Below are 183,159 nucleotides of genomic sequence, written 5' to 3'. Positions count from 1 at the left end.
ACCTGACCCCATGCCGAACTCAGAAGTGAAACGCCGTAGCGCCGATGGTAGTGTGGGGCCTCCCCATGCGAGAGTAGGGAACTGCCAGGCATCAATTTAAGACCCGTTACCGGGTCGTGACCTTCCCTGTGACGCGGGAAGGGCGAAACACCTGAAATCAGAACGATTGTCTGATATCAGTACAGAATCGGTGGAGCGGTAGTTCAGTTGGTTAGAATACCTGCCTGTCACGCAGGGGGTCGCGGGTTCGAGCCCCGTCCGTTCCGCCACCCTAATTAGGGGCGTAGTTCAATTGGTAGAGCACCGGTCTCCAAAACCGGGTGTTGGGGGTTCGAGTCCCTCCGCCCCTGCCAGAAAATAATCCTTTGCTTCGGCAAAGGATTTTTTTTGTCCAAAATTCGGCAGTGAAATGAGTTTGAGTTTCACTGTGATCCACTCAAACTCCCTCATTTATTATCTTATTGTGTCAAAACCGGATATTTAAGCAGCTGACGAATGTGACTTTGCTGATCGCTATTCTGCAGCCACACCGCATATAACGGTCGCACGGCGACGGGTGTATCTGGAATAACCATCAAATCACTATAAATGCCGTGCCAAAAATCAGGTAAAAAGGCACAAGCACCGGTGGTATGCAGTAATTCGCGTGTTAAATGTGCGGATGTGGTGGTTAATACGGGAACATCATCACTGGACAGATAACTTTCATGCTGATGAAAATCTGCGCCCCATTCCAGCTTGATATAGTCATATTTTTCACGCTTCTCGGTTTTACGCGCCCGGAATAATGCGAGCGAAATATGCCCTATTTGCTGGCTGGTTAACTCATCCATTTTTGGCGCTTCAGTTGTGATCAACAGGTCCAACTGACGTTCATGCAATTGCTTAACCAGTAAATGTCGCTGGGCGATACGTGCCTCGAGATGAAGGCTTTCTCGATTCTCATAAAGTGTTTGCAACCAGGGAGTTAAGTACGCTTCCCAAAGGGATGCGCTACCTCCTATTGAAAGCTCATGATGCTGTTGTGCATGCGAAACTTCCTTTTTGGCCATCAGCCAGGTGCTCATCAAGCTTTCGGCATAGGGTAATAAACGCTCGCCTGCTGAAGTCAGCCGGATGTTATTACGGTGACGAGTAAAAAGGTTTACGCCCAGCTGATTTTCCAGCTGACGAATGCGAAAACTAACGGCAGATTGCGTGAGGTAAAGCGCTTCAGCAGCACGCCCGAAATGGCGTGTTCTGCTCACTTCGAGGAAAGTTTTCAGTAATTCCGTATCCACTGCATTCTCCCAAAAATTGTTTGTCGTACTGATTTAAATGTTTTGTTTTACACTCTGTCAAGCCTATCTAATACTCCGCGCCATAAATAGCACGGCCATATGAGAGTCAGGAGCGTGTAAAATGGCGGATAGCTTCGCAACAACGAATCGTTTCTTTGATAACAAACATTACCCACGTGGTTTTTCGCGTCATGGTGATTTCACCATTAAAGAAGCTCAGCTTCTGGAGCGCCACGGTTACGCCTTTAATGAACTGGATCTCGCTAAGCGTGAACCCATTACAGAAGAAGAGCGTTCATTTTTAGAAGTATGTCGTGGTCTTCGTGAGCCACAAACGGAAGCTGAACGTGTATGGTCGAAATATACCGCACGTATCAAGCGACCTAAGCGTTTCCATACGCTATCTGGCGGCAAGCCGCAGATGGATACGGTGGAAGATTTTAGCGATAGCGATGATTAAGAATAGCGGGGCTTATATAAGCCCCGTTTTTTATTCCAGAGTCTTGTGCAGATAGATCATTAAGCGGTCGATACTGCGATATCCCACCGCTTCCTGCAAATGACTACGAGTAATCTGCTCTTCACCTGCTAAATCAGCGATTGTCCTGGCCACCTTTAAAATCCGCTGCCAGGCGCGTACTGAAAGCCCCAACGAATTCAACACTTCTTCCAGCCATTCAGCATCCTGTTGCTTCAATGGACACCAGCGTAAAATCTCTGGGTTAGAGAGATGAGCATTCACTTTTCCGCTGCGTGCTGTTTGAATCTTTCGTGCGGCGAGGACGCGAGTTAAAACTTCAGCGCTGCTTTCGCTGACTTGTTGTTTCTTACTTAGCGATCCACTGGGCAGAAGTGGGACCTCTAACGATAAATCAAAGCGATCGAGAAAAGGTCCTGATAACCGATTGAGATAGCGCAACACTTGCTGAGGTGATGAGCGATTATGGTTGCCCTGATAATGCCCGGTCGGGCTGGGATTCATCGCGCCGATCAATTGAAAGCGCGCGGGATACGTCACTTTAGCGCGCGTGCGTGAAATGGCGATTTCCCCGGATTCAATCGGTTCGCGCAAAGCATCAAGCGTTCTGCGCTCGAATTCTGGCAGCTCATCGAGGAATAACACGCCATTGTGTGCCAAGGAGATTTCTCCCGGCCGCGGCAAGGAGCCGCCCCCAACCAGCGCATAGAGTGATGAACTGTGATGAGGCGCTCTGAACGGCCGTTTGCGCCACTGATGATGGAGATTGCCACTGCTTACCAGACTGGCGATAGCGGCGCACTCCAGCGCTTCCTGGTCGTCTAACGGTGGCATGATACCGGGCAGACGCGTCGCTAACATGGTCTTGCCGGTGCCAGGCGGCCCAATCAGTAATAGGTTATGCCCGCCAGCTGCGGTGATCTCCAGTGCACGTCGGCCCTGATCCTGGCCAATGATATCGCTGAGGTCCTGCTTTTCCTGTTCAAGCGTTTCGGGCTGATAATGCGCGACAGTGAGAGTGGTTTTGTTATGGAGAAACGCACAGATTTCTACCAGATGTTTGCCAACCAGCGTCTCGCCTTGTTGAATCAACCCTACATCCTGTTGATTCTGTTCAGCTAACACCATTTGTCTGCCTGCTTGCAGTGCCGCCATCGCAGCTGGAATAGCGGCCTGAACGCCACAGAGCGCGCCGTTAAGTGCTAACTCACCCAGGAATTCAAATTGCCCCAGTTTTGCGTCTGGCAGCTGCTCAGAGGCCGCCAGAATGGCGATAGCGATGGGGAGGTCATAGCGTCCGCCCTCTTTTGGCAGATCGGCAGGCGCCAGATTGATGGTGACGCGTTTCGCCGGGAAGGTGAACCCGCTATTGATAATCGCGCTTCGCACCCGTTCCCGCGCTTCTTTTACCGTGGTTTCAGGCAGTCCAACCAGCGTCAGGGCCGGTAAGCCGTTGCTGATGTGCACTTCCACCGTCACCAGCGGAGCCTGAACACCCAGCGCAGCTCGTGTTAATACCTTCGATAAAGACATAACCGCTCCTTGTTGTCCTTATCATCAAAGCAGCCAGACAGATGAACAATGGCTTACTGCTCAACTTCAGAGCCAGATTCCTTACATTCCCTGATAATTGCCGCTCTTTCACTGAAAATCAGAGCTTGATCGTAAACTCCAAATGAAGATTACGACGCGGGCGTTATGAATTTTTATCACAAATGTAAATAACCTTTTATTTACAATGTGATAACGGCGGGCCGCCAGCGGCATCATAAAATTTTCCAATGAAAATTATTGTCAACGACACGCTAACTATGGTAACTCTGTAGGTATTACTTCGAACAATCGAAAAAACAAACAACACATGAAAGCCCTTCTACAAGTGATTAGCCTAGTCGTGATTAGCGTGGTGGTGATTATTATCCCACCGTGCGGGGCATCGCTTGGAGAAAGAAAGGCTTAAAAATCAAGTCTGGAATTCCAAAAACCCCCGCACCGAAAGGTCCGGGGGTTTTTTTTTGACCAGGCTAAATATCAGCAAATTAGCGAGGAACAGATTATGAGCAGTAGCATAAAATTCTGTTGTTCCCCTAGGAATACAGGAGAATAACCATGACAGGTGCACAGTGGGTAGTTCAGGCTTTACGCGCGCAGGGTGTCGATACAGTGTTTGGCTATCCTGGCGGCGCAATCATGCCAGTGTACGATGCGCTCTACGATGGCGGCGTGGAACACCTACTGTGTCGTCATGAGCAAGGTGCGGTGATGGCTGCTATCGGTTATGCCCGCGCAACCGGCAAGACTGGCGTATGTATCGCCACTTCGGGGCCCGGCGCCACCAACCTGATCACCGGTTTGGCGGATGCGATGATGGATTCGATCCCGGTAGTGGCGATCACCGGCCAGGTATCATCGGCCTTCATCGGCACCGATGCCTTCCAGGAAATAGACGTTCTTGGTTTATCGTTAGCCTGCACCAAACACAGTTTCCTCGTTGAATCGCTTGATGATTTACCCTCTGTGATGGCAGAAGCTTTTGCCATCGCGCAATCGGGTCGTCCCGGCCCGGTACTGGTCGATATCCCTAAAGACATTCAGATCGCCAATGGCGAACTGACGCCTCATCTGCTGCCAGTTGAGGAAGAAATCGGCCACTCCGCGCAGCACATTGCAGAGGCGCGCACATTGATGGCGCAATCGCATAAGCCGATGCTGTATATCGGTGGCGGCGTGGGTATGGCGCAGGCGGTTCCAGCCTTACGTGCCATGGCGCAGGAAACCGGTATTCCGATGGTTTCTACGCTGAAAGGTCTTGGCAGCGCGGATGCCAGCAGCGATCTCTATCTCGGGATGCTGGGCATGCACGGCACCAAAGCCGCTAACCTCGCGGTACAATCCTGTGATTTGCTGATTGCGGTTGGCGCGCGTTTTGACGACCGCGTTACTGGCAAGCTGGACACCTTCGCGCCGCACGCCAGCGTCATCCATATCGATATCGATCCTGCCGAGCTGAACAAACTGCGCCGTGCTCACGTTTCACTACAAGGCGATATGAATCAGGTGCTGCCGGCACTGAGCATGCCAATGCACATTGATGGCTGGCGCAAAGAAGTCAGCGCGATGAAAAGCGAATTCGACTGGCGCTACGATCATCCCGGCGAAGCGATTTATGCGCCGTTGTTGCTGAAGCAGTTGTCTGACCGCAAAGCGGACAGCGCCGTAGTCACCACCGATGTAGGTCAACACCAGATGTGGGCCGCTCAGCACATGAGTTTCACCGCGCCAGAAAACTTCATCACCTCGAGCGGTCTCGGCACTATGGGCTTTGGCCTGCCGGCGGCGATTGGTGCGCAGGTGGCACGTCCAGATGACACAGTGATCTGCGTGTCTGGCGATGGTTCTATCATGATGAACATTCAGGAGCTGGGCACCATCAAGCGCGGCAAGCTGCCGGTGAAAATTCTGCTGCTGGATAACCAGCGTCTCGGCATGGTGCGCCAGTGGCAGCAACTGTTCTTTGATGGTCGCTACAGCGAAACCATTCTGACCGACAACCCCGATTTCCTCACGCTGGCCAGCGCGTTTGATATCCCAGGCCAGCGCATTAGCCGTAAAGATCAGGTCGACGCCGCCCTCGATGCTCTGCTGAACAGTGAAGGTCCTTACTTCCTGCATGTTTCGATAGATGAGCATGAAAACGTCTGGCCATTGGTACCGCCAGGTGCCAGCAACGCAAACATGATGGAGAAAACCGCATGAATCAGCATCAATTGTCTATCGAAGCCCGCTTTCGTCCTGAAATATTGGAGCGCATTTTACGTGTCGTGCGTCACCGTGGTTTCCAGGTGTGTGCGATGAATATGGCCACCGCGGTCAATGCGGAGAACATTAATATCGAAATGACCGTTGCCAGCCAACGCTCAGTCGATTTACTGTCTTCGCAGTTAAGCAAACTTATGGATGTCGCTTGCGTCGAGATCCAACAACAGACAACACAACAAATCCGCGCATAGTCGCCAAAGGAAAAAGCAATGAGTACGAAGAAAGCAGACTTTATTTGGTTCAATGGTGAGATGGTTAAGTGGGAAGACGCCAAGGTCAGCGTTATGTCTCACGCCCTGCACTACGGTACTTCTGTGTTTGAAGGCGTGCGTTGCTACGACTCACACAAAGGTCCAGTGGTGTTCCGCCACCGTGAGCATATGAAGCGTCTGCATGAATCCGCTAAAATTTATCGTTTCCCGATTAAAGCCAGCGTTGATGAGTTGATGGAAGCGTGCCGCGAAGTGATCCGCGTGAACAAACTGAAAAGCGCTTATATACGTCCGCTGGCCTTCGTGGGCGACGTGGGTCTGGGTGTGAACCCGCCAGATGGCTACACCACCGATGTAATCATCGCTGCCTTCCCTTGGGGTGCTTACCTGGGCGCTGAAGCGCTGGAAAACGGTATCGATGCCATGGTTTCTTCGTGGAACCGCGTTGCACCAAACACCTTGCCAACCGCCGCGAAAGCGGGTGGTAACTATCTCTCCTCTCTGCTGGTAGGCAGCGAAGCGCGCCGCCACGGCTATCAGGAAGGTATCGCGCTCGACACCAACGGCTATATTTCAGAAGGTGCTGGCGAAAACTTGTTCGAAGTGAAAGATGGCATTCTGTTCACGCCGCCGTTCACCTCTTCAGCGCTGCCGGGCATCACCCGTGACGCCATCATCAAGCTGGCACAAGACATGGGTATCGAAGTGCGTGAGCAGGTTCTGTCGCGCGAATCCCTGTATCTGGCCGACGAAGTCTTCATGTCAGGTACTGCAGCGGAGATCACCCCGGTGCGCAGCGTCGACGGCATTCAGGTCGGCGAAGGTAAACGTGGTCCGGTCACCGGTCGTATCCAGAAGGCATTCTTTGGCCTGTTCACTGGCGAGACGGAAGACAAGTGGGGCTGGTTGGATCCGGTTAACGCATAACGAGATTTTTTGCGGGCGTCAGATGGCGCCCGCAACCTTATTATTACTGGAGTAAATAGAGCATGCCTAAGTACCGTTCCGCCACCACCACCCATGGACGTAACATGGCCGGTGCCCGTGCCTTGTGGCGCGCGACAGGAATGACCGACGACGATTTCGGTAAGCCGATTATCGCCGTGGTCAACTCATTCACCCAATTCGTACCGGGCCACGTGCACCTGCGCGATCTTGGCAAACTGGTTGCTGAGGAAATCGAAGCAGCCGGCGGCGTGGCCAAAGAGTTCAACACCATTGCGGTGGATGACGGTATCGCCATGGGTCATGGCGGCATGCTGTATTCACTGCCTTCACGTGAGCTGATTGCCGATTCAGTGGAGTACATGGTCAACGCGCACTGCGCCGATGCTATGGTATGTATCTCCAACTGCGACAAAATCACTCCAGGCATGCTGATGGCGTCACTGCGTCTCAACATTCCGGTGATCTTTGTGTCTGGCGGTCCGATGGAAGCCGGTAAAACCAAACTGTCTGATCAAATCATCAAGCTGGATCTGGTTGATGCAATGATTCAGGGCGCCAACCCGAACGTCAGCGATGCCGACAGCGATCAGATCGAACGTTCTGCTTGTCCAACCTGCGGTTCCTGTTCCGGTATGTTCACCGCCAACTCGATGAACTGTCTGACCGAAGCGCTGGGCTTGTCGCAGCCGGGTAACGGTTCACTGCTGGCCACACACGCCGATCGTAAAGAGCTGTTCATCAATGCTGGTAAGCGCATCGTTAGCCTGACCAAACGCTACTACGAGCAGGATGACGTCAACATGCTGCCGCGTAACATCGCCACCAAAGCGGCGTTCGAGAATGCGATGACGCTGGATATCGCTATGGGCGGTTCCACCAACACCGTTCTGCACCTGCTGGCAGCGGCGCTGGAAGGTGAAATCGACTTCAACATCTCCGATATCGATCGCTTGTCTCGTAAAGTGCCGCAGCTGTGTAAAGTGGCGCCAAGTACGCCGAAATATCACATGGAAGATGTGCACCGTGCGGGTGGCGTTATCGCCATTCTCGGTGAGTTAGATCGCGCCGGTTTAATCGACACCAGCGCGCGCAACATCTTGCAGCAGAGCATGCGTGAAACCCTGGATCAGTACGACATCATGCTGACCAAAGATCAGGCGGTGAAGGATATGTTCCGCGCCGGTCCTGCTGGTATTCGTACCACCAAGGCGTTCTCGCAGAACTGCCGTTGGGACACGCTGGATGATGACCGTACCGATGGTTGTATTCGTACACGCGAACACGCGTACTCGCAGGATGGCGGCTTAGCTGTGCTTTACGGCAACATTGCCGAAGATGGCTGTATCGTTAAAACCGCGGGTGTAGACAAAGAGATCCTCACCTTCAAAGGCCCGGCGAAAGTGTACGAAAGCCAGGATGATGCAGTTGAAGCGATCCTTGGCGGTAAAGTGGTAGCCGGCGACGTCGTGGTGATCCGCTACGAAGGACCGAAAGGCGGACCGGGCATGCAGGAAATGCTCTATCCGACCACTTATCTGAAATCCATGGGCCTTGGCAAAAGCTGCGCACTGATCACCGATGGTCGCTTCTCTGGCGGCACGTCAGGCTTATCGATTGGTCACGCCTCTCCGGAAGCGGCGAGCGGCGGCACCATCGCGCTGGTGAAAGATGGCGACATGATTGAGATCGATATCCCCAACCGTGGTATCAAGCTGGCGGTACCGGATAACGAACTGCACGCCCGTCGTGAAGAAGAGCAAACGCGCGGCGATGCGGCTTATACCCCGCACGGCCGCGTACGTGAAGTCTCCTTTGCCCTGCGTGCCTATGCATCACTGGCGACCAGCGCAGACAAAGGCGCGGTGCGCGATAAGTCCAAGCTGGGAGGCTAACCGATGGCTGAGTCTCAACCGCTCTCCGCGACGCCAAACGGCGCGGAGTATTTGCGCGCCGTGCTGCGTTCACCGGTGTATGAAATTGCCCAGGTGACGCCGCTGCAAAAAATGGAAAAAATTTCATCGCGTCTTGGCAACACCATTCTGGTGAAGCGTGAAGATCGTCAGCCGGTGCACAGCTTCAAGCTGCGCGGGGCTTACGCGATGATTGCCGGGCTGAACGAAGAGCAAAAAGCGCGCGGCGTGGTCACGGCTTCGGCCGGTAACCATGCGCAGGGCGTGGCGCTCTCGGCCAGCACGCTGGGTATCAAATCACTGATTGTGATGCCGCTGGCCACGGCAGACATCAAGGTTGATGCAGTACGCGCATTTGGCGGTGAGGCTTATCTGTTTGGTGCCAACTTCGACGAGGCGAAAGCCAAAGCGATTGAGCTGGCAGAGCAGCAGGGTTACACCTTCGTTCCTCCGTTTGACCATCCGGCAGTGATCGCCGGGCAGGGCACGCTGGCGATGGAGTTGCTGCAGCAGGACGCGCATCTTGATCGCGTCTTCGTGCCGGTCGGCGGCGGTGGTCTGGCGGCGGGTGTCGCGGTTTTGATCAAGCAGCTGATGCCGCAGATCAAAGTGATTGCCGTGGAATCGGAAGATTCAGCCTGCCTGAAGGCCGCGCTGGAAGCAGGTGAGCCGGTGGATTTAGCGCGTGTCGGCTTGTTTGCGGAAGGCGTAGCGGTCAAACGCATCGGCAGCGAAACCTTCCGTCTGTGTCAGGAGTATCTCGATGACATCATTACGGTGGATAGCGATGCGATTTGCGCAGCGGTGAAAGATCTGTTCGAAGATGTGCGCGCCGTGGCGGAACCTTCCGGCGCGCTGGCGCTGGCGGGTATGAAGAAATACATCCAGCTGCACGACATCAAAGGTGAGCGCCTGGCGCACGTGTTGTCGGGTGCCAACGTCAACTTCCACGGCTTGCGCTATGTCTCCGAGCGTTGCGAACTGGGCGAACAGCGTGAAGCGCTGCTGGCGGTCACCATTCCAGAACAGCAGGGCAGTTTCCTCAAGTTCTGTCAGACCATCGGCGGGCGCTCGATCACCGAGTTCAACTATCGCTACGCCGATGCGGATAACGCCTGCATTTTCGTCGGCGTGCGCTTAACGCGCGGGCTGGAGGAGCGCAGTGAGATCATCAGCCAATTGAGCGAAGCCGGTTATAACGTGGTGGATCTGTCTGATGACGAAATGGCCAAGCTGCACGTGCGCTACATGGTGGGCGGACGTCCATCCAAGCCGCTGCGCGAACGCCTGTTTAGCTTTGAATTCCCGGAAGCACCGGGCGCGCTGCTGAAGTTCCTGCAGACGCTGGGCGCGCACTGGAATATCTCGCTGTTCCATTATCGCAGCCACGGCACCGATTATGGCCGCGTGCTGGCGGCATTTGAAGCCAACGATCAGGAACCGGATTTCGAAACCCATCTCACCGCGCTGGGTTACGAATGGCATGACGAAGCGAGCAACCCGGCGTTCCGTTTTTTCCTCGCCGGGCAGTGATTACAGCTGGTGCCAGAACGCATTGATAAGCGGCTCTCCGAGCCGCTTTTTTTGTACGCAAACGCCGAGTTCCAGCGGTGCGACAGACTCCACATTCTCCAGCGTTAACACGCGATTGCGCACCGGTTCCGGGCTGTTCTCCAGCACCACATCCGGCAGCAGCGCAATACCACATCCCAGCGCCACCATTGACACAATCGCCTCATGACCGGAAACCGTGGCATAAATCTGCGGATTGGGAATGCGCTGGCGGCGGAACCATAAATCGATGCCGCGGCGTGCAGGTCCTTGTTCCGGGAGGATAAACGGAATTTGCGCCCAATCGGGTTGCTCCTGCGTCGCCTGATTGCGCACCGGGCAAGGCAGCGCCGGGGCGATCAGCACCAGCGGAATCAGGCCCAGTGGCGTAAAATCTATGCTGGCCGGCAGCGATTCTGGGCGACCGGCAATGGCGAGATCGGCCTCGCCGGACTGCACCATCTCAATCGCATCGGCGGCATCACCGGTGGTGAGTTTGATCTCTACCTGCGGATGTTCAGCGCGAAAGCGATCAAGAATCGGCGGCAGATGGCTGTAAGCGGCGGTTACCGAGCAGAACAGGCGCAGTTCGCCGCTCAGCGACGGGCCGTTAAGATCCATCACATGGCGTAACTGCTGATACTGCAGCAACGTCTGCTGCGCAAACTGGCGCAGGCGCTCACCGGCTTCGGTGAGCGTGACGGTGCGGTTATCACGCAGGAACAACGCGTGACCGACATCCTCTTCCAGGCGCTGAATCTGGCGCGAAAGAGTTGAAGGGCTGACGTGCATGGCACGCGCGGTGCGGCCAAAGTGGCAGCTTTCAGCCAGATGGAGGAAGAGTTTCAGGTCTCGTAAATCCATGCGCGTATCGCCTCAAGGTTATGTTGCAAATTATGCAATGTGACCTTGCTAATATATCAATTTAAGCAACGGAATTCCTGTCATATGATGGGGTCATTCGCGGCGTAAGAGATAACGTCGTTACTGAACAAAAACAAACACAACATCTAACCGGAGTACCCATGGCTAATTACTTCAACACATTGAATCTGCGCAACCAGTTAGCGCAGCTGGGCAAATGTCGTTTCATGTCACGCGACGAATTCGCAGATGGCGCTAGCTTCCTGAAAGGCAAGAAAGTGGTCATCGTTGGCTGTGGCGCTCAGGGTCTGAACCAGGGTCTGAACATGCGTGATTCTGGTCTGGACGTGGCGTATGCCCTGCGTGCTGAAGCGATTGCTGAGAAGCGTGCCTCTTTCCGCAAAGCGACCGATAACGGCTTTAAAGTCGGTACTTACGAAGAGCTGATCCCACAGGCCGATCTGGTGGTTAACCTGACGCCAGACAAGCAGCACTCTGCGGTCGTTCAGGCTGTTCAGCCGCTGATGAAAGATGGCGCTGCGCTGGGTTACTCACACGGTTTCAACATTGTTGAAGTGGGCGAAACCATCCGTAAAGACATCACCGTCGTAATGGTGGCACCGAAGTGCCCAGGTACGGAAGTACGTGAAGAGTACAAGCGTGGTTTCGGTGTACCTACGCTGATTGCCGTTCACCCGGAAAACGATCCAAAAGGCGAAGGCATGGCGATTGCTAAAGCCTGGGCAGCAGCGACCGGCGGCGACCGTGCAGGCGTGCTGGAATCTTCCTTCGTTGCGGAAGTGAAATCTGACCTGATGGGCGAGCAGACCATCCTGTGCGGTATGCTGCAGGCCGGTTCTCTGCTGTGCTTCGACAAGCTGGTGGCGGAAGGTCACGACGCGGCTTACACCGAAAAACTGATTCAGTTCGGCTGGGAAACCATCACCGAATCACTGAAGTTTGGCGGCATCACGCTGATGATGGATCGCCTGTCTAATCCGGCAAAAATCCGCGCTTATGCGTTGTCTGAGCAGCTGAAAACCATCATGGCTCCGCTGTTCCAGAAGCACATGGATGACATCATCTCTGGCGAATTCTCTTCAGGCATGATGGCTGACTGGGCTAACGACGACAAAAACCTGCTGACCTGGCGTGAAGAGACCGGCGCAACGGCATTCGAAAACGCACCGCAGTTTGATGGCAAAATCGAAGAGCAGGAATATTACGACAAAGGCGTCGTGATGGTTGCGATGGTGAAAGCAGGCGTTGAGCTGGCATTCGAAACCATGGTTGACGCGGGCATCATCGAAGAGTCGGCTTACTACGAATCACTGCACGAGCTGCCGCTGATTGCTAACACCATCGCACGTAAGCGTCTGTATGAAATGAACGTGGTTATCTCGGATACCGCAGAATACGGTAACTACCTGTTCTCCTTTGCGGCAGTTCCACTGCTGAAAGAGTTCATGACCACGCTGCAGCCGGGCGATCTGGGCAAAGCAGTTGAAGGTACGCAGGTGGATAACGCGCAGCTGCGTGACGTCAACGAAGCCGTTCGTCAGCACCCAATCGAATCTGTAGGCCGCAAACTGCGTGGCTACATGACCGATATGAAACGTATCGCTGTCGCTGGCTAAGCCACGCGCGACACAGTTTTCAGCACAATAAAAAACCCCGGCTTGCCGGGGTTTTTTTATTCGTGCTCGCTGTTGCTCCAGGTATGTACTCGCTGTCCCCCTCCTCGGTCCTCCCCCATGAATGGGGGAGGAAGATGCTGCCATATGTTAGTTCTGAAGCTGCATGTGGCAGCGTCTCCTTCCCCCGCTAGCGGGGGAAGGCCGGGATGGGGGACAGCAAGCACGTACAAAGTACCGCCAGCTCAATCACACCGCTTCATACAGCGTCTGATTTCGCGTCTCTTTACAGGCAATCAGCGCGATCAACGTCAACACCGCCATCGAAGCCAGATAGAAACCCACCGCCTGCAAACCGTAATGGGCGTTCAGCCAGGTGGCGATATAAGGCGCTACCGAGGCACCAAGAATCGACGACAGGTTGTAAGAGAACGATGCGCCGGTATAACGCACTTCCGTTGGGAACAGTTCTGGCAGCAGCGCGCCCATCGGACCAAACGTCAGGCCCATAATGCTCAGACCGAGGATCAGGAAGCCCATTACCAGCACCTGAGAACCGGAACCCAGCAGCATTGGGAACATCAATGCAAAGGCGATAATCATCAACGTAATGGTGATCATGGTTTTACGACGACCAAAGCGATCGGCCAGCAGACCGGCAATCGGCACCATCACACCAAAACCAATCACCGCCACCATCAGCATCCACAGGAAGCTGTTACGCGAATAGCCGAGGCCAGCCGGCGCGGGTGCGGTGCCGTAACTCATCGAATACACGGTCATGATGTAGAACAGCGTGTAAGTGGCGAGCATGATGAAGGTGCCAAGAATGGTGGCGGTCAGATGCTTGCTCAGCAGCGTGCCGATCGGCATTTTCACCTGTTTGTTCTCTTTCTGCACTTTGGCGAATACCGGGCTTTCATGCAGCGAAACGCGCACATACAGGCCAATTAACACCAGCACCGCAGAGAGAATAAACGGCACGCGCCAGCCCCAGTTCATGAACTGCTCGTCGGTCAGCAACCATGAAAGCAGCAGGAACGTGCCGTTAGCGAAGAAGAAGCCAATCGGCGCGCCGAGCTGTGGGAACGAACCATAAAGCGCACGTTTCTTCGCCGGGGCATTTTCGGTCGCCAGCAGCGCCGCGCCGCCCCATTCGCCACCAAGGCCAAGACCCTGACCAAAACGCGCCAGCGCCAGCAGCAGCGGCGCTGCCACGCCAATGGTTTCATAACCTGGCAGTAAACCAATCAGCACCGTCGAGACGCCCATGGTCAGCAGCGATGCCACCAAGGTGGCTTTACGGCCAACTCGATCGCCAAAGTGTCCAAACACGGCAGAACCGATAGGACGCGCCACGAAGGCGATCGCGAAGGTCGCCAGCGACTGCAACGTGGCCACGGTCGGATCGCCCTGCGGGAAGAAGATGTGCGGGAAAATAATCACCGCAGCGGTGGCATAGATATAGAAATCGAAGAACTCAATGGCGGTGCCGACAAGCGATGCCACAACCACTTTGCCACGTGAATTGACCGGCGTGTCGTCGTGTTTTTTGTCGAGTGTTTCTGTGATGGAGGCTTGCATAAGTGTTTCTTAATTGTAAATGTAGACAGAGAATCTTACGCACCTGGTTTGCGGCATTCAATGGCGAAAAACCGCGTCAGACCGGGCTTTTTCGGCGAATAAGTGGATAATTTCTGAGTTGCTGCGATCAGTGGCGGATGGGAACGGGAAGTGTCACTTTTTTGGCGGGAATCTCTGCAAAAGGGCCAAATTAAAGTGACCCTTTAGCGTTTCCTGCTGGTTTTCGCTGAAAAAGCAGCCAGCAGGAGACATTTTTAGCTAGTACGGCAATTGTAACAACCTCGTAGGCTTATTTAGCCTGATGCGGCTGCGGCATCTCTTTATCATCTTTGTATTTGGCGGTGGCGATCCACGCGGCGCAGAACAGCGTCAAACGCGCAAAGAAGTAGAAGAACGCCATTAAGCCGAGCACTGAACCAAAAGCCGCGCCCGACGGCGAGCTTGCCAGCTTCGGCAGCGTCAGCGTCATTACAAACTTGATCACCTCAAAGCCAATCGCCGCCAGCAGCGTGCCGCGGAACAGCGCTTTTTTACGCGGCTTGTGGCGCGGTAAAATCCAGAAGATCCACAGGAAAAGCAGATAGTTAGCCAGGATAGAGATAGATAACGCAATCACCGTCATCGCTGGGCGCAGCCACTCAATGTCTTCCAGCCCCAGCGCGTTAACGATCGCTGCCTGCGCCGCGCCGGCAATCGAGGTCAGCGACAGCGTAATCACCAGCGCAAACATCAAACCCAACAGCGAAATCAGATCGCGCGCGTACTTCTTCCAGAATTTCTCCTGATCGTCCGGCGTGCGTTCCCACACGTCGCGTGACTGCGCGCGCACCGCTTCACGCAGGTTGCCCATCCAGTTAATGCCGGAGTAGAGCGCCAGCAGCAAACCGGTTAATCCTACTGTGGCACGCTGCTGAATCGCGGTATTCACCGTATTTTTCAGCGTGGTGGCCAACGTCGGATCGCTGATGCTGTTAACGATTTTGTTGATCAACTCGGTGAGCAAATCCTGATTCGACGCCAGCACAAAACCGACCGCCGCAAAGGAGACCATCAAAATCGGTATCAGAGAGAGAAAGGAGAAGTAAGTGATCGCCGCGCCAAACTGGCTACCGAGGCGATCGTTGAAGCGTTCCAGCGCGCGCATAAAGTGCGCCACCGCCGGAATCGCCTGGAACCAGGCAGCGAAGCGCGACACATTTTGAATCGAGCCATCCACGGTTTTATTGCCGGTTTTAATATCAATCAGCGGCTTGGCTTCTGCCTCGGCCGCGGTCTGTTTAGGGGTTTTGTCCGTCATAGACGATAGTCATCCTGTTCACTGCGAAAATACAATTATAGTCTGCTAAGTTACATATTCCTGCAGGACTTGGCTGAGCCATTCCATAAACACTCGCACGCGGCGCGCCACGTTGCGGCGATGCGGATAAAGCAGCGAGATGGGCATCGGTTTCGCCGGGAAATGATGCAGCACTTCCACCAGTTGCCCCGACTCCAGTAGCGGCTGTACGCCAATCGCCGGCACCTGAATAATGCCGAGCCCTGCCATGCAGGCGGCGCGATAGGTTTCGGTGCTGTTTACCGTCACCACGCCGCCGGTTTGAACGTAATGACACTGTTTGCCATCAAAATATTCAAAGCCCAATGAAGGTTGTCCCAGCTGCTGGGTGTAATGCACCATCGCGTGTTGCGACAGATCTTCCAGCCGCACCGGCATGCCGAAGCGGGAAAGGTAGCCGGGGCTGGCGCAGTTGATCAAGGCGTGCGAGCCGATTTTCCGCGCAATCAGCCCGGAATCTTTCAGCTCGCCGACGCGCACCACGCAGTCAAATCCTTCGCGAATCACATCAACCTGACGATCGCTGCTGCTCAACTCAATTTCCAGACCGGGATAGTGCTGCAAAAACTCCGGCAATCGTGGCAGCACAAAGCCGGTCGCCATCGCCACCGACATGTCCACGCGCAATTTGCCGCTTAAGGTGCCGGGATCGTGCTGGAACAGGCTGTCCATGTCGTCGAGCATCGACAGTAAATCGAGGCAACGATCGTAATAAACCAGGCCGTCCTGCGTCAGGTGCACACGTCGCGTGGTGCGATGCAGCAGGCGCGTCCCCATTTGATTCTCCAGCGCCTGTAGCTGGCGGGATACGCTGCCTTTCGGTAAACCTAAGCTTTCTGCCGCACGGGTAAAACTGCCCATTTCTGCCACCCGCACAAAAACCTGCATAGCGTGAATTTTATCCATGTTGTTCACCGATTGTTGTTGTTAGTGAAACAGTGCTGCGTATTCCTCTGCGTTTATAGATCAATTATTCACGAATATCCTTAACACGTGTTCAATTTTCCAACTGGAGCGAAACATGAGTCATAAAATTGCATTGATTACCGGCGGAAATCGCGGTTTAGGCAAGAATGGGGCGCTGAAACTGGCTGCCAAAGGCACTGATATCCTGTTTACCTATCGCGGTCACGCGGAAGAAGCGCAGGCGGTTGTGCAGGAGATTGAAGCGCTGGGCGCGCGTGCGGTGGCGTTGCAGTTGGATGTAGGCGACACAGGCACGTTTGACGGCTTCGTGGCGCAGGTGAGAGAAGCGCTGCAGAAAACCTGGCAGCGTGACAGCTTTGATTATTTAGTGAACAACGCCGGTCACGGTCACTACAAGCTGTTCGCAGAGACCAGCGAAGATGAGTTTGATGCGCTAGTGAATGTGCACTTCAAAGGGCCGTTCTTCCTGACGCAAAAACTGCTGCCGCTGATCGTTGATGGTGGACGCATCCTGAATATCTCCAGCGGTTTAACCCGTTTAACGCTGCCGGGTTCAGGCACGTACGCCTCAATTAAAGGCGCGATGGAAGTGCTAACGCGCTATCAGGCCAAAGAGTTAGGCGAGCGCCATATCCGCGTCAACATTCTGGCGCCAGGCGCGATTGAAACTGACTTCGGTGGTGGTCGCGTGCGTGATACCAAAGATCTCAACGACCATATCGCTTCAGTCACCGCGCTGGGCCGCGTTGGTTTGCCGGATGATATTGGCGATGCCATCAGCGCGATCCTCAGCGATGAAACCGGCTGGATCACCGCACAGCGCATTGAAGCCTCAGGCGGCCAAGGTCTGTAAAAATATAAACTGATGCACATATTCGTAGCGGCGCAATTTATTGCGCAATAAATTGCGCCGCTACGGATGGTGCAGATTACAATTACAGCTCAATCGTCCCGTCAATCACCGTCACGGTTTGGCCACCAATCCAGATCGCTTTATCGCTAAAACTCACCTGAATGCGACCTTCCCGCTGAATCGCGCTGCCCTGACGTGCCCGATAATCGCGCGTTTGCTTGTTAGCCTCGAAATAGCGCGCCAGACAGGCGTTGGCGCTGCCGGTCACCGGATCCTCAGTCAAGCTGCCGTTCTCAACCAGCAATGCGCGCACTTCATACTGCTCGTTTTCGCCCGACGGTAACGCACCAAAAATTGCCGTACCGTTAACCTCAGCATGCTGATGTAAACGGTGTAAATCGGCTGCTGACGGCACCACATCCAGCACCGCTTGCGCGCTACTCATCGGAATCAGCAGCCAGCGAATACCCATATCAACGATGGTCGGCATTTGGCTGAGATCGAAGCATTCACTGTTCAGCGCGCTGCTCATCAGCGCATCACTGAACGGCGTTAATGTGGCGGCAGGCGCGGCAAATGCCAGCGCACCGTCATCGCTGATTTTCACCTCAACCAGACCAACGCCGCACTCCTGCACGATTTTGCCCGGCGTTTTCAGCGGCCAACCGGCTTCCAGCAGCGCATGCGCGGTGCCTAACGTCGGATGCCCGGCAAAAGGCAGTTCACCTTCGACGGTAAAAATGCGCACGCGGTAATCCGCCGCCGCATCCTGTGGCGGCAACACAAAGGTGGTTTCCGACAGATTGGTCCAGCGCGCAATCGCCGTCAGCTGCGCGTCACTCAATCCCTGTGCATCCATGATCACCGCCAGCGGATTCCCTTTAAACGCCGATGAGGTAAACACGTCCACCTGTTTAAATGCGACCTTCATTGTCACTCCTTCCTCGTTGAGGTTGTCTGAAATCGGGATTTACATCCTGCTGATTGCGAAAGGCCAGCAACAGGGCTATGAATAGATTAAGAATTCTGGAATCGGAGTCCGCAATGTTAAAAGTTCTTGGCCGTACTTCATCAATAAACGTGCGAAAAGTTCTGTGGCTGTGCGCAGAACTCGATATTGCGTACGAATTAGAACCCTGGGGCGATGATCCACAATCGCTGCACTCAAAAGAGTTTATGGCGCTCAATCCCAACGCCATGGTCCCGGTAATAATCGAGGACGACTTCGTGCTGTGGGAATCCAACGCTATTCTGCGCTATCTCGCCAACAGCAATGGCGGCGAATGGCTCTATCCCGACAATCCCCGCGCGCGCGCGCCAGTTGATCAGTGGATGGATTGGCAAGCCACCGAACTTAACACGTCTTGGCGTTACGCATTTATGTCGCTGGTGCGCAACTCGCCGGCGCATCAGGATCCCCGCTTGCTGGCGGCGGCCGTGAAAGGCTGGACGCACACCATGAACATACTCAACCAGCATCTGGAGAAAACTGGGCGCTATGTCGCAGGCCGCAATTTCTCGCTGGCCGATATTCCGGTTGGGCTGGCGGTGAACCGCTGGTTTGAAACCCCGCTGGAACACCCTGACTTCCCGGCGGTGCAGACTTATTACGAACGCCTGACCGAGCGCGAGCCTTACACCACCTGGGGCCGCAACGGCAAACCCTGATCCTGTCCCGGCGCGAGGCCTGTCATTTCACAGGCCAGCGCGCCAGTGTGCTGCAGCGCCCACGTATAACGTTCATCAAACGGGTAGCAGCAGGAGAGGCGTAACGCGTGTTTGTAACGATCGCTCAGGGAGTAGAGCGCGCCCGGCGTCACACAGATTTGCTCCTGCAGCAGACGATGAAACATCTCTACGGTATCAATGTTCCCCGGCAGTTCGACCCAAAAAACAAACCCGCCGCGCGGCAGGGTCGCGCGCGTGCCCTGCGGAAAGTGGCGTGCCAGAATCCCGCGCGCCGCATCCAGATTGGCGGCATAGCGCCGACGCAGCGTGCGCAGATGATGATCGTAGCCGCCGCTGGCAAGAAATTCGGCCAGGGTTTCACTTAACAAGCGTGATTCCGCCATCGACGACACCGCTTTGAGGTGAGCGATAGCGTCATGAAAACGCCCGGCAGCAGTCCAGCCGACGCGGAAATCAGGCGCCACGGTTTTGGTAAAGCTGGTGCAGTAAATCACCCAACCCTCGCTATCAAACGCCTTTACTGGCGGCGACAGCGGCCACTCAAACTGCAATTCGTCGTACAAACCATCTTCCAGCAGCGGAACGTGGTAAGTGTTCACTAACTTCGCCAGCCGCTTTTTATTCTCCAGCGGCATCACATATCCCAGCGGGTTCTGCGCGCCGGGCATGGCGATCACCGCCTGAACCCGCTTCTCCTGCAGCAGCATCTCCAGCGCATCCAGCGACAATCCCTGCTGCGGATCGGTAGGAATTTCCAGCGCTTTCAGCCCCAGCGACGCCAGCAGCGGGAACAGGAAGAAATAGGTCGGCGACTCCAAACCAATGCAATCGCCGGGTTTAGTCACCGCGCGCAGCGCCAGCTGGAGTGCTTCCATGCAGCCGTGCGTCAGTGTGATCGCCTGCGGCGGCAAGTTGATGCCGTTGTGCAGGGCACGACGCGCAATCTCCTCCCGTAAGCGCTCACTACCGGGTGGAAGCGCATAGCGTCCGATAATGTCGGGATTCTGGCGCAAAATCGACGCAGTAATTCGCCCGATCCGCGCCGCCGGATAGAAGGTGCCATCCTGCGGACAGGCTAATGAGATATTGGTGTAATCGGGATTATTTTGCGCCGCGAACACTTGCTCAATCAGCTCCAGCTTCTGCGCGCTGGGATCGTTGATTTTTGCCGGTAGCGGTTTTACTGAACGCGTCACGGCGGGCAGCACGCCACGCACGTAATAACCCGACTGCGGCCGCGATTCAATCAGGCCGCGATCTTCGAGGATTTGCCATGCATTGAGCACGGTATTGATACTCACCTGATGCGATTGTGCCACGCGGCGTATCGCCGGCAGGCGTTTACCCGGCTTCAGCGTGCCCTGATGTATCGACTCGGCAAAGCTATCGACCAACTGCTGATACAGCGTTTGACCGGATGAGAGTGGAAGGGACACAAAAGCCTCCGCGCGCGATGGGTACAATTCATTTTTGGAACAACTGTACCCATTACAATAGTGGTTTTGTGTCTCTGTTTCCATTGCAACATACGCATTAGCATGAAGGCATCATTGATTCTTCAGGAAGCGCATCATGCTCGATCCATCATTCTTCAGCTACGTCACCGTGATGTCGATCACGCCGGGTCCAAATAACCTGCTGCTGGCAACGTCGGGTGTTAACTTTGGCTTTAAACGCACGCTGCCGATGCTGTTTGGCATCCTGCTAGGCTGCGCAATACAGATGCTACTGGCGAGCGTGGCGCTGGATGCGCTGCTGCACTGGATGGGCGCGATTCGCCTGCCGCTGACGGTAGTCGGCTGTAGCTATCTGCTGTGGCTTTCGTGGAAGATTTTCCGCGCTGGCGCGCCGCAACTGCGTGAACGCCCGCGTCCCATGACGCTAATTGGCGGCATCTGTTTCCAGGCGGTGAATCCCAAAGCCTGGCTGATGGTCACCAACGTGGCGCTGATGTACGCCAACAGTAACGGCGTGCTGACGGTGCTACTGGGATTCGCCGCACTGAATCTGCCGTGCATTTTGATTTGGGCAGCGCTGGGCGATCGCCTTCGCAGCCATCTGCAGGTCGCGTGGAAACGTCAGGCGTTTAACAGTTTGATGGCGCTTTCGCTGGTGGCGACAACTGCGTGGATGTTGTACGACGCGGTGCTGCTGAGCTAGCCATAAAAAAGAGGCCGCTTTCGCGGCCTCTCATCTTGCCAATCTCCGATACTACCTTGTTACTTACCCACCACGTGCGCGGTTTCGCGCGCTTCATCGTTGGCGGCATCAGGTGTAATCACTGGTTCATAGTCGAGTTGCAGCACGCGGCTGGTATCGGCCAGCACTTTCTCGGTCAGTGCGACGTCGCCGTTCAGCTTGCGGCCCCACGATGGGATCACCATGCGGATTTTGGTCTGCCACTCCGGTGAACGCATCTGTTCCGGGAAGGCTTTCGCCATCAGCTCGAGCATAATCGGTGCGGCGGTGGAGGCGCCCGGCGAGGCACCCAGCAGGGCGGAAATGGTGCCATCTTCCGAAGTCACCACTTCAGTACCAAGACGCAGCACGCCACCTTCAACGGCATCGTTCTTGATGATTTGCACGCGCTGGCCGGCAGTGACTAAACGCCAATCTTCCTGCTTCGCCTGCGGCACGTAAGCGCGCAACGCTTCCATACGATCGCTGTCGCTTTGCAACACCTGATCAACCAGATATTTCACCAGGTCGAAGCTCTTCAGGCCAACCTGCACCATCGGCTTGAGGTTGCTGGTGTTCATCGCGCCGAACATATCCAGTAGCGAACCCTCTTTGAGGAATTTGGTTGAGAAGGTAGCAAACGGCCCAAAAAGCAGCACCTGTTTGCCATCCAGCACGCGGGTATCGACGTGCGGCACCGACATCGGCGGTGCGCCGACGCTGGCTTTGCCATACACCTTCGCCATATGCTGTTTCACCACGTCAGGATTTTCCGTCACCAGGAATGAACCGCCCACCGGGAAACCGGCGTAGCCTTTCACTTCCGGAATGCCGGATTTCTGCAGCAGCGGCAACGCCGCACCGCCGGCACCGATAAACAGCTGGCGCGTGGTCAGCACACGATTTTCACCGCTGGCCAGATTATGCAGCGTGACCTGCCAGCGACCGTCGCTCAGGCGTTTGATATCACGCACTTCCTGGCGCAGACGCAGGCGGAAATTGGCTTTCTTCTCTAAAGAGGCAATCAGCTGACGCGTTACTTCACCGAAGTTCACGTCGGTACCCATTTCGGTCCAGGTCGCCGCCACTTTCTGTTTGCTGTCGCGGCCGTTCATCACCAGCGGAATCCACTTAGTGATTTGATCGCGGTCTTCAGAGTAATTCATGCCACGGAAAAGGGTGCTTTTCTGCAGCGCATTGAAACGCTTGCGCAGGAATTCAACGTTATCGTCGCCCCAGACGAAACTCATGTGCGGCGTACTGTGGATAAAGCTTTTGGGATTGCGCAGGTTGCCTTTCTGCACGTGATACGCCCAGAACTGACGCGAAATCTGGAACGATTCGTTAATCGCGACCGCTTTGGCGATGTCAATGCTGCCATCCGCCTTCTGCGGCGTATAGTTGAGCTCCGCCAGCGCGGCGTGACCGGTTCCGGCGTTGTTCCAGCCATTAGAGGATTCAACGGCCACATCATCAAGACGTTCAACCATCTCAACTGACCAGTCAGGCTCGAGATCTTGCAGCCATGCGCCCAAAGTCGCACTCATCACGCCTGCGCCAATCAGCAGTACGTCGACGTCTTTTCGTTCCTGAAGGTTTGCACTTTCCATTGAAGCGGCGGCGAGCGCCAGATTTACCGCAGTAGTACTCATGAGGCGACATCTCCTCTCTCTGTTGACCTGAAGCTCAACAGGTTCGCAGGCGAAATAGCCGCGCTTCTTTCGAGCGCGTGGCGCTATCTCTCAAAGGTTAAGACTCAGGTATAAGTCACGGGGACGATAACGGTTAACTGCACGTTATGCATATGCATTCGAATATAACATTCTCGTATCGGAATTAAACGTTTGTTTATTTTTTAAAGGCGGAAATGATTCAGCATAAGAATTAATCAGCTCAACCTCGCGGTCATAAGGGATTTTTATCTCTTAATCAGACGGTTAGAGTAATGCAGTTGTTACGCTATTGTGAGGGGTTATAACGGGGGTGAAAACGGCGAGTGATATGCATCACATTTTAATGTGTTGAAAAATATATGTTTTAACTAGATTGATTATTTATGCGGATTTTATGTTGCGCGATATTTCGCCAGGTCGTGTAAAAGTAATGTTACATTTTTGTGGTGATGAATTGAGGTATGACCGCGTAAAGCTGCCAGAAGAAAAATGCATCACCTTGCCGGAAAAACGATCAGCGCGATCGGCGGCGCCACAGGAAGCGAATGACGAAAAACTCGAGCGCGCCCAGCAGCAAAAACCACAAACTAAAGACGATGGTATACAGCTGATTAACATCCATCAAATGCAGGCTTTCCTGCAATTGTTTTGCCAGCTCAATACCAAATGAAGGCGCGGGCAGCAGCAGGGCGGAAAGAAAGCCTAGCAGCAGAATGCCGCCTGGGATGATCAGCGTTTCGAATGGGTTATTCATGGTCATTGTCCAAATCAGTTAGCGCGGGCATTAGCGCATAAAACCGCGCTACGGTGCAATCCCCGCGCCGGCTCGCGCTCAGAAATTTCTTCTATTCCATTCACTTAGCGTCAAAAATAGCGGAAGTTAAGAGTTATAGCCTTTGCTATACTTAAATCCCTGATTTTACTGTCTTTTTTTTGACGTTTTTGCGTGTTAGACTGCGCGCACTTTTTCATTACTGAACAATAAATGCGGACAAGTAGCGGCTTTAACGCCGGTTCCGCGGCATTGATTAAAAACCCATGACATTTATCGCAACCCTGATTTTGGCCTTTGGCATGTCGATGGACGCTTTCGCCGCAGCACTGGGCAAAGGCGCGTCGCTGCATCGCCCAGGTTTCAAAGAGGCGCTGCGAACCGGCCTGATTTTCGGCGTTATCGAAATGTTGACGCCGCTGATTGGCTGGGCAATTGGCCTCGCGGCCAGCCGCTACATCATGGCGTGGGATCATTGGGTGGCATTCGTGCTGTTAACCGTGCTGGGCGGCCGTATGATGATGGAAGGTTTTCGTCAAACCGCTGACGAGCCGTGCGAAGCGCCGCAGCGTCATGGTTTTATGGTGCTGGCGTTAACCGCCGTCGCCACCAGTCTTGATGCGCTGGCCGTCGGTGTTGGCCTGGCGTTCCTGCAGGTGAATATCATCATGACCGCCGTCACCATCGGCGCGGCGACCACTATCATGGCAACCACCGGCGTATTGGTTGGACGCTTTATCGGCCCGGTGATGGGCAAATGGGCGGAAGTGTTGGGCGGCGTAGTGCTGATCAGCATTGGCTGCACCATTTTAAGCGAGCATTTAGGCTGGTTTAACTAACCACGTTGTCGTTATGCCATTCATGGCGACCTCTTCTTCACATCCGCACTAATCCCCAATTCTGTGATCTACTTCAAAAATAATTGCGGTAAAAACGCTCAGCGGCTATACTTTTTGCGTATTTCTTCAACAATTTTTGAACCAGGTGCTTTATGAAACGCTTTTTCCGCTACGTGTTCCGTTCTTATGTCGAGACTTTCAAACACGTACCGCCGGGTGCTTTAAATTAAGCATTCCGTCAAATACCCTCGATAATCGCGGTCAGGGATCGACCTGTGGTTATCAACGATTTTCTTATCTCTCCAGCCGCTAATCTCCCCATTTTTCCCCTAACTCGCTGATAAAACTCCTCAGCCATTAGATTTCGATCTGGCTATAGCCGCACGTTATACCCCGCCACTAAACAAGCATTCGTCACCCCATCTTCTGCGTGAAATAGTCAATTCAGGCCCTATAAACCGTCTGAAACGAGAAACATCATGCTGATCCCACAACCTTATTTACTCTTCCTCGGCGATGTAACCGATCCACTGGCCGCTAAAACCGCACGCGGCATTCACGTCTGGCGTCCAGAGCAGTGCGTTGGCGAAATCAAACTGCCGGGCTGCACCGTCACGCTTGGCCTCGACGTCCTCGACATCGCCGCTGCCAAAGCGCGCGGTGCCAAAACGCTGGTGCTCGGCACCGCCAATGCCGGCGGTTACTTGCCCACGCATTGGCTCGACACGGTAAAAAGCGCCCTCTCTGCCGGGATGAACGTGGCCAGCGGTTTGCACCATCGTCTGGTGGATGAGCCGGAGCTGGTGGCGTTGGCCAAAGAGTTCGGCGTTGAGCTGTTCGACCTGCGCCACATGCGTCCAAAACTGGACGTCGGCAGCGGTAAAAAGCGCACAGGTAAGCGTGTACTTACTGTCGGCACCGATTGCTCGGTAGGCAAGATGTACACCTCGCTGGCGCTGGAAGCCGCGATGCGTGAACGCGGCATGCAAGCCGATTTCCGCGCCACCGGCCAGACCGGTATTTTGGTCGCGGGCGAAGGTATCGCGATTGATGCAGTGATTGCCGACTTCATCGCCGGCGCGGTCGAAGCGCTGTCGCCAGCCAATGACGCCGATCACTGGGATATCGTTGAAGGTCAGGGTTCGCTGTTCCATCCTTCCTATGCTGGCGTCAGCATGGGCCTGATCCACGGTGCGCAGCCGCACTGGCTGGTGATGTGCCATGAAATGGGGCGTCCGCATATGCGTCATCTGCCGCATCAGCCAATGGTCAGCCTGAAAGATTGCGTTGAAGCCAACCTGCGCGCAGCGCACGTCACCAGCGACGCGGTTCAGCTGGCCGGTTTCGCCATCAACACCTCGAACTACAGCGAAGACGAAGCGCGCGCCTATTGTGCAGAGATCAGCGCCGAATTCGGCGTGCCTGCCACCGATCCGGTGCGTTTTGGCATTGCGGATATCGCCGCGCTGCTGCAGGAGCGTGGCTAACATGCGGCGCATGCAGATTGAAGTGCTGGAGCTGCCGCTGGCGCGTCCGTTCGCCATCTCACGCGGTACGCGCACCGCAGTCACGGTGATTCGCGTGACGCTGGAGCAGAACGGCTTTATTGGCCGCGGCGAATGTACGCCAACGCCGCGCTACGATGAAACGCCAGAAAGCGTCAACGCCGAACTGGAAGCGCTGCGCGCCGCCATGGAAGCGGGCCTGAGCCGCCTCGATCTGCAAAGCCGTTTATCTGCGGGTTCAGCGCGTAATGCGCTGGACTGTGCGCTGTGGCGTCTCGATGCCGCGCTGGCGAAGCACACGCTGTGGCAACAGTGCGAGCGTCGTCAGCCGCCATCGGTGATCACCGCCGAAACTCTCAGCCTCGACTCCATCGAAAACATGGCCGCCGCCGCTGCCGATGCGGTATCACGCGGCGCCATCCTGCTGAAAATCAAACTTAATCGCGACGACATTCTGGAGAAAGTCGCCGCGATTCGTCAGGCCGCGCCGCGCGCCACCTTAATCATTGATGCCAATGAAGCCTGGTCGGGCGTGGATTTGCCCAGCCTGTTCAACGCGCTGGCGAGTTTTAACATCGCGATGGTCGAGCAGCCGCTGCCGGCGGGTCAGGATCAGGCGTTGCAGCGCTTCACACACCCGATTCCGGTGTGTGCCGACGAGAGCTGCCACACCCGCCAGGACATCGCGCCGCTGCGCAATCGCTACGAGATGATCAACATCAAGCTGGATAAGTGCGGCGGTTTGACCGAAGCGCTGGCGATGGTGGAAGAGGCGCAGAAGCACGATATGCGGTTGATGGTCGGCTGCATGCTCGGTTCTTCACTGGCGATGGAAGCGGCGCTGCCGGTGGCGATTGCCGCTGAACATGTCGATCTCGATGGCCCCATTTGGCTGGCCGCCGATAGCTCGCCCTTCCTTTCTTACGCTCAAGGCCAAATCTGGCTGTAACCCGCATGCGGAGCAACGATGACGGACACTTTACTCACATCCAACGCCGCCAGCGTTGCCGGTTCAGAACCGGTGCTCGCGATTCAGGATCTCAGCGTCAGTTTTCGCGGCCGTAGCGGCGAAAATCAGGCGTTGAAGGGCATCAGTTTTAACATTCATCAGGGCGAAATTGTCGCCGTGGTGGGCGAAAGTGGCTCGGGTAAATCGGTCACCTCGCTGGCGGTGATGGGCTTGCTGGCCGCATCCGGGCGTATCGATCGCGGCAGCATGCAGTTCCGCGATCGTCAGGGCAACGCGCATCAGCTTGCCACGCTGAATGAAACCCAGCGCCGTGCTTTGCGTGGCCGCGAAATGGCGATGATATTTCAGGAGCCGATGACCTCGCTCAATCCGGTGCTGCGCGTCGGCGATCAGCTGACCGAAGCGCTGCGTGACCATCAGATTTGCGACAAAAGTCAGGCCGACGCGCGCGCACGTGAATTACTGCGCCAGGTGCGCATCGCCGATGTGGATCGCGTAATGAAAAGCTATCCGCATTCGCTGTCGGGCGGCATGCGCCAGCGCGTGATGATTGCGCAGGCGCTGGCCTGCGATCCGCAACTGCTGATCGCCGATGAGCCGACCACCGCGCTGGATGTCACGGTGCAGGCGCGCATTCTGCATATCCTGCGCGACCTGCAACGCGAGAAGCAGATGGCGGTGCTGTTCATTACTCACGACATGGGCGTGGTGGCAGAAATCGCCGATCGCGTGGTGGTGATGCTGCGCGGCGAAGTGGTTGAACAGGGCACGGTAACTGAAATCTTCAATGCGCCGCAGCATCCTTACACCAAAGCGTTACTGGCGGCGGTGCCGAAGCTCGGCGATATGCGCGAACACGCATGGCCGCAGCGTTTTCCGCTGTTGGGCAGCAATGCCAGCGATAACAGCGAGCAGCGCACCGCGCGCTATGACGAAACGCCGCTGCTGGATGTGCGTGGCCTGAAAGTGTACTACCCGATTCGCAGCGGGATTTTCTCGGCGCTCACCCATCAGGTGCACGCGGTGGAGCAGATCGACTTCAGCCTGTGGCCAGGTGAAACCCTGGCGATTGTCGGCGAAAGCGGCTGCGGCAAATCCACCACCGGCCGGGCGCTGATGCGGCTGATTAACAGCGACGCCGACAGCATCCATTTCCAGGGCAATGAAATCGCCAACCTGAAAGAAGCGCAGTTCCAGCCGCTGCGCCGTGAAATCCAGATGGTGTTTCAGGATCCTTACGCCTCGCTCAATCCACGTCTCACTGTCGGCTTCACCATTGCCGAACCGCTGCTGCTGCACGGCAGGGTGAAATCGCTGGAAGAAGCGTCGCCGCAGGTTGATGCGTTGCTGAAAAGCGTGGGCTTATTGCCGGAACATGCGCGGCGCTATCCGCACGAATTTTCCGGCGGCCAGCGCCAGCGTATTGCGATTGCGCGCGCCATGGCGTTGAAACCCAAAGTGATCATCGCCGACGAAGCCGTCTCGGCGCTGGACGTCTCAATTCAGGCGCAGGTGGTGAACCTGATGATGGATCTGCAACAGCAAACCGGCGTGGCGTGGATTTTTATCTCGCACGACATGGCGGTGGTGGAACGTATCGCTAACCGCGTGGCGGTGATGTATCTCGGCCAGATTGTTGAGCTGGGCCCGCGCCAATCGGTGTTCAACCAGCCACAACATCCTTATACCCAACGTCTGCTGGCCTCGGTGCCGGTGGCCGATCCCCAGAACCGGCAACCCCGCACTTTCGAAGAGGGCGAAATTCCTTCGCCGCTGCGCAAGGTGGGAGAAACGGTCATTAAACCGCGTTATCGCCAGGTTGCCCCGCAACACTGGGTCGCTGATTTTGTTTCGCGCTAACCCTCAATACCAGGAGATTTCATGAACCCGATTTTTCGCCGTACTGCGCTTGCGCTGGGATTGACCCTCTCGCTGGCCGCCGCCGCTCAGGCGCAGGATCTGCGCATTTCGATGTATGCCGACATCACCGGCCTCGATCCGCACGATACCTCCGATAACGTCAGCTACTCGGTGCAGAGCGGCATCTTCGAGCGTCTGTTCCAGTTCGATGCAAAGATGAAGCTGCAGCCGTGGCTCGCCACCAGCTACACCAGCAACGACAGCGCCACCGAATTTACCCTGACGCTGCGTAAAGACGTGACCTTCCAGGACGGCACGCCGTTTGATGCTGAAGCGGTGAAAGCCAACCTCGATCGCCTTGCCGACCAGAGCAAAGGCCTCAAGCGCAACAGCCTTTACAAGATGATTGCTAAGGTAACGGTGCTGGCGCCGGATCAGGTGAAAATCGATCTGAACCAATCGTTTGGTGCCTTCATTAACACGCTGGCGCATCCGTCGGCGGTGATGTGGAGCCCGGCGATTCTCAAGCAGTATCCGGAAGAAGCGCAGCTGCGTCTGCATCCGGTCGGCACCGGCCCGTTCAAGTTTGTAACGTGGCAGCCGGGCAAAGCGGTGACGCTGGCGAAATACGACGGCTACTGGCAAAAAGGCTGGCCGAAAGTGGATAACGTGATCTTCTCGCCCAGCCCGGAAGATGCCACGCGCGTTGCGGCGCTGAAGTCGGGCCAGGTGGATGCGATCTGGCCGCTGCCATCCGATCTAATCGCCACCGTGCAAAGCGACAGCAAACTGGCGGTGCAGCGCGATCCGAGCATTTATCTCTATTACATGGCGATTAACACTCAGCACAAACCGCTGAATGATGTGCGCGTGCGGCAGGCGATCAACTACGCCATCGACCGCGATCTGTGGCTGAAAGTGGCGTTTGCCGGCATGGGTAAACCGGCCAGTTCAGCGATTCCGGAAGGCGTGCAGTTCTACCAGAAACAAGCTACGCCGAACTATCGCTATGCGCCAGATGAAGCCAAAGCGCTGCTAAAGGCCGCCGGTTATCCGAATGGCCTCGATCTTAAACTGTGGGTCACCAACGCCACCGCCAGCGTGCGTGCCGCACAGGTATTGAAAGCGCAGCTGGCAACGGTGGGCATTCGCGCCACGGTCACGCCGATGGATTCCGGCACGCGCAACGCCAAACTGTGGGGCGTGAAGGACCCGAAACAGGCGGAATTTGATCTCTACTACGGCGGCTGGTCGACCTCAACCGGTGATGCCGATTGGGCCTTGCGTCCACTCTACGCCACCGAATCCTGGGTGCCGACCTCGTATAACGTTTCGTACTTCAGCAACGCCGAAGCCGACAAAGCGATTGCCGGTGGCTTAGCCACCGCCGATCCGGCCAAGCGTGGTGAAGCCTACGCCGAAGCGCAGAAAGTGTTGTGGAAAGAGGCACCGGTAGCGTTCCTCGGCACGCCAGACAACCTGGTCGGCAAACGCAGCACGCTGAGCGGTGTGTCGATGCTGCCGGATGGTAACTTCCTGTTTAATCAGGCGACGTTTAAGTAAAGGTTGGGTGGGGTTGGGGGCTCGCTGTCCCCCTACGAATGTGCTTGCTGTCCCCCACGAATGTGCTCGCTGTCCCCCTCCTCGGTCCTCCCCCATAAATGGGGGAGGAAGATGCTGCCACATGTTAGTGATAAAGCTGCATGTGGCAGCATCTCCTTCCCCCGCAAGCGGGGGAAGGCCGGGATGGGGGGCAGCCAGCACGGTCTGGGGGCTGCCAGCACCATCTGGGAGCAACCAGCACCATCCCAAAAAAATAAAGGAACCGCATGTTCGCATACATCATTCGCCGACTGCTGGAGATGATCCCCGTATTGCTGGTGGTCTCGCTGCTGGTCTTCGGCTTCATCAAACTGCTGCCAGGCGACCCGGCGCGTATCTACGCCGGGCCGGATGCGCCTTTGGCCGCGGTGGAAGCAGCGCGTCAGCATCTCGGACTTAACGATCCGCTGCCGCAGCAATATATCAACTGGATCGGCGGCCTGCTGCGTGGCGATCTGGGCGTCACTTATCGCACCCAACAGCCGGTGCTGGACGTGATCAAACAGGGCTTTATGCCGACGCTGTGGCTGGCGCTGGCCGGGTTTGCCTGGTCGGTGATTCTGGGCTTATTCCTCGGCGTATTTGCCGCACTGAAACGCGGTAAATGGCAGGACTGGACCTTAATGAGCGTCGCCGTCGGCGGCATCTCCATGCCCACTTTCTGGCTCGGTCTGCTGCTGATCCAGTTCGTCGCCATGCCGTTTGGCCTGTTTTCCGTCAGCGGCTTTAACCAGCCCAGCGACATCGTGTTACCGGCGATCACGCTCGGTTCCTCGGTGGCAGCGGTGATGGCGCGCTTCACCCGCTCGGCGTTTCTTGAAGTGGCGCAGGAAGATTACGTGCGTACCGCCAAAGCCAAAGGGCTGCGCAATCGGCTGGTGACATGGAAACACGTGATGCGCAATGCGTTGATCCCGGTGATCACCATGCTCGGTTTGCAATTCGGTTTCTTACTCGGCGGATCGATCGTGGTCGAAAGCGTGTTCAACTGGCCGGGATTGGGCTGGCTGTTGATCGAGTCGATCAAGGCGCAGGATCAGCCGGTGATCCAGGCATTAGTCATGCTGTTCGTGTTTGAATTTATCGTCATTAACCTGCTGGTCGATCTGCTGTATGCCGTGGTCAACCCAGCAATTCGCCTGCGACAGGAGCCCTGATGAGTCTGCAATCTCTGCCTGCCCACGCGCAGGAGGCGATCCGTTCGCCGTGGCGTGATTTCCTGCACGCGCTGGTGCGTAATCCGCTGGCGCTGGTCTCCGGTGGCTTTGTGCTGCTGCTGGTGCTGGTGGCTATTTTCGCACCCTGGCTGGCACCGTGGGATCCGATGGCGCCGGACTGGATGGCGCTGTCATCGCCGCCGTCCAGCACGCACTGGATGGGTACCGACGAACTCGGTCGCGATCTGTTTAGCCGCATCATCTTTGGCGCACGCATCTCACTGTACGTTGGCGTGCTGTCGGTAACGCTCGGCATGGTGGTGGGCGTGCTGCTGGGCCTGCTGGCGGGCTATTACGGACGCTGGATCGATATGTTGATTATGCGTGGCTCCGACGTGCTGTTCGCCTTTCCCGGCATGCTGCTGGCGATTGCGGTGGTAGCGATTCTCGGTCCGGGACTCAACAACGTGATCATTGCGGTAGCCATCTTCAGCGTGCCGGTATTTGCCCGTATCGTGCGTGCTTCTACGCTGTCGCTGAAACAGGCGGCGTACGTTGAAGCCGTGCGCTGCGCCGGTGCGCCGGATCGCGTGATTCTGCTGCGCCATATTCTGCCGGGCACGCTGTCAAACGTGATTGTCTATTTCACTATGCGTATTGGCACCAGTATTCTGACCGCCGCCGGGCTGAGTTTTATCGGCCTCGGCCCGGAACCCGATGTGCCGGAGTGGGGCAATATTCTGGCGATGAGCCGCAGCATGATGATGGCGGGCTTGTGGCACGTCAGCGTGTTTCCGGGTCTGGCGATATTTATTACCGTGCTGGCGTTTAACCTGCTGGGTGATGCGCTGCGCGACACGCTCGATCCCAAACTGAAGAGCTAAGCATGGACTTTCAACAACTGCAGCGCGACCTGCTGCTGCAACGCTGGCGCAACGAGCGTCAGCTGGGACAACCGCGCAGCGCCAGCGGGCCAACCAATCGCATCAGCGATGTGCCGGGCGTGCGCGTCGGTCACTACACGCTAGCCGACGGCGAGCGACAAACCGGCGTTACCGCGATTGTGCCGCCGGGCGACAATCTGTTTATCCAGCCGCTGCCTTGTGCGGCGGCGGTGTTTAACGGTTTCGCCAAGCCGGTTGGCCTGGTGCAGGTTGAAGAGTTAGGCGTGCTGCAAACGCCGATTCTACTGAGCAACACGCTGGCGGTTGGCACGCTGTTTACCACGCTGGTGCGCGATGCCATCAGCCGCAACCGCGAGTTGGGCCGCAGCTTGCCCACGGTCAATCCGCTGGCGCTGGAGTGCAATGACGGCTGGCTTAACGATATTCAGGCGCTGGCGATCACCGAAGCGATGGCGCAGCAAGCACTCTATGACGCCACGGCAGATTTCGAGCGCGGCAGCGTCGGTGCCGGGCGCGGCATGAGCTGTTTCAGTTTGAAAGGCGGCATTGGCACGGCATCGCGCAGTATTCCGTCGCTCAACGCCACGCTGGGCGTGCTGGTGCTGGCGAACTTTGGCGCGTTAACCGCGCTGACGCTGGATGGCGTACGCTTGGGTGAAATGATCGCGCCGCTGCTGCCGGAACTGACGCCGCAGCGCGATGCCGGTTCCATCATCATTATTATGGCGACCGATGCGCCGCTTGATGCACGTCAGCTGAAGCGCGTCGCCAAACGCGCCGGTGCCGGTTTGGGACGACTAGGCAGTTATTGGGGCCACGGTTCGGGCGATATCGCACTGGCGTTTTCCACCCAGCCGCAGCCGCAACCGCCAGAAGAGTCCACGCTGGAAGCGCTGCTCGCCGCCGCCGCCGATGCCACCGAACACGCGGTGCTGGATGCCTTACTCAGCGCCGAATCTGTCACCGGTTTTCGTGGCCATCATCGGCCGTCGTTAACGGAAGTATTGGATAAATTAATTTGATGAAAATCTTTATCTCAGCCGATATCGAAGGCATCGCCGGCGTGATGCGGCCGGAACAGTGTTCACCCGGCCACGCCGAATACCAACTGGCGCGTGGACTGATGGAACAGGAAGTTAACGCCGCAATCGATGGCGCCTTTACTGGCGGCGCAACGGAAGTGGTGGTGGCCGACAGCCACGCGCAGATGACCAACCTGCGTGCGGAAAATATCGATCCCCGCGCGCGCATGGTGCAGGGCAAACCGCGCGGCTTATCGATGGTAGAAGGCATTGAGCAGCAGCCGTTTGATGGCCTGTTCTTTATCGGCTATCACAGCGCGGCGGGTGAACCGGGTGTGCTGGCGCACACCATTAACGGCCGTGCGTTCTGGCGCATTCACATCAACGGCAAGGTGATGGGCGAAAGCGACATTTACGCTGCAGCCGCGGCTGAACAGGGCACGCCGCTGTGGCTGGTGAGCGGCGACGACCAGCTTAAAGGCTGGATTGCCGAGCATTATCCTTCGGTGGATTACGTCTGTGTGAAACGCGCCATCTCGCACACCTGCGCCGAATCCATTAGCCCGCAGGCAGCGCAAAATGCCATTCGCGCTGCAGCGACGGCCGCCGTGCAACGCAAACGCCAGGTCAGCACCACGCGGCTGAGCGCGCCCTATGAGATGCAGCTGCAAGCCAGCAAACCGGTGCTGGCGGATCTGTTCAGCCTGATCCCCGGCGTGACGCGCATTGACGCGGTCACCGTTGGCTATCGCGCCGATGACATGAACACGTTGATTAGCCTGCTGAGCGCCTTCTCCTATCTGGCGACCACGCAGTCGTGATTTTCATCAGGTCGGTCCGCATTTCCTGCTGAATTTTGCTAACCTGCGCGCAATTTATAGATCACAACGAGGCAGTCATGCAGCTCTGCAGTTTTTATCTTATTGAACAGCAAAGAAAAAGTTACGGTATTGTGCAGCAAGAGGGCGTGATTGATATCGGCTTGCGTCTTGGCGCTGACTGCCCGGACCTGAAAACCTTGCTGCAACGCGGCGCGTTAAGCGATCTCGACGTCTATGTGTCACAGCCGATTGATCACCCGCTTAGCGCCATTCGCTTCCTGCCGGTGGTGGAAAATCCTGGCAAAGTGTTCTGCGTTGGCATGAACTACGCTGACAAACGCAAAGAGTTTGCCGAGACCCTTGAAGCGCCGACGCTGTTTGTGCGTTTCGCGGATTCGCTGGCGGCGCACCAGCAGCCGCTGCTGAAACCCGCTACCACGCAGGAATTTGATTACGAAGGTGAGCTGGCGGTGATCATCGGACAAGCGGCCTATCAGGTGAAAGCCGTCGATGCGCTGCAGCACGTTGCGGGCTACAGCTGCTTTATGGACGCCACGGTGCGCGACATGCAGTTTACCTGGTTCACCGCCGGGAAAAACTGGCAGCAGACCGGCGGTTTCGGACCGTGGATGACCACCGCTGACGAGATCCCCGATCCGCAGCAGCTGGCGATCAAAACCTGGCTCAATCAGCGCGAAGTGCAGAACGACACCACCGCCAGCATGGTGCATCCGGTGGCGAAGATCATTGAGTACATCTCCGCGTTCAGCCCGCTGTCGCCAGGCGATGTGATCATCACCGGTTCACCGGGCGGCGTCGGTAAAAAACGCACGCCACCGCTGTTTATGTTCCCCGGCGATGAGATTGAAGTCGAGATTGAGAAGATAGGACGCCTGCGCCACCGTATCGCCTAAATGCGCAATAAATTGCGCCGCTACTAATACGTGCACATACCGTAGCGGCGCGATTCATCGCGTTGTTTTGACTTTCGTGCACCGACACGACATTGCGCAATAAATTGCGCCGCTACGGTATGTGCGCTCTGTTTGACCATTACGCGATTTTCAACGCGTAAACGTCACCACGCGGCTGCGGTTCAACAGCAGCCGCAGCGTGTCGCCTTCGCGCGCAATCGCGAAGCGCTTCTCCCAAGGTCCATCCTGCGCGGTAGCTAATAGGCGATCGTTGCCCAGCGACTGCAAACGCGCACGAATCGCCGCCGGGCCGATGCCCATGATTAAGCTGTCGCCCTCAATCACCAACTCGCTGCGCCACTGCGGCGCGAACCAGCGGCCCTGCAGATGATCGAGGCTGGCCTGATCGGCCTGCACCGGCACAAAACGTCGGGCGGCATGACCAATCTCTCCCACAATCGCCGCGCCAGCATGGCGTAGTTGCATCGGGAAAGTGCTGGAGAGCGACACCGCCGTGCCGTGCACATCGTCACGCCACAAGGTTTCGCCTGCGCCGAGCCAGGTGGCGGTCGCGCCTTTGATTTCCAGCCAGTCGGCGGCGTCTTCCGCCACGTAAAGTCCGGGCGTTAAATCGTGTCCTTTCTCCGGTAACGCGCGATTGAGCAGCGCCGCCATCACGCGCAGCACGCTTTCCGACGTGGTGACATCTTCGCGGTTGGCGACCAGCGCCACGCCGATTTTCAGCTCCGGATGCAGCAGGAAATAGCTCTTATAACCGGCATGCGAACCGCCGTGACCGAACAGCGTCTGGCTGCCAAGCGTCGAGCTGGTGATGCCCAAACCGTATCCGCTGGTGCGACCATCGTTGAGATTGCGCGGCGCGCTCAGGCGCTGCAGCACGCCCGCGCCCGGCCCGCTATCGGCCAGCAGGCTTTGCAGCCAGCGCGTCAGATGATTCAGGCTGCCAGTGACGCTGCCCGATGCCGAGAGATGCAAACCGGCGCTGGAGAGCTGCCACTGCGCGCCGTTTTGCCAGTAGCCGGGCACTAAACCGGGCACAATATCGAACCAGCTTTCCGGCGCAATCAGGTTGATGTCCAGCGGATCACAGATGTACTGCTGCAGCAGGTCATTGAATAACACGCCTTTGGCTTTCAGCGCCTCTTCAACCAGCCGATAGCCGGTGTTGGTGTAGGAGATTTCGCTGCCGGGCGCGTAGTTGAGATCGCCTTCGCGCGCGACAAAATCCAGCAGGTCGTCGGCGCGGGTGGCGTTGTACACCGACAATCCCAGCAGCGATAAGGTTTCGCGCACGTCCGGCAAACCGCTGCTCATATCCAGCGCCTGTCCGACAGTGATCTGGCCGTTGGCGCCGCGCAGCTGCGGCAGATGCTGCACCAGCGGATCGTCGAGCTTGAGATAGCGGCGTCCCGGTCCGGTCACCAGCGCGGCAAACAGATGTTTGGTGATGGAGGCGAAACGCACCACGCTGTCGGCGCTAAACGGCGTTTGCTGCGCCAAATCGGCCAATCCGGCGCAGTGCGTTGAGTGAATCTGCTGCGCATCAAACAGGATCATCGCACCGCCCGGCGCGCCTGGCTGTTGCCAGCTTTCAGTGATCTGTTGTGCGACATCCGCGGCGCGTTGCCAGTAAGCGGTCATGCCGGTTCCTCCAGCGTCATGCTGAGATCGAAAAGTTGGGCGGTATGTGGATGCTGGATGCGCCGCGCGCGCAGATCGTCGGCGCTCAGCTGTTCCACCATCTCGCCATTCTGCATCACGCCAATGCGCTGACACAGATGCGTTACCACCGCGAGGTTATGCGTCACCATAATGTAGGTGAGTTTGCGCTCGCTGCGGAGATCGCTGAGTAAATTGAGGATTTCGGCCTGCACCGACACATCCAGCGCCGAGGTCGGCTCATCCAGCAGCAGCACTTCCGGTTCGGCGATCAGCGCGCGCGCAATCGCCACGCGCTGACGCTGGCCGCCCGACAGCTGATGCGGATAGCGGAAACGCACCGACGCGGGCAACCCCACTTCGCTTAACGCCTGGCTGATGCGCTGTTCGGCGCGATCAAGCTGATGCACCAGCAGCGGTTCGTGCAGGATGCGATCGATGGTCTGGCGCGGATGCAGCGAACCAAACGGGTCCTGAAATACCATCTGCACCTGACGATAGAAGGCGCGGCTGCGTTTGGCGCTGAGCTGCATGCCACCAAACAGCATGCTGCCTTGCCAGTCGGCATTCAGTCCGGCGAGCGCGCGCAGGATGGTGGATTTGCCCGAGCCGCTTTCACCGACCAGGCCAAAGCTTTCGCCGTTACCGACCGAGAAACTGACGTCTTTTACCGCCGTGTGCGCACCGAAGTTGATGCGCAGGTTATCGATTTGAATCATGGGAAGCCTGTTTTCATTTTTCACGCACCATTCCGTAGCGGCGCAATTTATTGCGCAATGCCCGGATGAGCACGGTGCCAACATCAAAATGCGCGATGAATCGCGCCGCTACGCATACGGAGCGGCTTGAAACTGCGTTAGTTGCGCCACGCGGCATCGCGCTGCAATACGGGTAAACGCTCGCGCGGATGGCGCAACGACGGCAAACACGCCAGCAAACCGCGCGTATAGGGATGCTGCGCCTGCTGCAACTGCCCGGCATCGAGCAGCTCAACGATGCGGCCGGCGTACATCACCGCCACGCGATCGCAGAAGTGCGACACCAGCGGCAAATCGTGGCTAATCAGAATCAGCCCCATGCCGCGCGCCGACACAAGCTCATCAATCAGCTTAAGGATCTCCGCCTGCACCGTGGCATCCAGCGCGCTGGTGGGTTCATCGGCGATCAACAGTTCCGGATCGGGCGCCAGCATCATGGCAATCATCACGCGCTGGCCCATGCCGCCCGAGACTTCATGCGGATAGCGTTGCGCCACGGCTTCAGGGTCGCGAATCTTCACCTGCTCCAGCAGCTCAATCGCCGCCTGCATCGCCGCTTTGTGGCTGCCGCCTTTGTGCTCGCGCCAGGCTTCGGCAATCTGCTGGCCGATGGTCATCACCGGATTAAGCGAATATTTCGGGTCCTGCAGGATAAAACCGACGCGCTTGCCGCGAATTTTGCGCAGCACTTTCTCGCTGGCTCCGCGCAGATCGATGCCGTCAAAGCGCAGCACGTCGGCGCTGACTTCCGCGTTGCCCGGCAGTAGCTGCATCAGGCTGCGCGCGGTCAGTGACTTGCCGGAGCCGCTTTCGCCGACAATGGCAAACTTCTCGTGGCCAACGCTAAAACTGACGCCGCGCACCGCTTCAACGGTTTCGCTGCGCGAGCGGAAGGCAACGCGCAGGTTCTCAATTTCCACCAACATTTAGCGCTCCTTGGGATCCAGCACGTCACGCAGACCGTCGCCGAGAAAGTTGAACGCCAGTGACGTCAGGAAAATCGCGATACACGGCATTAATGGCACCCACCATTCGCTGAACAGGAAACGACGCGCGGTGGCGATCATCGTGCCCCATTCCGGTGACGGCGGCTGCGCGCCCATGCCGAGAAAACCGAGGCTGGCAGCGGTGATGATGATGGAGCTCATGTCCAGCGTGACGCGCACAATCAGGCTCGGCACGCACAGCGGCATGATGTGGCGCAGAATAATGCGCAGCGGCGAAGCGCCGGTCAGACGGCTGGCGGCGATAAAGTCGCTGTGGCGGAACTGCAGGGTTTCGGCTCGCGCCAGACGCGCATACGGCGGCCACGACGTCAGGGCAATCGCCAGAATCGCGCTCTCCACGCCGGGTTTTAGCGCGGCGACAAACGCCAGCGCCAGAATCAGACGCGGAAAGGCGAGGAAGATGTCGGTCAAACGCATCAGCGCTTTATCGATGAAACCGCCGGCATAGCCGGCGATGCAGCCAATCAGCAGACCGAGCGGCGCGGTGAGCAGCACCACGGCGATCACCATGCCGAGCGTGGTGCGGCCGCCGTAGATAATGCGCGTCCAGACATCGCGCCCCAGCTCATCGGTGCCCAGCCAGTGCGCGGCGGAAGGGGCCGCCAGACGGTTTTCCAGATGCTGCATACCGGGTTCGAACGGCGTCAGCCACGGCGCAAACAGCGCCAGCAGCAGCATCACCGCCACCACCAGCAATCCGGCCATCGCCAGCGGATTACTGCGCAGGCTGAGCCACAGGCGATAACGCCGGCCCCACACCGCCTGGCGGCGATTGGCTGGCGTGTCGTTGAGCAGCCATTCTCGTGAGAAGAAGATCATTTTACGCGCGGGTCCCAAAGTCGATAGAGAAGGTCAGCCAGCTGATTGAGCAGCACATACACGGTGCCGACCAGCAAGGTGGCGCCGATCACCGGGTTCATGTCGGCGTTCATCAGCGATGTGGTGAGATATTGGCCGATGCCGGGCCAGGCGAAGACATTTTCCGTCACCACCGCGCCCTCCAGCAATCCGGCGTAGGTCAGCGCCAGCACCGTGACCAGCTGAACCGCCACGGTGGGAAACGCATGCCGCCAAATCACCCGCCGTGACGACAAGCCTTTGGCGCGCGCGGTGATCACGAACTCGCCGCTCAGCGCGTTGAGCATAAAGGTGCGCGTCATACGCGTGATGTAGGCCATGCTGAAGTAGGCCAGAATCAGCACCGGCTGCGCCATGTGGGCCAGCGCATCCCAGAAGGCGTCCGTTTCTCCGGCCAGCAGCGAATCAATGGTGAGGAAGCCGGTGACCTGCGGCACCATATCCTGCCAGATGATGTCCTGCCGACCGGGGCCGGGCGCAATGCCGAGCACCGCGTAGAATATCAGCAGGCTCAGCAGCGCCAGCACGAATACCGGCAGCGAATGGCCGGCGAGACAGATCACGCGAATGGTTTGATCGACCCACGAACGTTGTCGTACCGCCGCCCACACGCCGAGCGGAATGCCGATCAGCGCCGCGATGACGATGGCCGCCGTTGCCAGCTCCATGGTGGCGGGGAAGAAGCGGGCGATATCGGTAATCACCGGATTCGAGGTGAGAATCGATTTACCGAGATCGCCATGCAGCAGTTGATTGAGGTAGTGACCAAACTGCACGTAAAGGGGCTGATCCAGCCCCATTTCCGCACGTACGCGCTCAACCACCGATTGCGGTGCGTTATCACCGACCGCCGCCAGCACCGGATCGGTGGGCATGACGCGGCCAATGAAAAAGGTCAACACCGACAGACCAAACAGCGTCAGCACCAGGCTTCCCAGGGTGCTGACGATTCTCTTCAGTAACGGCATCAGGCTTTTTTCACCTGCGCATACGGCCACTGCTCCAGTACGGTCATGTGGACATCACTCAGCGCTTTGCTGGTGGCCACGTTTTTGGTCTTTTGCATCATGAAAATAAACGGGCTCTTCTCGCGGCCTAACTGCTGAATCTGCTGATAGAGCGCGATGCGCTTCGTCGGATCCGGCTCATGCAGCGCCTGCTCGGTGAGTTTGTTAAATTCATCGTCTGACCAGCTGCAGCGCCACGCCAGCGTTCGCGCACGCGCGTTATCGCTGTTGTCGGTGTTAACGCAGAAGGCTTCGGTGTTGGAGTTGGGATCAAAGTAATCGGCGCCCCAAACCGTCAATGCCAGCTGATGCTGACGCGCACGCATCTTGGTCAGAACCTGGCGGTTTTCGGCGGCGATCAGTGACACTTTGATGCCAATCGCGCCCAATTGCGTCTGAATTGCCTGCGCGATGTCCGGATAGGGTTGCATGGAGTAGTGATCGAGGGTGATTTCGAAACCGTCCGGATATCCCGCTTCGGCCAGCAGCGCTTTGGCTTTCGCCACATCTTTGTGGAATGGCGTATCGTCCAGCGCCGCCGGGAAGCCGCTCGGCAGGAAGCTTTGATGGGTAACAAAACTCATCGACAGAATGTTTTTCTGAATGCTGTCGTAATCCAGCGCCCACTTCAGCGCCTGCCACACCTGCGGTTTTTTCAGATACGGATTATTGGTGTTGCACGACATCAGCATGATGGCCGACAGCGACTGATTCACCAGCGTCACGCTGCTGTCGTTTTTCACCTGCAGCAACTGTTCGGTGGTGAGGTCGTATGCGGCATCAACATCGCCTTTTTTCAGCATCAGCGCCTGCGCGGCTGGGTCGGCGATGTGTTTGAGGATCACGCGTTTGGTTTTGCTGGCGCCTTTATATTGCGGGCTAATCTCCAGAATCACCGTTTCGCTGGCATTCCAGGTGCGCAGGGTAAAGGCACCGGAACCGGCGCTGTGCTGTTTCAGCCAGCCGTTACCGAAGTCATTGTTCTGCTGGTTCGCCAGACAGGCTTTCTTCGACACGATGCTGCCGACGGTGGCGGACAAGCAGTAGAGCAGGAAGGTTTCGGCCGCCGGCGCGCCGAGTTTCATCTCCACGGTGTGCGCATCTTTCGCGGTGACCCGCTGCGTCACGTTGTCTTTGGTAAAGCCGAACTGGTTGATAATAAAGGCCGGGCTCTTATCCAGCTTGACGATACGCTCAATCGAGAACGCCACGTCTTCTGCGGTAAGCGGCGAACCATCGGCGAATTTGGCCGCCGGATCGAGATGGAACGTGTAAGTGCCGTTATCGCTGCTGACGTCCCAGCTTTGCGCCAGTTGACCAATCACTTTATCGGCTTGCTTAGGATCGGGCGTGACTAAACGTTGATAGAGGTTGCCGCAGATCTGGCCGCCGGTGGCTTCGAAGCTTTCGTGTGGATCGAGGCTGGTGATGTTATCGAGCTGCATCGCGATCACCAGCATGGTCGGTGGCGTCGCGGCAAAGGAAGAATTCAGGCTGAGGTAGGAAACAACAGGTACAGCAGTGCATCCTGCAAGAAAACGTCTTCTGGTAACCATGTAAACTCCCAACTTATTGATAATTAAAATAAAAAATCGTTATTTGATTGTTTTTTGTCTTGACTTTAGGCACCCACCGGAGGATTAATACCGGTTCTACGTCCTTTGTTTCACGCGTGTGGTTTTGCCCTTTTATGGTGCAATTTGCTCCGCCAGCTGGCAGTGCTGCGCTTTCCCCCGAACATGGAACTGAACAACATGTCTGACTCGATTACCCTCGATATTCCGGTCTTTGACGGCCACAACGATGTGCTGAATAAGCTGTGGCAGCACCATCAGCCGGACGCGGTTAATGCCTTTTTTACTGGCACCAAAACGGGCCAAATGGACTTGCCGCGTATCCGTCAGGGAAATATGGTAGGTGGCATTTTCGCCACCTGGGTGCCGTCCCACCCTCTGATTGCAAGAAGTGCGCCAGACCTCGCAGATTTTCCTCAGGAAATTATCAACTCAGCGCGCGACGCGACCTTTTCCATGCTGGCGCTGCTGCTGCGCATTGAGCAGGCCTCGAATGGCCAGGTGAAGATTTGCCGCAGCGTGCGCGAGATTCGTCACTGCATGGCGAACAAGGTGTTAGCGGTGGTGATGCACGTCGAAGGTGCGGAAGCGCTGGATACCCACGGCGAGCTGCTCGACATGCTGTATGCCAGCGGCTTGCGCACGCTGGGACCGCTGTGGAGCCGCCCGAATCAGTTCGGCGACGGCGTACCGTTCCTCTATCCCTCGTCGCCAGATATCGGCAACGGCCTGACGGCAGCAGGCAAGCAGCTGGTGCGCGACTGTAATCGCCGCCGCATCATGGTCGACTTGTCGCATATGGATGAGAAAGGCTTCTGGCACACCGCGGAAATCAGTGATGCGCCGCTGGTGGCGAGCCACTCCAACGCGCATGTGCTCAGCGCGCAGTCGCGTAATCTCACCGATCGCCAGCTGGCGGCGATTGCCGAAACCAACGGCTTTGTCGGCGTCAATTTTGCCGTGCCGTTCCTGCGTGAAGATGGCGATCGCCATGCGCCGACCGGCGTCGATGCCATCGTGCGTCACGTTGAGTATCTGCTGGAAAAAGTGGGGGAAGAGGGCGTCGGTTTTGGTTCGGATCTCGATGGCGCCACCATGCCAGGCGATTTTAAGGACGTGGCCGGATTCCCGCTGCTGGTGCAGGCGCTGGCGCAACGCGGCTATTCACGCGAGCTGCTGGAGAAGATTTGCCACGGCAACTGGCTGCGCGTGCTTGAAGCCACCTGGGGCGAATAATCATGCGGCTGCGGCATATTGAAGTCTTTCAGGCGATTGTGCAGACCGGCAGCATCAGTGCGGCGGCGCGTTTGCTGAATGTGTCGCAGCCGAATGTCAGCCGCGTGCTTAATCACGCCGAGCAGCAGCTCGGTTTTGCGCTGTTTGAGCGGCGCGCGCAGGGCATGGTGGTGACGGCAGAAGGGCGGCGCTTGCTGCCGGAAGTGGAAGATATCTATCAGCGTTTACAGGCGATTACCCAACTGACCGAGCAACTGCGGCGCGGCGAAGGGCAAACGGTGCGCGTCGGTGCTGCGCATGCGTTTGGTCAGATGGTGTTGGCGCCCGCGCTGGTGAACTGGCGGCAACAGGCGGCGTCGGTCAGCGTGGAACTGGTCACCGAGCACTTCAGCACCTTGTGCCGCATGCTGATGGATAATCAGCTCGATTTCGCGCTGGTGTTTGGTCAGCAGGTGGATGCCGATTTACTGGCGGAACCGCTGTTTCAGTCGTCGATGGTGGCGTTGCTGCCGCGCGATCACACCCACCATGAGCCGGTGACGCTGGAGTGGCTGTGCGCCAACAACCTGTTGATGATGCAGAATCAGGATCCGCTCGGTCGGGTGCTGCACCGCGCGCTGCGCGATAAAGGGCTCAATCCGGCGGTATCACTGTCGATTAAAACCTATTCGGTGATTGCCGATATGGTGCTGGCGGGCGGCGGCGTCGGGATTGTCGATCTGTTTACCGCGTGCCGTTATGCCGACCAGCTCAAGTTGTTGCCGGTCGCGCAGCCGCTACCGTTTGAAGTGATGTTAATCAGTCGCCGCGATCAACCGCAGTCGCAATCAACGCTGCAGCTGAAACAGGTGATTCGCAACAAGCTGTGGGAGATCGCGCGCCAGTGTGAATCGCAGTTTTTTACCCACCCGGCATAACGCCAATTGCCGGTGCGCATATTCATAGGCATCCGGTCGCCATGCATGGCGACTTTACGGAGCTTATAGCGATTGTGAATTAAGAAAACGCATTGCTGCTGCAGCGAGGGTGTTGAGGCGACATCCCAATCCGCTGAACGATTGAGGGATTCCAGGACGAGCCGCATGGATGCGGCGAGAGGTGGCGTTGAGCAGGAGCGAATCGACACCGGTCCGTCAGGAATCGTGAATGAGTGAAGGTACCGCGAAGCGGCGGGTTGGGCTGGCGCAAGGCCTGGGAGTGCAGAGGGCGTGGCCAGACGCCCTCTGCTCGGTCGCCGCACGAAGGTGCTGCAACTGCCTCATTACGAGGCGAACGAAAGTCGCACTGCGCTTAACTGACATGTATTACGCCATTCCTGGCGACCATTCAAACCCCATCGGTAATCGGCTTACGCACCAGCAGCAAATAGGCCAGCGCACCCACCACCGTCACACCGGCGCAAATCATCAACGCCAGGCTAAACGACTTGGTGGTATCCAGCACCCAACCGGTGATCACCGGGGCGAACGAGGCGAACACGAAGCTGGCGAAGTTCTGGATGCTGCCGACCGAGGCGGTCATGCGCGCCGTGACGTTGGCGTGAATCAAACCCCAGCACGATGTACCGGCAAAGTGGATGCAGAACAGCGCCATACCAATCATGGTCACCGCGCTGGTGGTGTCGGTGGCACGCGTTACAAAGGCGGTAAACGCGGCGGACAACAGCATGCCCGTGACGATAGAGATCTTACGCACCTTCACCGCATCATGGCCACGACGCACCAGCGCATCGACCACATAACCGTTCAGCAGCATGCCCGCCGCGCCGAACAGGAATGGAATCGCAGCCAGTAAACCGGTGCTTTTCAGATCGAGGTGATAAGTGGATTGCAGATAGCCCGGCAGCCACGCGATGTACAGCCACGCGGTGTAGTTGATGCCGCTGAAGCCAATCATCATGCCCCACATGGTGCGCTGCTTAAACAGGCCGCGCCACTCGGCAAAACTCAGCGGCTCTTTGCGCGATGCCACGCTGCCCGCCTGCAGATAGTGAATCTCTTCGCCGCTCAGCGTGTTGTTATCGCGATCGCGGTACATCAGATACCAGCCGATGGCGAGAAACATGCCGAGCACGCCGATAGTGATAAACATGCCGCGCCAGCCCATCACCATCATCATCGCGGCCAGAATCGGTGGCGCAATCGACAAGCCAATCATCGAAGCGGCGTTAAACATGCCCATCGGTATGCCGCGATCTTTGATGTTGAACCAGTCGTTGATCACCTTGACGCCGCACGGGTTCATCGGCGCTTCGCCAATACCTAAGCCGATACGCACCAAAATAAACTGGGTGAAGTTATGCACCAAACCGGCGGCCGCCTGGAACAGCGACCAGAAGAACATACCAATCGCCAGCATGATGCGCGGCCCTTTGCGATCGAGCAGCGCACCGCACGGCAGCTGCGCTAAGCCGTACGCCAGCGAGAAGGCCGACAGCAGCACGCCAATTTCTGTCGCGGATAAACCCAGTTCTCCCCGAATGGTCATATTGGCCACCGACAGCGAACTGCGGTCGAGATAGTTGATCATGGCGGCGAACAGCAGCAGCAGCATGGCGGTAATCTGGATCTTTCTAATGCGCGGCGAGCGCACCACGTCACTGCGTGCCGGGATAAAATCTTGCCCGTCTGCAGCCGGTTGTGGCGCGTTTTCGCGGCCACGAGCCGAAGTATTTTCCATTGCGACCTCCCGGATCTGGGTACTTATCGTTATGCGTTTGTGTGGGATCCTGCGGCAGCAAAACGGTGCTGCCCCAACGGATAGACTTCGAGACTAGAAGCAATCAGATCGGGATGTTGCGGAGATGTTTCAGATTCGTGCGGGAGCTAATGCTTTGTGGTTTTTAATCGGTTTTTAATTGTACTGGCGGATCGAACGGATCATCGATGTCTTGGCGGTGCCGAGATGATTGTGTAGCGCACATAACGCTTCGACATCCTGACGGCTAATCAGCGCTGTCAGAATCGCCATATGTTCCTCCAGCGCCACGATATTTCTTTGCTTAAGATCGGTTTCATCCCATTGATAATGCGAGTGAAAAATCACGGAAATAATCTCCAGCGACTGATTAAAAAACGGATTGTTGGCGGCGGAGAGAATCAGCGTGTGCATCTCTTTATCCAGCGCGGCGAAGTGGCGGTAATTGCTGGCGATGGTGTCACGCATCGAACGATGGCGATCCAGCAGGTCGCGCGCCTGCATCCAGCGCTCATCCTGCGAAGGCAGGTTGAGAAAACGGGTCAGCGCGTGGGTTTCCAGCATTTCACGCAGCTCAAACAGGTTCTCGGCATACTTCTGATCGAACTTCTTCATGCGCCATTGTCCGCGCTTCACCGGTTCCAGCAGGTCATAACGCATAAAGCGCAGCAGGAATTCACGTACCACAACCGGACTGACCTTCACCTGCTGGGCTAACTGCAGCTCGCTAAAGGTATCGCCCGGCATCAGCTGACGTTGATTGATCAGGTTGAAAAAGGTCTGCTCAAACTGCAGCGCCTGCTGATCGATCGGCGGCGTCAGGGCGTTAAAACCATCTTCTTCGCTGGGATCGCGCACGATAACGTAGGTTTCATCCACCTTTTCCAGCACGCCGCGCTCATGCAGATGCTGCAAAGTGTGGCGCACCGTAGTGCGGCTGATGTTGAACATCTCAGCCAGCGCCGCCTGCGGTGGCAACGGCGAACGGATATGCCGTTTGGCAATGCCTTCCAGCATCTGGTTAATCACGTTCTGACGTAGATTCTGGCTGCGGCTCATACGCGTCTCCGGTTTTTTATCTATTAAAAACCATACAAAGCCCAAAAAAAGCGGTTGGCTTCACACTTCCCCCAACGCAAAACGCTGCCATCGGCGATTTTCGCCATAACTGCGACAACAGCACAGGAGAAGCCAATGAAAACGATGAAAACGCTGGTGGTCGCCGAGCCGCGCCAGATGGTATGGCAGCAGCGCGCGAAGCCGACGCCCGCCGCCCATGAAGTTCTGATCAAACCGATCGCCGCCGGCATTTGTGGCACCGATATCCACGCCTGGGCCGGAAATCAGCCGTTTTTCAGCTATCCACGTGTGTTGGGGCATGAGCTGTGTGGCGAAGTGGTAGAACTCGGCAGCCAGACCAGCGGCTTCAGGCCGGGCCAGCGCGTGGCGCTGATTCCCTACGTTGCCTGCCAGCAGTGCGATGCCTGTTTAAGTGGCAAAACCAACTGCTGCGAAAAAATCTCGGTGATTGGGGTGCATCAGGATGGCGGTTTCTGCGAATACCTTAGCGTGCCGACCAGCAATTTGCTGGCGGTGGATGAGGTTGATCCCGAAGCCGCCGCGCTGATTGAACCCTTCGCCATCAGCGCGCATGCGGTGCGCCGTGCGGCCGTTACGGCGGATGAGCAGGTTTTGGTGGTGGGCGCAGGTCCGATTGGTCTTGGCGTGGCCGCGATTGCGGCGGCAGCGGGGGCGAATGTGGTGGTGGCCGACACCAGCGAGCAGCGCCGCGCGCACGTAGCGCAGAAGCTGGGTTTGGCGACGGTGAATCCATTAGATGCCGATTTTGAGGCGCAGTTGCGGGCGGAGTTTGGTGGGCGTTTGCCGGCCAAAGTGATCGATGCCACCGGCAGCCCAGCGGCGATGAACGGCGCGGTGAAACTGATTCGTCACGGCGGCATCATCGTGTTTGTCGGCCTGCATAAAGGCGATCTGGTGATCCCGGATATCGAGTTCCACAAAAAAGAAACCACGCTGCTGGGCAGCCGCAACGCCACGCTGGAAGATTTCGCGAAAGTAGGCGAACTGATGGCGAACGGGCAGCTTCGTGCCGACATGATGCTCAATCGCCATTATGATTTTTCTACGCTGGCAGAGCGCTTTGAAGCGGATGTGATTAACAACCGGGAACTGATTAAGGGCGTGATTCACTTCGAACGTTGATATTGGCACCAACCGTAGCGGCGCAATTTATTACGCAAAAAGGGGTTGGCACGGTGCCTTCACTGATGCGCGCGATAGATCGCGCCGCGACAACACTGTGCCTCCTTCTCCATATTGTCTGCATTGCCAAGCCAGCGTATTATCTCCCGCCTAAGGTGATGGCGTGCCACCTTCCCCAACCGCCGTTCTGGTCACAGACGGCTGATGACGCCTGACAACACTCGTATCCCTGCGCGGGAGACGGCGGTGTGTCAGGTGTTATTCTGTCCTGCCGCGGCCCTGCGCGTCATTCATATCAGGAGCTCCAAACTATGTTGAAATCGTTACTGGCGGTGGTGCTGGGCGGTGCGGTGGGCTGTACGCTGCGTTGGTTGATCTCATTACGTTTTAACGCACTGTTTCCCAATTTGCCGCCCGGCACCTTGATGGTGAATCTGGTAGGCGGTTTTATCATCGGCGCGGCGCTGGCCTTTTTTGTGCGTAATCCGCATATCGATCCCTTTTGGAAACTGTTAATTGTCACTGGTTTGTGTGGCGGCTTAACCACCTTTTCCACTTTTTCTGCAGAAATTGTTGGGTTGCTACAATCAGGTAAATACCTTTGGGCGATGTCGAGCGTGATGGTGCATGTTATTGGTTCGCTGCTGATGACCTTCGCCGGTTTTGCCGCGGTCAATCTGCTCGGATAACCATCGCGCTTGAAATAACTCCTCAGAGGTAGATACTGATCGCCATTCTGTGCGCGTGACGCACAGAATTTGTCACCGATTATCCGGACGATTAAGGAGCTGTGTCATGCGTTGTAACCCTAAATTCCTTAACCTGGTGTTGTTAAACGGTGAACCTGAGGAGAAGCTGCGTGCCGCACGCGCCGCCGGTTTCGATCAGGTTGAGATCTGGCGCGACGATGTACAAGCCAGTACGCCACAGTTAGCGAAGCAGTTGCAGCTTGGCTTCACCAATGTGCAGGTGCTACGCGATTTCACCGGTGCGGCGGATCGCGACCGCCAGCAAAAACGCGAAGAGCTGCGTCAGTTTATTCAGATTGCCCAAACCATCGGCTGCGACACCATTCAGGCACCGGCCAGCACGCGTGAAGATTGTGTGGCGGCGCGTATTGATGAAGATTTACGTTGGATGGCATCGGAAGCCGCGCGCTACAACATGCGCATCATGTATGAGCCGATGGCGTGGTGCAGCGTAGATAACACGCTGCCGCTGGCGTGGGAACGGCTGCAACGGCTGGACCAGCCGAATATCGGTTTGGTGGTCGATCTGTTCCACATCTGCGCGTTAGGCGGCGATGCGTCGCAGCTGGATGGCATTCCCGCTGACCGTATCTACGAAGTGCAGCTGTGCGATATGGCCGACATGCCACCACAGGATAAGCAGCCGCTCAGCGAGTACGCGCGTCACCAGCGCCTGTTGCCGGGCGATGGCATCATCGAAGTGGAACGCTTTGTCGATAAGCTGAAAAGTGCCGGTTACAGCGGGCCGGTCGGCATTGAAGTGTTTAACGATAAGTTGAAGGCGCAGCCAGCAGACGTGGCTGCGCAAAAAGCGTGGCAGGCGTTAAATCGTTACTGGCCTTAATCCTGTAAACATTGCGCAATAAAACCGGCGGCATCCATCGCACCCTGCGATGAAATGGTGTGGCCGGTTGCCGCTTCATAACGCGCTTCCACCGTCACGCCAGCCTGCTGTAAACGTTGCTCCGCCGATACGCTTTCGCTAAACGGAATCACCTCATCGGCTTTGCCGTGAATCAGCAGCGCAGGCGTATACGGCTGCGGCGTTAATGCGCCATCAAATGCCAGACGGCCGGAAAAGGCCACCACGCCGGCTAGCGGATAACGGCCCGACGCCAGCGCATCTAACGCCATGATCGAACCCTGCGAAAAGCCCACCAGAATCACTTTGTCCCACGCATCCGCCATGCCGTGCTGCGCCATCAGCTGCTGCAGCGTGTTATCAAAGGCCGCGCGCGCTTCACGCACGCGCGCCGGGCGGTTTTCGGGCGTGATGCCGGTCAGGCTAAACCACTGATATCCCATCGCGTGTTCAAAAGGATAGGGCGCATTCGGCGAGGCAAACGCCACATCCGGCAGCAGGCGCGCCCAATGTTCGCCGAGCACCGCGAGATCATCGCCGTTGCTACCGACGCCATGTAAAAAAATCACTAACGCTTTTGCCATCGCCCTGTTCCTTATAAATCGTAGGCCGCCATATCCGGGCCAACCGGCACAATGCCGTTTGGATTCAGCGCTTTAATTGAATAATAGCCCTGCTTGATGTGATCGATATTCACCGTCTGACGCACGCCAGAGACCGAAAGCATACTCTTTAGATAACGATCGAGCAGCGGATAGTCGCGCAGGCGGCGCAGGTTGCATTTAAACAGGCCGTGATAGGCGGCGTCAAAGCGCACCAGCGTGACGAACAGGCGGATATCCGCTTCGGTTAAGCGCTCGCCGAGCAGGAAAGTACGGCCATCCTGCAAGCGCAGCTCCAGCTCATCTAACTGGCTGAACACATCGTTGAACGCCTGCTGATAACTCACCTGTGTGGTAGCAAAACCGGCGCGATAGACGCCGTTATTCAGGCGCGGATAGATCGATTCGTTCAGCGCGTCGATCTCTGCGCGCAGATCCTCGGGATAAAGATCGATGCGATCGTCCGCCAGCGCGCCAAAGCCGCTGTTCAGCATGCGCAGGATATCGGCTGACTCATTATTGACGATGGTTTGCGTCTTTTTGTCCCACAGCACCGGCACGGTGGCGCGGCCGGTGAAATCGGCATCGGCACGGGTGTAGAGTTCGTGAAGGTATTCGGCTTTATTCAGCCAGTCGCGATCTGCGCCAAGATAATCACCGAAGCGCCAGCCTTGCGCGCCGAGCTGCGGCTCAACCACCGACACGCTGATGACCTTATCCAGCCCTTTCAGACTGCGCGCCAGCAGCGTGCGCGAGGCCCACGGACAAATCAGCGCTACATAGAGGTGATAACGATCCGGCTCGGCAGCGAATGCGCTGGAACCATCTGCGCTAATCCAGTGACGAAAACGGGATGTCTGACGCACAAATCCGCCTTGTTGATCGGTGGCTTGCACCGGATGCCACTCTGCACTCCACTTACCGTTTACCAGCATCATCTTCTCTCCTCAGTGTTGATGAAGTGAGCATACAGCGCTGCTGGTTGGGTGATAATCCGGGCAAAATGGCTTTCATTGCTTCCAAATTGGAAGGAATCAGCCGGGCGGATGGTGCTGGAAATGGGCGGCGAGAAAATCGATCAGCAGCCGGGTTTTCTGCGCCAGATGACGCGCCGGCGGATAGAGCGCGAACAGGCCCATGGGCGGCGTGGCGAACTCCTCTAATAGCGAGACGATTTCACCGCGCTGCAGTGCGGGTGCGGCAATAAAACCTGGTAGCCGCGCAATGCCCAATCCGGCGATCGCCGCCTGCAAACAGGCTTCGGTATTGGAGAAACAGAGACGACCGCGAATCGGCATGCTGACGCTGTCGCCGCACGGCGTCACGAACGGCCAATGCCAGGGATCGCGGAAATTGGTATCGCTGATGCACTGATGAGCCGCCAAATCGCGCCAGTGCTGCGGCGTGCCGTGTTGCAGCAGATAACCGGAAGACGCCGCTACGCGAATCGGCACATCGCCAAGGCGGCGCGCGATTAGGCTGCTGTCATCAAGCTTGCCGATGCGAATCGCCATATCAAAGCCTTCATCGACAATGTTAACTGCACGATCGGAGAAGTTCACGTCGAGTTCGATCTGCGGATAATGACGCGCGAACTCCACCAGCACGCTGGCCAACACCGCAGTACCAAAGGTACCGGGCGCGCTGATTTTCAGGCGGCCGCTCGGCGTAGTGGCGCTGTCGCGCACCGTGGCATCCAGCGTATCAAAGGCTTCCAGCAGGGTTTTTACCCGCTCGTAATAGGCGCGACCGATTTCGGTGGGCGAGAGCGCGCGCGTGCTGCGTTTAAACAGCTGCACGCCGAGTTCCTGCTCCAGCCGGGAGACCAGCTTCGACGCCTGGCCGCTGCTGGTGCCGAGGCGTTCAGCCGCACCGGCAAAGCTGCCCACTTCCAGCACGGCGACAAACATGCGGTCACAATCGAGGCGATCCATGAACATTCCAGCTGACGAGAAAATCGTAGGGTGCGGCCTGCGGGCCGCCCGTGTCAAATTCTGCACTGTGCATTTGGGGTGCAGTTCATGACTGGCAACCCTACAAAATCGCGCCGGTCCGCTGTGGATAACCGCCGCACCGGGCTAGACGGTCGGGGAAGGGAAATCGAAGCAGAACGCAGTCAGACTGGTGCAGGAGTAACGAACGATGACAAAGCTGGAAAAACAGTTGCTGAGCGCATTAAAGCAGCTACAGCAGGACTATTCGCTGCGGATGAGGGAGTGGGACGCCGCCTTAGGGGAATTGCAAACGATGTTTGGCACTACGCAACGGATGTTATGTTCAATTCACCCGCGAGGCTGTCTGATCTAAAGACCATTTTTCAATAAAGTAATTCAGGTGTGAAACTAATGGGGTATGATTAACCCCCATTAACCCTATAAACCAAATGGAATTGGAATGGAGATAGTTGGCGATAACACCTGTGTAACCAGCGTTGTACCCAAATCTAAAACCGTACTGTGCCGGGGTAAACCCCGGAAATACTGGATGGAGTTGCAGTTTGTTGATGAAAACAACGTGCCGGTTTCCGGACTGAACGTCAGTCTTGAATATCATCCTCTGGCTACGGCTGCGGAGGTGGCTGCGTCAAAACGGTTTGGCAAAGACGGCTACGATCCGACGCCTCCGCCAAATCCGCCGGTCGGCGTCACCGACAGCCAGGGCCTGGTGCGGTTTGATAACCTGTACTGGATCGGCGTTAACGTAAAAGCTGACGGGCAGCAGCTGGCTGACGAGATGGAGCAGCGCCCCTTGGGCGTCAGGCGCAACCCGAACAGCCATCCGGAAAGTAAAAACCGTTCCAGGCCGGCCACCCGGGATCTTACATGGCAGTCAGACGTGCAGAAAAAGGCGGATGCGGCCGGCCAGTGGCACCACTACGTGACAATCGGACAGCTCTGCGACCGGCTTCCAGTGATTGATAACTGGAAAGAGAATGAACCACCCCGGTTTCATTTCCCCAGCGGCGATGTGATGAAAGGGACGCCGATTGCGCGGGAAGGCCTGGATCAGCGACATGTCATCGAAGTCTGTCCATTCCGGGCGTGGTCGCTGGTGCTGCACGACACGAAAGATTACTCGCTGGCGAACGGCTATAACCTTGGGGTGATGGCCGATATGGCCTACGCAAAGGGCGGTGATACGGGCATAAAACAGTTCTTTTTTGAACAGTGTCTGGATCTGTCCCGCATGCCCGAATACATCGACTTTCCGTCGTTTTCTCAGGCTCTGGTCGTTGACGTGCCGTTCAGTCAGCGTTACATCCGGGCTATGTTCCTTGATTCAGCGGGTAAAAGTGACGGTGCCAACGATCGCCCGTTGCTCGACAGCACGCAGCTTTTTTACGTGGAAAATGCGGCTCAGGTGGTGGTGTCGTGGCGGGGAACCCAGGAAGCTCCTGACTGGTTCGTCGACTTGTCCTTTTCGCCGCAGCGCTGTCCCCCTGAACTTTCGGAGGCCGGTCGTATTCACGGCGGTTTTTTAGATGCCTACCATCTGGCTAAACGGCGTTTTAGTGGGGATTTTGATGTAATCAAAGCGGCTTTGGATCATGGGAAAAAGTTATTTATCTGTGGACACAGCCTTGGGGGCGCTCTGGGGCTGATCTATGCGGCGGAGATGAAGGCTTTTGAACCGATCCTTTACACCTACGGTATGCCGCGCACCTTCACCGCAGACGCGGTAGGCCGCCTGTATCAGGTGACCCATTACCGGCACGTCAACGACAGCGACACCATCACCAGCGTGCCGTTTGATGCCAATCTGGACAACTGGCTGTACGGCAAGTTTGGGCCTCTCGGCGCCACGTTAGGCTTTTTCTGGACTCTGACCACCGAACTGCCGGCGCAGATGGGAGGGCTGTATATCGGGGAACACTACTGGCACCACGGCAAGCCGGTGGTGTTCTTCCGCACTACCCAGACCGGTTCATTCGAAGAATGCAGGGTGATGATGAATCCGAATACGTGCAGACGGCTGAAATACAGCCAGCAGTACAAGGTGAAGCTGTTCCTCGTTCCGTCAATGGCAGAGACAGAAAGCGAGGAGGCGAAAGAGGCGCAGGAGGCGTTTATCAGCGAGTTTCCGATGGCCGATATTCAGAAGATTTTCCCACGCAATACCAACCCCGCTTTTGACCACGCGAGCAACCCCGCCCGGCACTCGATGGTGAAAGAGTACCTGCCGTTTCTGAATAACCAGCTGCTCGAGATAGCTGATCCGGAGCGGAAGCTGAGCCGTAAAACGTACAGGGCCGACTTCAGGCAGCAGATGGACACATTCGGTGACAGCTCTCCCCCGGAGGAGCTGAAGCGAAACCGGATGTTCCTGGCCCTGCAGGATATGGTGGGGAATTCGCTGATTATTACCCGAAAGTATCCTGGCGGAGAAAATGCTCTCATTCGTTTCAAATCGGTTGCGGAGGAAGAAGTTGAACTGTCTAACTAAAACGCTCGCGGCGCTTTTTCCGGCAATTGCACTGTTGCCGCTGAGCGGCTGCGCCAGTCGTCTGGACTATACGCTGAACCCTCCTGTGAGTAACGATTGGGTGACTGTGACCGTAAAATTACCGCCGGAAACGGAGGCGCTGCCGCTGGATGTTTTGTACCGCTCAGAGACGTGTCGGAAAGAGGTCTATGACAATACCTCCGAGTCGCATATGGCTACCGTCAGGGGGGGTAACCCACAACTTGTCTCTCTCAGTCAGACGGACAGCAGTGGCTATCGGAAGGCGAAGATAGCTCTGAATGGCGGAGGCAAATGTGGCTGGAAGCTGAGCGGCATACGTTTAGGGATACAGCTATCAAAAACATCTGCTCTTGCAAATGGAAAGAACATCATATCGACAAGTTATGTCTTTGATTTCGATGATGAAGGATACCGTAATGCATTTGGGTACGGTAACCCCAAAAACGTGGTTGGAAACTTACGGTTTGAGACTGATTTTTTCCCTTTGATTCAGTCTCATAGGGATGGTGAGATGGTAATTACACTGTTCGGGGGAGATATTCGTGATGAAAAATGGAACAGGTATTATCGCGTTTCCAGCATTAGTAAAATAGTGATCGAGCCGAGTATTCATATGTCGAAGGTCGTGAGAGTCGTTCCTCCAAACTCGCTTCCTGGCGATCTTATTGCAACTTATCCTGATGGTAGTACAGGGATACTTCCGTACATCTATCCAGATTATGAAAAATTGTTGTCGATGAAATGAATAGCTAGTTAGGTTTTTTCTGGGCTCTGACCACCGAACTGCCGGCGCAGATGGGAGGGCTGTATATCGGGGAACACTACTGGCACCACGGCAAGCCGGTGGTGTTCTTCCGCACTACCCAGACCGGTTCATTCGAAGAATGCAGGGTGATGATGAATCCGAATACGTGCAGACGGCTGAAATACAGCCAGCAGTACAAGGTGAAGCTGTTCCTCGTTCCGTCAATGGCAGAGACAGAAAGCGAGGAGGCGAAAGAGGCGCAGGAGGCGTTTATCAGCGAGTTTTCGATGGCCGATATTCAGAAGATTTTCCCACGCAATACCAACCCCGCTTTTGACCACGCGAGCAACCCCGTCCGGCACTCGATGGTGAAAGAGTACCTGCCGTTTCTGAATAACCAGCTGCTCGAGATAGCTGATCCGGCGCGGAAGCTGAGCCGTAAAACGTACAGGGCCGACTTCAGGCAGCAGATGGACTCATTCGGTGACAGCTCTCCCCCGGAGGAGCCGAAGCGAAATCGGATGTTCCTGGCCCTGCAGGATATGGTAGGGAATTCGCTGATCATTACCCGAAAGTATCCTGGTGGTGAAAATGCTCTCATTCGTTTCAAATCGGTTGCGGAGGAAGAAGTTGAACTGTCTAACTAAAACGCTCGCGGCGCTTTTTCCGGCAATTGCACTGTTGCCGCTGAGCGGTTGCGCCAGTCGCCCGGATTTTACCATTAATCCGCCCGCCAGCACGGAGTGGGTCACTGTGGCTGTGAAATTGCCTCCTGAGACGGAAGTGATCCCAATGGACGTCTTGTACCGATCAGAGACGTGTCGGAAAGAGGTCTATGACAACACCACTGAGTCGCATGTGACTGCGGTCAGGGGGCTGAATCCTAAACTGGTGACGTTGCAACCTCAGGGGAATGGTGATATCCGACAGGCGCGGGTCGCCGTTGATGGGGGCGGTCGATGTGAATGGAAGCTCAGTGCTATAAGGGTTGATATACAGCTGAAAGGAGATGATCCGTTAGCCTCGGGGAAACATATTATTCCAACAAGCTATGTTTTTGGTTTTGATGATCAGGCTTATGGAAGCGGAGAAGGTTCCGGCAGAAAGCGGGAAGCTCATGGCGATATTACGTTAAAAACTGAGTTATTTCCTATGATCACTTATCATCGCGACCATGAAGTTACCTTGAAATTATTTGGTGGTGATCCTGATTATCTGAAATGGAGTCGACATTACAGACTTTATGGTTCGAAGAATATAACTATTAATCCATTATTATATCTGACAAAAACAGTAACTTTGACGCCACCAAATCCGGCACCAGGCGATCTCACGGCCACTTATTCTGATGGAAGTACTGGGAAAGTTAAGGACATCTATCCCGATTATAACAAGCTACTTTTGATGAAATAGTTGCTTGTTTATAGTTCTGAAAAGGATCTTCTAAAGATCCTTGTTTTCTGCGCGTAATCTCTTGGATTGAACCCGTTCCCGTAGACATTCAGTGCGCTACACCTTTTCCCTCGCGGGAAAACCTGTTGAACTAGGCGCCTGCTTTCATCTGGCCGGGAGCCGTGAATGTCTTTGCTACATCTGTCGTCGCTGGCGGAGATCTCCGCCGTCGAATGGGATGCGCTGTTACCTGACGATCAACCGTTTTTACGCCATGCCTTTCTTCTTTCATTAGAAGAGAGCCGCAGCGTGCGGCCCGAAAACGGCTGGCAGACGGATCACCTGCTGTGGCGCGAAAACGGCACGCTGCGTGCCGCGATTCCGGGCTATCGCAAACGCCATTCGCGCGGTGAATATGTGTTCGACCATGCGTGGGCGGATGCCTGTCAGCGCGCCGGTATTCCTTACTATCCGAAATGGCTGGGCGCGATTCCGTTCAGTCCGGTGACTGGCGCACGCCTGCTGGGCAATGAAGAAGCGGTGCTGAAACTGCTTAGCGCGCTGCCGGATAACCTCTATCAACACGGTCTGAGCGGCGCGCACATCAACTTCACCACGCCGTTCGCCAACCACATTATGCAGCAGCAGCCAGACTGGCTTGAACGCCTCGGCTTGCAGTATCACTGGCACAACAAAGGCTATCGCGATTTTCAGGATTTCCTCGACACGCTGATGTCGCGCAAGCGCAAACAGCTGCGCAAAGAGCGTGAGCAGGTGATGAGCAGCGGCTTTGAATTCAGCTGGTATCGCGGCGATGAGCTGCGCGAGGATCAGTGGGATTTTGTTTACACCTGTTATGCCAACACTTACGCGGTGCGCGGCCAGCGGCCCTATCTGACCCGCCACTTCTTTAGCCTGCTGGCGGAGCGCATGCCGCATTCGATTCGCGTGGTGATTTCCTCGCTACAAGGGCAACCGGCAGCGATGGCATTCTGCTTAATGGACGGCAACACGCTGTACGGCCGCTATTGGGGCTGTCTGGCGGAGTTTGATCGGCTGCATTTTGAAACCTGCTTCTATCAGGGCATGGATTTCGCCATCGCGGAAGGTGTGCAGCGTTTTGATGCGGGCGCGCAGGGCGAGCATAAGCTGGTGCGCGGCTTTGAGCCGCACATCACCCATTCGTGGCACTATCTGTGTCATCCCGGTTTGCGTGATGCGGTGGCGGATTTTCTGCTGCAGGAACGGGAAGGCGTGCGCGGCTGGGCAATTGAAGCGCGCGACGCCTTACCGTATCGGCGTGGTGATTAATCCGCGCCGACAAAACCGCCGGTCTGATGCTGCCACAGGCGCGCGTAAAGTCCGCCGTGCGCCAGCAGTTCGCGGTGGTTGCCCATTTCGACAATCTCACCTTGCTCCAGCACCACCAGACGATCCATTTTGGCGATAGTGGAAAGACGGTGCGCGATGGCGATCACCGTTTTGCCCTGCATCAGCGTTTCCAGGCTCTCCTGAATCGCCGCTTCCACCTCGGAATCCAGCGCCGAGGTGGCTTCGTCCATGATCAGAATCGGCGCGTCCTTCAGCAGCACGCGCGCGATGGCGATACGCTGACGTTGACCGCCCGACAGCTTCACGCCGCGCTCGCCCACGTGCGCATCCAGCCCGGTGCGGCCTTGCGGATCAGAAAGCAGCGGAATGAACTCGTCGGCGCGCGCGCGGATAATCGCCGCCTGCAACTCCTCTTCCGTCGCATCCGGACGACCATACAGCAGGTTTTCGCGAATTGAGCGATGCAGCAGCGACGTGTCCTGCGTGATCATGCCGATTTGTCCGCGCAGGCTTTCCTGCGTCACTTCAGCGATGTTCTGATCGTCAATCACAATACGGCCGCTGTTGATGTCATACAGCCGCAGCAGCAGATTCACCAGGGTGGATTTACCGGCCCCGGACGGGCCAATCAAACCGATCTTCTCGCCCGGCTTGATGTTGAGGTTGAGGCGATTGATCACCTGACGACTGCCGCCATAATCAAAGCGCACATCCTCAAAACGAATCTGGCCGCGCGTCACCTGCATGTTTTTCGCGTTCGGCTCATCCTGCACGCTCAGCGGCTGCGCGATGGTATTCAGGCCGTCCTGCACCATGCCGATGTTTTCGAAGATGCCGTTCACCACCCACATGATCCAGCCGGACATGTTCACCAGACGAATCACCAAACCGGTCGCCAGCGCAATCGCGCCAACGCTGATCAGCGACTGGCTCCACAACCACAGCGCCAGGCCGGAGGTGCTGACAATCAGCAAGCCATTCAGCGTCGAGAGCGTGATATCCATGGTGGTGACCATGCGGCTGGCGTGCTGGGTTTTGTCGGTTTGCTCCTGAATGGCTTCGCGCGCGTAACGCTTCTCCAGATCGTTATGCGAGAACAGTTTGATGGTGGCGATGTTGGTGTAGCCGTCGACAATGGTGCCCATTAATTTCGAGCGCGCTTCTGATGACACCACCGAACGCTGTTTAACGCGCGGCACAAAGAAGCTCAGCGACACGCTGTAAGCCACAATCCAGATCACCAACGGAATCATCAAGCGCCAGTCGGCTTCGGCGAACAGCACCAGCGAGGTCACCGCGTAAATCACCACGTGCCAGATGGCGTCCACCAGCTGTACCGCCGAATCACGCAGCGAGTTACCGGTTTGCATGATGCGCTGGGCAATGCGCCCGGCAAAATCGTTCTGGAAGAAATTCAGGCTTTGACGCAGCACGTAGTTGTGATGCTGCCAGCGGATCATGCTGGTCATGCTCGGGTTAATACTTTGATGCACCAGCATATCGTGCGCAGCAATCACCACCGGCCGCAGAATCAGCGCGACAAAACCCATCCACAGCAATATTTGCCAGTTGTCGCTGAACAGCGAAGCGGGCGTCGAGTGATTAACCAGGTCAATGATGCGGCTGAGATAGCTGAACAGCGCCACTTCGATCAGTGCTTGTGCCAGCCCGACAATCAGCAGCGCGACAAAGCTCGGCCACACCTGGCGCAGATAGTAGAAGTAGAACGGCCAGACGCTGGCGGGTGGGGAATCGGTTGGCGCATCCTGGAAAATATTGATAAAACGTTCAAAACGGCGATACAACATAGAATCACTCTTCCCGAAATGGTGAGAGTTAACAGCTTAGTGCAAGTGAAAAGGGATTACCGACATGGATTTACACATTCGCGGTCGTGAGCCGGGCGATGCCGCCGCCTACCAACGCCTATACAGCCATCCTGACGTTTATCGCTGGACCACGCAGTTGCCGTGTCCGAGCATAGTGACCTGGCAGAAAAAATTCGAAAAGATGGATGAGCTGGGATACATCGGCTTTGTTGCGGAGATTGAGGGTGCGATGGTCGGTGAGCTCACGCTGTTTGTCGAACAGCGTCCGCGTACGCGTCACAGCATCAGTTTTGGTATCAGCGTCGATCCGGCGTTTGGCGGGCGCGGCATTGGTGAAAAGCTGATCCGCAACGCGATGGATTACGCCTTCAACTGGCTCGGCATCATGCGTATTGAGCTGGAAGTGTTCCACGATAACGAACGCGCGCTGCGCCTGTATCAAAAGCTGGGCTTCGAGCGCGAGGGCGTGAAGCGCAAAGCCTGCCTGCGCGACGGCGAATATCACGATATCGTGCAGATGGCTAAACTAAAAAACTGATGGGTTTTGCGCAATAAATTGCGCCGCTACGGAATTGTGCACGCATTCGTAGCGACGCGATTCATCGCGCGAATTTGACCTTTTACTGACTCTTCTCAACGTACTTCTGCATATTCTCTTTGGTCACCAGCTCAAACGGGATCCACACGTGTGAATCCACTTTCTCGCCTTTGATCAGCTTCTGTGCCACATCCACCGACGTTTTGCCCTGGCCGACCGCATCCTGGAAAACCGTGACCTGAATTTTGTCCTGCGACAGCGCTTTCAGGCCGTCTGGCGTAGCATCGATACCGCCAATCAGCACCTTTTTATTGCTTTTGGCCAGCGCCATGGCCGCGCCAATCGCCATCTCATCATTATTAGCCGCAACGATATCAATCGCTTCATCGTTGCCCAGCCAGCTATTCATCAAATCCATGCCTTCATTGCGCGCGTAGTTAGCGGGCTGTTTCTGTACCACTTTCATGCCGGGATATTTCGCCACCACTTGCTCAACGTCTTTGGTGCGTTGCAGCGCACCGGCGTCGGTCAGGTTACCGATCATGATCGCCACATTGCCTTTGTAGTTAGCCATTTTCGCCAGCGCTTCCATCTGCAAGGTGCCGGATTCACGCTCGTCGGAGCCGACAAACACCACGCCGGCCGGCAGCGATTTATCGCCCGGCGTGCGGTTGACGTACACCAGCGGAATTTTTGCCTGCTGCGCCAGCCTGGTGAGCTGCGGCGTGCTGGCGGAATCGACCGGATCGACGATGATCGCATCCATGCCCGCACCGATAAAACTCTGCACCTGATCGGTCTGACGTCCGACATCGCCGCGTGCATCTTCAAACTGAATATCAAGCCCACGCGCTTTGGCTTCTTTATCAATCGACTGGCGAATAATGGTGAGGAAGTTTTGATCGAAGTAGGCCATCGACACGCCAATTTTTTCCGCCAGCGCCGATAGTGACGCCGAGAGCAGGCCGAGCAACACAATCGCCTTGAGGATTTTCATCGCAGACTCCAGAGTAAGCTTGTTATTAGAATGAATGTTTCATCGATATAAAAAATGGCTAAATGAAATCATTTTCAGCCTACGAGCCCGCCACCCGGCTGACAATCAGCAAGGTTGGATTTTGCAGCTAAGCGCACACTTTGCTCTCGGGTGCGTCTTACTTTGCGCGCTCATAGTTGCACTGCTAAGGATTTTCTTAGAGTTGGCGCACATTGCGGTGCAACAGCCTGCGGATTTTTGAGGTTCTGTGCAGCGCCGCACCTTGCTTTGTGCTGGCTGCCAATTCTGGCGCTAATTAGCACTGTCGATTCCGCCATTCGCCCAATGACCACGCCTGAAACTGCTTCCTATAGTTGCTGAACAGGGAAATAAAGCGGTATTCCGGCACGTTCATTTGAGGAATTCAGCCCATGCTAAAAGCCAATCATCGTCCACAGAACAGCCACGTACGCGTTGGGATCCTTTGCCTGATCCTGTTTCTTTCCGTGGTGGCGTATGCCGACCGCTCGATCCTGTCGATCTCAGGATCGGCGATCAAAGATGAGTTTGGACTTTCGGCGATCCAGCTTGGTCTGATCCTCTCGGCATTTAGCTGGGCCTATGTGATCGGCCAGATCCCCGGCGGCCTGTTTCTCGATCGCTTCGGCACCAAAAAAGTGTATGGCGTGACGCTGGCGCTGTGGTCGATCTCCACGTTGCTGATGGGCTTTGTCGGCGAGTTCTCCAGCGGCATGACCATGGCGCTCACGCTGATGTTTGCGCTGCGTTTCGCGCTGGGCCTGATTGAAGCACCGAGTTTTCCCGCCAATGCGCGCGCGGTGATCATGTGGTTCCCCAGCGCTGAACGCGGCGTGCTTCTTCACTCTTTGCCTCGGCGCAATATTTTGCCGTCGCCATCTTTTCGCCGCTTTCCGGCTGGCTGGTGTCGCGCTTCGGCTGGGAATGGCCGTTCTTTGTGCTGGGCGGCATTGGCGTACTGGCAGTGTTTGTCTGGATGGGCTTTATGCGCAGCCCGCGCCATCATCCGCAGGTCTCGGAAAATGAATTGCGCTACATTGAGCAGGGCGGCGCGCTGGTTGATATCGATTCGGCACAAACGCTAAAAGCGCGTCCGCCGTTGAGCAAAGCGATGTTCAGGAAGCTGCTCAGCAACCGCATGCTGTGGTGCGCCTATATCGGCCAATATTGCATCATCGCGTTGAGCTACTTCTTCATCACCTGGTTCCCGATCTATCTGGTGCAGGCGCGCGGCATGAATATTCTTGATGCCGGTTTTGCCACCATCGCACCAGCGGTATTTGGTTTCCTCGGCGGCATCAGCGGCGGCTATATCTCTGATAAGTTGCTGGCGAACGGCTGGAGTTTATCCTGGGCGCGTAAAACGCCGTATATCGTCGGCATGCTGATGGCGGCATCGCTGGTCCTGGCGGCGGTGATCCCCAGCAACGTCGGCATTATCGCCATGATGTCGTTCGCCTTCTTTGGTAAAGGCGTGGCGGCGGGCGCCGGAACCTGGACGATTGTCAGCGATACCGCACCGAAAGAAGCGGTTGGCCTTGCGGGCGCGATTTTTAACGGCATCGGCAATATGGCGGGTTTTATCACGCCGCTGCTGTTCGGCATCATCGTCGGCTTAACCGGCAGCTACAGCATCGGGCTGGTGTTTGTCGGCGCGCACTGCGTGGTTGCTGCACTGCTGTTCCTGCTGGTGATGGGACCGATTGAACGTGTTGGTGCGGAGCAGAATCCTGCTGCCTCTTATGAAAATCCGGAGAAAGCGCGCGGTATTAAAGCGGTTTAATCATCGGCTCATAAATTTTTGGAATCCCGATCTGAAATTCGTTATAATGTTAAAAAATGCACTTGAGCACAGTGCGTCAGTGCAATAAGTTGCCCACCATGTTTACATCAGGTGTGGTAGTAGATGAAGGGTTCAATTCACAGTTTCAGGGACGATTGGCTGCGATTATTTTTTGTTTATGCAACACCGCATAAGCATATCCCGGCCATGATTGAGTCCGCATTGGCGCGCAAGCTCGACATCATCCATGCCGCAACATCGCATCATGATTTGCGTTCACCACCGGGTAATCGCTTTGAGGCCTTAAGACCTCCGCTATTGGGGTATTATTCAATACGGATAAATGAGCAGTATCGACTAATTTTTCAATGGGTTAATGGCACGGCAAGAGATCTCTATCTCGATCCACACACTTATCGTAAACACCGCTAGCAGCCACTTGTGGCCAACTGCTAACCGTTAAAGAGAAGCAATAATGAAACAGGCGATGCGTAAACCGACCAGCGTTGGCGATGTTTTGCAGTACGAGTTCCTCGAGCCGCTTAACCTCAAAGTGAATGACCTGGCAGAGATGTTGAACGTGCACCGCAATACAGTCAGTGCATTGGTGAATAACAACCGTAAACTGACCACCGAAATGGCCTATAGGCTGGCAGCTGTTTTCGATACTTCAGTCGATTTTTGGCTGAATCTGCAGCGCCATTTGGATCTATGGGAAGTGGAAAACGATGCCAGAACACAGGAAGAGTTGAGCAGGGTAACGCCGTTAAGTGCCTTTCTGGCGCAACGTTCAGCGGTTGTAGCCTAAAATCATGGTCGCCATAAATGGCGATCCAACGTCGTAAAATTCGCATTTATACGCACCCCTCTCGCAAACCTCACCGATCGCACAAATCCACTCTGAAGATTTTTTGCTCAGCTGCCGATACCTCCTTACCACCCACTGATATTAAGGAGCGATATCGTGATAAAGCTGATTAATGTTGACGAACTGCGGCAGGGAATGTTTATCCACAAACTGGAGGTTTGGTGGGTCAAAGATAAGCGCATTCGCAACCAAATGCTGATCACTGATAAACGCCAGATCGCGATGATCCGCAATGAGGGGATCCTGCAGTTATGGATCGATCTCGACAAATCGGTTCAGGCACCCGTCACGCCTGCGCCGAAAAAAGAGATTCCTCAAACCCCGTTTTTCCAGGAGATGGATCAGGCGCAAAGCATCTTCAATCAGGGGAAACCGCAGGTGCTGGCGATGTTTAACGAGGCGCGCATGGGACAAGGCCTCGACCTCGATTACACCCTTGATCTGGTTGATCAAATTGCCGGTTCGATCACCCGCGAACCTACGGCACTGCTGAGCGTGGCTCGCCTGAAGAATCACGACGATTACACCTATTTGCACTCAATGGCGGTGTGCGGTTTGATGATCTCGCTCGGCAAAAAAATGGGCCTCGATGAGCATCAGCTGCGGCGCGTTGGTATGGGCGGTTTGCTGCATGATGTGGGTAAAGCCGCGGTGCCGCTGGAGATTCTCAACAAACCCGGCAAGCTCAGCGATGAAGAATTCACCGTGATGCGTCAGCATCCGATTGTGGGCGCGCAGATGCTAATGGACGCCAATGCCGGTGAAGATCTGCTGGATATCGCGCTGCATCACCATGAAAAGTATGACGGCAACGGTTATCCGCACGGACTGAAAGGCGACGAAATCTCACTGTATGCGCGCATGGCATCGGTATGCGACGTCTATGATGCCGTCACCTCGAATCGTCCTTATCGCAAAGGCTGGACGCCTGCCGAAGCGATGCACAACATGTTGAGCTGGCGTGGCCACTTCGACAACACGCTGTTGCACGCCTTCGTACGCACCATCGGCATTTATCCGGTGGGATCGCTGGTGCGACTGGCTTCCGGGCGCGTGGCGCTGGTGGTACAGGCTGGCGAAAAATCGCTGCTCAAGCCCAAAGTACATGTGTTCTGGTCGCTGCACGCGCAGCGCGAAGTGAAACCGGAAGCGCTCGATCTCGGCGACAGCTTCTGCACCGACAGCATCACCGGCGCGGAAGACAGCAGCTTATGGCAGAACATCGATCTGAACCGCATCTGGGCGTTAGAAAGCGCTTAATTCTTCACCATTTTTATACTTTATTTACGCCCGCTTCCCGCCTTTTTACCTCTTCTTTATGCCGCGCCGCGCATGCTTGCAGCATTACCAAAATCCTCTGGAGGTTGCTGTGAGCGTGGGCGTGATAGCCGGCATCGTGCTGGTGTTTGTTCTTCTGGGCTACCTGATTTATGCCCTGCTTAATGCGGAGGCATTCTGATGGCGGCGAATGCATTTATGCTAATTGCGGTGTTTCTGCTGGTACTGATGGTGCTGGCACAACCGCTGGGACGTTATCTCGCCCTGTTTGTCGCTGACAAGCCGCTGCTGCCGCGCACCGAACGCGCGCTGTGGCGACTGGCCGGTGCCGACGGCGATGCCATGCGCTGGCCGCACTATCTGCTGGCGATTCTGCTGTTTAACGCGCTGGGTTTTGCCTTGCTGCTGCTGATGTTGATGACGCAGGCCGCGCTTCCGCTGAACCCGCAGCATCTGCCTAATCTCAGCTGGGATCTGGCGCTCAATACCGCCATCAGCTTCGTTACCAACACCAACTGGCAATCCTACGCCGGGGAAAGCACGCTGAGCTATTTCAGTCAGATGGCGGGCCTCACGGTGCAGAACTTCCTGTCGGCGGCGACCGGTATCGCCGTGGCGTTTGCGCTGATTCGTGGTTTTGCCAACCGTTCGCTGGATACGCTCGGCAACGCATGGCGTGACCTGACGCGCATTACCCTTTACGTGCTGCTGCCGATCAGCCTGGTTATCGCGTTGTTCTTCGTCAGCCAGGGCAGTATTCAAACCTTCGAACCTTACCATGCGCTCACCACGCTGGAAGGCGCGCAGCAGACGCTGCCGCTCGGTCCGGTGGCATCGCAGGAAGCGATCAAAATGCTCGGCACCAACGGCGGCGGTTTCTTCAACGTCAACTCGGCGCATCCGTTCGAAAACCCGACGGCGCTGACCAACTTCGTGCAGATGCTGAGCATCTTCCTGATCCCGGCGGCGCTCTGTTTCACCTTTGGTCAGCATCTGGGCGATCGTCGTCAGGGCCACATGTTGCTGTGGGCGATGACCATCATGTTTGTGCTGGCGGTGATCACCGTGATGTGGGCCGAACTGCGTGGTAATCCGCACTTCCTCGCGCTCGGCGCAGACAGCGCCATCAACATGGAAGGCAAGGAGACGCGCTTCGGCATTCTCAACTCCAGCTTGTTTGCGGTGATCACCACGGCGGCGTCGTGCGGTGCGGTCAACGCCATGCATGACTCCTTCACCGCGCTCGGCGGCATGGTGCCGATGTGGTTGATGCAGCTGGGTGAAGTGGTGTTCGGCGGCGTCGGTGCTGGCCTGTACGGCATGCTGCTGTTCGTGCTGCTCGGCGTGTTTATCGCCGGGTTGATGATCGGTCGCACGCCAGAGTACATGGGCAAAAAAATCGACGTATGGGAGATGAAGATGACAGCGCTGGCGATCCTGGTGACGCCAACGCTGGTGCTGCTCGGCACCGCGCTGGCGATGATGACCGACGCCGGTCGCGCCGGTATGGCCAATCCTGGTATTCATGGCTTCAGCGAAGTGCTGTACGCGGTTTCCTCTGCATCCAATAACAACGGCAGCGCCTTTGCCGGACTGAGCGCTAACACGCCGTTCTGGAACCTGCTGCTGGGCTTCTGCATGTTGGTGGGCCGCTTCGGCATCATCATTCCGGTGCTGGCGATTGCCGGTTCGCTGGCGGCGAAGAAAATTCAGCCAGTCGGCAACGGCACGCTGCCAACGCACGGCCCGCTGTTTATCGCGCTGCTGATTGGCACCGTCTTGCTGGTGGGCGCATTGACGTTCATCCCCGCGCTGGCATTGGGCCCGGTCGCGGAACATCTGCAATTAATTCAGGGATAACGGAATCATGAGTCGTCAACAACTGGCGCTATTTGATGCGGCGCTAACCCGCGTTGCCATGCTGGATGCGCTGAAAAAACTCGATCCACGCGTGCAGTTCCGCAACCCGGTGATGTTTTTGGTGTGGATCGGCAGCGTGCTGACCTCGGTATTGGCGGTGGGCATGGCCAGCGGCGCGCTCAGCGGTAACGCGGGCTTTACCGCCGGCGTCGCCATCTGGTTGTGGTTCACCGTGCTGTTCGCCAACTTCGCTGAAGCGCTGGCGGAAGGGCGCAGCAAGGCGCAGGCCAACAGTCTGAAAGGCATCAGTAAAACCAGCGATGCGAAAAAACTGGCCGAAGCGCGCTACGGCGCAGCCTGGCACAACGTGGCGGCCGATACGCTGCGCAAAGGCGATGTGGTGCTGGTGGAAGCCGGTGACATCATTCCGTGCGACGGCGAGGTGCTGGAGGGCGGCGCATCGGTGGATGAGAGCGCCATCACCGGTGAATCCGCGCCGGTGATCCGTGAATCGGGCGGGGATTTCTCCTCGGTGACCGGCGGTACGCGCATTCTTTCCGACTGGCTGGTGATTCAGTGCAGCGTCAATCCGGGCGAAACCTTCCTTGACCGCATGATTGCGATGGTGGAAGGCGCGAAACGCCGTAAAACGCCGAACGAAGTGGCGCTGACCATTCTGCTGGTGTCGCTGACAATTGTGTTCCTGCTGGCGACCGCCACGCTGTGGCCGTTCTCAGCGTATGGCGGCACGCCGGTCAGCATCACGGTGCTGGTGGCGCTGCTGGTGTGTTTGATCCCGACCACCATCGGCGGCCTGCTGTCGGCCATCGGTGTGGCGGGCATGAGCCGCATGCTGGGCGCGAACGTCATCGCCACCAGCGGCCGTGCGGTGGAAGCGGCGGGCGACGTCGATGTGCTGATGCTGGATAAAACCGGCACCATCACGCTTGGCAACCGTCAGGCGACGCAGTTTCTGCCCGCGCCGGGCGTCAGCGAACAGCAGCTGGCCGATGCGGCGCAGCTGGCATCGCTGGCCGATGAAACGCCGGAAGGGCGCAGCATCGTGGTGTTGGCGAAGCAGAAATTTAACCTGCGTGAGCGTGACTTGAGCAGCATGGGGGCGAGCTTCATTCCCTTCTCGGCGCAAACGCGCATGAGCGGCGTAAACGTGCAGGATCGTCTGATCCGCAAAGGCGCGGTCGATGCGGTTCGTCGCCACATTGAAGCCAATCATGGCCGCTTCCCGTTAGAAGTGAATGCCGCCGTGGAAGAAGTGGCGCGCGCTGGCGGCACGCCGCTGGTGGTGGCCGAAGGCGCGCAGGTGCTGGGCGTGGTGGCGCTGAAAGATATCGTCAAAGGCGGCATCAAAGAGCGCTTTGCCGAGCTGCGCAAGATGGGCATCAAAACGGTGATGATCACTGGCGATAACCCATTAACCGCGGCGGCGATTGCGGCGGAAGCCGGCGTCGATGACTTCCTGTCTGAAGCGACGCCGGAAGCCAAGCTGGCACTGATTCGTCAGTATCAGGCCGAAGGGCGCTTAGTGGCGATGACCGGCGACGGCACCAATGACGCACCGGCGCTGGCGCAGGCCGACGTGGCGGTGGCGATGAACTCGGGAACCCAGGCGGCGAAAGAGGCCGGCAACATGGTCGATCTCGACTCGAATCCGACCAAGCTGCTGGAAGTGGTGCACATCGGTAAACAGATGCTGATGACGCGCGGTTCGCTTACCACCTTCAGTATCGCCAACGACGTGGCGAAGTATTTCGCCATTATTCCGGCCGCGTTTGCCGCCACCTATCCGCAACTCAACATGCTCAACGTTATGGAGCTGCATTCGCCGAACTCGGCGATTCTGTCGGCGGTAATTTTTAACGCGCTGGTGATTGTGTTCCTGATCCCGCTGGCGCTGAAAGGCGTGAGTTATCGTCCGCTGAGCGCGGCGGCGCTGCTGCGACGCAACCTGTGGATTTACGGTGCGGGCGGATTAGTGGTGCCGTTTATAGGTATTAAAGCCATCGATCTGCTGCTAACGCTGCTTGGTCTGGCTTAAGGAGAAGAGAAATGAGTCAGTTACGTCCGGCTATTGTATTGTTACTGGTGCTTACGCTGCTCACCGGCGCGGTCTATCCGCTGCTGACCACCGGTCTGGCGCAGTGGTGGTTCCCATCGCAGGCCAACGGTTCGCTGATTGAGCAGGATGGCGCGGTACGCGGTTCCGAGCAGATTGGGCAAATGTTTAATCAGCCGGGCCACTTTTGGGGTCGACCTTCCGCTACCGGCGATGCGCCTTATAATGCATTGGCCTCCAGCGGCAGCAATCTGGCAGGCAGCAATCCGGCGCTGGATAAAGCGGTAGCGGAACGCGTCGCCGTGCTGCGTGCGGCGAATCCGCAATCGCCCAAAGCGGTGCCGGTGGAGTTGGTCACCGCATCGGCGAGCGGATTAGATCCGGATATTTCGCCAGAAGCCGCGTTGTGGCAGGCACCGCGCATCGCCGCCGCGCGCAAGATGGCGCTGAAAGATGTCGAGGCGCTGATTGTGCGCCACACCGAGCGCCCGCTGCTGCCGTTTGTTGGCGAAGAGACGGTAAACGTGCTGCGTCTGAATCTGGCGCTGGATGATTTACAAGGATAAACACCTCGCGCAATGCACTGCGCCGCTACGGTATATGCACGCAATCGTAGCGGCGCGATTCATCACGCTGTTTTTACGATGGACGATCGATGAACGACGATATTGCCCGCCCCGATCCCGATGCGCTGCTGCTGAACCACAGCGACAGCCATCGCGGTAAGCTGAAAATCTACTTTGGCGCCTGTGCGGGCGTGGGCAAAACGTTCGCCATGCTGCAGGAGGCGCAGCGCCTGCGGGCGCAAGGTCTCGACGTGTTAGCCGGCGTGGTAGAAACCCACGATCGTGCAGAGACCGCCGCGCTGCTCAACGGGCTGGCGCTGTTGCCACGGCGTACCACCGGCCGTTCGCGCCATGCCGAATTCGATCTCGATACCGCGCTGGCGCGCCATCCGGCGGTGATCCTGATGGATGAACTGGCGCACACCAACGTGCAGGGTTCGCGTCATCCCAAGCGCTGGCAGGACATTGAAGAGCTGCTCGAAGCGGGCATTGACGTCATCACCACCGTTAACGTCCAGCATCTGGAAAGCCTGAATGATGTGGTCGGCGGCGTCACCGGCATTCAGGTGCGTGAAACCGTGCCCGATCCCTTCTTTGATAGCGCCGACGAAGTGGTGCTGGTGGATCTGCCGCCGGACGATCTGCGTCAGCGGCTGAAAGAGGGCAAAGTCTACGTCGGCGACCGCGCCGAACGCGCCATCGAAAACTTTTTCCGTAAAGGCAATCTGTTCGCGCTGCGTGAGCTGGCGTTGCGTCGTACCGCCGATCGCGTGGATGACCAGATGCGTGCCTGGCGCGATCGGCAAGGCCGCGACAAAGTGTGGCACACGCGTGACGCCATTCTGCTGTGCATCGGCGACGATACCGGCAGCGAAAAGCTGGTGCGCACCGCCGCGCGTTTAGCGGCACGGCTCGGCAGCGAATGGCACGCGGTGTATGTGGAAACGCCGCGCCTCAATCGGCTGCCGGAAGCGCGCCGTCGCGCCATTTTACGCACGCTGCAACTGGCGCAGGAACTTGGCGCTGAAACCGCCACGCTCTCCGATCCCGATGAAGCGCGCGCGGTGCTGCGTTACGCGCGCGAGCACAATCTCGGTAAAATCGTGACCGGCCGTCAGCCACAACGGCGCTGGCGGCGCGACAGCTTTGCCCAGCGCCTCGGCGAACTCGGCCCGGATCTCGATTTGCTGGTGGTGGCGCTGGATGAACCGGTGCGCGATGCGCCGCATCCGCTCAGCGGCCAGCGCGCCAGCAACGAAAAATGGCGGCTCTATCTGCGCGGCTGTGTGATGGCGCTGCTGCTGTGTATTTTGGTCACCGGCGTCGGCCGCTGGCTGCTGGTGGCGTTTGATCCCGCCAACAGCGTGATGATTTATCTGCTGGCGGTGGTGCTGGTGGCGCTGCGCTATGGCCGCTGGCCATCGGTGTTCGCCACGGTGATCAACATCATCGCTTTCGACCTGTTCTTTGTCGCGCCTACCGGCACCGTGGCGGTGTCGGATTTGCAGTATCTGGTGACCTTCGCGGTGATGCTGGCGGTGGGCGTGATTGTTGGGAATCTGACAGCGGGCGTGCGCTATCAGGCCAAAGTGGCGCGCTACCGTGAACAGCGCGCGCGGCATCTGTATGAGATGGCGAAAGCGCTCGGCAGCGATTTGACGCCGCAGGATATCGCCACCACCAGCCAGCGCATCATCGATGTCACCCTGCAGGCGCGCAGTTTACTGCTGCTGCCGGATGAGCAGGGCGAGCTGCAAACCGTGGGCGATACCGCGATCGGTACGCCGCCGGATCTGGCCATCGCCAAATGGAGTTACAGCAAAGGCCAACCGGCGGGCGCGGGCACCGATACCTTGCCGGCGGTGCCGTACCAGATTCTGCCGCTGAAAAGTGGTAATCACTGTCTCGGCTTGCTGGTGGTGGAACCGGAAAACCTGCGTCAGCTGATGATCCCCGAACAGCAGCGTTTACTGGAAACCTTCACCGTGTTGATTGCTAACGCGCTGGAACGCATGGCGCTGTCGCACAGTGAAGCGGCGTCGCGGCTGGCCGCCGAGCGCGAGCAGCTGCGCAATGCGCTGCTGTCAGCGCTGTCGCACGACCTGCGCACGCCGCTGACGGTGCTGTTTGGTCAGGCGGAGATGCTAATGCTCGATCTCGCCAGCGAAGAGTCGAAGTATGTCGGCCAGGCCAATCAGATTCGTGAACAGACGCTGAGTACTATCCGGCTGGTGAGTAACATGCTGGATATGGCGCGCATTCAATCCGGTGGACTCAATCTGCGCGAAGAGTGGGTGGCGCTGGATGAGGTGATTGGCGGCGCGCTGAGCAGCATGGGCCCGTCGCTGAAGGGCCATGAATTTATCCTCGATTTACCCGAGATGGTGCTGATCAAAGGCGACAGCGCCATGCTGGAGCGGGTGTTTACCAATCTGATCGAAAACAGCCTGAAATATGCGGGCAACGCGGCGCAGCACGGTATTCGGGCGTGGCGCGATCGCGATCGGCTGGAGATTGCGGTGTGGGACAGCGGTCCCGGCATCGCGGCGGAGAACCTCACGCGTATTTTTGACAAATTTGCGCGCGGTGATAAAGAGTCGGCGGTGCCGGGCGTCGGCTTGGGTTTGGCGATCGGTAAAACCATTATCGAATCCCATCGCGGGCGCATCTGGGCGGAGAATCGGCCGGAAGGCGGCGCGGTGTTCCGTTTGTCATTGCCGCTGCCCGCCGCGCCTGAAATTTCTGAAGAAGGGCTGAAATAACTTCACATAAGTTCGGTTATACTCGCCCACTTGTCTGTTGATTAATGGGAACTTATGGAACGTTTTATCGAAAACCTGATGTATTCATCGCGCTGGCTGCTGGCTCCGGTTTACATGGGACTTTCGTTGGGCCTGCTGGCGCTGACCATCAAATTCTTCCAGGAAATTTTTCACCTGTTGCCGCACGTCTTCAGCATTGCGGAGAACGATTTGATTCTGCTGCTGCTGTCGCTGGTGGATATGACGCTGGTCGGCGGTTTGCTGGTGATGGTGATGCTTTCGGGTTACGAGAACTTTGTCTCCAAGCTGGATATTGATGAGCACAGAGAGAAGCTGAGCTGGCTCGGTAAAATGGACTCCGGCTCGTTGAAAAACAAAGTCGCGGCCTCGATTGTGGCGATTTCGTCGATTCACCTGCTGCGTATCTTTATGGACGCGCGCAACATCGAAAACGAAAAGCTGATGTGGTACGTGATTATCCACCTGACGTTTGTGCTGTCGGCCTTTGTGATGGGCTGGCTGGACAATATGTCGAAGGGGGATAAGAAAGCGGTGAAGATGTAGTTTGTGCGCGCTGTCCCTCACCCCAGCCCTCTCCCGCAAGCGGGCGAGGGGGCTGAGGGTGCTACCATCGGCACAAGCGGGCGAGGAGGCCGACCGCGCTACCATCGGTTCCCTCTCCCGTTGGGAGAGGGTTAGGGTGAGGGAAAACCGCTACCGCGTCGCTGGCTGCGTCCCCGCTAACTTCGGCATCACGTCCCGAACCATGGCGAAAAACTTCTGTAACCGCGCCGGATAGTAGCTGGCCCACGGATAAGTCAGCCACACCGGCAGCGGCGGCGCTTGCCACTCCGGCAACAGCTGAATCAAATCCCCTTTCGCTAAATCCTCCTGCACCACCCACGATGACACCACCGCCGCGCCCATCCCGGCAACGGCGGCTTTGCGCACCGCGTATAAACTGTCGCTGGCGAGGCGCGGGGCAATCGCCAGATTCACCGGCTGACCATCGTTAATACGCTGCAGGGCGATTTCGTTGCGATAAAAACTGGTCAGCGCCAGCCAGGGCAGGTTGGTGAGCTGCGAGACGTCCTCAATCGGCGGGTGCGCGGCCAGCAGCGACGGTGCCGCCACCACAAAGCGCGGCACTTCCGCCAGCAGCACCGCCACGATGGACGCATCGCTGGGCGCACCGACCTGAATGGCGCAGTCGATGTTTTCGCTGATGAAGTCTGGCGTGCGGTCATTCAGCGTCCACTCCACGTTTAAGCGCGGATAGCGATGCAGATAATCAATTAACGGTTCAATCAGCTGATCCTGACCAAACGCATGCGGTGCCCGCACGCGCAGCGTGCCAATCGGGTCGTCGCTGGCACCGGTGAGGTCATCCTCCAGCGCGTGCCAGGTCGCGACCAGCTGACGCGCCTGCGCATAACAGCGCTCGCCATCGTCGGTGAGTTTCAGCGCATGCGTGGTGCGCATAATCAGTTTGAGACCAAGCCGCTGCTCAAGCGCCTGCAGCCGTCGGCTGATAGTGGGCTGCGTGGTGCCGAGCTGGGCGGCGGCGGCGGAGAGCGATCCGCTCTCGACGATGCGAATAAAGGTCTGCATCAGTTCGATACGATCAAGGCTGGATGGGTTGTTCATACGCACCACGCATAACAGTTCTGTGTTTGAGCAGTCTACCGCGTATGGCGGCAACGCGCTTTAATAAGCGCACTTTCACGGGGGAATCCACTATGTCAGCTATATCAACGTCAGCCATGCCAGCTGAAAAACTGCCCGCGCCGCTGGTCTTCACGCTCGCGGCCGGTGCCGGACTCAGTGTCGCATCGATTTACTACAGCCAGCCGATGCTGGATATCATCAGCAAACAATTCAACGTCGGCATCGGCAGCGTCGGCATGGTGCCGATGCTGACGCAAGCCGGTTACGCGCTGGGCATTTTGCTGCTGGCCCCGCTCGGCGACCGCCACGATCGCCGTACCATTATCCTGATTAAAGGTTTGCTGCTGGTTGCCGCGCTGCTGCTGTGTGGCTTCTCGGGCGGATTGAACGCCTTGCTGATCGCCAGCTTCGTCACCGGTTTAACCGCCACCGTGGCGCAGGACATCGTGCCCGCTTCAGCGGCGTTAGCGCCGGAGCGCAGCCGCGGCAAAATCGTCGGCACGGTAATGACGGGATTGCTGGTGGGGATTTTGCTGTCACGCGTGGTAAGCGGCGTGGTGGCGGAGTATTTCGGCTGGCGCACCATGTACATGATTGCGGCGGCGGCGGTGTTGCTGATTAGCGTGGCGCTGTGGCGCGTGCTGCCGCGCTTTACGCCGGGCACGTCGGTGAGCTATCCGCGTTTGCTGCTGTCGCTGGCGCATCTGTGGCAGCACCATCAAACGCTGCGCCGCGCCGCGCTGGCACAAGGTTTGTTGTCGGTGGGCTTTAGCGCCTTCTGGTCAACGCTGGCGTTGATGCTGAGTCAAAACTTCCATCTGGATAGCGCGGTCGCTGGCGCATTCGGCCTCGCCGGAGCCGCGGGCGCATTAGCCGCGCCGTTAGCGGGCAGCGTTGCGGATCGCATCGGTCCGGCGCGTGTTACGCAGTACGGTGCCACGCTGGTAATGGTGTCGTTCGCGCTGATGTTCCTGCTGCCGCTGCTGCCGATGCCGGCTCAGCTTGGTCTGATTATCATCAGCACCATCGGTTTTGATTTGGGGGTGCAGGCCACGCTGGTGGCGCATCAGACGCTGGTTTACAGCCTGGCGCCAGAAGCACGCAGCCGCCTTAACGCCTTGATGTTTACCGTTGTTTTCATCGGCATGGCGACCGGCGCGGCGCTGGGTAGCCTGGCGCTGGCACATTGGGGCTGGACCGGAGTAGTCGCACTCTCAACATTGGCCGCTGCGCTTGCCCTGATGATTCGCCTCGCAAGCCGTCATCTGAAAAACTGATCGCCTAACATGTGCCAGGCTTAAAGGAGAATGTTATTTAAAAACGGAGCGTTATGAATTTCCTGGCCTGGACCGCCGCCACCGGCGGTCTTTTACTTCTTATGTCACTGGCTTCCGGTTGGATACACCGCGGGCCAGTGACCTCATTTGGTCTCTACCTGTTCGCGGGCATTCTATGTGGCCCGTGGATGCTCAATCTGCTGCAAGTCGACATCATCGGTCACGCCAACCTCGCCGCGCATCTTACTGAAATCGCGATGGCAGCCTCGCTGTTTATCACCGGGCTGAAACTGCGCTTACCGCTCAACGCGCATGCGTGGCGGCTTGGCGTCAGGCTGGCGTTTCCCGCGATGCTGCTCACCGTCGGCAGCATGACGGTGCTGGTGCACTGGATCACCGGCTTTGACTGGGCGATGTCGCTGGCGTTTGGTGCCATTGTCGCGCCGACCGATCCGGTGCTCGCCAGCCTGATTTCAGTGAACGATGCGCGTGATGACGATGCCCTGCGCGTAGCGCTCTCCAGCGAAGCGGGCATGAACGACGGCTCGGCGCTGCCGCTGCTGATGCTGGCGATTTTGCTGTTGCAGCCGGGCGAACTCAGCACCGCTGCGCTCGGTGAATGGTTCGCCAAAGATGCGCTGTGGGCGATAGGCGGCGGGCTGGGAATCGGCTTTGCGCTGGGCTGGCTGATCGGCCAGCTGGCGACGCATTTACGTACCGCCAATCAGGATCTGGCACCCAACGATCTGTTCGCGCTGGCGCTGATTGCGCTCAGCTATGCCGCCGCGCAGTCGGTGGATGCGTCGGGCTTCCTCGCCACCTTTGCGGCTGGCGTCGGTTTACGTCGTGCGGAATTGCGCGTGGTGAAGCACTATCCGCAAGATGAGATGTCTGAAGAGGAGCGTTTCTTACCAGCTGAAGCGCGCGTGAATACCGGTCAGCGGATGGCGCAGGGCAGCAGCGGCATGGTGAAATCGGTGGGTTTGGTGATCGGCGATGCGCTCTCCTTCGGTGATACTATCGAGCGTTTGCTGGCGGCGGGCATGATGGTGGTGCTCGGTATTACGCTGGCGCAGCACTGGAATCTCACCGGCATTGGCCTGGCGCTGCTGCTGTTTGTGGTGGTGCGCCCGCTGGCGGTGTGGATCACCACATGGCGCTGCGATATTCCGCTGATGCGACGCTTGCTAATTGGCTGGTTGGGTATTCGCGGCATCGGCAGTATCAATTATATTGCCTATGCATGGGTGCACGGCATGCGTGGACCGCAGGCGGAGCAGATGGTGGACATGGCGCTGACGTTAGTGGTGTGCAGCATTGTGTTGCACGGCATCACGGTCACGCCATTGTTAAACTGGCGTGCTGCCCGTCAGGCCGCCCGCGCCGAACAGAACGAAAAATGATTTATTGGAAATTATTGGAGCCTATTATGAAAGCGTTATTACTCGCCCTCGTTGGGCTGTCGCTGTCGGCCGGTGCGTTGGCTGCCGACGGTGACAATAATCAGGAAGAGAATGTTTATGCCAGCCAGCTGTGTCATCTGGTGAGCAGTGAAAAGAAGACCAGCGATTTGGATGGCTACACCGAGAAGTTGAAGTCGCAACTCGCGGCCAGCCAGTCTTCTTCGGCCATGCAGCAGCCTGAATTCAATGAAGAAATCGCGCAGGAAGTGATTAGCGCATGGCTGGAGTTGGGCGAAGATGAGCGCGGTAAACTGCGTAAAGATCAGCAGCAGTGCGAACAAACGGTAATGACCCAGTTCCAGCAACAGGACTAATACCCGTCATACTTCAAGCTGCAGGTGCGTTGGCTGCGTGTGTTCACCCCAGTCACTTACTTTTGTAAGCTCCTGGGGATTCACACCCTTGCCGCCTCCTGCAGCTCGAATTATTTAGGGTATTCGAAAAAACTCGCGCCTTTTTAGGCGCGTTTTTTTATGGCTTTTTTGTACGATTTACGTACATAATCGCCAACGTCGAAATCAGACACGCGTCACATAATGAGATTCAGCTGTTGAAGCTGGCATTTTTTGCATACTGGCACTGGGCAAGATGATTACACGTCGTCACTTTTTGTTGGCTACTGGAGCAACCGTTCTCTCGATGACCGCGGGCAAGCTGTTTGCCCGCGATGACGTCATTCCGTTGTGGCCCGACGATCCGCCGGGCGGCGGCGGTCCTTCCGGCTTGCTTAAAGTGAATTCGCACGGTTCCTGGACCAATATCGTTTCACCCGCGATTCAGCGTTTCCGCCCGGAAAATCCCAACGGCGAAGCGGTGATTGTGGCGGCGGGCGGCGGCTATCGTTTTATCGGCATGGGCCGCGAAGCCTGGCCGGTAGCGCGCTGGCTTAATGCCAACGGTTATACCGTGTATGTGCTCAGCTACCGTTTGCCGGGTGAGAAGTGGCAGGCGGGCAATCTGGCACCGCTGCAGGATGCGCAGCGCGCCATTCGTCTGGTGCGTTCGATGGAGCGCAAAGTGCATGTGCTGGGCTTTTCTGCCGGTGGCCATCTACTTGGCATGGCGGCGGCGCGTCCGGATTTCGAATCCTATCCGGCGCAGGATCCGCTTGACCAGATCAGGCCGAAGGTGGATAGCGTTGGCCTGATTTATCCGGTGATCACCCTTGAAGCGCCATATCAGCACACCAACACGCATCTGATGATGGTGGGGAAAAACGCCACGCCAAGCCAGGAAGCCAACTGGTCAGTGCAAAATTACGTCACACGTCAATATCCCCCGACGTTCCTCGCGCAGGCCGAGGACGATCGCACCTCCAATCCTCATAATACTGAACTGATGCGCGATACCTGCCGCCGCATGCGCGTGCCGGTTGAGCTGATTGAGCTCAGCAGCGGCGGTCACGGTTTTGGTCTCGGCAAAGCGGGCACGCCTGCCGCATTGTGGGATCAGGCGTATGTGCGTTGGTTGGATAATCAGAGCTGATTACGTCAAATTGAAATGCGCATCCGGCTGCAGTGGTTCCGGTAGCGGCATATCGCCATTCATCGCTTTCAAATTGCGTTCGATAGTGACGCACAGCGCATCGAGCGGCAGATGATTCGGTGCGGTGCCAAACGGATGTTCCAGCTCCTCCGCCAGCGCTTCCAGCGATAAAAAGGTGTAGGAGATAAACATCGACACCAGCGGCGTCATCAGGTGCAAATCCGCCACCAGCGCAAACGGCAGCAGCGTGCAGAACAGATAAACGGTGCGATGCAGAATCAGGCTGTAGGCGAACGGAATCGGTGTGCTGGCAATGCGATCGCAACCGCCCAGAATCGCTGATAGCTGATTCAGATTCTCATCAATGCTTTGCCAGACAATATCCGACACCAACCCTTCATCGCGGCGTAGCGCCAGCCATTCACTCAAACACACTAAAATCTGCGACGTCGGCATCGGATGATGCAACACCGCGCTGTGCCAGTTAGCCGGCAGCAAACGCTGTAAATCGGCCTGCACATCGGTTTTACGCAGGCGATGTTTCAGGCACCAGCAGAACGCCAGCAGCAAGCCGGTAAATTCCCGCACCTGTTCTTCGCTCACGCCACGCATGCTTTTGATCTGCCGCAGCAGCGAGCGCTGGGTGATATGCAGGCTGCCCCACAAGGTGCGGGCTTCAAGAAAGCGCGCATAGCTGGCGTTATTGCGAAAGCCGAGGAAGATGGCGATCGACACCCCAACCAGGCTAAAAGGCGCAGTGGTGAGGTGAATGCCGAAAGTGGAGTACCACGGATAGCCAAAGATGGCGATCAGCGACATCAGCAGGTTAAGTGACAGGCGAAACACGATGTTGCTGAGCACCGATCCATGCCAGTCAAAAAGCCGGAGAAACCAGTGTTGGTGAGGACGTACGATCATTATGCGATGGTGTATTTTTTAGGTTTTGTGGCGACAGGTTACGCCGCCGGGCATCAAAGGATCAACGCCATTGCCAAAGGTTTTAAGACAAAAGCCGTGCTGCTCGCCTCACGCATGACGTGGCAGGCCGACTTTCAGCGCATCGATAAACAGCCGTAGCGCCATGGATTGATGCCGGTTGGGTGGGAACCACAGCGCAATCCCCGCCGATTGCACCCGCCAATCGGCCAGCAGCTCCACCAACTGGCCGCTGCGCATCTCCTTCTCGACATACAGCGACGGCACATAAGCAATGCCTAAACCGGCGAGAGCGGCCTGCGCCATCAGCGCGTTGCTGTCCAAAGTCAGCGTGCCTGGCACGTCAATCTCCTGCTTTTCTTCCGCCTGCGCATATTCCCACTGATAACGTTTTCCGCTCGGTAAGCGCTGGCGAATGCACTGTTGCTGTAGCAGATCGCGCGGATGATTAACCGCCGCGTTTCTCGCCAGATAAGCGGGCGCGGCGACGGTGACAAACGTCAGCGGGCCGCCAAGCGGAACGGCCACCATATCCTGCGGCACATCCTCAATCAGCCGAATGCCGGCATCAAAACCGGCGGCGGTGATATCCACCAACGCACCTTGCGCGGCGAAATCGAGCTGGATATCGGGATAGCGCGCGCTAAAGTCCGCCACCACGTGCTCCAGCAGCAAAGCGATCGCGGCATCGCTGGCGCTGATGCGCAGCGTGCCGTAATGCTGATGGCGGCTGGCGGAGATGTCGTGCAGCACATCATCCATCTGGTTCAGCAGCGGCGAGAGTCGATCCAGCAGTTGCTGCCCGGCATCGGTGAGCGACACGCTACGTGTGGTGCGTTGAAACAGCTGTACGCCCAGATTGTGCTCCAGCGTTTTCACCAGATGGCTGAGTGACGAGCGCTTGAGGCCGAGCATTTCAGCGGCATGACGAAAGCTGCGCTGCTCGCCCAGCGTTTTGATGGCCTGCAGTTCGTGCCAGGAAGGACGTCTCATTGGTGGCTTTTCCTCACCGGGTCATGCGCGATTGGGTAGATTATCTCCACCAGTAAAGCGATCTACCATCAGGTTTTCAATATGAGGAGCACAAGATGAAAACCTGGTTGATTACCGGCGCCAGCAGCGGGCTGGGCCGATTGATGAGTGAACGTTTACTGGCACGCGGCGATCGCGTAGTAGCGACGGTGCGGCGTGAACAGGCGATGGCCGATCTGCAGCAAACCTATGGCGAACGGCTGCAGGTTATTACGCTCGATCTGGCGCACACCGCCAGCATTGCGCCCACCATTGAACGCGCCTTTGCCGCCGTCGATCGCATTGATGTGGTGGTGAGCAATGCCGCTTACGGCCTGTTCGGCGCAGCTGAAGAGTTGAGCGATGCGCAGATTGATCGGCAGATCGCCACCAATCTTACCGGCTCAATCCAGCTGATTCGCGCGGTGATCCCGTTTCTGCGCCAGCAAGGCGGCGGGCGCATCGCACAGGTTTCCTCAGAAGGCGGCCAGGTCGCTTATCCCAATTTCAGCCTGTATCACGCCACGAAATGGGGGATTGAAGGATTTGTCGAGGCGGTGCGCCAGGAAGTCGCCAGTTTCGATATCGATTTCCTGCTGGTGGAACCGGGCCCCACCGCAACCCATTTTGGAGCGGGGCTGGACGTGGCAGATGCGCTAGAAGTTTATCGTGAAAACGCTGCAGGCCAGCTGCGCCAGGCAATTCTTTCAGGCGATTTCACCATTGCTGGCGATGCCGGGAAATGCGTCACGGCGATGATCGCCACGCTGGATCAGGCCAGCATGCCGCTGCGTTTAGCGCTTGGCAGTACGGCGTATCAGAACATCGAAGCTGCGCTGGAAGGGCGGTTGGCGGAGCTGCGCGGGCAACGCGATGTGGCATTCGGCGCGGATGTGTAATCGTATAATTTAAAAATCACGCGAGTGCCATGCAGAACGCGTGGCACAAAAAAGCCGGGAAGACCGGCTTTTTGTTTAATCATCGGTAAGTTGTTCTGGCATGCACTCGTAAAGCTCAGCGAGCTTGGCGAGATTAAAATCACGCGGTTTTTCGCTTTTTTCCATCGCAGAGACAGACGCTTGCGTGATGCCAAGCGCTTCAGCAACCTGCTTTTGGGTCAGTTTACGATAGATGCGCCAAGCGGCGTGAAGAGTGACACCCTTATTAATGGCGATGTCTACGACGTCACCTGGAATCAAGGCGTCATCATTAATACCGGATTCGTAAGGGATTGATTCCCATAGTTCAGTGAAATCAGCATGTTGAGTCATTTTTTCGAACAGCTCGATGGGAACAATTGCCGCTTTGCGGTTGCCAGCACTGTCAGTGATGAATTCGATCATAGGATGTATGTTCCAGTATTCAGCGTTATCAGTTTTTTGAAAACGAGTTGAGAATCTGTGAATTAAGGCAGCAAATCTCTACCTTGATTATTTATATGTTCCGCTGGTACGTCTCATTACCTGCTGAATAGCGATGATTTTCGGTTCCTCGCCTTTGTTGTAGTCGAACAAAACACGATAATTTCCCCATCTAAGCCGATAGTCAGCCTGACCATTTTTCAAAGACTTAACATCCAGATTGGGCGGAACAAGCGGAAACTTTTTTAACTCATTCACTTGCTCATTCAGCTTCTTCCTTTCGTTAGCGTCTGCAATGGCTCGCATCTGCTTCAGAGCAGCTTTGCGCCAATGTAGCTCTGGCATTCCCTTACCTCACTTGTTACAAACACTCCTCACTGGATTTAGATATTATAGATATTCTTTTCTATATCTGCAATGTATATAGATTTTTACTGTGTTTTAGTTCTATATAATCACAAAGCAGAGGGTTTGGCGGCTATCCATCATCAACGCTTTTGAGCCATCTTCAGAATAGAATGGCGTGCACCGTCGCACGCAGCGCAATACCGAGCAGAATGCCAGGCACGGCAAAGCGGAACAGGCGCGGGAATCGGCTCGACAGGCCAAGGTAAATCCCGATGCCGGGCAGGTCAAAGGTCTGAATCAGTAGTCCCGCCGAGGCGTTGATGTTGTGCGCGCTGTATAATCCTTTCTCCACCAATCCCGCCACCACGCCGTAATAGGCGGTGCCGCCCGCCAGACATTTGGTCAGCGCCGGCAGAATATAGACTTCGGAAATATTCAGCTTATCCAGCAGCGGCGACACCAGACGCGTCAGCATTTCAATCCCGCCCGCTTCTTTCAACATGCCAACCACCGATAATGAAATAATCAGCATCGGCAGCGAACCCAGCGCCAGACGAATCGCATCGGATCCGGCGCTATTAATGATGCCAATCAGCCCCATTTTATTTTCACTGTTGGTAACGGCCTCATCTTCATTTAATAGCGCCGCATCGGAAAGTTTGCGGCCAAACAGGTGATAGGTTGCCGCCGCCGCTAATACACCGCCGCAGATCGAAATAATTAGCGCTGTGCTCCAGTGTAATCCCGCCGGAATCAGGGGATAAAAGGTGCTGGCCTGGCCCATCGCAAACAGCATCGCCAGCGTGGCCGCCATATGACGATCGGACGTACCGCGCTTTTCCATGATGGTCAGCGCCGCCAGCGGGGCCGCGAAGCTGACGAAATTAAGTTGAATCATGGCAAAAAATGCCAGCCCGGTAATACCGAAGGGTTTTAATAACGGTGTGGCATGACGTACAACAAAATCCAGTACGCCTTTGACCTCCAGATATTTCATGATGAATAACATCACCACCATAATCGGAATCAATGTGTAGAGCGCCACGTCTACCGAGGCTTTGCCTGCGGACATAATGATATCAATAATATTCATGCCCGATTCCGACCTTTGTTCACACCGTTCTCCCCGTAAAAATAAATAAGCTGGCAATGCCATGAAGTTTGCGGTGCGCATTAATACGCATCCTACAGCAATGAAATAAATCTTATCCTGTGCGTGGATTATTGAGTAGTGAAGAAAAAGGAATGTAAATTGCAGCCATAAAAAAACCAGCCATGAATAAATGGCTGGTTTTTCAATTCCGGCGGGAAATATTAACGCATCGTCACAAACTCTTCCGCCGCCGTTGGGTGAATCGCTACGGTGTTATCGAAGTCTTGCTTGGTTGCGCCCATTTTCAGCGCCACCGCGAAGCCTTGCAGCATCTCATCCATACCGTTACCGATACCGTGAATGCCGACAATCTTCTCTTCCGGGCCAACGCACACCAGCTTCATACGGCACGGCTGGCGATGCTGGGTAACGGCGGTATACATCGCGGTGAAAGAAGATTTATACACTTTCACCTGATCGTCGCCGTACTGTTCGCGCGCCTGCGGTTCGGTCAGGCCCACGGTGCCAATCGGCGGATGGCTGAACACCACGGTCGGCACGTTGCTGTAATCCAGATGCTCGTCCGGTTTGTTGTTGAACAGGCGCTCGGAAAGACGACGACCTGCCGCCACGGCCACCGGCGTCAGTTCCACCGCGCCGGTGTTGTCACCTACCGCGTAGATGCCTTTCACGCTGGTGTTCTGGAACTTATCGACGTTGATGTAACCTTTGTCGTTCAGCGCCACGCCGGTTGCTGCCAGGTTGAGGTTGTCGGTCGCCGGCTCACGGCCAATCGCCCACACCAGGCAATCCACGGTTTGCTCGTGGCCGCTTTCCAGCTGCAGCGTCAGGCTGCCGTCGGCGTTTTTAATCACGGCTTTTGGAATCGATTCGGTGTGCAGCGTTGGGCCTTCGGCCTGCATCACTTCTACCAGCGTATCGACGATCAGCGGATCGAAGCTGCGCAGTGGCGCATGCTTACGTACGAAGAGATGCGTTTCCGCACCCAGCGCATTGACCACGCCCGCCAGCTCCACCGCGATGTAACCCGCGCCCACGACCGCCACGCGTTTTGGCAGCGCATCGAGTTCGAAGAAACCGTCAGAATCGATACCGTATTCCGCGCCCGGCACGTTTGGATGGCTTGGACGCCCGCCGGTGGCGATCAGAATATGATCGGCAGTGAGTGTTTCACCGTTCACTTCCACGGTGTTGGCATCGATAAAGCGCGCGAAACCTTTGATCACCTCAACCTTGTTTTTACCCAGCACGTTGTCGTACGAGCTGTGAATGCGGTCGATGTAGGCGCTGCGGTTTTTCACCAGAATTGACCAGTCAAACCGGTTTACCGTGGTATCAAAGCCATAATCTGGTCCATAAAGATGAATAGCTTCAGCGATTTGTGCCGCATGCCACATGACCTTTTTCGGTACGCAGCCGACGTTGACACAGGTGCCGCCCAGCTCTTTGGCTTCAATCAGCGCGCACTTCTGGCCATGCATCGCAGCACGGTTAATCGAGGCGATACCGCCGCTGCCGCCGCCGATGGCGAGGTAGTCAAAATGTCTGGTCATCCGTTATGTCCGTCTGTTGGAAGAAAATTGGCATAGAGTTTAACGCCAGGATGATTATTGACGCAAAGATTGCACCTATGATTGTAATAGCATTGATTTTTATGTCCGATTACAGGGAAGCATAGCATGCAACTGACATTCCTCGGCACCGGCGGCGGTGCGCCCAGCCTGCAACGTAACGTCACGGCGATAGCGCTGACGCTATCGAAACGTGGCGACACCTGGCTGTTTGACTGCGGCGAGGCGACGCAGCATCAATACATGCGCTCTGCGCTAAAGCCGGGCAAGCTGGAGAAAATCTTTATCACCCATCTGCACGGCGACCATATCTTTGGGCTGCCGGGTTTGCTCACCAGCCGCTCCATGGCCGGCATCCCCGAACCGATGACCATTTACGGGCCGAAAGGTATTCGCCAGTTTATCGAGACGGCGCTCAGTTTGAGTGGCTCGTACACCTCTTATCCGCTGGAGATTATCGAGATTGAAGCCGGTTTGGTGCTGGATGACGGCGAAGTGCGCGTGACGGCCTGGCCGATGAATCATGTGATTGAGTGTTATGGCTATCGCATCGAGCAGCACGATAAACCGGGCTTCCTTGATGCGCCGCGTCTTAAAGCGGAAGGCGTACCGCGCGGGCCGTGGTATCAGGATTTGAAAGCGGGTAAGCGCATCCAGCTGGAAGATGGTCGCGAGATCAACGGTGCGGATTATCTTGGCCCGGCTACCAAAGGCAAAGTGCTGGCGATATTTGGCGATACCGCGCCCACCGACGTGGCGCTCCAGCTGGCGGCTAATGCCGATGTGATGGTGCATGAAACCACGCTGGAGGCGGCGCTGCAGGAGAAAGCCAATGGACGCGGCCACTCAACCACCATTCAGGCTGCGGAAGTAGCGAAACAGTCGGGGGCGAAGCGCATGATCGCCACGCATTTCAGCTCGCGCTATTTGTCTAAGGATCGGGAAAAACTGTTGGCGGAGTGCCAGTCGGTGTTTGCTGCGACCGAGCTGGCACATGATTTCGCGGTGTTCGAGGTTTAGTGCTGTAGCGCCGGATAGGTGAAGAACAGCAGATGCGTCATGTTGAACAGGAAATGGATACCGGTGGCGACCCACAGGCGTCCGCTCCACTGCCACGCCAGGCCGTAAATCAATCCGGCGAGCGTGGCGAAGATCATCAGCAGCGGCCCGCCGGGGAAGTGCGCCAGACCAAACAGCAGCGACGTCAGCAACAGGGCCGCCACGGCACCAATGTGCTGGCGCAGACGCTGTTGCAGATAGCCACGAAAGAACGCTTCTTCTGCCAGTGATACGAAGAACAGGTTCGCCAGCATAAAACTGCCCAACCATTCCGGCCAGTGGGGTTCAACGGCCAGGCCACCCAACTGCACCGCGACATACAGCAGCAGCGGAATCGCCGCCAGCAGCGCCAGCCACAAAATTTTAAGTCGCGGCGGCGCAGATTGGGTGCGGAACAGCTGCGGCAAGCAGATGAGCAGCACAAACGGAATCAGCGCTTTATCGAAGTTGTACGAGAAACTAAAGGGCAGGCTGAGCGGCCCGGCCTGCACATCTTCCACCTGGCGCGGATTTTTGAAGCCCGGGAAAAAGTGTACAAACAGGCCGATGGCAATGGCAACCAGCGCGGCTTCACTCACCCACTGAATCCAGCGCGCGTTATTTTCCACGCGAATCCAGGCGATGACGGCAATGGCGCCGAGCAGCAGCATCGCCGGCCAATCCAGCACATCCTGGAACAGCCCAAGAATGGTGGCGAGCGTGAGCAGCAGTACCGAAAAACGTTTGGCGGGCGGCAGCACAGCAAGCGCGCCAGCCAGAATGATCCACATGATAATAGTCCTAATTGGCTGGCGACGCGGTAAGGCGAACTTACTCTGGCACGATCTGCGTGACGCTGAAGTGACCGGTTCCGGCCGGCACCAGCTTCTGATGCAGCCACGGCAGCAGCTCTTCCATCTGCGCTTTCAGCTTCCACGGCGGGTTAATCACGATCATGCCGGAAGCCGTCATGCCGCGCTGATCGCTGTCTGGACGCACCGCCAGTTCAATCTGCAGAATGTTGCGGATATTGGTGGCCTGCAGATCTTTAACCATGTGTTTGATCTGCTGACGCATCACCACCGGATACCACAGCGCAAACACGCCGGTGGCGAAACGCTTGTGACCTTCCTGAATGCCTTTCACCACATCCTGATAATCGCTTTTCAACTCATACGGCGGATCGATCAGAATCAGGCCGCGGCGGCTCAGCGGCGGCAGCTTGGCTTTCAGCTGCTGGTAGCCATCACCACGCGCCACGCGCGCGCGGGAATCTTTGCTGAACTCGGTGCGCAGCAGCGGGTAATCGCTGGAGTGCAGCTCTGTCAGCTCCATTTTGTCCTCTTCACGCAGCAGGAAGCGGGCAATCAACGGCGAACCAGGATAGTACTTTAAGGTGCCGTGCGGATTGAGATTACGCACCGCCGAGAGATACGGCTTGAGCAACTCCGGCACATCCGGCTGCTGCCAGATGCGGCCAATGCCTTCCAGATATTCACCGGTACGCTCGGCGTGCTCTCCGCTCAGCAGGTAACGTCCGGCACCGGCGTGGGTATCCAGATAGAGGAAAGGTTTTTCCTTCTCCATCAGAGCGGTGAGGATCAGGCTTTCAACGGTGTGTTTCAGCACGTCGGCATGGTTGCCGGCATGAAAACTGTGGCGATAACTCAGCATAAAAAAAGGGGGTCCGCGGTTGCATCAAAGGGAGTGAAAACATCGTGTGTGGCGCGATTATAGCCGCGCTGCATAAAAATTGCTGACGTTTTGGCTGCCGCTTAAGTTTTGCGCCAATGCGCCGCTATAGCCCGGTGCGATCAGACTTCTTGCCGGTAAATTTGCTACGGAATGACGTGATACTCGAAATTTCATCACGGATTAAGTAAGTTAGTTTCCGATAACGAAGCGGTCATGAGCGAAATGCCAGGTGGTTCTGGCAGGAAACTTTCCGGTGAAGACCGTATAATTTTTTGCTTAAAGCATCTCAAACAACTCCTGGTGACAATAATGAAAAAAATGACTGGTGTCGCGGTGGCAAGCCTGTTGGTACTGACTGGCTGCGCGAAACAACAACCCGTTCATAGTTTAGTAACGCCGCCGACTGCGGACGAACAATCCGCCGCGCAAACCGCGCCAGAGCAGCAAGGTACGCCATTTGTGGCTTCAGCGCCGGCGCAACCCGCGACGGCTTCACTCAGTGACGACCGTTCCAGCAACATTCAGCAGTGCCGTAAAGAGCTCGACGCGATGCGTCTGTATAGCCAGGCGTCATTTGACAGCTATCAGGCCGAATTCCAGAAAATCGGTGCCCAGACCAATAAATATCTGCAAATTAAAGATTCGATTGGCGCGGATATAAACGACTTAGTGATGCCGCGTTATCAATTCCAGATTCGTGAATTGTGCTTCCGTATTAAGACACGTCTGTCACAGCTGATTATTCGTCAGGCCGGTTAAACCATAACGATTTAACTGCATTCGCTAAGTAGCAGCGCGAAATTTCGTGCTGAGGATGGGCTTCATCTCTATTTTATTAATAGAGATGAAGCCTTTTGTGTTCTTAAGGCTGTTACAGGAGATTGTGATGACACAGCGTCATCTGCCGTTTGTCTTTATTATCATCGCATTGTTCTTCCCTGCTCTGGCCTGCGCGGCCGCTGAAGATGATGTATTGCAAGCGTTTGGCGATGCAGCCCGCACGTTGCCTCCTGTTCCAGTGCAAAAGCCAAAACCTCAGCTAAAACCGGTAGCGCCAAAATTAGCTGAGAAACCTGCCGTAAAATCGAAAACGCCGGAGCAGCTTCACCAGCTCCGTGCGCAAATAAGCGAGCTTGAAAAACAGAAAGCCGCACTGCAACTAAAGAATGAACAGCATGAAAAAGCGCTGAAAGAACAGCAGGCGAACAGCGATAACAAACGGGCGGCGCTGGATGAAGAAAAACAGCAGCAAACACTAAATATCATCCGGCTAACTCAAGAGCTCAAAGCCGCACAGCAGCAAACGACGGATGCAACCGCGCTACGTAAGCAACTTACCGCAGCGCAGGCTGCTGCTAAGCGCGATCAGGATGCGCTAAAAACTCAGCTGGCCGAAAGTGAAAAATGTCGCAGGCACTACAAAAACAACAATCTGAGAGTGAGAAAAAGCTCGCGTCACTGAATGAAGTAAAAGTGATGCAGCAGCAAAACATAGTGAAACTCACCGCTGAACTGGAGGCTGCGAAAAAGCAGCCAGCAGCAGTGGTTGCAGCCGCAGAACCCAAAACCGATGCTGAGCGCGATGGCTATATGCTGGGGCAATCGATCGCCAGCAATGCGGTCGTTCAACTACAGATGGTAAAAGATACCGGTCTCACCATCAGCATTGATCAGTTGATCGCGGGATTCAGCACGCAGTTACAAACTGGCACTTCGCTAATGAACAGTGAAGAGATGTCACGGCGATATGCTGCGATGCAGGAGACGATCAATAAAAAGATGGGATCGCTGATTGAGAAGGGCTATGACCAGCTCAACAAACATTTAGAACAGCGCAAAGCGTTAGTGACGCAAAATGGTGTGCGTTGGTTTGCCGTAAAAACAGCCAAAGCTAAGCTTATTCCTGACCAGCAAGTGGAAGTCAGCGTGAAAGTCAGTACCTTAGGCGGCAAAGTGATTAACGATTTTGCTGATGACAAAGTGCCGTTTGATAACAATCTGCCTCCCATGTTGTATGAAGGGATGTCGTTAACGGGAGCCGGCGGCGCAGTAGAAGGCTGGGCACTGGCAAAAGATATCATCGAACGCGAACCGCTGCCGCCGTGGGTGGCGCCCTACGATGTGATTCACTACCAACTCGCGATTAAATAATCTTCAGCCCGCCTTCTGGCGGGCTTTTCTTCATAAGTCCAGGCTCAGTGGCATTGATTTTCCTGTCATCAAGCCGCATGTTAGTAAAATGCGTCGCGCGAGCATTCGCGCCACTACTTCATCATGAAAGGACTGCGCTTATGACCAATCCGTTACTCACGCCTTTTTCGCTGCCCCCGTTTTCTGCTATCAAACCTGAACATGTGGTTCCTGCGGTTACCGAAGCGCTGAACGACTGTCGCGCAGCGGTAGAGCGCGTTGTGGCGCAAGGCGCGCCTTACACCTGGGAAAATCTGGTGCAGCCGTTGGCTGAAGTTGACGATCGCTTAGGTCGCCTGTTCTCGCCGGTCAGCCATCTGAACTCGGTGAAAAACAGCCCGGAACTGCGCGAAGCTTACGAGCAAACGCTGCCGCTGCTGTCCGAATACAGCACCTGGGTCGGCCAGAATGAAGGTTTGTATCAGGCCTATCGCAACCTGAAAGAGGGCGATAGCTACGCGGCGCTGGATACCGCGCAGAAGAAAGCGGTGGATAACAGCCTGCGTGATTTCGAGCTGTCCGGTATTGGCCTCGATAAAGAGAAGCAAAAGCGCTACGGCGAAATCGCGGCACGTCTTTCTGAATTGGGTTCGACCTACAGCAACAACGTGCTCGACGCCACCATGGGCTGGAGCAAGCTGGTGACCGATGAAGCGGAGCTGGCGGGTATGCCGGAAAGCGCGCTGGCCGCCGCCAAAGCGCAGGCCGAAGCCAAAGAGCAACAAGGCTGGCTGCTGACGCTGGATATCCCAAGCTATCTGCCGGTGATGACTTACTGCGACAACGCTGCGCTGCGTGAAGAGCTGTACCGCGCATATTCAACGCGTGCTTCCGAACAGGGCCCGAATGCCGGCAAATGGGACAACGGTCCGGTGATGGCGGAAGAGCTGGCGCTGCGTCATGAACTGGCTCAGCTGCTGGGCTTCGACTCTTACGCCGACAAATCGCTGGCAACCAAAATGGCGGAAAATCCGGCGCAGGTCATCGACTTCCTGACCGATCTGGCGAAACGTGCCCGTCCGCAGGGTGAAAAAGAGCTGGCTCAGCTGCGCGCCTTCGCGAAGAAAGAGTACGGCGTCGACGAGATGAATCCGTGGGATCTGACGTATTACGGCGAGAAACAGAAACAGCATCTTTACACCATCAGCGACGAGCAGCTGCGTCCGTACTTCCCGGAAGCGCGCGCGGTGAGTGGTCTGTTCGAGGTGGTTAAACGCATTTACGGCATCACCGCTAAAGAGCGTAAAGACGTCGATGTTTACCATCCAGACGTGCGCTTCTTCGACCTGTTCGACGAAAGCGGTGAACTGCGCGGCAGCTTCTACCTCGATCTCTACGCACGTGAACACAAGCGTGGCGGTGCGTGGATGGACGATTGCGTCGGCCAGATGCGTAAAGCCGACGGCAGCCTGCAGAAGCCAGTGGCCTATCTCACCTGCAACTTTAACCGTCCGCTGCAGGGCAAACCGGCGCTGTTCACGCACGATGAAGTGATCACTCTGTTCCATGAATTCGGTCACGGTCTGCATCACATGCTGACGCGCATCGAAACGCCGGGCGTGTCTGGCATCAGCGGTGTGCCGTGGGATGCCGTCGAGCTCCCGAGCCAGTTTATGGAAAACTGGTGCTGGGAGCCGGAAGCGCTGGCGTTTATCTCCGGCCACTACGAAACCGGTGAACCGCTGCCGAAGGAACTGCTGGATAAAATGCTGGCGGCGAAAAATTATCAGGCGGCGCTATTTATTCTGCGTCAGCTGGAGTTCGGCCTGTTCGATTTCCGTCTGCATACCGAATTCGATCCCGCCCAAGGTGCGCGCATCCTCGAAACCCTGCGTGAAGTGAAGAAGCAGGTTGCCGTGGTGCCAAGCCCGGAATGGGGCCGTTTCCCGCACGCCTTCAGCCACGTCTTTGCTGGCGGATATGCGGCTGGTTACTACAGCTATCTGTGGGCCGACGTGTTGGCTGCCGATGCCTATTCGCGCTTCGAAGAAGAGGGCATTTTCAACCGTCAGACTGGTCAGTCGTTCCTCGACAACATCCTGACGCGTGGCGGTTCCGAAGAGCCCATGGAGCTGTTCAAACGCTTCCGTGGTCGTGAACCGCAGCTCGATGCGATGCTGGAACACTACGGAATTCAGGGATAAGCCGGCTTGTGAAAATTGGTTTAATCGATGAAACGGGCGCCGGAGACGGCGCCTTATTACATTTAGCCGAGCGCTGGGGTTTGCAGCAGGACGAACAGGCGACGATGGCGCTGGTGTTAACCGCTGAGCATCTTGAGTTGCGTAAACTGGATGAGCCGAAACTCGGCGGCATCTTTGTGGATTTCGTCTCGGGCGCGATGGCGCATCGGCGTAAGTTTGGCGGCGGTCGCGGCGAAGCGGTGGCAAAAGCGGTCGGCATCAAAAGCGGTTATCTGCCAGACGTGGTTGATGCAACGGCCGGTTTGGGGCGCGATGCGTTTGTGCTGGCGGCGCTGGGCTGTCGCGTGCGCATGCTGGAGCGCCATCCGGTGGTGGCGGCCTTGCTGGACGATGGTTTGCGTCGCGGTTATCAGGATGCGGAGATTGGCGGCTGGCTGCGCGATCGGCTGACGTTGCTGCACGCTGTTAGCCAGCAAGCGCTGAGCGATATCACGCCTGCGCCGGATGTGGTCTATCTCGATCCGATGTATCCGCATCGCCAGAAAAGCGCGATGGTGAAGAAAGAGATGCGGGTGTTTCAGTCGTTGGTCGGTGCGGATGATGATGCTGATGCGTTGCTGGAACCGGCGCGCCGTCTGGCGAAGAAGCGCATTGTGGTGAAGCGTCCGGATTACGCGCCGCCGTTAGCGGGCGTGGTGACGCAGGATGCGGTGGTGACCAAAAGCCATCGTTTTGATATTTATCCGCCGCAGGGGTAATAACGCAAACAATGCGCAATACATTGCGCCGCTACAAAAAATCAGGCCGGTAACCCGGCCTGATTTTTATTCTTCGTCTTCGTCGCGTAACGGCACAATCAACATGTCGATATGCACGGTGTTAATCAACTGGCGCGCCGATGACATCAGCTTGCTCCAGAAGTCCTGATGGTGACCACACACTACCAAATCCACATCATATTTCTTAATCGCATCCACCAGCACCTGGCCAAGATCGCCGCTGCCGCTCAGGGTTTCACTGATCGGATAACCGGCGTTAATCGACAGCTCTTTCAGCGCGGTGTGCGTCTCTTCAGAAATACGCTTCTGCATGTCGCCCAGATTGACATCAATCAGCCCGGTGTAGAGGTCTGAATAGTTCACATCAACGTGGATCAGCGAGATTTTTGCATCATAAGGACGGGCCAGCGAAACGGCTTTATCAACCAGCAACTGGCTTTCCGGGGAAAGGTCTACTGCAATCAGGATGTGTTTATAAGCCATGATAAAACTCCTTTCTCAAGATTCGGGGCAATCTTCCTGCTTTCACGGTCGGCGATTCCTTTGCGCGAGACGGCGATGAAGCGCCACCAACCAACTATTTCAGCCTTGCAGGCGGTTTTTGTTATGTCCTGAGTATAGCCAGAGTTGTTAACAAATGCTGCAAGCGCAAGTTCGCTTGTGAGGAAGATCAAGCGTTATCGGCTTTTTCACTCGCCCTGAACGAAAATCATCGCTGGAAAAAAATTCAACAGATCTCCTACACTGAAAATAAGTGCCACTGCCATATGCGTTGCGCACTCAGGTTCGCATAACAACAATGCAATCGACATCATTCAATGGCTGGTTTATTTCCCGTGCGGCGTCTACAGCAATTCCCCGCTGCGTTCGACGTCGTTGCGGCTCCAGCCGGGAGGGGAACATGATCAGCACTATCGCGCTTTTTTGGGCTCTGTGTGTGGTTTGTCTGGTGAATATGGCGCGCTATTTCTCTTCTTTGCGCTCACTTTTAGCCGTTTTGCGCGGTTGCGATCCGCTGTTATATCAATACGTGGATGGTGCGGGTTTCTTCACGTCGCACGGGCAGCCGAGTAAGCAGGTGCGGCTGGTGCGCTATATCTGGGAGAAGCGCTATCACGATCATCATGACGACGAGTTCATTCGCCGCTGTGAGCGCGTGCGCGGGCAGTTTGTGCTGACCAGCGGGCTCTGCTTTTTGGTGGTGGTGAGTTTGATTGCGATGGCGATCTGGCAATAAAAAGGGCAATAAAAAAGGGCAATAAAAAAGGGCGACATCGCGTCGCCCTCGAATATTTCTGCGCTTTGCTTAGATCAGTTTCAGTGCAATCCAGTAGAGCGAACCCGACAGCAAAATACACACCGGCAAGGTGAACACCCACGCCATAGCGATATTTTTGATGGTGCGACTCTGCAATCCTCCGCCATCGACCAGCATAGTACCGGCCACCGACGACGACAGAATGTGCGTGGTAGAAACGGGCATACCGGTGTAACTGGCCACGCCAATCGATACTGCGGCCGTCACCTGCGCCGACATCCCTTGCGCATACGTCATGCCTTTCTTACCGATTTTCTCACCAATGGTGGTGGCAACACGACGCCAGCCAATCATGGTGCCGATGCCCAGCGCCAGCGCCACAGCCACAATAATCCAGATCGGTGCGTACTCAACGGTGCCCAGCAAATCGCTTTTCAGCTTGTTGAGGAAGCGCTTATCGTCCGCGCTGGTTTCCGGCAGCTTGGCCACTTTATCTACGGTATCGGAAACGCACAGCAGCAGGCGACGCATCTGGCTGCGTTGATCAACCGTCAGCTGATCGTAGCTCTGCAGATTGTTCAGCAGCAGCTGCGCACGATCGATAGCCTGCAGCGCACGGCTGCTGTCGCAATGGAACTCCTGCGGACCGCCAAGCGATTCATCTGGCGTTGGCACCACAGGCGGCGCCATCTGCACCATGTGCGTCAGTGATTCGTTGTGCTGCTGATAATACTGCTCCAGATGGTTTACGGCATCGCGCGTGCGGGTGATGTCATAACCCGACGCATTCAGGTTCACCACAAAACCAGCCGGCGCAACGCCGATCAGCACCAGCATAATCAGGCCAATGCCTTTCTGACCATCGTTAGCGCCGTGTGAGTAGCTCACGCCAATCGCGGAAACGATCAGGGCAATGCGCGTCCAGAACGGGGGCTTTTTCTTGCCATCAATCTTTTCACGGTCAGCAGGCGTCATGTGGATGCGTGAACGCTTGGTGGTTCCGCTCCAGTAGCGACGCAGGATAAAGATCAGACCTCCTGCAATCACCAGACCTACAATCGGCGAAAGAATCAGGGACATGAAGATATTGATGACTTTCGGCAGGTTGAGCGCGTCAACCACCGAGGTGCCGGTCATCAGGGCGTTGGTGAGACCAATACCGATGATGGCGCCAATCAATGTGTGAGAACTGGACGCCGGCAAACCCAAATACCAGGTGCCAAGGTTCCAGATAATCGCGGCCAGCAGCATGGAGAAGACCATGGCAAGGCCGTGGGCCGAACCGACATTCAACAGTAAATCGGTCGGAAGCATGTGAACGATGGCATACGCCACGCTCAATCCACCAAGTAAAACACCTAAGAAGTTGAAAACACCCGCCATGACAACCGCCAGTTGCGCCCGCATCGCACGGGTATAAATGACAGTCGCGACCGCGTTAGCAGTGTCGTGAAAACCGTTGATTGCTTCGTAAAACAATACAAACAGCAGAGCAAGAATCAGTAACAGGCTGGTACTGAGGTCGAGACCAGCAAACAGATGTAGCATAAACGTTACGCCATTTTGGGAGGACATGAACGCGGCGCATTATCTGCGACAACGTGCGCGATATGAAAGAAAAATATAGCTCTTTATTGTCTTAAAATTGTAATGCAGCGTATAGATTTAGCTGAAAACAGCTTAAAATTAGTAAGTTACATTATGACACATTTACGGCATTTTTTTGAAGCTGGCGCTAAAAGCCGCAAATCCCTACAATCAGCGCCTTTCGGGCAAGGCGGATAAAAGCAGTGGAAAAGTTTGACGTTATCATTATTGGTGCAGGCGCAGCCGGCATGTTCTGTGCGGCGCAGGCGGGACAATTGGGTCGCCACGTATTGCTGCTGGATAACGGCAAAAAAGCCGGTCGCAAGATTTTGATGTCGGGCGGCGGTCGCTGCAACTTCACCAACATGCACACCGAACCGGCGGCGTATCTGTCGCACAATCCGCATTTCTGCAAATCGGCGCTGGCGCGCTACAACCAGTGGGATTTCATCGATCTGGTCAATCGCCACGGCATTGCGTATCACGAGAAAACGCTCGGGCAATTATTCTGCGATGACTCCGCACAGCAGATTGTCGATCTGCTGTTGAAAGAGTGTGATGCCGGGCAGGTGACGCTGCGCCTGCGCAGTGAAGTGCTGAGCGTTGAGCGCGACGATAACGGTTATACCTTGCAGCTGAACGGCACATCGGTGCAGGCAGAAAAACTGGTGATCGCCAGCGGCGGGCTCTCAATGCCAGGCCTCGGCGCCACGCCGTTTGGCTATAAAGTGGCGGAACAGTTCGGCCTGAAAGTGTTCCCAACGCGCGCGGCATTGGTGCCGTTCACGCTGCATAAACCGCTGCTGGAACAGCTCAACACGCTGTCGGGCGTCGCGCTGCCCACCACCATCACCGCGCAGGACGGCACCTTATTTAAAGAAGCGATGCTGTTTACCCATCGCGGCTTATCGGGGCCCGCCGTGCTGCAAATCTCCAGCTACTGGCAGCCGGGTGAATTCGTCACCATTGATTTGTCACCTGCCACTTCGCTGGATGATTTCATTCATGTGCAGCGCGAAGCGCATCCCAATCTCAGCCTGAAAAACAGCCTGGCGAAAATTCTGCCAAAACGGTTGGTGGAAGTGCTGCAGGAGCTAAAGCAGATTCCTGACGTCACGCTGAAGCAGCTAAACAGCAAGCAGCAGGGCGAACTGGTCAGCACGCTACATCAATGGCGCGTGCAGCCAAACGGCACCGAAGGCTATCGCACCGCCGAAGTGACGCTAGGCGGCGTCGATACCACCCAACTGTCGTCAAAAACCATGGAAGCGCGCGATGTGCCAGGTTTGTTCTTTATCGGCGAAGTGGTGGACGTTACCGGTTGGCTGGGCGGCTACAACTTCCAGTGGGCGTGGAGCTCGGCCTGGGCGTGCGCGCAGGCGCTTTAACTCACGTCGCTATGATGGCGCATTTCCTTTCTCCAGCGGATGAACCTATTGATGTTAAAACTCAAATTTATTGTGCCGTTGCTGATCGTCATCAGTGCCGCCGTTTGGTGGCTGATGCCGCATTACAGCGATGAGGACAAAGGCTATTACATCGCCATGTTCTGTACGCTCACTCATGATGGACGCGGCAATGCTCCGCAAGATATGCAGCAGATTATTGAAGGCAGTAATTCCGATTACGCATTACAAAAGGTGCATTTCCAGCAAGCTTTGGCAGAGCATCTGCAAACGGTTTGGCAGGATTTGTCACCGCAACAGCAGCAACAAGCGCGGCAGGAAAGACTCTCCTGCCGCCGTTTGATGTCTGAGAAATTGCTACCGGGCCAGCCGGTTCAGTAATTATTGAACGGGCAGCGCAGGGATTAAAAGCTGCGCCGCCGTTTTAAGAAGCCGCTCAACACCTTCCCGCTCCCATATCGCAAAACGTTTCGCAGCAGAATCTGACGCCAATTTTGCGAGACGCCCCGCATCCGCTTGGACGTTACTTGTTGTACTAATTGATATTTTTCGCAGTGCCGCGCAAAATACACACAGTCACATGGTGCAGCAATCGCTCGCTGAGCATGATGTTGGCACGCGCCTCACATCAACTCAGGAGCTTCACGGATGACACTCGCGATGATGAACACACACAAAGCCTTTAAAGCACTGCAGTTGGCCGGCGTCAGCGACCAACAGGCCGAAGCCATGGTCGAGATCTTTACTGAGATGCAGCAGGATAATGCGTTATCTCGTGCTGATTTAATGAAGGCCGGAGAAGGAATTACAGGGAGCATTAAAGAACTGGATGTTCGACTTACCGGCGATATCAGAGAGCTGGATATTCGGCTTACTGGTGCGATTAAAGATCTGGATGTTCGGTTAAGTGGCGCGATTAAGGATATTGAGGAACTGAAAGCTGACGTGAAACAACTCAAAGCGGATGTTGCCACGCTGAAAACCGATATGCGCTGGATCAAACGTTTGCTAATGGTGATGACCACCACGATGGCCATTGCAGCGATCAAATACATTTTCTCTTAGATCTTGTGCTCCTGCGGCAGGAGTACAGTCGGCTGTACTCTCAGCGCGGCGCGATTCACATTCCCGCACACGCGCTGCCAGCAAACACGCTCAGCGCCGCGTAATTTGAAGCGGCGCACACTTATCACGAAGTAAAACTACAACACTGCGCTCCAGATTATCAGACTGGAGTCCAGCATGTTGGAAATTACGCCTGTCCCCGCGCTGACGCGCGCCATTGCGATTCTCGACTTTATTGCCCAGCACGGACCGTGCAGCGCCGCCGAGATCATTGAAACGCTGGCGCTTCCCAAAAGCAGCGCCTATCTGCTGTTCGCTGAACTGAAAAAACAGCGTCTGATCACTATTGATCGCAACAACAACTATTGCCTGTGGACGCGGCTGGTGGAGTTTGCCGGTCACGCACTGCAGCGCATGGATATCCGCGATATTGCGCGTCCACCTCTGACACGTTTAATGCAGCAGACCAATCTGCTGTGCCACCTCGGCATCCTCGAGGGTGGTCACGCCTGTTACATCCTCAAACTCGAATCCGCCGCCACCATCAGCGTGCGCTCACACGAAGGCAAAAGCCTGTCGCTCTATCGCTCGGGCATTGGCAAATGTCTGCTTGCCTGGCAGCAACCTGAAGAGCAGGAACGCATCATCAGCGGCCTGCGTTTTGTGGCGGTGACGCCAACCTCGCTGCGTAATGCCGACGCGCTGCGTACCGAGCTGGCACGCATTCGCCGTCAGGGCTGGAGCTTTGATAACGGTGAAGATTATCCCGATGTGCGCTGCGTCGCCGCGCCGATTTTCAATGCCCGCCAGCAGCTCGTCGCCGCCATTTCGCTGGTGGGCACCCGACTCGACATTGACGACGACAAACGCGATTACCTTGCTGGCCAGGCGATTGCCTGCGCCCGCGATATTTCCCGTCTGCTGGGCTGGCGTAGCCCGGCGGAAAAACACGCCTCGTAACCAGGAGAAGAGCATGTCCCTACCTAAAATTAAAACTGTCCGCGCCTACTTTGCCGGTGGCGCTACCGCGGATAAAGCAGCGGCTGGCGGCGATTACCACGATCAAGGTGCCAATCACTGGATTGATGACCACGTCGCCACGCCCATGAGCAAATACAAGCAGTATGAGCAGTCGCGTCAATCCTTTGGCATCAACGTGTTAGGCACGCTAATTGTCGAAGTCGAAGCCGATAACGGTCAAACCGGTTTTGCCATTACCACCGGCGGCGAAATGGGCTGCTTCATCGTGGAAAAGCATCTCAACCGCTTCCTTGAAGGACGCTGCGTCAGCGATATCAAACTGATTCACGACCAGATGATGAACGCCACCCTGTATTACGCCGGATCGGGCGGCCTGGTGATGAACACCATTTCATGTGTCGATTTGGCGCTATGGGATCTGTTCGGCAAAGTCACCGATCTGCCGGTGTACAAACTGCTGGGCGGCGCGGTACGCGATGAACTGCAGTTCTACGCCACCGGTGCGCGTCCGGACCTGGCGCAGCAGATGGGCTTTATCGGCGGCAAAATGGCGGTGCAGTGGGGACCGCACGATGGCGATGAAGGCATCCGTAAAGAGGTGGCGCGCATCGCTCACTATCGCGAAAGTTGCGGCCCGGATTTCTGGCTGATGCTTGATTGCTGGATGAGCCAGGACGTCAATTTCGCCACCAGGCTGGCCCACGCCTGCGCACCTTATAACGTCAAGTGGCTGGAAGAGTGTTTGCCGCCGCAGCAGTTCGAAGGATATGCCCAGCTGAAACAGCAAGCGCCGCAGGGCATGTTGATCACCAGCGGCGAACATCATGGCACGCTGCAATCATTCCGCACGCTGGCTGAAACCGGCATCGATATTTTGCAGCCCGACGTCGGTTGGTGCGGCGGCCTGACCACGCTGGTGGAAGTGGCGGCGCTGGCGAAATCACGCGGCCAGCTGGTGGTGCCGCACGGCTCCTCGGTTTACTCGCATCACGCGGTGATCACCTTCACCAACAGCCCATTCAGTGAATTCCTGATGACCAGCCCGGATTGCAGCACGCTGCGCCCGCAGTTTGATCCGCTGCTGATCAACGAACCGGTGCCGGTTAACGGTCGCATGCACAAATCGGTGCTGAATAAACCGGGCTTCGGCGTGGAGCTGAATCGCGATGGACTGAAGCGTCCTTATCAACACTAATCGCAGCGGCTGCGGCGACGCGTCGCAGCCCTGCGTGAGGGTTTACCATGGATAATCTGGTGTTAAGCGCGGTTAAAAAGAATCGCGTACGTCTTATTCCTTTCATGTTGATGCTCTACGTGTTGGCGTTTCTCGATCGCGCCAACATTGGTTTCGCCAAAGAGGCATATCAACTTGATACCGGCCTGAGTAATGAAGCTTACGCGTTAGGTGCTGGAATCTTCTTTGTGGTGTACGCGCTGCTTGGCGTGCCGGCCAATTTGCTGATGCGACGCTTTGGCGCGCGCAGCTGGATTGGCGGCACCACGCTGCTGTGGGGATTGCTTTCGGCGGCGATGGCATTTGCTGATACCGAAGCCAAATTCCTGCTGGTGCGTACCTTGCTCGGCGCCGCTGAGGCGGGTTTCTTCCCGGGCATGATTTATCTGACCTCGCTGTGGTTCCCGCAACAGCAGCGCGCTAGCGTCATGGGACTGTTCTACATGGGCGCGCCGCTGGCGTTGACGCTGGGTTCACCGCTCTCTGGCGCACTGCTGGAAATGCACGGCGTGCTAGGCCATCCCGGCTGGTTCTGGATGTTTATCATTGAAGGATTACTGGCGGTGGCAGCCGGCGTTTTCACTTTCAGCTATATCGACGACACACCGGCGAAAGCGCGTTTTCTCAGCGCCGAGGAGAAGCGGGCGCTGCAACGTCAGCTGGAGAGCGAAGAGCAGCAGAAGCCGACTTCACATCTGCGTGATGCGCTGCGCAATGGTCGCGTCTGGCAGCTCGCCATTATCTATATGACCATTCAGATAGCGGTTTATGGCCTGATTTTCTTCCTGCCTTCTCAGGTCGCAGCGTTGTTGGGCACCAAAGTCGGTTTCCTCGCCTCGCTGGTGGCGGCCATTCCGTGGGTGGCCGCGCTGTTTGGCACCTGGCTGATTCCGCGCTATTCCGACCGCAGCGGCGAGCGTCGCCGGGTCGCGGCGTTCACCTTGCTGGCTGCTGCCGTCGGGATTGGTTTGTCCGGATTGGTTTCGCCGCTGTTGGCCATCATTGCGCTTAGCGTCGCGGCGGTGGGTTTTATTGCCGTGCAGCCGGTGTTCTGGACCATGCCGACGCAGCTGCTTTCTGGCACTGCGCTGGCGGCGGGCATCGGCTTCGTCAATTTGTTTGGTGCTGTAGGTGGCTTCCTCGCACCGCTGATTCGCGTAAATGCCGAAATGCACTTTAACAGCAGCGCTGCCGGATTGCTGGCGCTGGCGCTGATTGCCGCCATCGGTTCACTCATTATCCTCAGCCTGAAAGTGGAGCGTCAGTTGCCACACTCTCAGCAGCCAAGTCATTAAGTAAGGAGCAGCTATGCAGGATCCGTTAAAAAATCCCTTTAAAGCCGGATTGGCGAAAGGCGAAACGCAGATTGGTTTGTGGCTGAGCAGCACATCGTCGTATCTGGCCGAAATTGCTGCCACCAGCGGCTACGACTGGTTATTGATAGATGGCGAACACGCCCCGAATACCGTACAGGATCTCTATCATCAATTGCAGGCCGTTGCGCCTTATCGCAGCCAGCCGGTGATACGGCCAATCGAATTCCAGACGGCACTGATCAAGCAGGTGCTGGATATCGGTGCGCGCACCTTGCTGGTGCCGATGATCGATACCGCTGAGCAGGCACAGACGCTGGTGAAGGCGACGCGCTATCCGCCTTACGGCACGCGCGGCGTCGGCGCAGGCGTGGCGCGGGCGGCACGTTGGGGGCGCGTGGAAAATTATATGGCGCGCGCCAATGAAGAGTTATGCCTGCTGATTCAGGCCGAAAGCAAAACGGCGATTGATAATCTCGATGCGTTGCTGGAGGTTGAGGGCGTTGACGGAATCTTTATTGGTCCGGCAGATTTGTCAGCCTCATTGGGCTATCCCGATAATGCCGGGCATCCTGAAGTGCAGAAAGTGATTGAGCAGAGTATCAAACGCATCCGCAGCGCAGGAAAAGCGGCCGGTTTTCTGGCGGTTAATCTGGAAATGGCGGAACGCGCTATTCGGTGGGGAGCTAATTTCGTTGCCGTCGGTGTGGATACTATGCTGTATACCGATGCGCTGGATAATCGGCTCGCGCATTTTAAAAAGAGCGTAAATGCGCTGAATAAATCGAGTTACTAATTGAGAAACGGATGGTATGCCATCCGTTTCTATTCAATTAAAGCGTTCATGAATTGGAATGAAGAAGTCTGTTGGCGTCAAATGGCGCCAAAAAAGAGTCAATTATTTATCAACGCATCGCACAACCAATTCGCGGCATATATTTATCGTTACGTACCGCGGGCGTGATAATTGCTTTATTGCGTTCGGTGGCGTTAAATCCCGCCTGACGGCAAAGCACACAGGGATCGCCACTTTCACGCATTGCAAGTTTGGCTTCCTCATCCAGCTGGCGCTTACGGCAATAAAGTGGCGTGCAGCCCAGCACATGTTTAAATGAGCGCGTGAAAGATTGCTGGCTTTCAAAATGATATTTCACTGCCAGGCTGATAATTGGCACATTGCTGTCTTTTAAGTCATTAATGCAATGAACCAGTTTCTTTTTTCGGATGTAGCGTGCCAGCGTCTCATTGTGATAACGGGCGAAGAGTTTCTGTAAATACCATTTCGAATAGCCAGACTTCAGTGCAATATCATCAATCGTTAAACGTTGATCCAGGTTAGCCATAATCCATTCGGTTACCGAATCAATTACCCCTTCATTATATTTTTGCTGTGTCATCATAGTCCTCCATTAACAGTGGCAGAGTGTAATTTAATTAATCTTTCCAATCTGCAATTAATGTAAAGTTTTCTGGTTATTTGGCTGTTTTAATATTTGTCATCAAGACCGGTCTTGGTTTTCGTGAATTTACAGGTTTTCTTGTTGTGATGGTGTTGAGTATTTATCGTAATAACGGGCGTTATTATTAACTCAAATTTTTCATCGCTTCGCGGCGCTTAATAGTAAAAGGTGTGCTTTCTGGCGGCACACCTCATCAATACTTAACGCGGATTAACGTGCCACACTGAAGGTTTTCACTGTTGAGGAATCACCTAATGGGTTTTCGTTTCAAGCCAAAACAGTCACTTGCCGTGATTCTGGCATCAGTGACATTAGGCGCTGTTGCTCCGGCGCTCGCCGCCAATGTGTATGGTGAACAGCTCGAAGGCTTTAGCTATCCCTATCCGCTGCAGCACTTTAACTTCTCCTCGCAGCAGCAAGCGCTGAGTATGGGTTATATGGATGTCAAACCTACGCAGCAGGCCAACGGTGAAACCGTGGTGTTGATGCACGGCAAGAACTTCTGTGGCGCAACCTGGGATGACACCATCAAAGCGCTGAGCCAGAAAGGTTATCGCGTCATCGCGCCAGATCAGATTGGCTTCTGCAGCTCAACTAAACCAGCTAACTATCAATACACCTTCCAGCAACTGGCACAGAACACCCATCAACTGTTGCAGCAACTGGGTATCGACAACGCCATTATGGTTGGGCACTCGACCGGCGGCATGCTGGCGACGCGTTATGCGCTGATGTATCCCAGACAAACGCAGAAGCTGGTGCTGGTCAATCCCATCGGCTTAGAAGACTGGAAAGCCAAAGGCGCGCCGTGGCGCTCGGTGGATCAGTGGTATCAGCGTGAACTCAAGCTGGATGCGGCAGGCATCAAGAAATATGAACAGCAGACATATTACAGCGGCCAGTGGAAGCCGGAGTATGACAAATGGGTCGATATGCTGGCTGGGCTAAATAGTGGGCCAGGCCACAAGAAAGTGGCGTGGAACTCGGCGCTCATCTACGACATGATTTTCACTCAGCCGGTGTATTACGAGTTTAAAGATCTACGCGTGCCGACCACGTTGATGATTGGCACCGCAGATACCACGGCGATTGGCAGTGATATCGCGCCGCCGGAAGTGAAAGCAAAACTCGGGCATTACAATGTATTGGGTAAGCAGGTGGCGCAGCTGATTCCCGGCGCACGCTTAATCGAATTCCCGGGCATGGGGCACGCGCCGCAGATGGAAGAACCGCAGACGTTTAATCAGACATTGATTGACGCTTTGGCTGACAATTAACCGTAGGGTCGCCATGAATGGCGTAATGCTCGTCAGTTAAGACATGAAAACCCGTAATTACCGAGCGCACACATAGTAGCGGCGCAATTCATTGCGCGATAAATCGCGCCGCTACGGAAGGTGCGGTGATTTGATACGGCGCTTAACTGATCGGCATTACGCCATTCATGGCGACCCACAATCAACTCAACTTCTTTTTCCCGTTCTTAGCGGCGTACATCCGTTCGTCGCTACCTTCCAGCAGCTGTTCCAGCGACTGCGGATGATCGGGATCGAACTCAACAATGCCCGATGAGAAGTGCAAAGCGTAGCGGCGCTCCAGATTCTGGGTTTGCTGTTGCAGGAAACCATCAAAGCGCGCCAACACACCTTCGGTATCGGCTTGCTGCAAGCCATTAAACAGCACCACAAATTCGTCGCCGCCCAAACGGGCAAAGATATCCGCATGGCGGAAACTCACCTTCATGGCGTTGGCAAAGTCCATTAATGCGCGGTCGCCTTCGCGATGACCGAGCGTATCGTTAATGGCTTTAAAGCGATCGAGATCGAGGAAAGTCAGGCTGGCCGGTAACTGCTTCAGCTGGCACTCATTCAGCGCCAGCTGGCCGAGCGTCATAAAGCCACGGCGGTTGGTGATTTGCGTCAGTTCATCGGATGTTGCGGTCTGGAACGCCACCAGCTCCGCTTCCGCCATTGCGGCTAAATCACGCAATGTATGGATATCATCCGCATCGAACTGGCGCGCATGATGATCGATAATGCACAAGGTGCCGACTTTCGCACCAGCCGGCGTGCGCAATGGGCAACCGGCGTAGAAACGCACCGGATTATCGGCATTTTTAACCAGTGGATTATCGAAGAAGCGCTCGTCATCAAGCGCGTTTTCTACCACCATCACATCATCCTGCAGCACGGCGTGGCCACAGAAAGAGGTATTGCGCGGTGCGGTGGTATCGCTTGAACCCGCAGTGGATTTGAACCACTGATGGTCCTCTTCCAGCAGGCTGACCAGCGCAACGGGTACACCAAACAAACGACGGGCAAGGCGGGTTAAACGGTCGAAACGCTCTTCTGCTGGCGTGTGCAGAATGTTGAGCGCACGTAACTGGGCCAGACGATGTGACTCGTCCGCAGGCAGTGCAGGTGCTTTCATCGCGTTACTCTTATTAATTATGGAATTACAGAAACACTGGTGTTTAAGCCACAAAGGCTGAAAGCGCCTGGCAACGGTATGCGATGTCCGATGCCAGGCGTAACGATAATCAGAGCACTTTTTGCTCAGCGAGATCAAGGGCAAAATAGCTGAAAATGAGATCCGCGCCGGCACGTTTAATCGCGCCAAGGCTCTCCAGAACCACATTACGTTCGTCGATGGCACCCGCCTGCGCGGCGAATTTGATCATCGCGTACTCACCGCTCACCTGGTACGCAGCGAGCGGCAGCGTGGTGCGTTCGCGGATATCGCGCAGGATATCGAGGTAAGCGCCAGCCGGTTTTACCATCAGAGAATCTGCACCTTCCGCTTCATCAAGCAGCGACTCACGCAGCGCTTCACGGCGGTTCATCGGATTCATCTGGTAAGTCTTACGATCGCCTTTCAGCGCGGTGCCTGCGGCTTCACGGAACGGGCCGTAGAAGGAGGACGCGAACTTCGTCGAATAAGACATGATGGCGGTATCGGTGAAGCCGGCGGCGTCGAGCGCCTGGCGAATGGCTTTCACCTGGCCATCCATCGCGGCAGAAGGAGCGATAAAGTCTGCGCCGGCTTGTGCCGCAACCACGGCTTGCTTGCCGAGGTTGATCAGCGTTTGGTCGTTATCGACGCCGTGATCGCACAGCACGCCGCAATGGCCGTGGCTGGTGTATTCGCAGAAGCAGGTATCAGACATCACGATCATTTCTGGCACGGTGTCTTTGCAGATACGCGACATACGCGCCACTAAACCGTTTTCATTCCAGGCATCGCTGCCGGTGGCGTCGGTGTGGTGGGAAATACCGAAGGTCATCACTGAACGAATGCCCGCTTTGGCAATACGTTCAATTTCATAAGCTAAACGTTTCTCGGGGATACGCACCACGCCCGGCATGGCGTTAATGGGCACATACTCGTCCACGCCTTCTTCAACGAAAATGGGCAGTGCCAAATCGTTGATGCTGAGGTGAGATTCCTGGAACATTTCGCGCATTGACGCGCTTTTGCGCAGCCTTCTTGGGCGCTGGATCAGATTAAATTCAGACATGCTTTACAACTTATGCAGGTTAAAAAAGTGGCAATAGTTTACCCCTTTTCGCGGCTGTGCATGAAGGATTGTGTGCGGAAACGAAAACTCCCGCCGGGTGGCGGGAGTCGGGAAGATTACTCGTTGATGTCCGGATGCTGCTGCACCAGGTTTTTACGTTTCGCCTCAAGCTTGGCGATCTCGTCATCAATATCTTCGATTTTCTGCTCGATGTTGTCGTGATGCTCCTGCAGGATCTCACGTGCTTCATCCATGTCCGACGCGGCTGGCGTGGCACCGCGCAGCGGCTTGTTGGCGGTCTCTTTCATGAAGATACCGGTAATCAAACCAATCACCGCGACAACCATCAGGTAGTAAGCCGGCATATACAGATTGTTGGTGGCTTCCACTAAATAAGCAGCGAATGTCGGCGTTAGACCGGCAATCAGCACCGAAATATTGAAGGCACTTGCCAATGCGCTGTAGCGAATGTGGGTTGGGAACATCGCAGGTAGCGAGGATGCCATTACACCGGTAAAGGCGTTTAAGATCACAGCCATCAGCAACAGACCGGCAAAAATCAGACCCAGCACGCCACTGTTAATCAGCATAAAGGCCGGAATCGCGAAGGCAAACAGGGCGATACTGCCGATGATGACAAACGGACGACGGCCAAAGCGGTCACTCAGCATGCCCATTACTGGCTGCACAAACAACATACCCATCATGATAGCGATGATGATCAACACGCCGTGATCTTCCGAGTAGTGCAGGTTATGCGACAGGTAACTCGGCATGTAGGTCAGCAGCATGTAGTAGGTCACGTTGGTGGCAATCACCAGACCGATACAGGCCAACAGGCTTTTCCAGTGTTTGGTCGCGATCTCTTTAAACGACACTTTCGGGCCGTCGCGCAGACCTTCACGGTCGCCTTGTTCCAGCTTGTCAACGTGCTGCTGGAACGCCGGCGTTTCTTCCAGGGCATGACGCAGATACAAACCGATAATGCCGAGCGGCAGCGCAATAAAGAACGGAATACGCCAGCCCCACTCGAGGAATTTCTCTTCACCGATAATGGTGGAGATCAGCACCACGACGCCCGCACCGAGCACAAAACCGGCGATGGAGCCGAAATCAAGCCAGCTGCCCATAAAGCCGCGCTTGCGGTCAGGCGAGTACTCGGCAACGAAGATCGATGCACCGGTATATTCACCGCCGACCGAGAAGCCCTGCGCCATTTTTGCCAACAGCAGCAGAATCGGTGCCCAAATACCAATTGAGGCATAGGACGGTATCAAGCCGATACAGAAGGTACTGATCGACATGATAACGATGGTAATAGAAAGGATTTTCTGGCGACCATATTTATCGCCCAACATGCCGAAGAACAAACCACCGAGTGGACGAATCAGGAACGGAACTGAGAACGTACCCAGTGCAGCAATCATCTGTACACTTGGAGAAGCATCCGGGAAGAACACCTTACCCAGCGCGTAAGCCACAAAGCCATAAACACCAAAATCAAACCATTCCATCGCGTTGCCCAGCGAAGCCGCGGTAATGGCTTTACGTAAACGGGAGTCATCGATAATGGTGACATCATCAATCCCGATAGGTTTTACACGCTTCCTACGTAGTTTCATGCAGATACCCTGTATTGGAATTCGAAAAATCCTCAACGCTGCGGACTCAAACAATGCCAACAGTCCGCGGCGTTGAGAAAATTAAAGCATAGCGGGGAAATAACGCTTTTTCCCTGCCCTGCCGGGCAATTATTAGGAAAGTAATGATTGCCAACCGCGACAGAGTATACCGATTTTGTGTGATATTTGTCATGTTCTCACCATTAACTGGCTATTTTTTAGCTAATGCTGTGGCCTGTTAGCGCTTAAAACGCGTCGAAAAAAGGCCACAATTTCACGCAGCGATTTGCAGTAAGCGTGCGCCATCTCGCGAAACTACATATACTTGCGTGAGTTGCTTTTTTGGAAATCAGGTTTCATATGGCGCGCTTTGTTTTATTTGCCAAAAGTCTCTGTTTTGATGCCGACCAACAGGTGTTTTATCCACTCAATTCTCCCGCTCAACGCGTGGCATTAAGTCCGCTGCAAAGCGCGGTATTACGTCGCGTGCTCAATGCCCAAGGCAAGCTGGTGCGTAATCAGGCATTGCATGTGCTGTTTCAGCGCGAACCTTCTGAGATCCCCTTTGCCGATCGCTTAACGTTGACCATTGCTGAGATCAATCGTCTGGCGCAGCAGGCGCACGCGCCAGGTGCATTGGTACATCAGGTGCCGCTGATTGGCTGCGTGCTGGCCGAGCAGGTCGATGTCGAATCCTTCAGTGAGGTCGCTACGCCTGCTGCTGAAGCTGAAAAGCCGGTCACGGTGCAGCCCGAACCTGCTGTGAAAGCGGTCGCCGTGAAGAAAAAATCCTGGCTGTGGCGTGGCGTGCTGGCGGGATTATTACTGCTAAATGTGGCGCTGGCACTGATTATCCGTCAGGAGTTTGCGCCAACCGAACATGATGGCATGCAATTTAAATTTTATGGTCAGGAAGCGCAGACGCAGGTCTTTATCAATGAAAGACTTTCTGCCGATTCTTTTGTCGTTCAGGATGCTATGCGCCGATTCCGCGAGTTAAAACCGCGCCTGCCGGATGGCTCAGTCCCGCCGTTGCTGTACATCAACCGTTCACGCATTCGTGCCTTCAGCAGTGCTTTCCTTTGCCTCCAACCCATCGAGCAAAAGAATAATGGATGTATTTCATGGTTGATATCTAATCAGGAGCTACCTGATGCGTAAGTCATTACTCACATTGGTTGTTATTATTGCGTTCATTCTTCCCTGGGCGTGGGTGCTGTTGGTCCGCCCAACCGTTGTGGTACCCGAATGGTGTGATGTTCCCTATCGCATTGATAATGAAGGGAAGCCAACGGGTACGCTGGATGCGACGGTACGCACACGTTTTAAAGCGGATGGTAGCGGCGCATCAACGCTAATCGGCACGGTAACATTGCCGGATCGCCAATATCGCTTAAATCGCGTTTCTGTCAGTAGCTGGCATCGTCAGGGCGATTTTATGCTGGTGAATACCCGTAAAGTGCAGGCGATGGCCGATGATACGGTGCCCGAGCCACTCGCTGCGCAGATACTTTTCACCTCGGCGCGAGAATCCCACAGTGATTATTATCAGATGTATCAACTCCCCAATGGCGATCAAATAATCAATTATTCTGGTATGCCGCGGCTTTATTGCCATACCTGATTGATGCGCACATAAATAAGAAAAATTTACCATTAAGCGAGGCGGCAACCTCTGCTTGCCAGCTCCAAAACATTGGGTAATACTCTGCCGCCGTGCTTTGGTGGAGTGTTCATGTCGAGGATAAGCGCCCAGTCTTTTAAGAATCCCTGGTTGTCGATGAGCGACAGTGTAGAAAGCAATCTTATCAATCTTGTGCCTGCGGCACAGCGTACGACTGCCGTTTCCATTAGCTCGGTGGCGTGGATTAACTGTGGCGAACGAACCGATGCGAAGCTGGCATTATTGGCGCAACAACCCGATGAACTGCTGCAACGCCTGAAAAGCTGGCGTCAGGACGGATTACTCTCCCGCCAGGCGACCGAGAGCTTGCGTCAGCTGCAACGGTTGACGCAAACCAGCATCGCATGTAACCAACCCATCACGCAGCTTGATGAATATCAGCAGTTGGTGGGGCAGTTAACGCCGACGCTGGAGCGCATTAATCAACGTCTCAATGCCCAGCGCGATGTGCCGAATGGCGCGCTGGCGGAAGACAGCCTTGAAGTGGCGCTGCGCATTGCGGAAAAACGGCGCGCAGGCCGTTCAGAGCAGCGAGCGCAGTGGCGCACCCGTTAACCATCCCTGAATATCTTCCACCGCCTGCGTGAAGTAGGTGCGATAATTGCTGTCGGCGACATAGCCGAGATGCGGCGTCGCCAGCACGTTCGGCAGCTGACGCAGCGGATGATCGGCGGGCAGCGGCTCCTGTTCAAACACATCTAATCCCGCACCGGCTAACTGACCCGATTGCAGCGCGGCGATCATCGCCTGTTGATCGACAATGCCGGCGCGCGATGTGTTAATCAGCAGCGCGCCGGGCTTCATCTGCGTCAGCGCCGCTGCATCAATTAAATGGCGTGAGCGCTCGCTCAATACCAGATGAATGGACACCACATCGCTGCTACTGAGCAGCGCAGCCAGCGATGCCGAACGTTCTGCGCCACACTCGGCGGCACGTTCGGCGGTTAAATTCTGGCTCCACGCACACACGCGCATCCCAAACGCCTGCGCCACTTTTGCCATCTCGCCGCCGATTTTACCCAATCCAAGTAATCCCAGCGTTTTGCCCTGCAGGCTCATGCCAACGGTGTGCTGCCACGCGCCGTTGCTGCGCAGCGCCTGATTCTCCGGCACGATATGGCGCGCCAATCCCAGCAACAATCCCCACGTCAGTTCCAGCGGTGCCGCGCTGCTGCTGGCGGTACCGCACACCGCGATATAGCGTTCCGCGCAGGCATGTAAATCGATAGAGGCATTACGCATGCCGGAAGTGACTACCATTTTCAGATTGGGCAAGCGGCCAATCAGCTCGGCGCTGAGCGGCGTGCGTTCGCGCATAACTACCAAAATATCGGCGTGCGCGATGCGCTTAACCAATTCATCCTGGTCGGCGAAATGTTCAGTCAGAAAAGTGGTGTGCACCAGCGGGGCGAGAGACGCCCAATCGGCAAGCGACTGGGCGACGTTCTGGTAGTCATCAAGAATGATGCAGTTCAGGCTCATAATGTTCCTCAACGAGAAGTGGCTTGTGCCCTTGCTCGCTGAGCCAGGCACGCAGCCGGTCATTATCCAGCGGACGGGCATAATAGTAGCCCTGAATAAATATCACACCACGCTGCCGCAGGTACTCAAATTGTGTTGCGGTCTCGACGCCTTCGCCCAGCACATCCAGTTCCAGCTTGTGGCACAGATTAATAATCGCATCCAGCACCGGCGTTTCCACGTCGAGGCCTTCAATGGCATTGATAAAGCCGCGATCGATTTTCAGGTAGTCCAGCGGGAAGGTGAGCAGGTAGGTCAGTGAACAGTGGCCGGTACCGAAATCATCAATCGCCACCTTCATGCCCTGCGCGCGCAAATGACGCAGTTTACACGCCACCTTTTCACCCTCTTCAATCAGGCTGCGTTCGGTCAGCTCCAGCGTGATGCACAGCTGTTTGTCTTTGATGCGCTCAGCAAACAATTCAATATCGGCCACGAAATCGTCATGCTGCAGATGCTCCGCCGCCAGATTCAGCCCGAGGTGAAATCCGGGCTCGACCTGCCAGCTCTGAATATCTTCGGCCATCAACTCCAGCAGATGCTGCGTCAACGGCACAATCATCCCTTCGGCTTCAGCGGCGCTGATAAAGATATCCGGACGAATCATCACGCCGTTGGGCCGTTGCCAGCGCAGTAAGGCTTCAACACCGGCGCAGGCGTGCAAGGTATTGCTGTATACCGGCTGATAATGCACTGAGAACTGGCGGGCGCGGATAGCGCGACCAATCTCATCGTGCCAGGAAATACGACGACGCAGCCAATTGGCGGTGAGGATCATCAGCAAAATCGAGAAAATCGCCGCCATCGGCAGGAAGATGAACAGCGCCTGACGCCAGGCTTTGAGCAGCTCAGAAGCCGGAACGGTTACATTAACGGTGATGGGATAGCGGCTGGAGTCGGCCTGAAAAGATTCACTTTTCATATACAGCTTTGGCTGCATGTCAGCCGGTCCGCTGGCGATCACTGCGCCACCGCTAAACTGCAGGCTCATGTGGTAACCGCGTGAACCGCCAATGGCGTTCATGAAATCCATCAAATATTGGCCGTCGATTACCGCCCAAAAACCGCTGGTATCGGGAAGCTGACGCATAAACACCACCGCCGGACGATTCGGCACGCCAACCGTTCCGTGCACCGAAATGCTCCACCAGGCTTTGCCGGTTATCGGCGGCGGCTGCATCATCATCTCGGTCAGGGTGCCATGTCGCAGGCCAAAGGCGGACGAGCAAATGATGTCATTGCCTTTCAGCATACCAATGGATCGAAAATAGGGATTGAGCGTACCGGCGCGCTGCAGCTGATCTTCGATTTTGGCACAAGGCTGGTACTGATACTGGCGCATCTCAGTGATCATATTCCAGGCGTTGTCACTCATCTTTTCAGCCTGAGTAATCAAGGTATTGGCGGTTGAAATCTGCTGTTGGCTGACGGTGTGACGCGCTTCGATGGCCGTACAAAGGATGCCGAGCACCAACGGCAGCAACCCGGCACAAACGATTAAGACCCAATCAAAATCGTGATGTCGTTTTTTCAGTGGCACCAGACAATCCTCAGTCGGTTTAAGCTGCGCTTGCGGCGTCAGCAGCATACCATTTTCACAGGGCTGTGTAGGGTAGCGATTTAAGAATAAACCGGTCTGATACAGGTCAATGATCAATCTCACTTTGCGTTTAATGACATTGTTTTGCCGTTATTGGCATTTCCCAGCGGCAAAAACGCTATGCCACGATGTTAGGTAAGCACATTGACCTGAAATGAGGAGCGGAAATGAGCACGGAAACCCTGGATGTCACATCATTACGGCAGCGCATCAGCGAAGGCGAATGGCAGGCGCGCATCAAACTGGCGCAGGCTTATCATCTGGCGGCGAAGCTACGCTGGACCGACCATATTTACACCCATTTTTCCCTGCGCGTACCGGGCGATCAGCCGCACTTTCTTATCAACGCTTTCGGGCAAACCTTCGATGAAATCCAGGCGGAAACGCTGGTTAAAATCGACATCGACGGCAATATTATTGACGACCCAACCGGGCTGGGAATTAACCTTGCCGGGTTTGTTATTCACAGTGCGATTCACCGCGCGCGGCCAGATGCCCATGCGGTGATGCATACGCACACCGCGGCCGGCATTGGCGTTTCGGCGCAGCGAAACGGCATGCTGATGATTTCGCAACACAGCACGCGTTTCCATAATCGCCTCGGCTATCACGATTACGAAGGTATCGCGCTGGATCTCGACGAGCAGCAGCGCATCGTTGCCGATCTCGGCGATCTTAACGCGCTGATCCTGCGAAATCACGGCCTGCTGACCAGCGGCGGCAGCATTGAAGAAGCTTTCTACAACCTCTATTACCTCGAGCGCGCCTGCCAGGCACAGTTGGCGGCACAATCGGGTGGCGCGGATCTGATCATTCTGCCGGACGCCGTTTCCGAGAAAGCCGCGCAGGCGTTTGACAACAGCATCCGTAATCGCAAATATCAGCTGCACTGGGATGCTTACATCCGCCAGCTCAACCGCAACGCACTCTGAGAATCTCCCCCGATGAAATGGCTAAAACCGGTAGTTTCTGCGCTGCTGCTGTGCGCGGCGTTTGGCAGTCAGGCCGCGCCTGATTTGAGTAAAGTCACGCTGGTGCTGGGCGATCAGGCACGCAATCTGCGTTCGCTGATCGAAGCGGCAGATGTCATGAAAGACGCGCCTTATCACTATCGCTGGGCGAATTTCCAGGGCGCGGCGCCGCTGTTTGAAGCGCAGCGTGCGGGTGCGGTCGATACCTCGTACGCTGGCGATTTGCCGGTGCTGATGGCGGCGTCGGGCGGCGTACCGCTGAAGATCATCGCCACCAACGTCGGTGACGCCAGTTCGAACGGGCTGATCGTCCCTGCCGATTCGCCGATCCACAGCGTGAAAGATTTGGCTGGCAAGCAGGTTGTTGTCTCGTCGGCGCGCGGCAGTATCTCGCAGCACTTGCTGTATGAGGCGTTGGAAGAGGCGAAAGTGCCACGTGATACGGTGCCGGTGCGTTTTGTGTTGCCAACCGACGCCAGCGCGGCGTTTAACTCCGGGCAGATTGCCGCATGGGCAACCTTCGATCCCTATTTAGGTATTGCGGAAAAGCATGGCGCGCGTCTGCTGCGTGACGGCAAAGGGCTGACAACCGCGCTGTCGTTTGTCACCGCCACGCAAAGCTCGCTCGACGATCCCGCGAAGCGCGCGGCGATTGCCGATTTCACCCATCGTCTGGCCAAAGCGCGCGAGTGGGCGCTGGCGCATCCGCAGCAGTATAACGAGGTGTATGCGCAGTTAACGCGCCTGCAACCGGCGGACGCGCAGCAGATTACTGCGCGTATTTCCCACGGTGTACGTGGCGTGACGCCGGATGATGTGGCAAAGGTGCAGAAGGTGTCGGACTTGTTTAGCGAGTTGAATATCCTGCCAAACAAAGTTGATGTACAGGCGATTACCGACAACAGCGTGTTTCAAACGCAATAACGTAAAATCACGCCGCTACGGCATGCACTGAATCTGTAGCGACGCAATTTATTGCGCGACCTTGAGTGAAAGAGCCTTAACGCGCCCGTTTGCCCGGCCGTCCATTACCCAACATAATCGCCAATCGGCTTCCGCCCGGCGTGGTTTCCATCAAAATCTTGGTCACGCTGGTGAGCGGCACCGACAGCAACATGCCGACCGGACCCAGCAGCCAGCCCCAGAAAATCAACGACAGAAACACCACTAGCGTCGAGAGTCCCAGCCCGCGCCCCATCAATCTTGGCTCCAGCATGTTGCCGAACACCATATGAATCGCGCTGAACAGCGCCGCCACCAGCATGGCGTCATAAATATCATTTAACACCAGCGCCTGAATAAATGGCGGAATACCGGCGATGATCGGGCCAATGTTGGGGATGAAATTAAGGATGAACGCCACCACGCCCCAGAACAGCGCGAACTTCACGCCGAGCAGCAGCAGCGACAGCCAAACGGCCACGCCGGTAATCAAACTCACCAGGGTTTTCAGTGCCAGATAGTGCGTCACACCTTTCAGCGCGCGGTGCAGACCGGCGATGCGGATTTGTGGATTAACCATCGCATTGCGCATCTTGTACGGCAGATGACGCACTTCAAACAGCATAAACACCACGGTGAGGATCAGCAGCAGGACGTTGGTCATCGCGCCGGACAGCTGTTTTAGCACCGATGTTGCCATGTCCATCACCACGTTGGGATCGAGGCGCGCAGCCAGCGCTTCGGTAGAGATGTTGATATGAAAACGCGCGGCAAAATGTTGCACCACCGCCAGTTTCTGCTCCAGCATGGCGCGGATTTGCGGATAGGTATCGCTGAAGTCACTGGCCGAGCTGGCGAGTACAGCAATGAGTAACAGTACGACGATAAAAATCACGGTGATCACCAGCGTAATCGCCAGGCCACGTTTGACGCCGCGCCGCATCAGCATCGTGACCAGTGGATTGAGCACAATAGCTAAAAAGCTGGCGAGTAAGAAGGGCACCAGAATGTCCGAGGCGGCGCGAATGCCCGCCAGAATAATCACCAGCATCGCCAGTTTTACCAGGATGTTCTGGCCAATTTTTTCCTGAAGCAGGTTATTCATTCTCTCTCCTGAGACAAAATTTCTCAGGAGAGTGTAGTTGATGAAAATTAACCATCTGTTTTTTAAGATAAAGAGAAATTTTTACAACACGCAACATCCGTAGCTACCTGCATGAACGTCAAGCGGTAGCTGTGAAATTTTCACACCTCGGCTTACCGTGCCGACATCAATACTTATTTAAACATCGGCACAGACAAACAGCGAGCAAGGTAAGGTGTTAACTATTTAATTAAGCGATCATTCGTTCATTCCAACCATCTTTAAACTGAATATTTCCATCGACGTATTTCCACATAATAGTTTCATAACGAATCTCGACATTTTCCATATGTGTGCTTGCTATGCCTGCTGGTACGAGTGATGGAGTAATGCTGGTTATTTTTACGTTTTCAAGAACAATGTTAAAGTATTCTGTTTCAATTCCTGCCTCATTAATTCTATACATTTTTATCGTGGCTGATTTAAGTATTCTGCCCTGACACAGCGCGCGAAATAATAATGGCGTCGTCTGGTCAAATTCTTTCTGGAAAACTATTGGGGCATGGATTCTTGCTGCTGTTAACTTTCCGGTATGTCTGTCGGCTGGAACCGATATGTTATGCGTTAGAGTGCGCATTTCAATTGAGCCGAGTCGTGTAGGCATCAGGCATCCACCCGTGATAGGGGATCCGTTTTCATCTGTTAGCCATAAATGAGCTGGAGTTGACATAGTTAAGTTCCTTTTAATTTTAACGAGGGCGGTTAAACCAGACAACAAACGCAAAGGTAATGATTATCAAAGCCCCTATGGCCTGAAGTGCGTAGGGGCGAAAGTACGTTACTGCAAAAACACCGAAAGTAATAATTAAAACAAGCGGAACGTAGCCCCAAAAGAAATATGATGCCTGCGCCTTTAACCATTGTTTTAGAAAATTACGCATGCCTACTTCACCATGTTAATTATTGCGTTGGTAATGTCACTCTCAAATGCTTGAGCTTTCATAAAAGTCGGCTCGACGAGGAAATACATCATTTCGAGTCTTTGCATGTGCAGGGCTTGATAATACATCGGCGCTTGCAGCCTAAGCCTTTCAGCACTATCAGCAGCTTGTTGTACGATGCCGTATAGCCCTAGCCCGGTAACAGTTAGCGCGGCGGTCTTTCCTGTCCAGGCGACGATGGATGAGTTAAAGCCTATGCCAAGGCAAACAGCTGTTGTTATTCCAATGATAAAAGTCTGATTGTTTAGTGTGTTAGAGGAGATGATCACGCCTGCTTTTAATAAACCGGAATTGATTGCTGAAAGTTGTTCGCGTGTTTTGAATCTGAAAATTTCTTCAAAATAGATGTGAACCAGCCTATAGATAATGTCACGTCTTTTGACCACTTCGGCAATGCCATCCAGGAAGCGCAAGTCTTCTTCTTTTAGCTTTGCACATACATCTTGATAGTTATCGGTGAAGCAAGATGTGTAATACACCAAGCGTGTTGCTCCGTCGCCAATTTTACTGGCTTGCTGAAGTACCTGGTCTTTTACACCTATAAGAGCTTTTTCAAGCTGTGACGCCATCAACTCATCGGCTTTGATGCCCTTGAGTATCAAATCACTGTGATACATGCCGTTTCCTTACGGTTAGAAATCATCCCTAGTCGAAACTACAATTTACCCATTTAAAGTGTAAGGTCAATGCCGCACGGACATGGGTTTTAAAAAATGTGGATAAGATGACAGTTAAACCCACAATCACAGCTTAAATAATTTTAATCATCAAGGTCCTATTTATGCGTGATGAATCACGCCGCTACGGTATGTATGACTATTTTTCATGACGCCGCATCAGCACCGTGGCCGCCAACATCAAACTCAAACTGGCGCAAAGCGTCAGCGTGGCCATCGCCATACCTTGTCCCACCGAGCCCTGTTCGAACTGACGCCAGATAAAGATCGCCACGGTTTGCGTGCCTGCCGGAGCCAGCAGCAGCGATGTCACCAGCTCGCGCGACGCTACGGCAAACACCATCATCATCGCCGCCAGCAAGCTGGGCGCGACTAGCGGCAGCACAATCAGACGCAGCGCCTGCACACGTGATGCGCCGTGCACGCGCGCCGCCGGTTGCAGCGTGGGTGCCAGCTGGCGCAGCGCGCTACTGACATAACGCACCGGCCACGGCAGCAGCAAACAGCTGTACGACAGCAGCAGAATAAACATCGTGTTGTAGGGCGAAACCGGCCAGAAACCGCGGTTCCACAGCAGAATCAACCCCACGCCCACCACCACGCCGGGCATCGCCGCAGGCAGCAGCGCCAGGCCATCCATCATTGCCAGCAAACGGGTTTTCCCTTCTGATACGCGCCAGGCGATCAGAAAACCCAGCGCGCCGGTCAGCAGCGCCGCGCCGAGCGCCAGGCCAATGCTGGTGGAGAAGGCCGCCAGCGCATCGCCTTGCTGGCTGAACAGCGCGCCGAAGTGGCGTAGCGTCAGATTACTCAGATGTAATCCGCCGGAGAGCGTATTCAGTAAGCCGCTCAGGGTCATCGCGCCGAGCGGCAGCACCACCGCCAGCAGCACGGTGACAGCAAACGGCAGCAGCATTAAGATTTGTAAGCGTCCCGCATGCGCCAGTTCCTGACTCACCGGTTTGCCACCAACCGCCGTCACATCGCTGCTGCCGGTCAGTTTGCGCTGCAGCAGCCACGCCGTGAGCGCCATCAGGCTCAGCATCAGTGACAGCGACGCCGCGCCAGGCAGATCGATCGGCCAGTCGGCGAGTTTGGTTTCAATACCGACGGTCATCAGCGTCAACTTCGCCTGCGCACCGAGCGCCGCAGGCACGCCGTACTCCTCAATCGCCAGCGTAAACGCCAGCAGCACGCCGCCCGCCAATGCCGGTAAGGTGAGCGGCAAGGTGATGTGCCAGAAGCCGCGCCACGCCGATGCGCCATGCACGCGCGCCACCCAGGCGAGACGTTGCCCGCTGGCCAGCAGCGAACGCGACACCGCGAAATAGACCACCGGGAAGATGTTCAGCGTCATCACGCCAATCATGCCGCTGCTGCTAAACAGCAGGCTGTCGAAGTTGATGCCGGTGAGTTGTTCGATATATCCGTTGCGTTGCAGCGCCAGCGTCCATGACAGCGCCACAATGTAGGGCGGCGTCAAAAAGGGGATCAGAAACAGCAGATCCCACAGCGCCGCGCCCGGCAAGCGGAACAGGCCGCGCAGTGCGCCGAGCGGCAAGCCCAGCAGCAAACTGCACAGCGCCACGCCGCCGCCGATTTTCAGCGTGCCCAGCCACATCGCTGCCAGTTGCGGATCGTCTAGCAGCGCCGGAAAAGCACTAAACGCGCCGCGCCAACTGCCTTCGCCGAAGTAGGGAAATAACGCTTGCAGCACGATAAACAGCAGCGGCAGCGCCACCAGCAGCAATAACGCCAGCAGAATCACGCCATTCAGGGCACGCGACATCGCTTATTGTCCGAACAGGGCGCCAAAGCGCTTTAGCACCGCCGAACGTTCGCTGCTGCCATCCTGATTAGTCGGCAATAACTTGATCTCAGTAAAAAGCGGACGTTGCGCTTTGATATCGGTACGCGCCGGCATCAGCCAGGCTTTCGCCACTTGCTCCTGACCTTCATCTGACAGCACGTAATCAACGAATTTCTTCGCATCGTCTGGGTGCTGGCTGCTTTTCAGGATCATCATCGGACGCGGTGCGACCACGGTACCGTTTTCCGGGAAGATCACCTTCACGCTCTCGCCCTGCGCGATGTTGTTATAGGTGACGTAATCGACCGCGCCAAACACCGCCGCTTTCGCGCCTTGCAGCACCGGCGTCACCGCCTGCGCGTTGGGGCCGCTCATCACCATGCCGTTGGCTTTCAGCTGGTCAAACAGCTGCCAGGCTTTTTCGCCTTCGCTGTTTTGCAGGCCAATCAGCAGATCGAGTGACGCGCCAGACAGCGCCGGATCCGGCGTGGTGACGTTATCTTTGAAGGCGGGCGCGGTGAGATCCTGCCAGGTTTTCGGCTCTGGCGTGTTGCTTTGCGTATTCCACACGATGCCGAGCGCGGAAATGCCTTGCGCGACATAGTTGGCGGTTTTGAACTGATCCGGCACCTTCGCCGCGTTGGCGCTGTTGAACGGCAGCAGCCAGCCGCGCTGTTGCAGATCTTCGGCGGTATCCCACGAAGCCGAGATCAGCACGTCGGCTTGCGGATTGGCCTGTTCCGCTTCCAGACGCGCCATCACTTTGCCGGTGGTGGCCTGGAAAATATTCACTTTGATGCCGGTCTGTTTTTCAAATCCGGCGGCAAGACTTTTCGACAGCGAACCCGGACCGGCGGTGTATACCGTCAGCGCCTGGGCGTCGTTGATCATGATGGCGGAAGTCAACATCATCGCGCTGATGGCTCCAGTTTTAACTGACTTGAGAGATGGCATTGCAGTCCCCTGAGAGGTGAGTAACGGAAACAATCTGGCCCTGCGCCAGGTGAATGATGCGGTCGGCCAGCGTGTTGGCTTCGTCGCGATCGTGCGTAACGTAAACAGCGGTGATGCGCGCCGTGCGCAGCAAATCCGCCATGGTGTGAACCAGAGTTTCACGCAGGTCGCGGTCGAGGTTGGAGAGCGGTTCGTCGAACAGCAGAATGGCCGGTTTGGCCACCAGCGCGCGCGCCAGCGCCACGCGCTGCTGCTGGCCGCCTGAAAGCAGCGCCGGTTTGCGATCGCCAAAATCCTCAAGGCCCACCTGCGCCAGTGCGGCATCGGCCTGTTGCCGCGCGGCGGCTTTTTTCATGCCGCGCATGCGCAGCGGAAAGGCGACGTTTTGCGCCACCGACATGTGCGGCCACAGCGCGTAATCCTGAAACACCATGCCAAGGTTTCGTTTTTCCGGCGCATCACAGTGGCGCGGTGAGGCCACGCAGCGTTGGCCAATCCACAGTTCGCCGGCGGTAGGCTGCAACAAACCCGCCAGCAGTTTCAGCAGCGTGCTTTTGCCACAGCCGCTCGGGCCGAGCAGCGCCAGAATTTCGCCTGCGGGAATGGTCAGGGAGAGATCGTGCAGAATAGTCAGGTTATCCACCGACCATCTGAGATTTTTCAGTTCAATAGGCAGCGCGGCATGCGTCATCGGCCACCTCCCGCGAAGGCGTGAGCGTTACGCACGCGCGCCTGAGAAATCAGGGGCGTCATCAGATTGTTATCCTCTTTGGGATTTGATTGGGGGCGAGTCTACGAGCGCGATATGACGAAATGATGACCATAAAACTGGGCATTTCACTGATGCGGATAAAACCAAATGGCGTATAGTTATCCTCTTGTTATAAAAATTCCGTCACCCACGAGCGCAATCACTCATGCCTGACTCGCCTGCCGCCGCACCTGAACACGGTCGTTTTCGCCTCAATTTACTGATCCTTTCCATCGTGAAGTTCAACTTTGCCAGCTATCTCACCATCGGCTTGCCGCTGGCGGTGCTGCCCGGCTTTGTCCATGACGGACTGGGCTACAACGCCTTCTGGGCCGGATTAGTGATCAGCCTGCAATACATCGCCACGCTGCTCAGTCGCCCACACGCGGGACGCTATGCCGATCTGTGGGGGCCGAAAAAAGTGGTGGTGCTGGGGCTGGTGGGATGCTTGCTGAGCGGCATCTGTATTTTGCTGTCGGCGCTCAGCGATGGGCAGGGCGTGCTGAGCCTGGTGCTGCTGTGTCTGGGGCGCGTGATTCTCGGCATCGGACAGAGTTTTTCCGGCACCGGTACGTCGCTGTGGGGCGTGGCGCGCGTCGGTTCGCTGCATATTGGCCGGGTGATTTCGTGGAATGGCATTGTCACCTATGGCGCGATGGCGATCGGTGCGCCGCTCGGCGTGGTGATTTTCCGCAGCGGCGGCTTGCTGCTGCTCTCCAGCATCATCATTGCCATTTGTGTGCTGGCAATTGCGCTTGCGCTGCCGCGCGCATCAGTGAGAGGCAGCAAAGCCAAGCCGCTGCCATTCCGTGACGTGCTGGGCAAGGTGTATGGTTTCGGCCTGATTCTGGCGATGGGTTCCGCCGGATTTGGCGTGATCGCCACCTTTATCACGCTGTTTTATCAGGATAAAGGTTGGGATGGCGCCGCCTTCGCGTTGACCATGTTCAGCGCCGCGTTCGTCGGCACGCGTCTGCTGTTTCCGAATGCCATCAACAAGCTCGGTGGTTTGCGCGTGGCGAGTATCTGCTTTGCGGTAGAAGCGATGGGCCTGTTTCTGGTGGCCGGTTCATTCGACCCGTGGATGGCGAAGATGGGCGCGTTCCTCACCGGCGCGGGTTTCTCGCTGGTATTCCCGGCGATTGGCGTGGTGGCGGTGAAAGTGGTGCCGCAGCAGAATCAGGGCAGCGCGCTCGCCACCTATACCGCGTTTATGGATTTGTCGCTGGGCATCACCGGGCCGATCGCCGGTTTCATCATGAGTTATGCCGGCGTGTCGCTGGTCTATTTCCTCACCGCACTGCTGGTGTGTTTAGCGCTGTTCTGCACACTGCGCATGATTAAGCGGATGCCGGAAGAGCCGATGGGGGAGGTTAAAGAGAACGCATAATTTTGCTATTGAACTCAGGCATACCCTAAATAGTTTAAGTCAGAGCAAGGCGGCAAGCGTGAGAATCCCCAGGAGCTTACGCCCGTAAGTGACTGGGGTGAGCACGGGCAGCCAACGCAGCTATGGCTTAAAATATGACGGGTATGAAAAAAAGGCCTCCGACCGAGGCCAACACTAACAAAATGTGTCATTAGACACAGATAAGGGTTCGTTTTCAGGCTTGCAGCAACTCGATGCTGTAGCGAATTTGGCGTTCAATCTCAGCGGTATTCCACGTCTCCAGCGATGAGGCAAACGGCTCAAATGCGTAAATGCCTTTATAGCCCAACATCTCCAGACGTTTCACCTGCGCCACGCTGTTCAGCACATCGCGGTCGCTGAGCATGATGCGTTGTTCATCGGTCAGTTGCGCCGTTGGGCGGGTATCTTCCACGCCGGATAAATGCACCAGACCAATATGGTTGATATCAATCTCCTGCGGGAACTCGTTTTCGGCGTTCTCATACAGGTGATGATGGAAGGTATCGAGCAGTACCTTAAACGGGACTTGTGCTTGCTGAATCAGTTGCTGCGTCTGCACCGCCGAGCGCAGCGAACTGACCGGGAAGCCCAGCGGTTCAACCAGCCCCTGAATGCCATACTTTTCAAAGCGCGGCGCCAGTACCTGTAGCGCTTCCAGCGTCTGCTGGGGCGAAATCTGAATCCCTTCATTGAGCGGACACATCACCAGCGCTTTTGCGCCGATGGCCTGAGCTTCCTGTAGCAGCGCGTCGGCTTTAGCCAGCAGCGACTCATCGGCACGGTTAAACGGATAGAGCGCGTTAATCGTCACGATTTCAATGTGGTACTTATCCGCTAGCGCGCGCAGCTGCGCCGCGCTGAGATCATCGGTTACCTTGCCGCTCTGCATGTCATTACGCAGTTCAACCTTGCTCAATCCCAGGCGTTGTACCAGCTGAAAGAAGGCTTCCAGCGTTAGCCTGGGCGCAATTTTACGGTTAATACAGAAACGGGTCGGATCGATGGCCATGTGCGGCTCCTGTAAACGGATACGGATTAGGTGCTGCAAAGAGAACATTTATTTCATTATTATTGAATTATGAAATATCAGATATTGGATCTGCCTCGCAAAAATTTCATATTTCGTTTCGCGTTGCATGGGGAAGCTGGATTTCAGACATAAATTCGGTGCGGGCAACGGCTTAGCGGCAGAGCGGTTTGGCGAGCCTTTAGCACCAGCAGTGCAGCGCTACGGGCTGATTTACACCCGGCTGTCAGCGCAGGCGGAAAAAATGCGATCCATGCCGCTAAAAGGAAATTTTCTAAAAAGAAGTATTTGAAAAATTCATTTCATTACGATAGCTTCATAGCACGCTTTAAGTATTGCCTGCACACGCAGCGTCGCGGTTCGAACGGGCTATCTGCAGGGAACTTCACATCTAAGAGGCAACGACATGACTATCGTAGGAAACTTTATCGGCGGCAAAATTACCCACAGCGCCAGCAATGAAACCATTCCCGTGTACGATCCGGCGACCGGCAAAGTCGTGCGTGAACTGACGCAGAGCACCGCTGCTGAAGTGGAAAAGGCGATTGAAGTCGCGCATGCCGCCTTCCCGGAATGGTCGAAAACCGCGCCGTTGCGTCGTGCCCGTGTGATGTTCAACTTTAAAGCACTGATGGAAAAACATCGCGAAGAGCTGGCGGCACTGATCGTGTCTGAGCACGGTAAAGTGTGGTCCGATGCGCTGGGTGAACTGACGCGCGGTATCGAAGTGATCGAGTATGCCTGCGGTATTCCACATCTGATTAAAGGTGAAAACTCACCGAGCGTGGGCACCGGCGTTGACAGCTATTCGCTGATGCAGCCGGTCGGCGTTGTCGCCGGTATCACACCGTTTAACTTCCCGGCGATGGTGCCACTGTGGATGTTCCCCATCGCGCTGGCGTGCGGCAACACCTTTATCCTCAAGCCACCGGCGCTGGATCCTTCCGCATCTGTGCGCATGGCCGAACTGCTGAAAGAAGCGGGCCTGCCGGATGGCGTATTCAACGTGGTGCATTCGTCTAACGAAGATGCCGAGCAGCTGTACAAAGATCCGCGCATCGCCGCAGTCAGCTTCGTGGGTTCTTCCGGCGTAGCGGAGCACATCTATAAAACTGCCAGCGCCCACGGTAAACGCGTGCAGGCGTTTGGCGCGGCGAAAAACCACGCCATCGTGATGCCCGATGCCGATCTCGATGCCACCGTGAACGCCATTATGGGCGGCGCGTTTGGTTCAGCGGGTGAACGCTGCATGGCGCTGCCGGTTGTGGTTGCCGTGGGTGACGACACCGCAGACAAACTGATTGCGCGTCTGACGCCGCTGATCAAAGCGCTGCGCGTCGGTCCTGGCATCCAGAAAGGTGCCGAAGAGAATGAAATGGGGCCGGTGGTTTCTGCTGCGCACCAGAAGAAAGTGCTGGGCTACATCGACAAAGGTGAGCAGGAAGGCGCGAAGCTGGTGGTTGATGGCCGCGGCATCCAGGTTGCTGGCCATGCAGAAGGTTACTACGTTGGCGGCACGCTGTTCGACAATGTGACGTCGGATATGACCATCTGGCGCGAAGAGATCTTCGGGCCGGTGCTGAGCATCATGCGTTCCAGCGATTACGACAGCGCACTGCAGCTGGTTAACAGCCACGAATTCGGTAACGGTAGCGCCATCTTCACCAGCAACGGCCACACCGCGCGTGAGTTCGTGCAGAACGTCGAAGCTGGCATGGTTGGCGTTAACGTGCCGGTTCCGGTTCCGATGGCGTTCCACAGCTTCGGCGGCTGGAAGCGTTCGGTATTTGGTGCGCTGAACGTGCACGGTCCAGACGGCGTGCGTTTCTACACCCGCATGAAAACCGCCACCGTGCGTTGGCCGAGCGGCCAGCAGACCGTATCTGAGTTCAGCATGCCGACGCTGGGCTAATTTCGCTCAACAAGGAGGAACAGGATGTCTCTGATTTCGAAAGCGCAAAAACCCGACAGCAACGGCCGCATCCAGCACATCACGCCGGAAAGCGCGGGCTGGGAATATGTCGGCTTTGATGCCTATCTGCTGAAAAAAGGGCAGAGCCTGAAGCTGAGTAGCGGCGACAAAGAGTTGTGTCTGGTGCTGGTGGCGGGCTTTGCGTCGGTGAAAACCCGTCACGCCGAGTTTCCGAATCTGGGTAAACGTCTGTCGCCGTTTGAACGCACTCCGCCTTACTCAGTTTACGTACCGCATAACGACGAAGTGGAAGTGTATGCGGATAGCGATCTGGAGCTGGCGGTGTGTAATGCACCGAGCAGCGGCAACCTGCCGGCGCGACTGATTGCGCCGGAAGATGTTGGTGTTGAGCAGCGTGGTAAAGGGCGTAATCAGCGTCTGGTGCACAACATTCTGCCGGACAATAAAGAGGCCGACAGCCTGCTGGTGGTGGAAGTCTACACCGATGAAGGCGCGACCAGTTCGTATCCCAGCCACAAGCACGACCAGAAAAACAGCCCGGACGAAACCTATCTGGAAGAGACCTACTATCACCGTTTCGATCCTGAGCCAGGTTTCGCCATGCAGCGCGTCTATACCGACGACCGTTCACTCGACGAGTGCATGGCGCCGTATAACCGCGATGTGGTGACGGTGCCGCGTGGCTATCATCCGGTGGCAACCATTGCCGGGTACGATAACTACTATCTCAACGTGATGGCGGGTCCAAAACGTCTGTGGAAATTTACCTGGGAGAAGGATCACGCCTGGGTGAACAGCGACCATTATCCGCGTTCGTAACATGCGCACCAACGTAAAAAAGGGCAGCCACTTGGCTGCCTTTTTTGTTAGCTGGTCGACTCTGCGAAGAGATTATTCGCTGGGCACGTTGTTGTTCAACGCCAGCGACACGGCGAGCGTCTGTGCCAGACACAGCGAAGCGACCTGCGAACGGAAGCCATCCACTTGCGCTTCACGCACCACAAAGCACACATCGCTGAAGGCGGCCAGCGGGCTGACCTGACTGTCGGTGATGGCAATCAGATGCGCGCCACGTTTGGCACCCAACTCAACCAACTCCACCGCTTCACGCGCGTATGGCGAATAGCTGATGGCGATCACCACGTCTTTCGGGTTCACCATGCTCAGCTGCTCGGTGAACATGCCACCGAGGCCGTCGATCAGGAACGCACGACGCTCCAGATGGCGCAGCGCATACACCAGATACGATGCCACGCTGAATGAGCGACGCAGGCCGATGATGTAGATGTTCTCGGCTTCATCGAGCATTTTTACTGCGCGGTTGAGCTGGTCCGGATTCACCTGCATCGCCAGCTGTTGCAGCGCCTGGCTATTCACCATGGTGAAGACATTGAGAATTTCGGCCGGGCTCTCAGGTGAAGTGGCGCTGTCGTCAGTGGCGGTCTGGCGGAACAGACGTGCGCGCTCGGTATAGTTAACGGTCTCTTCCATCAGGTGCTGACGGAAAACCTGTTTCATTTCGTTGAAGCCGCTGAAGCCAAAGGCGTTGGCAAAGCGGATCAGCGTCGAGGGCGGCACATCGGCATGTTGTGCGATGGAAGCAACGGTATCGAAAGCGATGCTGTTACTGTTATCAAGGATATAACGAGCCACCTGCTTCAGGCGTTTGCTCAGCGTCTCATAGCGACGACGGATCTCGTCCTGTAACAAGGTTAATTGCGTTGGATTATTGGTCATTACTTCGGCCCGCTAGAAAAGAAAATATGGCTGGATAATGAGCGCTATAGTACCAGATGGATGGAAAATTTCATTTGTTTGGCATCATCGTGACGCTTATTTCATCGGTTTATGAAATGCCTCACAGAATATGCAGGTTTTCCCCTCACCCTAACCCTCTCCCGCAAGCGGGCGAGGGAACCGTCTTGTGCGGTACACCGGATCGCGTTCATTACTCAACAGTTGCTGGATCGGTCCCTTCTCCCACTTGTGGGAGAAGGTCAGGATGAGGGCCAGCGAGCATAATCAAAAAAGCGGCCAATTGGCCGCTTTTTCCCAGCTAACTTCGCACTTAACCGCGTACAGCGCGCCAGTAGCCGATCAACCGCAGGTAGTTCCCTTTCACGGTCTCAACCAGCGCTGTATCATCCAGCTCGCCTTGCAGCCACTGGCGTGACGGCTGGCCGAAGATGGTGCGGCCTACCGCGAAACCTTTCACCCACGGCGCTTGCGCTGCGGCGGCGAAACCAGCTTTCAGCGTCTCTTCCGGGGCATCGAGGCCCAGCAGCAGAATGCCGCGGCAGTGCGGGTCGTTCTGCTCGATCAACCCGCTGATCGCCTGCCAGCTTTCGGCAGACAGCGGCGGCAGTTTCCACCAGTCTGGCTGAATGCCAAGGCTGTAGAAGTGGCTCAGCATGTCGTAATAGTAGGATTCGTCGCGGTCCGGATTGCTCTCCGGCAGAATCAGCTCCAGCAGCAGTTCGTGCCCGCTCTTGTTACAGCCATTCCACACATCGAGCACCAGCTCATCCTGCTCTTTACGCAGTTCCGCGCTGTCATGCGGATGGTAGAACACCAGACATTTCACCACGTGCTCGGCTGGCCAGTCGACCAGCTGTGAGCCGATGTTGCCGTGCTCAAGACGCAGCGGACGTGAACTTGGCAGCTCAATCGGACGCCCAATCCACCAGTTTTTACCGGTAATCGCGTTCAGCGCTTTCTGGCCGTAAGTGGTATCCGCGAGGATGCCGCTCTTTTCATTCAGGCCGGCTTCATTGGCCGCTTCTTCTGCGGCACGCAGCAGCAGCAGTTTCAATTCTGGGATGCGCGCTTCGCTGACGCCCGCTTCGCGTGCCATATCAGCCAGCTGTTTGCGATGGTCGAAGGCGAACACATTCAGCTCTGGCCACTGCTGTTTACGCGTGGTGACGCGATGCAGGTGATTAAGACGTACATCAAGATCCGGACGTTTCACCTCTTTATCGCGGCTAAGGAAATCATCCAGCTCTTCTTTGGTCGGCATCGCCGGTGCACAGCCGTGGCGCGAAACCACCAGCGCGCCACAGGCGTTCGCGTAACGGCACGCTTGCTCCCAGCTTTCATCATTCAGCCAGCCGCGCAGCAGGCCCGACATAAAGGCATCGCCCGCACCCAGCACGTTCAGCACTTCAACGCGCACGCCGCTCTGCAGTTTGGTCTGTTCCCAGCTATCCGGGATCTCGCCCTCAAACACCACGCAACCCAGCGGACCGCGTTTGCACACTAATGTGGCCTGGCTCGATTGACGCACATTTTTCAGCGCGGTCAGCGTATCGGTGCTGCCACCGGCGATATGAAACTCTTCTTCCGTTCCGACCACCAAATCGAAATAGTGCAGCACTTCCTGCAGTTGTTGCGTCACTTCGCCCGATTCAATGAAACGCGTTTCGCCGTCGCCGAGTGAGGTCAATCCCCACAGCACCGGACGATAATCGATATCCAGCGCGGTGCGCAGGCCGTTGCGTTTGGCGATATCCAGCGCTTTCAGTACGGCGGCGCGGGTTTGCGGATGCGAAAGGTGCGTGCCGGTGACGGCGACCGCGCGTGAAGAGGTGATGAAATCTTCGTTAATATCTTCCGGCACCAGCCCCATATCGGCGCAGTTGTCGCGGTAGAAGATCAGCGGGAAGCTCTCTTCATCTTTGATCCCAAGGATCACCAGCCCGGTCAGGCGCTGCTTATCGGTAATCAGGCCATCGGTATTGCAGCCCGCACGTTGCAGCTCTTCACGCAAAAAGCGGCCGTTATGCTCGTCACCTACGCGCGCCAGCATCGCCGATTTCAGGCCCTGGATCGCCGTACCGTAGGCCACGTTGCCGGAAGACCCGCCGAGATATTTGTTGAAGCTGGTCATATCTTCCAGGCGTGATCCAATTTGCTGACCGTAGAGGTCGACGGCGATGCGTCCGATACAAATCACATCAAGCCGCTTCTGTTGTGTACTCATACCTATTGTTTCCTTCTGTGATAAGCAGACACTGCGGGCGCTGCCGCCCAACGTCGAGCGCTTTGCTTCCGGGTTCTCAAGGTGCCTGATTGGCTTTGGTCGCAGTATGAGGAATAAAAATTCCAAATTCAATATGAAATGAAACATCCATCACGATTTTGTGAGCCAGGTAAAACTCTGACCAGGCCGCAAAGCAGCGTTGGAATCTTTCGGAGTTCCAGTGATAGTCAGGCTTGTGAGCCAGGTCTCAGGAAATTGCTGGCGAATCAAGGAAGCTACTGAAGTGAAATGAAATTTCGTTATGACCTGCAAATGACCTGTTACTGTTCCACTTTTCCCCCTTTCGCGGCTTGCGCAGCCCACGTTTCATTGCTGAATTTGATCTCCATCGCAAAATGAAATGTTTCTTCTGTAATCGTGTTTAATGAAAAAAATATTTGTTTATAATCGCCTCACGTTTCACTTAATCTGCGGGCGCCGTGAACGGCAGTTTTTACCCGAACCGCGATGTACCTCGCCGCAGGTACCAGCATGTAAAGGAAGAAGCATATGGGCACAATCAGACTCACCACGGCACAGGCGCTGGTAAAATTTCTTGATAACCAATACCTGAACGTTGACGGCGTTGAAACCAAATTTGTGAAAGGCATTTTTGCCATTTTCGGTCACGGCAACGTGCTGGGATTGGGACAGGCGCTGGAGCAGGACAGCGGCGATCTGGTGGTGCATCAGGGCCGTAACGAGCAGGGCATGGCGCACGCCGCCATTGGCTTTGCCAAGCAGTCGCTGCGTCGTCAGATTATCGCCTGTACCTCATCGGTCGGTCCCGGCGCGGCCAACATGATTACCGCTGCTGCCACCGCGACCGCCAACCGCATTCCTTTACTGCTGCTGCCGGGCGATGTGTTCGCTACGCGCCAACCGGATCCGGTATTGCAGCAGATTGAACAGAGCCACGATCTCAGCATCAGCACCAATGACGCGTTCCGCGCGGTGAGCAAATACTGGGATCGCGTCAGCCGCCCGGAACAGCTGATGACTGCCTGCATCAACGCCTTGCGCGTGTTGACCGATCCGGCAGAAACCGGCGCGGTGACGATTGCGCTGCCGCAGGACGTGCAGGGCGAAGCCTGGGACTTCCCGGAATACTTTTTCCAGAAACGTGTGCATCGTCTGGATCGCCGCTTGCCAACTGCCGCGCAATTAGAAGATGCGCTGGCGCTGATTGCGCGTAAACACAAGCCGCTGATCATTGTCGGCGGCGGCCTGAAATACTCTGATGCCGGGGATGCGCTGCTGAAATTTGCCGAGCGCTTCAACATTCCGTTTGCCGAAACTCAGGCCGGTAAAGGCACCATCGTTTCCGATCACCCGCTCAATGTCGGCGGCGTGGGCGAAACCGGCTGCCTGGCGGCCAACCTGCTGGCGAAAGAGGCCGATCTGGTGATTGGTATCGGTACGCGTTACACCGACTTCACCACCGCGTCGAAATGGATTTTCCAGAATCCGGACGTCAGCTATCTGAACCTCAACGTCAGCAACTTCGACAGCTACAAGCTGGATGCGGTGCAGCTGCTGGCGGATGCGCGTGAAGGTTTAACCGCGCTGGAAAGCGAACTGCAAGGTTTCGAAAACCATTGGGGCGGCCAGATTGAGCTGTCGCAAAGCAAGCTGTTGAAAGAGACGCAGCGCGTCTATGCTGCCACCTATAACACCGACGATTTCATTCCGGAAATCGCCGACCACGCCGATCGCGAAGCGCTGTTTGCCGAGTTTGAGCGCCTGACGAAATCGGTGCTGACGCAGAGCAGCGTGCTGGGCACCTTAAACGAGCAACTCCCAAAGGATGCGGTGATTGTCGCGGCAGCGGGCAGTCTGCCGGGCGACCTGCAGCGCGTGTGGCGCACCAAAGATTACAACTCGTACCACGTTGAGTACGGCTACTCCTGTATGGGTTATGAAGTGAATGCCGCGCTGGGCGTAAAGCTAGCGCAGCCGCAGCGTGAAGTCTACGTCATGGTTGGCGACGGTTCGTTCATGATGCTGCACTCCGAGTTGGTCACGTCGATTCAGGAAGGGGCGAAAATCAACGTGGTGCTGCTGGATAACATGACCAACGGTTGTATCAACAACCTGCAGATGGAACACGGCATGGACAGCTTCACCACCGAGTTCCGCTTCCGTAATCCGGAAGGTGGCAAGCTGGATGGCGGCTTTGTGCCGGTGGACTTCGCGGCGATCGCCGGCGGTTACGGCTGCAAAACCTACCGCATTACCACGCTGGAACAGCTGGAAGCCGCGTTGATCGACGCGCAGAAGCAGACCGTTTCCGTGCTGTTCGACATCAAAGTGCTGCCAAAAACCATGGTGCACAAATACTTCAGCTGGTGGCACGTCGGCGTGGCGCAAACCTCTACGTCAACGCGCACGCAAGAAGTGGCCGACAACCTTAACGTGCATATCGAACAAGCACGTAAGTATTAAAACCTCTTTTAGGCCGGAGCTCTCCGGCCTTGTTTTACCCTAACTTATCCGACTCTACAGGTGTAATTATGACGCTCAAACTCGGTGTAATTGGTACCGGTGCAATTGGTCAGGAACACATTCGTCGCTGCAATAACGTTTTGCAGGGTGCCAAAGTGGTGGCGGTTTCTGATATCAACATAGAAGGCGCGCGTGCTGCGCTGCAACGTCTGAATATCGAAGCCGAGGTGTATCAGGATGGTCATCAGGTGATCAACTCGCCGGAAGTCGATGCCATTCTGGTGACGTCCTGGGATCCGACCCACGAAGAGTTTACGCTGGCGGCAATCACGGCCGGCAAACCGGTGTTCTGTGAAAAGCCGCTGGCGCTGAGCGCTGAAGGTTGCCGTCGCATTGTGGATGCCGAGATCAAACACGGTAAACGTCTGGTGCAAGTGGGCTTTATGCGCCCGTACGATGCCGGCTATCGCGCGCTGAAAAAAGTGATCACCGGCGGTGAAATCGGCGAACCGCTGATGCTGCACTGCGCGCACCGCAACCAGAGCGTCGGCGAGAATTACACCACCGACATGGCGATCACCAACACCCTGATTCACGAGCTGGACGTGCTGCGCTGGCTGACCGAAGACGACTACAAAACCGTGCAGGTGGTGTTCCCGCGCACCACGCCGAAGTCTCATGCCAATTTGAAAGATCCGCAGATCGTGCTGTTCGAAACGCAGAAAGGTATCCGCATTGATGTGGAGATCTTCGTTAACTGCGCGTACGGCTACGACATTCAGTGTGAAGTGGTGGGCGAAGAGGGCATCGCTAAGCTGCCGGAGCCTTCGGCGATCCAAACGCGCAAAAACGCGCGTCTCGGCGTGCCGCTGCTGACCGACTGGAAAGACCGTTTCATTGATGCTTATGACGTTGAGCTGCAAGCGTTTATTAATGACGTGAAAGACGGTCAACTGACCGGACCTTCTGCCTGGGATGGTTTTGCTGCTTCCGTGGCCGCCGATGCCTGCCACAAAGCGCAGAATAGCGGTGCGATTGAGCCGGTAACCATGCCGCCGCGTCCGGATTTCTACGCCAAATAACTGAGCTGTGCGCTAAATACTCCTCGGCGGCTCAGCGGCCGCCTCTGTGAATCAGGGACAACACCATGAACAAAGACAACGTTAAACTGGCGATCGCGCCAATCGGCTGGACTAACGACGACATGCCAGAGCTGGGCAGCGAAAACACCTTCCAGCAAACCGTGAGTGAAATGGCGCTCGCGGGCTTTACCGGCAGCGAAGTGGGCAGCAAATATCCGCGCGATCCGGCGATTCTCAAGCCGATGCTCGATATCCGTGGCATTCAGATCTGCAACGCGTGGTTCAGCACCTTCTTCGCCAACGGCGACAAAGCGAAAACCATCGACGAATTTATCAATCACATGAATTTCCTGCATGCGATGGGCGCGCGCGTGATTGGTTGCTCCGAGCAGAGCAAAAGTATTCAGGGCACCACGCTGGCGGTGCTGGAGCAGAAGCCGATTTTCAGCGATGAAGAGTGGCGCTTAACCGCGGAAGGCTACAACGAGCTGGCGGAGATCGCCGCGAAAAAAGGCATGCGTTTGACGCTGCACCACCACATGGGCACCGGCATTCAGACGCCAGCCGAGATTGACCGCTTTATGGAATCGACCAATGAGAATGTTGGCCTGCTGTACGATACCGGCCACATCTACTATTCCGAAGGTTCACAGCAGGCGATGCTGGATGTGCTGACCAAATATCTGCCGCGTATTTTCCACGTGCATCTGAAAGACGTGCGCGACAGCGTGGTAGCCGAAGTGCGTGAGAAATCGCTGTCGTTCCTGGATGGCGTGAAGAAGGGGACTTTCACCGTGCCGGGCGATGGCGTGATCGATTTTAAACCGGTGTTCAAAATCCTCGATGATTACGGCTATAAAGGCTGGATGGTGGTGGAAGCGGAGCAGGATCCGGCGCTGGCCAATCCGTTCGAATATGCGGTAAAAGCGCGTAAATACATCCGCGAGAATGCGGGGTTGTAAGGGCAAATGCGCGCAATGCATTGCGCCGCTACGGGATGTACACGCATTCGTAGCGGCGCGATTTTTCGTGCTGTTTTCCATAAAAAAGGCCGTTATCCCATCAGGATAACGGCCTTTTAATTGGCTGAGATTATGACGCTAACGACAACGCCGGTTTCTGTGCGTTGACCGCCAGCCACTCGGCAATGCGCGCCTGCTCGGCTTCGTTCAGCCACATACCTTGTTTGGTACGACGCCAAATCGCATCATCCAGTTCGCGTACCCATTCGTTTTTCACCAGGTAACGCAGCTCGGCTTCGTAGAACTCGTGACCGAAGTTTTCACCCAGATCGTCGATGCTCTTCGCGCCTGCCAGCAGCTCTTCGGTGCGGCTGCCGTAAGTCCGCGCAAAGTGACGCGCCATTCCTTCGCTGATAAACGGATAGCGACGACGCAGGCTGGCGGTGTAATCCTCGCGTGAACCGGAGAAATCCCCGCCCGGCAATACCGCGTTTTTGGTCCACGCCGGGCCGATATTCGGGTAGTATTTGGTCAGTTTCTCCAGCGCATGTTCCGCCAGCTTACGATAGGTGGTCAGCTTGCCGCCGAACACGGACAGCAGCGGCGCCTGGCCATTGTCGTCATGCACATCCAGCGTGTAATCACGGGTGATGGCCTGCGGCGAATCCGATTCGTCATCGCACAGCGGACGTACGCCCGAGTAAGTCCAGACGATGTCATCTTTGCTCAGCTGCTGTTTGAAGTGTCCATTAAACACGTTCAGCAGGTAGCTGATTTCGTTGTCATCGATCTTCACGTCTTTCGGATCGCCTTTGTACTCCACGTCGGTGGTGCCGATGATGGAGAACTCATCCATCCACGGAATCACAAACACGATACGGTTATCTTCGTTTTGCAGGATATACGCCTGCTTTTCGCGATGGACGCGCGGTACCACGATGTGGCTGCCTTTGATCAGACGAATGCCGTACGGCGATTTCAGCTTCAGGCCATCGTCGAAGAACTCTTTTACCCACGGACCGGCCGCATTGACCAGACCTTTGGCGCGCCAGGTGTAGGTTTTGCCGCTGTCGATATCTTCGGCTTCCACCATCCACAAACCGGCTTCACGCCAGGCGCGGGTCACGCGCGTGCGGGTGCGTACTTCGCCGCCCTGTTTTTCCACTTCCTGCGCATTGAGTACCACCATGCGCGCATCATCAACCCAGCAGTCAGAATATTCGAATCCGCGCGTGATCTCCGGCTTGAGGGCCGAATCCGCGCCAAAACGCAGGCTCTTACTACCCGGCAGCGTGGTGCGTTTGCCGAGGCGATCGTACATAAACAGGCCCATGCGGATCATCCACGCCGGACGCAGATGCGGACGGTGCGGCAGACGGAAGCGCATCGGGAAAGCGATGTGCGGGGCCATTTTTAGCAGCACTTCACGTTCTGCTAACGCTTCGCCCACCAGGCGGAATTCATAGTGTTCAAGGTAGCGCAGGCCGCCGTGAATCAATTTCGAGCTGTTGGAGGAGGTTGCACAGGCCAAATCCCGCGCCTCCAGCATCAGCACCGACAGTCCGCGTCCTGCAGCGTCCACTGCAATGCCGGCTCCGTTAATGCCGCCGCCGATCACGATCAGGTCTTTGGTTTCCACGTCATCTCCTCCGATGTTCGGAATAGTTCTAAAATGTTCGTTTTCGAGCGTAATAATAATCGGAAACCAACATCTACGCCAGCGGTTAACTGAATAAAAACATTTTTGCGTGATATAGCTAACATTCCGACAGGAAAAAAATCACATAACCACAGGACTTGTCAGGTTATCGCGGCGCGTTCTCAGGTTAAACTAGGCGCTAATTGTGATGAAGTAATGAGAGACACCATGGAAACCTTCGAGTGTATTAACGTCCTGCAGGCGCAAGAGCATCTGGCACAAGGTGCGCAGCTGGTGGATATCCGTGATCCGCAGAGCTTTATGATGGGCCACGCGGCGGGCGCGCAGCACCTGACCAACGACAATCTGGCGGATTTCATCGCCAACGCCAATCAGGCTTTGCCGGTGCTGGTGATGTGCTATCACGGCAACAGCAGCAAAGGCGCGGCGCAGTTCCTGCTGGGCCAGGGATTCAGCGCGGCGTACAGCATTGACGGCGGATTTGATGCCTGGCGCGCGGCATTCCCGGCGCAGGTTGCCCTCGGCGACGCCTGAGCCCATCGCATAAGGAAGGAGATCACCGCATGATGCGCATCACCCAGTTCAATAATCCGCGCATGGCGCAGGCGTTTGTCGACTACATGGCGACTCGCGGCGTGACGCTACGCATTGAGCGCGAAAGCCACTTTGTCATTATGTTGGATGACGAAAGCAAGCTGGAGAGGGTCGAAAACGAACTCGCGCAGTTCGTGCGCGATCCCAACCATCCGCGCTATCAGGCGGCCAGCTGGCATAGCGGCAACACCGAAAGTGGCTTGCGCTACGAGCGCACCCACATCTGGGCGAGCATTCGCGAACGCGCAGGTCCGCTCACCATGACCATCATGATCGCCTGCGTCGCGGTATTTATCCTGATGCAGATCGTCGGTGATGATGTGGCGCTGGATTGGCTGGCATGGCCGGCGGATTCTTCGCAATATTTCCAGGTGTGGCGCTGGTTTAGCCATGCGCTGCTGCACTTCTCGCTGCTGCATATCCTGTTCAACCTGATGTGGTGGTGGTATCTCGGCGGTGCGGTCGAGAAGCGTCTCGGCAGCGGCAAGCTGTTTGTGATTATGCTGATCTCGGCGCTGCTAACCGGCTGGATGCAGGCCAAGTTCAGCGGCGTGCTGTTTGGTGGTTTGTCGGGCGTGGTTTACGCGTTGATGGGTTACTGCTGGCTGCGCGGCGAGCGCGATCCCGAAAGTGGTATTTATCTCGAGCGCGGCCTGATTGGCTTTGCGGTCGTATGGTTGGTGATTGGCTGGTACGGCGCATTTGGTCTGTCGATCGCCAACGCCGCGCACGTCACCGGCTTGCTGGTGGGTTTAGCGATGGCATTTGTTGATACGCGTAAGATTACGCGTCGTTAGCAGCACCAATAAAAGAAGCGGCCACGAGCCGAGGAGAGAGATGTGAAGCAGACGCAACGTCATGACGCCATTATCGATCTGGTCCGGCGTCAGGGATATGTCAGTACCGAAGAGCTTGTTGATCACTTTGAAGTCAGCCCGCAAACCATTCGGCGTGACCTGAACGACCTGGCCGATCAGAACAAAATCATGCGCCATCACGGCGGGGCGGCGCTGCCGTCCAGCTCAGAAAATACCGCATGGCAGGATCGTAAAATGATGTGGTCGGCGGAGAAAGCGCGCATCGCCGAGCGCGTGGCGAGCCAGATCCCTGATGGCGCCACGCTGTTTATTGATATCGGCACCACGCCGGAAGCGGTGGCGCATGCGCTGCTCAATCACAACAATCTGCGCGTCGTCACCAACAACCTCAACGTGGCGATTCTGCTGATGGCGAAACCTGATTTCCGCGTGATTATCGCCGGCGGCGAAGTGCGCACGCGCGATGGCGGCATCATGGGCGAAGCGACGCTGGACTTCATTTCGCAGTTCCGCCTCGATTACGGCATTCTCGGCATCAGCGGCATTGATATGGATGGTTCGCTGCTGGAGTTCGATTATCACGAAGTGCGCACCAAACGCGCCATTATCGAAAACTCGCGCTGCGTGATGCTGGTGGTGGATCACTCGAAGTTTGGCCGCAATGCGATGGTCAACCTCGGCAATATGAGCCTGATTGATTACATGTATACCGATCAAAGCCCGCCGGCCAGCGTGCTGAAAGTGATTGAACAGCACGAAGTTCACCTCGAACTTTGCTAATGCCGTAGCGGCGCAATTTATTGCGCGATAAATCGCGCCGCTACAAAAATCAGCACCGATTTTTTTCACCGCACCTGCATTTCCCTGTCGCTTTTTTCTGCGCCCCCAGCTTTACTTATCCATTCACCTCTTGCGCTCGCCCGGCTTTACCGTTAACGGACTTGAAGGGATTGATATGTCGCAGCAAAAATTCAATAAAACACGTTTCGACGCCGCGCTCACCCGCCAATGGCAGCATCTCGGACTCACTTCCGCCCAGCAAATGACACCGCAGCAATGGTGGCAAGCGCTGAGCCGCGTGCTGGCAGAAATGCTAGCGACGCAGCCACCTGCGCCAGCCAAACACGGGCAGCGCCACGTCAACTATCTGTCGATGGAGTTTCTGCTGGGGCGTTTGACCGGCAACAATTTGCTCAATCTTGGCTGGTATAACGAAGTGCAAGCCGCGCTGGCGGAACATCAGGTTGAGCTGAGCGAACTGCTGGAAGAGGAAGTGGATCCGGCACTCGGTAACGGCGGATTGGGGCGTTTGGCCGCTTGCTATATGGATTCGATGGCGACCGTCGGCCAGGCTGCGATGGGCCACGGCCTCAACTATCAATACGGCCTGTTTCGTCAGACGTTTGCCGACGGACAGCAGCAGGAAGCGCCGGATGACTGGCAGCGCGATCGCTATCCGTGGTTCCGCTACAACGCCGCGCTGGATGTGCAGGTAGGCCTCGGCGGCAAGGTCAAAGAGAACCACGATGGTAGCCTCAGCTGGCGACCTAAAATTCACCTCAAAGGCGAAGCCTGGGATTTGCCGGTGGTGGGCTATCGCAACGGTATCACGCTGCCGCTACGCCTGTGGAAAGCCAGCAGCGCACAGCCGTTCGATCTCACCGCGTTCAACAACGGCCAGTTCCTGCAGGCTGAGCAGCAAGGCATTGCAGCCGACAAGCTGACCAAAGTGCTCTATCCCAATGATAATCATGCCGAAGGTAAGCGGCTGCGCCTGATGCAGCAGTATTTCCAGTGCGCCTGCGCGGTGGGCGATATTCTGCGGCGTCATCATCTCGCCGGGCGCGCCATTCGCACTTTGCCTGATTTCGAAGTGATCCAGCTTAACGACACGCATCCCACCATCGCCATCCCGGAGATGCTGCGCGTGCTGCTGGATGAGCATCAACTGAGTTGGGACGATGCGTGGCATATCACCAGCCGCACTTTTGCGTATACCAATCACACGCTGATGCCGGAAGCGCTGGAGCGCTGGGATGAGAAGCTGGTGCGCGACCTGCTGCCGCGCCATATGTTGATCATCCGCGAGATTAATCGCCGCCTGAAAAAGATAGTGAAGCAACGGTGGCCAGACGATAAAGCGATCTGGCACAAGCTGGCGGTGGTGGCTGATGGTCAGGTGCGTATGGCGAATCTGTGCGTGGTGAGCTGTTTCGCCGTCAACGGCGTGGCGGCGCTGCACTCCGAGCTGGTGGTGAAAGATCTGTTCCCGGAATATCACCTGCTGTGGCCGAACAAATTCCATAACGTGACCAACGGCATCACGCCGCGCCGCTGGTTGAAACAGTGCAATCCGCTGTTGGCGACGCTGATCGATGACAGCTTGCAGGTTGAGTGGGCCAACGATCTCGATGCGCTGGCGTGGCTGGCACCTTTCGCCCGCAAGAAGGCGTTTCGTCAGCAGTTCCGCGACATTAAGCAGCAAAACAAACAGCGGCTGACGCTCTACGTCAAGCGCGTCACCGGCATTGATATCAATCCGGATGCGCTGTTTGACGTGCAGATTAAGCGACTGCATGAGTACAAACGTCAGCACCTCAGTTTGCTGCATATGCTGCACTGCTATCGCCAGCTGCGCGACAACCCGGATAACCCCGACTTCGTGCCGCGCGTGTTCCTGTTTGGCGCCAAAGCCGCGCCCGGCTACTACCTCGCCAAAAATATCATCTATGCCATCAACAAAGTGGCGGAGGTGATCAACAACGATCCACTCGTCGGCGATCGCCTCAAAGTGGTGTTTATCCCGGATTACCGCATCACCGCCGCAGAGCTGATGATTCCGGCCGCCGATCTCTCCGAGCAGATTTCCACCGCCGGTTATGAGGCTTCCGGCACCGGCAATATGAAGCTGGCGCTGAACGGCGCGCTCACCATTGGCACGCTGGACGGCGCCAATGTGGAGATTGCTGAAGCGGTGGGCGCGAAGAATATCTTTATCTTCGGCAACAGCGTGGACGAGGTGAAAGCGCTGAAGGCGGGCGGCTACAGCCCGAAAAAGCTGCGTAAACAGAATCCTTATCTGGATGGTTTGCTGAAGGAGCTGGAGAAGGGCAAGTTCAGCGACGGCGATAAGCATGCGTTTGATTTGATGCTGCAAAGCCTGACCAAAAATGGCGATCCCTGGCTGGTGCTGGCCGACTTTGATGCCTACATCGCCGCGCAGCAGCAGGTGGAAGCGTTGTGGAAAAACCCGGACGCCTGGACGCGCGCAGCGATCCTCAATACCGCTCACACCGGCCGCTTCAGCTCTGACCGTTCAATTCGCGATTATCAGCAGCGGATTTGGCAGGCGGCCCGATAAAGACACGATTGATGATTTTGGAGACACGATGACGCTAAACAAGCTGGACCAGGCGACACAGGATGCCGGCATTTCGCTGCGCTTTATTAACGCGCACGGCGAGCCGGAAACCATCAGCGATGAGACCAAACGCGCGTTGCTGGCAGTCATGGAAACGCCAACCGGTAAAGCGCCACCGCTGCCGCCGGTGCAGGTATTTGCCGCTCGCAGCAAGCGCCAACTGACGCCACAAGGCAGCGGCACCTTTTCCTGGCAGCTACAAACCGAACAGGGCAAAATCTTCAGCGGCGAAGTGCAGGGCGGAGAACCGCTCACACTGCCGCCACGTCTGTCACAAGGTTATCACCAGCTCACGCTGCGCAAAGGTCGCCAGCAGTGGCAAACTCGCATCATCATTGCGCCACGCCGCTGTTTTATCCCGGCATCAGTCGAGCAAGGAGAGAAACTGTGGGGCGCGTTAGTACAGCTTTACACGCTGCGATCGGATGACAATTGGGGCATCGGTGACTTCGGCGATTTGGCGCAAATGCTGGAGAACGTTGCCAATAATGGCGGTGACTTCGTTGGCCTTAATCCTTTGCATGCGCTTTATCCTGCACAGCCAGAACATGCCAGTCCTTACAGCCCAACCTCGCGTCGCTGGCTCAACGTGCTGCATATCGACGTTAATCGGCTGGAGGATTTTCAGCGTAGCGAGGCAGCGCAGCGTTGGTGGCAAAGGGCGAAAACACGCAAAGCGCTGGATCAGGCGCGCGCGGCTGAGTTTGTCGATTACAGCGCGGTGGCCAAACTGAAATTGGCCGCGCTGCGCTTTGCCTGGCAGCGCTTCCAGCCGCGCGCCGCTGAAGATGCCGGATTCCAGCAATTTATCGTTGAGGGCGGCGACCATCTGCGTTATCAGGCGGCGTTTGATGGCATTCTCGCCGAACGCAGCCAGCAGCATCCTGATGAATGGGGTTGGACCAACTGGCCGGAAGGCTGGCGCAACGCTTTGCTGCCGGAGGTGCAGCAATGGTGTGCGGAACACGAAGAGGAGATTCAGTTCTGGAGTTGGTTGCAGTGGGTGGCGCAAGAGCAGTTTGCCATCTGCTGTCAAATTAGCCAGCAGCTTGGCATGGAAGTGGGATTATATCGCGACTTAGCGGTCGGCGTGGCGCAAGGCAGCGCCGAAACCTGGCAGGATCCGGAACTGTATAAACTCGGCGCTTCCGTTGGCGCACCGCCGGATCGCCTCGGTCCGCAGGGGCAAAACTGGTGTTTGCCGCCGCTCGATCCACATGTGATGCGCGCGCGCGGCTATCAGCCTTTTATCGACTTGCTGCGCGCCAATATGCGTGACTGCGGCGCTTTGCGTATCGATCACGTGATGGCGCTGCTGCGCTTGTGGTGGATTCCCTACGGCGAAAGCGCGGATAAAGGCGCTTACGTGGCCTATCCGGTTGAGGATCTGCTAGCGATCCTGGCGCTGGAGAGTCAGCGCCATCGCTGCATGGTCATTGGCGAAGATCTCGGCACGGTGCCAAAAGAGATCGTCAGCCTGCTGCGCAAAAGCGGCATTTTCTCGTGGAAAGTGTTGTTCTTCGAGCAGCACGGCGACGGCCGCTATCGTCAGCCGCACGAGTATCCCGTGCAGTCGATTGCCAGCGCCAGTACCCATGATTTGCCGACGTTGGCGGGATTCTGGAGATATGAGGATCTTTTTCTGGGTCACAAACTGGGCTTGTACCAGGAGAGCGTATACATGTCATTGCTAAGGCAAAGGGATACACAAAAACAGGCGCTATTGGATGTGCTGCATCAGATGAATACGTTGCCTGCGCGCCACGGTACCGTTGCCAGCCGATTGTCCTTCACACCGATGCTCAATCGCGGCTTCCACCGCTATCTGGCGCGCACTAACAGCGCATTGCTGGGGCTGCAACCTGAAGACTGGCTTGCTATGACTTCACCGGTCAACGTGCCGGGTACGGTAGATGAATATCCAAACTGGCGGCGCAAGTTAAGCGTCACAATCGAAAAGATGTTTAGAGGAAACGTGCCGGGCTTATTGAATGCGGTGAATACCGGGCGCAGGAAGCGTTGAAGAACGCGCGGCAGCGTCGGGTTGCTGCCGCGTGCTTAATCAGTAGTACGAGTGCTCGCCGCGCTGGTGCTCGGTCAAATCGCGCACGCCTTTCAGCTCAGGGAAGGCTGCCAGCAGCTCTTTCTCGATGCCATCTTTCAGCGTGACGTCGATCATCGAACAACCGTTACAGCCGCCGCCGAATTGCAGAATGGCGATGCCGTCATCGGTGATTTCCATCAGCGATACGCGACCGCCGTGACCAGCCAACTGCGGGTTAATCTGCGCTTGCAGCAGATATTCCACGCGTTCCACCATTGGCGCATCGTCAGAGACTTTCCGCATTTTGGCGTTAGGCGCTTTCAGCGTCAGCTGCGAACCGAGGTTGTCGGTAACAAAGTCGATTTCCGCGTCATCGAGGTACGGTGCGCTCAGCTCATCAACAAAGGCTGACAGTTTTTCGAACTTAAATTCGGTATCAGTCGCTTCTACTGCATCGGGTGGGCAGTAAGAAACACCGCATTCTGCGGTTGGCGTACCCGGATTAATGACGAATACGCGAATCTGAGTGCCATCTTCTTGTTTGGACAGCAATTTTGAGAAGTGCTCTTGCGCAGCATCAGTAATAACGATCATGGCGATTGCTCAATAGTTGACTAAATTACTTGGTTATAATACGCCCAACACCGACGCTCTACAAGGTACGGCACAGGCAACCAATGTGTACGCTGGCCGCGCCTTGCGCCAGCAGGATGCGGCTAATTTCCGCCACGGTACTTCCGGTCGTCACAACATCGTCGATAAGCAGGATATGGCGTCCGTGCACCGGCATTTCAAGGCGAAACGCGCCGCGCAGGTTCTTTTTGCGCGCGCTGGCGCTCAATGAATGCTGAACTGCGCCCTGTCGCACCCGCTTTACCGCTTCGCGATATTCACAGCCCAGCCAGCGAGACAGCGGTTTTGCTAGCAGCGCCGCCTGATTGTAGCCGCGTTGCCAGGCGCGCCGACGATGCAGCGGTACGCTCAGCACCAAATCTACACGCGGCAGCCGGTAATCACGACGCATTGTTAACAATTTTAACAAAATCAGCCGCGCCAGCATCACTCTGAGTGCGGTTACGCGAGAAAACTTCAGCTGCTGCACCCAATCGCTCAGCGGCGGCAGGTAATCGCTGACGCAGCTCAGGCTCTGCCACGGCGGCGGGCGGCGCAGGCAGCGCCCGCAGGGCTGCATTCCACTGGCCGGTAAACCGCAGCAGGGACAGAGTGCCGGTAGCCGCGGAATTTGCTGCACGCAGCGGCTGCACAAACCGTGGCTGGCAATCTGCAACGGCAGGCGGCATAGCCAACACAGGGCCGGGATTGGTAGCATAGCGACCTCCTTATCACTTTTCCGGAGTGTAACCGATGAGTTCGCTTTACTGGCACACCACAGGCACGGGCGATCGCGATCTTGTGCTGCTGCACGGCTGGGGTTTGAACGCCGAAGTGTGGCAAAACATCGTTCCGCGACTCAGCTCGCATTTTCGCCTGCATCTGGTGGATCTGCCGGGCTTTGGCCGCAGCCAGGGTTTTGCGCCGCTGACCTTAGCGGAAATGGCGCAACAGCTGTTGCCGCAGTTACCCGACCGCGCGGTGCTGCTCGGCTGGTCGCTGGGTGGATTGGTGGCCAGCCAGCTGGCGTTAACCCAGCCGGAGCGCGTTGCAGCGCTGATCACCGTTGCCTCATCGCCGTGTTTTACCGCGCGTGATCAATGGCCGGGCATCAAGCCCGAAACGCTGCAAAATTTTCAGCAGCAGTTGAGCACCGATTTCCAGCGCACCGTGGAGCGCTTTCTGGCGCTGCAAACTATGGGCACGGAGAACGCGCGCCAGGATGCGCGTCAGTTGAAAGAGGTGGTGTTATCGCAGCCGATGCCGTCGGTTGAAGTGCTGGAAGGGGGATTAGAGATTTTGCGTCAGGACGATTTGCGTGCCGCGCTCGACGATCTGCCGCTGCCGTTCCTGCGCATCTACGGCTATCTCGATGGGCTGGTGCCGCGTCGCATCGCAGAAGAACTGGATTCACGCTGGCCAGCTTCATCCTCGGTGGTGATGGAGAAAGCCGCGCATGCGCCTTTCATTTCTCACCCCGATGAATTTACCCAGCTGATCATGACGTTTACCGCAGCCACATAAACTGCCACGCAGCCAGCGTTAAGGGCTGGCTGCCATCCAGCTTCTCCCCGCTAATCACATCCTGCATATGCCGCGCCAGCGGTAACTGTGTCGTCACCTCATGACGGCTGAGATTAAACACACACAGCAAACCCTCATCGCTATCCGGCTGATGGCGACGCAACACCAGCAGGCTATTTTCGCTTTCCAGCAGCGTCATCGGGTTATCGGGATGAAACGCGGGCTGCCGCGTGCGCAGTTGAATCAGCGCGCTCAGGCGTTCATACACCTGTTGGCGCAGCGGGTTGCCGCCGCTGATCCACTGTTCCATTTCACGCAGGCTGTACTTCTCCCGGTTGATGGCACGGTTATGACCGGCGGCCCGCACGCCTTCATTGTCGTTGCGCGAGCCAAGAATACTTTGAATGTAAATCGCCGGTACGCCAGGAAATGACAGCAGAATCGCGTGTGCCAGCAGGAAGCGGCGCAAACGCGTGTCATCGTCATCGTCCTGCTGATTGAGCGCATCGAAATAGGTGACATTGATTTCGTAAGGGCTGGTGGTGCCATCGGCATTGTTCTTGTAGGAGACAAGCGCGCCTTCCAGCGCTAAATCACGCACCAGCGCCACAATCTCCACTTCCGACAAAATGCCGCGCGCCGGATTGAGTCCAATGCCGTCGTGCGAGGCGAGAAAGTTAAAGAAAGTGGTCGTGCCGCCGCCTAAATCCAGCGTGCTGGCCCATTGACGCAGCGCACGCGCCGATCCGGAATGAATGGCGTGCAGCACCAGCGGCGGCAGCGAAAACTGATACACCATTTGCGCTTCATCTTTGCCGTTACCGAAATAGCTGATGTTGTCTTTGTGCGGCACGTTGGTTTCGGTGACGATCACCGTACCGGGCGCCACTTCATTGGCGATGGCGCGAAACAGCTTCACCAGCTGATGCGTTTTCGGCAGGTGAATGCAGTTGGTGCCCGGCGTTTTCCACATGTAGCCCACCGCGTCGAGCCGCACATAATCCGCGCCTTTGTTCAGGTAGTCGAGCAGCACATCGACCATGCGAATCAGCACTTCCGGATTGCCAAAGTTGAGGTCGATCTGGTCGGCGCTGAAGGTGGTCCAGATATAGCGCGTCTCGCCGTCGGCCATCGCAAACGGTGTGAGCAGCGGCGAGGTGCGTGGACGCGTCACCGCGCTGAGATCGGTCGCCGGCGGCATGCTGATAAAGAAATCATCCCAACCCGGATCCTGCGCCAGAAAGTGTTGAAACCAGCGGCTGTGCGCCGACATGTGGTTGCAGACAAAATCAAACATCAGCCGCGTTTCGCTGTGCAGCGCGCTGATGTGCTGCCAGTCGCCGCAAATCGGATTGACCTGGTGATAGTCGATAACCGAGAAGCCATCGTCGGAAGAGTAGGGAAAAAACGGTAACAGATGCACCAGGCTGAAAGTGGATTGCAGATGCTGCTGATAAAAACGCGAGAAGCTGGCAAGGGTTGGCTGTTCAGGTTCGCGGAATTGATCGGCATAGGTAATCAGCACCACATCTCTCTCATCCCAATGCGCCTTGCGCGGCAGTTTTGCCGTATCGCGTGCGGCACGAATGTGCGAAAGCAGGCGTTCACGCGCCGCGACCGGAAAGCTGCCGTGATAAATCTCATCGATTAAGGCGTTGATAATATCCATTGGATCGCTGGGCCACGCGGAAGGTTATTTTTTCAGCGTAGTTGGATGAGGAGATTTATCAAGCTGATACGCGCGGAGACGAGGGTTTCTCCGCGCGTTATTTACGGCAGGAACTTAGCGTTTTTTACCGAATGCCGCGGCGAGCGCATCGCCCATCGCGCTATTGCCGGCAGACGAGCTGGCAGGTTTGCCGCGACCTTTGTTATTGGCCGCCGGGCGGGCGTTTTCTTTGCCTGCGCTGCGGTTGCTGCCGCGAGCATTGCTTTCACCGGGCTGCTCGTCCAGACGCATGGTGAGCGCAATACGCTTACGCTGCATATCCACTTCCATCACCTTCACTTTGACGATATCACCGGCCTTCACCACCTGATGGGGATCTTCAACGAACTTGTCGGAAAGGGAAGAGATGTGCACCAAACCATCCTGATGCACGCCGATATCGACGAAAGCACCGAAGTTGGTGACGTTGGTGACGGCGCCTTCCAGCACCATGCCCGGCAGCAGATCGTTGAGCGTTTCCACGCCTTCAGCAAATTGCGCGGTTTTAAACTCCGGACGTGGATCGCGGCCCGGTTTTTCCAGCTCTTTGATGATGTCTGTGACCGTGGGCAAGCCAAAGCGCTCATCGGTGAAGTCGCGGGCATTCAGATCGCGCAGACCGCCAGCATTGCCCATCAGCTCATTCAGCGCCTGCTCGGTGGCGGCCAGAATGCGCTCGACCAGCGGATAGGCTTCCGGGTGCACAGTTGAGGCATCCAGCGGGTTATCGCCGTGGTTGATGCGCAGGAAGCCCGCGCACTGCTCAAAGGCTTTCGGCCCGAGGCGGCTCACCTTTAGCAGTTGCTGACGATTCTGGAAGCGGCCATTTTCATCGCGCCAGCTAACAATATTCTGCGCCATCATGCGGGTTAAACCGGCCACGCGGGTCAGTAGCGCCACAGACGCGGTGTTGAGATCGACACCCACGGCGTTTACGCAGTCTTCCACCACCGCATCCAGCTTCTTCGCCAGCTGGCTTTGGCTTACGTCGTGCTGATATTGGCCTACGCCGATCGATTTCGGATCGATCTTCACCAGCTCGGCGAGCGGGTCCTGCAGGCGACGCGCGATGGAAACCGCGCCACGGATGGAAACGTCGAGATCCGGGAACTCCAGCGCCGCCAGCTCAGAGGCGGAATAGACCGATGCACCGGCTTCGCTGACGATTACTTTCTGCGCGTTGATTTGCGGGAACTGCTTCTGTACGTCGAGGAAGAAACGCTCGGTCTCGCGCGAGGCGGTACCGTTACCAATCGCCACCAGTTCAACCTGATGTTTGGCGCACAGCGCCGCCACGGCCGTGGCGGCTTTCGCCGCCTGGCCGGTGTGCGGATAAATGGTATCAGTGGCGACCAGCTTGCCGGTGGCATCTACCACCGCAACTTTCACGCCAGTACGTAAGCCTGGATCGAGGCCCATGGTGGCGCGCATGCCCGCAGGCGCGGCCATCAGCAGATCGTGCAGGTTACGGGCAAATACGTTGATGGCTTCATCTTCGGCGCGTTCACGAAGGGTGCCCATCAATTCAGTTTCGAGGTGCAGCAGCACTTTGATGCGCCAGGTCCAGCTCACCACCGCTTTACGCCAGCTATCCGCTGGCGCGTTATTCAGGCGCAGCTTGAGGTGTTCGGCGATCAGCGTTTCGCCATAGCTTTCACGCGGGGCTTCATCGAACTGCGGATCGGCATTCAGCGACAGCTGCAGCACGCCTTCATTGCGGCCGCGGAACATCGCCAGCGCACGGTGCGACGGGACGCCGCTCAGCGCTTCGTGATGATCGAAGTAGTCGCGGAATTTCGCGCCTTCTTCCTCTTTACCTTCCACCACGCGCGAAACCACATGCGCGTTCTTCCACAGATATTCACGCACTTTCGCCAGCAGCGTCGCGTCTTCGGCAAAGCGCTCCATCAGGATGTAGCGCGCGCCATCCAGCGCAGCGCGCACGTCGGCGACACCTTTGTCGGCATCAACGTAGCTGGCGGCCAGTTGCTCGGGATCCTGCGATGGGTCCTGCCACAGCGTATCGGCCAGCGGTTCCAGACCGGCTTCAATAGCGATCTGTCCGCGCGTGCGACGCTTCTGTTTGTACGGCAGGTAAAGGTCTTCCAGCTCGGTTTTGTTCAGCGTGCTGTTGATGGCGGTGGCGAGTTCAGGCGTGAGTTTGCCCTGTTCGTCGATGGATTTCAGAATCGACTGGCGACGATCGTCCAGCTCGCGCAGGTAACTCAGACGGCTCTCCAGCAAACGCAGCTGGGTGTCGTCGAGTCCGCCGGTCACTTCCTTACGATAACGTGCGATAAACGGCACGGTGTTCCCTTCATCAAGTAAGCGAACGGCAGCATCAACCTGGTCGGCGCGTGCCTTCAGCTCACCTGCGATAATCTGGCTCAGTGAATCTTTCATCATCATTAACAATGCTTACACAGGGTTGGAAATAGCGGACAGTTATACGGAATGAGGCCGAAAATTGCCAGCCGGTGGCCCGTGAATCCGTCTTTTTCTGAATGCAGCGCGCGCAATCTTGCTGATGGTCAATCGGTCGCTTATTGTTAGCCTCTTTGCTGCGAAGAACCGCCGTCACCACGAGTTGAAGTCATGAAAACCCAACTGATTACCCGCGAAGGCTATAACAAGCTGCGTGCCGAACACGACCATTTGTGGAATGAAAAGCGTCCGGAAGTCACCAAAATCGTCTCCTGGGCGGCCAGCCTCGGCGATCGTTCGGAAAACGCGGATTACACCTACAACAAGCGTCTGCTGCGCCAGATCGATCGCCGGGTGCGCTATCTGCGCAAATGCCTCGCCGATCTGAAAATCGTCGATTACGCGCCGCAGCAGGAGGGCAAAGTGTTTTTCGGTGCCTGGGTGCAAGTGGAGAATGAGCAGGGCGATGTGAAGCGTTTCCGCATTGTTGGCCCGGATGAAATTTATGGCGAGACGATGAAAGAGTACATCTCGATCGACTCGCCGATGGCGCGCGCGCTGATCAAGAAAGAAGTGGATGACGAAGTGGTGGTCAACACGCCGGAAGGGCAGAAGCTGTGGTTCGTCAACAGCATAGATTATGTGAAAGAGACGCCTTAAGAAAGCGCAATCGCCGTTGGTGTAGTACTCAACACTCTTTCGCAAAACGCACACATCGTCGCGGCGTAATTGACTGCGCGATTAATCGCGCCGCGACGTAATGCGGTACTGGATAGCAGAGGTGAACTGAATGGCCGTGATGCGTTATTTACCGGCCTGGGTCGCGGTGGTGGTTGAGGTACCGCTGCCACCTTTGTCGCCGCCGCCCATGGTCGCCAGCGCCACGCCCAGCAGCGCGCCTACAGCGCCAACACCGATCGCGTCCGAGTTACCCTTCGCCGTCGTGGATGCCTGCGCGCCCGCCGCTTCGCCCGCGCTGGTGGCCGCCTGAACCTGAGTGAAGCTGGTCAGTACCAGTGCGCCCAGCAGAATTACCGTTTTTTTCATTTTTCTCTCTCCACATGAACTCAAAAACAACAGGTACGAATCCAGTGTCGGAGATCGAGAGAAGCGAGGAAAGAGGAGATTACTGATTGATTTGTAGGAATTAATTTAACACTGGCCTTGTTTTTCATCGCTCGGGAATTGTTCCGAAAACAGATGCGCATTCCGCAAGAGAAATGCCCTATTTTATGCTGCCATCACTGCAACTCAGGCCTATTCTTCACCATCACCTTAAGTCAAATCGCCCTGAACGCCTCTCTGGCGGCGGGATTTTTTGTCATGAACCAGTAACAGAAAGAAAATGCGCCAAATTTTCAGATAAGCGCTAAGCGGCTTGAAAGCACAGATAAAAAACGCGAAGCGAAGCGCATTTCAGGGTCAAAAATAAATATAAGCTGCTGTTTAATATGCTTTGTAACAATTTCGGCTAGAATATAAACCATTAATGACTGTCACACTGAGGCCTCTTTTTTTAACAATATTGGCTCAGGCAATGGCGCCTTTGGGAGTTGAACATGCAAGAGAACTACAAAATTCTGGTCGTCGATGATGATATGCGTTTGCGTGCGTTGCTGGAGCGCTATCTCACCGAGCAGGGCTTTCAGGTGCGTAGCGTTGCCAACGCCGAGCAAATGGACCGACTGTTAACCCGCGAATCCTTCCACTTGATGGTGCTCGACTTGATGCTGCCGGGCGAAGATGGTTTGTCTATCTGCCGCCGTTTACGCAGTCAAAGCAACCCGATGCCGATCATCATGGTCACCGCGAAAGGCGAAGAAGTGGATCGTATCGTCGGTCTGGAAATCGGTGCGGATGACTACATTCCAAAACCGTTTAACCCGCGCGAACTGCTGGCGCGTATTCGTGCCGTATTGCGTCGTCAGGCCAATGAGTTGCCGGGCGCGCCTTCGCAGGAAGAAGCGGTTATCGCCTTCGGTAAGTTTAAGCTGAACCTCGGCACCCGCGAGATGTTCCGTGAAGATGAGCCAATGCCGCTGACCAGCGGTGAGTTTGCCGTGCTGAAAGCGCTGGTGAGCCATCCGCGTGAGCCGCTGTCACGCGATAAGCTGATGAACCTGGCGCGTGGCCGTGAATACAGCGCCATGGAACGCTCCATCGACGTGCAGATCTCGCGTCTGCGCCGCATGGTGGAAGAAGATCCGGCGCATCCACGTTACATTCAGACCGTTTGGGGTCTTGGCTACGTATTCGTTCCGGACGGCAGCAAAGCATGAGGCGATTGCGCTTCTCACCCCGCAGTTCGTTTGCCCGCACCTTGTTATTGATTGTTACCTTGCTGTTCGTCAGCCTGGTAACAACCTATTTGGTGGTGCTCAATTTCGCCATTCTTCCCAGCTTGCAGCAGTTCAATAAGGTCCTCGCGTACGAAGTGCGTATGTTGATGACCGATCGGCTGCAGCTGGAAGACGGAACGCAGTTGGAAGTGCCACCGGCCTTCCGACGCGAAATTTATCGTGAGCTGGGCATCTCGTTGTATACCAACGCGGCGGCGGAAGAGAGCGGTTTGCGCTGGGCGCAACATTACGAATTCCTCAGTGAGCAGATGGGCCAGCAGCTGGGCGGTCCTACCGATGTCCGTGTCGAGGTGAATAAAAACTCGCCGGTGGTGTGGCTGAAAACCTGGCTGTCGCCGGATATCTGGGTGCGCGTGCCGCTCACCGAAATCCATCAGGGCGACTTCTCACCGCTGTTCCGCTACACGCTGGCGATTATGCTGCTGGCGATTGGCGGCGCCTGGCTGTTTATCCGCATCCAGAACCGACCCCTGGTGGATCTGGAGCATGCGGCGTTGCAGGTCGGTAAAGGCATCATTCCACCGCCGCTGCGTGAATACGGCGCGTCGGAAGTGCGTTCGGTGACGCGGGCGTTTAACCAAATGGCGGCCGGTGTGAAGCAGTTGGCCGACGATCGTACCTTGTTAATGGCGGGTGTCAGCCACGATTTGCGTACGCCGCTGACGCGCATTCGTCTCGCTACTGAGATGATGGGCGAGCAGGATGGTTATCTGGCGGAGTCGATCAATAAAGATATCGAAGAGTGCAACGCGATTATCGAGCAGTTCATCGACTATCTGCGTACCGGTCAGGAGATGCAGACCGAGCGTGCCGACCTCAACAGCGTGCTGGGCGAAGTGGTGGCGGCAGAGAGCGGCTACGAGCGCGAGATTGAGAATGCGGTGATGTCCGAGGATTTGATGCTGGATATCAACCCGCTGTCGATCAAGCGCGCGCTGGCGAATCTGGTGGTCAACGCGGCGCGTTATGGCAATGGATGGATTAAGGTCAGCAGCGGCAAGGAGCTGAACCGCGCGTGGTTCCAGGTGGAAGATGATGGTCCGGGCATCAAGCCGGATCAGCTACAGCATCTGTTCCAGCCGTTTGTGCGCGGCGACAGCGCGCGCAGTACCAGCGGCACCGGTCTCGGTTTGGCGATTGTGCAGCGTATTATCGATGCGCATGAAGGCTCGCTGGAGATTGGTGACAGCGACCGGGGCGGATTGCGGATTCGTGCCTGGTTGCCGATTCCGGAAGGCAGCAGCGCTACGGCGGTGGCGAGTATCAATCACAGTGCGTGATACCCGGCGGGCATTTATGCCCACCGGGTTTTCACATCACAACTGCGGACCCGCCTGCACTAACGCTTTACCCGCATCGTTATCGGTATATTTCTCAAAGTTAGTAATAAAGCGCTGCGCCAGATCCTGCGCGGCTTGCTGCCAGGCCGCTTCTGTCGGCCAGCTGCGGCGCGGATCGAGAATCGCGCTATCCACCTGCGGCAGTTCTTTAGGCATCTGCAGGTTGAACACCGGCAAGGTGTCAGTCTCAACCTCATCCAGCTCACCGGCCAGAATCGCGTTGATGATGGCGCGCGTGTCTTTCAACGAAATGCGCTTGCCGCTGCCGTTCCAGCCGGTATTCACCAGATACGCCTGCGCACCTGCCGCTTCCATGCGCTTCACCAGCACGTCGGAATATTGCGTTGGGTGCAGCGTCAGGAACGCCGCGCCAAAGCAGGCAGAGAAGGTGGGCGTTGGCTGCGTGACGCCGCGCTCGGTGCCGGCCAGTTTGGCGGTAAAGCCAGACAGGAAATGGTATTGCGTCTGTTCTGGCGTCAAGCGTGAAACCGGCGGCAGCACGCCAAAGGCATCGGCGGTAAGGAAAATCACCCGCTTCGCATGGCCCGCTTTCGACACCGGCTGCACGATGTTCTCGATATGCTCGATCGGATAAGAGACGCGGGTGTTCTCGGTCTTGCTGCCGTCGGCGTAATCCACGCTGCCATCGGCGCGCACCACCACATTTTCCAGCAGCGCATTGCGGCGAATCGCCCGGTAGATCTCCGGCTCCGCCTGCTCAGACAGATTGATGGTTTTGGCGTAGCAGCCGCCTTCAAAGTTGAACACGCCGTCGTCATCCCAGCCGTGTTCGTCATCGCCAATCAGCTGGCGATCCGGATCGGTGGACAATGTGGTTTTACCGGTGCCGGACAGGCCGAAGAACACCGCCACATCGCCCGCTTTGCCGACGTTAGCCGAACAGTGCATTGAAGCGATGCCTTTCAGCGGCAGCAGGTAGTTCATGATGGCGAACAGCCCTTTCTTCATCTCGCCGCCGTACCAGGTGCCGCCAATCAGCTGCATGCGCTCGGTCAGGTTGAAGGCGACGAAGTTCTCGGAGTGCAGACCTTGCGCCTGCCAGTCTGGATTGGTGCACTGCGCGGCGTTCATCACCACGAAATCCGGTTTGAACTCAGCCAGTTCGGCTTCGCTCGGACGGATAAACATGTTTTTGACGAAGTGCGCCTGCCAGGCCACTTCCATCACGAAGCGCACGCTGAGGCGCGTGTCAGGATTGGCACCGCAGAACGCATCAATCACAAACAGGCGTTTGCCGGAAAGCTGCTGGGTGCAGCGATCTTTCAACGCCTGCCAGGTTTCCTGTGACAGCGGCTGGTTATCATTTTTGCCGTTGCCGACATCGTTCCACCACAGCGTGTCGCGCGTGGTGTCATCCCGAACGATGTACTTATCTTTTGGCGAGCGACCCGTGAAGATGCCGGTATCCACGGCAATAGCACCGCTCTGCGTCAGAATGCCTCGCGCATAACCTTCCAGCTCTGGGCGAGTTTCTTCCTGAAACAGGGTGTCGAAATCAGGGTTGTACACCACTTCGGTGGTGCCGCTGATGCCCATAGAGGCGAGGTCTTGCGATGTCAGGCCGTTAACGCGCATGTGACTGCTCCTTTAATCGGTATCTGTTACTGCATATTTTTTATGGGGTGATTCTGCCGCCTGCCTGCATAGCCACGCAGGGCAGATCGCGCGCAGTGTACTCTTCTGAGCACGGCGGAAAAGAGAAGATAGTCAGAAATGCGAGCTGGAACGTGACAAGTAGAGAAATCTGCCACTTATGAAACTAAAGTCAGCGTTATTTAGCTAATAACCGTGATAAATGATAGGGATACGTTCAGCATGAATGCGGGCGGATGAACCGCCCGGCAGGTAATTAATGCACGTGATCGCTGTTGTTGGTTGGCGCGTTACGAATGGCGGCAATATCCACTGCATCGAACACGTAATGCGATCCGCAATAGTCGCAATTCATATCGATTTCGCCGTCCTCTGCGAGGATTTCGTCCACTTCCTCAACCGGCAGCGTGCTCAGCACTTCACCGCAGCGCTCGCGTGAACAGGTGCACTTGAAGCTGACTGGCGACGGATCGAACACGGTGGCTTCTTCCTGATGATACAGGCGCCACAGCACGTCGGTGGCGGGCAGCTCAATCAGCTCTTCGCTCTTCACGGTTTCGGTCAGCGTGGCGAGGTGATTGAAATCATCCAGGCTCGGCTCTTGCGCTGGCAGCACCTGCAGCAGAATGCCGGCTGCGCCTTTGTCGCTGGTGCGGATAAACAGGCGCGTTGGCAACTGCTCAGAACGCATGAAGTAATCTTCCAGACAACCCGCCAGCGTATCTGCTTCCAGGCCAACCACGCCCTGATAGCGCTCGCCTTTCTCTGGCGAAATGGTGATCACCAGATAGCCGTTACCGACCATCTCTTTCAGGCTGCTGCCGGGTGCGATCTCCGCGTCTTCTTGCACGCGCGCCACGCCACGCAACTCCTGACGGTTGTTACCGTTGATCACCGCCAGCGTCAGCGGACCGTCGCCCTGTAACTGCACCGTGATATCACCGTCAAACTTCAGCGTTGCCGTTAGCAGGCTGGTGGCTACCAGCAGCTCGCCCAGCAAGGTTTTTACCGGCTCAACGTAGTTGTGATTTTCGGCGATTTCACGCCAGGTTTCGCTCACATTGACCAGCTCGCCGCGCACGGCGACGTTTTCGAACAGGTAACGGTGCAGTTGATCGTTTGCAGACATAGTGTTTCTCTCGTTGGGGGCGCGTTATTTATCACCCGACAATTTAAATTTCATCAGATCGCGGCGCTCTTTCTTATCCGGGCGGCGATCGGGGTGCGGCATGGTTAAGGCATTCATCTTGCGTGCCAGCGCGGTTTTCTCGCGCTTGTCGATGCTGGCGGCGGTTTCGGCATACAGCGCCTGGGCTTCGCTGGCCGGACGACGCTGATCGGTCACGGCGGTGATCACCACGGTGCGCTCATCGTTGCCCTGACGCAGCGTCAATTCAGCATTGAGCTCCACCAGTTTGCTCGGCTTGCTGCGCTGACCGTTGTAATGCACTTTGCCGCCTTCGACCATTTCGCGTGCCAGCGCACGCGTTTTGTAGAAGCGTGCGGCCCACAGCCATTTGTCGAGGCGCACGCCTTCGCTCACTTTCTCTTTCATGGTATTGCGGCTCCTGCTTTAACGCAGCGTCTCACACAATTGGCGATAATCGCGTACCGCCGGATGACGCTGGAAAGGTTGATCGGGCCGACCGGAATCCGGATTGCTGACGCCTAAGCACCAGCGAATGCCCCAGCGTGTTGCTGCATCCAGAATCGCTTCGCTGTCATCAATGAATAGCGTGCGCGCGCTGTCAAACGCAGTGTGTTGCTGAACGGCTTGCCAGAGACGCGGATCCTCTTTCGGATATCCAAAGGTATGGGTGGAAAGTAATAAATCAAGGTGGGCAGCTAATCCGGTCTGCTCCAGTTTCACATCCAGATTGTAAGGATGCGCATTGGTCAACAGAATCGTGCGCTTACCTGCGGCACGCAGCGCCTGCAATAGCGGCAGCGTATCTTCACGCATTGCCGCGCGGTGGCGCTTCTCCCACGTCATGGCGCGAATATCCAGCGCCAGTTCCTGCGACCAGTAATCGAGACAATACCAGTTTAGCGTATGCACCACGGCCTGGTATTTCTGCTCAATCAGCTGATGCGCTTCGCCCAGCGTGATGGCGCGTTCGCGGCTCAGGGTTTCCGGAACGTGTTCCAGCCAGAAGTGGCGATCAAAGGCGAGATCGAGCAAGGTGCCGTCCATATCCAGCAGCACGGTATCAATCTCTGACCAGTTAAGCGTAACCTGCATTGTCTTTCTCGCCGCAAAAAAGTGGGCGACAGGGTAGCACAGAAGGGGAGGGCTCAGAACAGCGAGCGCACGCTCTGCATAGTGTTCAGATTGTGGTTGAAGCACTTATCGTAATACTGCTGAATTTCCGCCATGCGCAGGCGATTGCGATGAATACGACGCAGCGCCAGCAAGCCGTTGATCAGCGCGCTGGCAATCAGCACCAGCATCAACAGCGTAGTACCCAAATAGCGCCATTGCGCCATGGCATCCGGCTCGTTATGCAGCGCGATATGGCGTGTGCCGTTGGCATCGGTGGTAATACTGGTGATGATGCCGCTGGCGGCGAATGGCGTATGCAGCAGCATGCCGGACATGCGTTGCAGTTCGCGCCATTGCGAAGGCGCATCAAGATCGAACAGCGGTACCGACGGCTGCGGCTGCATCACCATCTGACGACCTTCATCACTGACAATCAGGAAGCCACCCGGCGGTGGACTATTGAGGTTTTCAGCCGCACGACGCGTTTCACGCGCGAAGAAGCTGGAGGTGGCGGTGTTCACCAGATTTTCCAGCGCTTCGGCACTCACCGGACGCAGCAGGACGTTCATGCCATTCAGCTTGCCAGAATCCGCACGGTGAATCAGTGAATCCCAATCTTTGGCGTTGCCGAGATTCACCAGCGCATTTTTCAGGCGTACGCAATCCTGCTGCTGGCTGCACAGATCCTGGGTTTTCAGCACCAAATCCGAGAAGTCATCCAGCAGAATCATGCCCGATTTCTGAATCGCCGAGGCGAGCTGCGGATTGAGTTTGGGATCGGTATTGGTTTCCGGATGCAGCTGGCGCGTGGTGGTATCGAGCAGCGCCGAGGCTTTATCGATGATCTCCGATTGCGGCTGTGGCAGCGGCGCGGCGTTATTCCAGTAAATCGCCGAGCAGTCGAACGGCATGTAGGCGTAGCTGCGATTGCTTTGATAATTGCCCGGTACCGAACACATGCCGGTGCCACCCACTTTCAAAATGTCGCCGATGTGTAGCGGCAGCGCATTCAGCTTATCCACGCTATTCACTTCAATGCTCTCGGTGCCTTTCACCCATGCAAGGCTGAGTTTGATCGGCATGCTGAGAGGAATCCAGGTGAATAGCATGACCAGCACCAGCAGCGAGCCGCACGCCAGCACCAGATTTTTACGCCAGCGCTGCACCGGGAAGTTACGCACTTCATCCTGCAGCGACAGGAAGCGCCCCTGACGCACTACCTGACGATTGAGGTACATATCGACGTCGGTGGTTTGGCCTAAATCGTGCGCTACATACGGCTGCCAGTGCGCGGGATAGATTAAATCAATAATGCCCAGCGAGATGTTGCTCTGCTCCTGATTGGATTCACCAAACAGGCCCCAGCGCTTGGGCGCACCGCGCAGGCAATGCACATCGCGCAAACCTTTGGCGCCAGGGAAGCGATAGAGGAACCACAGGCTAACGGCGATCATCAGGCAGCCGAGCAGCGCAATCCAGCCCATTAGGCTGCCGGGCAGCACCAGACTCAGGAAGAACAGCAGGAAAGCGAAACAGATGGCAACCGCTTCACGCGTGCCGTCGGCGCGAGAAAGCTGATACTCTTCTGAGGTCTCTTTGCGTACCTGCAGCAGCTCAACATTCTCGCTCTCTTCTTTACGAATCGACGCGTTAGTGGACATCGGACGCACCAGTGGCGGCAGCGCCGGTTGTTCTACCGCGTAATTCACCAGCGAATGTCCGTTAAGCGAAATCACCAGCGGCAGCGTTTGCGTGCGGATCAGCTCTACGTGGTTCTCTTCGGCTATGTACTGTTCCCAAAGCGGCGGAAGATGCACTTCGACTTCATCGAGATAGTAGCGCCACTTCTGCGGATCGTCGGTGGAGAGGCCATAGCGGGTGATGGAGCGGGTGACAGGATAAACATTGTTGCTTTGCGCGGTGAGCGTCAGCGCTTGAGGTTCGCGCGGCTTCTTTGCGGATCGCGCACTGCTGTGTTGCTGCTGTTTCACCAGTAGCGCGATGTACTTTTCAACGGCAGCGCGTTCTTCGTCGGTGAGCTTGCGATTAGGCGGACTGATAAACGGCAGTGGTTTCGCCAACGGCGGACGATGCCGCATAGCGAACCAATAGCCGATACCTGCTAATAAGGAACAGGCGAGCATGACAGCCAGAATGACAATATAAGTGCTCATGCTTTGCTCAATCCAGCCAAAAAACTGCCTTCACGTTAACGAATTACTCCCGGTGAATCCATCAATACAAGTCAATTTTGGCGAGCAGATGTCATTCTGACAAGGGAAAAGTCAGATAAAATAACGCGCAAAATCATTTAATTATAGTTTGTTAGATCATTCCTTAACGGGATGTTAACCAGACATGACTCAACTAAATATCGGTATTTTCTGAATTTAACCCAACACCGTTGACTTATTGTGAATTTTTAACTGCATAGATAACAAGAAGTTGTTAGCAGCCATAAGTGAATGTGTGTCACCATAGTTTACTTACGCTGCGTGTCGCACAATAGTTCTGGCTTCGGTATGCTGGCGTCATCACGTTTCACAGGGTTGTGCTAAGTTTGAGGCTGATATGAAAACCCCAATGAAAAAACCTGACATCCTCAATGTGGCAGCGGTGGCCCGCTCCCGCCTGTTCACCATCGAAGCGGTCGATCTCGCTTTCAGTAATGGCGCGCGCCGCGTTTATGAGCGGATGAAACCTTCCGACCGTGAAGCGGTGATGATTGTGCCGATTATTGGCGATGACGTGATCCTGATCCAGGAGTACGCCGTCGGTCTGGAAAGCTATGAACTGGGCTTTCCTAAAGGGCTAATCGATCCTGGCGAAAGCGCCTTTGAAGCCGCCGATCGTGAACTGAAAGAAGAAGCGGGATTTGGTGCCACCAAACTGGAAGCGCTGGGCAAGCTGACCATGGCGCCCTCATATTTCTCCAGCAAGATGAACATCGTGGTGGCGGAAGGTTTGTACGAAGAGAAGCTGGAAGGTGATGAGCCGGAGCCGCTAATTGTCCATCGCTGGCCGCTAAATAATCTGCTGGCGCTGCTGGATGAACCCGACTTCCGCGAAGCGCGTAACGTCAGCGCGCTGTTTATGGTGCGTGAGTGGCTGGTGAAGCAGGGCCGTTTAAGCTACTAAATTGCATCATCATTAAAAAAAGAAAGCCGGCGCATTTGCCGGCTTTTTTGATCAGAACAGTTCGTGGCTTTCGCCGTTGTCCATGAGGGTGGTGCCGACATCATGCACCGAATACTCGGTTGGCTGGGTGCCGTTGATGAAGTACTCCTGGCGCGAGTTACCGCCGTTAGCCAACTTGCCGGTGCCGCGATCGATGTTAACGGTGACCACGCCATCTGGCGGTGTCAGCGGCTGTACCGGCACGCCTTCCAGCGCGGATTTCATATAGTCATCCCACGCTGGCTGTGCACTCTTCGCGCCGCCTTCGTAACCGGAGATTTGATCCGGTATCGCACCTGACATGGTGGAGCGACCCAACGCGCGTGAATCATCGAAACCGATCCACACCGACGTCACCACGCCCGGACCATAACCAGAGAACCACGCATCTTTCGAGCTGTTGGTGGTACCGGTTTTGCCGCCGATATCGTTACGCTTCAGGTCACGACCGGCACGCCAGCCCGTTCCCATCCAGCCCGGCTCGCCGAAGATGTTGGTGTTCAGCGCGCTCTTGATCAGGAATGACAGCGGCGTGTTGATCACGTGCGGAGCATACTGCTGCTCGCCACCCGGCTGTGCAGGCACTTGCTCCAGCTCCGGTTGCGGCACGGTTTGGTTCTGCGATTGATCGGAGGTCGCGACATTCTCGACGCTCTCTTCATTCAACGCGACCGACTTTTTGGTATCGCCATAGATCACCGGCAGGTTGCACTGCGGACAGGCAATCTTCGGTTTTTCTTCGAAGATCACGCCGCCTTGTTCATTCTCGATCTTCGCGATGAAGTAAGGATCAACCAGGAAGCCGCCGTTCGCCATCACCGCGTAGCCGCGTACCACCTGCATTGGGGTAAAGGACGCCGCGCCTAAGGCTAACGATTCGGTATGCACGATGTTCTGCGCCGGGAAGCCGAAACGCTGCAGATATTCCGCCGCGTAATCAACGCCCATCGCACGCATCGCACGTACCATCACCACGTTTTTCGACTCGCCTAAGCCCTGACGCAAACGGATTGGACCTGCATACGTTGGCGGTGAGTTCTTCGGACGCCAGTCAGCACCCGCACCGGCATCCCAGCGCGAAATCGGCACGTCGTTGAGAATCGATGCCAGCGTTAAACCGCGATCCATCGCTGCGGTATACAGGAAGGGTTTGATGTTGGAACCCACCTGACGCAATGCCTGGGTTGCGCGGTTGAACATGCTCTGGTTGAAGTCAAAACCGCCGACCAGCGCGCGAACCGCACCATCTTCTGGATTGAGTGACACCAGCGCCGAGTTCACCGCCGGAACCTGGCCGAGCCACCAGTCGTCATTCACTTTACGCACCCAAATCTGCTGGCCGGTCTGCAGCACCTGCGTCACGCTGCGCGGCGTTGGGCCTTGCAGCGTGTCAGATTTGTAAGCGCGTGCCCAGCGTACGCCGGCCATATTCAGCGTAACGCTGCTGCCATCTTTCAGCATCGCCGTGGCGTGATCGGCGCTGGCGCTGGTGATCACCGCAGCATTTAGCGGTCCGTAAGTTGGCAGATTTTTCAGCGCATTCTGGATGCGGGTTTGATCCCAGCTCGCTTCGCCCACTTTCCACAGCACATTGGTTGGACCGCGATAGCCGTGGCGCATGTCATACGCCATCACATTGTTACGCACCGCCTGCTGTGCGGCTTCCTGCAGATGGCGGGTGACGGTGGTGTAAACCTTGTAACCATCTTCATAGGCTTTATCGCCATAACGCTTCACCATCTCCTGACGCACCATTTCACTTAAGTAAGGTGCAGAGAAGGCGATTTCCGGGCCGTGATAGCTGGCCGTCAGCGGCGAGTTACGCGCTTCGTTATATTGCTGCTGCGTGATGTAGTTTTGATCCAGCATACGCGCCAGCACCACATTACGACGCGCCAGCGCACGCGTATGAGAATAGAGCGGGTTGAACGTCGAAGGTGCTTTTGGCAACCCAGCAATCATCGCCATTTCACTCAGCGACAGTTGATCAATAGGTTTACCAAAGTAGACCTGCGCCGCCGCGCCCACGCCGTACGCGCGATAGCCGAGATAAATCTTGTTGAGATAGAGCTCAAGGATTTCATCTTTGCTCAGCAGCTGTTCGATACGGATCGCGAGGAACGCTTCCTTAATCTTACGCATCAAGGTGCGTTCCGGGCTGAGGAAGAAGTTACGCGCCAGCTGTTGAGTAATGGTACTGGCACCCTGCGAGGCGTGACCGGACATCAGCGCAATGCTGGCTGCACGGAAAATCCCCACCGGATCGACACCGTGATGCTCGTAGAAACGGCTATCTTCGGTGGCAATAAACGCTTTGATTAACTCAGGCGGCATCTGTTGTAGGGTCAGCGGGACACGGCGCTTCTCGCCGTACTGGGCGATTAGATCGCCATCCGCGCTGTAAACCTGCATAGGAGTTTGCAGGCGCACATCTTTCAATGTGTTCACATCAGGCAGCTGCGGCTCTATGTATTTGTATAAACCATAAACCGTGCCGGCTCCCAGCAAAATGCAACACACTGCAAGGATCAATAAATACTTTACGAACTTCACCTGAGAATTCCCATCTGTTGTCGTTTGAGCAGTTTATAAGCAACCGCGCGGTAGTATAAAGACAAGCCTGACGCATTCATATACCTGTCAGGCTTGAAGTTGCCGGGGTATCAGCACTCTGACCTTTTAATGATAAGGAGATCGCGCGTATGGCTTTTCAGCGCTGGCAAATTGGACTGGATATCCAAAACGGACAACTGTGTGCCCTTGGCATCGAACGCCGACGTCATGGTTGGCAGTTGCGACACTGGTGGCAACAAACGCTGCCGCAAGATACGTTAAGAAACGGCGTGCTGCAAACCACGCCTGCGTTACTGGATATGTTAGGGCGCTGGCAGCGCCATCTGCCGAAGCGCTATTCACTGCGCGTTGGCCTGCCGCCGCAGTTGGTATTGCAACGCACTTTGCCGCTGCCGGAAACCTCGCTGCGTGAACCCGCGCTGGGGCGCTATGTGGCGGCTTCTGCGCAGCGTCTGTTTCCCGTCGAACCCGCTTCGCTGTCGCTGGATTATCGCTCACCGGGCAAGGATGCACCGCTTTACGTTACCGCGGCACGGCGCGAGGTGATTACGCAATGGCTGACGCCGCTCAAACAGGCAGGTCTGCGACCGGACGTGTTTGAGCTGAGTAGCCTGGCGCTGACGCAGATCGCCATGCGCCTGCCGTTACGCCACAACCACTTATTGATTCATCCGCTTAGCGATCATTGGCTATGGACGCTGGTGGGGGAAAGCACCACTTCAGGTGCGGCCACTGAACCTCTCACCCTCGCGCAGCTGCGCGAAACCTTCCCGCAGATGGAAAGCGTATTCTGCACCTCAACTCAGGTTTTGCCTGGGGAGCAGGTTAAACGCTGCAAGCCGTTTTCGCTGCTGCACTATCTGCAACCGCCGTTGCCTGCACAGGAAGGTATTTTTGCCATCGCGCTTGGGCTGGCGCTGCGCCCGGAGGATGTCTGATGCTGGCGGTCAACCTGCTTCCCTGGCGCATCCAGCAATCGCAGCGGCGGCGCCAGCAGAGTCTCTCGCTGCTGTCGCTTACGCTGGTCTGCACCTTGCTGATCCTCTCATTACTGTGGTGGCGCGGCGTCATTGCACGGCAGCAACAAATGGATGCGCTTATGGATATCACCTCTCTCCTCAGCGCGCTGCAGCTACAGCTGGAACAGCAGCAATCGCTGTTGAAGCTGCGTGAATCACTTCTTCAGGCGCAGCTGGCACAGCTGCAACGGCAAGATCAGCATCAGCGCTGGCAGCATTTTTGGCAGCAACTGCCGGAGTTAATGCCAGACACCTTGTGGCTCAATCGCCTCGAACGTCGGCAAGGGCAACTGGTGTTGGAAGGGCGGGCGCAGAGCATGGCGGCTGTCAGTGATTTTCGTCATCAGCTCATGACTCAGCCGCTGTTCAGCAGCGTAAAGCAGGGCGGTGTGAAGCGCGAAGCGGGCGGCGACTATCGTTTTGCTTTGCATGCGCGCGTGCAGGAGGTAGCCGATGAATGAACTCCTGCAGCGCTGGCTGATGCTCACGCTGCCGCTGCGCATGCTGGGACTTTTGACGTTATCGCTGGGGCTGTTTGCGCTGACGTGGATCGTGCTGCTTCGTCCGCAGCAGCAGATGCGTGAAGCGCAAGCGCGGCAGCTGGAACAGATGCGTCAACAGCAGCAACAGCGGTTGCAACAGCTGGCTTCACTTCCGGCTATTGATGTGTTGCAGAGCGAGATTAGCCTGCTGCAGCAACCCACGAAGGATACCGGCACTCAGCAAACGCTGGAGCGAATCGTAGCAGCGCGCGGCAATCAGCTGGAAGCCTGGCATCCGGATAGCCAGCCGCAGCAACTGCAATTAAGGCTTGCCTGGCCGCAATTTCTGCCGCTGTTTAGTGAACTAGCCAGCACCCGATTACCGGTGCCACAACGCTTTCAGCTGCAAGCCGAGCAAGGCGTATTGAACACGCAACTGTGGCTGGAGAGTGACGATGCGGAGTAGCGCCTTGCTGTTGTTACTCTGCAGCTCGCTGGCACTGGCGCGCGATCCTTTCCAGCCGCTGGCAGCAACGCTGTGTCAGACGCAGGTTGCTGCGCCAGAAGGCTGGCGCTTACAGGGCATTATTGGCACGGCGCCGCACTACGTGGCGTGGCTGGTGTCACCTCAAGGCAAAAGCCATCGGCTGGATAATCAAGCGCCTTTTCCCCAGCCGCCCTGGCAAGTCGTGCAGCTTACGTCGCGCATGCTGGTGTTGAGCGCAGCACAAAGCTGCACGCCACAGCAAATCACATGGGTAATAAAAGGAGGTTTTTATGAAATGGATGACGTTACTGATGCTGCTGTGTCTGAGCATGCCGCTGCGCGCTAACGACGACCAATTAAGTCTGACGTTTGATGATGCGCCGGTTGAACGCATTTTGCAGGCGCTGGCAGATTATCAGCAGACCAACCTGCTGATTGCGCCGGGCGTTGAAGGTCGGCTGTCGCTGCGATTAGACAATGTCGGCTGGGATCGCGCGCTCGCGCTGGTGACGCAGCTGGCAAAACTCACCGTGGTGCAGGAAGAGGGCGTTTTGCTGGTCTATCCGGAAAGCTGGCAGCAGCAGCAGGCGCAACAGGAAAAGGTGGAGCGTGAGGAGGAGAAGCAGCAAACGCCGCTGGAACAACAAACCGTGACGCTGCATTACGCCAGCGCCAGCGATATTTACCGCAGCCTGCAAGCCGAACGTTCGTTGATGACGCCGCGCGGTAGCGTCACGGTCGATAGCCGCACCAACAGTTTGCTGCTGCGCGATACGGCTGAGGCATTACGTGACACCGAGCGCTGGTTAAAAGCGCTGGATTTGCCGCTCGAGCAGGTTGAGCTCGCGGCACATATCGTCACCATCAATGAAGAGCATCTGCGCGAGTTAGGTGTTAACTGGGGCAAGTCACCGGCAGAAGTGGTAACGCAGGCGTTGCGCAACCCGCTGCTCGAGATTCCTCTTGCGGTGAGTAATCCGGCGTTTCGCGCGGGCGTGACGCTGGGCCAGGTCAGCGGCGAATTGCTCAATCTGGAACTGAGTGCGCTGGAGCAGGAGAACCAAATCGAAATCATCGCCAGTCCGCGCTTGTTTACCTCGCATCAGCAAACCGCCAGCATCAAACAGGGCACGGAAATTCCTTATGAGGTGAAATCGGGCAACAGCGGTGCCACCGCCATTGAATTTAAGGAAGCGGTTTTAGGCATGGAAGTGACGCCGGTGGTGCTGGGAAATGGCCGCATTCAGCTCAAACTGCGGCTGAGCCAGAACTTGCCAGGGCGCAGTGTAAACATTGGCGACAACCAGGTGCTGAGTATTGATAAGCAGGAGATTGAGACTCAGGTGACGCTGCGCGATGGCGAAACCTTAGCGCTGGGCGGCATTTTCCAGCAGCAGCGTACGCAGAGCGAAAAACGCGTGCCCTGGCTGGGCGATATGCCTTTATTAGGGAATTTGTTCCGTCAGCAAACTGATGAGCAGAAGAAAAAGGAGCTGGTGATCTTTATTACTCCCAGACTGGTCAGGGAAGCAGCGCTTACTGCCGGATAAAGCGGAAAATTCGTTCTGGGAGGCCAACTGCGTTGACGCAGGGCTGGAATTAGCTTACAAGGTTTAGCGATTTTCAAAACGGTGTAACGGAACGCGGCAGAATAACCTTCCGAATGACGTTGGTCACAAGCGATACTGACGTCAAAAGAAATATCGCCAAAATAATTCGAGCTCCAGTAAGACGTTAAATGAGTGAATGCACTGTGCTTACATCGGTAAGCGATGACAGTGGATGACCCCGGCCAGCGTGCCTGTAGCACGAAATATAGCGGATCAGCGGAGGTGCGTTACCGTCTCGCGAACCACAGACCGGTCCTGTTAAGAGGTCGCCGGGGGCAATTTATTCGGTTGCCAAACGGCCATGAGTGTTGAGATAATTTTCCGTCTGACTCTTGTTAACGCTCATGAGGTCTCAGTTCCTGTCCCGCCAGCTATGCTGAACGCGGGGTATCATCAACGAATTCTTAGTAATACCGATAAAATGGCAGAGAAACGCAATATCTTTCTGGTTGGGCCGATGGGTGCCGGCAAAAGCACTATTGGTCGTCAGTTGGCTCAGCAACTCAATATGGAATTTTTCGATTCCGATCAGGAAATTGAGCGACGCACCGGAGCGGATGTAGGCTGGGTATTTGATGTGGAAGGCGAAGAAGGCTTCCGCGATCGTGAAGAAAAGATCATTAATGAGCTGACCGAGAAGCAAGGCATTGTCCTCGCGACCGGTGGCGGCTCAGTCAAATCCCGCGAGACCCGTAATCGTCTCTCCGCCCGCGGTGTGGTCGTATACCTTGAAACCACCATCGAAAAGCAACTTGCACGAACCCAGCGTGATAAAAAGCGTCCGCTGTTGCAGGTTGAATCACCGCCGCGCGAAGTACTGGAAGCGCTAGCTGGTGAACGTAATCCGCTTTATGAAGAGATCGCTGATGTCACTATTCGCACTGACGATCAGAGTGCAAAAGTGGTGGCCAATCAGATCATCAACATGCTGGAAAAGAACTAATCCAGCGCCCTGAGGGCTCAGCAATAGGTATCGGTCATCATGGAGAAGATCACTGTCTCACTCGGGGATCGCAGTTACCCCATCACCATCGCTGCCGGACTGTTTAACGATCCGGCTTCTTTTTGGCCGCTCAAAGCAGGCGACAATGCCATGCTGGTGACAAACCAGACCCTGGCGCCGATCTACCTTGAACCCCTGTCAGCGCTGCTCAGCAATGCCGGCATTAAGGTAGATCAGGTCATTTTGCCTGATGGTGAGCAGTACAAAACCCTGGCGGTCATGGACGAGGTATTCACCGCGCTGCTGAAAAAGCCGCACGGTCGTGATACCACGTTGATTGCACTCGGTGGTGGCGTGATTGGTGACTTGACCGGATTTGCTGCAGCCAGCTATCAGCGTAGCGTGCGCTTTATTCAGGTGCCGACCACGTTGTTGTCTCAGGTTGACTCCTCCGTCGGTGGAAAAACCGCGGTAAACCATCCACTCGGCAAAAACATGATTGGGGCGTTTTATCAGCCCGCGTCTGTCGTAGTGGATACTCATTGTCTGGCCACTCTGCCACCGCGCGAATTAGCGTCCGGTCTGGCGGAAGTGATCAAATACGGCATTATCCTTGATGGCGAATTCTTCCAGTGGCTAGAGCAAAATCTTGATGCTCTGCTGGCGCTGGATGAAAAAGCCTTGGCTTACTGCATCCGTCGCTGCTGCGAGCTAAAAGCAGAAGTGGTTGCGGCTGATGAGCGCGAAACCGGCGTACGTGTACTGCTCAATCTGGGCCATACTTTTGGTCATGCGATTGAAGCGCACATGGGCTACGGCAACTGGCTGCACGGCGAAGCGGTGTCGGCTGGCATGGTGATGGCCGCACGTACCGCTGAACGTTTAGGGCAGTTCACCTCGGTTGAAACCGATCGCATTATCGCACTGCTGCTGCGTGCTGGTTTGCCTGTACATGGCCCGGCGAGCATGGCGGCGGAAGATTATTTGCCACACATGATGCGCGATAAGAAAGTGCTGGCGGGCGAGCTGCGTCTGGTGCTGCCTCTCGCTATTGGCCGCTCTGAAGTGCGTGGCGGTGTGGCTCATGATATGGTGCTGGCAGCAATTAACGATTGCCAGAAACCCTGATTATTAGAAGTGATGAGTGGTGATGCGGCGTGTGGGAAGCGCGTCGTTTTACGGAGGAGGCTAAATGGATGAGTTCAAACCGGAAGACGAGTTAAAACCTGACGCCAGTGACCGCCGTCCGACGCGGCCACGCAAATCGTCTTCTGCGCCGAAAGTGAAAGTACCGGTTTCCCGTCAACATATGATGATGGGCATTGGTATTTTGGTTCTGCTGTTGGTGGTGCTGGGGATTGGTTCAGCATTAACCGGCCCAGACGAGAAGAAACCCGCAACCAATACCGCAAATAATGGCGCGGCACCTTCTGCCGGTGGCAGCGAAAAGAACATCGACCTTTCGGGATCGACGTCCATGAGCGGCCAGCAAAACGCCACGCCTTCTGCTGAAGGCAGCGCAGCGCAAAACACCGCGGGAACAACTGCACCAGCGGGCAGCGATGGTCAAGCTATCTCGATGCCATCAGTCTCCTCGACGCCGACGCAAGCTGCGCCTGTGGATACGCCAGCTAATCAACAACGTGTCACGCTGCCGGGCGATCTCAATAGTGCGCTGAACAATCAGCAAGGTTCTGTCGATGCCGCAGCACAAGGCGCGCAGGGTAATAGCTCGCTGCCAACCGCGCCAGCCACAGTCAGCGGCAACGGTAAAGCGATCACGCCGCCAGCCATGCGTTCAGAAACCCCCGCGCGCACCAGCAACAATGGTACACGCGAGACGCACGCGTCGACGCCGCATAAAACACCGGCCGCCACTAAACCAGCAGCTGTGAAAGAGAACAACACCCGCACCACCGCGACGCGTAATCCCGCGCCTGCCAGTGCGAGCGGTGCCAGCAAATCGTTGCCGTCGGGCGGAAACTACACGCTGCAGTTGAGCGGTGCGTCGAAAGAAGAGAGCCTGAACGCCTGGGCGAGAAAACAGAACCTGAGCGGTTATCACGTGTATAAAACCACGCGTAACGGCGAACCTTGGTATGTGTTGGTGAGCGGCGCTTACGCCACGCCAGCCGATGCGAAACGCGCCGTGGCATCGCTGCCAGCGGAAGTGCGTGCGGCCAATCCGTGGGTAAAACCGCTTAGCCAGGTGAAGAAAGAAAGCCAGTAATGAGATGTGGGGCCGCAAACATGCGGCCCCGTTTAAAGCGCAGAGCTGCTGTCGGTTCCACCACAGCCAATAATTAAGATGTAATAACCACGACAGCATGAAAAAAAATCGCGCTTTCCTGAAATGGGCCGGAGGGAAATACCCGCTCCTCGATGACATCCGTCGTCATTTGCCACAAGGTGATTGTCTAATCGAACCCTTTGTCGGCGCCGGTTCCGTGTTCCTCAACACCGACTATGACCGCTATCACCTGGCGGACATCAACGGTGATCTCATCAATCTGTATAACATCGTCAAAACGCGTACCGCGGCTTTCATTGAAGACGCGCGCCAGCTTTTCAACGCTGAAGGCAACACGGCAGAAACCTACTACGCGCAGCGCATCGCCTTTAATGCGAGCAAAGATGAATATCAGCGCGCGGTGCTGTTTCTGTATCTCAATCGACACGGTTATAACGGTCTGTGCCGCTACAATTTGCGCGGTGAGTTTAACGTGCCTTTTGGCCGGTATCGCAAGCCGTACTTCCCGGAAGCGGAGCTGCTCTGGTTTGCCGAACGGGCGCAAAAAGCGACCTTTGTCTGTGAATCGTACGATGTTACTCTGAACAACGCCGTTGAAGGCTCAGTGGTTTATTGCGATCCGCCGTATGCCCCGCTTTCGGCGACAGCAAATTTTACCGCTTACCACACCAACAGTTTTAGTCTGCGCGAGCAGCAGCATCTGGCTGAGTTAGCCAATAAGCTTTCGCAGCAAAATCGCATCCCGGTACTGATTTCAAACCACGATACGGTACTCACGCGTGAGTGGTATCAGAATGCGGATTTACACATAGTCAAAGCCCGGCGTTCCATCAGCCGAAGCATAAGTGGTCGCACGCAAGTCGACGAACTGCTAGCGCTTTTCCGCTAGCCTGTTTCGTCCGCGACCAAGGCATTACGCCAGCTCAGGCTGGCGCACAAAATTGGGAGAATCGGATGAAACAATTTTTACTGGCCCCATCAATTCTGGCTGCTGACTTCGCGCGTTTGGGTGAAGACACGGCCAAAGCGCTGGCGGCAGGTGGTGATGTGGTCCATTTCGATGTGATGGATAACCACTACGTTCCCAATCTGACGATGGGGCCGATGGTGCTTAAAGCGCTGCGCGATTACGGCATCACTGCACCTATTGATGTGCATCTGATGGTTAAACCTGTGGATGCATTGATCCCGGAATTCGCTAAAGCGGGCGCCACCTTCATCACTTTCCACCCGGAAGCCAGCGAGCATGTTGATCGCACGCTGCAGCTGATCAAAGAGCATGGTTGCAAAGCGGGTCTGGTGTTCAACCCTGCGACGCCGCTCCACTACCTCGATTATGTAATGGATAAGTTGGACATCATTCTGCTGATGTCGGTGAACCCAGGCTTTGGCGGTCAATCCTTCATTCCCGGTACGCTCGACAAACTGCGTCAGGCGCGTCGCCTGATTGATGAGAGTGGCTACAACATTCGTCTGGAAGTGGATGGCGGCGTGAAAATCGATAACATCGGCCAGATTGCTGCCGCCGGTGCCGATATGTTTGTTGCCGGTTCCGCGATCTTCGGTCATCCGGATTACAAAAAAGTGATCGATGAAATGCGTGGCGAACTGGAGAAAGTTAATGGCTCATTTCACTGATATCCGCGCGCTGGCGTTTGACCTCGACGGTACGCTGGTCGATAGCGCGCCGGGCCTGGCACAAGCCATCGATCATGCGCTGAGCGATCTGCAGCTGCCGCCGCCGGGTTTGGCATTGGCTTCTACCTGGATTGGTAACGGCGCTGACGTGATGATGACCCGCGCGCTGACCTGGGCGCTGGGACGCGAGCCGCATGCCGAAGAGCAACGCGATGCGCGTGCGCTGTTTGACAAATATTACGCGCAAACGGTAGAAGCGGGCAGTACGCTGTTCCCGCAGGTAGTAGAGACGCTGGCGGCCTTGCAGGCGAAAGGCCTGCCGTTGGCGATCGTCACCAACAAGCCAACGCCATTTGTGGCGCCGCTGCTGAAGTCGCTCGGGATTGCTGAGTACTTCACGCAGATTATCGGCGGTGACGACGTAATTGTGAAAAAGCCCCATCCGGCGGCCATTTTCCTCGTCCTTGGCCATTTTGGCGTGCTTCCGGGACAATTGCTGTTTGTCGGCGATTCTCGCAATGATATTCTCGCGGCCCAGGCGGCAGGCGTACCGAACATCGGTATGACATTCGGCTACAACTACGGCGAGCCGATTGCTACCAGCCAACCCGATTTAACTCTCGACTCTTTTGACGAACTTTTGCCCGCTATCGGGCTGTGATTATCAGGACATAACATGAGCAAACCCATCGTTTTCAGCGGCGCCCAGCCTTCCGGTGAACTGACCATTGGCAACTATATGGGTGCGCTGCGTCAGTGGGTGCAGATGCAGGATGATTTTCACTGCATTTACTGCATCGTCGATCTGCACGCCATCACCGTACGTCAGGATCCAACCGCGCTGCGTAAAGCCACGCTGGATACCTTAGCGCTCTATCTTGCCTGCGGCATCGACCCGGCGAAGAGCACCATCTTTGTTCAGTCGCACGTGCCAGAGCATGCGCAGCTGAGCTGGGTGCTGAACTGCTACGCCTATTTTGGCGAGCTGAGCCGCATGACGCAGTTCAAAGATAAATCCGCGCGCTACTCGGAAAACATCACCGCAGGCCTGTTTGATTATCCGGTGCTGATGGCGGCCGATATCCTGCTCTATCAAACCAATCAGGTGCCGGTTGGCGAAGATCAGAAGCAGCATCTGGAGCTGAGCCGCGATATCGCCCAGCGTTTCAATGCGCTGTACGGCGATGTGTTCAAAGTGCCTGAACCGTTCATTCCGAAATCGGGTGCACGCGTGATGTCGCTGCTTGAGCCGACCAAAAAAATGTCCAAGTCAGACGACAACCGTAACAACGTGATTGGTCTGCTGGAAGACACCAAAGCGGTGGTGAAGAAGATCAAACGTGCGGTGACCGACTCCGCCGAGCCGCCAGTGGTGCGTTACGACGTCAAAGAGAAAGCCGGTGTATCAAACCTGCTGGATATTCTTGCGGGCGTGACCGGTAAAACCATTGCGCAGTTGGAGCAAGAGTTCGAAGGCAAAATGTACGGCCATCTGAAAGGTGAAGTGGCTGAAGCGGTTTCCGGCATGTTGACCGAGCTGCAGGAGCGCTATCATCGTTTCCGTAGCGATGAAGAGTTGCTGAATCAGGTGATGCGCGATGGCGCAGCAAAAGCCCGCGCTCATGCGCAGGAAACGCTGAAGAAAGTGTATGAAGCGGTAGGTTTTGTCGCACAGCCGTAAGCGGTTTGCGGAATAGAACAGAACGGCGGGTCATTTGACCCGCCGTTTTTTATTTGATGCGATGTAACGCCAGTTCCGCGCCATCCCAGAACAGGCGGGCGTTACCGTCAGCCAGCACGCTGATCACCGCGCCCGGCGCAGGTCCCCACGCCTGATTGCCACAGCTCACATTGAAACCGTAACGGAAGGTGAAATCACGATCCTGCCCCGCGCCATTGGCGGCGCTCAGGCGCGGTTTAGCGTTGCAGTTATCGACGGAAGGATTGATGCTGCGTTCAGCAGTGCCGCGCGTCCAGGTGATCGCATTCGGCTTAAACGCCACGCGTGCGCCCATAAACTGCGGATCATTCTTGATATACAGCTGACCGACTTCCTTCTTAGGCGTTACCGCCACCACCTGCCATTCACCCACCACGTTCGACCAGGTAACCGGTGCGGCGGTAGCAACCGCGCTTAACGGCAATAACAACGCGCAAATCCGTGAAGCAACGCGCATGGAAACTCCTTATTGACGAGAAAGATGGCCCATAGTCTGGCGACAAAGCGCAGCGCTGTACAGTTTTTTGCCGTGTCAGAACCAGCGTAACTGTGAACGCAGTTCCACTACGTGACCAACAATAATCAGAGCCGGACTGGCAAACTGCTGCGCCAGCGTGGCCAGTTCCGCCAGCGTTGCGGTCTCAACGCGCTGCTGCGGCGTGGTGCCGTTCTGCACGATCGCCACCGGCATCGCAGCATCCATGCCGTGTTGCAACAGCTGCTGCTGAATTTCCGGCGCCTGCGCCAGCCCCATATAGAACACCAGCGTTTGCTGTTCAGCCGCCAGCTTGCGCCACTCGATTTCGCCATGCTGCTGCAAATGGCCGGTGACGAAACGTACGCTCTGCGCGTGGTCGCGATGCGTCAGTGGAATACCGCTGTAAGCAGAACAGCCCGAGGCGGCGGTGATGCCCGGTACCACGCTAAACGGGATGTTGTGCTGCGCCAGCAGTTCCAGCTCTTCACCGCCGCGGCCGAAGATAAAGGGATCACCACCTTTTAGTCGCACCACCCGCTTGCCGCTCTGCGCCTGCTCAAGTAAAACCTGGTTGATCTGCGATTGCGGTACGCAGTGATTGCCGGCTTGTTTGCCGACAAAGATGCGCTCCGCATCGCGGCGGACCAGATTAAGAATCGGCGCCGAGACCAGGCGGTCATACACCACCACATCGGCCTGCTGGATGTGCTGCAAACCTTTCAACGTCAGCAGCCCCGCATCGCCCGGCCCGGCGCCTACCAGCACCACTTCGCCTTGCTGCGACAGCGGCGCATCGAACAAGGTCTCGACGATGTGCTCGGCGCGTGGTCGATCACCATTCGCCAGGGTTTGCGCCAGACGATCGCTCACGAAGAAGCGCTCCCAGAAAGCGCGCCGCTGCGCCATGCTGTTAAAGCTACGCTTCACACGATTGCGCAACGATCCGGCTAAGGACGCTAACTCACCCAGATGTTGTGGCAGCATCGCTTCAAGTTTTTCACGCAGCAAACGCGCCAGCACCGGCGCGCGACCGCCAGATGACACGGCGATCATCAGCGGCGAACGGTCGACAATCGACGGCATAATCGCGCTGGCTTCCTGCGGCGCATCCACCAGATTGCAAAAGATGCGCCGGCGCTCAGCCGCATCGCCAACCTGCTGATTCACCGCATCATCATCGGTGGCGGCAATCACCAGCCAACAATCCGCGAGCCAGCGCTCGTCAAACGCGCCGGGGAGTAAGGTCAACTTTCCCTGTTGTGCCCACTGCTGAAAAGCGGGAGAGAAATCCAGCGCGCCAACCTGCAAATTGGCACCGGCGTCCAGCAGCAAACGCGCTTTGCGTTCTGCTACATCGCCACCGCCCACCAGCAAACAGCGCTTGCCTTGCAGGCGGCAAAACAGCGGAAAGTAGTCCATAGCTCATCCTGAAAAAAGCCCGCGCAAGGCGGGCTGAAAAAGTGTTATGCCGTTTTGAGCGGCGCGGCTTGCGCTTCGGCCTGCGGGCGCTGCGCCTGAGGTGTGGCGTACCAGTAACCGAGGCCCATCAGCACCATGCCGGAGAACATATTGCCCAGCGTCACCCACAGCAGGTTGTGGCCGATGCCGCTTAGCGTGAAGTCGGCATTATGCTGACCAAACCACGACAGCGCAAAGACCGTCATGTTGGCAATCGAGTGTTCGTAGCCGGAAGCGATGAACGCCAGCAAACACCACCAGATGGCGATGAACTTCGCCGTGCCTTCGGTACGCACCGCCATCCAAATCGCAAGGCAGACCAGCCAGTTACAGAGCGCGCCTTTAAAGAACAGCGCCATGGCTGGCTGCGTGGTTTTTGCCAGCGCCGCGCTGTGCAGCAGCGATCCGGCATTTGGCAGCAGCGGACCCGCCGCATAGTAATAAATCAGCGCGACGAATACTGAACCGACAAGATTACCCAGCCAGGTTTGCGGCAGCACGCACCATATCTGGCCTTGCTTGATGCTGCCGGCTTTGACGCCGATGGTCAGGAACATGGTGTGGCCGGTGAACAACTCGGAACCAGCGATGATCACCAGCGTTAAAGCGATACCGAAAGTCGCGCCCATCAGCAGCGGACGATAAGCCGGATCGACCAGATTGCCGAGCGTGAAGATCAGGATAATCGCCAGGCCAACGTAAGCGCCCGCCATCGCCGAGCTGATCCAGAAGGCCAGCGGGCTGTGCTGCGCCGTACGCACAATGCGCGCCGCGTTGGCGGCGCATTTATTCAGGGTGTCAGTAAACATAGTGACGTCTCATAAAGTGAAGGAATGCTGTCAGGCGCAGATCTCGACCTTGCCATCGCGAACGCGCACCGGATAGCTCGCCACCGAGCACGCTTCGTCTTCCAGACACAAGCCATCGCTCAGGCGGAAGCGCTGTTTCTTCAGTGGACTCGCCACCCACAGCGCCTGCTGATGCTCCGCAATCAGACCGCGTGACAACACGCTGGCCTGGGCGAAAGGATCGATATTGCTCAAGGCGTAGAGTTGCTCATCGTCGTGCGGACGGAAGAGGGCAATCTGCTGGCCTTTGATCAGCGCACATACGCCGGTCGCAGGCAGAATTTGGCTGAGTTCACACACCGAATGCCACTGGCTCATACGTCGATCTCCTCAATCAAAGTGACCGCAATGCGCTCGGCGGGTTGCGCCGGACGATGCTGATCGCGTTGGTTGATATGCTGTACCAGCGGATCGCGGCGATCGCTGTTGATAAAGGTGCGGAAGTGACGCTGCTGCTGCGGATCCTGCAGCGTCGCGGTCCATTCACATTCCACTGCCGCGCGCAGACGCGTCAGCTCCGTTTCCAGCTGTGTATTCAGACCGAGTTTGTCATCAATAATCACGCTGCGTAGATAGTCAATGCCGCCTTCCATGCTTTCCAGCCACAGCGAGGTGCGCTGCAGACGGTCGCCGGTGCGGATGTAGAACATCATGAAGCGGTCGAGATAGTGCAGCAGCGTATCGCGATCAAGATCGGCAGCCAGCAAATCGGCGTGACGTGGCTTCATGCCGCCATTACCGCACACATACAGGTTCCAGCCCTTCTCGGTGGCGATGATACCCACGTCTTTGCCCTGCGCTTCGGCGCATTCGCGCGTGCAGCCGGAGACGCCAAACTTCATCTTGTGCGGGGTACGAATGCCTTTGTAGCGATGCTCCAGCTCAATGCCGAAGCCGAGGCTGTCCCCTACGCCAAAGCGGCACCAGACGCTGCCGACGCAGGTTTTCGCCATGCGCAGCGCTTTGGCATACGCTTGTCCGGTTTCAAAACCGGCATCAATCAGCTGCGTCCAGATCGCTGGCAGATCGTCGCGCTGCGCACCAAACAGGCCAATACGCTGCGAGCCAGTGATTTTGGTGTAGAGATTGTACTGGCGCGCCACGGCGCCAATCGCCATCAATCCTTCCGGCGTGATTTCGCCTCCGGCCGAGCGCGGGATCACCGAGTAAGTACCGTCTTTCTGAATATTGCCGAGGAACAGATCGTTGCTGTCCTGCAGCGGTGCGAGCTGTGGCTTCAGCACATATTCGTTCCAGCAGGAAGCCAGCAGTGAACCAACCGTCGGTTTACACACCTCGCAGCCGTAGCCCTGACCATATTTCGTCAGCAGCGCGTCGAACGATGTGATCTCTTCCACGCGAATCAGGTGATACAGCTCCTGACGCGAATAGGGGAAGTGCGCACACAAATGATTGTTCACTTCGATGCCCTGACGGCTCAATTCAGCGTTCAGCACCTGAGTAATCAACGGAATACAGCCGCCGCAGCCGGTGCCGGCGCGGGTTTCGGTTTTCAGTGCCGCGACGGTGTGGCAACCGCCTTGCACCGCTCTGACGATATCGCCTTTGCTGACGTCGAAGCAGGAACAGATTTGCGCGCTGTCCGGCAGCGCATCAGCCCCCATTACCGGCTTCTCGCCGCTGCCCGCAGGCAGGATCAGCAACGCCGGATTTTCCGGTAGCGCGATGTTATTCAGCGCCAGCTGCAGCAGATTGCCGTAATCGCTGGTGTCACCGACCAGCACCGCGCCCAGCAGCGTGCGGTTATCTTCGCTAACGATCAGGCGCTTATAGATATTTTTCTGCTCATCGAGCCACACGAAGCTGCGCGCGCCCGGCGTGCGGCCATGCGCATCACCAATGCCACCGACATCAACGCCCAGCAGTTTCAGCTTGGCGCTCATATCTGCTCCGGCAAACGCGTTGTCGCGGCCAACCAGCCGATCGCTGGCGACCTGCGCCATTTTGTAGCCCGGCGCGACTAAGCCATAAATACGGTTCTGCCAGGCGGCACACTCACCAATGGCGAAGATATCCGCATCGCTGGTCTGGCAATGATCGTCAATGGCGATACCGCCGCGCGCGCCCAGCTGCAGGCCGCACTGTTTGGCCAGCTTGTCTTGCGGGCGAATGCCGGTGGAGAAGACGATAAAATCGACATCCAGCGCGCTGCCGTCAGCAAACTCCAGCGTTTTACCGCTTTGCGCGTGATGGACGATCTGCTGGGTGTTTTTGCCGGTGTGGACGCGCACGCCCATCTGCTCGATCTTGCGACGCAGCTGCTCGCCGCCTTGCGGATCGAGCTGTTCCGCCATCAGCACCGGCGCGAACTCAATGACGTGGGTTTCGACGCCGAGGTTTTTCAGCGCGCCTGCCGCTTCCAGTCCCAACAGGCCGCCGCCAATTACCGCGCCGCGTTTGCTGCGGCGTGAACAGGCTTCAATGGCGTTGAGATCTTCAATGGTGCGATAGACATAGCAATCACTGCCTTCCGCGCCGGTAATCGGTGGAATCCACGGATAAGAGCCGGTGGCGAAAATCAGCGTGTCGTATTGCACCGCGCGACCGCTATTCGAGTGAATCAGTTTTTCATCGCGGTTAATGGTGATGGCGCGTTCGCCGAGCAGCAGCTTTACCTGATGCTTTTCGTAATACCCTTCGCGAACCAGTGAGAGTTCTTCGGCGGTGTGATGGGAAAAATAGGCGGAAAGGTGGACGCGGTCATAGGCGACGCGGGGTTCTTCACAGAAAACGGTTATCGCAAACTGATTAGATTCATCTTTGTCGATAAGTTCTTCTATAAAGCGGTGGCCGACCATGCCGTTGCCAATAATAACGACACTGTGCTTGCTCATGCTTGCCTCAAAAATTGCGGTATCTGCGCCTACCTTAGCGCGGCGCTTTTGGAACTTATTGATATACATCAAGCGCACCCTTATATACCTATTTCGAGTTATGTAACTGATTTTGAAAGAATTAGTTAAGTGGCTTATTTGGTTGATAATTACCTAATCATTTCTTCGCCGCACATTCCGTAGCGGCACGATTCATCGCGCAATAAATTGCACCGCTACGGAATGTGCCCGGGGTGACAGGGTTTTTCATGCTAGCTTTAGGTTTTGTGTTTTACAGGAGTACGGCATGGCCAACCCGTCACTGAAGTGGATCAACAACCTGCGCTTAGCGGGCCAGCAAGGCTTGTGGCAGATCGAAATCGCCAACGGCAAGATTGCGCAGATTCGCCCGCAGCCGCCGCAAACTGCAGCCCAGCCTGACGCGCTGGATGCGGAGGGCGGACTGGCGAGCGCGCCGTTTATCGAGCCGCATATTCACCTCGATACCACGCAAACCGCTGGCGAACCCGCCTGGAACCAATCCGGCACGCTGTTTGAAGGCATCGAGCGCTGGGCGGAGCGCAAAGCGCTACTGAGCCATGACGATGTGAAACAGCGCGCGCAGCAAACCCTGAAGTGGCAAATCGCCAACGGGATTCAGCATGTGCGGACTCACGTCGATGTTTCCGATCCCACGCTGACCGCGTTAAAAGCGATGCTGGAGGTGAAAGCGGAAATGGCGCCGTGGATCGACATCCAGATTGTGGCGTTTCCGCAGGAAGGGATTCTCTCTTATCCGAACGGCGAAGCGTTGCTGGAAGAGGCGCTGCGCATGGGCGCGGATGTGGTAGGCGCGATTCCGCACTACGAATTCACCCGCGAATACGGCGTGGCGTCGCTGCATAAAACCTTTGCGCTGGCTAATCGCTACGATCGGCTGGTGGATGTGCACTGCGACGAGATCGACGATGAGCAGTCGCGCTTTGTCGAAACCGTGGCGGCGCTGGCACACCGCGATGGCAACGGCGAGCGCGTCACCGCCAGCCACACCACGGCGATGCACTCCTACAACAATGCCTACACGTCGCGGCTGTTCCGTCTGCTTAAGCTCTCAAATATCAACTTTGTCGCCAATCCGCTGGTGAATATCCATCTGCAAGGGCGCTTTGATAGCTATCCGAAACGTCGCGGCATCACGCGGGTGAAAGAGCTGCTGGAAGCAAATATCAACGTCTGCTTTGGCCACGATGATGTGTTCGATCCCTGGTATCCGCTCGGCACCGCCAGCATGCTGCAGGTGCTGCACATGGGATTGCATGTCTGTCAGCTGATGGGCTACGAGCAGATTGATAATGGATTGCAGCTGATTACCACTAACAGCGCCAAAACCCTGCAGCTGACGAATTACGGTATTGAGGCAGGTAATGATGCCAGTCTGATTATTCTGCCGGCGGAGAGTGGATTTGATGCGGTGCGGCGTCAGGTGCCGGTGCGTTATTCAGTACGTAAAGGTGTATTGGTCGCTGCGACGCAGCCCGCCAGCAGTGAGATCTATTTAGCGGGAAAAGAAGCGGTAACCTTCAAACGTTGAAGAGCAGGGCGGACTGCGGTCCGCCCGTCAGACTTAGTGGGTGACGTGACCGTGCTGACGATGTTTGGTTACAAAGCCGAGCAGAACACACATCACAAACACCACGGCGTACAAACCGTTAGCCGTTGAGAGCGCAGCATGTGCGCCACCTTGCGCCACGATTGGGCCGGTTACCACGAAGGTCAACATGGTGCCGACGGTGCCGCAGGTCAGGATGAAGTTCACCAGCTTCGGTGAAGAGACTTTGGTTTGCAGCGATCCCAGCGTGATGATGGTGGTGTAAATCGCGCTGGAGCTGAAGCCCAGCGTCATGATGATCCAGTGCAGCATGCTGGCGTCTTTGGAGGTGACGAACCAGTACATCAAGCCGGTTGCCAGCGCCGCCAGCACCATCAGGATGCGCTGCAGATCGAAGAAGCGCAGCACGAAGCTGAACACCCACATGCCGACCATGTACGCGGTCCAGAAGTTACCCACCAGCTGACCGGCAGCGGCGATATCCATGCCCATCGATTTGGTGGCGTATTCCGGCACCCACGAGATGAACCCGAGCTGGCCGAGGATATAGCAGAGTGCTGCAATCGACAGGAACAGCACGCCGATGCCCCATTTCTCTTTCTCAACGCCTGGCTTAGCGGCTTCGCTTTTCAGCACCGGGAACTCAATGAACAGCGTCAGCACAAAGATCGCGACATAAATGATGCCGATGCAGGCGTAAACCCAATACCACGGTAGCGCGCGCGCCAGTAAGATACCGGCGATGATCGGAAAGATGGTGCCCGCCATGCTGAAGAACGAATCGGTAAACAGCAGACGTGCGCCGCGCTGACGGCCATCGTACAGATGGGTGATCAGGAAGGTACCGATCGACATCGTGATGCCGCTGACGACGCCGAGGATAAACATGCACAGCGAGAAGACGGTGAGATCGTGGCTGGTCATCAGACCGGCAACGGCGAGGATCATCAGCACAAAGCCAAAGATCAGCTGGCGCTTCAACGGCACAATCACCATCAGCCAGGCGTTCAGGAACACCGACACCAAAATGCCCGCATTGAGGAATGTGAAGGTGTTGCTCATTTCTGAAATAGGGCGCTGGAAATACTGCGCGATATTGTCCAGCACCATACCGGTAACGATCACCAGTGCGCCAGTGAGCGCATAGGAGAAATAGCTAATCCAGGTAAGGCCAATGCGATTACGGTTTGTCATGTTCTGAACCTGTTAAGCGCCGAAGGTGGCAAAAAGTGTCATGAATTGTAAGTGTTGCTGTGATCTTAATAAACAACGAGTGTAACAAGGCGGAAATATTTCATTGAGAGTGTGATTTTCATCACGCAAATGATTGCGTGGCGGCAAAAGTATGACAATAGCAACATCCACGTAAATATCGGTAAAACGCTGGCTCTTGGATCACATGCTCTTTACAATCAATCTCGTTTTTGAGCTAGCTCTCCATGGTAAGGAATCTTTCATGCTTAAACGTACTTTGACAGCGGCGGTTGCCCTGTTAGCGCTCTCTTCCGTATCGTCTGCCGCGCTCGCCGCAAAAGGCGATCCTCATGTGCTGCTCACCACCTCTGCGGGCAATATTGAACTCGAACTGAACAACCAGAAAGCCCCGGTTTCGGTGAAAAACTTTGTTGATTACGTCAACAATGGTTTCTACAACAACACCATTTTCCACCGCGTTATTCCTGGCTTTATGATTCAGGGCGGCGGTTTCACTACCGACATGCAGCAGAAGCAAACGGTAGCGCCGATCAAGAACGAAGCCGACAACGGCTTGCGTAATCTGCGCGGCACCATTTCGATGGCGCGTACCGCAGATAAAGACAGCGCCACCAGCCAGTTTTTCCTCAACGTAGCCGATAATGCGTTTCTCGATCACGGTCAGCGTGATTTCGGCTATGCGGTATTTGGTAAAGTTGTGAAAGGCCAGGATGTGATCGACAAGATTGCGCAGGTCCCTACCAAAGATGTGGGACCGTACCAAAATGTGCCGTCAAAACCGATTGTTATCCTCTCCGCCAAAGTCCTGCCTTGATTCTGAAACGCGCCATTTTCGCATGGCGCGTAATTGGCTCTCCGGCAAAGCAAAAAATTGCTGCTTATACTTAGGGCTCATTGCTTGCCGGAGGCGCTATGACTAGCAAACTCACTGAGAAACAGAAAGCCACTTTGTGGCAGCAGCGCCGTGCTGCGAGCTACCAGGCCAGCTGTCGACTGGCCGGATATACCTATAGTGAAGCGCTTATCGATGCCGAACATGCTGAGGAGCGACTCGAGTCGCTGAGGAGGCAATATGGTGGATAACAGCTTAGCGGTACGCGATCCCTATTTGTGGCACAACGACAATGTGTTGAAGAATCGCCTCGATATTCATGATGAAGCCCAGCTGCGCAAAGCGGAACTGGCTTTCAGCACCGCGCGCCTGGCGACGTTAGAACTTGGCCAGCGCAGCATCGGTTTGCCACGTCTTTGCCATATTCATCGCACGCTGTTTCAGGATCTCTACAGCTGGGCGGGAGAATTGCGCACCATTGATATCTGGCGCGATGAAACGCCGTATTGTCATTGCGAATACATCGAGAAAGAGGGCAACACGCTGATGCAGGCGCTGGAGGAAGAGCGCGGCCTGGCTGACCTTGAGCAGGAAGCGTTCGTGGCGCGTATCGCACATTACTATTGTGAGATCTTCGTGCTGCATCCGTTCCGCGCCGGCAATGGCCGCGCGCAGCGCATCTTCTTCGAGCAGTTGGCACTGCATGCCGGGTATCAGCTTTCGTGGGAAACACTCGAACGCGATGCGTGGCGCGCTGCGATCTCGGCGGGCGTCGCCGGCGATCTGGCACCGCTTGCCGCGCAATTTGCGAAAGTGGTGAGCCCGGCGAAGGTTTTACAGTAACACTTCAAGCCCGTGTTTTTGCACCACGGACAACAGCTTAAGAGAGATTCCGCCGGGGCGTTTAGCCCCGGTTTCCCATTTCTGCACGGTTGACACACTGGTGTTGAGATAGCGGGCAAAAACCGGCTGACTAACATTCAAATTTTCGCGCAAGTTCTTAATCGCCTGCGCATCGAGCGCGGCGACATCGCCCAGGCAACGTTCATCAAAATCACGCATGCTCTGTTTGCTGATGGCATCTACTTCAAACAATCCGGATGCCGCGCTGTGAATGGCTGCAAAAGCCGGACTTTTAAAT

At 56.2% G+C, this 183,159-nt stretch carries 167 protein-coding genes, 2 tRNA genes, 1 rRNA gene, 1 pseudogene and 1 riboswitch (1 of these 172 cut by a window edge); of the genes and pseudogenes, 103 read left to right on the top strand and 68 right to left on the bottom strand.

Going from position 1 to position 183,159, the window contains the following annotated elements; all coding sequences use genetic code 11:
* The 3 genes from rrf to DEU53_RS16045 form a co-directional block, all read left to right on the top strand.
* Positions 1-90 (top strand): 5S ribosomal RNA (rrf, locus tag DEU53_RS16055); the annotation flags it as partial.
* Positions 91-192: 102 nt separating this feature from the next.
* Positions 193-269: transfer RNA gene (locus DEU53_RS16050), tRNA-Asp, on the top strand.
* Positions 270-277: 8 nt separating this feature from the next.
* A tRNA-Trp gene (locus tag DEU53_RS16045) sits at positions 278-353 on the top strand.
* A gap of 105 nt (positions 354-458) precedes the next feature.
* Here the strand turns inward: DEU53_RS16045 and hdfR are convergent.
* A complete protein-coding gene (gene hdfR / locus DEU53_RS16040) occupies positions 459-1,280 on the bottom strand; it encodes an HTH-type transcriptional regulator HdfR (protein ID WP_110867718.1) in 822 nt (273 codons plus the stop codon).
* Between the two features lie 121 nt (positions 1,281-1,401).
* Here hdfR and DEU53_RS16035 point away from each other — a divergent pair, with 121 nt between their 5' ends.
* The gene (locus DEU53_RS16035) at positions 1,402-1,740 is read left to right on the top strand and encodes a DUF413 domain-containing protein (protein ID WP_008106616.1); all 339 of its coding nucleotides are present in this window, start codon (positions 1,402-1,404) and stop codon (positions 1,738-1,740) included.
* Between the two features lie 30 nt (positions 1,741-1,770).
* Here DEU53_RS16035 and DEU53_RS16030 read toward each other — a convergent pair whose 3' ends face one another.
* Complete coding sequence (locus tag DEU53_RS16030) at positions 1,771-3,291, bottom strand: YifB family Mg chelatase-like AAA ATPase (RefSeq protein ID WP_110867717.1); 1,521 nt, start codon at positions 3,289-3,291, stop codon at positions 1,771-1,773.
* Between the two features lie 328 nt (positions 3,292-3,619).
* On the opposite strand from DEU53_RS16030, the gene ilvL reads away from it, so the two are divergent.
* From ilvL to ilvA, 6 genes are all read left to right on the top strand, one after another.
* Positions 3,620-3,718, top strand: coding sequence for an ilv operon leader peptide (gene ilvL / locus DEU53_RS16025; protein ID WP_071531048.1), 99 nt, complete (start codon positions 3,620-3,622; stop codon positions 3,716-3,718).
* 149 nt (positions 3,719-3,867) lie between these two features.
* The gene (ilvG, locus tag DEU53_RS16020; protein ID WP_110867716.1) at positions 3,868-5,514 is read left to right on the top strand and encodes an acetolactate synthase 2 catalytic subunit; all 1,647 of its coding nucleotides are present in this window, start codon (positions 3,868-3,870) and stop codon (positions 5,512-5,514) included.
* Positions 5,511-5,768 (top strand): acetolactate synthase 2 small subunit, encoded by a 258-nt coding sequence (ilvM, locus tag DEU53_RS16015; protein WP_101762784.1) that lies wholly within the window; start codon positions 5,511-5,513, stop codon positions 5,766-5,768. Before ilvG ends, ilvM begins: the two co-directional genes overlap by 4 nt.
* 18 nt (positions 5,769-5,786) lie before the next feature.
* Positions 5,787-6,716 (top strand): branched-chain amino acid transaminase, encoded by a 930-nt coding sequence (locus DEU53_RS16010; protein ID WP_007888821.1) that lies wholly within the window; start codon positions 5,787-5,789, stop codon positions 6,714-6,716.
* A 62-nt stretch (positions 6,717-6,778) separates the two neighbouring features.
* Positions 6,779-8,629, top strand: a complete 1,851-nt coding sequence (ilvD, locus tag DEU53_RS16005) for a dihydroxy-acid dehydratase (RefSeq protein ID WP_110867715.1) — start codon at positions 6,779-6,781, stop codon at positions 8,627-8,629.
* Between the two features lie 3 nt (positions 8,630-8,632).
* The gene (ilvA, locus tag DEU53_RS16000) at positions 8,633-10,180 is read left to right on the top strand and encodes a threonine ammonia-lyase, biosynthetic (RefSeq protein WP_101762783.1); all 1,548 of its coding nucleotides are present in this window, start codon (positions 8,633-8,635) and stop codon (positions 10,178-10,180) included.
* On the opposite strand, the gene ilvY is transcribed toward ilvA, so the two are convergent.
* Positions 10,181-11,062 (bottom strand): HTH-type transcriptional activator IlvY, encoded by an 882-nt coding sequence (ilvY, locus tag DEU53_RS15995; protein ID WP_110867714.1) that lies wholly within the window; start codon positions 11,060-11,062, stop codon positions 10,181-10,183.
* A gap of 161 nt (positions 11,063-11,223) precedes the next feature.
* Between ilvY and ilvC the strand changes: the two genes are divergently transcribed.
* Positions 11,224-12,699 carry a ketol-acid reductoisomerase gene (ilvC, locus tag DEU53_RS15990; protein ID WP_008106632.1) on the top strand — a complete coding sequence of 492 codons (1,476 nt, stop codon included), beginning with the start codon at positions 11,224-11,226 and terminating at the stop codon, positions 12,697-12,699.
* Between the two features lie 246 nt (positions 12,700-12,945).
* On the opposite strand, the gene DEU53_RS15985 is transcribed toward ilvC, so the two are convergent.
* The 3 genes from DEU53_RS15985 to DEU53_RS15975 all read right to left on the bottom strand — a co-directional run bounded on the left by DEU53_RS15985 (position 12,946) and on the right by DEU53_RS15975 (position 16,522).
* Positions 12,946-14,280, bottom strand: a complete 1,335-nt coding sequence (locus DEU53_RS15985; RefSeq protein WP_101762781.1) for an MFS transporter — start codon at positions 14,278-14,280, stop codon at positions 12,946-12,948.
* A gap of 289 nt (positions 14,281-14,569) precedes the next feature.
* On the bottom strand, positions 14,570-15,577 hold the full coding sequence (gene yhjD, locus DEU53_RS15980; protein ID WP_110867713.1) for an inner membrane protein YhjD: 1,008 nt from the start codon (positions 15,575-15,577) through the stop codon (positions 14,570-14,572).
* A gap of 45 nt (positions 15,578-15,622) precedes the next feature.
* The gene (locus tag DEU53_RS15975; protein ID WP_101762793.1) at positions 15,623-16,522 is read right to left on the bottom strand and encodes a LysR family transcriptional regulator; all 900 of its coding nucleotides are present in this window, start codon (positions 16,520-16,522) and stop codon (positions 15,623-15,625) included.
* Positions 16,523-16,637: 115 nt separating this feature from the next.
* Between DEU53_RS15975 and DEU53_RS15970 the strand changes: the two genes are divergently transcribed.
* The gene (locus tag DEU53_RS15970; protein WP_110867712.1) at positions 16,638-17,396 is read left to right on the top strand and encodes an SDR family NAD(P)-dependent oxidoreductase; all 759 of its coding nucleotides are present in this window, start codon (positions 16,638-16,640) and stop codon (positions 17,394-17,396) included.
* A gap of 82 nt (positions 17,397-17,478) precedes the next feature.
* Here DEU53_RS15970 and DEU53_RS15965 read toward each other — a convergent pair whose 3' ends face one another.
* Positions 17,479-18,327 (bottom strand): PhzF family phenazine biosynthesis protein, encoded by an 849-nt coding sequence (locus DEU53_RS15965; RefSeq protein ID WP_110867711.1) that lies wholly within the window; start codon positions 18,325-18,327, stop codon positions 17,479-17,481.
* A 113-nt stretch (positions 18,328-18,440) separates the two neighbouring features.
* Between DEU53_RS15965 and DEU53_RS15960 the strand changes: the two genes are divergently transcribed.
* The gene (locus DEU53_RS15960) at positions 18,441-19,064 is read left to right on the top strand and encodes a glutathione S-transferase family protein (protein WP_101762777.1); all 624 of its coding nucleotides are present in this window, start codon (positions 18,441-18,443) and stop codon (positions 19,062-19,064) included.
* Here the strand turns inward: DEU53_RS15960 and DEU53_RS15955 are convergent.
* Positions 19,031-20,521: a PLP-dependent aminotransferase family protein gene (locus DEU53_RS15955; protein WP_110867710.1), complete on the bottom strand. Its 1,491-nt coding sequence runs from the start codon at positions 20,519-20,521 to the stop codon at positions 19,031-19,033. The two genes, DEU53_RS15960 and DEU53_RS15955, sit on opposite strands and share 34 nt — an antisense overlap.
* A 136-nt stretch (positions 20,522-20,657) precedes the next feature.
* On the opposite strand from DEU53_RS15955, the gene DEU53_RS15950 reads away from it, so the two are divergent.
* Positions 20,658-21,245, top strand: coding sequence for a LysE family translocator (locus DEU53_RS15950; protein ID WP_101762775.1), 588 nt, complete (start codon positions 20,658-20,660; stop codon positions 21,243-21,245).
* 59 nt (positions 21,246-21,304) lie between these two features.
* Here the strand turns inward: DEU53_RS15950 and mqo are convergent, their stop codons facing one another.
* Both mqo and DEU53_RS15940 read right to left on the bottom strand, forming a co-directional pair.
* Complete coding sequence (gene mqo / locus DEU53_RS15945; protein WP_110867709.1) at positions 21,305-22,915, bottom strand: malate dehydrogenase (quinone); 1,611 nt, start codon at positions 22,913-22,915, stop codon at positions 21,305-21,307.
* 535 nt (positions 22,916-23,450) lie between these two features.
* Positions 23,451-23,690 carry a DUF1158 family protein gene (locus DEU53_RS15940; protein ID WP_110867726.1) on the bottom strand — a complete coding sequence of 80 codons (240 nt, stop codon included), beginning with the start codon at positions 23,688-23,690 and terminating at the stop codon, positions 23,451-23,453.
* Between the two features lie 284 nt (positions 23,691-23,974).
* On the opposite strand from DEU53_RS15940, the gene mntP reads away from it, so the two are divergent.
* The 10 genes from mntP (at position 23,975) to DEU53_RS15890 (ending at position 35,303) form a co-directional block, all read left to right on the top strand.
* Complete coding sequence (gene mntP, locus DEU53_RS15935) at positions 23,975-24,547, top strand: manganese efflux pump MntP (protein WP_101762773.1); 573 nt, start codon at positions 23,975-23,977, stop codon at positions 24,545-24,547.
* Between the two features lie 479 nt (positions 24,548-25,026).
* The gene (gene dgcN, locus DEU53_RS15930) at positions 25,027-26,034 is read left to right on the top strand and encodes an N-acetyltransferase DgcN (protein ID WP_110867708.1); all 1,008 of its coding nucleotides are present in this window, start codon (positions 25,027-25,029) and stop codon (positions 26,032-26,034) included.
* A 1-nt stretch (position 26,035) separates the two neighbouring features.
* Entirely contained in the window at positions 26,036-27,001 is a 966-nt protein-coding gene (dgcA, locus tag DEU53_RS15925) for an N-acetyl-D-Glu racemase DgcA (RefSeq protein WP_110867707.1), read from the top strand.
* A gap of 18 nt (positions 27,002-27,019) precedes the next feature.
* Positions 27,020-28,882: an ABC transporter ATP-binding protein gene (locus tag DEU53_RS15920; protein WP_110867706.1), complete on the top strand. Its 1,863-nt coding sequence runs from the start codon at positions 27,020-27,022 to the stop codon at positions 28,880-28,882.
* A gap of 21 nt (positions 28,883-28,903) precedes the next feature.
* Positions 28,904-30,445 carry a glutathione ABC transporter substrate-binding protein gene (locus tag DEU53_RS15915; RefSeq protein ID WP_110867705.1) on the top strand — a complete coding sequence of 514 codons (1,542 nt, stop codon included), beginning with the start codon at positions 28,904-28,906 and terminating at the stop codon, positions 30,443-30,445.
* A gap of 266 nt (positions 30,446-30,711) precedes the next feature.
* Positions 30,712-31,641 carry an ABC transporter permease gene (locus DEU53_RS15910; protein WP_008106670.1) on the top strand — a complete coding sequence of 310 codons (930 nt, stop codon included), beginning with the start codon at positions 30,712-30,714 and terminating at the stop codon, positions 31,639-31,641.
* On the top strand, positions 31,641-32,525 hold the full coding sequence (locus DEU53_RS15905; protein ID WP_007891891.1) for an ABC transporter permease subunit: 885 nt from the start codon (positions 31,641-31,643) through the stop codon (positions 32,523-32,525). The genes DEU53_RS15910 and DEU53_RS15905 overlap by 1 nt, the downstream gene beginning before the upstream one ends.
* Positions 32,526-32,527: 2 nt before the next feature.
* Positions 32,528-33,568, top strand: coding sequence for a P1 family peptidase (locus tag DEU53_RS15900; protein WP_110867704.1), 1,041 nt, complete (start codon positions 32,528-32,530; stop codon positions 33,566-33,568).
* The gene (locus tag DEU53_RS15895; RefSeq protein ID WP_110867703.1) at positions 33,568-34,389 is read left to right on the top strand and encodes a M55 family metallopeptidase; all 822 of its coding nucleotides are present in this window, start codon (positions 33,568-33,570) and stop codon (positions 34,387-34,389) included. The genes DEU53_RS15900 and DEU53_RS15895 overlap by 1 nt, the downstream gene beginning before the upstream one ends.
* A gap of 77 nt (positions 34,390-34,466) precedes the next feature.
* Positions 34,467-35,303, top strand: a complete 837-nt coding sequence (locus DEU53_RS15890) for a fumarylacetoacetate hydrolase family protein (RefSeq protein ID WP_110867702.1) — start codon at positions 34,467-34,469, stop codon at positions 35,301-35,303.
* A gap of 150 nt (positions 35,304-35,453) precedes the next feature.
* Here the strand turns inward: DEU53_RS15890 and DEU53_RS15885 are convergent, their stop codons facing one another.
* The 6 genes from DEU53_RS15885 to DEU53_RS15860 all read right to left on the bottom strand — a co-directional run bounded on the left by DEU53_RS15885 (position 35,454) and on the right by DEU53_RS15860 (position 42,169).
* Positions 35,454-36,965 carry a serine hydrolase gene (locus DEU53_RS15885; protein ID WP_110867701.1) on the bottom strand — a complete coding sequence of 504 codons (1,512 nt, stop codon included), beginning with the start codon at positions 36,963-36,965 and terminating at the stop codon, positions 35,454-35,456.
* On the bottom strand, positions 36,962-37,702 hold the full coding sequence (locus DEU53_RS15880; RefSeq protein WP_110867700.1) for an ABC transporter ATP-binding protein: 741 nt from the start codon (positions 37,700-37,702) through the stop codon (positions 36,962-36,964). Before DEU53_RS15880 ends, DEU53_RS15885 begins: the two co-directional genes overlap by 4 nt.
* A gap of 137 nt (positions 37,703-37,839) precedes the next feature.
* The gene (locus DEU53_RS15875) at positions 37,840-38,667 is read right to left on the bottom strand and encodes an ABC transporter ATP-binding protein (protein ID WP_110867699.1); all 828 of its coding nucleotides are present in this window, start codon (positions 38,665-38,667) and stop codon (positions 37,840-37,842) included.
* A complete protein-coding gene (locus DEU53_RS15870) occupies positions 38,668-39,567 on the bottom strand; it encodes an ABC transporter permease (protein ID WP_110867698.1) in 900 nt (299 codons plus the stop codon). It lies immediately after the preceding gene.
* Positions 39,564-40,574 carry an ABC transporter permease gene (locus DEU53_RS15865; protein ID WP_110867697.1) on the bottom strand — a complete coding sequence of 337 codons (1,011 nt, stop codon included), beginning with the start codon at positions 40,572-40,574 and terminating at the stop codon, positions 39,564-39,566. Before DEU53_RS15865 ends, DEU53_RS15870 begins: the two co-directional genes overlap by 4 nt.
* Positions 40,574-42,169: an ABC transporter substrate-binding protein gene (locus DEU53_RS15860; protein WP_110867696.1), complete on the bottom strand. Its 1,596-nt coding sequence runs from the start codon at positions 42,167-42,169 to the stop codon at positions 40,574-40,576. The genes DEU53_RS15865 and DEU53_RS15860 overlap by 1 nt, the downstream gene beginning before the upstream one ends.
* Before the next feature lie 198 nt (positions 42,170-42,367).
* On the opposite strand from DEU53_RS15860, the gene DEU53_RS15855 reads away from it, so the two are divergent.
* Both DEU53_RS15855 and DEU53_RS15850 read left to right on the top strand, forming a co-directional pair.
* The gene (locus DEU53_RS15855; protein ID WP_110867725.1) at positions 42,368-43,423 is read left to right on the top strand and encodes a dipeptidase; all 1,056 of its coding nucleotides are present in this window, start codon (positions 42,368-42,370) and stop codon (positions 43,421-43,423) included.
* Between the two features lie 2 nt (positions 43,424-43,425).
* Positions 43,426-44,340 carry a LysR family transcriptional regulator gene (locus DEU53_RS15850; RefSeq protein ID WP_110867695.1) on the top strand — a complete coding sequence of 305 codons (915 nt, stop codon included), beginning with the start codon at positions 43,426-43,428 and terminating at the stop codon, positions 44,338-44,340.
* 409 nt (positions 44,341-44,749) lie between these two features.
* Here DEU53_RS15850 and DEU53_RS15845 read toward each other — a convergent pair whose 3' ends face one another.
* Together DEU53_RS15845 and DEU53_RS15840 are read right to left on the bottom strand one after the other, a co-directional pair.
* On the bottom strand, positions 44,750-46,102 hold the full coding sequence (locus DEU53_RS15845; protein ID WP_110867694.1) for an MFS transporter: 1,353 nt from the start codon (positions 46,100-46,102) through the stop codon (positions 44,750-44,752).
* Between the two features lie 174 nt (positions 46,103-46,276).
* Positions 46,277-47,179 (bottom strand): GntR family transcriptional regulator, encoded by a 903-nt coding sequence (locus DEU53_RS15840; protein ID WP_101762759.1) that lies wholly within the window; start codon positions 47,177-47,179, stop codon positions 46,277-46,279.
* A gap of 135 nt (positions 47,180-47,314) precedes the next feature.
* Here DEU53_RS15840 and DEU53_RS15835 point away from each other — a divergent pair, with 135 nt between their 5' ends.
* The 3 genes from DEU53_RS15835 (at position 47,315) to DEU53_RS15825 (ending at position 49,936) form a co-directional block, all read left to right on the top strand.
* Positions 47,315-48,343, top strand: coding sequence for a zinc-binding alcohol dehydrogenase family protein (locus DEU53_RS15835; protein WP_110867693.1), 1,029 nt, complete (start codon positions 47,315-47,317; stop codon positions 48,341-48,343).
* Between the two features lie 145 nt (positions 48,344-48,488).
* A riboswitch (Fluoride riboswitch) is annotated at positions 48,489-48,564 on the top strand.
* Positions 48,565-48,654: 90 nt separating this feature from the next.
* On the top strand, positions 48,655-49,032 hold the full coding sequence (gene crcB / locus DEU53_RS15830) for a fluoride efflux transporter CrcB (protein WP_101762757.1): 378 nt from the start codon (positions 48,655-48,657) through the stop codon (positions 49,030-49,032).
* A gap of 106 nt (positions 49,033-49,138) precedes the next feature.
* Positions 49,139-49,936: a sugar phosphate isomerase/epimerase gene (locus DEU53_RS15825; protein WP_110867692.1), complete on the top strand. Its 798-nt coding sequence runs from the start codon at positions 49,139-49,141 to the stop codon at positions 49,934-49,936.
* On the opposite strand, the gene DEU53_RS15820 is transcribed toward DEU53_RS15825, so the two are convergent.
* The 3 genes from DEU53_RS15820 to DEU53_RS15810 all read right to left on the bottom strand — a co-directional run bounded on the left by DEU53_RS15820 (position 49,933) and on the right by DEU53_RS15810 (position 52,490).
* Positions 49,933-50,538, bottom strand: coding sequence for an alpha/beta hydrolase (locus tag DEU53_RS15820; protein WP_110867691.1), 606 nt, complete (start codon positions 50,536-50,538; stop codon positions 49,933-49,935). The two genes, DEU53_RS15825 and DEU53_RS15820, sit on opposite strands and share 4 nt — an antisense overlap.
* Before the next feature lie 11 nt (positions 50,539-50,549).
* A complete protein-coding gene (locus tag DEU53_RS15815; RefSeq protein WP_110867724.1) occupies positions 50,550-51,491 on the bottom strand; it encodes a glutathione S-transferase family protein in 942 nt (313 codons plus the stop codon).
* Between the two features lie 99 nt (positions 51,492-51,590).
* Positions 51,591-52,490, bottom strand: a complete 900-nt coding sequence (locus DEU53_RS15810; RefSeq protein WP_110867690.1) for a LysR family transcriptional regulator — start codon at positions 52,488-52,490, stop codon at positions 51,591-51,593.
* Between the two features lie 208 nt (positions 52,491-52,698).
* Between DEU53_RS15810 and DEU53_RS15805 the strand changes: the two genes are divergently transcribed.
* The 6 genes from DEU53_RS15805 (at position 52,699) to DEU53_RS15780 (ending at position 58,468) form a co-directional block, all read left to right on the top strand.
* Entirely contained in the window at positions 52,699-52,863 is a 165-nt protein-coding gene (locus DEU53_RS15805; RefSeq protein ID WP_110867689.1) for an MbeD family mobilization/exclusion protein, read from the top strand.
* Between the two features lie 177 nt (positions 52,864-53,040).
* Positions 53,041-54,999 carry a lipase family protein gene (locus tag DEU53_RS15800; protein ID WP_233501793.1) on the top strand — a complete coding sequence of 653 codons (1,959 nt, stop codon included), beginning with the start codon at positions 53,041-53,043 and terminating at the stop codon, positions 54,997-54,999.
* Positions 54,983-55,765 carry a hypothetical protein gene (locus DEU53_RS15795; RefSeq protein ID WP_110867687.1) on the top strand — a complete coding sequence of 261 codons (783 nt, stop codon included), beginning with the start codon at positions 54,983-54,985 and terminating at the stop codon, positions 55,763-55,765. The genes DEU53_RS15800 and DEU53_RS15795 overlap by 17 nt, the downstream gene beginning before the upstream one ends.
* A 50-nt stretch (positions 55,766-55,815) precedes the next feature.
* On the top strand, positions 55,816-56,412 hold the full coding sequence (locus DEU53_RS15790) for a hypothetical protein (RefSeq protein WP_110867686.1): 597 nt from the start codon (positions 55,816-55,818) through the stop codon (positions 56,410-56,412).
* On the top strand, positions 56,396-57,178 hold the full coding sequence (locus DEU53_RS15785; protein WP_110867685.1) for a hypothetical protein: 783 nt from the start codon (positions 56,396-56,398) through the stop codon (positions 57,176-57,178). Before DEU53_RS15790 ends, DEU53_RS15785 begins: the two co-directional genes overlap by 17 nt.
* A gap of 165 nt (positions 57,179-57,343) precedes the next feature.
* Positions 57,344-58,468, top strand: coding sequence for a GNAT family N-acetyltransferase (locus DEU53_RS15780; RefSeq protein ID WP_110867684.1), 1,125 nt, complete (start codon positions 57,344-57,346; stop codon positions 58,466-58,468).
* Here DEU53_RS15780 and DEU53_RS15775 read toward each other — a convergent pair.
* Positions 58,465-60,297 carry an ABC transporter ATP-binding protein gene (locus tag DEU53_RS15775; protein ID WP_110867683.1) on the bottom strand — a complete coding sequence of 611 codons (1,833 nt, stop codon included), beginning with the start codon at positions 60,295-60,297 and terminating at the stop codon, positions 58,465-58,467. The two genes, DEU53_RS15780 and DEU53_RS15775, sit on opposite strands and share 4 nt — an antisense overlap.
* Before the next feature lie 64 nt (positions 60,298-60,361).
* Between DEU53_RS15775 and DEU53_RS15770 the strand changes: the two genes are divergently transcribed.
* Positions 60,362-60,856 (top strand): GNAT family N-acetyltransferase, encoded by a 495-nt coding sequence (locus tag DEU53_RS15770; RefSeq protein ID WP_110867682.1) that lies wholly within the window; start codon positions 60,362-60,364, stop codon positions 60,854-60,856.
* Between the two features lie 82 nt (positions 60,857-60,938).
* Here the strand turns inward: DEU53_RS15770 and DEU53_RS15765 are convergent, their stop codons facing one another.
* Positions 60,939-61,853 (bottom strand): sugar ABC transporter substrate-binding protein, encoded by a 915-nt coding sequence (locus DEU53_RS15765; protein WP_110867681.1) that lies wholly within the window; start codon positions 61,851-61,853, stop codon positions 60,939-60,941.
* 410 nt (positions 61,854-62,263) lie between these two features.
* Here DEU53_RS15765 and DEU53_RS15760 point away from each other — a divergent pair.
* From DEU53_RS15760 to DEU53_RS15715, 10 genes and pseudogenes are all read left to right on the top strand, one after another.
* Positions 62,264-63,654 (top strand): annotated as a pseudogene (locus DEU53_RS15760) (MFS transporter).
* A gap of 123 nt (positions 63,655-63,777) precedes the next feature.
* Positions 63,778-64,086 (top strand): type II toxin-antitoxin system RelE/ParE family toxin, encoded by a 309-nt coding sequence (locus DEU53_RS15755; protein WP_101762747.1) that lies wholly within the window; start codon positions 63,778-63,780, stop codon positions 64,084-64,086.
* A gap of 43 nt (positions 64,087-64,129) precedes the next feature.
* Complete coding sequence (locus DEU53_RS15750; RefSeq protein WP_101762746.1) at positions 64,130-64,462, top strand: HigA family addiction module antitoxin; 333 nt, start codon at positions 64,130-64,132, stop codon at positions 64,460-64,462.
* Between the two features lie 156 nt (positions 64,463-64,618).
* Positions 64,619-65,782, top strand: a complete 1,164-nt coding sequence (locus tag DEU53_RS15745) for an HD-GYP domain-containing protein (protein WP_110867680.1) — start codon at positions 64,619-64,621, stop codon at positions 65,780-65,782.
* 109 nt (positions 65,783-65,891) lie between these two features.
* Positions 65,892-65,981: a K(+)-transporting ATPase subunit F gene (kdpF, locus tag DEU53_RS15740; RefSeq protein WP_081113208.1), complete on the top strand. Its 90-nt coding sequence runs from the start codon at positions 65,892-65,894 to the stop codon at positions 65,979-65,981.
* Positions 65,981-67,660, top strand: coding sequence for a potassium-transporting ATPase subunit KdpA (gene kdpA / locus DEU53_RS15735; RefSeq protein WP_110867679.1), 1,680 nt, complete (start codon positions 65,981-65,983; stop codon positions 67,658-67,660). The genes kdpF and kdpA overlap by 1 nt, the downstream gene beginning before the upstream one ends.
* A gap of 7 nt (positions 67,661-67,667) precedes the next feature.
* Positions 67,668-69,716: a potassium-transporting ATPase subunit KdpB gene (gene kdpB / locus DEU53_RS15730; RefSeq protein ID WP_110867678.1), complete on the top strand. Its 2,049-nt coding sequence runs from the start codon at positions 67,668-67,670 to the stop codon at positions 69,714-69,716.
* Positions 69,717-69,727: 11 nt separating this feature from the next.
* Positions 69,728-70,300, top strand: a complete 573-nt coding sequence (gene kdpC, locus DEU53_RS15725; protein WP_110867677.1) for a potassium-transporting ATPase subunit KdpC — start codon at positions 69,728-69,730, stop codon at positions 70,298-70,300.
* An 89-nt stretch (positions 70,301-70,389) separates the two neighbouring features.
* Positions 70,390-73,062: a two-component system sensor histidine kinase KdpD gene (kdpD, locus tag DEU53_RS15720; protein WP_110867676.1), complete on the top strand. Its 2,673-nt coding sequence runs from the start codon at positions 70,390-70,392 to the stop codon at positions 73,060-73,062.
* Positions 73,063-73,116: 54 nt separating this feature from the next.
* Entirely contained in the window at positions 73,117-73,626 is a 510-nt protein-coding gene (locus DEU53_RS15715; protein WP_110867675.1) for a TIGR00645 family protein, read from the top strand.
* A gap of 150 nt (positions 73,627-73,776) precedes the next feature.
* Here DEU53_RS15715 and DEU53_RS15710 read toward each other — a convergent pair whose 3' ends face one another.
* Positions 73,777-74,709, bottom strand: a complete 933-nt coding sequence (locus DEU53_RS15710; RefSeq protein WP_110867674.1) for a LysR family transcriptional regulator — start codon at positions 74,707-74,709, stop codon at positions 73,777-73,779.
* 92 nt (positions 74,710-74,801) lie between these two features.
* On the opposite strand from DEU53_RS15710, the gene DEU53_RS15705 reads away from it, so the two are divergent.
* The 4 genes from DEU53_RS15705 (at position 74,802) to DEU53_RS15690 (ending at position 78,955) form a co-directional block, all read left to right on the top strand.
* Positions 74,802-76,007: an MFS transporter gene (locus DEU53_RS15705; RefSeq protein ID WP_110867673.1), complete on the top strand. Its 1,206-nt coding sequence runs from the start codon at positions 74,802-74,804 to the stop codon at positions 76,005-76,007.
* A 53-nt stretch (positions 76,008-76,060) separates the two neighbouring features.
* Complete coding sequence (locus DEU53_RS15700) at positions 76,061-77,410, top strand: sodium:proton antiporter (RefSeq protein ID WP_101762737.1); 1,350 nt, start codon at positions 76,061-76,063, stop codon at positions 77,408-77,410.
* Positions 77,411-77,436: 26 nt separating this feature from the next.
* Complete coding sequence (locus DEU53_RS15695; RefSeq protein WP_101762791.1) at positions 77,437-77,784, top strand: hypothetical protein; 348 nt, start codon at positions 77,437-77,439, stop codon at positions 77,782-77,784.
* A 274-nt stretch (positions 77,785-78,058) separates the two neighbouring features.
* Positions 78,059-78,955: an alpha/beta hydrolase gene (locus DEU53_RS15690; RefSeq protein ID WP_110867672.1), complete on the top strand. Its 897-nt coding sequence runs from the start codon at positions 78,059-78,061 to the stop codon at positions 78,953-78,955.
* Here DEU53_RS15690 and DEU53_RS15685 read toward each other — a convergent pair whose 3' ends face one another.
* Positions 78,956-79,873, bottom strand: a complete 918-nt coding sequence (locus DEU53_RS15685) for a bestrophin family protein (protein WP_110867671.1) — start codon at positions 79,871-79,873, stop codon at positions 78,956-78,958. It abuts the gene before it with no gap.
* A 108-nt stretch (positions 79,874-79,981) separates the two neighbouring features.
* Complete coding sequence (locus DEU53_RS15680) at positions 79,982-80,884, bottom strand: LysR family transcriptional regulator (protein ID WP_110867670.1); 903 nt, start codon at positions 80,882-80,884, stop codon at positions 79,982-79,984.
* 95 nt (positions 80,885-80,979) lie between these two features.
* Between DEU53_RS15680 and DEU53_RS15675 the strand changes: the two genes are divergently transcribed.
* A complete protein-coding gene (locus tag DEU53_RS15675) occupies positions 80,980-81,801 on the top strand; it encodes an SDR family oxidoreductase (protein WP_110867669.1) in 822 nt (273 codons plus the stop codon).
* A gap of 75 nt (positions 81,802-81,876) precedes the next feature.
* Here DEU53_RS15675 and DEU53_RS15670 read toward each other — a convergent pair whose 3' ends face one another.
* From DEU53_RS15670 to gorA, 4 genes are all read right to left on the bottom strand, one after another.
* On the bottom strand, positions 81,877-82,245 hold the full coding sequence (locus DEU53_RS15670) for a helix-turn-helix domain-containing protein (RefSeq protein WP_110867668.1): 369 nt from the start codon (positions 82,243-82,245) through the stop codon (positions 81,877-81,879).
* Positions 82,246-82,332: 87 nt separating this feature from the next.
* Positions 82,333-82,608, bottom strand: a complete 276-nt coding sequence (locus tag DEU53_RS15665; protein WP_101762732.1) for a type II toxin-antitoxin system RelE/ParE family toxin — start codon at positions 82,606-82,608, stop codon at positions 82,333-82,335.
* Between the two features lie 163 nt (positions 82,609-82,771).
* A complete protein-coding gene (locus DEU53_RS15660; RefSeq protein WP_110867667.1) occupies positions 82,772-83,704 on the bottom strand; it encodes a nucleoside recognition family protein in 933 nt (310 codons plus the stop codon).
* Positions 83,705-83,925: 221 nt separating this feature from the next.
* Positions 83,926-85,278 carry a glutathione-disulfide reductase gene (gorA, locus tag DEU53_RS15655; RefSeq protein WP_101762730.1) on the bottom strand — a complete coding sequence of 451 codons (1,353 nt, stop codon included), beginning with the start codon at positions 85,276-85,278 and terminating at the stop codon, positions 83,926-83,928.
* A 126-nt stretch (positions 85,279-85,404) separates the two neighbouring features.
* Between gorA and rnz the strand changes: the two genes are divergently transcribed.
* A complete protein-coding gene (rnz, locus tag DEU53_RS15650) occupies positions 85,405-86,316 on the top strand; it encodes a ribonuclease Z (RefSeq protein ID WP_110867666.1) in 912 nt (303 codons plus the stop codon).
* Here the strand turns inward: rnz and DEU53_RS15645 are convergent.
* The gene (locus DEU53_RS15645; protein ID WP_110867665.1) at positions 86,313-87,125 is read right to left on the bottom strand and encodes a CPBP family intramembrane glutamic endopeptidase; all 813 of its coding nucleotides are present in this window, start codon (positions 87,123-87,125) and stop codon (positions 86,313-86,315) included. The genes rnz and DEU53_RS15645 overlap by 4 nt on opposite strands.
* Before the next feature lie 40 nt (positions 87,126-87,165).
* Positions 87,166-88,008: a 23S rRNA (adenine(2030)-N(6))-methyltransferase RlmJ gene (locus DEU53_RS15640; RefSeq protein WP_101762727.1), complete on the bottom strand. Its 843-nt coding sequence runs from the start codon at positions 88,006-88,008 to the stop codon at positions 87,166-87,168.
* A 330-nt stretch (positions 88,009-88,338) separates the two neighbouring features.
* Between DEU53_RS15640 and DEU53_RS23200 the strand changes: the two genes are divergently transcribed.
* The 5 genes from DEU53_RS23200 to rsmJ all read left to right on the top strand — a co-directional run bounded on the left by DEU53_RS23200 (position 88,339) and on the right by rsmJ (position 93,121).
* The gene (locus tag DEU53_RS23200; RefSeq protein WP_233501792.1) at positions 88,339-88,788 is read left to right on the top strand and encodes a hypothetical protein; all 450 of its coding nucleotides are present in this window, start codon (positions 88,339-88,341) and stop codon (positions 88,786-88,788) included.
* Between the two features lie 127 nt (positions 88,789-88,915).
* Entirely contained in the window at positions 88,916-89,491 is a 576-nt protein-coding gene (locus tag DEU53_RS15630; RefSeq protein ID WP_110867664.1) for a hypothetical protein, read from the top strand.
* Positions 89,434-90,180 (top strand): FKBP-type peptidyl-prolyl cis-trans isomerase N-terminal domain-containing protein, encoded by a 747-nt coding sequence (locus DEU53_RS15625; protein ID WP_110867663.1) that lies wholly within the window; start codon positions 89,434-89,436, stop codon positions 90,178-90,180. Before DEU53_RS15630 ends, DEU53_RS15625 begins: the two co-directional genes overlap by 58 nt.
* A gap of 140 nt (positions 90,181-90,320) precedes the next feature.
* Positions 90,321-92,363: an oligopeptidase A gene (gene prlC, locus DEU53_RS15620; RefSeq protein WP_110867662.1), complete on the top strand. Its 2,043-nt coding sequence runs from the start codon at positions 90,321-90,323 to the stop codon at positions 92,361-92,363.
* Positions 92,364-92,371: 8 nt separating this feature from the next.
* Positions 92,372-93,121, top strand: a complete 750-nt coding sequence (gene rsmJ, locus DEU53_RS15615) for a 16S rRNA (guanine(1516)-N(2))-methyltransferase RsmJ (RefSeq protein WP_110867661.1) — start codon at positions 92,372-92,374, stop codon at positions 93,119-93,121.
* A 66-nt stretch (positions 93,122-93,187) separates the two neighbouring features.
* On the opposite strand, the gene uspA is transcribed toward rsmJ, so the two are convergent.
* Positions 93,188-93,625, bottom strand: a complete 438-nt coding sequence (gene uspA, locus DEU53_RS15610) for a universal stress protein UspA (protein WP_007889892.1) — start codon at positions 93,623-93,625, stop codon at positions 93,188-93,190.
* Between the two features lie 418 nt (positions 93,626-94,043).
* On the opposite strand from uspA, the gene uspB reads away from it, so the two are divergent.
* Positions 94,044-94,379: a universal stress protein UspB gene (gene uspB / locus DEU53_RS15605; RefSeq protein WP_008108136.1), complete on the top strand. Its 336-nt coding sequence runs from the start codon at positions 94,044-94,046 to the stop codon at positions 94,377-94,379.
* Positions 94,380-94,448: 69 nt separating this feature from the next.
* Here uspB and pitA read toward each other — a convergent pair whose 3' ends face one another.
* Positions 94,449-95,948 carry an inorganic phosphate transporter PitA gene (gene pitA / locus DEU53_RS15600; RefSeq protein WP_137386695.1) on the bottom strand — a complete coding sequence of 500 codons (1,500 nt, stop codon included), beginning with the start codon at positions 95,946-95,948 and terminating at the stop codon, positions 94,449-94,451.
* Between the two features lie 242 nt (positions 95,949-96,190).
* Between pitA and DEU53_RS15595 the strand changes: the two genes are divergently transcribed.
* The 7 genes from DEU53_RS15595 to yfaU all read left to right on the top strand — a co-directional run bounded on the left by DEU53_RS15595 (position 96,191) and on the right by yfaU (position 102,782).
* Entirely contained in the window at positions 96,191-97,375 is a 1,185-nt protein-coding gene (locus DEU53_RS15595; protein WP_110867660.1) for an NAD(P)/FAD-dependent oxidoreductase, read from the top strand.
* A gap of 51 nt (positions 97,376-97,426) precedes the next feature.
* Positions 97,427-97,774 (top strand): hypothetical protein, encoded by a 348-nt coding sequence (locus DEU53_RS15590; protein WP_101762721.1) that lies wholly within the window; start codon positions 97,427-97,429, stop codon positions 97,772-97,774.
* Positions 97,775-98,041: 267 nt separating this feature from the next.
* The gene (locus DEU53_RS15585) at positions 98,042-98,458 is read left to right on the top strand and encodes a DUF1640 domain-containing protein (RefSeq protein WP_110867659.1); all 417 of its coding nucleotides are present in this window, start codon (positions 98,042-98,044) and stop codon (positions 98,456-98,458) included.
* A 177-nt stretch (positions 98,459-98,635) separates the two neighbouring features.
* On the top strand, positions 98,636-99,418 hold the full coding sequence (locus DEU53_RS15580; RefSeq protein WP_101762719.1) for an IclR family transcriptional regulator: 783 nt from the start codon (positions 98,636-98,638) through the stop codon (positions 99,416-99,418).
* Positions 99,419-99,431: 13 nt separating this feature from the next.
* A complete protein-coding gene (gene rhmD, locus DEU53_RS15575) occupies positions 99,432-100,634 on the top strand; it encodes an L-rhamnonate dehydratase (RefSeq protein WP_110867658.1) in 1,203 nt (400 codons plus the stop codon).
* Positions 100,635-100,681: 47 nt separating this feature from the next.
* The gene (locus DEU53_RS15570) at positions 100,682-101,968 is read left to right on the top strand and encodes an MFS transporter (protein ID WP_110867657.1); all 1,287 of its coding nucleotides are present in this window, start codon (positions 100,682-100,684) and stop codon (positions 101,966-101,968) included.
* A 13-nt stretch (positions 101,969-101,981) separates the two neighbouring features.
* Positions 101,982-102,782 (top strand): 2-keto-3-deoxy-L-rhamnonate aldolase, encoded by an 801-nt coding sequence (gene yfaU / locus DEU53_RS15565; protein WP_110867656.1) that lies wholly within the window; start codon positions 101,982-101,984, stop codon positions 102,780-102,782.
* Positions 102,783-102,891: 109 nt separating this feature from the next.
* Here the strand turns inward: yfaU and DEU53_RS15560 are convergent, their stop codons facing one another.
* The gene (locus DEU53_RS15560; RefSeq protein WP_110867655.1) at positions 102,892-103,383 is read right to left on the bottom strand and encodes a helix-turn-helix domain-containing protein; all 492 of its coding nucleotides are present in this window, start codon (positions 103,381-103,383) and stop codon (positions 102,892-102,894) included.
* Between the two features lie 317 nt (positions 103,384-103,700).
* Between DEU53_RS15560 and DEU53_RS15555 the strand changes: the two genes are divergently transcribed.
* Complete coding sequence (locus tag DEU53_RS15555; RefSeq protein ID WP_110867654.1) at positions 103,701-104,723, top strand: alpha/beta fold hydrolase; 1,023 nt, start codon at positions 103,701-103,703, stop codon at positions 104,721-104,723.
* A gap of 181 nt (positions 104,724-104,904) precedes the next feature.
* On the opposite strand, the gene DEU53_RS15550 is transcribed toward DEU53_RS15555, so the two are convergent.
* From DEU53_RS15550 to proP, 3 genes are all read right to left on the bottom strand, one after another.
* Positions 104,905-105,876: a diguanylate cyclase gene (locus DEU53_RS15550; RefSeq protein ID WP_110867653.1), complete on the bottom strand. Its 972-nt coding sequence runs from the start codon at positions 105,874-105,876 to the stop codon at positions 104,905-104,907.
* 109 nt (positions 105,877-105,985) lie between these two features.
* Positions 105,986-106,963, bottom strand: a complete 978-nt coding sequence (gene hemB, locus DEU53_RS15545; protein WP_110867652.1) for a porphobilinogen synthase — start codon at positions 106,961-106,963, stop codon at positions 105,986-105,988.
* A gap of 116 nt (positions 106,964-107,079) precedes the next feature.
* Positions 107,080-108,585: a glycine betaine/L-proline transporter ProP gene (proP, locus tag DEU53_RS15540; RefSeq protein WP_101762711.1), complete on the bottom strand. Its 1,506-nt coding sequence runs from the start codon at positions 108,583-108,585 to the stop codon at positions 107,080-107,082.
* A gap of 360 nt (positions 108,586-108,945) precedes the next feature.
* Between proP and DEU53_RS15535 the strand changes: the two genes are divergently transcribed.
* The 3 genes from DEU53_RS15535 to DEU53_RS15525 all read left to right on the top strand — a co-directional run bounded on the left by DEU53_RS15535 (position 108,946) and on the right by DEU53_RS15525 (position 110,824).
* Positions 108,946-109,746, top strand: coding sequence for a hypothetical protein (locus tag DEU53_RS15535; RefSeq protein WP_110867651.1), 801 nt, complete (start codon positions 108,946-108,948; stop codon positions 109,744-109,746).
* The gene (locus DEU53_RS15530; protein WP_101762709.1) at positions 109,739-110,209 is read left to right on the top strand and encodes a hypothetical protein; all 471 of its coding nucleotides are present in this window, start codon (positions 109,739-109,741) and stop codon (positions 110,207-110,209) included. The genes DEU53_RS15535 and DEU53_RS15530 overlap by 8 nt, the downstream gene beginning before the upstream one ends.
* Positions 110,210-110,365: 156 nt before the next feature.
* Complete coding sequence (locus tag DEU53_RS15525) at positions 110,366-110,824, top strand: hypothetical protein (RefSeq protein WP_233501791.1); 459 nt, start codon at positions 110,366-110,368, stop codon at positions 110,822-110,824.
* Here the strand turns inward: DEU53_RS15525 and DEU53_RS15520 are convergent.
* Complete coding sequence (locus tag DEU53_RS15520; RefSeq protein ID WP_101762707.1) at positions 110,792-111,751, bottom strand: D-2-hydroxyacid dehydrogenase family protein; 960 nt, start codon at positions 111,749-111,751, stop codon at positions 110,792-110,794. The genes DEU53_RS15525 and DEU53_RS15520 overlap by 33 nt on opposite strands.
* Complete coding sequence (locus DEU53_RS15515) at positions 111,726-113,330, bottom strand: EAL domain-containing protein (RefSeq protein WP_110867723.1); 1,605 nt, start codon at positions 113,328-113,330, stop codon at positions 111,726-111,728. Before DEU53_RS15515 ends, DEU53_RS15520 begins: the two co-directional genes overlap by 26 nt.
* A 227-nt stretch (positions 113,331-113,557) precedes the next feature.
* Here DEU53_RS15515 and DEU53_RS15510 point away from each other — a divergent pair, with 227 nt between their 5' ends.
* Together DEU53_RS15510 and DEU53_RS15505 are read left to right on the top strand one after the other, a co-directional pair.
* Entirely contained in the window at positions 113,558-114,322 is a 765-nt protein-coding gene (locus tag DEU53_RS15510) for a class II aldolase/adducin family protein (protein ID WP_110867649.1), read from the top strand.
* A 12-nt stretch (positions 114,323-114,334) separates the two neighbouring features.
* Positions 114,335-115,285 (top strand): ABC transporter substrate-binding protein, encoded by a 951-nt coding sequence (locus DEU53_RS15505; RefSeq protein ID WP_110867648.1) that lies wholly within the window; start codon positions 114,335-114,337, stop codon positions 115,283-115,285.
* Positions 115,286-115,361: 76 nt separating this feature from the next.
* On the opposite strand, the gene DEU53_RS15500 is transcribed toward DEU53_RS15505, so the two are convergent.
* From DEU53_RS15500 to DEU53_RS15470, 6 genes are all read right to left on the bottom strand, one after another.
* Positions 115,362-116,408, bottom strand: a complete 1,047-nt coding sequence (locus DEU53_RS15500; protein ID WP_101762704.1) for an AI-2E family transporter — start codon at positions 116,406-116,408, stop codon at positions 115,362-115,364.
* A gap of 229 nt (positions 116,409-116,637) precedes the next feature.
* The gene (locus tag DEU53_RS15495; RefSeq protein WP_110867647.1) at positions 116,638-117,117 is read right to left on the bottom strand and encodes a type VI secretion system tube protein TssD; all 480 of its coding nucleotides are present in this window, start codon (positions 117,115-117,117) and stop codon (positions 116,638-116,640) included.
* A 213-nt stretch (positions 117,118-117,330) separates the two neighbouring features.
* Positions 117,331-118,005 carry a hypothetical protein gene (locus tag DEU53_RS15485; protein ID WP_110867645.1) on the bottom strand — a complete coding sequence of 225 codons (675 nt, stop codon included), beginning with the start codon at positions 118,003-118,005 and terminating at the stop codon, positions 117,331-117,333.
* A 199-nt stretch (positions 118,006-118,204) separates the two neighbouring features.
* Positions 118,205-119,854 (bottom strand): iron ABC transporter permease, encoded by a 1,650-nt coding sequence (locus tag DEU53_RS15480; RefSeq protein WP_110867644.1) that lies wholly within the window; start codon positions 119,852-119,854, stop codon positions 118,205-118,207.
* Between the two features lie 3 nt (positions 119,855-119,857).
* Positions 119,858-120,829, bottom strand: coding sequence for an ABC transporter substrate-binding protein (locus DEU53_RS15475; RefSeq protein WP_199559723.1), 972 nt, complete (start codon positions 120,827-120,829; stop codon positions 119,858-119,860).
* Positions 120,807-121,520 carry an ABC transporter ATP-binding protein gene (locus tag DEU53_RS15470; RefSeq protein ID WP_110867642.1) on the bottom strand — a complete coding sequence of 238 codons (714 nt, stop codon included), beginning with the start codon at positions 121,518-121,520 and terminating at the stop codon, positions 120,807-120,809. Before DEU53_RS15470 ends, DEU53_RS15475 begins: the two co-directional genes overlap by 23 nt.
* 226 nt (positions 121,521-121,746) lie before the next feature.
* Between DEU53_RS15470 and DEU53_RS15465 the strand changes: the two genes are divergently transcribed.
* Positions 121,747-122,970: an MFS transporter gene (locus DEU53_RS15465; protein WP_110867641.1), complete on the top strand. Its 1,224-nt coding sequence runs from the start codon at positions 121,747-121,749 to the stop codon at positions 122,968-122,970.
* A 214-nt stretch (positions 122,971-123,184) separates the two neighbouring features.
* On the opposite strand, the gene DEU53_RS15460 is transcribed toward DEU53_RS15465, so the two are convergent.
* Complete coding sequence (locus tag DEU53_RS15460) at positions 123,185-124,000, bottom strand: TIM barrel protein (protein WP_110867640.1); 816 nt, start codon at positions 123,998-124,000, stop codon at positions 123,185-123,187.
* A gap of 424 nt (positions 124,001-124,424) precedes the next feature.
* Here DEU53_RS15460 and DEU53_RS15455 point away from each other — a divergent pair, with 424 nt between their 5' ends.
* Together DEU53_RS15455 and iolB are read left to right on the top strand one after the other, a co-directional pair.
* A complete protein-coding gene (locus DEU53_RS15455) occupies positions 124,425-125,930 on the top strand; it encodes a CoA-acylating methylmalonate-semialdehyde dehydrogenase (protein ID WP_008107947.1) in 1,506 nt (501 codons plus the stop codon).
* Positions 125,931-125,954: 24 nt separating this feature from the next.
* Positions 125,955-126,770 (top strand): 5-deoxy-glucuronate isomerase, encoded by an 816-nt coding sequence (iolB, locus tag DEU53_RS15450; RefSeq protein WP_110867639.1) that lies wholly within the window; start codon positions 125,955-125,957, stop codon positions 126,768-126,770.
* Positions 126,771-126,842: 72 nt separating this feature from the next.
* Here the strand turns inward: iolB and DEU53_RS15445 are convergent, their stop codons facing one another.
* A complete protein-coding gene (locus tag DEU53_RS15445) occupies positions 126,843-127,688 on the bottom strand; it encodes a MurR/RpiR family transcriptional regulator (protein ID WP_101762694.1) in 846 nt (281 codons plus the stop codon).
* Between the two features lie 331 nt (positions 127,689-128,019).
* Positions 128,020-129,933 (bottom strand): 5-dehydro-2-deoxygluconokinase, encoded by a 1,914-nt coding sequence (gene iolC, locus DEU53_RS15440; protein WP_110867638.1) that lies wholly within the window; start codon positions 129,931-129,933, stop codon positions 128,020-128,022.
* Positions 129,934-130,482: 549 nt separating this feature from the next.
* Between iolC and iolD the strand changes: the two genes are divergently transcribed.
* From iolD to iolE, 3 genes are all read left to right on the top strand, one after another.
* Positions 130,483-132,417 carry a 3D-(3,5/4)-trihydroxycyclohexane-1,2-dione acylhydrolase (decyclizing) gene (gene iolD / locus DEU53_RS15435; RefSeq protein WP_110867637.1) on the top strand — a complete coding sequence of 645 codons (1,935 nt, stop codon included), beginning with the start codon at positions 130,483-130,485 and terminating at the stop codon, positions 132,415-132,417.
* A gap of 68 nt (positions 132,418-132,485) precedes the next feature.
* Complete coding sequence (locus DEU53_RS15430) at positions 132,486-133,499, top strand: Gfo/Idh/MocA family protein (protein WP_110867636.1); 1,014 nt, start codon at positions 132,486-132,488, stop codon at positions 133,497-133,499.
* 65 nt (positions 133,500-133,564) lie between these two features.
* Complete coding sequence (gene iolE / locus DEU53_RS15425) at positions 133,565-134,461, top strand: myo-inosose-2 dehydratase (protein WP_110867635.1); 897 nt, start codon at positions 133,565-133,567, stop codon at positions 134,459-134,461.
* A gap of 130 nt (positions 134,462-134,591) precedes the next feature.
* On the opposite strand, the gene glpD is transcribed toward iolE, so the two are convergent.
* On the bottom strand, positions 134,592-136,100 hold the full coding sequence (glpD, locus tag DEU53_RS15420; protein WP_110867634.1) for a glycerol-3-phosphate dehydrogenase: 1,509 nt from the start codon (positions 136,098-136,100) through the stop codon (positions 134,592-134,594).
* A gap of 228 nt (positions 136,101-136,328) precedes the next feature.
* Between glpD and glpE the strand changes: the two genes are divergently transcribed.
* The 5 genes from glpE (at position 136,329) to malQ (ending at position 142,977) form a co-directional block, all read left to right on the top strand.
* Positions 136,329-136,655, top strand: a complete 327-nt coding sequence (gene glpE / locus DEU53_RS15415) for a thiosulfate sulfurtransferase GlpE (protein WP_008107933.1) — start codon at positions 136,329-136,331, stop codon at positions 136,653-136,655.
* 32 nt (positions 136,656-136,687) lie between these two features.
* Complete coding sequence (gene glpG / locus DEU53_RS15410; protein WP_110867722.1) at positions 136,688-137,512, top strand: rhomboid family intramembrane serine protease GlpG; 825 nt, start codon at positions 136,688-136,690, stop codon at positions 137,510-137,512.
* A 42-nt stretch (positions 137,513-137,554) separates the two neighbouring features.
* Positions 137,555-138,313, top strand: a complete 759-nt coding sequence (locus DEU53_RS15405; RefSeq protein ID WP_008107931.1) for a DeoR/GlpR family transcriptional regulator — start codon at positions 137,555-137,557, stop codon at positions 138,311-138,313.
* Positions 138,314-138,488: 175 nt separating this feature from the next.
* Positions 138,489-140,894, top strand: coding sequence for a maltodextrin phosphorylase (gene malP, locus DEU53_RS15400; RefSeq protein WP_110867633.1), 2,406 nt, complete (start codon positions 138,489-138,491; stop codon positions 140,892-140,894).
* A 28-nt stretch (positions 140,895-140,922) separates the two neighbouring features.
* Positions 140,923-142,977: a 4-alpha-glucanotransferase gene (gene malQ / locus DEU53_RS15395; RefSeq protein WP_110867632.1), complete on the top strand. Its 2,055-nt coding sequence runs from the start codon at positions 140,923-140,925 to the stop codon at positions 142,975-142,977.
* Between the two features lie 39 nt (positions 142,978-143,016).
* On the opposite strand, the gene nfuA is transcribed toward malQ, so the two are convergent.
* On the bottom strand, positions 143,017-143,592 hold the full coding sequence (gene nfuA, locus DEU53_RS15390; RefSeq protein WP_064741235.1) for a Fe-S biogenesis protein NfuA: 576 nt from the start codon (positions 143,590-143,592) through the stop codon (positions 143,017-143,019).
* Between the two features lie 58 nt (positions 143,593-143,650).
* Entirely contained in the window at positions 143,651-144,328 is a 678-nt protein-coding gene (gntX, locus tag DEU53_RS15385; protein WP_110867631.1) for a DNA utilization protein GntX, read from the bottom strand.
* Between the two features lie 35 nt (positions 144,329-144,363).
* Between gntX and bioH the strand changes: the two genes are divergently transcribed.
* Positions 144,364-145,134, top strand: a complete 771-nt coding sequence (bioH, locus tag DEU53_RS15380; RefSeq protein ID WP_110867630.1) for a pimeloyl-ACP methyl ester esterase BioH — start codon at positions 144,364-144,366, stop codon at positions 145,132-145,134.
* On the opposite strand, the gene DEU53_RS15375 is transcribed toward bioH, so the two are convergent.
* Complete coding sequence (locus DEU53_RS15375; protein ID WP_110867629.1) at positions 145,118-146,803, bottom strand: alpha-amylase family glycosyl hydrolase; 1,686 nt, start codon at positions 146,801-146,803, stop codon at positions 145,118-145,120. The two genes, bioH and DEU53_RS15375, sit on opposite strands and share 17 nt — an antisense overlap.
* Positions 146,804-146,917: 114 nt before the next feature.
* A complete protein-coding gene (locus tag DEU53_RS15370) occupies positions 146,918-149,245 on the bottom strand; it encodes a Tex family protein (protein WP_110867721.1) in 2,328 nt (775 codons plus the stop codon).
* A gap of 192 nt (positions 149,246-149,437) precedes the next feature.
* Between DEU53_RS15370 and greB the strand changes: the two genes are divergently transcribed.
* Positions 149,438-149,926 carry a transcription elongation factor GreB gene (greB, locus tag DEU53_RS15365; protein ID WP_101762682.1) on the top strand — a complete coding sequence of 163 codons (489 nt, stop codon included), beginning with the start codon at positions 149,438-149,440 and terminating at the stop codon, positions 149,924-149,926.
* Between the two features lie 144 nt (positions 149,927-150,070).
* Here greB and yjbE read toward each other — a convergent pair whose 3' ends face one another.
* Positions 150,071-150,313, bottom strand: a complete 243-nt coding sequence (gene yjbE / locus DEU53_RS15360) for an exopolysaccharide production protein YjbE (protein WP_101762681.1) — start codon at positions 150,311-150,313, stop codon at positions 150,071-150,073.
* 512 nt (positions 150,314-150,825) lie between these two features.
* On the opposite strand from yjbE, the gene ompR reads away from it, so the two are divergent.
* The gene (gene ompR, locus DEU53_RS15355; protein ID WP_001157751.1) at positions 150,826-151,545 is read left to right on the top strand and encodes a two-component system response regulator OmpR; all 720 of its coding nucleotides are present in this window, start codon (positions 150,826-150,828) and stop codon (positions 151,543-151,545) included.
* The gene (gene envZ, locus DEU53_RS15350; protein WP_101762680.1) at positions 151,542-152,906 is read left to right on the top strand and encodes a two-component system sensor histidine kinase EnvZ; all 1,365 of its coding nucleotides are present in this window, start codon (positions 151,542-151,544) and stop codon (positions 152,904-152,906) included. Before ompR ends, envZ begins: the two co-directional genes overlap by 4 nt.
* A 36-nt stretch (positions 152,907-152,942) precedes the next feature.
* Here envZ and pckA read toward each other — a convergent pair whose 3' ends face one another.
* From pckA to DEU53_RS15325, 5 genes are all read right to left on the bottom strand, one after another.
* Complete coding sequence (gene pckA, locus DEU53_RS15345) at positions 152,943-154,562, bottom strand: phosphoenolpyruvate carboxykinase (ATP) (RefSeq protein WP_110867628.1); 1,620 nt, start codon at positions 154,560-154,562, stop codon at positions 152,943-152,945.
* A 274-nt stretch (positions 154,563-154,836) separates the two neighbouring features.
* On the bottom strand, positions 154,837-155,709 hold the full coding sequence (hslO, locus tag DEU53_RS15340; RefSeq protein WP_110867627.1) for an Hsp33 family molecular chaperone HslO: 873 nt from the start codon (positions 155,707-155,709) through the stop codon (positions 154,837-154,839).
* 24 nt (positions 155,710-155,733) lie between these two features.
* Positions 155,734-156,135 carry a ribosome-associated heat shock protein Hsp15 gene (gene hslR, locus DEU53_RS15335; RefSeq protein WP_101762677.1) on the bottom strand — a complete coding sequence of 134 codons (402 nt, stop codon included), beginning with the start codon at positions 156,133-156,135 and terminating at the stop codon, positions 155,734-155,736.
* 18 nt (positions 156,136-156,153) lie between these two features.
* Positions 156,154-156,822: a GMP/IMP nucleotidase gene (yrfG, locus tag DEU53_RS15330; protein ID WP_110867626.1), complete on the bottom strand. Its 669-nt coding sequence runs from the start codon at positions 156,820-156,822 to the stop codon at positions 156,154-156,156.
* A gap of 53 nt (positions 156,823-156,875) precedes the next feature.
* Positions 156,876-159,017: an intracellular growth attenuator family protein gene (locus DEU53_RS15325; RefSeq protein ID WP_110867625.1), complete on the bottom strand. Its 2,142-nt coding sequence runs from the start codon at positions 159,015-159,017 to the stop codon at positions 156,876-156,878.
* A gap of 397 nt (positions 159,018-159,414) precedes the next feature.
* Here DEU53_RS15325 and nudE point away from each other — a divergent pair, with 397 nt between their 5' ends.
* A complete protein-coding gene (gene nudE / locus DEU53_RS15320) occupies positions 159,415-159,981 on the top strand; it encodes an ADP compounds hydrolase NudE (RefSeq protein WP_101762674.1) in 567 nt (188 codons plus the stop codon).
* 51 nt (positions 159,982-160,032) lie between these two features.
* Here the strand turns inward: nudE and mrcA are convergent, their stop codons facing one another.
* Positions 160,033-162,573 (bottom strand): peptidoglycan glycosyltransferase/peptidoglycan DD-transpeptidase MrcA, encoded by a 2,541-nt coding sequence (gene mrcA / locus DEU53_RS15315; RefSeq protein WP_110867624.1) that lies wholly within the window; start codon positions 162,571-162,573, stop codon positions 160,033-160,035.
* A gap of 149 nt (positions 162,574-162,722) precedes the next feature.
* On the opposite strand from mrcA, the gene pilM reads away from it, so the two are divergent.
* The 12 genes from pilM (at position 162,723) to trpS (ending at position 172,705) form a co-directional block, all read left to right on the top strand.
* A complete protein-coding gene (pilM, locus tag DEU53_RS15310) occupies positions 162,723-163,532 on the top strand; it encodes a pilus assembly protein PilM (protein WP_110867623.1) in 810 nt (269 codons plus the stop codon).
* The gene (locus tag DEU53_RS15305; RefSeq protein WP_110867622.1) at positions 163,532-164,074 is read left to right on the top strand and encodes a PilN domain-containing protein; all 543 of its coding nucleotides are present in this window, start codon (positions 163,532-163,534) and stop codon (positions 164,072-164,074) included. Before pilM ends, DEU53_RS15305 begins: the two co-directional genes overlap by 1 nt.
* The gene (locus DEU53_RS15300) at positions 164,067-164,561 is read left to right on the top strand and encodes a hypothetical protein (RefSeq protein WP_101762670.1); all 495 of its coding nucleotides are present in this window, start codon (positions 164,067-164,069) and stop codon (positions 164,559-164,561) included. The genes DEU53_RS15305 and DEU53_RS15300 overlap by 8 nt, the downstream gene beginning before the upstream one ends.
* Complete coding sequence (locus DEU53_RS15295; RefSeq protein ID WP_110867621.1) at positions 164,551-164,928, top strand: HofP DNA utilization family protein; 378 nt, start codon at positions 164,551-164,553, stop codon at positions 164,926-164,928. The genes DEU53_RS15300 and DEU53_RS15295 overlap by 11 nt, the downstream gene beginning before the upstream one ends.
* Positions 164,873-166,132 (top strand): DNA uptake porin HofQ, encoded by a 1,260-nt coding sequence (gene hofQ, locus DEU53_RS15290; RefSeq protein ID WP_110867620.1) that lies wholly within the window; start codon positions 164,873-164,875, stop codon positions 166,130-166,132. Before DEU53_RS15295 ends, hofQ begins: the two co-directional genes overlap by 56 nt.
* 481 nt (positions 166,133-166,613) lie before the next feature.
* Positions 166,614-167,135: a shikimate kinase AroK gene (aroK, locus tag DEU53_RS15285; RefSeq protein ID WP_008107887.1), complete on the top strand. Its 522-nt coding sequence runs from the start codon at positions 166,614-166,616 to the stop codon at positions 167,133-167,135.
* Positions 167,136-167,174: 39 nt separating this feature from the next.
* Positions 167,175-168,263 carry a 3-dehydroquinate synthase gene (gene aroB / locus DEU53_RS15280; RefSeq protein WP_110867619.1) on the top strand — a complete coding sequence of 363 codons (1,089 nt, stop codon included), beginning with the start codon at positions 167,175-167,177 and terminating at the stop codon, positions 168,261-168,263.
* A gap of 64 nt (positions 168,264-168,327) precedes the next feature.
* Entirely contained in the window at positions 168,328-169,365 is a 1,038-nt protein-coding gene (locus DEU53_RS15275) for an SPOR domain-containing protein (protein ID WP_110867618.1), read from the top strand.
* Positions 169,366-169,462: 97 nt separating this feature from the next.
* Positions 169,463-170,275 carry an adenine-specific DNA-methyltransferase gene (gene dam / locus DEU53_RS15270; RefSeq protein ID WP_101762665.1) on the top strand — a complete coding sequence of 271 codons (813 nt, stop codon included), beginning with the start codon at positions 169,463-169,465 and terminating at the stop codon, positions 170,273-170,275.
* 65 nt (positions 170,276-170,340) lie between these two features.
* The gene (rpe, locus tag DEU53_RS15265) at positions 170,341-171,024 is read left to right on the top strand and encodes a ribulose-phosphate 3-epimerase (protein ID WP_101762664.1); all 684 of its coding nucleotides are present in this window, start codon (positions 170,341-170,343) and stop codon (positions 171,022-171,024) included.
* Entirely contained in the window at positions 171,008-171,685 is a 678-nt protein-coding gene (locus tag DEU53_RS15260) for a phosphoglycolate phosphatase (RefSeq protein ID WP_101762663.1), read from the top strand. Before rpe ends, DEU53_RS15260 begins: the two co-directional genes overlap by 17 nt.
* Before the next feature lie 15 nt (positions 171,686-171,700).
* Complete coding sequence (gene trpS / locus DEU53_RS15255; RefSeq protein WP_110867617.1) at positions 171,701-172,705, top strand: tryptophan--tRNA ligase; 1,005 nt, start codon at positions 171,701-171,703, stop codon at positions 172,703-172,705.
* A gap of 49 nt (positions 172,706-172,754) precedes the next feature.
* Here trpS and DEU53_RS15250 read toward each other — a convergent pair whose 3' ends face one another.
* The 5 genes from DEU53_RS15250 to nirB form a co-directional block, all read right to left on the bottom strand.
* The gene (locus tag DEU53_RS15250; RefSeq protein ID WP_110867616.1) at positions 172,755-173,201 is read right to left on the bottom strand and encodes a hypothetical protein; all 447 of its coding nucleotides are present in this window, start codon (positions 173,199-173,201) and stop codon (positions 172,755-172,757) included.
* A 75-nt stretch (positions 173,202-173,276) separates the two neighbouring features.
* Positions 173,277-174,641, bottom strand: a complete 1,365-nt coding sequence (gene cysG / locus DEU53_RS15245; protein ID WP_110867615.1) for a siroheme synthase CysG — start codon at positions 174,639-174,641, stop codon at positions 173,277-173,279.
* Positions 174,642-174,685: 44 nt separating this feature from the next.
* Positions 174,686-175,489, bottom strand: a complete 804-nt coding sequence (gene nirC, locus DEU53_RS15240; protein WP_110867614.1) for a nitrite transporter NirC — start codon at positions 175,487-175,489, stop codon at positions 174,686-174,688.
* A gap of 30 nt (positions 175,490-175,519) precedes the next feature.
* The gene (gene nirD, locus DEU53_RS15235; protein WP_110867613.1) at positions 175,520-175,846 is read right to left on the bottom strand and encodes a nitrite reductase small subunit NirD; all 327 of its coding nucleotides are present in this window, start codon (positions 175,844-175,846) and stop codon (positions 175,520-175,522) included.
* Positions 175,843-178,383 (bottom strand): nitrite reductase large subunit NirB, encoded by a 2,541-nt coding sequence (nirB, locus tag DEU53_RS15230; protein WP_110867720.1) that lies wholly within the window; start codon positions 178,381-178,383, stop codon positions 175,843-175,845. The genes nirD and nirB overlap by 4 nt, the downstream gene beginning before the upstream one ends.
* Before the next feature lie 286 nt (positions 178,384-178,669).
* On the opposite strand from nirB, the gene DEU53_RS15225 reads away from it, so the two are divergent.
* Positions 178,670-179,953, top strand: coding sequence for a cytosine deaminase (locus DEU53_RS15225; protein ID WP_110867612.1), 1,284 nt, complete (start codon positions 178,670-178,672; stop codon positions 179,951-179,953).
* A gap of 33 nt (positions 179,954-179,986) precedes the next feature.
* On the opposite strand, the gene tsgA is transcribed toward DEU53_RS15225, so the two are convergent.
* A complete protein-coding gene (gene tsgA, locus DEU53_RS15220) occupies positions 179,987-181,165 on the bottom strand; it encodes an MFS transporter TsgA (protein WP_008101801.1) in 1,179 nt (392 codons plus the stop codon).
* Between the two features lie 262 nt (positions 181,166-181,427).
* Here tsgA and ppiA point away from each other — a divergent pair, with 262 nt between their 5' ends.
* The 3 genes from ppiA to DEU53_RS15205 all read left to right on the top strand — a co-directional run bounded on the left by ppiA (position 181,428) and on the right by DEU53_RS15205 (position 182,861).
* Positions 181,428-182,000: a peptidylprolyl isomerase A gene (gene ppiA, locus DEU53_RS15215; RefSeq protein ID WP_008101803.1), complete on the top strand. Its 573-nt coding sequence runs from the start codon at positions 181,428-181,430 to the stop codon at positions 181,998-182,000.
* A 98-nt stretch (positions 182,001-182,098) separates the two neighbouring features.
* Entirely contained in the window at positions 182,099-182,269 is a 171-nt protein-coding gene (locus tag DEU53_RS15210; RefSeq protein WP_101762654.1) for a YhfG family protein, read from the top strand.
* Entirely contained in the window at positions 182,259-182,861 is a 603-nt protein-coding gene (locus tag DEU53_RS15205; RefSeq protein ID WP_110867611.1) for a putative adenosine monophosphate-protein transferase Fic, read from the top strand. Before DEU53_RS15210 ends, DEU53_RS15205 begins: the two co-directional genes overlap by 11 nt.
* On the opposite strand, the gene DEU53_RS15200 is transcribed toward DEU53_RS15205, so the two are convergent.
* Positions 182,853-183,159, bottom strand: the 3' portion of a protein-coding gene (locus DEU53_RS15200; protein ID WP_110867610.1) for a DNA-binding transcriptional regulator. Its footprint extends 17 nt past the window's final position; 307 of the gene's 324 nt are visible here — the last part of the coding sequence; the start codon falls outside the window, past its right edge — the gene reads right to left on this strand; its stop codon occupies positions 182,853-182,855. The genes DEU53_RS15205 and DEU53_RS15200 overlap by 9 nt on opposite strands.

It is taken from the genome of Pantoea sp. AG1095 (assembly GCF_003208415.1).
Lineage (GTDB): Bacteria > Pseudomonadota > Gammaproteobacteria > Enterobacterales > Enterobacteriaceae > Pantoea > Pantoea leporis.
This window is presented reverse-complemented; position numbering and strand designations above follow the sequence as displayed.

What these genes read in the sequence shown, in the direction of transcription:
- DEU53_RS16035 (WP_008106616.1), top strand. Translation starts at nt 1,402, where the DNA reads ATGGCGGATAGCTTCGCAACAACGAATCGTTTCTTTGATAACAAACAT.
- DEU53_RS16030 (WP_110867717.1), bottom strand. Translation starts at nt 3,291, where the DNA reads ATGTCTTTATCGAAGGTATTAACACGAGCTGCGCTGGGTGTTCAGGCT.
- ilvL (WP_071531048.1), top strand. Translation starts at nt 3,620, where the DNA reads ATGAAAGCCCTTCTACAAGTGATTAGCCTAGTCGTGATTAGCGTGGTG.
- ilvG (WP_110867716.1), top strand. Translation starts at nt 3,868, where the DNA reads ATGACAGGTGCACAGTGGGTAGTTCAGGCTTTACGCGCGCAGGGTGTC.
- ilvM (WP_101762784.1), top strand. Translation starts at nt 5,511, where the DNA reads ATGAATCAGCATCAATTGTCTATCGAAGCCCGCTTTCGTCCTGAAATA.
- DEU53_RS16010 (WP_007888821.1), top strand. Translation starts at nt 5,787, where the DNA reads ATGAGTACGAAGAAAGCAGACTTTATTTGGTTCAATGGTGAGATGGTT.
- ilvD (WP_110867715.1), top strand. Translation starts at nt 6,779, where the DNA reads ATGCCTAAGTACCGTTCCGCCACCACCACCCATGGACGTAACATGGCC.
- ilvA (WP_101762783.1), top strand. Translation starts at nt 8,633, where the DNA reads ATGGCTGAGTCTCAACCGCTCTCCGCGACGCCAAACGGCGCGGAGTAT.
- ilvY (WP_110867714.1), bottom strand. Translation starts at nt 11,062, where the DNA reads ATGGATTTACGAGACCTGAAACTCTTCCTCCATCTGGCTGAAAGCTGC.
- ilvC (WP_008106632.1), top strand. Translation starts at nt 11,224, where the DNA reads ATGGCTAATTACTTCAACACATTGAATCTGCGCAACCAGTTAGCGCAG.
- DEU53_RS15985 (WP_101762781.1), bottom strand. Translation starts at nt 14,280, where the DNA reads ATGCAAGCCTCCATCACAGAAACACTCGACAAAAAACACGACGACACG.
- yhjD (WP_110867713.1), bottom strand. Translation starts at nt 15,577, where the DNA reads ATGACGGACAAAACCCCTAAACAGACCGCGGCCGAGGCAGAAGCCAAG.
- DEU53_RS15975 (WP_101762793.1), bottom strand. Translation starts at nt 16,522, where the DNA reads ATGGATAAAATTCACGCTATGCAGGTTTTTGTGCGGGTGGCAGAAATG.
- DEU53_RS15970 (WP_110867712.1), top strand. Translation starts at nt 16,638, where the DNA reads ATGAGTCATAAAATTGCATTGATTACCGGCGGAAATCGCGGTTTAGGC.
- DEU53_RS15965 (WP_110867711.1), bottom strand. Translation starts at nt 18,327, where the DNA reads ATGAAGGTCGCATTTAAACAGGTGGACGTGTTTACCTCATCGGCGTTT.
- DEU53_RS15960 (WP_101762777.1), top strand. Translation starts at nt 18,441, where the DNA reads ATGTTAAAAGTTCTTGGCCGTACTTCATCAATAAACGTGCGAAAAGTT.
- DEU53_RS15950 (WP_101762775.1), top strand. Translation starts at nt 20,658, where the DNA reads ATGCTCGATCCATCATTCTTCAGCTACGTCACCGTGATGTCGATCACG.
- mqo (WP_110867709.1), bottom strand. Translation starts at nt 22,915, where the DNA reads ATGAGTACTACTGCGGTAAATCTGGCGCTCGCCGCCGCTTCAATGGAA.
- DEU53_RS15940 (WP_110867726.1), bottom strand. Translation starts at nt 23,690, where the DNA reads ATGAATAACCCATTCGAAACGCTGATCATCCCAGGCGGCATTCTGCTG.
- mntP (WP_101762773.1), top strand. Translation starts at nt 23,975, where the DNA reads ATGACATTTATCGCAACCCTGATTTTGGCCTTTGGCATGTCGATGGAC.
- dgcN (WP_110867708.1), top strand. Translation starts at nt 25,027, where the DNA reads ATGCTGATCCCACAACCTTATTTACTCTTCCTCGGCGATGTAACCGAT.
- dgcA (WP_110867707.1), top strand. Translation starts at nt 26,036, where the DNA reads ATGCGGCGCATGCAGATTGAAGTGCTGGAGCTGCCGCTGGCGCGTCCG.
- DEU53_RS15920 (WP_110867706.1), top strand. Translation starts at nt 27,020, where the DNA reads ATGACGGACACTTTACTCACATCCAACGCCGCCAGCGTTGCCGGTTCA.
- DEU53_RS15915 (WP_110867705.1), top strand. Translation starts at nt 28,904, where the DNA reads ATGAACCCGATTTTTCGCCGTACTGCGCTTGCGCTGGGATTGACCCTC.
- DEU53_RS15910 (WP_008106670.1), top strand. Translation starts at nt 30,712, where the DNA reads ATGTTCGCATACATCATTCGCCGACTGCTGGAGATGATCCCCGTATTG.
- DEU53_RS15905 (WP_007891891.1), top strand. Translation starts at nt 31,641, where the DNA reads ATGAGTCTGCAATCTCTGCCTGCCCACGCGCAGGAGGCGATCCGTTCG.
- DEU53_RS15900 (WP_110867704.1), top strand. Translation starts at nt 32,528, where the DNA reads ATGGACTTTCAACAACTGCAGCGCGACCTGCTGCTGCAACGCTGGCGC.
- DEU53_RS15895 (WP_110867703.1), top strand. Translation starts at nt 33,568, where the DNA reads ATGAAAATCTTTATCTCAGCCGATATCGAAGGCATCGCCGGCGTGATG.
- DEU53_RS15890 (WP_110867702.1), top strand. Translation starts at nt 34,467, where the DNA reads ATGCAGCTCTGCAGTTTTTATCTTATTGAACAGCAAAGAAAAAGTTAC.
- DEU53_RS15885 (WP_110867701.1), bottom strand. Translation starts at nt 36,965, where the DNA reads ATGACCGCTTACTGGCAACGCGCCGCGGATGTCGCACAACAGATCACT.
- DEU53_RS15880 (WP_110867700.1), bottom strand. Translation starts at nt 37,702, where the DNA reads ATGATTCAAATCGATAACCTGCGCATCAACTTCGGTGCGCACACGGCG.
- DEU53_RS15875 (WP_110867699.1), bottom strand. Translation starts at nt 38,667, where the DNA reads ATGTTGGTGGAAATTGAGAACCTGCGCGTTGCCTTCCGCTCGCGCAGC.
- DEU53_RS15870 (WP_110867698.1), bottom strand. Translation starts at nt 39,567, where the DNA reads ATGATCTTCTTCTCACGAGAATGGCTGCTCAACGACACGCCAGCCAAT.
- DEU53_RS15865 (WP_110867697.1), bottom strand. Translation starts at nt 40,574, where the DNA reads ATGCCGTTACTGAAGAGAATCGTCAGCACCCTGGGAAGCCTGGTGCTG.
- DEU53_RS15860 (WP_110867696.1), bottom strand. Translation starts at nt 42,169, where the DNA reads ATGGTTACCAGAAGACGTTTTCTTGCAGGATGCACTGCTGTACCTGTT.
- DEU53_RS15855 (WP_110867725.1), top strand. Translation starts at nt 42,368, where the DNA reads ATGTCTGACTCGATTACCCTCGATATTCCGGTCTTTGACGGCCACAAC.
- DEU53_RS15850 (WP_110867695.1), top strand. Translation starts at nt 43,426, where the DNA reads ATGCGGCTGCGGCATATTGAAGTCTTTCAGGCGATTGTGCAGACCGGC.
- DEU53_RS15845 (WP_110867694.1), bottom strand. Translation starts at nt 46,102, where the DNA reads ATGGAAAATACTTCGGCTCGTGGCCGCGAAAACGCGCCACAACCGGCT.
- DEU53_RS15840 (WP_101762759.1), bottom strand. Translation starts at nt 47,179, where the DNA reads ATGAGCCGCAGCCAGAATCTACGTCAGAACGTGATTAACCAGATGCTG.
- DEU53_RS15835 (WP_110867693.1), top strand. Translation starts at nt 47,315, where the DNA reads ATGAAAACGATGAAAACGCTGGTGGTCGCCGAGCCGCGCCAGATGGTA.
- crcB (WP_101762757.1), top strand. Translation starts at nt 48,655, where the DNA reads ATGTTGAAATCGTTACTGGCGGTGGTGCTGGGCGGTGCGGTGGGCTGT.
- DEU53_RS15825 (WP_110867692.1), top strand. Translation starts at nt 49,139, where the DNA reads ATGCGTTGTAACCCTAAATTCCTTAACCTGGTGTTGTTAAACGGTGAA.
- DEU53_RS15820 (WP_110867691.1), bottom strand. Translation starts at nt 50,538, where the DNA reads ATGGCAAAAGCGTTAGTGATTTTTTTACATGGCGTCGGTAGCAACGGC.
- DEU53_RS15815 (WP_110867724.1), bottom strand. Translation starts at nt 51,491, where the DNA reads ATGCTGGTAAACGGTAAGTGGAGTGCAGAGTGGCATCCGGTGCAAGCC.
- DEU53_RS15810 (WP_110867690.1), bottom strand. Translation starts at nt 52,490, where the DNA reads ATGGATCGCCTCGATTGTGACCGCATGTTTGTCGCCGTGCTGGAAGTG.
- DEU53_RS15805 (WP_110867689.1), top strand. Translation starts at nt 52,699, where the DNA reads ATGACAAAGCTGGAAAAACAGTTGCTGAGCGCATTAAAGCAGCTACAG.
- DEU53_RS15800 (WP_233501793.1), top strand. Translation starts at nt 53,041, where the DNA reads ATGGAGTTGCAGTTTGTTGATGAAAACAACGTGCCGGTTTCCGGACTG.
- DEU53_RS15790 (WP_110867686.1), top strand. Translation starts at nt 55,816, where the DNA reads ATGGGAGGGCTGTATATCGGGGAACACTACTGGCACCACGGCAAGCCG.
- DEU53_RS15780 (WP_110867684.1), top strand. Translation starts at nt 57,344, where the DNA reads ATGTCTTTGCTACATCTGTCGTCGCTGGCGGAGATCTCCGCCGTCGAA.
- DEU53_RS15775 (WP_110867683.1), bottom strand. Translation starts at nt 60,297, where the DNA reads ATGTTGTATCGCCGTTTTGAACGTTTTATCAATATTTTCCAGGATGCG.
- DEU53_RS15770 (WP_110867682.1), top strand. Translation starts at nt 60,362, where the DNA reads ATGGATTTACACATTCGCGGTCGTGAGCCGGGCGATGCCGCCGCCTAC.
- DEU53_RS15765 (WP_110867681.1), bottom strand. Translation starts at nt 61,853, where the DNA reads ATGAAAATCCTCAAGGCGATTGTGTTGCTCGGCCTGCTCTCGGCGTCA.
- DEU53_RS15755 (WP_101762747.1), top strand. Translation starts at nt 63,778, where the DNA reads ATGAAGGGTTCAATTCACAGTTTCAGGGACGATTGGCTGCGATTATTT.
- DEU53_RS15750 (WP_101762746.1), top strand. Translation starts at nt 64,130, where the DNA reads ATGAAACAGGCGATGCGTAAACCGACCAGCGTTGGCGATGTTTTGCAG.
- kdpA (WP_110867679.1), top strand. Translation starts at nt 65,981, where the DNA reads ATGGCGGCGAATGCATTTATGCTAATTGCGGTGTTTCTGCTGGTACTG.
- kdpB (WP_110867678.1), top strand. Translation starts at nt 67,668, where the DNA reads ATGAGTCGTCAACAACTGGCGCTATTTGATGCGGCGCTAACCCGCGTT.
- kdpC (WP_110867677.1), top strand. Translation starts at nt 69,728, where the DNA reads ATGAGTCAGTTACGTCCGGCTATTGTATTGTTACTGGTGCTTACGCTG.
- kdpD (WP_110867676.1), top strand. Translation starts at nt 70,390, where the DNA reads ATGAACGACGATATTGCCCGCCCCGATCCCGATGCGCTGCTGCTGAAC.
- DEU53_RS15715 (WP_110867675.1), top strand. Translation starts at nt 73,117, where the DNA reads ATGGAACGTTTTATCGAAAACCTGATGTATTCATCGCGCTGGCTGCTG.
- DEU53_RS15710 (WP_110867674.1), bottom strand. Translation starts at nt 74,709, where the DNA reads ATGAACAACCCATCCAGCCTTGATCGTATCGAACTGATGCAGACCTTT.
- DEU53_RS15705 (WP_110867673.1), top strand. Translation starts at nt 74,802, where the DNA reads ATGTCAGCTATATCAACGTCAGCCATGCCAGCTGAAAAACTGCCCGCG.
- DEU53_RS15700 (WP_101762737.1), top strand. Translation starts at nt 76,061, where the DNA reads ATGAATTTCCTGGCCTGGACCGCCGCCACCGGCGGTCTTTTACTTCTT.
- DEU53_RS15695 (WP_101762791.1), top strand. Translation starts at nt 77,437, where the DNA reads ATGAAAGCGTTATTACTCGCCCTCGTTGGGCTGTCGCTGTCGGCCGGT.
- DEU53_RS15690 (WP_110867672.1), top strand. Translation starts at nt 78,059, where the DNA reads ATGATTACACGTCGTCACTTTTTGTTGGCTACTGGAGCAACCGTTCTC.
- DEU53_RS15685 (WP_110867671.1), bottom strand. Translation starts at nt 79,873, where the DNA reads ATGATCGTACGTCCTCACCAACACTGGTTTCTCCGGCTTTTTGACTGG.
- DEU53_RS15680 (WP_110867670.1), bottom strand. Translation starts at nt 80,884, where the DNA reads ATGAGACGTCCTTCCTGGCACGAACTGCAGGCCATCAAAACGCTGGGC.
- DEU53_RS15675 (WP_110867669.1), top strand. Translation starts at nt 80,980, where the DNA reads ATGAAAACCTGGTTGATTACCGGCGCCAGCAGCGGGCTGGGCCGATTG.
- DEU53_RS15670 (WP_110867668.1), bottom strand. Translation starts at nt 82,245, where the DNA reads ATGATCGAATTCATCACTGACAGTGCTGGCAACCGCAAAGCGGCAATT.
- DEU53_RS15665 (WP_101762732.1), bottom strand. Translation starts at nt 82,608, where the DNA reads ATGCCAGAGCTACATTGGCGCAAAGCTGCTCTGAAGCAGATGCGAGCC.
- DEU53_RS15660 (WP_110867667.1), bottom strand. Translation starts at nt 83,704, where the DNA reads ATGAATATTATTGATATCATTATGTCCGCAGGCAAAGCCTCGGTAGAC.
- gorA (WP_101762730.1), bottom strand. Translation starts at nt 85,278, where the DNA reads ATGACCAGACATTTTGACTACCTCGCCATCGGCGGCGGCAGCGGCGGT.
- rnz (WP_110867666.1), top strand. Translation starts at nt 85,405, where the DNA reads ATGCAACTGACATTCCTCGGCACCGGCGGCGGTGCGCCCAGCCTGCAA.
- DEU53_RS15645 (WP_110867665.1), bottom strand. Translation starts at nt 87,125, where the DNA reads ATGTGGATCATTCTGGCTGGCGCGCTTGCTGTGCTGCCGCCCGCCAAA.
- DEU53_RS15640 (WP_101762727.1), bottom strand. Translation starts at nt 88,008, where the DNA reads ATGCTGAGTTATCGCCACAGTTTTCATGCCGGCAACCATGCCGACGTG.
- DEU53_RS23200 (WP_233501792.1), top strand. Translation starts at nt 88,339, where the DNA reads ATGAAAAAAATGACTGGTGTCGCGGTGGCAAGCCTGTTGGTACTGACT.
- DEU53_RS15630 (WP_110867664.1), top strand. Translation starts at nt 88,916, where the DNA reads ATGACACAGCGTCATCTGCCGTTTGTCTTTATTATCATCGCATTGTTC.
- DEU53_RS15625 (WP_110867663.1), top strand. Translation starts at nt 89,434, where the DNA reads ATGTCGCAGGCACTACAAAAACAACAATCTGAGAGTGAGAAAAAGCTC.
- prlC (WP_110867662.1), top strand. Translation starts at nt 90,321, where the DNA reads ATGACCAATCCGTTACTCACGCCTTTTTCGCTGCCCCCGTTTTCTGCT.
- uspA (WP_007889892.1), bottom strand. Translation starts at nt 93,625, where the DNA reads ATGGCTTATAAACACATCCTGATTGCAGTAGACCTTTCCCCGGAAAGC.
- uspB (WP_008108136.1), top strand. Translation starts at nt 94,044, where the DNA reads ATGATCAGCACTATCGCGCTTTTTTGGGCTCTGTGTGTGGTTTGTCTG.
- pitA (WP_137386695.1), bottom strand. Translation starts at nt 95,948, where the DNA reads ATGCTACATCTGTTTGCTGGTCTCGACCTCAGTACCAGCCTGTTACTG.
- DEU53_RS15590 (WP_101762721.1), top strand. Translation starts at nt 97,427, where the DNA reads ATGTTAAAACTCAAATTTATTGTGCCGTTGCTGATCGTCATCAGTGCC.
- DEU53_RS15585 (WP_110867659.1), top strand. Translation starts at nt 98,042, where the DNA reads ATGACACTCGCGATGATGAACACACACAAAGCCTTTAAAGCACTGCAG.
- DEU53_RS15580 (WP_101762719.1), top strand. Translation starts at nt 98,636, where the DNA reads ATGTTGGAAATTACGCCTGTCCCCGCGCTGACGCGCGCCATTGCGATT.
- rhmD (WP_110867658.1), top strand. Translation starts at nt 99,432, where the DNA reads ATGTCCCTACCTAAAATTAAAACTGTCCGCGCCTACTTTGCCGGTGGC.
- DEU53_RS15570 (WP_110867657.1), top strand. Translation starts at nt 100,682, where the DNA reads ATGGATAATCTGGTGTTAAGCGCGGTTAAAAAGAATCGCGTACGTCTT.
- yfaU (WP_110867656.1), top strand. Translation starts at nt 101,982, where the DNA reads ATGCAGGATCCGTTAAAAAATCCCTTTAAAGCCGGATTGGCGAAAGGC.
- DEU53_RS15560 (WP_110867655.1), bottom strand. Translation starts at nt 103,383, where the DNA reads ATGACACAGCAAAAATATAATGAAGGGGTAATTGATTCGGTAACCGAA.
- DEU53_RS15555 (WP_110867654.1), top strand. Translation starts at nt 103,701, where the DNA reads ATGGGTTTTCGTTTCAAGCCAAAACAGTCACTTGCCGTGATTCTGGCA.
- DEU53_RS15550 (WP_110867653.1), bottom strand. Translation starts at nt 105,876, where the DNA reads ATGAAAGCACCTGCACTGCCTGCGGACGAGTCACATCGTCTGGCCCAG.
- hemB (WP_110867652.1), bottom strand. Translation starts at nt 106,963, where the DNA reads ATGTCTGAATTTAATCTGATCCAGCGCCCAAGAAGGCTGCGCAAAAGC.
- proP (WP_101762711.1), bottom strand. Translation starts at nt 108,585, where the DNA reads ATGAAACTACGTAGGAAGCGTGTAAAACCTATCGGGATTGATGATGTC.
- DEU53_RS15535 (WP_110867651.1), top strand. Translation starts at nt 108,946, where the DNA reads ATGGCGCGCTTTGTTTTATTTGCCAAAAGTCTCTGTTTTGATGCCGAC.
- DEU53_RS15530 (WP_101762709.1), top strand. Translation starts at nt 109,739, where the DNA reads ATGCGTAAGTCATTACTCACATTGGTTGTTATTATTGCGTTCATTCTT.
- DEU53_RS15525 (WP_233501791.1), top strand. Translation starts at nt 110,366, where the DNA reads ATGAGCGACAGTGTAGAAAGCAATCTTATCAATCTTGTGCCTGCGGCA.
- DEU53_RS15520 (WP_101762707.1), bottom strand. Translation starts at nt 111,751, where the DNA reads ATGAGCCTGAACTGCATCATTCTTGATGACTACCAGAACGTCGCCCAG.
- DEU53_RS15510 (WP_110867649.1), top strand. Translation starts at nt 113,558, where the DNA reads ATGAGCACGGAAACCCTGGATGTCACATCATTACGGCAGCGCATCAGC.
- DEU53_RS15505 (WP_110867648.1), top strand. Translation starts at nt 114,335, where the DNA reads ATGAAATGGCTAAAACCGGTAGTTTCTGCGCTGCTGCTGTGCGCGGCG.
- DEU53_RS15500 (WP_101762704.1), bottom strand. Translation starts at nt 116,408, where the DNA reads ATGAATAACCTGCTTCAGGAAAAAATTGGCCAGAACATCCTGGTAAAA.
- DEU53_RS15495 (WP_110867647.1), bottom strand. Translation starts at nt 117,117, where the DNA reads ATGTCAACTCCAGCTCATTTATGGCTAACAGATGAAAACGGATCCCCT.
- DEU53_RS15485 (WP_110867645.1), bottom strand. Translation starts at nt 118,005, where the DNA reads ATGTATCACAGTGATTTGATACTCAAGGGCATCAAAGCCGATGAGTTG.
- DEU53_RS15480 (WP_110867644.1), bottom strand. Translation starts at nt 119,854, where the DNA reads ATGTCGCGTGCCCTGAATGGCGTGATTCTGCTGGCGTTATTGCTGCTG.
- DEU53_RS15475 (WP_199559723.1), bottom strand. Translation starts at nt 120,829, where the DNA reads ATGCCATCTCTCAAGTCAGTTAAAACTGGAGCCATCAGCGCGATGATG.
- DEU53_RS15470 (WP_110867642.1), bottom strand. Translation starts at nt 121,520, where the DNA reads ATGACGCATGCCGCGCTGCCTATTGAACTGAAAAATCTCAGATGGTCG.
- DEU53_RS15465 (WP_110867641.1), top strand. Translation starts at nt 121,747, where the DNA reads ATGCCTGACTCGCCTGCCGCCGCACCTGAACACGGTCGTTTTCGCCTC.
- DEU53_RS15460 (WP_110867640.1), bottom strand. Translation starts at nt 124,000, where the DNA reads ATGGCCATCGATCCGACCCGTTTCTGTATTAACCGTAAAATTGCGCCC.
- DEU53_RS15455 (WP_008107947.1), top strand. Translation starts at nt 124,425, where the DNA reads ATGACTATCGTAGGAAACTTTATCGGCGGCAAAATTACCCACAGCGCC.
- iolB (WP_110867639.1), top strand. Translation starts at nt 125,955, where the DNA reads ATGTCTCTGATTTCGAAAGCGCAAAAACCCGACAGCAACGGCCGCATC.
- DEU53_RS15445 (WP_101762694.1), bottom strand. Translation starts at nt 127,688, where the DNA reads ATGACCAATAATCCAACGCAATTAACCTTGTTACAGGACGAGATCCGT.
- iolC (WP_110867638.1), bottom strand. Translation starts at nt 129,933, where the DNA reads ATGAGTACACAACAGAAGCGGCTTGATGTGATTTGTATCGGACGCATC.
- iolD (WP_110867637.1), top strand. Translation starts at nt 130,483, where the DNA reads ATGGGCACAATCAGACTCACCACGGCACAGGCGCTGGTAAAATTTCTT.
- DEU53_RS15430 (WP_110867636.1), top strand. Translation starts at nt 132,486, where the DNA reads ATGACGCTCAAACTCGGTGTAATTGGTACCGGTGCAATTGGTCAGGAA.
- iolE (WP_110867635.1), top strand. Translation starts at nt 133,565, where the DNA reads ATGAACAAAGACAACGTTAAACTGGCGATCGCGCCAATCGGCTGGACT.
- glpE (WP_008107933.1), top strand. Translation starts at nt 136,329, where the DNA reads ATGGAAACCTTCGAGTGTATTAACGTCCTGCAGGCGCAAGAGCATCTG.
- glpG (WP_110867722.1), top strand. Translation starts at nt 136,688, where the DNA reads ATGCGCATCACCCAGTTCAATAATCCGCGCATGGCGCAGGCGTTTGTC.
- malP (WP_110867633.1), top strand. Translation starts at nt 138,489, where the DNA reads ATGTCGCAGCAAAAATTCAATAAAACACGTTTCGACGCCGCGCTCACC.
- malQ (WP_110867632.1), top strand. Translation starts at nt 140,923, where the DNA reads ATGACGCTAAACAAGCTGGACCAGGCGACACAGGATGCCGGCATTTCG.
- nfuA (WP_064741235.1), bottom strand. Translation starts at nt 143,592, where the DNA reads ATGATCGTTATTACTGATGCTGCGCAAGAGCACTTCTCAAAATTGCTG.
- gntX (WP_110867631.1), bottom strand. Translation starts at nt 144,328, where the DNA reads ATGCTACCAATCCCGGCCCTGTGTTGGCTATGCCGCCTGCCGTTGCAG.
- bioH (WP_110867630.1), top strand. Translation starts at nt 144,364, where the DNA reads ATGAGTTCGCTTTACTGGCACACCACAGGCACGGGCGATCGCGATCTT.
- DEU53_RS15375 (WP_110867629.1), bottom strand. Translation starts at nt 146,803, where the DNA reads ATGGATATTATCAACGCCTTAATCGATGAGATTTATCACGGCAGCTTT.
- DEU53_RS15370 (WP_110867721.1), bottom strand. Translation starts at nt 149,245, where the DNA reads ATGAAAGATTCACTGAGCCAGATTATCGCAGGTGAGCTGAAGGCACGC.
- greB (WP_101762682.1), top strand. Translation starts at nt 149,438, where the DNA reads ATGAAAACCCAACTGATTACCCGCGAAGGCTATAACAAGCTGCGTGCC.
- yjbE (WP_101762681.1), bottom strand. Translation starts at nt 150,313, where the DNA reads ATGAAAAAAACGGTAATTCTGCTGGGCGCACTGGTACTGACCAGCTTC.
- ompR (WP_001157751.1), top strand. Translation starts at nt 150,826, where the DNA reads ATGCAAGAGAACTACAAAATTCTGGTCGTCGATGATGATATGCGTTTG.
- envZ (WP_101762680.1), top strand. Translation starts at nt 151,542, where the DNA reads ATGAGGCGATTGCGCTTCTCACCCCGCAGTTCGTTTGCCCGCACCTTG.
- pckA (WP_110867628.1), bottom strand. Translation starts at nt 154,562, where the DNA reads ATGCGCGTTAACGGCCTGACATCGCAAGACCTCGCCTCTATGGGCATC.
- hslO (WP_110867627.1), bottom strand. Translation starts at nt 155,709, where the DNA reads ATGTCTGCAAACGATCAACTGCACCGTTACCTGTTCGAAAACGTCGCC.
- hslR (WP_101762677.1), bottom strand. Translation starts at nt 156,135, where the DNA reads ATGAAAGAGAAAGTGAGCGAAGGCGTGCGCCTCGACAAATGGCTGTGG.
- yrfG (WP_110867626.1), bottom strand. Translation starts at nt 156,822, where the DNA reads ATGCAGGTTACGCTTAACTGGTCAGAGATTGATACCGTGCTGCTGGAT.
- DEU53_RS15325 (WP_110867625.1), bottom strand. Translation starts at nt 159,017, where the DNA reads ATGAGCACTTATATTGTCATTCTGGCTGTCATGCTCGCCTGTTCCTTA.
- nudE (WP_101762674.1), top strand. Translation starts at nt 159,415, where the DNA reads ATGAAAACCCCAATGAAAAAACCTGACATCCTCAATGTGGCAGCGGTG.
- pilM (WP_110867623.1), top strand. Translation starts at nt 162,723, where the DNA reads ATGGCTTTTCAGCGCTGGCAAATTGGACTGGATATCCAAAACGGACAA.
- DEU53_RS15305 (WP_110867622.1), top strand. Translation starts at nt 163,532, where the DNA reads ATGCTGGCGGTCAACCTGCTTCCCTGGCGCATCCAGCAATCGCAGCGG.
- DEU53_RS15300 (WP_101762670.1), top strand. Translation starts at nt 164,067, where the DNA reads ATGAATGAACTCCTGCAGCGCTGGCTGATGCTCACGCTGCCGCTGCGC.
- DEU53_RS15295 (WP_110867621.1), top strand. Translation starts at nt 164,551, where the DNA reads ATGCGGAGTAGCGCCTTGCTGTTGTTACTCTGCAGCTCGCTGGCACTG.
- hofQ (WP_110867620.1), top strand. Translation starts at nt 164,873, where the DNA reads ATGAAATGGATGACGTTACTGATGCTGCTGTGTCTGAGCATGCCGCTG.
- aroK (WP_008107887.1), top strand. Translation starts at nt 166,614, where the DNA reads ATGGCAGAGAAACGCAATATCTTTCTGGTTGGGCCGATGGGTGCCGGC.
- aroB (WP_110867619.1), top strand. Translation starts at nt 167,175, where the DNA reads ATGGAGAAGATCACTGTCTCACTCGGGGATCGCAGTTACCCCATCACC.
- DEU53_RS15275 (WP_110867618.1), top strand. Translation starts at nt 168,328, where the DNA reads ATGGATGAGTTCAAACCGGAAGACGAGTTAAAACCTGACGCCAGTGAC.
- dam (WP_101762665.1), top strand. Translation starts at nt 169,463, where the DNA reads ATGAAAAAAAATCGCGCTTTCCTGAAATGGGCCGGAGGGAAATACCCG.
- rpe (WP_101762664.1), top strand. Translation starts at nt 170,341, where the DNA reads ATGAAACAATTTTTACTGGCCCCATCAATTCTGGCTGCTGACTTCGCG.
- DEU53_RS15260 (WP_101762663.1), top strand. Translation starts at nt 171,008, where the DNA reads ATGGCTCATTTCACTGATATCCGCGCGCTGGCGTTTGACCTCGACGGT.
- trpS (WP_110867617.1), top strand. Translation starts at nt 171,701, where the DNA reads ATGAGCAAACCCATCGTTTTCAGCGGCGCCCAGCCTTCCGGTGAACTG.
- DEU53_RS15250 (WP_110867616.1), bottom strand. Translation starts at nt 173,201, where the DNA reads ATGCGCGTTGCTTCACGGATTTGCGCGTTGTTATTGCCGTTAAGCGCG.
- cysG (WP_110867615.1), bottom strand. Translation starts at nt 174,641, where the DNA reads ATGGACTACTTTCCGCTGTTTTGCCGCCTGCAAGGCAAGCGCTGTTTG.
- nirC (WP_110867614.1), bottom strand. Translation starts at nt 175,489, where the DNA reads ATGTTTACTGACACCCTGAATAAATGCGCCGCCAACGCGGCGCGCATT.
- nirD (WP_110867613.1), bottom strand. Translation starts at nt 175,846, where the DNA reads ATGAGCCAGTGGCATTCGGTGTGTGAACTCAGCCAAATTCTGCCTGCG.
- nirB (WP_110867720.1), bottom strand. Translation starts at nt 178,383, where the DNA reads ATGAGCAAGCACAGTGTCGTTATTATTGGCAACGGCATGGTCGGCCAC.
- DEU53_RS15225 (WP_110867612.1), top strand. Translation starts at nt 178,670, where the DNA reads ATGGCCAACCCGTCACTGAAGTGGATCAACAACCTGCGCTTAGCGGGC.
- tsgA (WP_008101801.1), bottom strand. Translation starts at nt 181,165, where the DNA reads ATGACAAACCGTAATCGCATTGGCCTTACCTGGATTAGCTATTTCTCC.
- ppiA (WP_008101803.1), top strand. Translation starts at nt 181,428, where the DNA reads ATGCTTAAACGTACTTTGACAGCGGCGGTTGCCCTGTTAGCGCTCTCT.
- DEU53_RS15210 (WP_101762654.1), top strand. Translation starts at nt 182,099, where the DNA reads ATGACTAGCAAACTCACTGAGAAACAGAAAGCCACTTTGTGGCAGCAG.
- DEU53_RS15205 (WP_110867611.1), top strand. Translation starts at nt 182,259, where the DNA reads ATGGTGGATAACAGCTTAGCGGTACGCGATCCCTATTTGTGGCACAAC.